197 protein-coding genes, 2 pseudogenes, 1 riboswitch and 1 other annotated feature (1 of these 201 cut by a window edge) are annotated in these 230,686 nt (G+C 53.2%); of the genes and pseudogenes, 79 read left to right on the forward strand and 120 right to left on the reverse strand.

Features of this window, described 5'->3' with window-relative positions:
* Positions 1 to 94 precede the first annotated feature (94 nt).
* Positions 95 to 661 (reverse strand): D-glycero-beta-D-manno-heptose 1,7-bisphosphate 7-phosphatase, encoded by a 567-nt coding sequence (gmhB, locus tag FDW98_RS05680; RefSeq protein WP_096758213.1) that lies wholly within the window; start codon positions 659 to 661, stop codon positions 95 to 97.
* Between the two features lie 189 nt (positions 662 to 850).
* Between gmhB and metN the strand changes: the two genes are divergently transcribed.
* From metN to proS, 6 genes are all read left to right on the forward strand, one after another.
* Positions 851 to 1,882 (forward strand): methionine ABC transporter ATP-binding protein MetN, encoded by a 1,032-nt coding sequence (gene metN, locus FDW98_RS05685; protein ID WP_096758214.1) that lies wholly within the window; start codon positions 851 to 853, stop codon positions 1,880 to 1,882.
* Positions 1,875 to 2,528, forward strand: a complete 654-nt coding sequence (locus tag FDW98_RS05690) for a methionine ABC transporter permease MetI (protein WP_003018471.1) — start codon at positions 1,875 to 1,877, stop codon at positions 2,526 to 2,528. The genes metN and FDW98_RS05690 overlap by 8 nt, the downstream gene beginning before the upstream one ends.
* Positions 2,529 to 2,571: 43 nt before the next feature.
* Complete coding sequence (gene metQ, locus FDW98_RS05695) at positions 2,572 to 3,387, forward strand: methionine ABC transporter substrate-binding lipoprotein MetQ (protein ID WP_096758215.1); 816 nt, start codon at positions 2,572 to 2,574, stop codon at positions 3,385 to 3,387.
* Positions 3,388 to 3,503: 116 nt separating this feature from the next.
* On the forward strand, positions 3,504 to 3,908 hold the full coding sequence (rcsF, locus tag FDW98_RS05700) for an Rcs stress response system protein RcsF (protein ID WP_096758216.1): 405 nt from the start codon (positions 3,504 to 3,506) through the stop codon (positions 3,906 to 3,908).
* Entirely contained in the window at positions 3,905 to 4,612 is a 708-nt protein-coding gene (gene tsaA, locus FDW98_RS05705) for a tRNA (N6-threonylcarbamoyladenosine(37)-N6)-methyltransferase TrmO (RefSeq protein ID WP_096758217.1), read from the forward strand. Before rcsF ends, tsaA begins: the two co-directional genes overlap by 4 nt.
* Before the next feature lie 110 nt (positions 4,613 to 4,722).
* On the forward strand, positions 4,723 to 6,441 hold the full coding sequence (proS, locus tag FDW98_RS05710) for a proline--tRNA ligase (protein WP_096758218.1): 1,719 nt from the start codon (positions 4,723 to 4,725) through the stop codon (positions 6,439 to 6,441).
* 42 nt (positions 6,442 to 6,483) lie between these two features.
* Here the strand turns inward: proS and nlpE are convergent, their stop codons facing one another.
* Genes nlpE through FDW98_RS05725 form a run of 3 tightly spaced genes read right to left on the reverse strand, consistent with a single transcriptional unit; the run spans position 6,484 to position 8,178 of the window.
* Positions 6,484 to 7,182 (reverse strand): envelope stress response activation lipoprotein NlpE, encoded by a 699-nt coding sequence (nlpE, locus tag FDW98_RS05715; protein ID WP_096758219.1) that lies wholly within the window; start codon positions 7,180 to 7,182, stop codon positions 6,484 to 6,486.
* Between the two features lie 31 nt (positions 7,183 to 7,213).
* The gene (arfB, locus tag FDW98_RS05720) at positions 7,214 to 7,636 is read right to left on the reverse strand and encodes an alternative ribosome rescue aminoacyl-tRNA hydrolase ArfB (RefSeq protein ID WP_096758220.1); all 423 of its coding nucleotides are present in this window, start codon (positions 7,634 to 7,636) and stop codon (positions 7,214 to 7,216) included.
* Positions 7,636 to 8,178, reverse strand: coding sequence for a YaeQ family protein (locus tag FDW98_RS05725; RefSeq protein ID WP_137398779.1), 543 nt, complete (start codon positions 8,176 to 8,178; stop codon positions 7,636 to 7,638). The genes arfB and FDW98_RS05725 overlap by 1 nt, the downstream gene beginning before the upstream one ends.
* A 188-nt stretch (positions 8,179 to 8,366) precedes the next feature.
* On the opposite strand from FDW98_RS05725, the gene FDW98_RS05730 reads away from it, so the two are divergent.
* Positions 8,367 to 8,567, forward strand: coding sequence for a YaeP family protein (locus FDW98_RS05730; protein WP_096758222.1), 201 nt, complete (start codon positions 8,367 to 8,369; stop codon positions 8,565 to 8,567).
* Positions 8,554 to 8,814, forward strand: coding sequence for a Rho-binding antiterminator (rof, locus tag FDW98_RS05735; protein WP_096758223.1), 261 nt, complete (start codon positions 8,554 to 8,556; stop codon positions 8,812 to 8,814). Before FDW98_RS05730 ends, rof begins: the two co-directional genes overlap by 14 nt.
* An 83-nt stretch (positions 8,815 to 8,897) precedes the next feature.
* On the opposite strand, the gene tilS is transcribed toward rof, so the two are convergent.
* The 20 genes from tilS to rpsB all read right to left on the reverse strand — a co-directional run bounded on the left by tilS (position 8,898) and on the right by rpsB (position 32,378).
* Positions 8,898 to 10,190, reverse strand: coding sequence for a tRNA lysidine(34) synthetase TilS (tilS, locus tag FDW98_RS05745; protein ID WP_096758224.1), 1,293 nt, complete (start codon positions 10,188 to 10,190; stop codon positions 8,898 to 8,900).
* Positions 10,191 to 10,251: 61 nt separating this feature from the next.
* Complete coding sequence (locus FDW98_RS05750; protein ID WP_096758225.1) at positions 10,252 to 10,641, reverse strand: VOC family protein; 390 nt, start codon at positions 10,639 to 10,641, stop codon at positions 10,252 to 10,254.
* 53 nt (positions 10,642 to 10,694) lie between these two features.
* Positions 10,695 to 12,845, reverse strand: a complete 2,151-nt coding sequence (ldcC, locus tag FDW98_RS05755; RefSeq protein ID WP_096758226.1) for a lysine decarboxylase LdcC — start codon at positions 12,843 to 12,845, stop codon at positions 10,695 to 10,697.
* Positions 12,846 to 12,944: 99 nt separating this feature from the next.
* Complete coding sequence (accA, locus tag FDW98_RS05760; RefSeq protein WP_096758227.1) at positions 12,945 to 13,904, reverse strand: acetyl-CoA carboxylase carboxyl transferase subunit alpha; 960 nt, start codon at positions 13,902 to 13,904, stop codon at positions 12,945 to 12,947.
* Positions 13,905 to 13,916: 12 nt separating this feature from the next.
* Entirely contained in the window at positions 13,917 to 17,399 is a 3,483-nt protein-coding gene (gene dnaE, locus FDW98_RS05765; protein WP_096758228.1) for a DNA polymerase III subunit alpha, read from the reverse strand.
* A 36-nt stretch (positions 17,400 to 17,435) separates the two neighbouring features.
* Positions 17,436 to 18,032 carry a ribonuclease HII gene (rnhB, locus tag FDW98_RS05770; protein WP_096758229.1) on the reverse strand — a complete coding sequence of 199 codons (597 nt, stop codon included), beginning with the start codon at positions 18,030 to 18,032 and terminating at the stop codon, positions 17,436 to 17,438.
* Entirely contained in the window at positions 18,029 to 19,177 is a 1,149-nt protein-coding gene (lpxB, locus tag FDW98_RS05775) for a lipid-A-disaccharide synthase (RefSeq protein WP_096758230.1), read from the reverse strand. Before lpxB ends, rnhB begins: the two co-directional genes overlap by 4 nt.
* Complete coding sequence (lpxA, locus tag FDW98_RS05780) at positions 19,177 to 19,965, reverse strand: acyl-ACP--UDP-N-acetylglucosamine O-acyltransferase (RefSeq protein ID WP_096758231.1); 789 nt, start codon at positions 19,963 to 19,965, stop codon at positions 19,177 to 19,179. Before lpxA ends, lpxB begins: the two co-directional genes overlap by 1 nt.
* Before the next feature lie 3 nt (positions 19,966 to 19,968).
* Complete coding sequence (fabZ, locus tag FDW98_RS05785; RefSeq protein WP_000210739.1) at positions 19,969 to 20,424, reverse strand: 3-hydroxyacyl-ACP dehydratase FabZ; 456 nt, start codon at positions 20,422 to 20,424, stop codon at positions 19,969 to 19,971.
* A 103-nt stretch (positions 20,425 to 20,527) separates the two neighbouring features.
* Positions 20,528 to 21,553 (reverse strand): UDP-3-O-(3-hydroxymyristoyl)glucosamine N-acyltransferase, encoded by a 1,026-nt coding sequence (lpxD, locus tag FDW98_RS05790; protein WP_096758232.1) that lies wholly within the window; start codon positions 21,551 to 21,553, stop codon positions 20,528 to 20,530.
* Positions 21,554 to 21,556: 3 nt separating this feature from the next.
* The gene (gene skp, locus FDW98_RS05795) at positions 21,557 to 22,042 is read right to left on the reverse strand and encodes a molecular chaperone Skp (protein ID WP_096758233.1); all 486 of its coding nucleotides are present in this window, start codon (positions 22,040 to 22,042) and stop codon (positions 21,557 to 21,559) included.
* Positions 22,043 to 22,164: 122 nt separating this feature from the next.
* On the reverse strand, positions 22,165 to 24,582 hold the full coding sequence (bamA, locus tag FDW98_RS05800; RefSeq protein ID WP_137398780.1) for an outer membrane protein assembly factor BamA: 2,418 nt from the start codon (positions 24,580 to 24,582) through the stop codon (positions 22,165 to 22,167).
* Positions 24,583 to 24,611: 29 nt separating this feature from the next.
* Complete coding sequence (rseP, locus tag FDW98_RS05805; protein WP_096758235.1) at positions 24,612 to 25,964, reverse strand: sigma E protease regulator RseP; 1,353 nt, start codon at positions 25,962 to 25,964, stop codon at positions 24,612 to 24,614.
* Between the two features lie 11 nt (positions 25,965 to 25,975).
* Positions 25,976 to 26,833 carry a phosphatidate cytidylyltransferase gene (gene cdsA / locus FDW98_RS05810; RefSeq protein WP_096758236.1) on the reverse strand — a complete coding sequence of 286 codons (858 nt, stop codon included), beginning with the start codon at positions 26,831 to 26,833 and terminating at the stop codon, positions 25,976 to 25,978.
* 12 nt (positions 26,834 to 26,845) lie between these two features.
* The gene (ispU, locus tag FDW98_RS05815; RefSeq protein WP_096758237.1) at positions 26,846 to 27,604 is read right to left on the reverse strand and encodes a (2E,6E)-farnesyl-diphosphate-specific ditrans,polycis-undecaprenyl-diphosphate synthase; all 759 of its coding nucleotides are present in this window, start codon (positions 27,602 to 27,604) and stop codon (positions 26,846 to 26,848) included.
* Positions 27,605 to 27,789: 185 nt separating this feature from the next.
* Positions 27,790 to 28,989 carry a 1-deoxy-D-xylulose-5-phosphate reductoisomerase gene (ispC, locus tag FDW98_RS05820; protein WP_096758238.1) on the reverse strand — a complete coding sequence of 400 codons (1,200 nt, stop codon included), beginning with the start codon at positions 28,987 to 28,989 and terminating at the stop codon, positions 27,790 to 27,792.
* Positions 28,990 to 29,097: 108 nt separating this feature from the next.
* Positions 29,098 to 29,655: a ribosome recycling factor gene (gene frr / locus FDW98_RS05825; protein ID WP_096758239.1), complete on the reverse strand. Its 558-nt coding sequence runs from the start codon at positions 29,653 to 29,655 to the stop codon at positions 29,098 to 29,100.
* A 139-nt stretch (positions 29,656 to 29,794) separates the two neighbouring features.
* Positions 29,795 to 30,520 carry a UMP kinase gene (pyrH, locus tag FDW98_RS05830; RefSeq protein ID WP_096758240.1) on the reverse strand — a complete coding sequence of 242 codons (726 nt, stop codon included), beginning with the start codon at positions 30,518 to 30,520 and terminating at the stop codon, positions 29,795 to 29,797.
* Positions 30,521 to 30,666: 146 nt separating this feature from the next.
* Positions 30,667 to 31,518 (reverse strand): translation elongation factor Ts, encoded by an 852-nt coding sequence (gene tsf, locus FDW98_RS05835; RefSeq protein ID WP_096758241.1) that lies wholly within the window; start codon positions 31,516 to 31,518, stop codon positions 30,667 to 30,669.
* A gap of 134 nt (positions 31,519 to 31,652) precedes the next feature.
* Positions 31,653 to 32,378, reverse strand: a complete 726-nt coding sequence (gene rpsB, locus FDW98_RS05840; RefSeq protein WP_016151758.1) for a 30S ribosomal protein S2 — start codon at positions 32,376 to 32,378, stop codon at positions 31,653 to 31,655.
* Between the two features lie 450 nt (positions 32,379 to 32,828).
* Between rpsB and map the strand changes: the two genes are divergently transcribed.
* From map to FDW98_RS05860, 4 genes are all read left to right on the forward strand, one after another.
* Complete coding sequence (gene map, locus FDW98_RS05845; RefSeq protein WP_096758242.1) at positions 32,829 to 33,623, forward strand: type I methionyl aminopeptidase; 795 nt, start codon at positions 32,829 to 32,831, stop codon at positions 33,621 to 33,623.
* A gap of 103 nt (positions 33,624 to 33,726) precedes the next feature.
* Positions 33,727 to 36,399: a bifunctional uridylyltransferase/uridylyl-removing protein GlnD gene (gene glnD, locus FDW98_RS05850; RefSeq protein WP_096758243.1), complete on the forward strand. Its 2,673-nt coding sequence runs from the start codon at positions 33,727 to 33,729 to the stop codon at positions 36,397 to 36,399.
* A 31-nt stretch (positions 36,400 to 36,430) separates the two neighbouring features.
* Positions 36,431 to 37,255, forward strand: coding sequence for a 2,3,4,5-tetrahydropyridine-2,6-dicarboxylate N-succinyltransferase (dapD, locus tag FDW98_RS05855; protein WP_096758244.1), 825 nt, complete (start codon positions 36,431 to 36,433; stop codon positions 37,253 to 37,255).
* A 109-nt stretch (positions 37,256 to 37,364) separates the two neighbouring features.
* The gene (locus tag FDW98_RS05860) at positions 37,365 to 37,751 is read left to right on the forward strand and encodes a DUF3461 family protein (protein ID WP_096758245.1); all 387 of its coding nucleotides are present in this window, start codon (positions 37,365 to 37,367) and stop codon (positions 37,749 to 37,751) included.
* 87 nt (positions 37,752 to 37,838) lie between these two features.
* Here the strand turns inward: FDW98_RS05860 and cdaR are convergent, their stop codons facing one another.
* The 3 genes from cdaR to dgt form a co-directional block, all read right to left on the reverse strand.
* Positions 37,839 to 38,996: a DNA-binding transcriptional regulator CdaR gene (gene cdaR / locus FDW98_RS05865; RefSeq protein ID WP_096758246.1), complete on the reverse strand. Its 1,158-nt coding sequence runs from the start codon at positions 38,994 to 38,996 to the stop codon at positions 37,839 to 37,841.
* A 150-nt stretch (positions 38,997 to 39,146) separates the two neighbouring features.
* On the reverse strand, positions 39,147 to 40,580 hold the full coding sequence (gene degP, locus FDW98_RS05870; protein ID WP_096758247.1) for a serine endoprotease DegP: 1,434 nt from the start codon (positions 40,578 to 40,580) through the stop codon (positions 39,147 to 39,149).
* 129 nt (positions 40,581 to 40,709) lie between these two features.
* The gene (gene dgt, locus FDW98_RS05875) at positions 40,710 to 42,227 is read right to left on the reverse strand and encodes a dGTPase (RefSeq protein WP_096758248.1); all 1,518 of its coding nucleotides are present in this window, start codon (positions 42,225 to 42,227) and stop codon (positions 40,710 to 40,712) included.
* 83 nt (positions 42,228 to 42,310) lie between these two features.
* Here dgt and mtnN point away from each other — a divergent pair, with 83 nt between their 5' ends.
* The 3 genes from mtnN to FDW98_RS05890 are packed head-to-tail and all read left to right on the forward strand — an operon-like array spanning position 42,311 to position 44,463.
* Positions 42,311 to 43,009 (forward strand): 5'-methylthioadenosine/S-adenosylhomocysteine nucleosidase, encoded by a 699-nt coding sequence (gene mtnN, locus FDW98_RS05880; protein WP_096758249.1) that lies wholly within the window; start codon positions 42,311 to 42,313, stop codon positions 43,007 to 43,009.
* Entirely contained in the window at positions 43,002 to 43,802 is an 801-nt protein-coding gene (btuF, locus tag FDW98_RS05885; RefSeq protein ID WP_096758250.1) for a vitamin B12 ABC transporter substrate-binding protein BtuF, read from the forward strand. Before mtnN ends, btuF begins: the two co-directional genes overlap by 8 nt.
* Positions 43,803 to 43,839: 37 nt before the next feature.
* The gene (locus tag FDW98_RS05890) at positions 43,840 to 44,463 is read left to right on the forward strand and encodes a TRIC cation channel family protein (protein WP_096758251.1); all 624 of its coding nucleotides are present in this window, start codon (positions 43,840 to 43,842) and stop codon (positions 44,461 to 44,463) included.
* 119 nt (positions 44,464 to 44,582) lie between these two features.
* Here FDW98_RS05890 and erpA read toward each other — a convergent pair whose 3' ends face one another.
* The 3 genes and pseudogenes from erpA to clcA all read right to left on the reverse strand — a co-directional run bounded on the left by erpA (position 44,583) and on the right by clcA (position 46,430).
* The gene (gene erpA / locus FDW98_RS05895; protein WP_003018581.1) at positions 44,583 to 44,927 is read right to left on the reverse strand and encodes an iron-sulfur cluster insertion protein ErpA; all 345 of its coding nucleotides are present in this window, start codon (positions 44,925 to 44,927) and stop codon (positions 44,583 to 44,585) included.
* Positions 44,920 to 44,985 (reverse strand): annotated as a pseudogene (yadW, locus tag FDW98_RS23495) (small protein YadW). Before yadW ends, erpA begins: the two are co-directional and overlap by 8 nt.
* 23 nt (positions 44,986 to 45,008) lie before the next feature.
* Positions 45,009 to 46,430: a H(+)/Cl(-) exchange transporter ClcA gene (gene clcA, locus FDW98_RS05900; protein WP_096758252.1), complete on the reverse strand. Its 1,422-nt coding sequence runs from the start codon at positions 46,428 to 46,430 to the stop codon at positions 45,009 to 45,011.
* 168 nt (positions 46,431 to 46,598) lie between these two features.
* Between clcA and hemL the strand changes: the two genes are divergently transcribed.
* Positions 46,599 to 47,879 (forward strand): glutamate-1-semialdehyde 2,1-aminomutase, encoded by a 1,281-nt coding sequence (hemL, locus tag FDW98_RS05905; protein WP_096758253.1) that lies wholly within the window; start codon positions 46,599 to 46,601, stop codon positions 47,877 to 47,879.
* Between the two features lie 136 nt (positions 47,880 to 48,015).
* Here hemL and fhuB read toward each other — a convergent pair whose 3' ends face one another.
* The 6 genes from fhuB to hrpB all read right to left on the reverse strand — a co-directional run bounded on the left by fhuB (position 48,016) and on the right by hrpB (position 59,343).
* The gene (gene fhuB, locus FDW98_RS05910; protein WP_096758254.1) at positions 48,016 to 50,055 is read right to left on the reverse strand and encodes a Fe(3+)-hydroxamate ABC transporter permease FhuB; all 2,040 of its coding nucleotides are present in this window, start codon (positions 50,053 to 50,055) and stop codon (positions 48,016 to 48,018) included.
* A 14-nt stretch (positions 50,056 to 50,069) separates the two neighbouring features.
* On the reverse strand, positions 50,070 to 50,960 hold the full coding sequence (gene fhuD / locus FDW98_RS05915) for a Fe(3+)-hydroxamate ABC transporter substrate-binding protein FhuD (RefSeq protein WP_096758255.1): 891 nt from the start codon (positions 50,958 to 50,960) through the stop codon (positions 50,070 to 50,072).
* A complete protein-coding gene (fhuC, locus tag FDW98_RS05920) occupies positions 50,960 to 51,757 on the reverse strand; it encodes a Fe3+-hydroxamate ABC transporter ATP-binding protein FhuC (RefSeq protein ID WP_096758256.1) in 798 nt (265 codons plus the stop codon). The genes fhuD and fhuC overlap by 1 nt, the downstream gene beginning before the upstream one ends.
* Positions 51,758 to 51,804: 47 nt before the next feature.
* Positions 51,805 to 54,018, reverse strand: coding sequence for a ferrichrome porin FhuA (gene fhuA, locus FDW98_RS05925; RefSeq protein ID WP_137398781.1), 2,214 nt, complete (start codon positions 54,016 to 54,018; stop codon positions 51,805 to 51,807).
* 232 nt (positions 54,019 to 54,250) lie between these two features.
* Positions 54,251 to 56,788 (reverse strand): bifunctional glycosyl transferase/transpeptidase, encoded by a 2,538-nt coding sequence (mrcB, locus tag FDW98_RS05930; protein WP_115259419.1) that lies wholly within the window; start codon positions 56,786 to 56,788, stop codon positions 54,251 to 54,253.
* Positions 56,789 to 56,913: 125 nt separating this feature from the next.
* Positions 56,914 to 59,343 carry an ATP-dependent helicase HrpB gene (gene hrpB, locus FDW98_RS05935; RefSeq protein ID WP_096758259.1) on the reverse strand — a complete coding sequence of 810 codons (2,430 nt, stop codon included), beginning with the start codon at positions 59,341 to 59,343 and terminating at the stop codon, positions 56,914 to 56,916.
* 73 nt (positions 59,344 to 59,416) lie between these two features.
* Here hrpB and thpR point away from each other — a divergent pair, with 73 nt between their 5' ends.
* From thpR to panD, 9 genes are all read left to right on the forward strand, one after another.
* Positions 59,417 to 59,950, forward strand: coding sequence for an RNA 2',3'-cyclic phosphodiesterase (gene thpR / locus FDW98_RS05940; RefSeq protein WP_096758260.1), 534 nt, complete (start codon positions 59,417 to 59,419; stop codon positions 59,948 to 59,950).
* Positions 59,951 to 59,962: 12 nt separating this feature from the next.
* Positions 59,963 to 60,667, forward strand: coding sequence for a DNA/RNA nuclease SfsA (sfsA, locus tag FDW98_RS05945; RefSeq protein ID WP_096758261.1), 705 nt, complete (start codon positions 59,963 to 59,965; stop codon positions 60,665 to 60,667).
* Between the two features lie 178 nt (positions 60,668 to 60,845).
* A complete protein-coding gene (gene dksA, locus FDW98_RS05950; RefSeq protein ID WP_003829221.1) occupies positions 60,846 to 61,301 on the forward strand; it encodes an RNA polymerase-binding protein DksA in 456 nt (151 codons plus the stop codon).
* A 72-nt stretch (positions 61,302 to 61,373) separates the two neighbouring features.
* Positions 61,374 to 62,270 (forward strand): tRNA glutamyl-Q(34) synthetase GluQRS, encoded by an 897-nt coding sequence (gene gluQRS, locus FDW98_RS05955; protein ID WP_096759469.1) that lies wholly within the window; start codon positions 61,374 to 61,376, stop codon positions 62,268 to 62,270.
* 71 nt (positions 62,271 to 62,341) lie between these two features.
* Positions 62,342 to 63,739, forward strand: a complete 1,398-nt coding sequence (gene pcnB / locus FDW98_RS05960; RefSeq protein WP_207105865.1) for a polynucleotide adenylyltransferase PcnB — start codon at positions 62,342 to 62,344, stop codon at positions 63,737 to 63,739.
* Positions 63,740 to 63,849: 110 nt separating this feature from the next.
* Entirely contained in the window at positions 63,850 to 64,341 is a 492-nt protein-coding gene (gene folK / locus FDW98_RS05965) for a 2-amino-4-hydroxy-6-hydroxymethyldihydropteridine diphosphokinase (protein WP_096758263.1), read from the forward strand.
* A 120-nt stretch (positions 64,342 to 64,461) separates the two neighbouring features.
* Positions 64,462 to 65,253, forward strand: coding sequence for a 3-methyl-2-oxobutanoate hydroxymethyltransferase (panB, locus tag FDW98_RS05970; RefSeq protein WP_096758264.1), 792 nt, complete (start codon positions 64,462 to 64,464; stop codon positions 65,251 to 65,253).
* Between the two features lie 11 nt (positions 65,254 to 65,264).
* Positions 65,265 to 66,119, forward strand: a complete 855-nt coding sequence (gene panC, locus FDW98_RS05975) for a pantoate--beta-alanine ligase (protein ID WP_096758265.1) — start codon at positions 65,265 to 65,267, stop codon at positions 66,117 to 66,119.
* Between the two features lie 95 nt (positions 66,120 to 66,214).
* Positions 66,215 to 66,595: an aspartate 1-decarboxylase gene (panD, locus tag FDW98_RS05980; RefSeq protein WP_023178331.1), complete on the forward strand. Its 381-nt coding sequence runs from the start codon at positions 66,215 to 66,217 to the stop codon at positions 66,593 to 66,595.
* A gap of 6 nt (positions 66,596 to 66,601) precedes the next feature.
* Here panD and FDW98_RS05985 read toward each other — a convergent pair whose 3' ends face one another.
* The 4 genes from FDW98_RS05985 to FDW98_RS06000 all read right to left on the reverse strand — a co-directional run bounded on the left by FDW98_RS05985 (position 66,602) and on the right by FDW98_RS06000 (position 70,130).
* Positions 66,602 to 67,831, reverse strand: coding sequence for a polysaccharide deacetylase family protein (locus tag FDW98_RS05985; protein WP_096758266.1), 1,230 nt, complete (start codon positions 67,829 to 67,831; stop codon positions 66,602 to 66,604).
* Between the two features lie 61 nt (positions 67,832 to 67,892).
* Positions 67,893 to 68,333, reverse strand: a complete 441-nt coding sequence (locus FDW98_RS05990; protein ID WP_096758267.1) for a PTS sugar transporter subunit IIA — start codon at positions 68,331 to 68,333, stop codon at positions 67,893 to 67,895.
* Positions 68,334 to 68,436: 103 nt separating this feature from the next.
* Positions 68,437 to 69,207, reverse strand: a complete 771-nt coding sequence (locus tag FDW98_RS05995; RefSeq protein WP_096758268.1) for an ABC transporter permease — start codon at positions 69,205 to 69,207, stop codon at positions 68,437 to 68,439.
* The gene (locus FDW98_RS06000; protein WP_096758269.1) at positions 69,204 to 70,130 is read right to left on the reverse strand and encodes an ABC transporter ATP-binding protein; all 927 of its coding nucleotides are present in this window, start codon (positions 70,128 to 70,130) and stop codon (positions 69,204 to 69,206) included. The genes FDW98_RS05995 and FDW98_RS06000 overlap by 4 nt, the downstream gene beginning before the upstream one ends.
* A 101-nt stretch (positions 70,131 to 70,231) precedes the next feature.
* Between FDW98_RS06000 and can the strand changes: the two genes are divergently transcribed.
* On the forward strand, positions 70,232 to 70,894 hold the full coding sequence (gene can / locus FDW98_RS06005; RefSeq protein ID WP_096758270.1) for a carbonate dehydratase: 663 nt from the start codon (positions 70,232 to 70,234) through the stop codon (positions 70,892 to 70,894).
* A 72-nt stretch (positions 70,895 to 70,966) separates the two neighbouring features.
* On the opposite strand, the gene hpt is transcribed toward can, so the two are convergent.
* The 3 genes from hpt to cueO form a co-directional block, all read right to left on the reverse strand.
* The gene (gene hpt, locus FDW98_RS06010) at positions 70,967 to 71,503 is read right to left on the reverse strand and encodes a hypoxanthine phosphoribosyltransferase (RefSeq protein WP_003018658.1); all 537 of its coding nucleotides are present in this window, start codon (positions 71,501 to 71,503) and stop codon (positions 70,967 to 70,969) included.
* Between the two features lie 247 nt (positions 71,504 to 71,750).
* A complete protein-coding gene (locus FDW98_RS06015; protein ID WP_096758271.1) occupies positions 71,751 to 72,275 on the reverse strand; it encodes a hypothetical protein in 525 nt (174 codons plus the stop codon).
* Positions 72,276 to 72,400: 125 nt separating this feature from the next.
* Positions 72,401 to 74,011: a multicopper oxidase CueO gene (gene cueO, locus FDW98_RS06020; protein ID WP_096758272.1), complete on the reverse strand. Its 1,611-nt coding sequence runs from the start codon at positions 74,009 to 74,011 to the stop codon at positions 72,401 to 72,403.
* 153 nt (positions 74,012 to 74,164) lie between these two features.
* On the opposite strand from cueO, the gene FDW98_RS06025 reads away from it, so the two are divergent.
* The gene (locus FDW98_RS06025) at positions 74,165 to 74,512 is read left to right on the forward strand and encodes a YacC family pilotin-like protein (RefSeq protein WP_096758273.1); all 348 of its coding nucleotides are present in this window, start codon (positions 74,165 to 74,167) and stop codon (positions 74,510 to 74,512) included.
* Here FDW98_RS06025 and FDW98_RS06030 read toward each other — a convergent pair.
* Positions 74,505 to 75,518 carry a LacI family DNA-binding transcriptional regulator gene (locus tag FDW98_RS06030; RefSeq protein ID WP_096758274.1) on the reverse strand — a complete coding sequence of 338 codons (1,014 nt, stop codon included), beginning with the start codon at positions 75,516 to 75,518 and terminating at the stop codon, positions 74,505 to 74,507. The two genes, FDW98_RS06025 and FDW98_RS06030, sit on opposite strands and share 8 nt — an antisense overlap.
* A 359-nt stretch (positions 75,519 to 75,877) precedes the next feature.
* Here FDW98_RS06030 and FDW98_RS06035 point away from each other — a divergent pair, with 359 nt between their 5' ends.
* Both FDW98_RS06035 and FDW98_RS06040 read left to right on the forward strand, forming a co-directional pair.
* Positions 75,878 to 77,281, forward strand: a complete 1,404-nt coding sequence (locus FDW98_RS06035) for a sugar porter family MFS transporter (protein ID WP_096758275.1) — start codon at positions 75,878 to 75,880, stop codon at positions 77,279 to 77,281.
* A gap of 18 nt (positions 77,282 to 77,299) precedes the next feature.
* Positions 77,300 to 79,351: a glycoside hydrolase family 36 protein gene (locus tag FDW98_RS06040; RefSeq protein WP_137398783.1), complete on the forward strand. Its 2,052-nt coding sequence runs from the start codon at positions 77,300 to 77,302 to the stop codon at positions 79,349 to 79,351.
* A gap of 32 nt (positions 79,352 to 79,383) precedes the next feature.
* On the opposite strand, the gene yacL is transcribed toward FDW98_RS06040, so the two are convergent.
* Both yacL and acnB read right to left on the reverse strand, forming a co-directional pair.
* Positions 79,384 to 79,746 carry a protein YacL gene (gene yacL / locus FDW98_RS06045; protein WP_096758276.1) on the reverse strand — a complete coding sequence of 121 codons (363 nt, stop codon included), beginning with the start codon at positions 79,744 to 79,746 and terminating at the stop codon, positions 79,384 to 79,386.
* A 174-nt stretch (positions 79,747 to 79,920) separates the two neighbouring features.
* On the reverse strand, positions 79,921 to 82,518 hold the full coding sequence (acnB, locus tag FDW98_RS06050) for a bifunctional aconitate hydratase 2/2-methylisocitrate dehydratase (protein WP_096758277.1): 2,598 nt from the start codon (positions 82,516 to 82,518) through the stop codon (positions 79,921 to 79,923).
* 433 nt (positions 82,519 to 82,951) lie between these two features.
* Here acnB and FDW98_RS06055 point away from each other — a divergent pair, with 433 nt between their 5' ends.
* Together FDW98_RS06055 and FDW98_RS06060 are read left to right on the forward strand one after the other, a co-directional pair.
* Positions 82,952 to 84,538: a DUF3300 domain-containing protein gene (locus FDW98_RS06055; RefSeq protein ID WP_096758278.1), complete on the forward strand. Its 1,587-nt coding sequence runs from the start codon at positions 82,952 to 82,954 to the stop codon at positions 84,536 to 84,538.
* A 10-nt stretch (positions 84,539 to 84,548) separates the two neighbouring features.
* The gene (locus FDW98_RS06060; RefSeq protein WP_096758279.1) at positions 84,549 to 85,343 is read left to right on the forward strand and encodes a DUF2950 family protein; all 795 of its coding nucleotides are present in this window, start codon (positions 84,549 to 84,551) and stop codon (positions 85,341 to 85,343) included.
* Positions 85,344 to 85,462: 119 nt separating this feature from the next.
* On the opposite strand, the gene lpdA is transcribed toward FDW98_RS06060, so the two are convergent.
* The 4 genes from lpdA to pdhR form a co-directional block, all read right to left on the reverse strand.
* Positions 85,463 to 86,887, reverse strand: a complete 1,425-nt coding sequence (gene lpdA, locus FDW98_RS06065; protein ID WP_096758280.1) for a dihydrolipoyl dehydrogenase — start codon at positions 86,885 to 86,887, stop codon at positions 85,463 to 85,465.
* Between the two features lie 175 nt (positions 86,888 to 87,062).
* Positions 87,063 to 88,952, reverse strand: coding sequence for a pyruvate dehydrogenase complex dihydrolipoyllysine-residue acetyltransferase (gene aceF, locus FDW98_RS06070; RefSeq protein WP_096758281.1), 1,890 nt, complete (start codon positions 88,950 to 88,952; stop codon positions 87,063 to 87,065).
* Positions 88,953 to 88,966: 14 nt separating this feature from the next.
* A complete protein-coding gene (gene aceE, locus FDW98_RS06075; protein WP_096758282.1) occupies positions 88,967 to 91,630 on the reverse strand; it encodes a pyruvate dehydrogenase (acetyl-transferring), homodimeric type in 2,664 nt (887 codons plus the stop codon).
* Between the two features lie 163 nt (positions 91,631 to 91,793).
* Complete coding sequence (pdhR, locus tag FDW98_RS06080) at positions 91,794 to 92,558, reverse strand: pyruvate dehydrogenase complex transcriptional repressor PdhR (RefSeq protein WP_096758283.1); 765 nt, start codon at positions 92,556 to 92,558, stop codon at positions 91,794 to 91,796.
* Between the two features lie 564 nt (positions 92,559 to 93,122).
* Here pdhR and aroP point away from each other — a divergent pair.
* The 3 genes from aroP to FDW98_RS06100 all read left to right on the forward strand — a co-directional run bounded on the left by aroP (position 93,123) and on the right by FDW98_RS06100 (position 97,008).
* Positions 93,123 to 94,496 carry an aromatic amino acid transporter AroP gene (gene aroP / locus FDW98_RS06090; RefSeq protein WP_096758284.1) on the forward strand — a complete coding sequence of 458 codons (1,374 nt, stop codon included), beginning with the start codon at positions 93,123 to 93,125 and terminating at the stop codon, positions 94,494 to 94,496.
* 155 nt (positions 94,497 to 94,651) lie between these two features.
* Complete coding sequence (locus FDW98_RS06095) at positions 94,652 to 96,058, forward strand: glycoside-pentoside-hexuronide (GPH):cation symporter (protein WP_096758285.1); 1,407 nt, start codon at positions 94,652 to 94,654, stop codon at positions 96,056 to 96,058.
* On the forward strand, positions 96,058 to 97,008 hold the full coding sequence (locus FDW98_RS06100; protein ID WP_096758286.1) for a family 43 glycosylhydrolase: 951 nt from the start codon (positions 96,058 to 96,060) through the stop codon (positions 97,006 to 97,008). The genes FDW98_RS06095 and FDW98_RS06100 overlap by 1 nt, the downstream gene beginning before the upstream one ends.
* Before the next feature lie 81 nt (positions 97,009 to 97,089).
* Here FDW98_RS06100 and ampE read toward each other — a convergent pair whose 3' ends face one another.
* Positions 97,090 to 97,944 (reverse strand): beta-lactamase regulator AmpE, encoded by an 855-nt coding sequence (gene ampE / locus FDW98_RS06105; protein WP_096758287.1) that lies wholly within the window; start codon positions 97,942 to 97,944, stop codon positions 97,090 to 97,092.
* A complete protein-coding gene (ampD, locus tag FDW98_RS06110; RefSeq protein ID WP_096758288.1) occupies positions 97,941 to 98,504 on the reverse strand; it encodes a 1,6-anhydro-N-acetylmuramyl-L-alanine amidase AmpD in 564 nt (187 codons plus the stop codon). The genes ampE and ampD overlap by 4 nt, the downstream gene beginning before the upstream one ends.
* Before the next feature lie 87 nt (positions 98,505 to 98,591).
* On the opposite strand from ampD, the gene nadC reads away from it, so the two are divergent.
* From nadC to hofC, 4 genes are all read left to right on the forward strand, one after another.
* On the forward strand, positions 98,592 to 99,485 hold the full coding sequence (gene nadC, locus FDW98_RS06115; protein ID WP_096759471.1) for a carboxylating nicotinate-nucleotide diphosphorylase: 894 nt from the start codon (positions 98,592 to 98,594) through the stop codon (positions 99,483 to 99,485).
* Positions 99,486 to 99,716: 231 nt separating this feature from the next.
* Complete coding sequence (gene ppdD, locus FDW98_RS06120; RefSeq protein WP_096758289.1) at positions 99,717 to 100,154, forward strand: prepilin peptidase-dependent pilin; 438 nt, start codon at positions 99,717 to 99,719, stop codon at positions 100,152 to 100,154.
* Positions 100,155 to 100,163: 9 nt separating this feature from the next.
* A complete protein-coding gene (gene gspE / locus FDW98_RS06125; RefSeq protein WP_096758290.1) occupies positions 100,164 to 101,549 on the forward strand; it encodes a type II secretion system protein GspE in 1,386 nt (461 codons plus the stop codon).
* Positions 101,539 to 102,741: a protein transport protein HofC gene (hofC, locus tag FDW98_RS06130; RefSeq protein ID WP_096758291.1), complete on the forward strand. Its 1,203-nt coding sequence runs from the start codon at positions 101,539 to 101,541 to the stop codon at positions 102,739 to 102,741. The genes gspE and hofC overlap by 11 nt, the downstream gene beginning before the upstream one ends.
* Positions 102,742 to 102,850: 109 nt before the next feature.
* Here hofC and FDW98_RS06135 read toward each other — a convergent pair whose 3' ends face one another.
* Positions 102,851 to 103,894, reverse strand: a complete 1,044-nt coding sequence (locus tag FDW98_RS06135) for a GMP reductase (RefSeq protein ID WP_096758292.1) — start codon at positions 103,892 to 103,894, stop codon at positions 102,851 to 102,853.
* A 225-nt stretch (positions 103,895 to 104,119) separates the two neighbouring features.
* Here FDW98_RS06135 and coaE point away from each other — a divergent pair, with 225 nt between their 5' ends.
* Genes coaE through yacG form a run of 3 tightly spaced genes read left to right on the forward strand, consistent with a single transcriptional unit; the run spans position 104,120 to position 105,687 of the window.
* Positions 104,120 to 104,740, forward strand: coding sequence for a dephospho-CoA kinase (gene coaE / locus FDW98_RS06140; RefSeq protein WP_096758293.1), 621 nt, complete (start codon positions 104,120 to 104,122; stop codon positions 104,738 to 104,740).
* A complete protein-coding gene (gene zapD, locus FDW98_RS06145) occupies positions 104,740 to 105,483 on the forward strand; it encodes a cell division protein ZapD (RefSeq protein ID WP_096758294.1) in 744 nt (247 codons plus the stop codon). The genes coaE and zapD overlap by 1 nt, the downstream gene beginning before the upstream one ends.
* Positions 105,484 to 105,492: 9 nt before the next feature.
* Positions 105,493 to 105,687 (forward strand): DNA gyrase inhibitor YacG, encoded by a 195-nt coding sequence (gene yacG, locus FDW98_RS06150; RefSeq protein WP_096758295.1) that lies wholly within the window; start codon positions 105,493 to 105,495, stop codon positions 105,685 to 105,687.
* Between the two features lie 101 nt (positions 105,688 to 105,788).
* Here the strand turns inward: yacG and mutT are convergent, their stop codons facing one another.
* From mutT to leuO, 23 genes are all read right to left on the reverse strand, one after another.
* On the reverse strand, positions 105,789 to 106,178 hold the full coding sequence (gene mutT, locus FDW98_RS06155) for an 8-oxo-dGTP diphosphatase MutT (RefSeq protein ID WP_096758296.1): 390 nt from the start codon (positions 106,176 to 106,178) through the stop codon (positions 105,789 to 105,791).
* A gap of 56 nt (positions 106,179 to 106,234) precedes the next feature.
* A complete protein-coding gene (secA, locus tag FDW98_RS06160; RefSeq protein WP_096758297.1) occupies positions 106,235 to 108,940 on the reverse strand; it encodes a preprotein translocase subunit SecA in 2,706 nt (901 codons plus the stop codon).
* A gap of 60 nt (positions 108,941 to 109,000) precedes the next feature.
* Positions 109,001 to 109,507, reverse strand: coding sequence for a secA translation cis-regulator SecM (gene secM, locus FDW98_RS06165; RefSeq protein ID WP_096758298.1), 507 nt, complete (start codon positions 109,505 to 109,507; stop codon positions 109,001 to 109,003).
* Between the two features lie 280 nt (positions 109,508 to 109,787).
* Positions 109,788 to 110,705, reverse strand: coding sequence for a UDP-3-O-acyl-N-acetylglucosamine deacetylase (lpxC, locus tag FDW98_RS06170; RefSeq protein WP_045439825.1), 918 nt, complete (start codon positions 110,703 to 110,705; stop codon positions 109,788 to 109,790).
* A gap of 100 nt (positions 110,706 to 110,805) precedes the next feature.
* On the reverse strand, positions 110,806 to 111,957 hold the full coding sequence (gene ftsZ / locus FDW98_RS06175) for a cell division protein FtsZ (protein WP_003018753.1): 1,152 nt from the start codon (positions 111,955 to 111,957) through the stop codon (positions 110,806 to 110,808).
* Between the two features lie 185 nt (positions 111,958 to 112,142).
* Positions 112,143 to 113,405, reverse strand: coding sequence for a cell division protein FtsA (gene ftsA / locus FDW98_RS06180; RefSeq protein ID WP_003018755.1), 1,263 nt, complete (start codon positions 113,403 to 113,405; stop codon positions 112,143 to 112,145).
* Positions 113,402 to 114,238: a cell division protein FtsQ gene (ftsQ, locus tag FDW98_RS06185; protein ID WP_096758299.1), complete on the reverse strand. Its 837-nt coding sequence runs from the start codon at positions 114,236 to 114,238 to the stop codon at positions 113,402 to 113,404. Before ftsQ ends, ftsA begins: the two co-directional genes overlap by 4 nt.
* A 1-nt stretch (position 114,239) precedes the next feature.
* Positions 114,240 to 115,160, reverse strand: a complete 921-nt coding sequence (locus FDW98_RS06190) for a D-alanine--D-alanine ligase (RefSeq protein WP_096758300.1) — start codon at positions 115,158 to 115,160, stop codon at positions 114,240 to 114,242.
* Entirely contained in the window at positions 115,153 to 116,628 is a 1,476-nt protein-coding gene (gene murC / locus FDW98_RS06195; RefSeq protein ID WP_096758301.1) for a UDP-N-acetylmuramate--L-alanine ligase, read from the reverse strand. Before murC ends, FDW98_RS06190 begins: the two co-directional genes overlap by 8 nt.
* 51 nt (positions 116,629 to 116,679) lie before the next feature.
* Positions 116,680 to 117,747, reverse strand: coding sequence for an undecaprenyldiphospho-muramoylpentapeptide beta-N-acetylglucosaminyltransferase (gene murG / locus FDW98_RS06200; RefSeq protein WP_096758302.1), 1,068 nt, complete (start codon positions 117,745 to 117,747; stop codon positions 116,680 to 116,682).
* On the reverse strand, positions 117,744 to 118,988 hold the full coding sequence (gene ftsW / locus FDW98_RS06205) for a cell division protein FtsW (RefSeq protein WP_096758303.1): 1,245 nt from the start codon (positions 118,986 to 118,988) through the stop codon (positions 117,744 to 117,746). Before ftsW ends, murG begins: the two co-directional genes overlap by 4 nt.
* The gene (gene murD, locus FDW98_RS06210; protein WP_096758304.1) at positions 118,988 to 120,304 is read right to left on the reverse strand and encodes a UDP-N-acetylmuramoyl-L-alanine--D-glutamate ligase; all 1,317 of its coding nucleotides are present in this window, start codon (positions 120,302 to 120,304) and stop codon (positions 118,988 to 118,990) included. The genes ftsW and murD overlap by 1 nt, the downstream gene beginning before the upstream one ends.
* A gap of 2 nt (positions 120,305 to 120,306) precedes the next feature.
* A complete protein-coding gene (gene mraY / locus FDW98_RS06215) occupies positions 120,307 to 121,389 on the reverse strand; it encodes a phospho-N-acetylmuramoyl-pentapeptide-transferase (RefSeq protein WP_096758305.1) in 1,083 nt (360 codons plus the stop codon).
* Positions 121,383 to 122,741, reverse strand: coding sequence for a UDP-N-acetylmuramoyl-tripeptide--D-alanyl-D-alanine ligase (gene murF / locus FDW98_RS06220; RefSeq protein WP_096758306.1), 1,359 nt, complete (start codon positions 122,739 to 122,741; stop codon positions 121,383 to 121,385). The genes mraY and murF overlap by 7 nt, the downstream gene beginning before the upstream one ends.
* Positions 122,738 to 124,225, reverse strand: a complete 1,488-nt coding sequence (gene murE / locus FDW98_RS06225; RefSeq protein WP_096758307.1) for a UDP-N-acetylmuramoyl-L-alanyl-D-glutamate--2,6-diaminopimelate ligase — start codon at positions 124,223 to 124,225, stop codon at positions 122,738 to 122,740. Before murE ends, murF begins: the two co-directional genes overlap by 4 nt.
* Positions 124,212 to 125,978, reverse strand: coding sequence for a peptidoglycan glycosyltransferase FtsI (gene ftsI / locus FDW98_RS06230; RefSeq protein ID WP_096758308.1), 1,767 nt, complete (start codon positions 125,976 to 125,978; stop codon positions 124,212 to 124,214). The genes murE and ftsI overlap by 14 nt, the downstream gene beginning before the upstream one ends.
* A 15-nt stretch (positions 125,979 to 125,993) precedes the next feature.
* Positions 125,994 to 126,359 carry a cell division protein FtsL gene (gene ftsL, locus FDW98_RS06235; protein WP_096758309.1) on the reverse strand — a complete coding sequence of 122 codons (366 nt, stop codon included), beginning with the start codon at positions 126,357 to 126,359 and terminating at the stop codon, positions 125,994 to 125,996.
* Positions 126,356 to 127,297 (reverse strand): 16S rRNA (cytosine(1402)-N(4))-methyltransferase RsmH, encoded by a 942-nt coding sequence (gene rsmH, locus FDW98_RS06240; RefSeq protein WP_096758310.1) that lies wholly within the window; start codon positions 127,295 to 127,297, stop codon positions 126,356 to 126,358. The genes ftsL and rsmH overlap by 4 nt, the downstream gene beginning before the upstream one ends.
* A 1-nt stretch (position 127,298) precedes the next feature.
* Positions 127,299 to 127,757 carry a division/cell wall cluster transcriptional repressor MraZ gene (mraZ, locus tag FDW98_RS06245; RefSeq protein ID WP_005124560.1) on the reverse strand — a complete coding sequence of 153 codons (459 nt, stop codon included), beginning with the start codon at positions 127,755 to 127,757 and terminating at the stop codon, positions 127,299 to 127,301.
* Positions 127,758 to 128,371: 614 nt separating this feature from the next.
* Complete coding sequence (gene cra / locus FDW98_RS06250; RefSeq protein ID WP_096758311.1) at positions 128,372 to 129,376, reverse strand: catabolite repressor/activator; 1,005 nt, start codon at positions 129,374 to 129,376, stop codon at positions 128,372 to 128,374.
* Positions 129,377 to 129,555: 179 nt separating this feature from the next.
* On the reverse strand, positions 129,556 to 130,047 hold the full coding sequence (ilvN, locus tag FDW98_RS06255) for an acetolactate synthase small subunit (RefSeq protein WP_096758312.1): 492 nt from the start codon (positions 130,045 to 130,047) through the stop codon (positions 129,556 to 129,558).
* A 2-nt stretch (positions 130,048 to 130,049) separates the two neighbouring features.
* Entirely contained in the window at positions 130,050 to 131,774 is a 1,725-nt protein-coding gene (ilvI, locus tag FDW98_RS06260) for an acetolactate synthase 3 large subunit (RefSeq protein WP_096758313.1), read from the reverse strand.
* 319 nt (positions 131,775 to 132,093) lie between these two features.
* Entirely contained in the window at positions 132,094 to 133,041 is a 948-nt protein-coding gene (leuO, locus tag FDW98_RS06265; protein ID WP_096758314.1) for a transcriptional regulator LeuO, read from the reverse strand.
* A 654-nt stretch (positions 133,042 to 133,695) separates the two neighbouring features.
* Between leuO and leuL the strand changes: the two genes are divergently transcribed.
* The 5 genes from leuL to leuD all read left to right on the forward strand — a co-directional run bounded on the left by leuL (position 133,696) and on the right by leuD (position 138,554).
* Complete coding sequence (leuL, locus tag FDW98_RS06270) at positions 133,696 to 133,776, forward strand: leu operon leader peptide (protein WP_115259466.1); 81 nt, start codon at positions 133,696 to 133,698, stop codon at positions 133,774 to 133,776.
* A gap of 96 nt (positions 133,777 to 133,872) precedes the next feature.
* On the forward strand, positions 133,873 to 135,444 hold the full coding sequence (gene leuA / locus FDW98_RS06275; protein ID WP_096758315.1) for a 2-isopropylmalate synthase: 1,572 nt from the start codon (positions 133,873 to 133,875) through the stop codon (positions 135,442 to 135,444).
* Positions 135,444 to 136,535: a 3-isopropylmalate dehydrogenase gene (gene leuB / locus FDW98_RS06280; protein ID WP_096758316.1), complete on the forward strand. Its 1,092-nt coding sequence runs from the start codon at positions 135,444 to 135,446 to the stop codon at positions 136,533 to 136,535. The genes leuA and leuB overlap by 1 nt, the downstream gene beginning before the upstream one ends.
* A gap of 2 nt (positions 136,536 to 136,537) precedes the next feature.
* The gene (leuC, locus tag FDW98_RS06285) at positions 136,538 to 137,938 is read left to right on the forward strand and encodes a 3-isopropylmalate dehydratase large subunit (RefSeq protein ID WP_137362013.1); all 1,401 of its coding nucleotides are present in this window, start codon (positions 136,538 to 136,540) and stop codon (positions 137,936 to 137,938) included.
* A 10-nt stretch (positions 137,939 to 137,948) separates the two neighbouring features.
* Positions 137,949 to 138,554, forward strand: a complete 606-nt coding sequence (leuD, locus tag FDW98_RS06290; protein WP_096758318.1) for a 3-isopropylmalate dehydratase small subunit — start codon at positions 137,949 to 137,951, stop codon at positions 138,552 to 138,554.
* A 107-nt stretch (positions 138,555 to 138,661) separates the two neighbouring features.
* On the opposite strand, the gene FDW98_RS06295 is transcribed toward leuD, so the two are convergent.
* Together FDW98_RS06295 and sgrT are read right to left on the reverse strand one after the other, a co-directional pair.
* Entirely contained in the window at positions 138,662 to 139,840 is a 1,179-nt protein-coding gene (locus FDW98_RS06295) for a sugar efflux transporter (RefSeq protein ID WP_096758319.1), read from the reverse strand.
* A 115-nt stretch (positions 139,841 to 139,955) separates the two neighbouring features.
* Complete coding sequence (gene sgrT, locus FDW98_RS06300) at positions 139,956 to 140,078, reverse strand: glucose uptake inhibitor SgrT (protein ID WP_096758320.1); 123 nt, start codon at positions 140,076 to 140,078, stop codon at positions 139,956 to 139,958.
* 99 nt (positions 140,079 to 140,177) lie between these two features.
* Here sgrT and sgrR point away from each other — a divergent pair, with 99 nt between their 5' ends.
* From sgrR to thiQ, 4 genes are all read left to right on the forward strand, one after another.
* Positions 140,178 to 141,833 (forward strand): HTH-type transcriptional regulator SgrR, encoded by a 1,656-nt coding sequence (gene sgrR / locus FDW98_RS06305; RefSeq protein WP_096758321.1) that lies wholly within the window; start codon positions 140,178 to 140,180, stop codon positions 141,831 to 141,833.
* 46 nt (positions 141,834 to 141,879) lie between these two features.
* Positions 141,880 to 142,057, forward strand: a riboswitch (TPP riboswitch).
* Between the two features lie 95 nt (positions 142,058 to 142,152).
* Complete coding sequence (gene thiB / locus FDW98_RS06310; protein WP_096758322.1) at positions 142,153 to 143,136, forward strand: thiamine ABC transporter substrate binding subunit; 984 nt, start codon at positions 142,153 to 142,155, stop codon at positions 143,134 to 143,136.
* A complete protein-coding gene (thiP, locus tag FDW98_RS06315; protein WP_096758323.1) occupies positions 143,112 to 144,722 on the forward strand; it encodes a thiamine/thiamine pyrophosphate ABC transporter permease ThiP in 1,611 nt (536 codons plus the stop codon). The genes thiB and thiP overlap by 25 nt, the downstream gene beginning before the upstream one ends.
* On the forward strand, positions 144,706 to 145,404 hold the full coding sequence (thiQ, locus tag FDW98_RS06320; RefSeq protein ID WP_096758324.1) for a thiamine ABC transporter ATP-binding protein ThiQ: 699 nt from the start codon (positions 144,706 to 144,708) through the stop codon (positions 145,402 to 145,404). The genes thiP and thiQ overlap by 17 nt, the downstream gene beginning before the upstream one ends.
* 59 nt (positions 145,405 to 145,463) lie before the next feature.
* Here the strand turns inward: thiQ and FDW98_RS06325 are convergent, their stop codons facing one another.
* Together FDW98_RS06325 and araC are read right to left on the reverse strand one after the other, a co-directional pair.
* Positions 145,464 to 146,231 (reverse strand): DedA family protein, encoded by a 768-nt coding sequence (locus FDW98_RS06325; RefSeq protein WP_096758325.1) that lies wholly within the window; start codon positions 146,229 to 146,231, stop codon positions 145,464 to 145,466.
* Positions 146,232 to 146,350: 119 nt separating this feature from the next.
* Entirely contained in the window at positions 146,351 to 147,196 is an 846-nt protein-coding gene (araC, locus tag FDW98_RS06330) for an arabinose operon transcriptional regulator AraC (RefSeq protein ID WP_096758326.1), read from the reverse strand.
* A gap of 339 nt (positions 147,197 to 147,535) precedes the next feature.
* Between araC and araB the strand changes: the two genes are divergently transcribed.
* From araB to araD, 3 genes are all read left to right on the forward strand, one after another.
* Entirely contained in the window at positions 147,536 to 149,245 is a 1,710-nt protein-coding gene (gene araB / locus FDW98_RS06335) for a ribulokinase (RefSeq protein WP_096758327.1), read from the forward strand.
* Between the two features lie 10 nt (positions 149,246 to 149,255).
* Entirely contained in the window at positions 149,256 to 150,758 is a 1,503-nt protein-coding gene (araA, locus tag FDW98_RS06340) for an L-arabinose isomerase (RefSeq protein ID WP_096758328.1), read from the forward strand.
* 96 nt (positions 150,759 to 150,854) lie between these two features.
* A complete protein-coding gene (gene araD, locus FDW98_RS06345; protein ID WP_096758329.1) occupies positions 150,855 to 151,550 on the forward strand; it encodes an L-ribulose-5-phosphate 4-epimerase in 696 nt (231 codons plus the stop codon).
* A gap of 44 nt (positions 151,551 to 151,594) precedes the next feature.
* Here the strand turns inward: araD and FDW98_RS06350 are convergent.
* Positions 151,595 to 151,981 (reverse strand): annotated as a pseudogene (locus FDW98_RS06350) (DUF4751 family protein).
* Positions 151,982 to 152,509: 528 nt separating this feature from the next.
* Between FDW98_RS06350 and polB the strand changes: the two are divergent.
* The 3 genes from polB (at position 152,510) to rluA (ending at position 158,614) form a co-directional block, all read left to right on the forward strand.
* Positions 152,510 to 154,861: a DNA polymerase II gene (gene polB / locus FDW98_RS06355; protein ID WP_096758330.1), complete on the forward strand. Its 2,352-nt coding sequence runs from the start codon at positions 152,510 to 152,512 to the stop codon at positions 154,859 to 154,861.
* A 175-nt stretch (positions 154,862 to 155,036) separates the two neighbouring features.
* Positions 155,037 to 157,943 carry an RNA polymerase-associated protein RapA gene (rapA, locus tag FDW98_RS06360; protein WP_096758331.1) on the forward strand — a complete coding sequence of 969 codons (2,907 nt, stop codon included), beginning with the start codon at positions 155,037 to 155,039 and terminating at the stop codon, positions 157,941 to 157,943.
* Positions 157,944 to 157,954: 11 nt separating this feature from the next.
* Positions 157,955 to 158,614, forward strand: a complete 660-nt coding sequence (gene rluA / locus FDW98_RS06365) for a bifunctional tRNA pseudouridine(32) synthase/23S rRNA pseudouridine(746) synthase RluA (RefSeq protein WP_096758332.1) — start codon at positions 157,955 to 157,957, stop codon at positions 158,612 to 158,614.
* A 104-nt stretch (positions 158,615 to 158,718) separates the two neighbouring features.
* On the opposite strand, the gene djlA is transcribed toward rluA, so the two are convergent.
* Complete coding sequence (gene djlA, locus FDW98_RS06370; protein WP_096758333.1) at positions 158,719 to 159,531, reverse strand: co-chaperone DjlA; 813 nt, start codon at positions 159,529 to 159,531, stop codon at positions 158,719 to 158,721.
* A gap of 255 nt (positions 159,532 to 159,786) precedes the next feature.
* Between djlA and lptD the strand changes: the two genes are divergently transcribed.
* From lptD to apaH, 6 genes are read left to right on the forward strand one after another with little or no spacing between them, the layout of a single operon-like run.
* Positions 159,787 to 162,153, forward strand: a complete 2,367-nt coding sequence (gene lptD / locus FDW98_RS06375) for an LPS assembly protein LptD (RefSeq protein WP_096758334.1) — start codon at positions 159,787 to 159,789, stop codon at positions 162,151 to 162,153.
* A 54-nt stretch (positions 162,154 to 162,207) separates the two neighbouring features.
* Positions 162,208 to 163,494, forward strand: coding sequence for a peptidylprolyl isomerase SurA (gene surA / locus FDW98_RS06380; protein ID WP_096758335.1), 1,287 nt, complete (start codon positions 162,208 to 162,210; stop codon positions 163,492 to 163,494).
* Positions 163,494 to 164,486: a 4-hydroxythreonine-4-phosphate dehydrogenase PdxA gene (gene pdxA, locus FDW98_RS06385; RefSeq protein ID WP_096758336.1), complete on the forward strand. Its 993-nt coding sequence runs from the start codon at positions 163,494 to 163,496 to the stop codon at positions 164,484 to 164,486. The genes surA and pdxA overlap by 1 nt, the downstream gene beginning before the upstream one ends.
* Complete coding sequence (gene rsmA, locus FDW98_RS06390; protein WP_096758337.1) at positions 164,479 to 165,300, forward strand: 16S rRNA (adenine(1518)-N(6)/adenine(1519)-N(6))-dimethyltransferase RsmA; 822 nt, start codon at positions 164,479 to 164,481, stop codon at positions 165,298 to 165,300. Before pdxA ends, rsmA begins: the two co-directional genes overlap by 8 nt.
* Before the next feature lie 2 nt (positions 165,301 to 165,302).
* Positions 165,303 to 165,680, forward strand: a complete 378-nt coding sequence (apaG, locus tag FDW98_RS06395; RefSeq protein ID WP_096758338.1) for a Co2+/Mg2+ efflux protein ApaG — start codon at positions 165,303 to 165,305, stop codon at positions 165,678 to 165,680.
* A 10-nt stretch (positions 165,681 to 165,690) separates the two neighbouring features.
* Positions 165,691 to 166,539 carry a bis(5'-nucleosyl)-tetraphosphatase (symmetrical) ApaH gene (gene apaH / locus FDW98_RS06400; protein WP_096758339.1) on the forward strand — a complete coding sequence of 283 codons (849 nt, stop codon included), beginning with the start codon at positions 165,691 to 165,693 and terminating at the stop codon, positions 166,537 to 166,539.
* A 96-nt stretch (positions 166,540 to 166,635) separates the two neighbouring features.
* Here the strand turns inward: apaH and folA are convergent, their stop codons facing one another.
* The 9 genes from folA to FDW98_RS06445 form a co-directional block, all read right to left on the reverse strand.
* On the reverse strand, positions 166,636 to 167,115 hold the full coding sequence (gene folA, locus FDW98_RS06405) for a type 3 dihydrofolate reductase (protein WP_096758340.1): 480 nt from the start codon (positions 167,113 to 167,115) through the stop codon (positions 166,636 to 166,638).
* Positions 167,116 to 167,313: 198 nt separating this feature from the next.
* Complete coding sequence (gene kefC / locus FDW98_RS06410; RefSeq protein ID WP_096758341.1) at positions 167,314 to 169,176, reverse strand: glutathione-regulated potassium-efflux system protein KefC; 1,863 nt, start codon at positions 169,174 to 169,176, stop codon at positions 167,314 to 167,316.
* Positions 169,169 to 169,699: a glutathione-regulated potassium-efflux system oxidoreductase KefF gene (gene kefF, locus FDW98_RS06415; protein WP_096758342.1), complete on the reverse strand. Its 531-nt coding sequence runs from the start codon at positions 169,697 to 169,699 to the stop codon at positions 169,169 to 169,171. The genes kefC and kefF overlap by 8 nt, the downstream gene beginning before the upstream one ends.
* Before the next feature lie 212 nt (positions 169,700 to 169,911).
* Positions 169,912 to 170,145: a YgdI/YgdR family lipoprotein gene (locus tag FDW98_RS06420; RefSeq protein WP_096758343.1), complete on the reverse strand. Its 234-nt coding sequence runs from the start codon at positions 170,143 to 170,145 to the stop codon at positions 169,912 to 169,914.
* Positions 170,146 to 170,235: 90 nt separating this feature from the next.
* On the reverse strand, positions 170,236 to 171,579 hold the full coding sequence (locus tag FDW98_RS06425) for an MFS transporter (RefSeq protein WP_096758344.1): 1,344 nt from the start codon (positions 171,577 to 171,579) through the stop codon (positions 170,236 to 170,238).
* Positions 171,580 to 171,687: 108 nt separating this feature from the next.
* On the reverse strand, positions 171,688 to 171,975 hold the full coding sequence (gene fixX / locus FDW98_RS06430; protein ID WP_096758345.1) for a ferredoxin-like protein FixX: 288 nt from the start codon (positions 171,973 to 171,975) through the stop codon (positions 171,688 to 171,690).
* The gene (locus tag FDW98_RS06435) at positions 171,972 to 173,258 is read right to left on the reverse strand and encodes an FAD-dependent oxidoreductase (protein ID WP_096758346.1); all 1,287 of its coding nucleotides are present in this window, start codon (positions 173,256 to 173,258) and stop codon (positions 171,972 to 171,974) included. The genes fixX and FDW98_RS06435 overlap by 4 nt, the downstream gene beginning before the upstream one ends.
* A 50-nt stretch (positions 173,259 to 173,308) precedes the next feature.
* Positions 173,309 to 174,250, reverse strand: coding sequence for an electron transfer flavoprotein subunit alpha/FixB family protein (locus tag FDW98_RS06440; RefSeq protein ID WP_096758347.1), 942 nt, complete (start codon positions 174,248 to 174,250; stop codon positions 173,309 to 173,311).
* Between the two features lie 15 nt (positions 174,251 to 174,265).
* On the reverse strand, positions 174,266 to 175,036 hold the full coding sequence (locus FDW98_RS06445; RefSeq protein ID WP_096758348.1) for an electron transfer flavoprotein FixA: 771 nt from the start codon (positions 175,034 to 175,036) through the stop codon (positions 174,266 to 174,268).
* Between the two features lie 481 nt (positions 175,037 to 175,517).
* Here FDW98_RS06445 and caiT point away from each other — a divergent pair, with 481 nt between their 5' ends.
* From caiT to caiE, 6 genes are all read left to right on the forward strand, one after another.
* Positions 175,518 to 177,035, forward strand: coding sequence for an L-carnitine/gamma-butyrobetaine antiporter (gene caiT, locus FDW98_RS06450; protein ID WP_096758349.1), 1,518 nt, complete (start codon positions 175,518 to 175,520; stop codon positions 177,033 to 177,035).
* Between the two features lie 33 nt (positions 177,036 to 177,068).
* The gene (gene caiA / locus FDW98_RS06455; protein WP_096758350.1) at positions 177,069 to 178,211 is read left to right on the forward strand and encodes a crotonobetainyl-CoA dehydrogenase; all 1,143 of its coding nucleotides are present in this window, start codon (positions 177,069 to 177,071) and stop codon (positions 178,209 to 178,211) included.
* A gap of 60 nt (positions 178,212 to 178,271) precedes the next feature.
* The gene (gene caiB, locus FDW98_RS06460) at positions 178,272 to 179,489 is read left to right on the forward strand and encodes an L-carnitine CoA-transferase (protein WP_096758351.1); all 1,218 of its coding nucleotides are present in this window, start codon (positions 178,272 to 178,274) and stop codon (positions 179,487 to 179,489) included.
* Positions 179,490 to 179,552: 63 nt separating this feature from the next.
* On the forward strand, positions 179,553 to 181,106 hold the full coding sequence (gene caiC, locus FDW98_RS06465; protein WP_096758352.1) for a crotonobetaine/carnitine-CoA ligase: 1,554 nt from the start codon (positions 179,553 to 179,555) through the stop codon (positions 181,104 to 181,106).
* A 53-nt stretch (positions 181,107 to 181,159) separates the two neighbouring features.
* Entirely contained in the window at positions 181,160 to 181,945 is a 786-nt protein-coding gene (caiD, locus tag FDW98_RS06470; RefSeq protein WP_096758353.1) for a crotonobetainyl-CoA hydratase, read from the forward strand.
* Positions 181,946 to 182,038: 93 nt separating this feature from the next.
* Positions 182,039 to 182,635, forward strand: a complete 597-nt coding sequence (caiE, locus tag FDW98_RS06475; protein WP_096758354.1) for a carnitine operon protein CaiE — start codon at positions 182,039 to 182,041, stop codon at positions 182,633 to 182,635.
* A gap of 76 nt (positions 182,636 to 182,711) precedes the next feature.
* Here caiE and caiF read toward each other — a convergent pair whose 3' ends face one another.
* The 5 genes from caiF to FDW98_RS06500 form a co-directional block, all read right to left on the reverse strand.
* On the reverse strand, positions 182,712 to 183,107 hold the full coding sequence (caiF, locus tag FDW98_RS06480) for a carnitine metabolism transcriptional regulator CaiF (RefSeq protein ID WP_096758355.1): 396 nt from the start codon (positions 183,105 to 183,107) through the stop codon (positions 182,712 to 182,714).
* 273 nt (positions 183,108 to 183,380) lie between these two features.
* Positions 183,381 to 186,605 carry a carbamoyl-phosphate synthase large subunit gene (gene carB / locus FDW98_RS06485; protein ID WP_096758356.1) on the reverse strand — a complete coding sequence of 1,075 codons (3,225 nt, stop codon included), beginning with the start codon at positions 186,603 to 186,605 and terminating at the stop codon, positions 183,381 to 183,383.
* An 18-nt stretch (positions 186,606 to 186,623) separates the two neighbouring features.
* Positions 186,624 to 187,772, reverse strand: a complete 1,149-nt coding sequence (gene carA / locus FDW98_RS06490) for a glutamine-hydrolyzing carbamoyl-phosphate synthase small subunit (RefSeq protein ID WP_096758357.1) — start codon at positions 187,770 to 187,772, stop codon at positions 186,624 to 186,626.
* Positions 187,773 to 188,227: 455 nt separating this feature from the next.
* On the reverse strand, positions 188,228 to 189,049 hold the full coding sequence (gene dapB, locus FDW98_RS06495) for a 4-hydroxy-tetrahydrodipicolinate reductase (protein ID WP_096758358.1): 822 nt from the start codon (positions 189,047 to 189,049) through the stop codon (positions 188,228 to 188,230).
* 269 nt (positions 189,050 to 189,318) lie between these two features.
* Positions 189,319 to 189,951: a hypothetical protein gene (locus FDW98_RS06500; RefSeq protein ID WP_096758359.1), complete on the reverse strand. Its 633-nt coding sequence runs from the start codon at positions 189,949 to 189,951 to the stop codon at positions 189,319 to 189,321.
* Positions 189,952 to 190,043: 92 nt separating this feature from the next.
* On the opposite strand from FDW98_RS06500, the gene FDW98_RS06505 reads away from it, so the two are divergent.
* Positions 190,044 to 190,952, forward strand: coding sequence for a LysR family transcriptional regulator (locus tag FDW98_RS06505; RefSeq protein ID WP_096758360.1), 909 nt, complete (start codon positions 190,044 to 190,046; stop codon positions 190,950 to 190,952).
* On the opposite strand, the gene rihC is transcribed toward FDW98_RS06505, so the two are convergent.
* The 7 genes from rihC to FDW98_RS23590 form a co-directional block, all read right to left on the reverse strand.
* Positions 190,953 to 191,867 (reverse strand): ribonucleoside hydrolase RihC, encoded by a 915-nt coding sequence (rihC, locus tag FDW98_RS06510; RefSeq protein ID WP_096759472.1) that lies wholly within the window; start codon positions 191,865 to 191,867, stop codon positions 190,953 to 190,955.
* 65 nt (positions 191,868 to 191,932) lie between these two features.
* Positions 191,933 to 192,883 carry a 4-hydroxy-3-methylbut-2-enyl diphosphate reductase gene (gene ispH / locus FDW98_RS06515; protein WP_096758361.1) on the reverse strand — a complete coding sequence of 317 codons (951 nt, stop codon included), beginning with the start codon at positions 192,881 to 192,883 and terminating at the stop codon, positions 191,933 to 191,935.
* 1 nt (position 192,884) lies between these two features.
* The gene (fkpB, locus tag FDW98_RS06520) at positions 192,885 to 193,334 is read right to left on the reverse strand and encodes an FKBP-type peptidyl-prolyl cis-trans isomerase (protein ID WP_096758362.1); all 450 of its coding nucleotides are present in this window, start codon (positions 193,332 to 193,334) and stop codon (positions 192,885 to 192,887) included.
* A 117-nt stretch (positions 193,335 to 193,451) separates the two neighbouring features.
* Positions 193,452 to 193,949, reverse strand: a complete 498-nt coding sequence (gene lspA / locus FDW98_RS06525; protein WP_096758363.1) for a signal peptidase II — start codon at positions 193,947 to 193,949, stop codon at positions 193,452 to 193,454.
* Positions 193,949 to 196,765, reverse strand: coding sequence for an isoleucine--tRNA ligase (gene ileS, locus FDW98_RS06530; RefSeq protein ID WP_096758364.1), 2,817 nt, complete (start codon positions 196,763 to 196,765; stop codon positions 193,949 to 193,951). Before ileS ends, lspA begins: the two co-directional genes overlap by 1 nt.
* A gap of 37 nt (positions 196,766 to 196,802) precedes the next feature.
* Positions 196,803 to 197,741, reverse strand: a complete 939-nt coding sequence (gene ribF / locus FDW98_RS06535; protein WP_096758365.1) for a bifunctional riboflavin kinase/FAD synthetase — start codon at positions 197,739 to 197,741, stop codon at positions 196,803 to 196,805.
* A gap of 7 nt (positions 197,742 to 197,748) precedes the next feature.
* Positions 197,749 to 197,964: a DUF2575 family protein gene (locus tag FDW98_RS23590; RefSeq protein WP_096758366.1), complete on the reverse strand. Its 216-nt coding sequence runs from the start codon at positions 197,962 to 197,964 to the stop codon at positions 197,749 to 197,751.
* A gap of 105 nt (positions 197,965 to 198,069) precedes the next feature.
* Here FDW98_RS23590 and rpsT point away from each other — a divergent pair, with 105 nt between their 5' ends.
* The 3 genes from rpsT (at position 198,070) to FDW98_RS06555 (ending at position 202,242) form a co-directional block, all read left to right on the forward strand.
* Complete coding sequence (gene rpsT / locus FDW98_RS06545; protein WP_003018940.1) at positions 198,070 to 198,333, forward strand: 30S ribosomal protein S20; 264 nt, start codon at positions 198,070 to 198,072, stop codon at positions 198,331 to 198,333.
* Between the two features lie 456 nt (positions 198,334 to 198,789).
* Positions 198,790 to 200,163: an MFS transporter gene (locus FDW98_RS06550; RefSeq protein WP_096758367.1), complete on the forward strand. Its 1,374-nt coding sequence runs from the start codon at positions 198,790 to 198,792 to the stop codon at positions 200,161 to 200,163.
* 39 nt (positions 200,164 to 200,202) lie between these two features.
* The gene (locus FDW98_RS06555) at positions 200,203 to 202,242 is read left to right on the forward strand and encodes a TIM-barrel domain-containing protein (RefSeq protein WP_137398784.1); all 2,040 of its coding nucleotides are present in this window, start codon (positions 200,203 to 200,205) and stop codon (positions 202,240 to 202,242) included.
* Between the two features lie 50 nt (positions 202,243 to 202,292).
* Here the strand turns inward: FDW98_RS06555 and nhaR are convergent, their stop codons facing one another.
* Together nhaR and nhaA are read right to left on the reverse strand one after the other, a co-directional pair.
* On the reverse strand, positions 202,293 to 203,192 hold the full coding sequence (gene nhaR / locus FDW98_RS06560; RefSeq protein ID WP_096758369.1) for a transcriptional activator NhaR: 900 nt from the start codon (positions 203,190 to 203,192) through the stop codon (positions 202,293 to 202,295).
* Between the two features lie 38 nt (positions 203,193 to 203,230).
* The gene (gene nhaA, locus FDW98_RS06565) at positions 203,231 to 204,397 is read right to left on the reverse strand and encodes a Na+/H+ antiporter NhaA (RefSeq protein WP_096758370.1); all 1,167 of its coding nucleotides are present in this window, start codon (positions 204,395 to 204,397) and stop codon (positions 203,231 to 203,233) included.
* 248 nt (positions 204,398 to 204,645) lie between these two features.
* On the opposite strand from nhaA, the gene FDW98_RS06570 reads away from it, so the two are divergent.
* Positions 204,646 to 207,951 carry an ATP-binding protein gene (locus FDW98_RS06570; RefSeq protein WP_096758371.1) on the forward strand — a complete coding sequence of 1,102 codons (3,306 nt, stop codon included), beginning with the start codon at positions 204,646 to 204,648 and terminating at the stop codon, positions 207,949 to 207,951.
* 90 nt (positions 207,952 to 208,041) lie between these two features.
* On the opposite strand, the gene dnaJ is transcribed toward FDW98_RS06570, so the two are convergent.
* A complete protein-coding gene (dnaJ, locus tag FDW98_RS06575; RefSeq protein WP_096758372.1) occupies positions 208,042 to 209,175 on the reverse strand; it encodes a molecular chaperone DnaJ in 1,134 nt (377 codons plus the stop codon).
* Between the two features lie 86 nt (positions 209,176 to 209,261).
* A complete protein-coding gene (gene dnaK, locus FDW98_RS06580; protein WP_096758373.1) occupies positions 209,262 to 211,178 on the reverse strand; it encodes a molecular chaperone DnaK in 1,917 nt (638 codons plus the stop codon).
* A 382-nt stretch (positions 211,179 to 211,560) separates the two neighbouring features.
* Here dnaK and FDW98_RS06585 point away from each other — a divergent pair, with 382 nt between their 5' ends.
* Positions 211,561 to 211,965: a DUF2541 family protein gene (locus tag FDW98_RS06585; RefSeq protein ID WP_096758374.1), complete on the forward strand. Its 405-nt coding sequence runs from the start codon at positions 211,561 to 211,563 to the stop codon at positions 211,963 to 211,965.
* 170 nt (positions 211,966 to 212,135) lie between these two features.
* The gene (gene satP, locus FDW98_RS06590; RefSeq protein WP_096758375.1) at positions 212,136 to 212,702 is read left to right on the forward strand and encodes an acetate uptake transporter; all 567 of its coding nucleotides are present in this window, start codon (positions 212,136 to 212,138) and stop codon (positions 212,700 to 212,702) included.
* A 35-nt stretch (positions 212,703 to 212,737) separates the two neighbouring features.
* Here satP and FDW98_RS06595 read toward each other — a convergent pair whose 3' ends face one another.
* From FDW98_RS06595 to tal, 3 genes are all read right to left on the reverse strand, one after another.
* Positions 212,738 to 214,045 carry an MFS transporter gene (locus tag FDW98_RS06595; protein ID WP_096758376.1) on the reverse strand — a complete coding sequence of 436 codons (1,308 nt, stop codon included), beginning with the start codon at positions 214,043 to 214,045 and terminating at the stop codon, positions 212,738 to 212,740.
* A 124-nt stretch (positions 214,046 to 214,169) separates the two neighbouring features.
* A complete protein-coding gene (gene mog / locus FDW98_RS06600) occupies positions 214,170 to 214,757 on the reverse strand; it encodes a molybdopterin adenylyltransferase (RefSeq protein ID WP_096758377.1) in 588 nt (195 codons plus the stop codon).
* A gap of 110 nt (positions 214,758 to 214,867) precedes the next feature.
* A complete protein-coding gene (gene tal / locus FDW98_RS06605) occupies positions 214,868 to 215,821 on the reverse strand; it encodes a transaldolase (RefSeq protein WP_096758378.1) in 954 nt (317 codons plus the stop codon).
* A 274-nt stretch (positions 215,822 to 216,095) separates the two neighbouring features.
* Here tal and FDW98_RS06610 point away from each other — a divergent pair, with 274 nt between their 5' ends.
* A complete protein-coding gene (locus FDW98_RS06610; RefSeq protein WP_096758379.1) occupies positions 216,096 to 217,526 on the forward strand; it encodes a sodium:alanine symporter family protein in 1,431 nt (476 codons plus the stop codon).
* A 77-nt stretch (positions 217,527 to 217,603) separates the two neighbouring features.
* Positions 217,604 to 218,377 carry a peroxide stress protein YaaA gene (gene yaaA / locus FDW98_RS06615; RefSeq protein ID WP_096758380.1) on the forward strand — a complete coding sequence of 258 codons (774 nt, stop codon included), beginning with the start codon at positions 217,604 to 217,606 and terminating at the stop codon, positions 218,375 to 218,377.
* A 102-nt stretch (positions 218,378 to 218,479) separates the two neighbouring features.
* On the opposite strand, the gene thrC is transcribed toward yaaA, so the two are convergent.
* From thrC to yjjY, 6 genes are all read right to left on the reverse strand, one after another.
* A complete protein-coding gene (thrC, locus tag FDW98_RS06620; RefSeq protein ID WP_096758381.1) occupies positions 218,480 to 219,766 on the reverse strand; it encodes a threonine synthase in 1,287 nt (428 codons plus the stop codon).
* Positions 219,767 to 220,699: a homoserine kinase gene (gene thrB, locus FDW98_RS06625; RefSeq protein ID WP_096758382.1), complete on the reverse strand. Its 933-nt coding sequence runs from the start codon at positions 220,697 to 220,699 to the stop codon at positions 219,767 to 219,769. It abuts the gene before it with no gap.
* Between the two features lies 1 nt (position 220,700).
* A complete protein-coding gene (gene thrA / locus FDW98_RS06630) occupies positions 220,701 to 223,163 on the reverse strand; it encodes a bifunctional aspartate kinase/homoserine dehydrogenase I (RefSeq protein ID WP_096758383.1) in 2,463 nt (820 codons plus the stop codon).
* Between the two features lie 23 nt (positions 223,164 to 223,186).
* Positions 223,187 to 223,313, reverse strand: a sequence feature (Thr leader region).
* The gene (thrL, locus tag FDW98_RS06635) at positions 223,243 to 223,308 is read right to left on the reverse strand and encodes a thr operon leader peptide (protein WP_096759473.1); all 66 of its coding nucleotides are present in this window, start codon (positions 223,306 to 223,308) and stop codon (positions 223,243 to 223,245) included. It overlaps the preceding feature by 66 nt.
* Before the next feature lie 206 nt (positions 223,314 to 223,519).
* Positions 223,520 to 224,206: a tRNA/rRNA methyltransferase gene (locus FDW98_RS06640; RefSeq protein WP_096758384.1), complete on the reverse strand. Its 687-nt coding sequence runs from the start codon at positions 224,204 to 224,206 to the stop codon at positions 223,520 to 223,522.
* 399 nt (positions 224,207 to 224,605) lie between these two features.
* Positions 224,606 to 224,746, reverse strand: a complete 141-nt coding sequence (gene yjjY / locus FDW98_RS06645) for a protein YjjY (RefSeq protein ID WP_001541509.1) — start codon at positions 224,744 to 224,746, stop codon at positions 224,606 to 224,608.
* 95 nt (positions 224,747 to 224,841) lie between these two features.
* Here yjjY and arcA point away from each other — a divergent pair, with 95 nt between their 5' ends.
* A complete protein-coding gene (gene arcA, locus FDW98_RS06650; RefSeq protein ID WP_001194359.1) occupies positions 224,842 to 225,558 on the forward strand; it encodes a two-component system response regulator ArcA in 717 nt (238 codons plus the stop codon).
* 60 nt (positions 225,559 to 225,618) lie between these two features.
* On the opposite strand, the gene creD is transcribed toward arcA, so the two are convergent.
* From creD to creA, 4 genes are read right to left on the reverse strand one after another with little or no spacing between them, the layout of a single operon-like run.
* Positions 225,619 to 226,965, reverse strand: coding sequence for a cell envelope integrity protein CreD (creD, locus tag FDW98_RS06655; RefSeq protein WP_096758385.1), 1,347 nt, complete (start codon positions 226,963 to 226,965; stop codon positions 225,619 to 225,621).
* A 57-nt stretch (positions 226,966 to 227,022) separates the two neighbouring features.
* Positions 227,023 to 228,447 (reverse strand): two-component system sensor histidine kinase CreC, encoded by a 1,425-nt coding sequence (gene creC / locus FDW98_RS06660; RefSeq protein WP_096758386.1) that lies wholly within the window; start codon positions 228,445 to 228,447, stop codon positions 227,023 to 227,025.
* Entirely contained in the window at positions 228,447 to 229,136 is a 690-nt protein-coding gene (gene creB, locus FDW98_RS06665; protein ID WP_096758387.1) for a two-component system response regulator CreB, read from the reverse strand. Before creB ends, creC begins: the two co-directional genes overlap by 1 nt.
* A 12-nt stretch (positions 229,137 to 229,148) precedes the next feature.
* Positions 229,149 to 229,622, reverse strand: a complete 474-nt coding sequence (gene creA, locus FDW98_RS06670) for a protein CreA (RefSeq protein ID WP_096758388.1) — start codon at positions 229,620 to 229,622, stop codon at positions 229,149 to 229,151.
* 211 nt (positions 229,623 to 229,833) lie between these two features.
* Here creA and robA point away from each other — a divergent pair, with 211 nt between their 5' ends.
* Positions 229,834 to 230,686, forward strand: the 5' portion of a protein-coding gene (robA, locus tag FDW98_RS06675; protein WP_096758389.1) for an MDR efflux pump AcrAB transcriptional activator RobA. Its footprint extends 17 nt past the window's final position; 853 of the gene's 870 nt are visible here — the first part of the coding sequence; the start codon lies at positions 229,834 to 229,836; its stop codon lies off the right edge, out of view.

The following is a 230,686-nucleotide window of genomic DNA, read 5'->3' on the forward strand; positions in this document are numbered from 1 at the left end:
CGTGTCGATGGAGGCGCATTATAGGGAGTCGACTCAGGAAGACAAGCGGAAAAATGCATTTTTGTTTCAACCGCTCACCTTTTATCCATAACGATTACTTTTGCTGCTTTTTTATCGCCAATGGCAGGTCAGCCAGGCTATTTATCACTAAATCAGCCGCATTTTCTGCTTCTGGCGTGACAGGCTTACCCGTGCGCACCAATACTTTGGTCCCAACGTTAGCTGCTGCTGCCGCCTGCATATCTTCTATTTTATCGCCCACCATATAGGAAGCCGCCATATCGATGTGCAGGAACTCTTGCGCAGAGAGAAGCATTCCTGGATGCGGTTTACGACAGTCGCAAACCTGGCGGTACTCTTCTACTGTTCCCTGCGGGTGGTGAGGACAATAGTAGATGCCATCCAGATCAACATCACGATCGGCCAGCGACCAGTCCATCCACTCCGTCAGCGTTTCGAACTGCGCTTCAGTAAATTTACCGCGGGCAATACCCGACTGGTTAGTCACGACGATAAGTGCATAGCCCATCTCTTTAAGTTCACGCATGGCATCAATAACGCCGTCGATGAACTCGAACTCGTCGATCTCATGTACGTAACCGTGGTCCACATTAATGGTGCCGTCACGGTCGAGAAAAATTGCAGGTACAGACTTTGCCACCTTTTATAGCTCCTGAATAAGGCATGTTGCTCTAGTATCGCATGTTTCGGCAGGCAAGAAAGTGCTCATCGTGCAAAGCCAGATTGATTTAGACGTCTGGATGCCTTAACATCCATCTTATTAACGACGTCGACCGTACCAGACAGACGAAAATGCCACGGCTAACTTAATTACGATAATAAATAATCCATGATTAAACTTTCGAATATCACCAAAGTGTTCCAGCAGGGGACGCGCACCATTCAGGCACTGAACAATGTCAGCCTGCATGTTCCTGCCGGACAGATTTATGGCGTTATTGGCGCCTCAGGTGCCGGTAAAAGTACGCTCATCCGCTGCGTTAACTTACTTGAACGCCCAACCGAGGGCAGTGTACAGGTCGGCGGTCAGGAGCTCACTACGCTTTCTGAATCCGAGCTGACCAAAGCTCGCCGTCAAATCGGCATGATTTTCCAGCACTTTAACCTGCTGTCTTCCCGCACGGTATTTGGTAACGTCGCGCTTCCACTGGAGCTGGACAACACCCCAAAAGAAGAGATCAAACGTCGCGTTACCGAGCTGCTGGATTTAGTGGGCCTTGGCGATAAGCACGACAGCTATGCCGCCAACCTTTCAGGCGGCCAGAAACAGCGTGTCGCCATTGCCCGTGCTCTGGCAAGCCAACCGAAGGTATTGCTGTGCGATGAGGCCACCAGCGCACTCGATCCGGCAACGACCCGTTCGATTCTGGAATTACTGAAAGACATTAACCGCCGTCTTGGGTTAACCATCCTGCTGATTACCCATGAGATGGACGTCGTAAAACGTATTTGTGACTGCGTGGCGGTTATCAGTAACGGTGAATTGATCGAGCAAGACACGGTGAGCGAAGTGTTTTCACATCCGAAAACGCCGCTGGCGCAGAAATTCATTCAATCCACGCTGCATCTGGATATTCCAGAAGATTATCAGGAACGTTTAAAAGCAGAACCAGAAGCCGATAGCGTCCCGATGCTGCGTATGGAGTTTACCGGCCACTCTGTCGATGCCCCACTGCTTTCCGAAATTGCTCGCCGCTTTAATGTGAACAACAACATTATCAGTGCGCAGATGGATTACGCCGGTGGCGTCAAGTTCGGCATCATGCTGACTGAAATGCACGGCGCACAAGAAGATACACAAGCGGCCATCAACTGGCTGCAGGAACACCATGTAAAAGTAGAGGTACTGGGTTATGTCTGAGCCAATGATGTGGCTGCTAGTTCGCGGCGTATGGGAAACGCTGGCAATGACCTTTGTGTCCGGTTTTTTTGGCTTTGTGATTGGCCTGCCCGTCGGCGTACTGCTGTACGTCACGCGTCCGGGGCAAATCATCGAGAACGCGAAGCTCTATCGTACGCTGTCAGCGCTGGTCAATATTTTCCGCTCCATCCCATTCATTATACTGCTGGTATGGATGATTCCATTTACCCGCATGATTGTCGGCACCTCGATCGGTTTACAGGCGGCTATCGTCCCGCTGACCGTGGGTGCCGCACCGTTTATTGCCCGAATGGTAGAAAACGCGCTGCTGGAAATCCCGACCGGGCTGATTGAAGCCTCAAGAGCGATGGGCGCTACGCCGTTACAGATCGTGCGTAAAGTGTTACTACCAGAAGCGTTGCCAGGCCTGGTGAATGCGGCAACGATCACGCTGATTACCCTGGTCGGTTACTCAGCAATGGGCGGGGCCGTCGGTGCGGGCGGTCTTGGGCAGATTGGCTATCAATACGGTTACATTGGATACAACGCTACCGTGATGAATACAGTACTGGTATTACTTGTCGTTCTGGTTTATTTAATTCAGTTATCCGGCGATCGCATCGTCCGGGCGGTCACGCACAAGTAACGTTACACAACACAGAAAAACTCATTAAGAAAAGGAAATAAGCATGGCGTTCAAATTCAAAACCTTTGCGGCAGTTGGAGCCCTGATCGGTTCTCTGGCACTTGTGGGTTGCGGTCAGGATGAAAAAGATCCAAACCACATCAAAGTGGGCGTTATTGTTGGCGCAGAGCAGCAGGTTGCCGAAGTCGCTCAGAAAGTGGCGAAAGAAAAATACGGTCTGGACGTTGAACTGGTCACGTTCAACGATTACGTCCTGCCTAACGAAGCGCTGAGCAAAGGCGATATCGATGCCAATGCCTTCCAGCACAAACCATACCTGGATCAGCAGATCAAAGATCGCGGTTACAAACTGGTTGCTGCAGGCAATACGTTCGTCTACCCCATTGCTGGCTATTCCAAAAAAATCAAATCACTGGATGAACTGCAGGACGGTTCTCAGGTAGCGATTCCAAACGACCCGACTAACCTCGGCCGTTCCCTGCTGCTGCTGCAGAAAGTGGGCCTGATCAAACTGAAAGACGGCGTTGGCCTGCTGCCAACCGCGCTGGATGTGGTTGAAAACCCGAAAAACCTGAAGCTGGTCGAGTTGGAAGCACCACAGCTGCCGCGTTCACTGGACGACGCACAGATCGCGCTGGCGGTTATCAATACCACCTACGCCAGCCAGATCGGCCTGACCCCGGCAAAAGACGGTATCTTTGTTGAAGATAAAGACTCCCCGTACGTAAACCTGATCGTAACTCGCGAAGACAATAAAGATGCTGAGAATGTGAAGAAATTCGTTGAGGCGTATCAGTCTGACGAAGTTTACGAAGCGGCAAACAAAGTCTTCAATGGCGGCGCTGTTAAGGGCTGGTAATTTTAGGCTGTTTCCAGAATCTGTAATATCATCAGGACGGGCGCTTGCCCGTCTTGTCATTTATGCAAGCACCTGATTCAATATCTGACGTTTAGATCATTCATTGAGGAAATATTATGCGTGCTTTACCGATCTGTTTAGTAGCACTCATGTTGAGCGGCTGTTCTATGTTAAGCAGATCCCCTGTTGAACCCGTTCAAAGCACTACGACCCCGCCGAAAGTGGAGCCAGAAAAACCAAAAGCACCGCGTGCCACACCGGTAAGAATTATCACCAACGCTGAAGATCTGGTCGGTAAACCATTCCGCGATCTGGGTGAAGTCAGCGGTGAATCCTGCCAGGCATCAAACCAGGATTCTCCTCCAAGCATTCCAACCGCACGCAAACGCATGCAGATTAATGCCTCTAAAATGAAAGCGAATGCGGTATTGCTGCACAGTTGCGAAGTGACCAGCGGAACACCGGGTTGCTATCGTCAGGCGGTTTGCATTGGTTCTGCACTGAATATTTCGACGAAATGAGCCACTTTCAGTTCGAGCAAATAGGCGTTATACGCTCTCCCTATAAAGAAAAATTCGCCGTTCCACGCCAGCCTGGTCTGGTGGAAAGTGCCAGCGGCGAACTGCATTTGCTCGCACCGTATAACCAGGCCGATGCCGTTCGCGGCCTGGAAGCGTTCAGCCATTTGTGGGTGATATTTGTTTTTCACCAGACAATGGAAGGTGGATGGCGGCCAACCGTGCGCCCTCCTCGACTTGGTGGCAACGCCAGAATGGGCGTCTTTGCCACACGTTCGACCTTTCGCCCTAACCCTGTCGGCATGTCGCTGGTCGAACTAAAAGGCATTGTCTGCCAGAAAGATAACGTTGTCCTACAACTGGGCAGTCTGGATCTGGTCGACGGAACGCCGGTGGTCGATATCAAGCCCTACCTGCCGTTTGCTGAAGCACTACCCGATGCCACCGCCAGCTATGCACAGCATGCGCCAGTCGCGGAAATGGCGGTCGGTTTTACCCCTGAGGTTGAGCAACAACTTCTGATGCTGGAAAAACGTTATCCGCTGCTAAAAACATTTATTGGTGAAGTGCTGGCACAGGACCCGCGTCCTGCGTATCGTAAGGGTGAAGAGACAGGCAAAACGTACGCCGTCTGGCTACACGATTTCAACGTGCGCTGGCGCGTGACGGCAGAGGGTTTCGAAGTCTTTGCGCTCGAACCCCGGTAATTTCGCGCCCTTCTCTTTTGACATCCCTTTCTCGCTGGTAAACTAAACCACTTTTTTTGTGTCAGGCTCGCGTTGAGCCTGTTCGATCGTTCAACTGGAACCGTAACAACATGCGTACTAGCCAATATCTGCTCTCCACTCTGAAGGAGACACCTGCCGACGCCGAGGTTATCAGCCACCAGCTGATGCTGCGCGCCGGGATGATTCGCAAGCTGGCCTCCGGGTTATACACCTGGCTGCCGACCGGCGTGCGCGTCCTGAAAAAAGTCGAAAACATCGTGCGTGAAGAGATGAACAACGCCGGTGCTATCGAGGTGTTAATGCCGGTAGTTCAGCCTTCTGAACTGTGGGAAGAGAGCGGCCGTTGGGAACAGTACGGCCCGGAACTGCTGCGTATTGCTGACCGCGGCGATCGTCCATTCGTACTCGGCCCAACGCATGAAGAAGTGATCACCGACCTGATCCGTAACGAGCTCAGCTCCTACAAACAGCTGCCGCTGAACTTCTACCAGATCCAGACTAAATTCCGTGACGAAGTGCGTCCGCGTTTCGGCGTCATGCGCTCCCGTGAATTCCTGATGAAAGATGCGTACTCTTTCCATACGACTCAGGAATCTTTGCAAGAAACCTACGACGCAATGTATGCCGCGTACAGCAAGATCTTCAGCCGTATGGGTCTGGATTTCCGTGCGGTACAGGCTGACACCGGTTCTATCGGCGGTAGCGCTTCTCACGAATTCCAGGTTCTGGCGCAGAGCGGCGAAGATGACGTGGTGTTCTCTGACAGCTCCGACTTTGCTGCCAACATCGAATTTGCAGAAGCCGTAGCGCCAAAAGAACCGCGCGGTGCCGCCACGCAGGAAATGACGCTGGTCGATACGCCAAACGCGAAAACCATCGCTGAGCTGGTTGAGCAGTTCAATCTACCGATCGAAAAAACCGTTAAAACGCTGCTGGTGAAAGCGGTCGAAGGCAGCAGCTACCCGCTGGTTGCGCTGCTGGTTCGTGGCGATCACGAACTGAACGAAATCAAAGCAGAAAAACTGCCGCAGGTTGCCAGCCCACTGACCTTCGCCACCGAAGAAGAAATTCGTGCCGTAGTCAAAGCAGGTCCTGGCTCGCTCGGTCCAGTGAACATGCCAATCCCGGTAGTTATCGATCGTACCGTTGCGGTCATGAGCGACTTCGCAGCAGGTGCTAACATCGACGGTAAACACTATTTCGGTATTAACTGGGATCGTGATGTCGCCACGCCAGAAGTGGCTGACATCCGTAACGTCGTTGCCGGCGACCCAAGCCCGGACGGCAAAGGCCAGCTTCTGATTAAACGCGGTATCGAAGTCGGTCACATCTTCCAGTTGGGTACCAAGTACTCTGAAGCAATGAAAGCTTCCGTTCAGGGCGAGGATGGTCGTAACCAGATTCTGACCATGGGCTGCTACGGTATCGGGGTGACTCGCGTTGTTGCTGCCGCTATTGAACAGAACTTTGACGATCGCGGCATTGTCTGGCCAGATGCTATCGCGCCGTTCCAGGTGGCGATTCTGCCGATGAACATGCACAAATCCTACCGCGTGCAGGAACTGGCTGAGAAGCTTTACGCTGAGCTGCGTGCGCAGGGTATCGAAGTGCTGATGGACGATCGTAAAGAGCGTCCAGGCGTGATGTTTGCCGATATGGAACTGATCGGTATTCCGCACACCATCGTGCTGGGCGACCGTAACCTCGATAACGATGATATCGAATACAAATACCGTCGTCACGGCGAGAAACAGCTGATTAAAACCGGCGACATCGTCGACTATCTGATTAAAGCCATTAAAGGCTAATACAGCAAAAGGCCCTGATCATCAGGGCCTTTTTTTCAGAGATTAATTACACCCTTTACCGGGTATAAACTTCGCGTCTTTATCCGCCATCAGCGTTTTCACCTTCTCGCCCGTATCCGGGTTCGCCTCCTGCGTGAAATGCCCTTCAAGGGTCAACAAGACCGATTGGCCAGTTTCCGTGCGAGCAGCTAAATAGCCGCGTTCAAGCTGGGCATTATTTGCTACCGGCATACGCTTGCCCGTCGCACAGTCGGTAAAGACAGCCGCATCCGCCATGTAGAAATACATCCCACGCATCGGCATTGGTGTGACGGGCAAACTGGCTGACACCGGCTCAAGGGTATAGTTGAACTGCGATTCGATCGAATTACCTTCACGATCGAGCATTTCCAGCGCCTCGCCTTTTGCCCGGTAGTAAGACTTCTCACCTTTGCTGTCGGTCAACACCAGCTTATCCGCCGTGCGTGCCCAGGTGCCATAGGAGGCAAAGGAAGACGGTTCATCCCGTACGCCCTGATACCGTTCGTTCATCACCCAGGTCCCGTCTTTTTCCAGGAACAGCGAGGTTTCAATCCCTTCGCAGTCGGCGCAGGGCAAGATGCCACGCCAACTTTGCTGCATCGGTTTTAATTCTGCCGCCCGCGTCGACTGCAATGCTTCGACGTCAGTACGATTATTACAGCCGATCAAGGAAAAGAGCGTGCAGACAGCGACCACTGACAATATTGCTGTTTTCACTATAAAATCCTTATGATTTTTTTATTCCTGTTCGTCAGTCCTGCGAACGACGAACTTTCCCGCGCAGCGCCTTCACGGTGGATTTTTGCGCCTTCGATGACAACCGGCGCTCTTTCGAGGCGCGCGTAGGACGCGTTGCCTGGCGGCTTTTTTGCACTGCGGTTAATTCTTTAATCAACGCCACCAGCCTGGCCAGAGCCGCTTCCCGGTTGAGTTCCTGACTGCGATATTCCTGCGCCTTAATGATGATGACGCCATCGGCAGTGATCAGATGATGACTGGCCGCCAGCAAGCGTTCCTTGTAATACTCTGGCAGGCCAGAGGCCCGAATGTCAAAGCGCAAATGGATGGCCGTCGAGGTCTTATTAACATGCTGCCCACCCGCACCCTGTGCCCGAATAGCCGTGATTTCCAGCTCATTATCAGGGATAGAGACGTTTCGGGAGAGAACGATCATCAACGCTGCTGCCACGCGGTCAGATGAATTTCCAGATTGTTCTGAGAGTCTGACAACCAGATGGCCCCATCCTGGATGGTCGCCTGCAGCGTCATAGTACGCCCGGCAAAGTCGCTCAGCTGCGCCAGTTGTTCGTCATCCAGATACCAGACAGTCAAATTTTTAAACTGTGCGCACTTGTTCTGGTTTTGCTGCCACCAGATTTGCGCCACCCGACTGTTATAGGTAAACAGGGCCACCTCCGCAGACTGGGTACAGGCTTTTTTAATACGACGCTCATCCGGCAGGCCAAGCTCAATCCATAAATCAATGCCCAGATGATCGTTACGCAGCCATGCTTCTGGCTCATCTTCTGCGCTCAAGCCCCGCGTAAACTGTAACCGCTCATTGGCATATTTAATCCATGCCAACAGGCGCAGCATCATGCGTTCCTGGGTTTCAGAAGGGTGACGCGCCAGCGTCAATGCCGCGTCAAGAAACTGGTTGCGGTCAAGATCCGCCACGTTGACAACGGCTTTATAAATTGTCGCTTTAAGCGCCATGAGAGAACTCCTTTCGAATCAGGCGCACATTGTAGCGAAAACTACGCCAAAAGGCTGCTAACAGCTCTTCTATCAAGGCGCTGATATTGCTTGAATGACTATGGTATAGTCACCTTGCTAAACAGAGTTTATCTTCGTAGGCTTAGACTTGCATCCACGGTTAAGTCAGAGTACTGACAGGAGGGCATGTGGAAAAATATTGTGAGTTAATACGCAAGCGGTACGCGGAAATCGCCAGCGGAGACTTAGGGTATGTCCCGGATGCGCTGGGTTGCGTATTGAAAGTGCTGAATGAAGTGGCGGAAGACAGCGCCCTTTCAGAGTCGGTCAGAGAAAAAGCGGCCTATGCTGCCGCGAACTTACTGGTGAGCGATTATGTCAATGAATGAAACGTATCAACCCATTAACTGTGATGATTACGACAATCTTGAGCTCGCCTGCCAGCACCATTTATTACTGACGCTGGCGCTGAAAGATGGCGAAGTGCTGCAGGCGAAAGCCAATGACCTGGTTTCACGCAAAAATGTGGAATATCTGGTTGCAGACGTCTCTGGAGAATCACGTGAGCTTCGTCTCGACAAGATTGCCAGCTTCAGCCACCCGGAAATCGGTACCGTGGTGGTTAGCGAATCCTGATTATTTTGTTGCCGGATGGCGGTGCAAGCACCTTATCCGGCCTACTTTCCAGGCGATACGTAGGCCTGATAAGCGCAGCGCCATCAGGCATGCCATACCAGATTCACGCCTTCTTCCCCTTCCGCCAGTCCTTCCCGCGTAACAAAGACACCGGCTGCCGCAATCAGCGTTTCGCCGTAAAACAGTAACGGCGTGGTATCGCGTCGCCAGGGCGGAATTCCCTGCTCCTGCCATATTTTTTTGAGCTTACGCCCACCGTTACGCCCGACAATGTGTAATAACCCGGGCGCTTTAAAGCGAATACTGACCGGTTCACCCACGTGCGGCATACGTAATTTTCCCGTTGGGAGTAACTGTACTTCTCCCAGCCCGGCAGGCAGCGTCAGCGGTGTTTGCCAGCATGACCACGGGATGACAGTTTCACTTTGCCCGGTAACGGATTTCACCCACCACAGCTGTGACTGATAGCGGCGAATTTCATATTCGCCTACGCACAAGCACGGCGCAGCATCTTCCCGCACCAGCACCACTTCCTGCCAGATTCGCGCCAGCGCATCCCGGGATGGCATCGGTGCATTCAGTCCTGCCAGCCAGCGACGAAGCAGCGCTGCACGTCGTACATCACTCATCGTCATTAATGGCTCAACTAAAAGGGTGTCCTGCTCGGTGACACACTCCGCTAAATCATTGGCAAGTAACTCATCCAACAAACGTTCCTGCTCGGCACACAGCACCGCACTGCGGGCCGCCGCTTCAGCAAAGTGCGGCCAGCGCTGTTGCAGTCGCGGGATTATACGTAGCCGCAGAAAATTGCGATCGTAGGCATCATCCTGATTACTTTCATCTTCAATCCAGCGTAGTCCATGCTCCAACGCCCAGCGTTCAAGCGCGTCACGCGTTTGCGCCAATAGCGGGCGAATAAGCTGGGTCCCAGCAAACGGTGAACTTTCCCCCATTGCAGAAAGCCCGGCCGGGCCGCTGCCGCGTTTGAGCGCCAGCAAAAAGGTTTCACACTGGTCATCAAGATGCTGGGCGGTCATCAGCACTTCACCCGGCAGCAGCGTCCGGGCAAAAGCCTGATAGCGCGCCCGCCGGGCCTGCGCCTCTATCCCCAGCCCGTCATCCTGAAGATGCACCCGTTCAACCACCAGCGGCACCTGCCATTGTGCACAAACCGATTCGCAGTGCGTCACCCATTCGTCTGCGTGCGGACTCAATCCATGGTGGATGTGGATAGCGCGTAGCACGACGTCGGGGTGTTGTTTTCGCCACAGCACCAGTTGGTGCAACAGCACGGTCGAGTCGAGGCCACCGCTAAAGGCCGCCAGGATATGGGGAGATGTCAGAAGTGAAGTGTTTAGTGTGAGTGTCGTCATGATGAGTACTTACCAGGGTATTGCCCGGCACGTTACCGGGCTACCGTTACAATGACAAGCCTTACTGCTCGTATAATTCAAGCGGTAATCCATCCGGATCGTTGAAAAAAGTAAAGCGTTTGCCGGTAAAGGGGTCGACACGTACTGCCTCACATTTCACATTATGATTTTCCAGATGGGCTATCGCCTTTTCCACATCATCCACGCTGAACGCCAGATGGCGTAACCCGCAGGCTTCCGGTCGGCTGGGACGGCAAGGTGGAAATGGAAAAGAAAAAAGCTCAATCACGTACTGCCCGTTCAGCGCCAGATCGCCTTTCCAGGAGTCGCGCTCTTCCCGGTAGACCTCGCTCATCAGCGTAAAGCCCAGCACGTCGCAGTAAAATGCCTTACTCACCGCGTAGTCCGTCGCAATAATGGCAATATGGTGAACCTGTTTTAATCCCAGCATAGCGTCTTAGCCTCTTTAGTTTTCTTTTCGCACGTTACTCGTCCGCGGCCGGTTCAGGCAAGCTGCGATGCCATTTTTAGGACTCTCACACGGTACACGCCGTCCTCACCCAGTTTAGCGCCATGAATATCCGTGTCGAATCCGGGATAATGATGGCCGACAGAACACAGCATCAACAGGAAATCGAGCACCGCCCGGCTGTCTTCGGTGATCATTTCCCCCGGCATCAGCAACGGTACGCCGGGAGGATAAGGCAGGATCATATTTGCAGAAATGCGCCCCACCAGTTGGTCAAGCGTCACCGTCTCCACCTCGCCTTTGATCTGCCGCTGCCAGGCCTGATGTGGCGTCATTTTCATTTCCGGTAGGGTGTCAAATGCCCGTAGCATTAGCCCGGAGAGATCGTGTTGGCGGATCAGATTGTGGATCCCCTGTGCCAGATCCTGAATACGCATATTGCGATAGAAATCCGGATCTTCAGCATACAAATCTGGCAGCATATTCTTCACACGCAAATTCAGATCGTACGAACGTTTGAACTCTGTCAGCCCGCGCAGCAACCCCATCGCCCGGGTTTTATCAATACCAATGCTGAACAAAAATAACAGATTATACGGACCCGTTTTCTCCACCACGACACCGCGTTCGTCGAGGAACTTCGCCACCAGCGCCGCCGGGATCCCTTCGTCACTCATGTTTCCCTGTTCATCCATCCCCGGTGTCAGAATAGTCACTTTCACCGGGTCGAGGAACATGTGGTCGGCGTCGGCATCGGTAAACCCATGCCAGTCTTCACCCGGCGCAACGGGCCAGCACTCCGCTTCATCCACCTTTTCCGGCTGCCAGATATCAAAGAACCAGCCGTCCGATTCTTCCCGCAGTCGCTGTACTTCTTTGCGAAAATGCAGCGCACGCTCAACGGAGCGATTGATTAAGCGCTTGCCTGAGTTGCCGCGCAGCATTGCCGCCGCCGTTTCTATTGACGCGACAATCGGGTAGCTCGGCGACGTCGAGGTATGCATCATAAAGGCTTCATTAAAGGTCTCTTCATCGTAGTCACCTTTAATGTGGATCAGAGAGGCCTGCGACAGCGCCGCCAGCATCTTGTGGGTCGACTGGGTTTCAAAGATAACCTTACCAGGTACTCGTTCGCCGCTCATGCCGCTTTTCCCCTGATAGATCGGGTGAAAATGAGTGTATGGCACCCAGGCCGAGTCAAAGTGAATAGACGGCACGTCCAACGTCTGTTTGATCCAGTTGGTGTTATACAGCAGACCGTCGTAGGTAGAGTTGGTGATCACCGCATGTACTGGCCACTGGGCCTGGGCGGTCCCTCCGACTTTGCGCTCAATACTCTCACGGGTAAATTCACGTTTAGGTATGCCGCCAAGAATACCCAGCGCATTACGCGTGGGCTTCAGCCAGATGGGTACCACGTCGCTCATCATCAGCAAATGCGCCAGTGATTTATGACAGTTACGATCGATCAGTAACGTACTTCCGGTCGGGGCTGCATACATACCGACAATTTTATTCGACGTCGAGGTGCCATTCGTCACCATATAGCTCTGCTCTGCCCCAAAGGTGCGGGCGATATATTCTTCGGCCTCCAGGTGCGGGCCAGTATGGTCCAGCAGCGACCCCAGTTCGGTCACGGAAATGGAGACGTCGGCCTTGAGCGTATTGCCGCCAAAAAAGTCATAGAACAGGCAGCCCACTGGACTCTTTTGGTATGCCGTCCCCGCCATGTGCCCCGGCGTACAGAAGGTATACTTCCCTTCTTTCACGTAGGTGAACAACGCCTTGGTAAACGGCGGAGTGATGTTATCGAGGTATTCATTGGTGTACTGGCGAATTCGGGTGGCAATATCGTCAGACTGGCCTAGAGCATACTCGAAAAACCACAGCGCCATGCGCAGGTCGTGTGCGCTGACATCCATCGTCGAATGGGTATTGATAAAGGCGTAAAGCGGCAGGTATTCGTTAAGCTGGTTGATATCGCTACACAGCTCCAGGCTGTACTCATCCCAGTCAAAAATGACGCCGCAAATTCGCGGGTTATGCTCAATAAATTTCAGCAGGTCGACGCTATTCTGCGGCCAGATAATCTGAAATCCCTGCTGCAGTAGTGCACGTTCAAGTTCCTTGATGGGCTCATCTTTATAAAAGACGCCATGCGGTCCCATGATGGCAATGATATTCATGCGTTCCTCCTGGAAAAACCTTAGTTAATCATAGCCTGGTCAAACCGCAGGTAAAAAAAAGGGCCACAGCGTTGTGGCCCTTTTCAGAATATATGCAGTTTACGCGTAACCGTAGCTCATCAGTCGCTGGTAACGGCGATTTTTCAGCTCTTCCGTACTTAACACATCGAGATCGGCCAGATCGGCCAGCAGCTGTGCTTTCAGCGACGCAGCCATGACTTCTGGATTACGATGCGCCCCGCCCAGCGGTTCCGGTACGATAGAATCGATCAGCTTCAGCTCTTTCAGACGCGGGGCAATAATGCCCATCGCTTCTGCCGCCAACGGCGCTTTGTCTGCGCTTTTCCACAGAATGGATGCACAGCCTTCCGGGGAGATAACAGAATAGGTGCTGTATTGCAGCATATTCACTTTATCGCCCACGCCGATCGCCAGCGCGCCACCGGAGCCACCTTCGCCGATAACGGTGCAGATAACCGGTACGCTCAGACGTGACATTTCACGCAGGTTACGCGCAATCGCTTCAGACTGACCGCGTTCTTCCGCGCCCACGCCCGGATAAGCCCCAGGGGTGTCAATGAAGGTAATGATCGGCATCTTGAAACGCTCGGCCATTTCCATCAGGCGCAGCGCTTTGCGATAGCCTTCCGGTGCTGGCATGCCGAAGTTACGACGAATTTTTTCTTTGGTCTCGCGGCCTTTCTGATGACCAATGATCATCACTGGACGACCATCAAGACGCGCGATGCCGCCGACGATAGCTTTATCATCCGCATAGGCACGATCGCCCGCCAGCTCATCAAATTCATCAAACGCCAGGCGGACGTAATCCAGGGTGTACGGACGCTGTGGATGGCGAGCCAGCTGGGCTACCTGCCATGCGCCAAGATCGGCAAAGATTTTGCGCGTCAGTTCTACGCTTTTTTCACGCAGGCGATGCACTTCTTCATCGATGTTAATATCCAGTTTCTCATCCTGACGGCTCACCGCAGTCAGAGAATCGATTTTTGCTTCCAGCTCTGCAATCGGCTGTTCAAAATCAAGGAAATTCAGACTCATAGTATTCCTGTATTAGTCAAACTCCAGTTCCACCTGCTCCGAACCAATAAGGCCACGGAGATCGTTCAGTAAACGATCGCTCGGAGAGACACGCCACGTTGCGCCAAAACGCAACCGCGCACGTGCATCCGCCCTCTGATAGTAGAGATGTACTGGAATTGTCCCCGAGCGGTGGGGTTCCAGAGACTGACGGAGTCGGTTTAAAAGCTGGTCATCAATTTGCCTGTCCGTCAGCGAGATAGCAAGCCCGCGAGCGTATTTTTCCCGGGCTTCGTCAATATCCATGACTTCACGGGCCATCATTTTAAGCCCACCGCTGAAGTCATCAAAGCTGACCTGTCCGCTGACGATAAGTATGCGGTCTTTTTCCAGCAAATGCTGGTATTTATCCAGGGCATCGGTAAATAACATCACTTCCAGACGCCCGGAACGGTCATCCAGCGTGCAGATGCCGATACGATTGCCGCGCTTGGTGACCATTACCCGCGCAGCAATGACGAGCCCCGCAGCCGTGGTAACTTTACCACGTTCTGTCGGATGCATGTCTTTCAGCCTGTGGCCTCCGACATAGCGCTCAATTTCTTTTAAATACTGGTTGATGGGGTGTCCCGTCAGGTAAAGCCCTAACGTTTCACGCTCACCATCTAATACCACCTGCTCCGGCCACGGCGTGCAGTTGGCATAGGATTGTTCAATTTGTTCCGGCTCTTCGGCCAGAACGCCAAACATATCGGCCTGACCGATGGCTTCGGCTTTTGCGTGCTGATCGGCGGCTTTAAGCGCGTCGTTCAGCGAATTCATCAGTGCGGCGCGATGCGGGCCAAGGCGGTCAAACGCCCCGGACATGATCAGTTTTTCCAGCACCCGGCGGTTTAGCTTTTTGATATCCGTACGGGCACAGAGATCGAACAGCTCGCGGAAATAGCCACCTTTGTTACGCGCTTCAATAATAGCTTCAATGGGACCTTCACCCACGCCTTTTATCGCGCCGATGCCATACACAATCTCGCCATCATCATTTACGTGGAAATGATACAGCCCGGAGTTGATATCCGGCGGCAGGATTTTCAGCCCCATACGCCAGCATTCATCCACCAGTCCGACCACTTTCTCAGTGTTATCCATATCGGCGGTCATTACCGCGGCCATAAACTCGGCGGGGTAATGCGTTTTCAACCATAGCGTCTGGTAAGACACCAGCGCATAGGCTGCGGAGTGCGATTTGTTAAACCCGTACCCGGCGAATTTCTCCACCAGGTCAAAGATTTTGATCGCCAGTTCACCGTCTACGCCGCGCTTTCTCGCCCCTTCTTCAAAGGTGCCGCGCTGCTTGGCCATTTCTTCCGGCTTTTTCTTACCCATCGCACGGCGCAGCATATCCGCGCCGCCAAGAGTATAACCAGACAGCTCCTGGGCAATCTGCATGACCTGTTCCTGATACAGGATAATGCCGTACGTCGGCTCCAGAACAGGTTTCAGGCACTCATGCTGCCATTGTACATCCGGGTAGGATATCTCTTCTCGCCCGTGCTTACGGTCGATAAAGTTATCTACCATTCCCGACTGCAGTGGGCCTGGGCGGAACAACGCCACCAGGGCTATCATATCTTCGAAGCAGTCAGGCTGCAGGCGTTTGATCAGATCCTTCATGCCGCGGGATTCAAGCTGGAAGACGGCGGTTGTCTCCGAGCGCTGCAGCATATCAAAACATTTTTTATCGTCGAGCGGGATGGCGGCGATATCAATCGGCTCCAGTCCCTGCTTGGCCCGACGCGGGTTGATCATTTTCAGCGCCCAGTCAATTATCGTCAGCGTACGCAGACCCAGGAAGTCAAACTTCACCAGCCCGGCGTATTCCACGTCGTTTTTATCAAACTGAGTGACAGGATGAAGACCTTCTTCATCACAATAGAGCGGAGCAAAGTCGGTAATTTTAGTGGGCGCAATAACCACGCCGCCCGCATGCTTACCGGCGTTACGCGTGACGCCTTCCAGCTTACGCGCCATGTCGATCAGCGCCCTGACCTCTTCGTCCGCTTCGTAGATTTCTGGCAGCTGCGGCTCTGCCTCAAAGGCTTTTGCCAGCGTCATCCCCGGATCGGGTGGCACCAGTTTAGAAATCCTGTCGACAAACCCGTACGGATGCCCCAGTACGCGGCCCACGTCGCGGATAACCGCTTTTGCTGCCATCGTACCGAAGGTAATAATCTGTGATACCGCGTCACGACCATACATTTCCGCCACATGTTCAATCACCTGGTCGCGTTTCTCCATACAGAAGTCAACGTCGAAGTCAGGCATCGAGACACGTTCCGGGTTAAGGAAACGTTCGAACAGCAGGTCAAATTCCAGCGGATCAAGATCGGTAATTTTTAGCGCATAGGCCACCAGCGAGCCGGCACCGGAACCACGGCCAGGTCCGACCGGCACGCCGTTGTCTTTCGACCACTGGATAAACTCCATGACGATCAGGAAGTAGCCCGGGAACCCCATCTGGTTGATAACCTGAAGTTCAATGTCCAGGCGTTCGTCGTAAGGTGGGCGCTTCTCTTTGCGTTCAGCTTCATCCGGGAACAAAAACGCCAGACGCTCTTCCAGACCTTCTTTCGATTTTTTAACCAGATAGTCTTCGGTGGTCATATCTCCGGTCGGGAACTGCGGCAGGAAGTATTCACCCAGACGCACCGTCACGTTACAGCGCTTGGCTATCTCGACGGTATTTTGCAGCGCTTCCGGAATGTCGGAAAACAGCTCGCACATCTCTTCTTCGCTGCGCATATACTGCTGCGGCGAATAGTTGCGCGGACGTTTCGGATCATCGAGTGTGAAACCATCATGGATCGCCACGCGGATCTCATGCGCGTCAAAATCTCCGGTTTCAAGGAAGCGAACATCGTTGGTCGCCACCACCGGCAGACCCCGCGTTTCGGCCAGCGCCACTGCGGCATGCAAATAATTCTCTTCGTCCTGCCTGCCGGTACGGATCAGTTCCAGAAAATAACAATCGGGGAAATGTTCTTCATAAAATGTGACGCACTCATCAACCAGCGCGCTGTTACCGCGTAGCAAGCTCCGTCCGACGTCGCCCATGCGACCACCGGAAAGTAAAATTAAGCCTTCTTTTAAATCAAGCAACCAGTCTCTGTCGATGACCGGTCCTTCGGATCCATAGCCACGTTGATAGGCTTTTGATATCAACAACGTCAGATTCTGATAGCCCGTATTATTGGCCGCCAGCACCGTTAGTTGCGTCAACTCGTCGCCAAACTGCTCGCTACGGACATGAAAATCAGCACCAACAATCGGTTTAATGCCCGCACCGTGACCCGCTCCGTAAAACTTCACCAGACCACACAGGTTGGTAAAATCGGTGATCGCCAGTGCAGGCATGCCCAACGCGGCCGCCTTTTTCACCAGCGGCCCCGTTTTTGCCAACCCATCAATCATGGAGTAGTCGCTGTGCACCCGCAGGTGGACGAAACGTGGTTCAGACATCTTCAGATTCCGGTTTACTTATTCTTGCCACAAGAATCAGGACGTGAGTCCCAGTGCGCGTTTAACAGGGCCAAAGCTGCGACGGTGGTGTTCTGTCGCGCCATGCTCTATAAGCGCCGCCAGATGAAAAGCAGTTGGGTAGCCTTTGTGCTGCGCAAAGCCGTACTGCGGGAAAACCGTATCCAGCGTCGCCATCTCCGCATCGCGGGTGACTTTCGCCAAAATAGACGCTGCGCTGATTTCCGCCACGCGACTGTCTCCTTTCACCACCGCCATCGACGGCATCGGCAATACCGGGCAACGATTACCGTCAATCAGCACGTATTCAGGTGTAATGTGCAAACCGGCCACCGCGCGCTGCATGGCCAGCATGGTGGCATGCAGAATATTCAGCTCGTCGATTTCATGCGTTTCCGCCCGTCCCAGGCTCCAGCTTAACGCTTTTTCTTTGATTTCATCGTAAAGCGCCAGACGACGCTTTTCAGAGAGTTTTTTGGAGTCGTTCAGACCGACTATCGGACGCGCTGGATCAAGAATAACAGCAGCTGTCACCACAGCCCCGACCAAAGGGCCTCGTCCTACTTCATCCACACCCGCCACTAAATGCGTATGTGGATAAACAAATTCAATCATTGTGCTAACTCCAGGACTGCATCCGCCGCCTGCTCATCGGCATTACAACGGATCTGCTGGTGCAGGTCGCGGAACGTATCGTGCATCGCATGGCTGGTTTTGCCATTCGCCAGCAACGGCTGCAGCGCTTTCGCCAACGCCTGCGGTTCGCATTCATCCTGCAACAGCTCTTTGACTAATTCTCTTCCCGCCAGCAGGTTCGGCAACGAAACATAATCGGTTTTCACCAGACGTTTCGCCAGCCAGAACGTGAAGGGTTTCATACGGTAGCCGACAACCATCGGGCACTTCGCCAACATACACTCCAGCGCTGCCGTGCCTGAAGCCAGCAGCGCTGCATCGCTGGCAACCATCGCTTCGCGTCCCATCCCATCAAGCAGATGTACGGAAAGTTCCGGTGCTACCTCAGCTTTAATGCGCTCAAACTGTTCTCGTCGTTTGGCATTCACCAGCGGCACGACCACTTCGAGATCGGGATACTGCTGGCGTAGCAACTGTGCTGTTTTCAGAAAATCAGCGCTAAGCATCTCCACTTCAGCGCCCCGGCTTCCTGGCAATAGTGCCAGGCAGTGCGCATCATGGGGAATACCCAGCACGTCGCGAGCCGCGTTTTTATCCGGATCCAACGGCATGGCGTCCGCCATGGTGTGGCCGATAAAGCGGCACGGGACATTAAATTTGTCATAAAACGCTTTTTCGAAAGGCAGAAAGGCCAGCACCATATTGGTGGATCTGCCTATTTTGAAAACACGTTTCTGTCGCCATGCCCATACGGAAGGGCTGACGTAATGAATGGTTTTAATGCCCTGTTTTTTCAAGTTCCCTTCAAGGGTAATATTAAAATCAGGTGCATCAATGCCAACGAAAACGTCCGGCTTGAGATCGGTAAAACGACGAGTCAGATCGGCGCGAATATGCAGTAAACGGCGCAGGCGTCCGAGCACTTCAACAATGCCCATCACCGCCAACTCTTCCATTTCGTACCAGGCTTCACAGCCTTCGGCCTGCATCAGCGGACCTGCCACGCCAACAAAACGGGCATTGGGTACACGCGCCTTGAGTGCGCGAATTAATCCTGCACCAAGAATATCGCCGGAGGTTTCTCCGGCGACGAGGGCAATCGTTAATGGACGCTGCTCAGTCATTAACGAATCAGGCCACGCGTTGAGCGTTCAAAGAAATCACTGAAAGCCTGAACATCCGGGTACTGCTTCGCCAGCTCGGCGATTTCCGGCTTCACTTCTTCCAGAGTTTTACCACTGCGATACAACGCTTTATAGGCGTTACGGATCGCGGTAATCGCTTCACGGGTGAACCCGCGACGCTTCAGACCTTCGATGTTGACGCCAAATGGCGTGGCATGATTACCTTGGGCGATAACGTACGGTGGAACGTCCTGAGCAACACCAGAACAACCACCAACCATCACATGTGCGCCGATGATGCAGAACTGATGCACTGCCGTCATCCCGCCGATGATAACGAAATCATCCAACGAAACGTGTCCGGCAAGCGTGGCGTTATTCGCCAGAATACAGCGATTACCAATCGTACAATCATGCGCAACGTGCGCGTTGATCATCAGTAAGTTATCGCTGCCCACCTTCGTCAACCCACCGCCTTGCACTGTGCCACGATGAATGGTGACGCTTTCGCGGATGCGGTTGCGATCGCCAATTTCCACGCGGGTCGGTTCACCAGCATACTTCAGATCCTGGTTTACTTCGCCGATGGAGGCAAACTGATAGATCTCGTTATCGCGACCAATTTTAGTATGGCCATTAACGACAACATGAGACTTCAGTACGGTACCCTCACCAATTTCAACGTGGGGTCCAACAATACAAAAAGGTCCAATGTGGGCATTGGCACCAATACTGGCGCCCTCTTCCACAATGGCGGTCGGGTGAATAAAGGCGGATTTATCAATCACGTATTAGGCCTCCCGGCTACGGGCACACATCATCGTTGCTTCGCACACAACTTTACCGTCAACCAGTGCAACCCCTTTAAAACGGGTCAGGCCACGGCGCGTTTTCTCGAAAGTGACTTCCATGATCATCTGATCGCCAGGTACGACAGGACGCTTGAAGCGTGCTTCATCGATACCAGCGAAATAATACAGCTCGCCTGGCTCCAGTTTTCCTACGCTTTTAAACGCCAGAATACCCGTTGCCTGGGCCATTGCTTCCAGAATCAGCACGCCAGGGAAAATCGGTTTACCCGGGAAGTGGCCCTGGAAGAAAGGCTCGTTAACGGATACATTTTTCACTGCGCGCAGAAAACGACCTTCTTCAAAATCCAGCACACGATCAACCAGCAAAAACGGAAAACGGTGCGGCAGAAGTTCTAAAATCTCTTCAATTTGCAGAGTATGAGTGTTAGTAGTCAAAATACTCTTCCTGTCAAAATATACTAAAAGGCAATAATAACACGGCCTGTCGCAATCGTATGAATGGGACAGGCCGAAAAGTCAGACGTGCAAAAAAGGTGCTTTAGTCTTGTTGATTAACCTTGCGCTCAATCGCTTTGAGGCGCTTGCTCATATCATCAATATTCATCACCAGTGCAGCTGTTTTACGCCATACCTTGTTGGGCTGTAGCGGAATGCCTGAGGAATAGACGCCTGGTTCGGTGATAGGACGCATCACCATACCCATACCAGTGACCGTGACTTTGTCGCATATTTCCATATGCCCATTGATCACACTGGCGCCGCCAATCATGCAGTAACGGCCAATCTTCAGGCTGCCCGCCATAATGACGCCACCGGCTACCGCCGTATTGTCGCCAATCACAACGTTATGCGCAATCTGGCACTGGTTATCAATGATAACACCATTGCCGATCACGGTATCGTCCAGAGCGCCACGATCGATGGTCGTGCAAGCGCCGATCTCGACACGGTCGCCAATAATTACGCGACCAAGCTGTGGGATCTTCACCCAATTACCACGATCGTTCGCATAGCCAAAGCCGTCTGATCCGACAACGGTGCTGGACTGGATCAGGCAATGTTTACCGATCTGGATATCGTGATAAATCGTCACATTCGCCCACAAGCGTGAACCTGCGCCGATTTTTGTGTTTTTTCCGACGAAACAGCCTGCGCCGATAACCACGTTATCGCCCAGTTCTACGCCAGACTCGATGACCGCATTTGCGCCAAGAGAGACATTGCTACCCAGCTTTGCCGTCGCATCAATCACTGCACTGGGTGCAATGTTCTGTGCCGGTTGAGGCGTGGTATCTAAAATTTGCGCCATTCGTGCATAGGTCAGGTAGGGGTTCTTCACTACCAGCGCAGCACTCTTAGCAAAAGGAAGATCGTCCTGCGTCATCACAACAGCAGAAGCCTGGCACAGGCTTAAATGCTCACGGTACTTAGGATTCACCATGAACGTAATATTGCCAGTTTGCGCAGATTGCATGGACGCTACGCCGGTGATGACGATATCGCCATCACCGTGTAATTCTGCATCCAACTGCTCTGCTAAATCAGCCAGTCGAATTGAAGGCATTACTTATTTAACCTGTTTCAGTACGTCAGCGGTGATGTCTTTAACATCGCTGCTGTTGTAAGCAACGGTGTTTGCGTCAACGACCAGATCGATGCTCTGGCTGCTAGCGACAGATTTCACGGCTGTCTGGATACGCGTAACCAGTTTGCCACGTTCTTCGTTGGAACGACGTGCACGATCCTGCTCAAAAGCTTGCGCTTTCTGAGAGAAAGTCTGGCGCTGAGCCATAACGTCTTTTTCCAGCTTAGTACGATCGCTACCTGCTTTCATGGATTGCAGACGCTGCATTTTAGATTGCAGATCGGATTCCATGCGCTGCAGTTCGCTGGCGCGGCCTTTGAACTCGTTTTCCAGCGTGCTGGATACACCAGTCTTCTGTGCAACCTGTTGGAACAGGCTACCCATATTGACGATTGCAATTTTGTCAGCAGCCTGTGCGGACGTTGCCATCGCTAAACCGAGACCTGCAGCTAATAACCACTTTTTCACAATAAACTCCTTACCATCCCATTTGCACCCGAAGGTACAGTTCTTTGCGTGGCCAGGCGACCCCATTCAGGATCGTCTAAAGTCATCGCTACACTACCACTACATTCCTTTGCGCAGAACAGTTACCAGGTTTTACCAATGTTAAACTGGAACTGCTCTGCTTTGTCTCCATCGTACTTTTTGAACGGCTGGGCGTAGGAGAAGACCAACGGCCCCAATGGGGACATCCATTGTAACGCGATACCCGCAGACATACGGATATTGCTCGGATCGCTGTAATCTGGCACACCGATAGCTCGGGTGTCGGCAGTATCCTGCCAGTTTGTATCCCAAACGGTACCCATATCCCAGAAGAAGGACGTACGGACCGAGTTGGCATACTTGTCGCTAATAAACGGCGTTGGGGTAATAAATTCCAGGCTGGCGACAGCCATGGCGTTACCACCGACTGCATCATCTGATTTACAGTCTTTACCGTCAGTGTTAGTACACTCTTCGTAGTCACCAGGATCTCCGGCGTAAGCCCCGGATTTATAGATCGCTTTCGGACCGATGGTATTCGACTGGAAACCACGCACGGTGCTCGAACCGCCTGCATAGAAGTTCTCGTAGAACGGCATCTCTTTACTGCCAATACCGTCTCCGTAACCCAACTTGGTACGACCCAGAACAACCCATTTATGGTCGTCATCGATCGGCACATAGGTCGCGGTATCCAACGTCGCTTTGTAGTATTCGTTATCCGAGCCAGGAATAGTAACCTTACCATTCAGGTTGACACGCGAGCCTTCGGTAGGGAAGTACCCACGGTCCAGCTTGTTGTACGTCCAACCATAGTTAAAGGTGAAATCATCAGCGGCAAAGCTGTTGGTATTACTTTCACCCATTGACTCAAGATAACGGTCCATCGCTACCTGCGGCTGCATGTTGGACAGTTTGTTATGTACATAACCTAAGCCCGCACGCAGCGTGTTGTATTCGTTGACCGGGAAACCTAACGTGACGTCTGTACCGTAACTTTTGTTGGTATAGTCAGACAGGTCTGCATCATCCGCTTCAAAGTCGTTATAGAAGACGCGGCCGCCAAGGCTCACACCATCCACGGTGAAGTACGGGTTGGTCACAGACAATTCAGTATAGGTCTGGTAATCGTTCTTGGTGCCGTTAATACCGACAGAATACCCGGTGCCTAACCAGTTATCCTGCTGAACGCCCGCCTGGAAGCTCACGCCGCTCTCGGTACCGTAACCGACGCCGAAGTTAAAGCTACCGGTGTTACGTTCTTTCACCTTGTAGACCACATCAACCTGATCAGGGCTGCCCGGAATACGCTGAGTATCTGTGTCGACGGTTTCGAAATAGCCCAGACGGTTCAGACGCTCTTTACCCTGATCGACCAGATCGCTACCCAGCCAGGCTCCTTCCATCTGGCGCATTTCACGACGCAGGACGGAGTCTTTAGAGGTATCGTTACCTTCAAAGCGGATCTTACGCACGTAGAAACGGTTACCCGCATCCACGTTTACACGCAATTTAACCGTCTTGTCAGCATCGTTGATTTCAGGCTGCGACTGTACGCGCGGGTAGGCATAACCATAGCGCCCCAGAAGCTTCTTGATATCATCTTCCATTTTGGTCACTTTGGTGCCGTTATAGAGTTCACCCGGTTCGATTTTCGTCAGGGTCTCAATTTCGGCAGAGTGTCCGGCCAGGTTACCACTCATCTGTACCCCAGAAAGCTTGTACTGCTCGCCTTCTGTGATGTTGACGGTGATATAGATACCTTTCTTATCCGGCGTCAGGCTGACCTGCGTAGAGTCGATATTGAAACGAGCATAGCCGCGATCCAGATAGTAACTACGCAGGGTTTCAAGGTCGCCCGCCAGTTTCTGTTTCTGGTATTTACGATCGCCCACCACGTTCCACCACGGCACTTCGTCGCGCAGTTGGAAGTGAGAGATCAACTCGTCGGTTGTAAAGGCATGGTTACCGACGATATTTATCTGTTGGATCTTCGCCGAGACACCTTCCTGGAACACCAGTTTGAGGTCAACGCGGTTACGCGGCAACGGCGTCACCACCGCTTTCACACTGGCGCTGTACTTACCGACGCTATAGTAGAAATCTTCCAGGCCTTTTTCGATATCGGCAATCGTGGTGCGATCGAGAGACTCGCCAACACGCACGCCAGACGCCTCGAGGTTTTGCTTCAGCATGTCATCTTTTACCGATTTGTTACCGGAGAAAGTGATGCTGGCAATTGTCGGACGTTCTTTTACCTGAACCAGAAGGGTATCACCATCGCGCAGGACGCGGACATCCTCAAAGTTACCGGTGGCAAACAGAGCACGAATGGTATTACTGATATCTTCATCATTAACCGTGTCGCCTGTGCGCACCGGCATACTGAGGAGAGCCGCACCAACGGCGACTCGCTGTAGGCCTTCGAAATGAATGTCCTTCACGACGAACCCTTCAGCACCGTATACGGTGGCGCTGCTAAACAGCAGCGACGCTATGAGCAACTTTTTCATCGCCATCGTTATTATGCGTTCTTCCTAACACTCTCTTACAACCGAGAGAAATCATTGAAAAGTGCAAGCCCCATTAACAACACTAGCAAAATCGAGCCAATGCGATAACTAAAGTCTTGAACCCGCTCGGATACCGGACCGCCCTTCAGCTTTTCAATCGCCAGGAACAGCAGATGCCCCCCGTCAAGAACGGGCAACGGAAACAGGTTAATTATCCCTAAGTTCACGCTGATAAGCGCAAGGAACATCAGGTAATAAATTCCCCCGAACTCCGCTGACATCCCAGCCCCCTGGGCGATAGAAATCGGCCCACTGAGGTTGTTCAGTTTCACATCACCGGTAATCAATTTTCCCAGCATACTGACCGTCAACTTCATCAACTGCCACGTTTTATCCGAGGCTTCGAGGATGGCGCCGAATGGTCCATACTGGCGTACAGTCTTATACTCATCAGGCAGAGGAATAATTTTAGGCACGACACCCGCAAATCCCTCTTCCTGACCGTTACCCGGTTTTGAGTCCGGAGTTAACGTCAAAGACAAGGAACTCCCCTGCCTTTCAATTTCTAGCGCTAACGGCTTATTCGGATTATCACGCACCAGCGTCACGAACGTCATCCATTGCGTGAGCGGCTGACCATTGACTTTAACGATCCTGTCGCCAGCTTGCAAACCCGCCTTACTTGCTGCGGAGTTAACCTGTACTTCTGACAGCACCGGTTCAATCTGCGGACCGCGTGGACGAATCCCTAAACTCGTAACGGGATCCTGTTTGTCTGGCTCAAATGCCCATTGGCGCAAATCCAGCGTTTTGTCCTGTCGCTGGTTGCTGCCAAACGGCGCCACGCTAAGAATGGTCTGCTCATCGCCAATTTTAGCGACCAGCTGCAGTCTCACGGTATCCCAATCAGGGGTTTCGATACCATCAACCGCTTTTAGTTCCGTACCTGGCTGAATTTGCGCCTGTGCGGCAATCGAGTTGGGTGTTATTTCACCCACAACCGGACGAACACCAGGGACGCCGATGATAAACACCAGCCAGTAAGCAAAAATAGCGAAAAGGAAGTTTGCAATCGGACCTGCGGCAATAATGGCCGCACGCTGCCCAACCGTTTTGTTGTTGAACGCGTGGTGGCGCAGTTCCGGCACCACCGGTTCTGCACGCTCATCCAGCATTTTGACGTAGCCGCCGAGAGGGATCAGGGCGATGACGTATTCGGTGCCCAATCTATCAGTGCGCCGCCACAGCGCCTTTCCAAAACCAATGGAAAAACGCTCAACGCGAACACCACAGCGCCGGGCAACCCAGAAATGACCAAATTCATGCACGGTGATAAGCACACCGAGTGCGACGATGAATGCAGCCAGATTCCAGAGAATACTCAGCATAAGACCATCCGTTAAAGCGTCCTGAAAACCAGTAACAGCAAGCAAGCAAAGACCGGTACCGCAGCCGTCAGACTATCAATACGATCCAAAATGCCGCCGTGCCCTGGAATTAAGTGACCACTGTCCTTAATACCTGCTTCACGCTTAAACATACTCTCAGTCAAGTCACCCAGCACCGAGGCCAGGACCGCAACAATAGAGCAAATGAGCAAGGTGACAGGCGCGACATCAAGATTCGCCCACATACCATAACCCCATGAGATCACGGCCGCAGTGGCGAGCCCGCCAATAAAACCTTGCCAGGTTTTACCCGGAGATACCTTCGGCGCCAGTTTATGTTTACCAAATAACTTGCCAAACATATACGCACCGGAATCCGCACCCCAGACGAGGATCATGACATACAGCAGCCATACTGCGCCACTATAATGATTCTCATCATAATGCCAGGCACGTAGTGCCAGCATTCCCCAAAAGAAAGGGACAATGGTTAAGATGCCGAAAATGATGCGTAATATCTTTGAATTACGCCATACAGTCGCCGAACCTGGGTAAAATAACACCAACAATAGTGCAACGCCCCACCAGCCCAACGACGCCCAAAGCGACACTTCGACCAGCGGCTGATGAATATTATGATGATATTCAGGCAGTAAAAACAGCATCAGTGCCAGCAAAAGCCCGCACAGAACCGCCAGCCAGACTCGCTGCGTGCGAGTGGTGAAACCGCTAAACTGTCCCCATTCCCACGCGGCTAACATACACACAACTAGCGTAACAATGGCGAACCCCACCGGCGGCAATAAAAACAGCGCCGCGATGACAACGGGTATTAAAACAAAAGCAGAAATCAGGCGATACTTCAGCAAAAGCGACCCCCATCAGGCTTTTTCATCACCGGGTTCGGTCCCGCCGAAACGGCGCTCTCGATTAGCAAAGGCATGCAGCGCACCTTCAAAGTCTTGTTCATCGAAATCAGGCCAGAGAACATCCGTAAAGTAAAGTTCAGCATAGGCAATTTGCCACAGCAAAAAATTACTGATGCGATGCTCTCCCCCAGTCCTTATCACTAAATCCACAGGAGCCAGCTCATGCATACAAACTTGCTGACCAAGCATTTCTTCGTCAATTTGCTCAGGGCGCAACAGACCGTCTTGCACCTGTTGCGCCAGTTGCCTGACTCCCTGGACAATGTCCCAGCGTCCGCCGTAATTCGCAGCAATATTCAGCGTTAACCCCGTATTCTGGGCGGTAAGCGCTTCCGACTTGCGGATCCGTTCTTGCAAACGTGAGTTAAATCGACTGATATCCCCGATAATACGCAGACGAACGTTATGGCGATGCAGGTTTTTCACTTCACTATCAAGCGCCCACACGAATAATTCCATTAACGCGCTCACTTCCTGCGCAGGTCGGTTCCAGTTCTCACTGCTAAAGGCATACAGCGTTAACGCATCAATACCGTTATTGGCAGCAAAAGAGACAGCCCGGCGGACGGATTTTGCTCCGGCCTTATGCCCAAAGGCACGAATCTTCCCTTGCTTTTTCGCCCAGCGGCCATTGCCATCCATAATAATGGCCACATGGCGACAGCCATGTGCTGGCAAATTTTCGCTTAATGGTTGAGTTGCAGACAACATAACGCGTTTTTAGTCCCTGAAAGGATTTAACGGTACTCAGGAATACTGAAGCCTCTACACAAAAAAGCCGTGTCAAACCACGGCTTACTCGATCGAAAAAATGCCAATACCTGCGATCGGGTGGCGCAGACTATATCACTGAAGCCCAACGCTAACAAATAGCACGATCCCCTGTAGAGGGATTATCATCGGCTTGAGAGTCGCATCACTTGTTTTCTGGCGACGTCCCGTGCAACAGCATCAACCCTCAACACGTCATCAACGTTCTGGGGTTCCTGCAAATCCATCTTATCCAGTACGGATAAATTGAGCTCGGCAATATCGGTAAATCGAATGTGTTGCGCCAGAAATGCGGCAACGGTAATTTCATTCGCAGCGTTCAGCGCGGTAGTCGCCGCTTGCCCTTGCTCAAACGCATCCATCGCCAGTTTCAGGCACGGATAGCGTTGGTAATCCGGTGCGGAAAACGTCAACGCACTCAGTTTGCAAAAGTCGACAGGTTTCACGCCAGATGTGACACGTTCCGGCCATGCCATGGTATGGGCAATAGGCGTGCGCATATCAGGCTCACCCAGCTGTGCCAGAACGCTACCATCCTGATAACGAACCATCGAATGAATCACCGACTGCGGATGAATCAGTACTTCCATCTGGCTTGCACTGGCATTGAACAACCAGCGCGCTTCAATGTATTCCAGACCTTTATTCATCATAGTGGCAGAATCGACGGAGATTTTTCGTCCCATCGACCAGTTCGGATGACGGCATGCTTGATCGGGGGTCATTGACACCAGATCGTGCAATGGCGTTTCACGGAAAGGGCCACCAGACCCGGTAAGCAGAATGGACATGACGCCATTTTGCTCAAGGTCAGCGTATCCCAGATTGTGCTGAATAGGTTGGGGTAAACTCTGAAAAATCGCGTTATGTTCGCTATCTACCGGCAAAAGCTGCGCTTTGTGGCGCTGCACATCATCCATAAACAAACGACCGCAGGTCACCAGCGACTCTTTATTCGCCAGTAAAATGCTTTTGCCTGCACGGATTGCTGAAAGCGTTGGCAGCAGCCCCGCCGCGCCGACAATCGCGGCCATCACCTGATCGACATCATCCAGCGCAGCCATCTCACAGGCCGCCTGTTGTCCGCTCATCACCTCGGTACGACTTCCCTGCTCCAGCAGAGCCGCTTTCACCTGCGCAGCGCTTGTTTCATCATCCATCACCGCATAGCGGGGAGAGAACTCAAGGCACTGCTCGACCATACGGGCAACATTTTTACCCGCGACCAGCGCAGTAACACGAAACGTTTCCGGGTTATGGCGTACGACATCCAGCGTACTGCAACCAATAGAGCCAGTTGAGCCGAGAATGGTTAATTGCTTCATCAGACATCCTGAAGAATTTTACCCTTTAGGGAATAGACAGAAAAAAGCAAAACGCCGCCATCCAGCCTTTGCAGACCTTCTGAGCGGCGTTTTAAGCGTACAGGCGAATCAGAACTGCATCAGTTCCGCTTCTTTCTCTGCCAGCGCCGCATCCACTTTCTTGATAGCAGCGTCAGTCAGTTTCTGCACGTCGTCCTGAGAACGGCGATCGTCATCTTCGCTGATCTCTTTATCTTTCAACAACGCTTTCACTTTGTCGTTAGCATCACGACGAACGTTACGCACGGCAACGCGCGCACCTTCTGCTTCACCTCGTACGATCTTGGTCAGATCCTTACGACGTTCTTCAGTCAGCGGCGGCAGCGGAACGCGGATGTCAGTACCCGCAGAACTTGGGTTCAGACCAAGGTCAGAAGCCATAATCGCTTTCTCAATGGCCGGGCCCATAGAACGGTCAAATACGTTGATTTTCAGAGTACGGGAATCTTCAACCGTTACGCTTGCCAGCTGACGCAGCGGAGTTGGCGTGCCGTAATATTCCACGATAATGCCATCCAGCAGGCTGGGAGAAGCACGACCCGTGCGAATTTTGCTGATTTGATTTTTGAATGCTTCGACGCATTTGTCCATGCGTATTTCAGCATCTTTTCTGATTTCGTTGATCACGTTACGAATCCTTGAAAGCTTGTTTCAGTCAGACCATATCCACCACGCAAGATGCGACAAGTATAGTCTTGATTAATTTTGAGGGACGTATCCCGCGACATTAAAGCAGAATATTACCTGCATTTAGCCGCAACGGGAATTATTCCGTGATTAACGTCCCTTCTTTTTCACCCATCACCACACGGCGCAGCGCACCCGGTTTGTTCATGTTGAAGACACGAATAGGCAATTTGTGGTCACGAGCCAGCGTGAACGCCGCCAGATCCATCACTTTCAGTTCTTTATCCAGAACTTCAGTATAGGTCAGCTGTTCGTACATGGTCGCGGTTGGATCTTGCGCCGGATCTGCGGTAAATACGCCGTCAACTTTGGTGGCTTTCAGCACGACATCAGCTTCAATTTCAATACCGCGCAGGCAGGCTGCAGAGTCTGTCGTGAAGAACGGGTTGCCGGTACCGGCCGCCAGGATAACAACACGGTTGTTGCGCAGCAGGCTGATAGCTTCCGCCCAGCTGTAGTTATCGCACACACCGTTCAAAGGAATTGCGGACATCAGGCGAGCGTTCACATAGGCGCGGTGAAGCGCATCGCGCATTGCCAGACCGTTCATTACGGTGGCCAACATGCCCATGTGGTCGCCCACAACGCGGTTCATTCCCGCTTTCGCCAGACCAGCACCACGGAACAGGTTACCGCCACCAATCACTACGCCAACCTGAATACCCAGCTCAACCAATTCTTTGATTTCCTGAGCCATACGGTCAAGTATGCTTGCATCAATACCGAAGCCTTCTGAACCTTGCAGCGCTTCGCCACTTAACTTAAGCAGAATACGTTTGTAGACGGGTTTTGCATTGGTAGCCATGTTTCTTTCCTGAGACTGTCAACGAATGAGATGAGTTAATACCAGCGACATTGTATGTCGCTTTTCAACGTAGCCACTATAGCGGTTCGCTGAATTTACAAGCCAGACACAAAAAGAAGCCGCCCTCAGGCGGCTCCTTTAAAAAATTAAGACTGCTTGGACATCGCAGCAACTTCTGCTGCAAAGTCAGTCTCAACTTTCTCGATGCCTTCACCCACTTCAAAGCGGATGAAGCCTGTTACGTCAGCATTATGCTCTTTCAGCAGCTGAGCAACAGATTTGCTCGGATCCATAACGAAAGGCTGACCCGTCAGAGAAACTTCGCCGGTGAATTTCTTCATGCGGCCTTCAACCATTTTCTCTGCGATTTCTTTCGGCTTACCAGACTGCATCGCGATATCCAGCTGAACCTGGTATTCTTTCTCTACCACTTCAGCAGATACGTCTTCTGGCTTAACGAATTCAGGCTTGCTTGCAGCAATGTGCATTGCCAGCTGTTTAACCAGCTCTTCGTCTGCGCCTTTAGCCGCAACCAGAACACCGATACGCGCACCGTGCTGGTATGAACCCAGTACGTCGCCTTCGATAGAAGCAACACGACGGATGTTGATGTTCTCACCGATTTTAGCAACCAGCGCAACACGTTCTTCTTCGAACTGTGCTTTCAGAACGTCAACGTCAGTGATTTTGCCCGCGATTGCAGCATCCAGAACTTTGTCTGCAAATGCCTGGAAACCACCATCTTTAGCAACGAAGTCAGTCTGGCAGTTAACTTCCAGAATGATGCCGTAGTTGCCGTCGATTTTGGTTTTGATCACGCCGTCAGCAGCAACGTTGCCTGCTTTTTTCGCCGCTTTGATCGCACCAGATTTACGCATGTTTTCGATTGCCAGCTCGATGTCGCCATTAGCTTCAGTCAGTGCTTTTTTGCAATCCATCATGCCTGCGCCGGTACGCTCACGCAGCTCTTTTACCAGGGATGCGGTAATTTCAGCCATTCTAAAATCCTCGGAAGATTTGATCTGCCCGGCGTCAAACCGCACAGATTTAAAAGTGAAAAAGGGGCCTAAAGGGCCCCTAACCAAACGTGATACAACCTGGTTTATAAGGGGGCTCTAACGAGCGTGCCTTATTATTCAGCTTCTACGAAGCTTTCTTCCGCCTGGGAAGCCAGATCCTGAGAACGGCCTTCACGAACGGTAGTAGCTACAGCGCCCAGGTACAGGGTCACAGCACGGATTGCGTCGTCGTTACCCGGGATAACGAAGTCAACACCGTCCGGATCAGAGTTGGTATCAACGATTGCAAATACCGGGATACCCAGGTTGTTTGCTTCTTTGATAGCAATGTGCTCGTGGTCAGCATCGATTACGAACAGAGCGTCCGGCAGACCGCCCATGTCTTTGATACCGCCCAGGCTGTTTTCCAGTTTCTCAAGCTCACGGGTGCGCATCAGCGCTTCTTTCTTGGTCAGCTTTTCGAAAGTACCGTCCTGAGACTGAGTTTCCAGATCTTTCAGACGTTTGATGGACTGACGAACGGTTTTCCAGTTAGTCAGCATGCCGCCCAACCAGCGATGGTTCACGAAGAACTGGTCGCAGTTGTTAGCAGCTTCTTTCACCGCTTCGCTTGCAGCGCGTTTAGTACCAACGAAAAGGATTTTACCTTTACGAGCAGAGATCTTGTTCAGTTCAGCCAGAGCTTCGTTGAACATCGGTACAGTTTTCTCAAGGTTGATGATGTGAACTTTGTTACGCGCACCGAAGATGAAAGGCTTCATTTTCGGGTTCCAGTAACGGGTCTGGTGACCGAAGTGAACACCAGCCTTGAGCATGTCGCGCATGGAAACAGTTGCCATGATTAAAACCTCTATATATAAAAGTTGGGGTTAAGCCTCCACGCATCCCATATTACCGACCCCAAAGGGCACCCCGGAATATGTGTCGATACGTGTGTGTTGTTACACAAAGTGAGATTTGTCGCTCCCGTCCATCGTGTGTAGTCTTCGAATGGATCGGAAGTCCGGCGCGCTTTATACCACAAATACGCCATAGACACCAATAATAGTTGGCGTTCTGTGCTGCATTGAACGATGAATTTCGTGTTACAGGCAGGCGGCAAATTTTTGAATCCCCAGGAGCTTACGGCCAGTAATTGACTGGGGTGAAAAAATTTAGCCAACGCACCTGTGGCACGAAAGGCGAAGTTCAGAATGATTCTCAATTTGGCAGGGTACACCCCTGACTGATACCATTGGCAGCACTTACACAATTATTGTCGAAATCATCGACACTGATGGACAGAATTTATGGCTATCTCAATCAAGACCCCTGAAGAAATCGAAAAAATGCGCGTCGCTGGTCGTCTGGCCGCCGAAGTGCTGGAAATGATCGAACCGTTTATCAAACCGGGCGTCAGCACCGGCGAATTGGATCGTATCTGCAATGACTACATCGTGAACGAGCAGCAGGCGATCTCCGCGTGCCTGGGTTATCACGGTTATCCGAAATCCGTCTGCATCTCCATCAATGAAGTGGTATGCCACGGGATCCCGGACGACGCCAAGCACCTGAAAGACGGCGATATCGTCAATATCGACGTTACCGTGATTAAAGACGAGTTCCACGGTGACACCTCCAAAATGTTTATCGTCGGCAAGCCGACGATTCTGGGCGAGCGTCTGTGCCGCGTCACACAGGAAAGCCTGTATCTGGCGCTGCGGATGATAAAACCGGGTATTCGTCTGCGCACGCTGGGCGCAGCCATTCAGAAATACGCGGAAGGCGAAGGCTTCTCTGTGGTACGCGAATACTGCGGCCACGGCATCGGTCGCGGCTTCCATGAAGAACCTCAGGTTCTGCATTACGATGCAGACGATGGCGGCGTAGTGCTGCAACCGGGCATGACCTTCACCGTTGAACCGATGCTCAACGCCGGTGATTATCGTATCCGCACCATGAAAGACGGCTGGACGGTAAAAACCAAAGACCGTAGCTTGTCTGCACAGTACGAGCATACTATTGTGGTGACGGAAAACGGTTGTGAAATTCTGACGTTACGCAAGGATGACACTATCCCGGCGGTCATCACACACGGCGAATAATGTTTTGCCTGATGGCGCTGTCGCTTATCAGGCCTACAAATAGCACTCTCCCGTAGGCCGGATAAGCGTAAGCGTCATCCGGCTTTTTTATGGGTGGCGCACAATGAATACTCTTCCTGAACAACACGCAAATACTGCCCTCCCCACCCTGCCGGGCCAACCGCAAAACCCGGGAACCTGGCCTCAGCACGATCTCAACTGTAGCGGCATTAAAACGCATATCGATTCATTTCAGAACTGGTTAGGTGAAGCCTTTGACAGTGGTATTTCCGCAGAGCAGTTGATCGAAGCGCGCACCGAGTTTATTGACCAACTGCTGCAACGCCTGTGGATTGAAGCCGGTTTCGGTCAAATTGCCGATCTGGCGCTGGTCGCCGTCGGCGGCTATGGGCGTGGCGAACTGCACCCGCTTTCCGATATCGACCTGCTGATCCTGAGTCGTAAAAAACTGCCTGATGCGCAGGCCGAGAAGGTCGGCGAACTGCTAACGCTGTTGTGGGATGTGAGACTGGAGGTGGGGCACAGCGTGCGTACGCTGGAAGAGTGTCTGCTGGAAGGCCTGTCCGATTTAACCGTCGCCACTAACCTGATTGAAACACGCCTGCTGATTGGCGACGTGGCGCTGTTTCTTGAGCTACAAAAACATATTTTTAGCGAAGGCTTCTGGCCCTCCGATAAATTTTACGCCGCCAAAGTGGAAGAGCAGAACCTGCGCCACCAGCGCTATCACGGCACCAGCTACAATCTGGAACCGGATATCAAAAGCAGCCCCGGCGGCCTGCGCGATATCCACACCCTCCAGTGGGTCGCCCGCCGCCACTTTGGCGCCACGTCGCTGGATGAGATGGTTGGATTCGGCTTCTTGACGCTGGCGGAACGTGCAGAACTGAATGAGTGTCTGCACATCCTCTGGCGCATTCGCTTCGCACTGCATCTGGAAGTCACGCGTTACGATAACCGTCTACTGTTTGACCGTCAGCTTAGCGTCGCGCAACGGCTACACTACGGCGGTGAAGGCAACGAGCCTATCGAACGGATGATGAAAGACTATTTTCGCGTCACGCGCAGGGTCAGTGAGCTGAACCACATGCTGCTACAGCTGTTTGATGAGGCCATCCTCGCTCTATCCGCAGATGAAAAGCCGCGCCCGATCGATGACGACTTTCAGCTACGCGGCACGTTGATTGATTTGCGTAACGACGATCTGTTTATCCGCGAACCGGAAGCCATTCTGCGGATGTTTTACACCATGGTGCGCAATAGCGCGATCACCGGGATTTACTCCACTACGCTGCGCCATTTGCGCCATGCCCGCCGCCATCTGACACAACCGCTGTGCTACATCCCGGAAGCGCGTTCGCTGTTTCTCAGCATGTTACGCCATCCGGGGGCGGTGAGCCGTGGCCTGCTGCCGATGCATCGTCACAGTGTGCTGTGGGCCTATATGCCGCAGTGGTCGCACATTGTCGGCCAAATGCAGTTTGACCTGTTTCATGCCTATACGGTGGATGAACACACGATTCGCGTGATGCTAAAGCTGGAAAGCTTTGCCAAAGAAGAGACCCGTCAGCGTCACCCGCTGTGTGTCGATCTCTGGCCGCGTCTGCGTCAGCCGGAGCTGATTCTGATTGCCGCGCTGTTCCACGATATCGCCAAAGGTCGCGGCGGCGACCACTCGATTCTCGGTGCTCAGGATGTCCTCAAGTTTGCCGAACTGCACGGGCTGAATTCCCGCGAAACACAGCTGGTCGCCTGGCTGGTCCGCCAGCATCTGCTGATGTCGGTTACCGCCCAGCGCCGCGATATTCAGGACCCCGAAGTCATCAAGCAGTTCGCCGAAGAAGTGCAAACGGAACACCGCCTGCGCTTCCTGGTATGCCTGACGGTGGCGGACATTTGCGCCACCAACGAAACGCTGTGGAACAGCTGGAAACAAAGCCTGTTGCGCGAGCTGTACTTCGCTACCGAAAAACAGCTACGTCGCGGCATGCAAAACACACCGGATATGCGCGAACGCGTGCGTCATCACCAGCTGCAGGCGCTGGCGCTGCTGCGCATGGACAACATTGATGAAGAAGCGCTGCACCATATCTGGTCGCGCTGTCGCGCCAACTATTTCGTGCGCCACAGCCCAAATCAGCTAGCCTGGCATGCTCGCCACCTACTGCAGCACGACATGAGCAAGCCGCTGATCTTACTCAGCCCACAGGCCACGCGCGGCGGAACGGAGATTTTCATCTGGAGTCCGGACCGTCCCTATCTGTTTGCCGCGGTTTGCGCCGAACTGGATCGGCGAAACCTTAGCGTCCACGATGCGCAAATTTTCACCACTCGCGATAACATGGCGATGGATACATTTATCGTGCTGGAGCCGGACGGCAGTCCGCTGTCGTCAGACCGCCACGACGCCATCCGTTCAGGGCTGGAGCAGGCGATCACCCAACGCAGTTGGCAGCCACCACAACCGCGCCGCCAACCAGCAAAACTACGTCACTTTACCGTCGAGACCGAGGTGACTTTTCTACCGACCCATACCGACCGAAAATCATTCCTCGAGCTTATCGCGCTCGACCAGCCCGGCCTGCTGGCGCGGGTCGGACAGATTTTTGCCGATCTGGGAATTTCGCTGCATGGCGCCCGAATTACAACCATTGGCGAGCGAGTAGAAGATTTATTCATAATCGCAACGGCCGACCGGCGTGCCCTTAATAATGCGCTGCAGCAGGAAGTACATCAACGGTTGACAGAGGCCCTCAATCCAAACGATAAAGGGTGATGTGTTTATTTATTATGGAAAGAGTTTAACAATGCAGCAGTTACAGAACGTTATTGAGTTCGCTTTCGAGCGCCGCGCCGAAATTACTCCGGCAAATGTAGATACCGTAACCCGTGAAGCGGTAAATCAGGTTATTTCTCTGCTGGATTCCGGTGCGCTGCGTGTTGCAGAAAAGATTGAGGGTCAGTGGGTCACACATCAGTGGCTGAAGAAAGCGGTACTGCTCTCTTTTCGTATTAACGACAACCAGGTTATCGATGGCGCAGAAAGCCGCTATTTCGATAAAGTCCCGATGAAATTCGCCAACTACGACGAAGCGCGCTTCCAGAAAGAAGGCTTCCGCGTAGTTCCCCCTGCTGCCGTGCGCCAGGGTGCCTATATCGCACGTAACACCGTCCTGATGCCGTCTTACGTCAACATCGGTGCTTACGTTGATGAAGGCTCCATGGTGGATACCTGGGCAACCGTCGGCTCATGTGCGCAAATCGGTAAAAACGTTCACCTGTCCGGTGGCGTTGGTATCGGTGGCGTGCTGGAACCGTTACAGGCGAACCCAACCATCATCGAAGACAACTGCTTCATTGGCGCGCGTTCTGAAGTGGTAGAAGGCGTGATCGTCGAAGAAGGCTCCGTTATCTCCATGGGCGTATACCTGGGCCAGAGCACCAAAATCTACGACCGCGAAACCGGCGAAGTTTTCTATGGCCGCGTTCCGGCGGGTTCGGTTGTGGTATCGGGAAATCTGCCGTCGAAAGACGGTAAGTACAGCCTGTACTGCGCGGTAATCGTCAAGAAAGTCGACGCCAAAACGCGTGGCAAAGTCGGAATTAACGAGCTGTTGCGTACCATCGACTAACGGCAATTTGAAAAAGCGGGCTTAGCCCGCTTTTTTTACATCTGCGAGTGGCATAAACAAGGCTTTTCGTTAATTATTCAATGGTTATAGTGAGCTTAAGGGTACCGCTATGTATGACAATCTGAAAAGTCTGGGCATTACCAATCCTGAAGAGATCGATCGTTACAGCCTGCGGCAAGAAGCCAACAACGATATCCTGAAAATCTATTTCCAGAAGGATAAAGGCGAGTTTTTTGCCAAGAGCGTTAAGTTTAAGTATCCCCGTCAGCGTAAAACCGTGGTTGCCGATGGCATAGGTCAGGGTTACAAAGAGGTGCAGGAGATCAGCCCGAACCTGCGCTATGTGATTGATGAACTGGATCAGATCTGCCAGCGCGATCGCAGTGAAGTCGATCTCAAACGCAAGATCCTCGATGACTTACGACATCTGGAAAGCGTCGTCACCAACAAGATCAGCGAAATTGAATCCGATCTGGAAAAACTGACGCGTAAATAACCGTGGGTGGATGTATTCGTAGGCCGGGTAAGGCGAAACCGCCACCCGGCATTTTGCCTGATAAGCGTAGCGCCATCAGGCAATCAATCAATGCTGTTCATCCAGCTGTAACGCCACATACAGCAATAACCTGTCGTCGAAATTTCCCAAATCCAACCCGGTAAGCTCAGAGATACGATTCAGACGATATTCCAGCGTATTGCGGTGGATAAACAACGCTTTTGACGTCGCCAGCGGCTGCACGTTATGGCGAAACCATGCCGCTAACGTCCGACGCAGTAACCCATTATTATCCATTGCTTTTAGCCGTACCAGCGGACGCGCCAGCTCGTTGGCCTGCCAGCCGCCGCGCAGGCTGTCCAGTAACACCGGCAGCATCAAATCCTGATAGAAATAGCTGCGGCTTTCCGGCATACGCTGCTTACCGACCATCATCGTCGTCCGCGCCGTGCGGTAAGAACGAGCAATGCTGCCTGGTCCAGTAAAGAAGTTACCCAGCGACACGCGAAAACGCAGCTGTCCGTTCTCTTTCATGCGAGCGATAAGCTGCTCTACGCGCTTGCGGTGATCTTCCGCATCCCAACGGCCAAACTGATTAAGAGCGGGTTTCAGCACCACCATCTCGGTCAGTGACACAATCGCAATCAGGTTGTTACGCTCTGGCGTGGTCAATGCATTCTGTAGCTGCTGCAGTTCTGCCATCGCGCTGTCAACGCCCAGTTGGCCGCTATCGACTTCCAGCACCGCTACCACGCGCGGCTGGTTCAAATCAATGCCTAAACGCTGTGCCCATTCCATCAGCGCGGGCGTATTTTCCTCCGCCTGAATCAGGTTCATGACCAGCTCTTCACGCAGACGGCTGTCCTGCGCCAGCAGGTGCATCAGACGCGACTGCTCCAGCATCATTTCGGCGGTCATACACACCAGCTCGCCGTATTTGCGCAGATGCTCCGGCTCGCCGGTTAAGCCAATGACGCCAACAATTTCACCTTCGAGTCGTAGCGGCAGGTTTATCCCCTGTCGTACGCCATGCAAATGCTTCGCGACCGCATCGTCAATGTCTACCACCCGGCCCTGTGAAAGCACCAGCAGTGCACCTTCGTGCAATTCACCAATACGCTCGCGATCGCCGCTACCAATGATCCGCCCACGGGCATCCATTACGTTGATATTGGTATCGATGATGCGCATCGTGCGCGCCACAATATCCTGCGCCATTTTGGTATCAAGATGCCAGCCAGCCATAAACCCCTCCTGTGAGCAATGCTCAGCATAAGGAAGATAATAATCGGCGGCATTGTGCAGATGCACAAACTGAAGGAGAGAAGTATGGAGTTGTGGGAGGGTTCACAAAAAGAAACCCCTCCCCGCTGCCGGGAAGGGGTTTAGAGAGGCTTACTGCATCAACAGATAGATGGAGCTGTCACCACGCTGAATATTCAGCGCCAGAACAGCCGGTTTGCTGTCGAGGATTTTGCGCAGTTCGGCAATGTTTTTCACCGGCTGCTGGTTAGCTCCGATAATCACATCCCCTTTCTTCAGGCCAATCATCGCTGCCGGCGTTTTTGGTTTTACATCGCTGACCACGACACCTTTGTCCTGGCCTTTGTTGCTCATATCCGCCCCTTCAATACCTTTGAAGATGGAGCTGGAATCAACCTGAGTCTGGCTGCTCTGCTGCAGTTCCAGATTCACCGTCACAGGTTTACCGTCACGCAGCAGACCAAGGCTGATTTTGCTGCCTACCGGCATCGTACCCACCTGCGCACGCAGCGCGGCGAAGCTGCTGATCGGCTTACCGTTCAGCGAGGTAATCACGTCACCCGCTTTAATCCCGGCTTTCGATGCGGAAGAGTTCGGCATCACCTGGCTAACGAATGCCCCACGCTGGGCATCCACTTTCATTGCTTTCGCCAGCTCAGAGCTCAGCTCAGTGCCCATAATACCCAACTCACCGCGTTTCACCTGACCGAACTCCACCATCTGAGAGGTCAGGTTTTTCACCATGTTGCTTGGGATAGCAAAACCGATACCGATATTGCCACCGTCCGGCGCGAGGATCGCGGTGTTAATACCGATCAGCTCACCGTTCAGGTTGACCAGTGCGCCACCGGAGTTACCACGGTTGATCGCCGCATCGGTCTGGATAAAGTTTTCATAGTTTTCTGCGTTCAGGCCGCTACGACCCAGTGCAGAAACAATACCGGAGGTCACCGTTTCACCGAGTCCAAACGGGTTACCAATCGCCACGGTATAATCACCCACACGCAGCGCATCGGAGTCTGCCAACTTGATTGCAGTCAGGTTCTTCGGATCCTGAATCTGAATCAGCGCAATGTCAGAACGCGGGTCTTTGCCGACCATCTTCGCGTCAAATTTACGTCCGTCGCTCAGTTGGACTTTAATCACTGTGGCGTTATCCACCACGTGGTTGTTAGTCACAACATAACCTTTTGCAGCATCGATAATCACGCCGGAACCCAGCGCCATAAATTTCTGCTGCTGACCGCCGCCATTACCCGCGCCCGGTGCGCCTTCCTGACAGAATGGGGAACTCTGGAACGGAGAACCGTCCTGGCAGAACGGGGAGTTATCCCCAAAGAACTGCTGGAAATTACGCGGCATACGCGGCGTATTCACCGTCGTGCTCCCCTCGACATTAATACTCACCACCGATGGCATCACTTTTTCGAGCATCGGGGCCAGACTTGGCATCTGTTGAGCCGTGGTTGCTGAAGACGCAGTCTCAGCCGCCGTTGCAGACAGAGGGGACAACGCCAAACCTAAACTCAGAGCCAGTGCACTCATTGCTAATGTGGTTTTTTTCATGTGTTTCATTCTCGATTAACTGATAACGCAAAATTGCTGTATACGTCAGAGTCGTTTTATCGCGCTAAGTTCCGGAATAAACTTTAAGGAAAAAGTAAAATTTTATTGTCCGTCTTTACAAATGGATGTTTATTGTTCTACCGCCATCAACCGTCGATATTCATCCCAGGCATACAAATCGGTCATCCCACTGATATAATCCTGGATCAGGCGGCAGCGATAATAATATTCCAGTACCGGGTACTCGGCAGACGTCGGAGATATTTTACTGACCACTTCGACATAAGCAAGTCGATGGCGCGTAGAGAGCTTTTGAAATAATCGTGACTCAATGGGGAACTGTTTTAATCTTTCGTTTTGAACAAGTGTAGAAAAATCGGCAAGCGCCATCTTTAATAACGGCTGATAGATCTCCAGCAGGCCACTGATCACCCGATAGCCCTGTAATTCTAGTTGCTCGACATCAGGATGGCTAAATACATGTTTCATCGCCACATTTTTATAGACTCCCAGCAATTGGCTGAAGCTGCTGGCGTCTTCTAACAGGGCGTGATTAAAGCTACCCTCAAAAATCTGCGGCAAATTATCAATAAAACGCTGCGCGGCGTAGGGCACCAGTTTATTTAGCGTGTTGACCCGCAAATACATAAAGAACTGATCTTCTGTACTACGACTTAATGTATTTGAGCGCGATTTCTCCCACGCGTTCTCCACGACCTGACTAAACAGGGAACCTTTTTCATGTTGTCCCCAGGCCTCATACAGATGATGATACAGTTGCTCGACGCTGAAGATTCTTTTCTCCACGGCATCTTCAAGATCGGCCACGCAATAAGAGATGTCGTCAGCGGCCTCCATAATCCAGGTTAATGGAAAACGACTGTAAGGTGCTAATGATAACTCTTTACGTAACCGCTCAATATACGGTTCCTCGGAAAGGTAATAGCCCGGTTTCTTCATTAAATAGTTATGCGTTGCTGGCGTCTCTCCACGCCACCACGCCGGACGAGTATATTTTAAAATACCGCCGACCTGCGCCCACGTCAGATTCATTCGCATCAAAGTGTGCACAAGACGAATACCCTGCGCATTTCCTTCAAAATGGCACAGATCCTGACGCACCTTGCGGCGAATGTCATTGAGCGACTCTTCACCTTCACGCAAACGTAGCGCCGCGATCAGGCAGCGATCGTCGCTGAGAGGCTGGCTTTCCGCATCGGCGGGGAAAAGGCGCTGGCGAAACCAGTCGTTAATTGCCGCTTCACCAAAGTGACCAAACGGTGGATTGCCGATGTCATGCATCAGGCAGGACATTTCGACCACGCTTTCAAAAGGACCGGTTAATTCATCCAGGCCGTACTCCTCTAACAGTTTTAGCTCTTTCAGTCGGCTGAGGATCTCTTTGGCGATGTAGCGCCCAACCTGCTGAACTTCCATCGAGTGCGTCAGACGCGTCCGCACTGCGGCGTTGCGCTCCAGCGGAAAGACCTGGGTTTTTTGCTGCAGCCGGCGGATAGCCGGAGAATTGATAATACGTCCACGATCGCTTTCGAAAATTCGCAGGATCTCATGCTCAGATTTTGCGCCCTGCGGCGAACGGTAACGACGATGCCAGTTTATTTTTTTTCGAAAATCGATCTGTGCCATGTCCTCTCCCGCCTGAGAAATGCGCTACCCCTTAAGCGCATGATAGACTATGCCCTCAAATCTGGCTTATCGCGAGTAAATCTATGAAAATCGGCATCATTGGTGCAATGGAAGAAGAAGTTACGCTGCTGCGTGACAAAATCGAAAACCGTCAGACTATCACCCTTGGCGGTTGTGAAATTTACACCGGCCAACTGAACGGGACTGAGGTTGCGCTACTGAAATCGGGCATCGGTAAAGTGGCTGCGGCACTGGGCGCCACGCTGCTGCTGGAACGCTGCAAACCGGATGCCATCATTAATACGGGTTCTGCGGGCGGCCTGGCTTCTACGCTGAAAGTCGGCGATATCGTGGTCTCTGACGAAGCGCGTTATCACGACGCCGACGTTACCGCATTTGGCTATGAATTCGGTCAGTTACCGGGCTGCCCGGCAGGTTTTAAAGCCGACCCTGCGCTTATCTCCGCGGCGGAATCCTGCATTGCAGAACTGAACCTTAACGCCGTTCGTGGTCTTATCGTTAGCGGCGACGCCTTCATTAACGGCTCTGTTGGCCTGGCAAAAATTCAGCATAACTTCCCGCAGGCGATTGCCGTAGAAATGGAAGCCACCGCGATTGCACATGTTTGCCATAACTTTAACGTTCCGTTCGTGGTGGTTCGTGCCATCTCCGACGTTGCCGATCAGCAGTCCCACCTGAGCTTTGACGAATTCCTGGTGGTTGCCGCGAAGCAGTCAAGCCTGATGGTCGAAGCGCTGGTACAGAAACTGGCGCATGGCTAAATTCATCTCCAGGGCGCTGGTCGCCCTGTTTTTTACGCTTCCGGCGTGGCTTTATGCCGCTCCGCGTGTGGTTTCCCTCTCCCCTGCTAACACCGAACTTGCCTTTGCCGCCGGCATTACGCCCGTTGGCGTCAGCAGCTACTCAAATTATCCGCCCGAGGCCGAAAATATTGAAGAGGTCTCCACCTGGCAAGGCATGAATCTGGAACGCATCGTGGCGCTCAAACCGGATCTGGTCATCGCCTGGCGCGGAGGCAATGCCGAGCGGCAGGTGAATCAGCTAACCGCATTGGGGATTAAGGTTATCTGGGTGGATGCCGTCACCATCGAGCAGGTTGCCGATGCACTGCGCCAGTTGGCACCGTGGAGCCCCAAGCCTGAGCAAGCAAAACAGGCCGCGCAAACATTGCTTGATGAGTATGCTTTACTAAAATCTCAGTATGCCAATAAACCAAAAAAACGGGTGTTTCTCCAGTTTGGTGCAAATCCTCTGTTTACCAGTGGAAAAGGCTCCCTTCAACACCAGGTTCTTGAGGTATGCGGGGGAGAAAACATCTTTGCTGGCAGCCGGGTTCCCTGGCCACAGGTCAGCCGTGAACAAGTACTGGCAAGAGCCCCCCAGGCAATCGTCGCCACCGGTGGTTCGGGCGAAAATCTTAAAATTGAGCAATACTGGGGAGAACAGTTAAAAATCCCGGTTATTATCCTTAATAGTGACTGGTTTGAACGCGCGAGCCCGCGTATTATCCTCGCCGCAAAACAACTCTGTAATGCGCTTTCACAGATAAATTAGCGTCGGCCCCCACCAGGTGTGTTGTGAGGATTTAAGCATGCTCGTCTATTGGCTGGATATTGTCGGTACTGCGGTATTTGCTATCTCTGGCGTATTACTGGCCGGGAAATTACGTATGGATCCGTTCGGCGTTCTGGTCCTCGGAGTGGTTACCGCAGTCGGCGGCGGCACGATCCGCGATATGGCCCTGGATCATGGGCCGGTATTCTGGGTCAAAGATCCTACCGATCTGGTGGTTGCCATGATCACCAGCATGCTGACGATCGTATTGATACGTCAGCCCAGACGTTTGCCTAAATGGATCCTTCCGGTGCTGGACGCCGTGGGTCTGGCGGTGTTCGTCGGCATTGGCGTCAATAAGGCGTTTCTCGCCGGAACCGGTCCGCTAGTGGCGATTTGTATGGGGGTCATTACCGGCGTCGGCGGTGGGATCATACGCGACGTGTTGGCCCGTGAAGTGCCGATGATACTACGTACAGAAATCTACGCCACGGCCTGCATTATCGGCGGCATTGTTCACGCAACCGCGTTTTATACTTTCGCAATACCGCTGGAAAACGCCAGTATGATGGGGATGGTTGTCACGCTGGTTATTCGACTGGCCGCTATTCGCTGGCACTTAAAGCTACCGACATTTGCGCTGGATGATAACGGACGTTGATGTAACGATGCAGAACATGTAGGCCGGATAAGGCGTTTACGCCGCCATCCGGCACATTGCCCGGTGGCGCTACGCTTACCGGGCCTACACCATCAGACCATCGGTATTGCAGACAGCAATCAGATGCTGAAAGAAGAACCACACCCGCAGGTGCTTTTGGCGTTAGGGTTAGTCACCACGAAGCGGGAACCTTCCAGACCTTCGGTATAGTCAACCGCGCCGCCCACCAGATACTGCAGGCTCATCGGGTCAACCACCAGGCCAACGCCCTGTTTCTCAATAGTCATATCGCCATCATTCACCTGATCATCAAAGGTGAAACCATACTGGAAACCGCTGCAACCACCGCCGGTGATATATACGCGCAATTTCAGATTCGGGTTATCTTCGTCAGCGATCAGGCTTTTTACTTTATTGGCTGCTGCTTCAGTAAATTGCAGTGGCAGCGCTACATCATCACTCATATTTTGCTCCAAACGACATTGGCAATTGGGCAAATTATAACCCAATAGTTAAGGCCATTATCTAATACCCTGGTATTTCGTTCAAGTATTCTCGCCAGCGGCTGTACTCTGGCTTTTCGCCGCCTGCTCCGCTTCCTGTTTTGCAAGCGTACGGGCAAGGATAGTCGAGTATAGCGGCTTTCCGCCCATAAATTGGGCTAATAGTGTTGCGCCAAGACAGGTAATAATCATTGGCAAAATGAGCTGATAGTTATCGGTCATCTCCAGCACCAGCACGATGCCGGTGAGTGGCGCACGTACCGACGCCGCCAACAATGCCCCCATTCCAGCAATGGCAAACGTCCCGGCCTCCAGATGATAGTGCGGAAATGAGGCCGCGGCCGCCATGCCGAACGCGGTACCGAGCAGTGTCCCCAGCGCCAGCATCGGGGCGAAAATCCCGCCCGGCGCACCGGATGAGAAGCACAGCAGCGTGGTGATAACCCGGGCAATAAAAATAAACAGCAGGATACCGACGCTGAAATTGCCCGCGGCGGCGATAGGGATCAGGTTGAACCCACCGCCTGCGGCTTCCGGTTTAATTAAGCCCAGGATCCCACACAGGCCGCCAATCGCCCCGCCCATCAGCACCCATTTTTTAATGTCACCACCGTGAAACCGCTGAAACATATCCTGAGTGCGTAACACCAGGGTATTGAACAACGGTCCGACACAGCCAAAAATAATCCCAAGGATCAGATACAGCCACAGGGTATTCACCGGCGCATTGGAGAGCTTCCCAACTTCGATAATCGGGGCCTCGCCGTTGAAAATACGAAACACAATGCTCGACATGATTACACCGGTAAACACGGCTTTGATCGACACAAGGTTATAGCGAAACTGCGGACGCATCTCTTCCAGAATGAACAGGATGCCGGCCAGCGGCGCATTAAACGCCGCCGAAAGACCGGCAGCCGCACCGGTTGCCAGCAGGGTATGCCGCGCTTCAGCGCTGCGCATACGAAAGACATCCAGCACCATGCGCCCAATGTTACCGCCAATTTGCACCGTCGGCCCTTCACGACCGAGCACCATACCGGCCCCCAACGTCCCCATGCCGCCGATAAATTTTACCGGCAATACGCGCCACCAGCGCACCGGGCGCAGTTCCTCCAGTGCGCCTTCAATTTCAGGGATCCCCGAACCACCGGCCTCGGGTGCAAACTTACGCACCAGAAAATAGCCCACCATGGCCAGCAGCGCCGAGAGAATAAAGGCCAGCGGCCATACCAGAATGGCATGATCGGCAACTTGTACCAGTGCGCCAATGCGCAGGTTCTGTACCCAGGTGACAGATTTCTCAAACGCCACGCCCACCAGCCCGGTCACGGTGCCAACCACCGCCGCCATAAAGAGGATCGCCAGCGGCGTCTTGTCCCGATCAAGGAGTCGACGGATCTGATCCCTGCGCCGTAACCGCACAATTTGCTGTGCTTCAAAAGAGGGAGAGTCTGTTTTCATCAGATGATCATTAATTGGTAATACAAATACGGAGTCGGCATTCTACTCGCTCATTTTGTGAAAATCCCCTGCAAATCGTATTGTTTCCAATGCACAAAACTTTCATAACCTTCACTGAATAACTAGAATAGCCCGCATTCACTTTTTCTACGAACCAGGACCCCATCCATGAGTAAGTCTGAGAACCTCTACAGCGCAGCACGCGAACTGATCCCCGGCGGCGTTAACTCCCCTGTTCGCGCCTTTACCGGCGTGGGTGGTACTCCGCTGTTTATCGAAAAAGCAGACGGCGCGTATCTGTATGACGTCGATGGTAAAGCCTACATCGATTACGTCGGATCCTGGGGCCCGATGGTGCTGGGTCATAACCACCCGGCGATCCGCAATGCAGTGATCGAAGCCGCCGAGCGCGGTCTGAGCTTTGGTGCACCGACCGAGATGGAAGTCAAAATGGCGGCGCTGGTTACCGAGCTTGTGCCCACCATGGACATGGTGCGTATGGTCAACTCCGGAACCGAAGCGACGATGAGCGCCATCCGTCTGGCGCGTGGCTTCACCGGGCGCGATAAAATCATCAAGTTTGAAGGCTGCTATCACGGTCATGCCGACTGCCTGCTGGTAAAAGCAGGTTCCGGTGCGCTGACGCTGGGCCAGCCGAACTCACCGGGCGTTCCGGCAGATTTTGCCAAGCACACCCTGACCTGTACCTATAACGATCTCTCCTCGGTGCGGGCGGCATTCGAGCAGTATCCGCAGGACATTGCCTGCATCATCGTCGAGCCGGTCGCGGGCAACATGAACTGCATCCCGCCGCTGCCGGAATTCCTGCCTGGCCTGCGCGCACTGTGCGACGAGTTCGGTGCGCTGTTTATCATCGACGAAGTGATGACCGGTTTCCGCGTCGCACTGGCTGGCGCGCAGGATTACTACGGCGTAGTGCCGGACCTGACCTGTCTGGGCAAAATCATCGGTGGTGGCATGCCTGTTGGTGCATTCGGCGGGCGTCGTGACGTGATGGACGCACTGGCACCTACCGGCCCGGTTTATCAGGCGGGAACGCTGTCCGGTAACCCGATAGCCATGGCAGCAGGATTCGCCTGCCTGAACGAAGTTGCTCAGCCGGGAATTCATGAGACCTTAGATGACCTCACCACGCGTCTGGCAGAAGGTCTGCTGGAAGCCGCTCAGGAAGCCAATATTCCGCTGGTGGTGAACCATGTGGGCGGGATGTTCGGGATTTTCTTCACCGATGCCGAAACCGTGACCTGCTATCAGGACGTGATGGCATGTGACGTTGAGCGCTTCAAGCGCTTCTTCCACATGATGCTGGATGAAGGTGTTTATCTGGCGCCTTCCGCGTTTGAAGCGGGCTTTATGTCCGTGGCGCACAGCATGGAAGATATCAATAACACAGTCGACGCCGCGCGCCGGGTGTTTGCGAAGCTGTAAAAGAGAACGTCCAGAAACAACGTAGGCCGGGTAAGGCGAAGCCGCCACCCGGCTTTTTTATTGCCGGATGGCGACGCAAAGCGTCTTATCCGGCCTACATGAAAGGGGTCCGTCCATAGGCCGCCATCCGGCAAACTCAGCGACTCTGCTTTCTCAACAAATAGATAAAATACGGCGCACCAATAAACGTCGACAGTAATCCCGCCGGGATCTGATACGGAAACAGCACCATTCGCCCGCACCAGTCGGCAAACACCAGCAACACGCCTCCCGCCAGCGCCGAGATGACCATATGCGGCATCGTGCGCCGGAAACCTAACATCCGCGCAATATGCGGCGCCATAAGCCCAACAAAGCTCAGCGGCCCGATGGTCATGGTGGCTGTCGCCGTCAGGCCCGCAGCCAACATCAGTAACGCCACGCGCGACGGCGTCAATGCGATACCCACCGCCCGAGCCGTCTCACCGCCCAGCGGTAAAATCGTTAACCAGCGACGGCACAGCGGCGTAACCGCCAGCAGAATCACCATCACGATCCCGGTCCGTAGCACCTGTTCGTCAGTGGCGTTGTAGGTCGAGCCGGAGATCCAGGTCAGCACGCTTGCCATACGCGGATCGCCGCTGGCCTGCAACATCATCAGCAGCATCGTAAACGCGGTGCTGAGCGCCATCCCCGCCAGCAGCATGCGTTGCGGCGAGAAGCCGCCGCGCCCGGCGGCAATCATAATAATCAGCAGCGTTATCGCCGCCCCGAGACTTCCGGCGGGCAGCAGCCAGCCAAACGCATCACCCGGTACGAGGAACAGCATCAACACCACGCCAAACGCGGCACCGGAGCTAATCCCAAGGACTTCCGGACTGGCCATCGGGTTACCGGTCAGGCGCTGAATAATACAGCCCGCTACCGCCAGCATCACCCCTGCAATCATCGCCGCCAGAATACGCGGCCAGCGCCAGGGCATCAGTTCATCCAGCATTGCGCCGCTGGCCCAGGTCCAACCGTGGGCATCACGACCAAACGAGAGCGCCACGACGGCAGTCAGTAGCAATATCGCCCCACCCGCCAGCGCGAACATCAGCACGTTCTGACGTTCTGCTGCCACGTGGTTATTGGCATTCATATCCGGCGCACTCATGCTGCGCAGGCGCGGCAGCAGCCACAGCAGCAGCGGCGCACCAATCAACGCGGTCACCGAGCCGGTGGAGACTTCCATCGACACGCGGGTCAACCACAGAATAATTTGATCAGAAAGCCAGAGGATCAGGGCCCCAATCAGCGGGGCCAACATCAGGCGCGCCAGCAAACGCCGTGCGCCGAGCATTTTCGCCAGCAGCGGGGCAAACAGGCCGATAAAGCCGATAATCCCCACCGCGTTAACCAGCAAGGCACTGAGCACAATCGCCAGCGTTAACGCCGCCAAACGCGCCAGCGACAGCGCCAGCCCGAGATTACGTGCTACCCCGTCATCCAGCCCCATCAACGTCATTGGACGCAGTAACAGCAGGGTCAGCATCACGCCACCCAGCAGCTGTGGCCACAGACGCTGCACGCCATTCCAGTCGCTTTGGGTGAGCGTCCCGCTGCTCCACATAAACATGCTTTGCAGCTGATCGTGGTGGAAGAGGACCATCAGCTGGTTAATCGCACCGCAGTACAGGCTGACCACCAGACCAGCGAGGATCAGCGTCACAGGTGACAAACGCTTGCCCCAGGCAACGCCAAACACCAGCGCCCCGACGATACACGCCCCGGCCAGCGCTGCGAATTGCGTGGTCAACACGCCGGGAATGGCCCACAGCGTGGTGACCGTAATGCCCAGCTGCGCACCGGTTGCCACACCCAGCGTGGTCGGCTCCGCCAGCGGGTTACGTAACACCTGCTGAAACAGCACGCCAACCAGGCCCAATCCGGCACCGACCAGTAATGCAATCGCCAGTCGTGGCAGCAGGCTGTAATGGAAAACCATCTGTTCGATGGCACCGATATTCGGTGACCAGATAGCCTGCTGCCACTGGTCACGCGGCAGGGCAATGGAGAAGTTAATCCAGGTCAGCCAGATCGCAACAATAAACAGCGCCACCAGCAGCAACGCCGGATGGCGGCTTCGTCTTATCCAGCCAACAACGTGCCCGAACCGTAGGCCGGATAAGGCGCTTTTAGCATCGCCGTCCGGCATTTCAAGTTTCCTGCTCACGCTTTGCCTCCCAGCGCAGTGTCCAGAATGCGGGCAAAATGCATCGCCGACAGCGTGGCGCCATAAAACCAGACCGCGGGTACCCGCTGAAAGCGACCGGCGCGAACAAACGGCATCGCCTGCCACAGCGGCGTGGACATCAGCGCGTCCATTTCTTTATCGTTACCATGATCGAAGCACAGCACATCAACATCTTTATACGCGGCAAGCCGGTCAATCCCCACGGCAGTGCTGCCCCAGAAGTTGGTTTCTCCCTGCCAGGCGTTAGGGATCCCGTATTCGTCCAGCACGTCCTGGAACAAACTGTTCGGGCCAAATACCAGCATATGCCGCGAATCAAGCAGGGATGTCAGGAGCACGGGACGCGCGCCGCGGTGAATAAAGCGCGGTTTCAGGCTGGCAATCACGGTATCGTATTGCGCCAGATGACGTTCAGCAGCCTTTTGCAGATTCAGCAGTTGCGCCATCTCCTGCAACGACTGGCGAGCGACCGCCAGCGGTTTTTTGCCGTCGCTGAAGCTAAATCCGCGACCCGGCGCAATGCGCGCCAGTTTTTCTGGCGCGGGGCCATAGCCTGCCGACCAGACCATAAACGAGGGTTTCATTTCGGTCAGCAGTTCGAGATTGGGTTCTGTGCGTAACCCGACGTCAATCACCGAGTCCGGCAACGGGGGTTGATTGACCCACAGCCTGTAGTTAGGAACATCGGCTACGCCATAGGGAGTGATTCCCAGCGCCAGCAACAGTTCTACCGGCAACCATTCCAGTGCCACAATACGTTTTGGATCAACCGCCGCCGCCTGCGCCGAATTCATCTGCCAGAGCAGCGGTGACAGCGCCATCGCCGTTAATAAACGTCGACGGGTGATATGATGTAATCCGACCATTAATAGACAAAACTCACGGGTGCGGCACCGCCCGGATGCGGCAAAATGCCCATCGGGATGCCATAAATCAGTTCCAGGGTTTCACTGCGCATCAGTTCCGCGGGCGTTCCCTGAGCAATCATTTCGCCACCGCGTAGCGCCACCAGATAATCGCAGTAACGGGCCGCCATGTTGATATCATGCAGTACGGCAATCACCGTCAGTCCGCGCTGCTGGCTTAAGCGGTGCACCAGCGCCAGTACATCAACCTGATGCGCGATATCCAGCGCCGAAGTCGGTTCGTCAAGCAGCAGGCAGCGACTGTCCTGCGCCACCAGCATGGCGATCCACGCGCGCTGACGCTCGCCGCCGGACAGGCTATCAACCAGTCGATGCGCCAGCGGCTTTAGCCCCACAAGCGTGATCGCCTCTTCCACTTTTTCTCTGTCAGCCACGCCAAAGCGTCCCAACGCGCCGTGCCACGGATAGCGACCAATCGCCACCAGTTCACGCACCGTCATCCCTTCCGCCTGCGGCAACTGTTGCGGTAAATAGGCGACCTTACGGGCAAATGCTTTACTGTTCCAGCTCTCCAGCGGCTGCTCGTCGAGCAGGATTTCGCCGTCTGACGGCGGCTGATGACGTCCGAGCATTTTCAATAAGGTTGATTTACCGGAGCCGTTATGACCGATAAGACCGGTCACTTTTCCCACGGGAAACGTTAACGAGAGGGGATGTAAAAGCGTGCGGCCAGGCACACGAAAGGAGACGTTACTCAACGCAAAAGTGGTGTCGGGATGGGATCTGTTTTCCTGCATAGCGGCCAACTTGTAAAACGGGCACGCAAAGCGTGCCCAAAGAGAAATTAGAAACGGAAGGTTGCAGTTGCAACGACCTGACGTTCCGCGCCCCAGTAGCACGCGTATTCGCTATAGCAACTGGAAACGTATTCACGATTAAACAGGTTATTGACGTTAACCGCAACGCTGGACCCCGCCATGCCGAAACGGGCCAGATCGTATTTGACCATGGCATCAGCAACGGTATAGCCACCGACGTTAAACGCGTCATTTTTCTTCGCTGCGTCGTTTTTATAGTAGCTCACCGTTGAACCGGTGTAACGCACACCTGCGCCAACGGTCAGACCGCTCAGGGCAGTGTCATAGAACGTGTAGTCGGTCCACAACGATGCCTGATTACGCGGAACTTCTGCCGGGCGCTTACCTTTGAAGATAGTGTCCTCAGTATATTCCGCATCCGTGTAGCTATATGCCGCCGTGACGTTGATATTGGCATTGACTGCTGCTTTGGCTTCCAGCTCAATACCGCGTGAGCGAATTTCACCACTCTGAACGCTATACAACCCGGTTGGATCGTTCGGGTCTGATGTCAGGTTTTTATTTTTCGTCAGTTGATACACCGCTGCCGTCAGCACGACCGGCATATCCTTCGGTACATACTTCACACCGGCTTCGTACTGCTTACCGCGTGAAGGATCGAACGGTTTCCCTTCTTTCGTTGCACCGGAGGTCGGCTCGAAAGATTCGCTGTAACTGAAATACGGTGAAATACCGTTGTCAAACAGGTAGTTAATGCCACCACGCCAAGTAAACTGCTGATCGTTCACTTCTGCCAGAGAATTGCTGGAGCGGGTCAACGTAGAGGTTTTCGCAAAATCGTAGCGACCACCGAGCGTCAGCACCCACTTATCCCATTCCATCTGATCCTGGGCATAAAGTCCGGTCTGCTCCATGCGGTTGAGCACAGCGTATTTCGCATACGGCCCACTCACATCGATATTCGGATTGCCATACTGTGGATCCTGCATATCCAGCGGATCGGCAGAACCATACAGAGCATTCACATCGTTACGCATACGTGAGTAATCAACGCCTGTCAGCAGGGTATGATCAACATCACCGGTCGCAAAAGCAGACTGCAATTGGGTATCAACGGTGAACGCGTTGAGATCTTCGTCAGAACGCACGTATTGGCGGTTAATCTTGCCCGGTGCACTGTAACCGTAGCCATAAACAGAACGATAAAGCGTTTTCACCTGGTCATAACGCAGATTCTGGCGCACGGTGAAGGTATCGTTGAACGCATGCGAGAAGTTATAGCCCACCATCTGCTGGCGGCGCGCCATCTTGTTATCTTCTTCACCTTCGTTGAAATCGGTCGGCAGTTTGTGCGGATTGCCATTCGCGTCGTAATACGGAACGAGTGTACCTTCACGCGGCAGCCAGCCATAGTATCCTGCGTACGGATCGTTCTGGAAGTTGCTCAGGAAAGTGAAATCGGTTTTGTCATCAGGACGCCAGCTAAACGCAGGTGCAATCGCGTAACGCGTTGATTTTGACATCTCTTGCTGAGAGTCCTGACTATTCCCTAAACCCGTCAGGCGGTATGACCACACGCCGTCATCATCGATAGCATCGCTAAAGTCGAACCCGGTTTGCCAGAAGTTGTTAGTCCCCATCTTAAACTGAACTTCTTTCAGTGGCTCTGTGGTCGGACGCTTGCTCACCATGCTGACAATACCGCCAGGGTTGCTATTGCCGTACAGCACTGATGTTGGCCCGCGCATCACTTCTACGCGTTCCAGGAAATACGGGTCCATCGACACTTCAGAATAGTTATTGCCCTGAAGTTTCATACCATCCAGATATTGGTTGGTATTGACGGTGGTAGGCGCGGTGAAACCACGAATCGTCACCACATCATAGGTGGTGGAACTACCACGCGTAGCAAAAACGCCGGGGGTGTAAGCAATCGCTTGTTTCACGGAAGCCGGCTGCTTGGTATCCATCTCTTCACGCGTCACGACCGAAACAGACTGTGGGGTCTTTTCGATAGGCGTATCAGTCTTGGTTGCCGTGGCGGAACGCTTGGCAGCGATGGTCGGAGCAGGTCCCCATGCGCTTTCTTGTGCGGCTGGTGCTGCGGTGACAGTGATGGTTTCTTCTTTTGGTTCAACCGCCGCCTGTGCATAGACAGACATGCCGCTAACCGCTGTGGCTACCAGCACTGCCATTTTACGCAGCGAGGAATTTGGCTGAGCAGTTTTATAACGCGCCATTGGTATATCTCTGATGAAAGTGAATGATAACGTAAACGAGAATTATTATTATAACGGCAGCATAATATTCGAAACGCTGGCGAGATAGCAAGCGATACACATCCCTACTAAAACTGAGGGGTCAAGAAATAACCAGATGAAAAGAAAGGGTTAATGAATTACGCTGAAATGTTGTTTGGTCGGGGACTGGGATGAGAAAAGAAAAACCCGCCGAAGCGGGTTTTGGGAGAGATTAGTTACTGCCGAACATATCTTTGATCCAGCCTGCGACACCGTCGCCATCTTTCTTCTCTTGCTGCGGCGGTTGTTGCTGTTGTTGCTGTTGAGGCTGCTGCGGCGGCGTTGACTGATCAAACGGATTGCCAGACTGTTGCAGCATCTCACCTTGCTGACACAGCGAATCCGGATCGCTGGTCCACACCGGGAGGGTACGCATCCCGCCGCTGCACACGAAGTTGCCGTCGTAATCCACGCCCATGTCGACAATATCTTCCGGCGGCGTCAGCGTTAACGGCGTTGGCGTCTGGTTTGCCAGATAGCGCTGGTAAATCGACATCGCCCCGCTCGCACCGTACAACTTGGTAGGCTGGTTGTTATCGCGACCCACCCAGGTAATGGTCACCTGACTGCCGTCAATACCAGCGAACCAGGTATCAACGTTGTTGTTGGTGGTCCCGGTTTTCCCCGCCAGATGCAGCCCCGGATACTTCGCGCCAAGCTGACGGCCGGTACCGCGTTGCACCACCTGCTGCATGGTCCACAGCGTCATGTATGCCGCCTGTGCTGGCACAGCGCGTTCGGCCTGCGGGAAGCTTTGATACAACACCGTACCGTCTTCGGCAATTACCGAGCGCAACGCTGATAACGGCGCGCGGTTACCGCCGCTGGCGATGGTCTGGAACGCCTGCGCCACTTCGATTGGCGTCAGGTTCAATGCCCCCAGCAGCATAGCTGGCACCGGGTGCAGCTGATCTTTCGGCGCGCCCAGTTTTTCCCAGGTCTCGGTGACGGCTGGCAGCCCCAACGCCATGCCCAGATTGACCGTCGGCACGTTCATGGAACGGGTTAACGCATCCACCAGCATCACTTTACCGCTTTCGCTGTAGCGACGGTCATCGTTCTGCGGGGACCACACCTGCCCATTTGGCTGACGCAGCGCAATCGGCGCATCGGCAATCCAGGTATTGAGGCGGTACAGCTTCGGCTGGCTCAGGGCGGTCAGATAGGTCGCGGGCTTCGCCAGAGAACCAATTGAACGACGCGCCTGCATAGCACGGTTGTAGCCTGCGAACTGCGGCTCCGACCCACCGACCATGGCGCGAACCTCACCACTAAAGCGGTCCACTACCACAATCGCCGTTTCCAGATCGCTCAGCTTACGCTGTTTCTTCAGCACCGGAATGCCTTCCACCGCCGCTTTTTCTGCGGCGTCCTGCGCCACGGAATCAAAGGTGGTGAAAATCTTCACGCCGGAAAGATCTTTAACTTTGTCGCCCAGCTTCGCCTGTAGCTCCTGACGCACCATCTGCATAAACGCGGGCTGTGGAGAGATCACCCCACCGCGCGGCTGCACGCCTAGCGGACGCGCGCTCAGCATTTCATACAGTTCCTGGTCGATAATCTGCTGCTGTTGCAGAAGACGCAGCACCAGGTTACGTCGCTCCAGCGCCAGTTTCGGGTTACGCCACGGGTTGTAGATTGACGCCCCTTTCACCATCCCCACCAACAGCGCCTGCTGATCGAGGCTCAACTCTTCAACCGGACGGCCAAAGTAATACAGGCTCGCCAGCGGGAAGCCGCGGATCTCGTTGTCGCCGCTCTGGCCGAGATAGACTTCGTTCATGTACAGCTCAAGGATCCTGTCCTTGCTGTAACGGGCATCCATCAACACGGCCATGTACGCTTCGTTGGCTTTACGCCAGTAAGAACGTTCGCTGGAGAGGAACAGGTTTTTCACCAGCTGCTGGGTCAGCGTACTAGCGCCCTGCACCGTACGACCTGCCGTCAGGTTCGCCAGCACCGCACGACCAATGGAATACAGGCTGATGCCGTCATGCTCGTAGAAATGACGATCTTCGGTTGCCAGCAGCGTGTCCACCAGCAGATCCGGGAAACCGCTACGCGCCACGAACAGACGCTGCTCGCCATTTGCCGAAGAGAGCATGGTGATCAGGCGTGGATCGAGACGGAAGAAACCGAACTGGCGGTTGTTATCCAGATTCTCGATGGTGTCCAGATGATCGCCGTCAAAGGTCAGACGCGCACGCACCTGCCCTTCTTTACTGTCCGGGAAGTCAAACGGACGACGGATCATCTCAATGCTGTTCGCCTGCACGGTAAACTCACCGGGCCGCGTCATCTTCGAGACCTGACGATACTGCGTAGCCTCCAGCAGCTTCACCATCTCTTTTTTGCCGATGGGCATTTCTGGCTCGAGGTTAACCATCCGGCCATACACGGCCGCAGGCAGCTGCCAGACTTTGCCATCAATACGGCTACGGATTTTTTGATCCAGATAGACGCCGTAAATGGCAATCAGCACCAAAAAGACAATCGACAGTTTTACCAGCAGCCAGAACCAGCCGCGTTTACCACGAGGCTTACGCCCTTTGCCTTTACCTTTACGCGGCATCGGTTCTTCATCCTCATAGTCATCATCATAATCGTCGTCATACTCATCATCTCTGAGCTGACGACGGCTCACCTTTTGTTTCGCCGGACGCGTCGGTTTCCCTTTACGTCCAATTGGCTCGCGGTCATTCCCCGCCATGCTTTTTCTCCGCAACATTCAGGCGCAAAGACCTGATTCTCTGTTCTTCCGTCAAGCGACAGAAGAAGAAATCTCTCAATTTTTTTGCCTGATGGCGCTTCGCTTATCAGGCCTACCACTACAACTCATGAATACTTTTTGGTACGCCGCGTCGGCGCGGTATTCGCCGGGTCGTCCGGCCAGACATGTTTGGGATAACGCCCTTTCATCTCTTTTTGCACCTCACGGTACGCCCCCTGCCAGAACGCGCTCAAATCACGGGTGATTTGCAGCGGTCGCTGCGCCGGGGAGAGCAGTTCCAGCACCAGCGGGACGCGCCCCTGTGCGAGGGTCGGCGTATTGGCCTCGCCAAACATTTCCTGCATCCTGACCGCCAGCGCCGGTGGGTTATCCTCGTGATAGCGAATGGCTATCCGGCTTCCCGTCGGCACAGTGTAATGTGTGGGCAATTCACTATCCAGACGTTGCAGCATTGACCAGTCCAGTAATCCGCGCAATGCCTGGCCCACATTGACTGCTTTAAGCGCGCGTAAAGCGTGCACACCGCTCATATGCGGCAGCAGCCAACTCTCCAGCGTCGCCAGCAACGACGCGTCGTCCATGGCAGGCCAGTCGTATTCCGGTAGCCATTTTGCCGCGCATTGCAGACGCAGTCGGAACTGCGCTGCTTCCGGCGTCCAGTTGAGCACACTTAGCCCTTTATCGCGAATACCATTCAGCATCGCCTGATGCAGTTCCTCTTCCGAGGGTTTGGCCAGCGGCTGCACTTTTAGCGTCAACTGACCTACCTGCGTGCGGCGCAATGCCTTTAGCGTCCCCTGATGTTCATCCCATTCGATAGTGTCGGACTGCTGCAGCAACTCAGGAGATGATTGTATCAGCGCATCGATATCCAGCGGCAGGGCCAGCAAAATACGCGCATCCGGCGAGGCGCTGCCTTGCAGCAATAAAGGCGCAATAATCCATTCATGACGCCCTGATGCGTCGTCGGCATCCAGCATCGCCCCCATCCCGTTAGCCAGCTGATACCGCCCCTCCTGACCACGACGTCGGGCAATGCGATCGGCGAAAGCCGAAGCCAGTAACGGGGCGATCAGCGCGCTATCAGGCTGCCCACCTCGAATGTTCAGGCGCTTCAGCAATTGTTGGCTACGCTGCTGCCAGTTCGGCTGATTGCGTGAAAACGCCACCGTTAGATCGGTACTGCCACCGCGCGGGGGCTCTTCGAGAATCGCCGCCAGTTTTGCTGCCGTTGCCGCTTCGTTGTCATCTGTGGCACGGACCAGCATCGCCGCCAGACGCGGATCGTTGCCGAGCGCCGCCATTTTCTGCCCCGCCGCACTGAGCCTGTCGCCCTCAAGTGCGCCCAGCATGTGCAGCAGCCGTTTTGCCGCCTGCAAATTGACCGTCGGCGGCCTATCCAGCCAGCTTAACTGCGCTGGGTCAGTGCATCCCCATTGCAGCAATTCCATTAGCAAGCCGGACAGGTCGCTTTGCAGCATCTCCGGCTCACCCTGCGCCGCCGCTCTTTCGGCCTGCTCTTTCGCCAGCAGATGCAGGCAAATACCGGGTTCCAGACGGCCTGCTCGCCCGGCTCGCTGGGTCATCGACGCCTGGCTAATACGCTGGGTAATCAGGCGCGTCAAACCGGTGCGCGGGTCGTAACGCGCCACGCGCTCCTGCGCACAGTCCACCACCAGCCGGATACCTTCGATAGTTAAACTGGTCTCGGCAATATTGGTGGCCAGCACCACTTTGCGCGAGCCTGGCGGCGCGGGCAAAATCGCCTGGCGCTGTTCGGTAAGCGATAACGCACCGTATAGCGGGCAAAGCAGAACATCATTGCCCACGCGCGAGGTCAGCTGTTCCTGCACTCGCTGAATCTCCCCCACGCCCGGTAAAAAAAGCAGCAACGAGCCGCTTTCCTGGCGCAATAGCTCCACCGTTGCCACCGCCACGGCTTCATCAAAGCGCTGATGCGCCGCCAGCGGCTGATAGCGTCGTTCTACGGGAAAGGCGCGGCCTTCAGAGACAATCGTCGGCGCATCGGGCAACAGCTGCTGCAGACGCCCGTTATCCAGCGTTGCCGACATGATCAGCAGTTTTAAATCATCCCGTAGCCCTTGCTGTACATCCAGCAATAGCGCCAGCGCCAGGTCAGCCTGCAAGCTGCGCTCATGAAATTCGTCGAGGATCACAAGGCTAACGCCGTTTAGCTCGGGATCGCGTTGGATCATGCGCGTGAGCACACCTTCTGTTACCACTTCGAGCCGGGTATGCGGTCCAACGCAGTGTTGAGCACGCATGCGGTAGCCCACGGTCTCACCGGGCTTTTCGTTCAGCAACTCGGCCAGACGCTGCGCCACGTTGCGGGCCGCCAGACGACGCGGCTCCAGCAGAATAATCCGCCCCTGAATGCCATTGTGCGCAAGAAGCTGCAACGGCAGCCAGGTCGATTTCCCGGCGCCGGTCGGTGCGGTCAGCAGAACCTGCGGTGAGGTATCAAGGGCGGTAAGCAGTTCAGGCACTACGGCGGCAACGGGCAACGTCGTCACAAATGGCTCCAGAGGGTTAACATTCTTCGCGCTGCATTGTAGCATCGCGTTAATTCATAACCGAGTATCCATCATGTCTGAGCCAAAAAGGCTGTTCTTTGCCATTGAATTGCCAGCCGAGGTTCGGGAGCAGCTTATCCACTGGCGAGCCGCACAGTTCCCGCCTGAAGCGGGTCGCCCCGTCGCGGCTGACAATCTGCACCTGACACTGGCCTTTTTAGGCGAGGTCAGCGCTGAGAAGCAGCAGGCACTGTCACAACTGGCCGGGCGTATTCGCCAGCCGGGTTTTACGCTAACACTGGATGACGCCGGACAATGGCTGCGCTCACGCGTGGTCTGGCTAGGAATGCGCCAGCCACCACGCGGGCTGTTGCAATTGGCGAGTATGCTGCGGGCGCAGGCCGCGCGCAGCGGGTGTTACCAAAGCCCACAGCCGTTTCATCCGCATATCACACTGTTGCGCGATGCCGGCCATGCGGTCACGATCCCGCCGCCGGGTTTTTGCTGGTCATTTCCGGTCACCGAGTTTGCGCTTTACGCCTCTTCATTTGCACGCGGTCGCACACGCTACACGCCACTACAGCGCTGGACGCTTGGCGAAAAATAAAAGGACATCTCCATGGAATTTTCTCCGCCACTTCAACGCGCGACTTTAATTCAGCGCTACAAGCGTTTTTTAGCGGATGTGATCACACCCGACGGTACAACCTTAACGCTACACTGCCCGAATACCGGCGCGATGACCGGATGCGCTACACCGGGTGACACCGTCTGGTATTCAACATCAGAAAATACGAAACGGAAATACCCGCATACCTGGGAATTAACGCAAACCCAATCCGGTGCGTTTATTTGTGTTAACACCCTGTGGGCTAACAGATTAACGAAAGAAGCTATTCAGAATGCGTTAATTTCAGAACTTTCGAACTACAGCATATTGAAAAGTGAAGTAAAATACGGCGCCGAAGGCAGCCGCATTGATTTTTTGTTACAGGCGGATTCCCGCCCTGACTGCTATATTGAAGTGAAATCAGTCACGTTGGCGGAAAAAAATCAGGGTTATTTTCCCGATGCCATCACTGAACGAGGTCAGAAACATCTTCGGGAATTGATGAGCGTAGCGGCCGAAGGCAAGCGAGCGGTGATATTTTTCGCAGTGCTGCATTCAGCCATTACACATTTTTCACCCGCGCGCCATATCGATGCAAAATATGCGCAATTATTAGTCGATGCACGGCTTAAGGGGGTAGAAATTCTGGTATATAAAGCGGAACTTTCTGCCCACGGAATGACTCTTAAAGAGCCATTAGCCATTACGTTGTAATAGCATATACAAACGGGTTAATTAGTATTCTGGCCGCGTGCGCAAATACGCTTTTCCTCACAGGGTTGTCAAGTGTAACGTTTAGATAATTGCTATCCGGAAAAGCATCTGCTATTTATAGCGACCTGATTTTTCCCCCGAACATGGGGATCGATAGTGCGTGTTAAGGAGAAGCAACATGCAAGAAGGGCAAAACCGTAAAACATCGTCCCTGAGTATTCTCGCCATCGCTGGGGTGGAGCCGTACCAGGAGAAACCGGGCGAAGAGTATATGAACGAAGCCCAGCTGTCGCACTTCAGGCGTATTCTTGAAGCATGGCGTAATCAACTCAGGGATGAAGTCGATCGCACTGTGACTCATATGCAGGATGAAGCAGCTAACTTCCCCGATCCGGTTGACCGTGCCGCACAGGAAGAAGAGTTCAGCCTTGAGCTGCGTAACCGTGACCGTGAGCGCAAACTGATCAAAAAGATCGAGAAGACGCTGAAGAAAGTAGAAGACGAAGATTTCGGCTACTGCGAATCATGCGGCGTAGAAATTGGTATTCGCCGTCTGGAAGCGCGTCCGACAGCCGATCTGTGCATCGACTGCAAAACGCTGGCTGAGATTCGCGAAAAACAGATGGCAGGTTAATCCCGTCATTTGTACCACGTTGACTACAGGCGGGAGTTTCTCCCGCCTTCTTCTTTTATGCTATCCACCGACATGACTGACAAACGCTATATTGGCCGTTTCGCCCCATCCCCTTCCGGCGAACTGCATTTTGGTTCATTGATTGCCGCTCTCGGCAGCTACCTACAGGCTCGCGCACAGCACGGGAACTGGTGGGTGCGCATTGAAGATATCGATCCCCCTCGTGAAGTTCCCGGTGCTGCAGATACGATTCTGCGTCAGCTGGAACATTACGGACTGCACTGGGATGGCGAAGTACTGTGGCAATCTCAGCGCCATGACGCGTACCGTGAAGCGCTGGCCTGGTTACAAGAGCAGGATCTGAGCTATTACTGCACCTGCACCCGTGCCCGCATTCAGAGTATTGGCGGCATTTACGACGGTCACTGTCGCACATTACGCCACGGACCGGACCACGCGGCGGTGCGTATCAAGCAACACCACCCGGTCATGCAGTTTAACGACCGACTGCGCGGCGAGATTCAGGCCAACCTTCAGCTTGCTCGGGAAGATTTTGTCATCCACCGACGCGATGGGCTGTTTGCCTATAACCTGGCGGTGGTGGTTGATGACCATTTTCAGGGCGTGACGGAAATCGTGCGTGGCGCGGATCTTATCGAGCCCACAGTGCGCCAAATTTCGCTGTATCAGCAGTTTGGCTGGCCGGTACCGGACTATATTCATCTCCCGCTGGCGCTCAATGAACACGGGGCTAAACTTTCTAAGCAGAATCATGCGCCTGCCCTGCCGCAAGGCGATCCGCGCCCTGTTCTCATCGACGCGTTGCGCTTCCTCGGACAAGACATAGCAATACCGTGGCAAGCGCTAAGCGTGGAAGAATTACTGCAAACTGCGGTGCAAAATTGGGTGCTTACGACGGTGCCGGGTTCAGTGAATGTAAATCCGGCATTCTCAAATGCCTCTTGCTGAGCTATGATTAGCCGCTATTTTTACACAGCAACACTTGTTCTGACTGAAGTTTGACACTACCGAGGTGTACTATTTTTACCCGAGTCGCTAATTTTTGCCGCAAGGTGCTAAGCCGCGAGGAGCGCGAGGCCGAGCTTGCCGTCGCCCGTCCACATATGACGGTAATCCCGCGTGAGCAGCACTCTATCTCCCGCAAAGATATCAGTGAAAATGCCCTGAAGGTAATGTACAGGCTTAATAAGGCTGGATACGAGGCATGGCTGGTCGGCGGGGGCGTACGCGATCTTTTGCTGGGCAAAAAGCCGAAAGACTTTGATGTCACGACCAACGCGACCCCCGATCAGGTTCGGAAACTGTTCCGTAACTGCCGTCTGGTAGGACGTCGTTTCCGTCTGGCCCATGTGATGTTTGGCCCGGAAATTATCGAAGTGGCAACCTTTCGCGGACACCATGAAGGCAGCGAAGCCGACCGTGCAACCTCACAGCGCGGTCAAAATGGTATGCTGCTGCGTGACAACATCTTCGGTTCCATCGAAGAAGATGCGCAACGCCGCGATTTCACCATTAACAGCCTTTACTATAGCGTAGCGGATTTTACCGTTCGCGATTACGTCGGCGGGATGCAGGATCTGGAAGACGGCGTCATTCGCCTGATCGGTAATCCTGAAACTCGCTATCGTGAAGATCCCGTGCGTATGCTACGCGCCGTCCGCTTTGCTGCAAAACTCGACATGCGCATCAGCCCGGAAACCGCCGAGCCGATCCCGCGTCTGGCAACCTTGCTGAACGATATTCCGCCCGCACGCCTGTTTGAAGAAGCGCTCAAACTGTTACAGGCGGGCTACGGCTACGAAACTTATAAGAAACTGCGTGAGTACAGCCTGTTCCAGCCGCTGTTCCCGACCATTACCCGCTATTTCACCGAAGAAGGTGACAGCGCAATGGAACGCATTATTGCCCAGGTACTGAAGAACACCGATACCCGTATCCACAACGATATGCGTGTCAATCCGGCGTTCCTGTTTGCCGCCATGTTCTGGTACCCGCTGCTGGAAGCCGCGCAGAAAATTGCTCAGGAAAGCGGTCTGGCCTACTACGACGCTTTCGCGCTGGCGATGAACGACGTGCTGGACGAAGCGTGCCGCTCGCTGGCGATTCCTAAACGCCTGACATCGCTCACCCGCGATATCTGGCAGCTTCAGTTACGCATGTCCCGTCGTCAGGGAAAACGTGCCTGGAAGCTGATGGAGCATCCGAAATTCCGCGCAGCCTACGATTTACTGGCGCTGCGTGCCGAAGTGGAAAACAACGCCGAACTGCAGCGTCTGGCGCAGTGGTGGGGCGAATTCCAGGTTTCCGCGCCACCAGAGCAAAAAGGCATGCTGAACGAGCTGGATGAAGAGCCAGACGCACGCCGTCGCCATCGTCGTCCGCGTAAACGTGCGCCGCGCCGCGAGGGAAGTACGTGACCCATCGCGTATACCCAACGGATTTTGGGTTGCATCAAGACGGCGACACAGCGAACTCCCGGGAGCGTACATCAGTACGTGATTGGGATGAGCGAGGAAAGCCAACACAGATGCAGCCAGAAAGACGACGGGTATATATCGCACTCGGCAGCAATTTAGCCTCTCCGCTGGAACAGGTTAATGCTGCCGTACAGGCGCTGGGAGAAATCCCGGACAGCCGGATCGTCGCCGTATCCTCCTTCTACCGCACGCCACCATTGGGTCCTCAGGATCAACCTGATTACCTGAACGCTGCCGTTGCGCTGGAAACCACGCTCGCGCCTGAAGAGCTGCTCAACCACACGCAGCGTATCGAGTTGCAGCAAGGGCGAGTACGGAAAGCCGAACGCTGGGGTCCGCGCACGTTGGATCTCGACATCATGTTGTTTGGCAACGACGTGATTAATACCGACCGCCTGACCGTTCCGCATTACGATATGAAAAACCGGGGCTTTATGCTGTGGCCGCTGTTTGAAATCGCGCCGGAACTGACTTTCCCGGACGGTACCTGCCTGCATCAGCACCTCACCCTCCTTGGCGCAGAAAAACCTGCCCACTGGTAAATTTTCCCCTCCCCTTTAGCGTTTACTGCTTTCGCGCCAAACGGTTGCTTAAAACCATTGCCCCCCTGAATATGACTGCTAGAATGCCGGTAAATATGACTTTCACACTCAGGAAATGTTATGAAACCGACGACCATTTCCTTGCTGCAAAAATGCAAGCAAGAGAAAAAGCGCTTCGCGACGATTACGGCCTACGACTACAGCTTCGCTAAACTCTTTGCCGACGAAGGTATCAATGTGATGCTGGTCGGCGACTCACTGGGAATGACAATACAAGGGCATGAATCCACACTACCGGTGAGCGTTGCCGATATCGCTTACCACACCGCTGCTGTTCGTCGCGGTGCACCAAACTGTCTCTTGTTGGCTGACCTGCCATTTATGGCCTATGCCACGCCAGAGCAAGCATTCGAAAACTCAGCGATCGTTATGCGTGCTGGCGCCAATATGGTCAAAATCGAAGGCGGCGCGTGGCTGATTGATACGGTAAAAATGCTGACCGAACGTGCGGTTCCGGTTTGTGGTCATCTGGGCCTAACACCCCAGTCGGTGAATATCTTTGGCGGTTATAAAGTGCAGGGCCGTGGCGATGCGGGCCAAACGCTGCTCGACGATGCGCTGGCGTTAGAAGCCGCAGGTGCGCAACTGCTGGTGCTGGAGTGCGTTCCGGTTGAGTTGGCAAAACGCGTGACCGACGCGTTGTCCATCCCGGTAATAGGTATTGGCGCGGGTAATGTGACCGATGGTCAGATCCTGGTGATGCACGATGCGTTTGGCATTACCGGCGGCCATATCCCTAAATTTGCCAAAAATTTCCTCAATGAAGCAGGCGACATGCGCGCCGCGGTGCGGCAGTATATTGCCGAGGTTGAATCCGGCGTTTACCCGGGTGAAGAACACAGTTTCCATTAAGGAGTCAAGGTGTGCTAATTATTGAAACCCTACCGCTGCTGCGTCAGCATATCCGTCGTCTGCGTCAGGAAGGTAAGCGCGTCGCGTTAGTTCCCACCATGGGTAACCTGCACGATGGTCATATGAAGCTGGTCGATGAAGCCCGGGCTCGAGCGGATGTAGTGATCGCCAGCATTTTCGTTAACCCGATGCAGTTTGACCGCCCGGACGATCTGGTGCGCTACCCGCGTACGCTGCAAGAAGATTGCGAAAAGCTGAACAAACGTAAAGTCGATTACGTCTTTGCTCCAGCCGTAGAAGAAATCTACCCTCAGGGTCTGGAAGGCCACACTTTCGTTGATGTTCCCGGCCTCTCCACCATGCTGGAAGGTGCAAGTCGTCCAGGTCACTTCCGCGGTGTTGCCACCATCGTTAGCAAGCTGTTCAACCTGATCCAGCCTGATATCGCCTGCTTTGGCGAGAAAGACTTTCAGCAGCTGGCGCTAATTCGCAAAATGGTGGCCGATCTGGGTTACGACATTGAGATCGTCGGTGTGCCGATTATTCGCGCCAAAGACGGTTTGGCCCTGAGCTCACGCAACGGCTACCTGACGGCTGAGCAGCGTAAAATCGCCCCAGGCTTGTACAAAGTGATGAGCCGCATTGGGGAAAAATTACAGGCCGGTGAGCGCGATCAGGAAGAGATCATTGCCATTGCAGAGCAGGAGCTGAACGAAAAAGGCTTCCGTGCCGATGACATTCAGATTCGCGATGCCGATACTTTGCTGGCGCTAAGCGAAACCAGTCAACGTGCAGTAATTCTGGTCGCTGCATGGCTGGGCCAGGCGCGTCTCATCGACAATCAAAGCGTTACATTAGCCCAGTAGACAGGGGCTAAAAATCGGGCAATACTGCCTGAAAATTTCTCAAAGCAGGTCGTTTGCGCCTGCTTTGCCAAGGTAAACGACAGGGTATAGACGTTATGATTCGCACCATGCTGCAAGGCAAGCTTCACCGCGTGAAGGTCACGCAGGCGGACCTGCATTACGAAGGCTCCTGCGCTATTGACCAGGACTTCCTCGATGCTTCCGGTATTCTGGAAAACGAAGCGATTGATATCTGGAACGTGACCAACGGTAAACGTTTCTCTACGTATGCCATTGCGGCTGAACGCGGCTCGAAGATCATCTCCGTGAACGGTGCAGCGGCACATTGCGCTGAAGTTGGCGACATCGTGATTATCGCCAGCTTCGTGACGATGTCTGATGAAGAAGCGCGAACCTGGCGCCCGAAAGTTGCCTACTTCGAAGGCGATAACGAAATGAAACGTACTGCGAAAGCGATTCCAGTACAGGTTGCCTGAAACGTGTTACCCCTGCGGCTGGTTGCTGACCAGCCGCGACATGGTCTCCAGCGAATCCGTTCTTAAAATATAAAGCCTTTTCAATAAGAACGGATTATCCCCCGGTTTCACCTTCCCTTTCACCGTCGTCACCGCTAAGTGAAACCCCGCCTCTCCTGCCGCTGTCACCGCCGTAGCGTTATAACTGCCAAAGGGGTATGAGAGGTACAGCACATGCGGATTAAACTGCGCCAGCGCGCGCCGCGAACGGGCAAAATCAAACAGGATATTATGGTGGCTACGACTCAGCAGGATCGGCCGACGGTAACCATCTACCCGATGTAAAAAATGGGTATGTGACTGAAAGTCAAACACATCCCTGATGCCATTCAATTCAGAGACGCTCATAAACTGCAGCGATTTTGGATCCCACTTTTGCGGATGCCGCTTAATACGCGATGAGATAATAAACGCCGTTGCTTTCATCCCATACTGCTTCAGCACCGGATACGCATAGCGGCTGACCGACTTCAGCCCATCGTCAAAGGTTACCACCACCGCGCGCGCGGGCAGATTAGCGCGGTTACGCACGTAGTCTTCTAACTGGTACATCGTCAGCGTGGTGTAGCCCATATCACGCAGCCAGGTCATCTGGTTGCTGAAAGCACGTACGGAAGTGGTCGTCGAGGTATGGCGAAAACGGGTGTTCTCTTCATCACGCAGAATGTGATGGTAAGTCAGCACCGGGATCCCATTATCGGTCTGAGCATCTAAGGCGCTGATATAAGCCAGCCGGTCGCCAATACGGATTTGAAACCACGTCTGGTTCAGCCTGTCTTTCAGCTTGTTTATTATGGGATAGCGCAGATTGTCCGCCAGCACGCCAAACGGCGCACTCCCGGCGTCGGGGGCGTTATAAACCGGTGTATCTTTCCAGGTGATCAGGTTCTGATTACTCAGGGGCTTATTGAGATCGCCCAATCCATCTTCAACCTTCTGCCGCCCCTGCACGCGCTCCAGATGGCCTTTATCGATAAATCCCTTACCGAAGCCAAAGGTAAACGCGTAATAGTCTTCGCCACCGGGAATGACCGAAAGGATCTGGCCCGCACGAATATTCCCTACCGTCACCATTTTATTGCCAACCTGTGCCCAGACAGCAGCATCTTCAGTGGTTTGCATATAGCGCGCAGGCAACGCCGCAACCGCAAAACCAGAAAACAGGAACATAAGAATAAGCAGAGCACGCATAACCATATGGGATAACCGAGGCGAAAAACCTCGGCTATTGTAGCAAAAGCATCATCAATACCAATGCTTAATACTCATACAAATCATGCTTCAACACAAAGGGGGGATTTTTCTGTTGCTGATGCCACAGGCTGGTGACATCAGGACCGCCGAGGGAAACAATTTGATTGCGAAACGCCGCGCTGCTCATCGATTCTCGCGACAAAAGCATTCGCTCAAGCAATGGATACGTCACGCCTGAGATCACTTCACACTGGGAATGTTTATGGCTCATCAGCGCCGCGACGCGATAGGGTGCAGAACCCGAAATATCGCTCAGGAATATCACGCCTTCGCCAGAGTCGGTGTTGTGAAGCGCATCACACATCATCCGGCTTAACATATTTGCGCTGAGCCCGCGCCAAAAACTCACCGCCCGGCATTGCGCCTGCGGGCCGAACTTTTTTTCCAGACGATGCAGCATATCCTGTGCCGTATCGTCATGACAGGTAATCACCCAACCTAACATTGCCTACCTCCTTAGCAGACAAGTAGTTTATCAGGGTGATAAATACATAACGGTGATAAACATCAAAAGTCTTCCTCTCCCGGTCCGGGAGAGGAAGAAAGAATCAGCTGCGTAACCCACGTCCGCGTTGAATCAGATACCAGCAGAGTAAATAAAAGGCGGCAATAAACACCACCAGCACGCCAAAGGTCGTGACCAGCGGTACATCATGAATGCCGAGGAAACCGTAGCGGAAACCACTGATCATGTAGACAATCGGGTTCAGGTGCGACAGTCCCTGCCAGAACGGCGGCAGCAGCGTTAGCGAGTAGAACACGCCGCCCAGATAGGTCAGCGGTGTCAGCACAAAGGTCGGGATCAGGCTGATATCGTCAAAGGTTTTGGCAAAAACCGCATTCAGCAATCCGGCCAGCGAGAACAGGACCGCCGTCAGCACCAGCGTAAGCGCCACAAAGACCCACGAATGTACCTGAAACGGCACAAAAAACAGGGAGATAGCGGTCACCAGAATACCTACGCACAGCCCGCGCGCCACGCCACCACCGACAAAACCGGTAATAATGACGTGCGTCGGTACCGGCGCGACCAGCAGTTCTTCAATGTTGCGTTGAAACTTGGCGCTGAAAAATGACGACGCGACGTTGGCGTACGAATTGGTAATGACCGCCATCATAATCAGCCCCGGTACGATGAACTGCATGTAGCTAAAGCCGTGCATTTCGCCGATACGTGAGCCAATCAAATTACCGAAGATAATAAAATACAGCGTCATGGTAATGACCGGTGGGACCAGCGTCTGGATCCAGATCCGCATAAAACGGTGGATCTCTTTCGCCCAGATGCTTTTCAGTGCGACCCAGTAAAGCTGCATCATGTGCGATCTCCTTGTTTGTCATGCACCAGAGAAACAAACAGCTCCTCCAGTCGGTTCGCCTTGTTACGCATACTCAATACCTGAACGCCCTGGGCGCTCAGTTGGGAAAACACGCTGTTTACCCCCTGCTCTCTCAGCACTTCGACTTCCAGCGTGGAAGTATCAACCAGACGGTATTGATAGCCTTCCAGTTTGGGCAACGGGCTTTTCGCTGCTAAATCGAGAATAAAGGTCTCGGATTTCAGTTTGGAGAGCAGATTTTTCATCGACGTATTCTCCACCAGCTCACCATGCTGAATAATACCGATATTACGGCACAGCATTTCCGCCTCTTCGAGGTAGTGGGTGGTCAGAATAATCGTCGTGCCTTTGTCGTTTAAATCTTTTAAAAATCCCCACATTGAACGACGCAGTTCGATATCAACGCCCGCCGTCGGTTCATCGAGGATCAGTAGCTTCGGCTCATGCATCAAGGCACGGGCGATCATCAAACGTCGCTTCATACCGCCGGACAGCATACGCGCCCGTTCGTTACGCTTTTCCCACAGATCGAGCTGTTTTAGATAAATTTCGCTGCGTTTTACCGCCTCTTTATACTCAACGCCGTAATAGCCCGCCTGGTTCACCACGATCTGCTGCACGGTTTCAAACGGGTTAAAGTTAAACTCCTGCGGCACGAGCCCAAGCTGGCGTTTAGCGTTAACCGTATCTTTTTCAAGATCGTAGCCAAAGACGCTCACCCGCCCTGAGGATTTGTTCACCAGCGAGCTGATAATCCCAATGGTGGTGGACTTTCCTGCGCCGTTAGGACCTAAAAGCGCATAAAAATCACCCGCTTCGACTTGCAAATCTATGCCGCGTAGCGCCTGAACGCCACCGGGATAAGTCTTTTTAAGTTGTTGAAGTTCCAGAGCAATGGTCATGGTTTTTTACTTACCTTACATTCTAATACTTGATATTTGGTTTTAATAAATCAGGAGTTACCCTATATTAGCGCAACGCAATTTACTGGGTTACAGCCTCCATGAAAGACATAGATACACTTATCAGCAACAATGCACTATGGTCAAAGATGCTGATAGAAGAGGACCCCGGATTTTTTGAAACGCTGACGCATGCGCAGAATCCGCGCTTTCTATGGATTGGATGCTCCGATAGCCGCGTTCCCGCGGAACGTTTAACCGGTCTTGAACCGGGCGAATTATTTGTTCACCGTAATGTCGCCAATCTGGTAATTCATACCGATCTGAACTGTCTCTCAGTGGTTCAGTATGCGGTTGATGTGCTGGAAGTGGAACACATTATTATTTGTGGGCACTACGGTTGCGGTGGCGTACAGGCCGCCATTGAAAATACAGAATTGGGACTGATTGATAACTGGTTGCTGCATATCCGCGATATCTGGTTTAAACACAGCTCACTGCTCGGGGAAATGCCACCGGAGCGTCGTATTGATACACTGTGCGAGCTGAATGTCATGGAGCAGGTCTACAACCTGGGCCACTCCACCATCATGCGTTCAGCCTGGAAGCGTGGTCAGAAGGTCACTATTCACGGATGGGCTTACGGTATTCATGATGGCCTACTTCGCGATCTGGACGTGACCGCCACCAGCCGTGAATCCCTGGAACAGCGCTACCGACAGGGGCTGTCGAACCTCAGCCAAAAGCACAGTAACCATAAGTAACGCAACATTGCCGGGGGGCGGCTACGCCTTACCCGGCCTACAAAACGCTCACCATCAGGCACGTTCGCAGATTTACTCGTCCAGCAGTACCACTTTGCCAACATACGGCAGATGGCGATAACGCTGGGCGTAGTCAATGCCATAACCGACAACAAACTCATCCGGAATGGAAAAGCCGATAAATTCGACTGGAACATTCACTTCACGACGGGAGGGTTTGTCCAGCAGCGTACAAATAGCCAGAGATTTCGGCTCGCGCAGGCTGAGGATTTCACGCACTTTTGACAGCGTGTTACCGGAGTCGATGATATCTTCGACAATCAGTACATCTTTACCACGAATGTCTTCATCCAGGTCTTTGAGGATTTTAACATCACGGGTAGTCGACATGCCGCTGCCGTAGCTTGAGGCAGTCATGAAGTCGACTTCGTGGGAGACATGCACTTCACGGCACAGATCTGCCATAAACATAAATGAGCCGCGTAACAGACCAACCAGCACCATGTCACTGCCGCTGTCCTTGTAACGTTCGTTAATCTGACGCCCGAGTTCAGCAATGCGCGCTTTGATCTCCGCTTCCGGGATCATGACTTCTACAGTATGTTTCATATCTCTAACCATATGATTTAAAAACAAATCACTCAATGCTCACTCTTAATAAGACAGCATCTAAGCGCAAGGTACGAAGTATACCAGTAAAAGCCTTTATTCGCGGCATCTGTTGTCCTATGACGGTATCTTTACCCCACACCAGAACAGAGAACATGGGTCTTCCCTGGCCGCCCTGGGCAAGACTCAATAAAAATACCCGCTATTTACTGCGGGTATTTTATTGCTCTCAGATTTTTGACAACAATCACTTATCAAATTTAAGCGACATTAACGATGCTTTCGCCACATCCTGATATTGTTCAACCAAATCTTTGGTCATATTAAAAGCGACCTGCACGGCTTTATCTTTTTCCGACGTTACCAGCATCATATTTAGGATTTCGGTATCCGGCGCCTGGGAGCGGAAGGTAATCAGCCAGGCTTTATGCCCATCCACGGTCACGGCTTCCGCCTGCGGTTTGAAGTTAGTCAGCATTTTTAGCATCGCATCTTTCGCTTGATCCAACTGTGATGCGGGCAACGCGCTGCGCCCGGCGGTCATCCCTAAAGAGGCCTTGCCACGTTCGTCGCCATAAATAACCTGCGGACGATTTTCCGAAGGGTATTTAATTTTCGCCATTTCGTCGGACATTGGCGTCAGCGTTTGCGGAATTTCGATACTCAAATTGAGCTGCGGGATATTCTGGCGTTGCATTTTCATTTCGGCATGCGCTGAAATCGCCACCATCATGACAAAAGATGCGGTGAGTACCTTGCGGAAAAGATCCATTCTAACCTCATGATTTATTATTAATCATATCAGTATATCCGCCGCGCTAATGAATGAAACGGTAAATGCCCATTTTAAGAACATCCTGTTTTACCGGATGGCAAAAATGCCATCCGGTCATTTTGTTACACGGTAAAGCCGAGCATCATGCCGGTGTCTTCATGTTCTAACAGATGGCAGTGCGCCATATAGGCATGCTCTTTCGGTGCGTCGTGATCAAACTTCACTAACACTTCGCTGACGCCGCCTTCAACACGAACAGTATCCTTCCAGCCCGCACGGTGCGCGGCCGGTGCTTTACCGTTCTCAGACAGTATGCGGAATTGGGTGCCGTGAATATGGAACGGATGCAGCATCATGTCGCCCTGCCCGGAAATCACCCAGCGTTCGTGCTGACCTTTCGTCGCGGCAAACATCGGTTTATTCATATCAAATGCCTGGCCATTAATGCGGTTGGCATTATGGAAATCGAACGTCCCGCCGTGGTCCATGCTGCCCATATTGCCGTGATTCATATTACCGTGATTCATGTTGCCATGATTCATTTTACCGTGGCCCATCTCGCCATTATTCATATGCCCCATCATCTGCCCATGCCCCATGCCGGCCATGGCCTGGTCGCCATATTTCTGCATCAGCATTTGCATGCCCATCATGTCGAGCATCGGGTCCATAGACAGCTGCAGCCTGCGCACCGTCAGTCCTTCCAGTGAAGGCAAGGCTGGCAGGGTGGTCAACGTGTCTGGCAACGTACCGGAAGCGGTGATACGCAATGGCTGGATGCGCATCACCGGATGCGGCTTATCAAAGGGCGCAATCGCCATCCCCATCTGGCTCACCGGCAGCGTGACCAGATCAAAAGCTTTGCCATCACTGATATCCACCAGCACTTCAAACCGTTCGCCCATCAGCATGGGCAGCTCGGAGACTTTCACTGGCTCTGCCAACAGCCCACCGTCGCTGGCAATGACGTACAGCGGACGGTTGTCGCTGGCCGCCACGTTAAGTGAACGGGCATTACAGCCATTCAGCAAACGCAGACGCAGCCAACCGCGCGGCGCGGCATGCTGCGGATACATCGCCCCGTTAGTCAGCAGCGTATCGCCAAACCACCCGACGGCGGCGGTCATCATATCCAGCTGATAGTTAATTTGTCCGTCTGCGGAGAACTGTTTGTCCTGAATAATCACCGGAACATCATCAATGCCCCACTGTTTCGGCAACAGCAGTTTGTGGATGTCCTCATCTTCAATCAGCACCAGTCCGGCCAGCCCCATCGCCACCTGACGACCGGTTTTGCCGTGCTGATGTGGGTGGAACCAGCAGGTCGCTGCCCGTTGTTCGGGCGTGAAGGTCACAGAACGTTTCCCGCCCGCCTGAATAACCCCTTGCGGTCCGCCATCGACGTCACCGGGAATTTCCAGGCCGTGCCAGTGCAGCGTCGTCTCTTCGGCCAGCTGATTATGGATATCAACGGTGACCGCTTTACCTTTCTGCAGTTTCAGCGCCGGTCCCAGTAAATTACCGTTATATCCCCAGGTGGTCACGGTTTTACCGGCAAAGGTCGACTGCCCGGCTTGAACGATCAACTGTATACGATCGGCAGCATCTGTCGTTAACAGGTCAGGGATAGGTAACGCAGGACGCTCAGCAGCGAAAACCGAACGGCTCCAGAGAGGTAACGCTGACGCGACGCCCAGCGCCACGGAGTACTTTAAAAAGTCACGACGTTGCATAATCACTTCCTTATATTCAGCAGCTTAAGCAGGCTATCTTTTAAGCATAAGCCTTCCCCTTACGGGAAGGTCAAGTGAACCGCTGATAATAAAGGTCGTCGCTTCGCTCGCAGTGTGCTAACGTTTAAATTCCGTGATGCAGTGGTAGAAGCAATGAAGACGTTTTTCAGAACAATTTTGTTCGGCAGCCTGATGGCCGTATGCGCAAACAGCTACGCGCTCAGCGAGTCCGAAGCCGAAGATATGGCCGATTTAACGGCAGTGTTTGTCTTTCTGAAAAATGACTGTGGATACCAGAATTTGCCCAATGGGCAGATCCGTCGCGCACTGGTCTTTTTTGCCCAGCAGAACCAGTGGGACCTCAGTAATTACGACACCTTCGACATGAAATCACTCGGTGAAGACAGCTACCGCGATTTAAGCGGTATCGGGATCCCGGTTGCCAAAAAGTGCAAAGCGCTGGCGCGTGACTCCCTGAGCCTGTTGGCCTACGTTAAATAATGTGATGCCGGATGGCGTTGACCGGCAGCGTCAGCAAAACCGACTTCACCGCCTCATCCCCCTGTGTCACCCGAAGTACCGCGTCACCTAACTGTCGCCCGACTTCTTCGTGATCGACGGTAAACAGGCAAGCGGACGACATCACCCGTGATGAAAAGTCGCTGCTCGCCGTGGCGCACAGCATCGCCTTTTCATCCAGCCCGCAATCAGGCAATGCAGCCAGATAATGGCTGGCGCCCATCAGCAGAAAATCGTTAATAAAAATGATAAAATCAGGCCTTGCATTGTGCTGCATAAACTTGCGCATGGCCTCCTCACCTGACGACTCTGCAACGGTACCAAAGAAAATCAGTCCATCGTTCGGCGTTTGTCCACTTTCACGCATTTCCTCCAGACAGCCGTCAAGAAACTGCAGCCCATGCATGCTGTCAGCGCCTAGCGTCGCAACAGCAATACGCTTTGCCCCCTGACGCAGCGCAAAACGTACGCACTGCCGTCCCATCTCTTCATGATGGAAATCAACCCAGTTAAAATGTCCCTTCAGCGCCCGACTTTGTCCCATCGTGACGAAAGGAAACCGCCGATCGTTCAGCAATAAAATACGCTCATCATCAATACGCGTATCCGTCAGGATGATCGCATCCGCACGGTTTTGCTCAATGATTTTTTGCAACAGTTGCTGCTCTCCCTGCCGGTCTGTAGTGATGTGGATAACAGGATCGATACCGCTGGTTTTCAAGCTGGACTGTAGCCCTCTGGCAATGCGCATAAAGAATGACGCGGTGTGAACGTTGCCGCCGTCTGCGGCGGGCAGCAACAGCGCCACGGCACCTACTTTGCCGCTGCGCAGATGCCGGGCGGAAGCATTCGGCCGATAGCCCAGCCTTTCCGCCGCCTCCAGCACTTTTTTCCGCGTATGGCTACTGATATCGCTTTTGTTATTCAACGCCTTCGAGACCGTAGCCGTAGAAAGATTCAGAAACTCAGCCAATTCTTTAATATTCATTTTTCTGTATGGACTAAATTGCTTCAGACAAGGATATTTCTGTCAATCTAAACCATTAATTTTCCGGTGACAATAAAAAAGCATTTTAACACAACATGATTATGTTGAAGAGATCACATTTACGTAGAAAAAGCCATTGCTATCGTTATTTTTCAGATCTAGCATAAATAATACGAAATCGATTAAGTATTTTTATAAAATACCTATATAGCCTAAATAATTCGAGTTGCATCACGGCTGCAACTAAGCGCATTACGGGGAACGTACAAATAGTACGTGACCAGGGTAAGCGCAGGCAGCCAACAAAGATGCGGCTTGAAGTATGACGGGTATAAACAAAACTAACAAAGGTAATCCCTATGCAATTAGATAGTCCGCTTCCTGTTGCAGCATCCGTCAATAAAACACGGCCACAGGTGATCTGGATTTGTCTGTTAGCGGCTCTCGCCGGTTTGTTATTCGGCCTGGATATTGGCGTCATCTCCGGCGCGCTCCCGCTTATCGCCAAAGAATATCATCTACTTGATAACCAACAAGAATGGATCGTCAGCTCAATGATGGTCGGTGCCGCAGCAGCGACTCTGTGTAGCGGCTTTCTGGCATATCGATTAGGCCGTAAATATGCTCTACTCATTGCCGCAGGCTCATTCTGTATCGGTGCCATTGTCTGTACCTGTGCCATCAGTGCGGATATGTTGATCGCCGGGCGCTTGATTCTCGGTGTTGGCCTCGGTGTCGCCTCTTACGCAACGCCGCTTTATCTTTCTGAAATCACGCCAAAAAATATCCGCGGTGCGATGATTTCCGCTTATCAGTTAATGATTGCTCTCGGAATTTTAATCGTCTTTCTGACCAATACCGCCTTTAGCTACAGCGGCAACTGGCGTGGAATGCTGCTGGTTGTCGCTATCCCTTCGCTAATTTTCCTGTTTGGCGCGTTGTTCCTGCCTCGTAGCCCACGCTGGCTGATGATGCATGACAGGGAAGATGATGCCAGAGCCGTATTGCTGCGCCTGCGCAACAGTCGAGAAGAGGTAGAAAATGAGCTACAGGAAATTAAAGAACAGCTTAATGTTAAACAACATGGCTGGCATTTATTTAAAGAAAATAAACACTTTCGTCGTAGCGTCGGATTGGGGATCGTCCTGCAAATCATGCAACAGTTCTCCGGCGTCAATGTGATGATGTACTACGCACCACGCATCTTCCACGAAATTGGCTTTAACTCCACGGCAGACCAAATGTGGGGGACGGTAATTGTTGGACTGGTGATGACTGTGGCGACCTTTATCGCCGTCGGCTTTGTCGATCGCTGGGGACGTAAACCAATGCTGTATATTGGTTTTATCACCATGGGCATTGCGATGAGCGTGGTGGGATCGCTGCTGGGTGGTGATGCGTTATCGGTGATGGAGAAAGGCGTCACCGTGGCGATGCTACTGCTGTTTATCGTTGGTTTTTCTATGTCAGCAGGTCCACTAATCTGGCTGTTATGCTCCGAAATTCAGCCATTAAAAGGGCGTGAATTTGGCATTACCTGCTCCACATTTACCTGCCATATCGCCGGGATGATTGTCAGTGCAACCTTCCTGTCGCTACTCAATACATTAGGTAGCGCCCACACGTTCTATCTATATGCCTTATTAAACCTCACTGCCATTATCATTATTTATTTCTTTGTTCCTGAAACAAAAAACATTTCACTAGAAAAAATTGAACAGAATCTAATGGCAGGAAAAAAATTACGCAACATTGGCCGATGATAAAATGGAGTATCGGACATGAGTTTTATAGAATTTACTGAAGATAATTTGTATATTTCTTTTTCGCTTAATGAAAAACAGCAAATTTATATAAATCGATTTTCAACAACCAGAGATTGCACGACGCACGGTGAGTTTCCGCTGGTACAGGTACATGCCAGCGGCTACAACCAAAACGATCACCATGCCCGCAAACATACCGGCAGCGAACCGGGCTCATCGTTACGCTACCAGTCCCATCGTTTTAGCGAAAATGAGCGGGGAAAGAAGCTTGAAATCAGCCTCAGCGATGAAACGATCGGCGTATGCTGGCATCTTCAGCATTTTCGCGACACGCGCGCAGTGCGAGTCTGGTGCGAGGTACGCAATGATTCTCAGGAACACATCGGTCTGGAATATGTCAGCTCCTTAACGTTGTTTGCCATCGACAGCCAAACGTGGGAAAAAACCACGCTTCTGCACTTGCCGCACAATAACTGGTACGGCGAAGCACAGTGGAAGAGCCACTCACTGCCGGACCTCGGGCTGGATAAAGTGAACCATTTTTCACTCGATCGTCTCTCGGTTGAGAGTACCGGAACCTGGTCCAGCATTGGCTATTTGCCCTGCGCCGCTTTTGAGGATACCGCCGCAGGCACCACGCTACTATGGCAGATAGAACACTGTGGCTCATGGCAGTGGGAAATCGGCGATTTCCGCGACCATCTCTATTTGCAAGTCAGCGGACCCACCGAGAATGAAAGCCACTGGTGGAAAAATCTCGCACCGGGGGAAACCTTTACTTCCGTGCCGGTCGCCGTTGCGCTGGTCCAGGGAGGGTTACAAGACGCGCTACAGGAAATCACCCGTTTTCGGCGAAAAATACTGCGCCCGTCGGCGGATAACCAACAGCTCCCGGTGATATTCAATGATTATATGAACTGTCTTTCCGGCGATCCAACCACCGCGAAGCTGCTGCCACTCATTGACGCCGCCGCAGAAGCGGGATGTGAATACTTTTGTATCGACTGCGGCTGGTACTCTGATAGTGAATGGTGGGATGGGGTCGGCGAATGGCTTCCCGCGCCAACGCGCTTCCCCGGCGGGATCCGTGAACCGCTCGATTATATTACCGCTAAAGGCATGAAATCAGGGTTGTGGCTGGAACTGGAAGTCATGGGGATTGCCTGTCCGCTGGCACAGACTTTACCCGACGAGTGTTTTTTCCTGCGCCACGGTAGACGGGTTATTGACCATCAACGCTATCAGCTGGATTTTCGCCATCCTTTGGTGCTGGAGCATGCCGATCGTGTTATTTCCCGGCTGGTCGAGGAGTATGGCATCAGCTATATCAAAATGGATTACAACATTAATGCGGGCAGCGGGACGGAGTACGCCGCCGATAGCCCCGGCGACGGCCTGCTACAGCATAATCGAGCCTACCTTCTCTGGCTGAAAAACACTATGGACCGCTACCCACATCTGGTGATTGAAAACTGCGGCAGTGGCGGCTTGCGCATGGACTATGCGCTTTTGCAACAGCACAGCATCCAATCCGTTACCGATCAGACCGACTATCGCTTAATGGCACCTATCGCCGCCGCTGCGGCCTCGGCGGTAACGCCTGAGCAGGCCGCCATTTGGTCTTATCCCTTACGGGAAGGCGACCGTGAAGAAGTGGTGATGAACATGGTCAATAGCCTGCTGCTGCGGGTTCATCAAAGCGGGCACCTGGCAGAACTGAGTGAAGAGCGTTTCGAACTGGTTCAGGAAGGGATCGCACTGTATAAATCGTTTCGCCAGCAGATCCCTCATCTCGAGCCGTTCTGGCCGCTAGGCATGCCCTCTTTCACGTCACCGTGGCTGGCATTTGGCCTGCGCAACGACAATGAAGCATGGCTGGCGGTCTGGCGTATGGAAAGTGAGCAGGGTTCAATCACGCTGCCGCTCGGTGGCGTCACGCAGGCCGGTTGCGTTTACCCACATTTCGCCAAAGCGCCCTGTCAGCCTGCGATCAACAAACATGAATTAATGATTTCACTCCCGGAGAAACTGACCGCCAGGTTGTTTCATCTCACCTTTGACCACTAATTGAAAACCGCCTCCCGATAGGGAGGCGGCCATTATTTCTGCTGAACAAATTCGCGGTATGCCGCCACCACCTGAAGGAAATCTTCGACGCCGCACAGAGACAAACTCTCTTCGTCGTAGTAGTTCATCCCTTCTTCCATTTCGTCGCCCGTAAACTCCAGTTGATTGGCACGCACCATCACTTCTTCGCCATCCAGCCAGAGCGTGTACTCATGCCCTGCCCGCTGCCAGGAACGCTCACTGCCTTTTACCGCACGCGCTGCCTGTTCCACTTCATCCAGTAAGGCCAGGTTCTCTTTCACTTCTTCATTAAACCAGTGCCCTACCACTTCGTGGCCCATGGACATTCGCACTTTTACCACTCCGGTAATATCGCGCAGAAATTCGTAATCCATAATGTGTTCCTCTGCTCCCGGCAGTGCGCCAATACCGCACTGCACCTTGCTGTAATTATCGCAGCAGCGCGGCAGAAAAAAAGCGTAACGGGTATAAGGAATAGAAATAAAAATGCCCGAAGAAGCTGACCTCTCCGGGCATTGATGCGTTTTTGTGCAAAATCCGCTAGCGAATTATACCGCCGTCTGGAAAATCACGCTGTCCGCTTTCTCGGTGTACTGAGAGAGCTGGTCAAAGTTCAGATAACGGTAGGTATCCACGGCGGTTTTATCCACCTGGGCAACATAGGTCTGATACTCTTCCGCCGTTGGCAGCTTGCCAATCAGCGCCGCCACGGCCGCCAGTTCCGCAGACGCCAGATAGACGTTCGCGCCGGTACCTAAACGGTTCGGGAAGTTACGCGTTGACGTTGACACCACGGTCGCACCGTCGGCCACACGCGCCTGGTTACCCATACACAGTGAACAGCCCGGGATCTCAATACGCGCCCCGCTCTTACCAAAGACGCTGTAATAGCCCTCTTCGGTCAGCTGTGCGGCATCCATACGGGTTGGCGGTGCCACCCACAGACGAGTCGGCAGCTGGCCTTTATGCGCATCCAGCAGCTTACCTGCGGCACGGAAGTGACCAATGTTGGTCATGCAGGAACCGATGAACACTTCGTCGATCTTCTCACCCTGCACGTCAGACAGCAGACGCGCGTCGTCAGGATCGTTCGGCGCACACAGGATTGGCTCTTTGATATCCGCCAGATCGATGTCGATCACTGCCGCATAGTCTGCGTCAGCGTCGGCTTCCAGCAGCTGTGGATCCGCCAGCCATTTTTCCATGCCCTGGATACGACGTTCCAGCGTACGACGGTCACCGTAACCTTCTGCGATCATCCACTTCAGCAAGACGATGTTAGATGTCAGGTACTCAACGATCGGCTCTTTGTTCAGCTTAATGGTACAGCCAGCAGCAGAACGCTCAGCGGACGCATCGGTCAGTTCAAATGCCTGCTCGACTTTCAGATCCGGCAGGCCTTCGATTTCCAGGATGCGGCCGGAGAAGATGTTTTTCTTACCTTTCTTCTCAACGGTCAGCAGGCCCTGCTTGATCGCGTACAGCGGGATCGCATGGACCAGATCGCGCAGGGTGATACCCGGCTGCATTTTGCCTTTGAAGCGCACCAGCACTGACTCCGGCATATCCAGTGGCATCACGCCGGTTGCAGCGGCAAACGCTACCAGACCAGAACCCGCCGGGAAGGAAATACCGATCGGGAAACGGGTATGCGAGTCACCACCGGTACCGACGGTATCCGGCAGCAGCATGCGGTTCAGCCACGAGTGAATAACACCATCGCCCGGACGCAGCGAGACGCCGCCACGGTTCATGATGAAGTCAGGCAGCGTGTGGTGCGTGGTCACGTCAACCGGCTTCGGATAGGCGGCGGTATGACAGAACGACTGCATCACCAGGTCTGCGGAGAAGCCCAGGCACGCCAGGTCTTTCAGTTCATCACGGGTCATTGGACCGGTGGTGTCCTGAGAACCTACAGAGGTCATTTTCGGTTCGCAGTAAGCCCCCGGACGAATACCGGTAACACCGCAGGCACGCCCGACCATTTTCTGTGCCAGCGAGTAGCCGCGGTTGCTTTCCGCCACGTCTTTCGCCTGACGGAATACGTCACTGTGCGGCAGACCCAGCGCTTCACGCGCTTTGGTGGTCAGGCCACGACCGATGATCAGCGGAATACGGCCACCGGCGCGTACTTCGTCAATCAGCACATCGGTTTTCAGCTCAAAGGTCGCCAGCAGTTCATTGGTTTCATGGTTACGCACTTCACCTTTGAGTGGGTAAACGTCAATCACGTCGCCCATGTTCAGGTTGTTTACGTCCACTTCAATCGGCAGCGCGCCTGCATCTTCCATGGTGTTGAAGAAGATTGGCGCAATTTTACCACCGAGGCACAGACCACCGCCGCGCTTGTTCGGCACGTTCGGGATGTCATCGCCCATGAACCACAGTACGGAGTTGGTCGCAGATTTACGTGAAGAACCGGTGCCGACAACGTCGCCAACGTAGGCCAGTGGGTAGCCTTTCTTCTGCAGTTCTTCAATCTGTTTGATCGGACCAACGGCACCCGGTTGATCCGGCTCAATGCCTTCGCGGGCGTTTTTCAACATCGCCAGCGCGTGCAGCGGGATATCCGGACGCGACCATGCATCCGGAGCCGGAGACAGGTCGTCGGTATTGGTTTCGCCGGTCACTTTGAACACGGTAACGGTCATTTTCTCAGCGAGTGCTGGACGGTTCAGGAACCATTCGGCATCGGCCCAGGACTGCATTACCTGCTTCGCGTAGGCGTTGCCCGCTTTGGCTTTTTCTTCTACATCATAGAAGTTATCAAACATCAACAGCGTATGGGACAGTGCTTTAGCGGCAATCGGCGCCAGTTTCGCATCGTCCAGCGCGTCAATCAGCGGATGAATGTTGTATCCGCCTTGCATGGTGCCCAGCAGTTCAATGGCTTTCTCTGGTGTCACCAGCGGGGACATAGTGTCGCCTTTCGCGACGGCAGCAAGAAAACCCGCTTTAACATAAGCGGCTTCATCTACGCCAGGAGGAACGCGGTTGATCAACAGGTCTAACAGGAATTCTTCTTCGCCCACAGGCGGGGTCTTCAGCAGCTCGACAAGTGCGGCCATTTGGGTTGCGTCTAACGGTTTTGGCACAATCCCTAAGGCGGCACGCTCAGCTACGTGCTTACGGTATTCTTCTAGCACGACGGTATCTCCTCGCTCTCATTGTCATATGCGGTAGGCGATTCTCTTCACGCTCCTGTGAGACAGCAGTTTGTAGGGTAAATGCCCGGTACCGCATAAGGCACAATAACAGGATTTTCACTAAGTGTTAATCCGTTTACAAAAAAGCAACATAAAAAATTGGCTGAATCGTTAAGAATGGTATAGCAAGGAGGCGAGTCAAATTTGTGTCTCCTCCCACTCTCTTAAAGCGATTGATTTAAAACGGTGGCATCAGAATATTTCAACGCGTTTTCAGGCAGCAGATATAATTGTGTAATAAATGTTCACACTCTTTTTCCGGACATACCGGGCGGTTACCCAATAAAAGTCAAAACTGTAAAACACGGGTGAATAATACTCGCGGCAACAGAAACGCCTTACGGCACAGCGCTTGTCTCGTTGGAGTCATTTTATGAAGTTGCCCCTTAAGCCACATCTGCTCGTCCTTCTGTGCAGTGCCGGGCTGTTTGCCGCCTCTGGCGTGATGTTCGTCAAAAGCCGCACAACGGAACCCGTTGCACCGGCCCCTGTCGCACAACAACCTTCAGCACCTGCTCCAGCACCCGTAGCCGCGCCTGCTGTCGCACCAACATACACTGCCGCACAAATCGATCAGTGGGTTGCGCCAGTCGCGCTGTACCCGGATGCATTGCTGTCGCAAATATTGATGGCGGCGACCTATCCGGCCAACGTCATCCAGGCCGCGCAGTGGTCAAAAGACAATCCTAAAATGCAGGGTGACGCCGCTATTCAGGCTGTTGCCGGGCAACCCTGGGACCCCAGCGTAAAATCGCTGGTCGCGTTTCCTCAGTTGATGTCGCTGATGGGTGAAAATCCGCCGTGGGTACAAAGCCTGGGTGATGCTTTCCTCGCGCAGCCACAGGACGTGATGGACTCCGTTCAACGCCTTCGCGCACTGGCGCAGCAAACCGGGGCATTACAATCCACGCCGCAGCAGACGGTCACCACCGTCACAAAACCTGCCCCAACGAAAACCGCCACCAGCGAGTCAACAAGCAATTCCATAACTACCACCACGACAAGCCCCACGGTTATCAAAATTGAATCTGCCGATCCGCAGGTGGTTTACGTTCCGACCTATAACCCGAATACGGTGTACGGCACCTGGCCAAATACCGCCTATCCCCCCACCTATCTGCCGCCCTCGCCCGGTGAGCAATTTGGCAGCAGCTTCGTTAACGGTTTAGGCTTCAGTCTGGGGGTAGCGACAACCTATGCCATCTTCAGCAACATCGACTGGGATGATGACGACGACTGGGACCACCACCATAATAATGATGACTGGGATAATCATGGCGGTTATAACCGCAACGGCGATAACAACATCAATATCAACGTTGATAACTTCAATAAAATCAGTGGTCAGCGGCTGACTGACGCCAACCGTACCTGGCAGCATAACCCGGCCTATCGTGAGGGTGTGCCCTATGCGAATAACCAGCTCAATAACCGCTTCCACGCCACAAACACGGCAACCGGGCTCAGTGCGACCCAGCAAAACCCGCAAAGAGCGGTCAACCGCGATAGCCAGCGTCAGGCAGCCATGAGTCAGATGGAGAAATCGACGGGTAAAACGCTTTCTCAGACCGCGCGTCCGGGAACGAAAGATGCTCAGCGCCAGGCATCAAATCAACAGTTGAAGCAGATTTCTCAGCGCAACAACTACCGTGGCTACGACACCAAACCACAAACCGCGAAGCGGACAAGCACGCCACAACGAGAGACTCGCCAGACGACCGCGCAGAGACAGGAGAAACGGGTTTCGCAACCTGCACAGCAACGCAACGTGCAACAGCGGAATACTCAACAGCGCACCAGTCAGCCACGCGCCAATGCGCTGAGCGGTAACGATAGTCGCTCAGGCAGCTGGCAAGCACAGCAGCAGCGAGGCGCTCAGAGCAGGGAAATATCCCGCAACCAACCATCGCGCCAGGCATCCGGCGGGCGCGCTGAACACCGTGAACTCCGTCATCGTTAAGGGAACCGACATGAAAATGAAATTACTCAGTGGAATGGTGTTGTTCATGGTTTCGGCCACCGCGATGGCACAGCAATCTTTCAGTACACCAGACCAGGCAACCGACGCACTGGCAAGCGCGATCGGTGAACAAAATGAAAGTGCGATGAACAACCTGCTTGGAGAAGACTGGCGCGATTTTCTGCCGCCAGAAGGTGTCGATCCTGATGCCGTTGATCGCTTCCTGCGTGACTGGAAGGTCCATCATAATACCGTCGTCGAGGGCAATACCGCGCACCTTGTTGTCGGGGACAGCGGCTGGCAGTTGCCAATCCCGGTGATCAAAACCACATCCGGCTGGCAATTTGATATGCAGCAAGCCGCCGAAGAGATCCAGACTCGCGAAATTGGCCGCAACGAACTCGCCGCCATCGAGGCATTACACGCCTATGTGGATGCTCAGCAGAGCTATTTTGCGATGAACCAGAAGTATGCGCAGAAGGTTGTCAGCACGGAAGGGAAAAAGGATGGCCTGTACTGGCCCGTTGCGCCAGGCGAAGCGCCAAGCCCTCTGGGACCGGCCTTCAGCCCGCAAGAGCCTGGCACGGGTTATCACGGTTATCGTTTCCGCATCCTTCCCGACAAAACCAGCGGCTTTGCGATGGTGGCCTGGCCCGTCAGCTACGGTCATACGGGCGTGATGAGCTTTATGATTAACGGCGATGACACCGTCTACCAGGCAGATCTTGGTGAAGCATCACAAGAAAAAGCGCAGGCGTTGACCACCTACGCCCCGGATAAAAGCTGGCACCCCGTCGCGCAGTAAAACGGGGAAAACCGAAGGCCGGGTCAGCGCGAGTGCTACCCGGCAGGTTATCTGAGATTACAGGTCGTTACAGGCAAAAAAAACGCCTCCGAAGAGGCGTTTCTTACAAAGTCAGAAGATTACTTCTTCTTCGCTTTCGGGTTCGGCAGGTCGGTAATGCTACCTTCAAAGATTTCTGCCGCCAGGCCCACGGACTCGTGCAGAGTCGGGTGTGCGTGAATGGTCAGCGCGATGTCTTCCGCATCACAACCCATTTCGATCGCCAGACCGATTTCGCCCAGCAGCTCGCCGCCGTTGGTACCGACAATCGCACCACCGATAACACGGTGAGATTCTTTGTCGAAAATCAGTTTAGTCATACCGTCTGCGCAGTCAGAAGCGATAGCACGGCCAGAAGCAGCCCACGGGAAGGTGGCAGTTTCGTAGCTGATGCCTTTTTCTTTCGCTTCTTTCTCGGTCAGACCGACCCAGGCAACTTCTGGTTCAGTGTAGGCAATGGACGGAATCACTTTCGGATCGAAGTAGTGTTTCTTACCAGCGATAACTTCAGCGGCAACGTGGCCTTCATGAACACCTTTGTGCGCCAGCATCGGCTGACCGACGATATCGCCGATAGCAAAGATGTGCGGTACGTTGGTACGCAGCTGTTTATCCACGCGGATAAAGCCACGGTCATCAACTTCAACGCCCGCTTTGCCTGCATCGAGGTTTTTACCGTTCGGTACACGACCAATAGCCACCAGTACGGCGTCGTAACGCTGTGCTTCAGCAGGTGCTTTTTTGCCTTCCATGGAAACGTAAATACCGTCTTCTTTCGCTTCAACGGCAGTCACTTTGGTTTCCAGCATCAGGTTGAATTTCTTGCTGATACGTTTGGTGAAGACTTTTACCACGTCTTTATCGGCAGCAGGGATAACCTGGTCGAACATTTCAACCACGTCAATCTCTGAACCCAGCGCATGGTAAACGGTCCCCATTTCCAGACCGATGATACCGCCACCCATAACCAGCAGGCGTTTTGGTACGGTTTTCAGTTCCAGTGCGTCGGTGGAATCCCACACACGCGGGTCTTCGTGCGGAATAAATGGCAGTTCAATCGGACGGGAACCCGCCGCGATGATAGCGTTGTCGAAGTTGATCACGGTTTTACCGTTTTCGCCTTCAACTTCCAGGGTGTTAGCCCCGGTAAATTTACCCAGACCGTTTACCACTTTCACTTTACGGCCTTTAGCCATACCAGCCAGACCGCCGGTCAGTTGAGTGATAACTTTTTCTTTCCAGGTACGAATCTTGTCGATATCGGTTTTCGGCTCACCGAAGACGATACCGTGATCGGCCAGTGCTTTCGCTTCTTCGATAACTTTAGCTACGTGCAACAGCGCTTTAGAAGGGATACAGCCGACGTTCAGACAAACACCACCAAGGGTGCTGTAACGTTCTACGATGACGGTCTCCAGACCTAAATCTGCGCAACGGAAGGCAGCAGAGTAACCTGCCGGGCCTGCCCCAAGTACCACGACTTGAGTTTTGATTTCAGTGCTCATCATGACCTCTTAATTTATACCCGTCGTCCACCGGGTCGTTCTATCCGCCGGTATTTTACAAAATTGTTAACAATTTTGAAACAACAAACGGCAACCGATTTGTCTTTCGCACAATAACCTCACTGACTTCATGAGATTACCAGAAAAAAGCCGGCCGTCGGGCCGGCTTTTTCGCTTACATCACCAGACGGCGAATGTCAGACAGCGTGTTGTTGATGATGGTAATGAAACGAGCACCATCAGCACCGTCAATCACGCGGTGGTCAAAGGAGAGAGAAATCGGCATCATCAGACGCGGAGTAAACTCTTTACCATTCCACACCGGTTCAATAGCCGACTTGGACACGCCAAGGATAGCCACTTCAGGCGCGTTCACAATCGGTGCGAAGTGGGTAGTCCCCAGGCCGCCGATGCTGGAGATAGTGAAGCAACCGCCCTGCATTTCGCCAGCCGTCAGCTTACCATCACGCGCTTTCTTAGAGATCACCGTCAGTTCACGAGACAGCTCGGTAATGCTCTTCTTGTTCACATCTTTAAAGACCGGAACAACCAGACCATTTGGCGTATCGACCGCAACACCGATGTTGATGTATTTCTTCAGCGTCAGCTTCTGACCATCTTCGGACAGGGAGCTGTTGAAGCGTGGCATCTGCTCAAGAGCCGCTGCGACCGCTTTCATGATGAAGACTACTGGGGTGAATTTCACATCCAGTTTACGCTTCTCAGCTTCGGCGTTCTGCTGTTTACGGAACGCTTCCAGATCGGTGATATCGGTTTTATCGAAGTGGGTAACGTGCGGGATCATCACCCAGTTACGGCTCAGGTTAGCGCCCGAGATTTTCTGGATACGGCCCAGTTCCACTTCTTCGATTTCACCAAACTTGCTGAAGTCCACTTTCGGCCAAGGCAGCATGCCCGGGATGCCGCCGCCAGCCGCAGCTGCCGGTGCAGATTCAGCGCGTTTAACCGCGTCTTTCACGTAAGCCTGAACGTCTTCGCGCAGGATACGACCTTTACGGCCAGACCCTTTCACTTTCGCCAGGTTCACACCGAATTCGCGCGCAAGGCGACGAATCAGCGGCGTTGCATGGACGTAAGCGTCGTTTTCTGCGAAGTCAGATTTGCCTTCAGCTTTTGCTGCCGGAGCCGGAGCTGCGGCAGGGGCAGGTGCTGCGGCCTGAGCCGGAGCAGCCGCTTGGGCAGGGGCAGCAGCCGGTGCCGCGCCTTCAACTTCGAAGACCATAATCAGAGAACCGGTTTTCACTTTATCGCCGGTGCTGATTTTGATTTCTTTCACGGTACCCGCGAACGGTGCCGGCACTTCCATCGACGCTTTGTCACCTTCAACGGTGATCAGTGACTGCTCAGCGGCAATTTTATCGCCCACTTTGACCATCACTTCAGTGACTTCAACTTCGTCACCACCGATGTCCGGTACGTTAACTTCTTTAGAGCCAGACGCTGCCGGAGCCGCTGCGGCTGCCGGTGCAGCAGCCTGAGCTGGTGCCGCGGCTGGCGCGCTACCAGCGACTTCGAAGACCATAATCAGGGAGCCAGTAGACACTTTGTCGCCGGTGTTGATTTTGATCTCTTTCACGGTACCCGCGAAAGGTGCCGGGACTTCCATAGAGGCTTTGTCGCCTTCTACGGTGATCAGAGACTGCTCAGCCGCAACGGTGTCGCCGACTTTGACCATAATCTCGGTGACTTCAACTTCGTCGCCGCCGATGTCCGGTACGTGTACGTCTTTCGCTGCTGCCGCAGCAGGTGCAGCTGCCGGAGCGGCTGCTTGCTTCTCTTCTGCCGGAGCAGGTGCAGCAGCTGCTGTACCGTCGGCGGAATCGAAAATCATGATCAGTTTGCCGGTCTCAGTTTTGTCGCCAACAGAGACTTTGATCTCTTTAACGATACCCGCCTGAGGGGACGGAACTTCCATAGAGGCTTTGTCGCCTTCTACGGTGATCAGCGACTGTTCAGCTTCAACTTTGTCGCCTACTTTGACCAGGATCTCGGTGATTTCAACTTCATCAGCCCCGATGTCCGGTACATTGATTTCGATAGCCATGTTTCTTTTACCTCTTACGCCAGACGCGGGTTAACTTTATCTGCATCGATATTGAATTTGGTGATAGCGTCAGCAACCACTTTCTTATCGATTTCGCCACGTTTAGCCAGTTCGCCCAGTGCCGCTACAACCACATAGGAAGCATCAACTTCGAAGTGGTGACGCAGGTTTTCACGGCTGTCAGAGCGACCGAAGCCGTCAGTACCCAGTACGCGATAATCATCAGCCGGTACATAAGTACGAACCTGTTCGGCAAACAGTTTCATATAGTCAGTAGATGCTACAGCCGGTGCGTCGTTCATCACCTGAGCGATGTACGGAACGCGCGGAGTTTCCAGCGGATGCAGCATGTTCCAGCGCTCACAATCCTGGCCATCACGCGCCAGTTCAGTGAAGGACGTGACGCTATACACGTCAGAACCTACGCCGTAGTCGTTCGCCAGGATCTGCGCTGCTTCACGGACGTGACGCAGGATAGAACCAGAGCCCAACAGCTGAACTTTACCTTTCTTACCTTCGAGGGTTTCGAGTTTGTAGATACCTTTACGGATACCTTCCTCAGCACCTTCCGGCATTGCCGGCATGTGGTAGTTTTCGTTCAGCGTGGTGATGTAGTAGTAAACGTTCTCTTGTTTCTCACCGTACATACGCTCCAGACCATCGTGCATGATGACCGCAACTTCGTACGCGTAAGACGGATCGTAAGAGATACAGTTCGGAATAGTCAGAGACTGAATATGGCTGTGACCATCTTCGTGCTGCAGACCTTCACCGTTCAGCGTCGTACGACCAGAAGTCCCGCCGATCAGGAAGCCGCGCGCCTGCTGGTCACCCGCCTGCCAGCACAGGTCACCGATACGCTGGAACCCGAACATGGAGTAGTAGATGTAGAACGGGATCATCGGCAGATCGTTGGTGCTGTAAGAGGTCGCAGCCGCCAGCCAGGATGCACCAGCACCCAGTTCGTTGATACCTTCCTGCAGGATCTGACCTTTTTCGTCTTCTTTGTAGTAAGCAACCTGCTCACGGTCCTGCGGGGTGTACTGCTGTCCGTTCGGGCTGTAGATACCAATCTGACGGAACAGACCTTCCATACCGAAAGTACGTGCTTCATCGGCGATGATCGGCACCAGACGATCTTTAATCGACTTGTTCTTCAGCATCACGTTCAGGGCACGAACGAAAGCGATAGTGGTGGAGATTTCTTTGTTCTGCTCTTCCAGCAGCGCACCGAAGTCTTCCAGCGCCGGCAGCTCCAGCTTCTCAGTGAAGTTAGGCTGACGAGCCGGCAGGTAGCCGTGCAGTTTCTGACGCTGAGCGTGCAGATAGGTATGCTCTTCAGAACCTTCCGGGAAGGTAATGTAAGACAGGTTTTCAACCTGCTCATCGGTAACTGGAACGTTGAAACGGTCGCGGATGTAACGCACGCCGTCCATGTTCATTTTCTTAACCTGGTGAGCGATGTTTTTACCTTCGGCGGTGTCACCCATGCCGTAACCTTTGATGGTATGGGCGAGGATTACAGTTGCTTTGCCTTTGGTTTCCTGCGCTTTTTTCAGTGCAGCGTAAACTTTCTTCGGATCGTGACCGCCACGGTTCAGCGCCCAAATCTGCTCGTCAGTCCAGTCAGCAACCAGTGCTGCGGTTTCCGGGTATTTACCGAAGAAGTGCTCACGAACATACGCGCCGTCTTTGGATTTGAAGGTCTGGTAGTCGCCGTCAACGGTTTCGTTCATCAGCTGGATCAGTTTACCGCTGGTGTCTTTACGCAGCAGCTCATCCCAACGACCGCCCCACATGACTTTGATCACGTTCCAGCCAGCACCTGCGAAGATGCCTTCCAGTTCGTTAACAATCTTGCCGTTACCGGTGACCGGGCCGTCAAGACGCTGCAGGTTACAGTTGATAACAAAGACCAGGTTGTCCAGTTTTTCACGGGTCGCGATGGTGATAGCGCCTTTAGATTCTGGCTCATCCATCTCGCCGTCGCCCAGGAAGGCATAAACGGTCTGCTTAGAGGTATCTTTCAGGCCACGGTGTTCCAGATACTTCAGGAATTTAGCCTGGTAGATAGCACCGATTGGACCCAGACCCATGGATACGGTCGGGAACTGCCAGAATTCAGGCATCAGTTTCGGGTGCGGATAGGAAGACAGGCCTTTGCCATGAACTTCCTGACGGAAGTTGTTCATCTGCTCTTCAGTCAGACGACCTTCCAGGAATGCACGTGCATAGATGCCTGGAGAGATGTGGCCCTGGAAGTAAATCAGGTCGCCGCCATCCTGCTCGTTGCGTGCACGGAAGAAATGGTTGAAGCACACATCATATACCGTTGCGGAGGACTGGAAGGATGCCATGTGGCCACCCAGCTCGAGGTCCTTTTTAGACGCACGCAGTACGGTCATGATGGCGTTCCAGCGGATAGCAGAACGAATACGACGTTCCAGCTCCAGATTGCCCGGGTATTCCGGCTCATCTTCAACGGCAATAGTGTTTACATAATTGCTGGCCCCTGTACCTGCCGCTACTTTCACGCCGCCTTTGCGGGCTTCTGAAAGCAGTTGGTCGATCAGATACTGAGCACGCTCAACACCTTCTTCACGGATGACCGATTCGATCGCCTGTAGCCAGTCGCGAGTTTCGATCGGATCCACGTCATTTGGGAAACGTTCTGACATGGGGGTATTCCTTATCTATCTAATACGTTGAGTTATCTGGAACCTGTCCCATTACGTTCTCGCCAGAGAGCGTAATAAGACAGGTTCTGCGTTTAGTTGCCGCGCACTTTAAATGGCGCTTGATTTACAACATCTTCTGGTTAACTAGCTGCCAGAAAAATCACTAATTCTTTCGTTGCTCCAGGCGGCGTAAGGCGCGTTCACGACGGCTTTCCTCACGGCTTCTGTCCAGGAGAATTTCTTCGATAAACGCCAGGTGGCGGTGGGACGCTTCACGCGCCTCTTCCGGCTTCCCGGCGATAATCGCTTCAAAAATACGCGTACGGTGACTGCTTACCAGCGGCAACATATCCCGACGCGAATACAGCAATTCAAAGTTTTGACGAACGTTCTGGGCCAGCATCGGCTCCATACAACGGAGCAAATGGAGCAGTACCACATTGTGCGCCGCTTCGGTGACAGCAATTTGATACTGGAGAACGGCATCAGATTCGCCGTCAAGATCGCCGGACTGTTGAGCAAGCTCGATCGCATGGTGGAGTTCACGGATACGCGTTTTATCTTCATCTGTGCTGCGTAGTGCGGCGTAATAAGCAGCAATACCTTCCAGCGCATGGCGCGTCTCAAGCAGGTCAAACTGGGATTCAGGATGGTCGGAGAGCAACTCTACCAGTGGGTCGCTAAAGCTCTGCCACAGGCTGCTCTGAACAAAAGTGCCACCGCCCTGACGACGAAGCAGCAAACCCTTCGCTTCGAGACGTTGGATCGCCTCGCGCAAGGAGGGACGGGAGACGTCGAACTGTTTTGCCAGTTCACGTTCCGGTGGGAGTTTTTCTCCGGGGCGAAGTGTCCCCTCAAGAATTAAAAACTCCAGCTGCTGCTCAATCACATCGGAGAGTTTTGGTTGGCGGATTTTGCTGTAGGCCATGATTTCCTGTCTTAAGCCATTTGCCCGGAGTCAATTGGTCTTACCAATTTCATGTTCTTGACGCTAAAGTAACAAAGTATTCACCTTCTGTCCATACAGGTTTTGATTGAAATCAGTAAAGGAGGCATATTTTAACAACATTACAGAAATAACGTTTCAAACATGTAACTATGCACAAATGTTAAATTTACCCACCACGAGGTAGTTTTAACGTAATTGAAACGAAAAATTATCTCATCTGAACCGATTCACCTGCTTAAATATCGATTTAAAAAGCAAAATTAACGAATAAAAATTCAAAATGGAAATTTTGTGGTAGATAAACTCGCGCTTACAAATGGTTTCTTTTTATTCAACTCGTCATCCTCCCTTCATAAAGCAGGTGCATTCGCGCTCGCATAACATTATTCTGATTAAGACAAAAGTATTTAGGCAACATTTTACTAAGCATCACCGTAAACAAATTAATACAACAAACGGAATTGCAAACTTACACACGCGTCACTGCGTGGTTCAAAATATAAGTACTCAAAAGATGAAGAGTAAAACCACACACGAGGTTTCATGATGGAAAGTCAACAGCATGGCGATCAGCTAAAGCGCGGTCTTAAAAACCGCCATATACAGCTTATCGCGCTGGGTGGCGCGATAGGCACCGGGTTATTCCTCGGTAGCGCGTCCGTTATCCAGTCTGCAGGGCCAGGGATTATCCTGGGTTACGCTATCGCCGGTTTTATCGCCTTTTTAATTATGCGCCAGCTAGGTGAAATGGTGGTTGAAGAGCCGGTAGCCGGTTCCTTCAGCCACTTTGCCTATAAGTACTGGGGCGGTTTCGCTGGATTCTCCTCCGGCTGGAACTACTGGGTGCTGTACGTTCTGGTTGCCATGGCTGAGCTGACTGCCGTCGGAAAATACATCCAGTTCTGGTACCCGGAGATCCCTACCTGGGCCTCTGCCGCCGTCTTTTTCGTGGTAATCAACGCTATCAACCTGACCAACGTAAAAGTATTCGGTGAGATGGAGTTCTGGTTTGCCATTATTAAGGTTATTGCGGTCGTGGCGATGATCCTGTTCGGTGGCTGGCTGCTATTTAGCGGCAACGGTGGCCCGCAGGCCAGCGTCAGCAACCTGTGGGATCAAGGTGGCTTCCTGCCACATGGCTTCACCGGTCTGGTGATGATGATGGCCATTATCATGTTCTCCTTTGGCGGGCTGGAGCTGGTCGGAATCACTGCGGCAGAAGCGGATAACCCGGAGCAAAGCATTCCGAAAGCGACCAACCAGGTTATTTACCGTATCCTGATTTTCTATGTAGGTTCACTGGCCGTCCTGCTCTCCCTGATGCCGTGGACGCGCGTAACGGCAGATACCAGCCCATTTGTCCTTATCTTCCACGAACTCGGCGACACGTTTGTTGCTAACGCACTGAACGTTGTAGTGCTGACCGCCGCCCTGTCTGTCTATAACAGTTGTGTGTATTGCAACAGTCGTATGCTGTTCGGTCTGGCTCAACAGGGCAACGCGCCAAAAGCGCTGATGAACGTGGATAAACGTGGCGTTCCGGTGAATACCATCCTCGTCTCCGCGCTGGTCACCGCCCTGTGCGTCCTGATCAACTACCTGGCGCCGGAATCTGCCTTTGGCTTACTGATGGCACTGGTGGTCTCTGCGCTGGTGATCAACTGGGCGATGATCAGCCTTGCACACATCAAGTTCCGCAAAGCGAAACAACAGCAGGGCGTCGCCAGTCGCTTTCCGGCGCTGTTCTATCCGCTGGGTAACTGGGTTTGCCTGATTTTCATGGCGGCAGTGCTGGTAATTATGCTGATGACGCCGGGCATGGCAATCTCCGTTTACCTGATCCCAGTGTGGATTGCTATTCTTGGCGTCGGTTATCTGTGTAAGCAGAAAACAGCCAGAGCGGTTAAAGCACATTAATTTTCACCCCCTGCCTGCAAAGGCAGGGGGTGTTACCTGCCTCACACTTTCCCACAGACGACTATTTCATCCATATCAGCGGCGCTATCCTGCAACGCAAAAACACGTTCACCAGACAATAATTCTCTCCATATCTTATTTATGGAGCGCAGTTGATGGAAACCAGTAAACTGTCGGTGAAAGAAAAAATCGGCTATGGTATGGGCGATGCCGGATGCAACATCATATTTGGCGCTATCATGCTGTTTGTTAACTATTTTTATACTGACATATTTGGCCTCGCCCCTGCATTGGTCGGCGTTTTATTACTCTCAGTTCGCGTTATTGATGCCGTAACTGACCCGATAATGGGCGCAATGGCCGATCGCACACGCAGTAAATATGGCCGGTTTCGTCCATGGCTTTTATGGATGGCTTTCCCCTACGCATTATTCAGCGTACTGATGTTTACCACCCCAGAGTGGACGTACAACAGCAAAGTTATCTATGCGTTTGTCACTTACTTCCTGCTGTCTATCACCTACACGGCGATCAATATTCCCTACTGCTCACTCGGCAGCGTCATCACCAACGACCCGAAAGAGCGTGTCGCCTGTCAATCCTACCGCTTTGTGCTGGTGGGCATTGCTACCCTGCTACTTTCTCTCACTTTGCTGCCGATGGCTGACTGGTTCGGTGGAGAAGACAAAGCGAAGGGCTATCAGATGGCGATGGCTGTACTGGCCTTTATTGGCATGTGCATGTTCCTGTTTTGCTTTGCGACAGTACGCGAGCGCGTGCGTCCTGCCGTCCAGACCAACGACGATTTAAAAGCCGATCTGAAAGATGTCTGGAAGAACGATCAGTGGGTAAAAATCCTGTTGTTAACCCTGTGCAACGTCTGCCCGGGCTTTATTCGCATGGCTGCCACCATGTACTACGTCACCTGGGTTATGCAACAAAGCACACACTTTGCCACCTTGTTTATTAGCCTCGGCGTTGTCGGCATGATGATCGGCAGTATCCTGGCGAAGGTGTTAACCGACCGCTGGTGCAAACTGAAAGTGTTCTTCTGGACCAATATCGTACTGGCGATTTTCTCTGGCGCGTTTTACTTCTTCGATCCAAAAGCTACCGTGATGATTATGGTGCTCTACTTCCTGCTCAACATCCTGCATCAGATCCCTTCTCCGCTGCACTGGTCGTTGATGGCCGATGTCGATGACTACGGCGAGTGGAAGACCGGAAAACGCATCACCGGTATCAGCTTCTCCGGCAACCTGTTCTTCCTGAAACTGGGTCTGGCGATTGCCGGGGCGATGGTCGGATTCCTGCTCTCCTGGTACGGTTACGACGCAGGTGCTAAAGCACAAAGCGAGTCCGCCATTAACGGTATCATGCTGCTGTTCACCCTTATTCCGGGCGTGGGCTATCTGATTACTGCTGGCGTAGTTCGTCTGCTGAAAGTTGACCGCGAGTTTATGCAGCAAATCCAGTCAGACCTGGAAAAGCGTCGCGCCAACTACCGTGAATTGAATGAGTATCACGACGTTAAATCTCCTGAAAATGCAAGGAAAGCCTGATGAATCAGTGGCCTAACCCTTTTATCGAACAGCGTGCCGATCCGTTTATTCTCCGTGACGGCAGCCACTATTATTTCATTGCTTCGGTACCGGAATACGATCGTCTGGAGATCCGGCGGGCTGACTCCCTGGAAGGTCTACGCACCGCCGCTGCGGTGGTTATCTGGCGCAAACCAGACAGCGGCCCGATGAGCGAACTGATCTGGGCACCGGAGATCCATCATATTGCTGGCAAGTGGTACATCTATTTTGCCGCTACGCACACTCAGGCACTCGACAAGCAGGGAATGTTCCAGCATCGCATGTTCGCCCTCGAGTGTGCAGATGCCGACCCGCTAACCGGCACCTGGACCGAGAAAGGCCAGATTAAAACGCAGTTTGATACCTTCGCCCTGGATGCCACCACTTTTAACCACCAGGGAAAGCAGTGGTATCTGTGGGCGCAAAAATCCCCCGATATTGCCGGGAATTCCAATATTTATCTCGCGGAGCTGGAAAATCCGTGGACGATTAAAGGCGAGCCGGTAATGCTCAGTCATCCAGAGTACGACTGGGAGTGCCGTGGCTTTTGGGTCAACGAAGGCCCTGCCGTGATGGTGCACGGCGACAAACTGTTCATCAGCTATTCCGCCAGCGCCACCGACGAAAACTACTGCATGGGGTTACTGTGGATTGATCTCAGTGCCGATCCACTGAACCCGGATAACTGGCACAAATCTCCGCGTCCTGTCTTTACCACCAGCTACGAAAATCGTCAGTTCGGACCGGGACATAATAGCTTTACGCAAACGCCGGAAGGGGAAGATGTGCTGGTGTACCATGCGAGGAACTACACCGAGATTGAGGGCGACCCGCTATACGATCCCAACCGCCATACACGTTTGAAACTCGTACGCTGGGACGAAAACGGCATGCCGGATTTTGGCATCCCACCTGCTGATACATTCTAAAACCATTGCCCGGTGGCGCTGCGCTTACCGGGCCTACATATGGTGTAGGCCGGATAAGCGTTAGCGCCATCCGGCATAACGCTATACTAATGTCCCATAAATGGTCAGTAACGCAATAATCACTACCACCACAAACGATGTTTTTTTCGCCAGCGCCACGGCGGCTTTTGGCGTTTCGACTTTATCGGTGTGCGGTTCGCGCGCCAGCGAGAACTGCGCCAGGCGTGTTAACACCTGATACTGCGAAGTATGCAAATCCGCCAGAGAAGCAAACCACGCAGGCAGCGCCTTCTCACCATGCCCCAACAGCGCATAAACCACACCCGCCAACCGCACGGGGATCCAGTCCAGCACATGCAGGATCGCATCAATTCCCGACTGCAAACGCTGATGCGGGGTCTGATAGCGTGCCAGCCAGGACTGCCACGCACGTAAAAAGGCATAACCGACCAGCGTCACCGGTCCCCACGCGCCGCCGACAATCAGCCAGAATAGCGGTGCCAGATAAAAGCGAAAGTTATTCCACAACAGCGCATTTTGCAGCTCGCGTAAATACTCACGCTCATTGCATTCCGGCGGGACGCCATGGATAAGCGTTAACTCACTGGCCATCGCCTCACGGGCATGGGCATCATTGCGCAACGCCGCATTCAGGTACGCATGATAATGCAGACGCACCTTACCCGCGCCGATGCACAGCACGCCAATTAAGATCCACACCACCAGCAACGGAACGTTAAACAGCAGTCCGTACAGCGCACGCAGCAGCAGGAATGTCACCCCCATCGCTATCATTGTCATGCCAAGGGTTCGGGCCATAGAAAAATGCTTAATCCGGCGAAAAAAAGCTTCCGTTCGGTGATCGAGCTGCCAGTGTTCACCCAGCTTAAACAAGCGCTCAACGATCAGCACCAGTAATGTTGTAAACAGCGTCATGTCATCTCCTTGTGTGACGAGGGGGTGACCAGAGCGCGAAACCTTTCCCAGTCAAAAGACGCGCCAGGATCGGTCTTACGCTCGGGCGCAATATTGCAATGCCCGGTTATGTTATTGGCAATCGCCGGATAACGCTGAATCAGGACATGCGTTACAGCCGCCAACTGCTGGTACTGCGCATCGGTATAGGCCAGCGTATCCGTCCCTTCCAGCTCAATACCGATCGAAAAATCATTACAACGCTCACGTCCCTGATAGTTCGACACGCCAGCATGCCAGGCACGTTTATCAAAAGGGACATACTGGACGATTTCACCATCGCGGCGAATCAGACAATGGGCCGAAACGCGCAAATGGGCGATTTCAGCAAAAAAAGGATGGGCGTTAGGATCAATTGTTCCCGTGAATAACGCGTCGATCCACGGACCACCAAATTCACCCGGCGGCAGGCTGATATTATGTACCACCAGCAAAGAAGGGTTTTCGTCATCCGGGCGGCAATCATAATGAGGAGAAGGAACGCGTCGCGCCTCCGCCAGCCAACCCTTATCTAACAACATGCAGAATCTCCTTATTGGTGGTGCTCATATCGGGTTCAGGGTAGCATGTTTCTCTCTTATGATTCGTTAGCTATTTGGAGTTTTATCATGCCGCCTCGCCGCTATAACCCTGACTCCCGACGTGACGCGCTGTTGGAACGTATCAACCTGGATATCCCTGCCGCTGTCGCTCAGGCGCTGCGTGAAGATTTAGGCGGCGACGTTGATGCCAGGAACGATATCACCGCACAACTTTTGCCAGAGGATATGCGCTCCCACGCCACCGTGATTACCCGCGAAGAGGGCGTTTTTTGTGGAAAACGTTGGGTGGAAGAGGTCTTTATTCAACTTGCTGGCGATGATGTAAAAATCAGCTGGCACGTTGAAGATGGCGACAGCATTAAAGCGAATCAGCCATTGTTTGAACTGGACGGCCCCTCCCGCGTATTGCTGACCGGCGAACGCACCGCCCTTAACTTTGTGCAGACGTTGTCCGGCGTCGCCAGTGAAGTACGGCGCTACGTCGACCTGCTGACAGGGACAAAGACGCAGCTACTGGATACGCGTAAAACCCTGCCAGGGCTACGTACCGCGCTAAAATATGCCGTGCTGTGCGGCGGTGGCGCGAATCACCGTCTGGGACTTTCTGACGCTTTCCTGATTAAAGAAAATCACATTATTGCCTCTGGCTCGGTGCGTCAGGCCGTAGAGAAAGCCTTCTGGCTGCACCCGGACGTTCCTGTTGAAGTGGAAGTGGAAAGTCTGGATGAACTGGACGACGCGCTGAAAGCCGGGGCGGACATCATCATGCTCGACAATTTCAAGACCGACCAAATGCGCGAAGCGGTAAAACGGACCAACGGCCAGGCGCGTCTGGAGGTTTCAGGAAACGTCACCTATGAAACGCTGCGTGAGTTTGCCGAAACCGGCGTGGATTTCATCTCCGTCGGTGCTCTGACCAAGCATGTGCGCGCGCTCGATCTCTCCATGCGTTTTCGTTAATTGCTCATGGTAATGCCCGATGGCACTTCGCTTATCGGGCCTACAACCCCAGCCGGATAAAGCATTTACGCTGCCATCCGGCAGTTTCTTCGCATTCCCTCGCAAATACGTTGTCTGCTTGTGTAATTTCGTAAAAACCCTCTGAACCTGCCTTCCCGTTCTATTTTTTGCCCCTCGCCTAAGCACCTTCCGGTTTGCCACAGTAGCGTCAGCTAACTCAAGGAGCGAACTATGGACAAGCAACGAGGCTTCACGCTTATCGAACTGATGGTGGTCATTGGCATCATTGCCATTCTCAGCGCCATCGGTATTCCGGCTTATCAGAACTATCTACGTAAGGCAGCACTGACCGACATGCTGCAAACCTTTGTCCCCTACCGCACGGCTGTCGAACTCTGCGCGCTGGAGCATGGTGGTACGGATACCTGTGATGCCGGGGCCAATGGTATTCCCTCTCCTGCCACCACGCGCTATGTCTCCGGCATGAGCGTCGAAAAAGGCGTCGTCAGCCTCACCGGGCAGGAAAGCCTCAACGGCCTGAGCGTGACCCTGACGCCCAACTGGGACAATGCCAACGGTATTACCGGCTGGAGCCGGAGCTGCAATATCCAAAATGACGGTGCTTTACAGCAGGCCTGTGAAGACGTTTTCCGCTTTGATGCCAACTAAGGAACAGAGATGAATACCACGCAACTGACGGCACTGTGCCAACGCTATCAAGGAATATTACTGGATGCAGACAATGACGTGGTTCACATCGCCGTCGTGGATGCGCCTTCTCACGAACTGCTGGATGCCCTGCATTTTGCCACCACCAGACGCATCGACATCGTGTGCTGGACGCGACAGCAAATGGAAGGACATGCGCACAAACCGCGGCAAATGCTGCCAGCGGTCATCCCTGAAAGCAGCGCGACGGCAGCAGAATTACTCACACAGACGCTACAATCCGCGCTGGCAAAACGGGCATCTGATATTCACATTGAGCCCGCACAACATCGCTATCGGATACGGCTACGTGTAGACGGCGTACTGCACACGTTACCTGAGGTGCTAACGGAGATGGGTATCGCGCTCACCGCAAGGTTAAAAGTGCTGGCCAGTCTGGACATTGCCGAGCACCGACTACCGCAGGATGGGCAATTTACCGTTGAGATTTCAGGTGCCCCCATCTCATTTCGCATTGCGACACTCCCCTGTCGCTACGGAGAAAAAGTGGTGTTACGCCTGCTGCATCAGGTTGAGCAGGCGTTGGAAATTAACGCGCTGGGTATGCAGGACGCGCAGCTGGCCGCCTTTGCGCAAGCCTTACAGCAGCCCCAAGGGTTGATTCTGGTCACCGGTCCTACCGGGAGCGGCAAAACGGTCACGCTTTACAGCGCGCTACAAACCCGAAATACCCCGGAGGTGAATCTGTGCAGTGTAGAAGATCCAGTAGAGATCCCGATTGACGGGGTAAACCAGACGCAAATTCACCCGCGCGCAGGCCTGACGTTTCAGGGGGTATTACGTGCGCTGTTGCGCCAGGATCCCGACATTATTATGGTGGGTGAAATCCGCGACGGTGAAACAGCAGAGATCGCCCTTAAAGCCGCGCAAACCGGCCATCTGGTTCTTTCAACGCTGCATACCAACTCCACCAGTGAAACACTGGTACGCCTGCAGCAAATGGGCGTCGCCCGTTGGATGATCGCCTCCGCGCTGACGCTGGTTATTGCCCAGCGATTAGTCAGAAAGCTTTGCCCCCATTGTCGGCGACGTCTTGATGTCCCGGTCACGCTGCCAACATCGCTCTGGCCCACGCCGCTTCCGCGTTGGCAGGCTCCAGGCTGCGAACACTGCTATCGGGGATTTTATGGCCGCACGGCGCTGTTTGAAGTGCTGCCTGTCACGCCCACAGTACGCCAGCTCATCGCTAACGGTACCACTGCTGACGGGGTGGAATCCGATGCCCGGCAGGCGGGAATGAATTCGCTTTTTGAGAACGGATGTCAGGCGGTTGAACAAGGGTTAACGACGTTTGAAGAGCTCATTCGCGTACTGGGCATGCCCCATGCCCATTAAGCAACTTTGGCGATGGCAGGGCATAAATGCTCAGGGTCAGCCAGCGGAAGGTGCGCTATGGTCGGACGACCGCCCCTCGCTGGTCTTTGCCCTGCAACAACTGCACATTACGCCAATTCGTATTACGAGCATGCGAGTTAAAACTTCGCACTGGCGTCGAGAACGAAGCACGGAAGTCATACACCAGCTGGCTACATTACTGAAAGCAGGGTTGACGCTGTCTGACGGATTAACCCTGCTTGCCGAACAGCATCCCAGCAGCCAGTGGCAGGCGCTGCTGCGCTCGCTGGCTTACGACATGGAACAAGGTATTTCACTGTCCGCCTCGCTATCGCGTTGGCAACACGTTTTTCCGCCACTTTACCAGGCAATGATCCGCACCGGAGAGCTTACCGGCAAACTGGACGTCTGCTGTTTTGAACTGGCCCGCCAGCAGAAACAACAGCAGCAACTGACCGATAAAGTTAAAAAAGCACTGCGTTACCCGGTCATCATTCTCACCATGGCAGTAATAGTCGTCATCGCGATGCTGCACTTTGTACTACCTGAATTTGCCGCCATCTATCGTACGTTCAACACCCCGCTACCGGCGTTAACGCAGGGGATTATGACCCTTGCCCATTACAGCAGTCGATGGGGATGGATGATCGGATTACTCGGCCTGGTGCTGGGGGTGACATATAGCCTGATACAGCAAAAACCATCCTGGCTTATTCTGCGTCAGCGTTTTTTGCTGCGCTGTCCGGTTATGGGACCGCTGGTCAGGGGCCAAAAACTCACGCAGATCTTCACCGTTCTGGCGTTGACGCAAAATGCGGGAATTCCCTTTCTACAAGGTCTGGAGAGCGTAGCGGAAACCCTCGACTGCCCTTTCTGGTCACAACGATTAGCGCAGGTACACCGAGACATCAGTGCCGGAAAACCGGTCTGGCAAGGGCTGAAAAATGCTGGAGAATTTAGTCCACTGTGTTTACAGCTGGTGAGAACCGGTGAAGCTTCCGGCTCGCTGGATGCGATGCTGCATAATTTGGCCCGGCATCATAGCGAAAACACAATGTCTCAGGCCGAGAATCTGGCTGCGCTGCTTGAGCCTGCATTGCTTGTGATTACGGGATTAATTATCGGCACGCTGGTGGTGGCGATGTATTTACCGATTTTTCATCTGGGAGATGCGATGAGCGGAATGGGGTAAATTCAGATGCCGGATGGCGGCGTAAACGCCGTATCCGGCCTACGAAAATCATGAACGTAGGCCGGATAAGCTGAGTGCCATCAGGCATTTTACAGCGTGCTATTTGTTCTTACAGGCTATTGAAAATACGGTTTTCTTGTTCCTGCACACGAATAAAGGTTGTACGTTTGGTCAACTCTTTCAGACGAGACGCGCCGACGTAAGTGCAGGCAGAACGCAGACCGCCGAGGATATCACGGGCGGTATTCTCAACCGGACCGCGCAGTGGCAGCTTAACGGTTTTACCTTCTGCTGCACGGTACTGGGCAACACCACCCACGTGACGCGTCATGGCGGACTCAGAGCTCATACCGTAGAACAGCATAAATTTCTCACCGTTCTCTTCCACCACTTTACCGCCGCTTTCTTCGTGACCGGCCAGCATACCGCCCAACATGACGAAGTCTGCACCGCCGCCAAACGCTTTTGCCACGTCACCCGGCATCGTGCAACCGCCATCGCTGACAATCATACCGCCCAGACCGTGTGCAGCATCCGCACATTCGATAACCGCTGACAGCTGCGGATAGCCCACGCCGGTTTTTACTCGTGTGGTACAAACAGAACCTGGACCAATGCCGACTTTGACGATATCCGCGCCAGAAAGCACCAGCTCTTCACACATTTCACCGGTCACCACATTACCGGCACAGATTGTTTTCGTCGGCCATGCTTCGCGTGCTTTCGACACAAACTGAACGAAATGCTCTGAGTAGCCATTTGCCACATCAATGCAAATGAAGTTCAGCGCAGGATTCAGCGCCAGAATTTGTTTGGTTTTTTCGAAATCGGTGTCAGATGTCCCGGTCGAAACCATCACGTGTTTGATGACATCAGCAGATGCTTTCGCCACGAAAGCAGACCAGTCTTCTACGGAATAGTGTTTATGTACAGCAGTCAGAATGTCGAAAGAGGCAAGCGCGGTTGCCATGGCAAACGTTCCGACAGTGTCCATATTTGCGGCGATGATTGGCACGCCGGACCATGCCTGACCTGAATGTTTAAAGGTAAATTGACGTTCCAGCTCAACATCGGAACGGCTTTTGAGAGTAGAACGCTTAGGGCGGATAAGAACGTCTTTGAAACCTAACTTCAGATCTTCTTCGATACGCATGTGCGGATTCCTGGGGTTAATGGCGAAAAATCGAAACTCACAACTCCAGTGACGCTATCATACGCACTAATCAATACCGCGCAAGACTGCGAAATTCTCTTTTTTTACGCTACAATCCCATAAATTTACCTGGCGCAGAGTAGGTCAATCCTGCAGCAGCCTCGCCTTCGCATGCTTAACTTTTAACTGTTTGATAATCAAACTTAAACTCCAGGATCCGGATCTATGAGGTATACGGTAGCCTTAACTGGCGGTATTGGCAGTGGTAAAAGTACCGTTGCCAATGCGTTCGCTGACCTCGGAATAAACGTGATTGACGCCGATATTATTGCGCGTCAAGTTGTTGAGCCTGGTATGCCTGCCCTTAACGCGATTGCTGAACATTTTGGCAGTGAACTCATCGCCGCAGATGGCACGTTGCAACGGCGAATTTTACGCGAACGTATTTTTTCCGATCCTGATGAAAAATCCTGGCTGAACGCCTTGCTCCATCCACTGATTCAACAGGAAACTCAGCGCCAGTTTCAGCAAGCGACATCACCTTATCTGTTATGGGTTGTCCCCCTGCTGGTTGAAAACTCATTGTACAAAAAAGCCAATCGCGTACTCGTGGTGGATGTTACTCCCGAGACCCAGCTCAGACGAACCATGCAGCGTGATGATGTGACACGCGAACATGTTGAACAAATTTTGGCAGCCCAGGCAACACGTGAAGCTCGTCTTGCCGTGGCTGACGATGTTATTGATAATAATGGCGCACCGGATGCCATCACCTCGGATGTCGCCCGCCTGCACGCGCGCTATTTGCACTGCGCGTCGCAGTTTGTCTCACAGGAAAAACCGTAATGCACACCCAGGTCCTTTTTGAACACCCTCTCAATGAGAAGATGCGTACATGGCTGCGCATTGAGTTTCTGACCCAGCAACTCTCCGTTAACTTACCCATTGCCGATTATGCAGGCGCACTGCATTTTTTTAGAAATATTGGGGATTTACTGGATGTATTTGAACGCGGCGAAGTCCGCACCGAACTCCTCAAGGAACTGGAACGACAACAGCGTAAACTTCAGGCCTGGGTTGAAGTTCCCGGCGTCGATCAAAGCAGAATAGATGCCCTGCGCCAGCAGTTAAAAAGCGCAGGCAGCGTTTTAATTTCAGCACCGCGTATTGGACAAACGCTACGTGAAGATCGCCTGATTGGTCTTGTACGCCAGCGTTTAAGTATTCCTGGTGGATGCTGCAGTTTTGATTTGCCAACTCTGCATATCTGGCTGCATCTGCCTCAGTCGCAGCGAGATGCGCAGGTTGAAAACTGGCTTGCCAGCCTGAATCCACTGACTCAGGCGCTGACGCTGGTTCTGGATTTAATCCGTAATTCGGCACCGTTCCGTAAGCAAACTAGCCTGAACGGTTTTTACCAGGATAACGGTGACGATGCGGATTTGCTACGTTTGCATCTGCCGCTTGATTCACAGCTCTACCCGCAGATATCCGGTCATAAGAGCCGTTTTGCCATTCGTTTTATGCCGCTGGATAGCGAAAATGGCCAGGTACCAGAACGCCTCGATTTTGACCTGGCGTGCTGTTAAGGAGTAAACATGTCTGAACAAACCATCGTCAACTGCCCAACCTGTGGTAAACCCGTCGTCTGGGGAGACGCGAGTCCGTTTCGCCCATTTTGCTGTAAACGCTGTCAGTTAATCGATTTGGGCGAATGGGCCGCAGAAGAGAAGCGTATTCCCAGCTCCGGCGACTTATCAGAAAGCGATGACTGGAGCGAAGAACAGCAGTAATTCTGCTAAAGCGTAGGCCGGATAAGGCAACGCCGCATCCGGCATTTTTATGCCATTCTGCCGGATGACGCTGCGCTTATCAGGCCTACGAACACCGTTCACTATCCCGCAATCAGCTTGTTAATCACCGGTTCATTGGCCGGCGGAAAATCCTCTGCATCCAGTGCAGACTGCGCAATCCACTGCGCCGGTTGCCCCTCTTTACCCCATGGCTCACCTTCCCAGCTGTCGACCAGCCAGAACCACAGCGTGATGTGTCGGTCCGGGAACGCGTACTCCAGCTTTTCGAACAGCGTACTATGAACGGGTGTAATTCCGACTTCTTCCTGTAGCTCTCTAATCAGCGCCTGCTCAGGGGTTTCGCCGGCTTCAATTTTGCCACCGGGGAATTCCAGCTTATTCGCCATGTGGGCATCCGCAGCCCGCTGAGTAATAAAAATCTCATTCTGCTGATTACGAATAATCCCAACGGCAATTTGCAGTATTTTCATTTTGTTTATCCATAAAAAAGGCGCAGAATTCTGCGCCTTTTCAGTGAGTTATTTGCTTAGCTCAATCGACCATGGCACTGCTTGAATTTTTTACCGGAACCGCAAGGGCACGGATCGTTACGACCGACTTTACGATTGCCGGTCTGCGCAGCAAGTTCTTCTGCTACAGCAGATTCATCATCTTTGTGGCTCAGTTGCTGCATCTGCGCTAAACGCTCAGCATCTTCGCGACGCTGCTGCTCCATTGCTTCGACTTCTTCAGGCATACGTACCTGAACTTTGCTCAGAGTACTGATCACTTCATATTTCAGCGACTCCAGCATCGATGCAAACATAGAGAAGGATTCACGCTTGTATTCCTGCTTCGGATCTTTCTGCGCATAACCACGCAGGTGAATACCCTGACGCAGGTAGTCCATTGCCGCCAGGTGCTCTTTCCACAGGGAATCGAGGGTTTGCAGCATCACGCCTTTTTCGAAGTGGCGCATCATTTCTGCGCCTACAACCTCTTCTTTACGCTGATACACTTCAATGGCGTTAGCCAGAATACGTTCACGCAGCGTCTCTTCATGCAGCTCAGGTTCTTTATCCAGCCACTCTGAAATCGGCATCTCGAGGTCGAAATCGTTTTTCAAACGTTCCTGCAGGCCCGGAATATCCCACATTTCTTCCAGCGACTGAGGCGGAATATAGGCATCAATAGTGACTTTGAAGACGTCTTCACGAATGCTGTTAATCGTTTCGCTAACGTCAGTCACATCCAGCAGTTCGTTACGCTGGGTGTAGATGGCGCGACGCTGATCGTTGGCAACGTCATCGTATTCCAGCAGCTGTTTACGAATATCGAAGTTGCGGCTTTCTACTTTACGCTGCGCGTTGGCGATGGCTTTAGTTACCCACGGGTGCTCGATCGCTTCGCCCGGCTTCATACCCAGTTTACGCATCATTCCTGACACACGGTCAGAGGCAAAAATACGCATCAACGCATCTTCCATCGACAGGTAGAACCGAGAAGAACCCGCATCCCCCTGACGGCCAGAACGACCACGCAGCTGGTTATCGATACGACGAGATTCGTGACGTTCGGTACCTATGATGTGTAAACCACCGGAGGCTAATACCGCGTCGTGACGCACCTGCCAGTCGGCTTTAATCTGCGCGATTTGCTCTTCGGTCGGGTTCTCCAGCTCGGCAACTTCTGCCTGCCAGCTCCCGCCCAGCACGATATCCGTACCACGACCCGCCATGTTGGTGGCGATGGTCACGGCTGACGGATAACCCGCCTGTGCAACGATCGCCGCTTCGTTGGCGTGGAACTTGGCATTCAGCACGTTGTGCTTAATACCGGCTTTGGTTAGCTCGTTAGAAACCACTTCAGATTTTTCGATGGAGATAGTCCCCACCAGCACCGGCTGACCGTTAGCGGTACGCTCTTTAATATCTTCAATAATAGCCTGAATTTTTTCCGCTTCAGTCATGTACACCAGATCCGGTAAATCCTTACGGATCATCGGACGGTTGGTCGGCACGACAACGGTATCCAGTTTGTAGATAGAGCTGAACTCAAACGCTTCGGTATCCGCTGTACCGGTCATACCGGCCAGTTTTTCGTACAAACGGAAGTAGTTCTGGAAGGTGATGGATGCCAGCGTCTGGTTTTCATTCTGGATATCCACGCCTTCTTTCGCTTCAACGGCCTGGTGCAGACCATCGGACCAGCGACGGCCCTGCATGGTACGTCCGGTGTGTTCGTCGACAATGATAACTTCGCCGTCTTTCACAATGTAATCAACATCGCGAGTAAACAGGACGTGCGCGCGCAGCGCGGCGGTTACGTGATGCATCAGCATAATGTTGCCCGGAGAGTACAGTGACTCGCCTTCATCCATGATGCCTTCATTCACCAGCAGTTCTTCGATCAGTACCAGACCTCGTTCGGTCAGGTTCACCTGACGCGCCTTCTCATCGACAGAGAAGTGGCCTTCGCCCTGGAAGGAGTCAGAATCGTCTTTCTCCTGACGCACCAGATGCGGGATGATTTTGTTCACTTTTTTATACATTTCCGAGCTATCTTCAGCCGGGCCGGAAATGATCAGCGGCGTACGCGCTTCATCGATCAGGATGGAGTCAACTTCATCCACCAGCGCATAGTGCAGTTTACGCTGAACACGCTCTTCCGGGCTAAACGCCATGTTGTCGCGCAGGTAGTCAAAGCCGTATTCGTTGTTGGTACCGTAGGTGATATCGGCGGCATAGGCTTCACGCTTAGCAGGCGCGGGCAGGCCAGACATGTTGATCCCTACGGTCATACCGAGGAATTCGAACAGTGGGCGGTTATTCTCGGCATCACGCTGTGCCAGATAGTCGTTGACGGTCACCACGTGTACGCCTTTACCGCTTAACGCGTTCAGGTATGCCGGCAGCGTCGCGGTCAGCGTTTTACCTTCACCGGTACGCATCTCAGCGATGCAGCGCTCGTTGAGTACCATGCCGCCCAGCAGCTGCACGTCGAAGTGGCGCATACCAAATACGCGTTTACTCGCTTCACGTACCACCGCGAATGCTTCAGGGATCAGGCTCTCAACGGTCGCGCCTTTTTCCAGACGCGCGCGGAACTCAGCGGTCTTCGCTTTCAGTTCATCATCGGAGAGTTTTTCCATCTCCGGTTCTATGGCATTGATGACGTTGACCACTTTGCGCATACGACGCAGTGTACGTTCGTTACGACTACCGAATACTTTCGTTAATAATTTGATTAGCATAATAAAATCTCAAACGCCCCGCAGCGCGGAGTCAAAAATTATAGTTGGAAGGTTCTTTTTTTAGCTGAGGCGTTGAGGACCGGCGCGGATCCCCTGCAGCTGGCTTATCCAGACAGGAACGCTAAACGCGGCTTGAGAAGAAAAATGGGCATACGTCACGCGACTTACGGTCGCCGGCGGATTGCCTTCCTGCGTCAGCATCGCGCTGAGCGTATTCAGTAAAGCAAGACGATGCGCCTGATTCGGCAATGGATCTTCGGCAACGGGTAACGCCTGAGGAGCCATGGCAAAAGAAAGGTGGCGGATAACCGTACGAATAGCATGCTGATGCCAGTAATCGACGGTAAAATTCGGGCGACGATTGCTCGCCTCCAGCAACGCCAATTGGCTAAAGTTGACCTTAGCTGATTGATCGTGATTACGGGTGGTCGCCTTGGCGGGGGTATTCGGTTCAGCGGCATTACCGATCGCGGGCAGGCCAAAACTCGCCGCGACCATCCCCAATAAGAGATGCGGCCAGAAGTACCGTCTGCCTAACTGTCGCCAGCGCGTCAGTATTCCACTCACGTTTTTGCCACCTGATATACCCTGCATTTGGGGTTATAAATTCAAAACGATTTTTGCGCACGGATCTTATCATTAAAGCGACCGCTCCACAGCAGTAATGACAACCCGCTATGGGAAAATATGCTCAACAAAGCAGCGATCGCACACTATTTTAACGTTACGGCAGGGAAAGTTTGCGTTGAGAAAGGCTGCGTTAGTGAGTATATAAAAAAAACGACTGGCTTACCTGGCCGGAGAGAGTACCAGATTTACCAGTCGAATTTTGCGACAACGGGTGTCGTTACGCCAGTACGGTCGAAGGTGCTTTGAACGCCAGCGGCAGTTCTGCATCGTCCTGGAAGGTCACAAATTCCCAAGCTTCCTGTTTTGCCAGGACAGCCTGCAACAATTTATTATTTAATGCATGACCGGATTTATACGCGGTGAATGCACCAATAATGTTGTGACCACACATGAACAAGTCACCAATCGCGTCGAGCATTTTGTGACGAACGAATTCATCTTCAAAACGCAGGCCGTCTTCGTTCAATACGCGATAATCGTCAACAACGATGGCACAATCGAAGCTACCGCCCAGGCACAGGCCACGGGACTGCAGATATTCGATATCACGCATGAAGCCGAAAGTACGCGCACGGCTAATCTGGCGCATAAACGCATCCGCAGAGAAGTTCATCGCATAGCGCTGGGTGCTGGAATCAATCGCCGGATGGTTAAAGTCGATGGTAAAGTCCAACGAGAAACCATTGTACGGTTTGAATTCAGCCCACTTGTCGCCATCTTCGACACGAACGGTCTCTTTGATGCGTACAAATTTTTTGGCGCAGTTCAGTTCTTCAATACCTGCGTCAAGCAGCAGGTAAACGAACGGAGCAGCACTGCCATCCATGATCGGGATTTCCGGGGCATTAACCTCAATAACGATGTTATCGATGCCTAAGCCCGCCAGAGCAGCGTTGAGGTGCTCAACGGTTGAAATCCGTACATCATGCTCATTGACCAGACACGTACAGAGCATGGTATCACGCACAGATTTGGCATCGGCCGGGAAATCTACCGGAGGATTCAAGTCGGTGCGACGATAGATGACCCCGGTGTTGGCCGGCGCAGGGCGTAATGTCAGGGTGACTTTTTTGCCGGTATGCAAACCGACGCCAGTCGCCTGAACGATACGTTTAAGAGTCCTTTGTTTGATCATCGTATAATCTCGCCAAATTACCTATCCAACCGAAGTGTACTATACATTCGGTGGGCCAGTTTAGCACAAAGAGGCACAATTCCCAAATTCCAGCTAATTCTTAATCAGCTTGCTTACGCAGGAATGCGGGGATATCCAGATAATCCGGCTCTTTGGTGGTCTGCGGCGTATTGTCGTTGACCACTTTTGCTACCGGTTTCTGCTCTTGCGTCAACGGCGCCATACCGTGCTGCTGGTAACGATCCATTACCGGCTGCTGTACCTGCTTGTTGGTCACCAGGGTGATTTCCGGACGCTTGTCCATACCAATTCCAGTGGCCACCACGGTGACGCGCAGTTCGTCGTTCATATCCGGGTCCAGAGAGGTACCGATAACCACGGTCGCGTTATCCGAAGCAAATGCACGGATGGTGTTGCCCACGGTTTCGAACTCATCCAGACGCAGGTCGAAGCCCGCAGTGATGTTGACCAGCACGCCGCGTGCGCCAGACAGATCGATGTCTTCCAGCAGCGGAGAAGAGATCGCCATTTCAGCAGCTTCTTCTGCACGGTCTTCACCGCTCGCCACGCCAGATCCCATCATCGCGTAGCCCATTTCGGACATCACGGTGCGTACGTCTGCAAAGTCAACGTTCATCAGACCCGGACGGGTGATCAGCTCAGCGATACCCTGAACCGCGCCTTTCAGCACGTCGTTCGCTGCGCCAAACGCGTCCAGCAGTGAAATACCGCGACCCAATACTTTCAGCAGTTTGTCGTTCGGGATAGTGATCAGAGAGTCCACATGTTTGGACAGCTCGGTGATACCCTGCTCCGCGAATGCCATACGCTTCTTGCCTTCAAAGTTGAAAGGCTTAGTCACGACAGCAACGGTCAGAATACCTAAATCTTTTGCTACTTCAGCAACCACTGGCGCTGCACCGGTACCAGTACCGCCGCCCATGCCTGCTGCGATGAACACCATGTCTGCGCCGTCAAGCGCTGCACGCAGAGCTTCACGATCTTCATCAGCCGCATTGCGACCGACTTCCGGGTTTGCACCCGCGCCCAGACCTTTGGTAATACCGCTACCAATCTGAATGGTCTGTCCAACCGCAGTCTTACGCAACGCCTGAGCGTCGGTATTCACCGCGAAGAATTCAACACCTTCGATGCGCTCGCGCACCATGTGTTCAACGGCATTACCGCCGCCGCCACCGACGCCGATGACTTTAATCACCGCGTCGTTGGTTAGTTCCATAGGTTCAAACATAGTTTCTCTCTCCGTTTTACACTTCATCCTTCAAGCCGCCTCTTTGTTGGCTGCCTTCACTCACTCCCGTCACATAGTAAACTATGCTCCAGAAGATTCGCTCAGTTGCCGCCGCGATGCAACTTGAATGATGTTGTGTATGTGCCTGTCGCCTGAGACCGTAATTGTTGCCGGTCTCATAAAAATTAAAACTCTTTTCGCAGCCAACTGTTGAGTCGTTTGATCCACGATCCAACCGATGCTGTTACACGTTTTTCAACTTCAGCCTCACCACTCAAATGGGATTCTTTCCCGTAGTGAAGCAACCCCACTGCCGTTGAATAATACGGCTCTTGGGCATAATCTGTCAGACCGGTAATGTTCAGCGGTGCACCAATTCGCACCTGCGTGTGGAACACGCGTTGAGCGCAGGCCGCAAGGCCTTCAATTTGTGCCGCACCACCGGTTAATACAATCCCCGCCGCCAGATGATGTTTCACACCCTGCTGGCGAAGCTGTTCCTGTAATTGCAAAATCTCTTCGTTGACCAGGTTGAGCAGCTCGGTATAACGCGGCTCAATCACCTCTGCCAGGGTCTGACGCTGCAGACTGCGCGGCGGACGACCGCCCACGCTTGGCACCTCAACGCTTTCATCTTTACCGACGATAGATCCCAGCGCGCAGCCATGGCGCACTTTGATGGCTTCGGCATCGCTCGGCGGCGTACCAAAGGCATACGCGATATCGCTGGTTACCACATTCCCTGCGTAAGGGATCACTTTGGTGTGGCGCAACGCGCCGCCAGTATAAACGGCGATATCCATTGTACCACCACCAATATCGACTACGCAGACACCCAGCTCACGTTCGTCTTCCGTCAAGACAGAATAACTGGCTGCCAACCCGGCAAATATGAGTTGATCAACTTTCAGGCCACAACGTTCAACAGCTTTAACAATATTCTTCGCCATGTCGTTGTGGCAGGTAATCAGATGCACTTTAGCCTGCATGCGTACGCCGGAAAGCCCGACCGGATTTTTAATGCCTTCCTGGTAGTCAATGGCGTATTCCTGTGGAATGACATGCAGAACACGATGCTCATCGCGTACGCGGACGGATTTCGCCGTATGCACCACGTTCTCTACGTCTTCCTGTGTCACTTCCTCTTCGGAAATGGGCACCATACCAATTTCATTCTGACAGCTAATATGTTTACCAGAAAGCGCCAGATACACCGAGGAAATCTGGCAATCCGCCATCAGTTCAGCCTGATCAATGGCGCGCTGTACGCATTTCACCACTGACTCAAGGTCATTCACCCCGCCTTTATCCATACCTCGCGATGGGCAACTGCCCACGCCAATGATATTGACCATACCGTCGGGCAGAACTTCCCCTACTAAAGCGGCTACCTTCGCGGTGCCTATCTCCAGTCCAACTACCAGTTTTCTGTCCGTCGCCTTGATCATTGTTGTTCTGCCTGTGCCTGATTCTGTTGCTGATTAGATTCCTCAGGAGGCAAGGGAACCCAGCCTACTGCCGCTCCTGAGTCATAACGCAAATCAACGTAGCTAATCCTTTTGCCATCGGTTTGCGCCTGCTGCTGTAAAACCGGGTAGAGTTCCACAAAGCGAGCCAAACGTTTTATCGTGTCGCCCCTGCCCAGATTCAGCTTAATATCGTTATTCAGCGTCAACTGCCAGGAACGACGCGCGGTCATTGCCGCTTCCTTCAGGGTGAATCTGTCCTTAGCCAGCACCTGCCCCATATCGCGGAACCCTTGCAGCACTTCACTTGCGCTACCTTCCGGGCCATACAACATCGGTAATACCTGCTTGTTGGAGCGACCCGTCGGTATGCTAAACGTATTTCCGTCTGCATCGACCATATGCTGATCATTCCAACGCGCTATTGGCACATATTCAACCAGATGAATCTTCAATTCATCAGGCCATTGCTTCCTGACGCTCGCCTGTTTAATCCATGGCAGGCGTTCAATCTGGCTCTGGATGATGTTGACATCCTGAGTCATAAAGGTTCCTGGTGCGCCCAGCGCCAGGATGGACTGACGAATATCATCATTGCGCGTGTAGTGACGCTCGCCGGTCAAAACCAGTTTTGACAACGGCAAACGCTGCGCATCTTCCATCCATCCCAACACTACCCAGCCGCTGACAAACACGGTGCACAGCACTGTCAGCAGGAAAATAATTCCTGCAAGACGCGTTCCATTGTTGCGGCGTGAGGAGAGAGCTTCTTCTTCATCATCACCGTTTCGCGTGTTCAGCGCAGCCTGCGACATATCAGTCCGCCAACTCCAAAATTCGTACCACCAACTGCGAGAAGCTCAGGCCCGCCTGACGTGCCGCCATCGGTACCAGGCTGTGGCTGGTCATACCCGGAGAGGTATTCGCTTCCAGCAGATAAAACTGGTCATCACTGTCCAGCATGACGTCAATGCGACCCCACCCCTTACAGCCCAGCGCGGTCCATGCTTTCAGGACTAACGCCTGTAAAGCAGCCTCTTGTTCAACTTCCAGACCAGCAGGGCAGAAATATTGTGTCTCATCAGACAGATACTTCGCCTCATAATCATAGAAGGTTCCGGCCGGTTGGATACGTATTGACGGTAAAATTTCTTCACCAAGTATTGCAACGGTAAATTCCGGGCCACTCAGCCATTTTTCAATCAGTACTTCTTCATCATGCTGAAAAGCCAATGCTAATGCAGCCTGCAAAGCATTTTCTTCTTCAACTTTTGACATCCCAACGCTGGAGCCTTCGCGGCTTGGCTTCACAATCAGCGGCAAGCCTAACGCAGAAATCTGCGTAACCACTTCATCGCTAAGCCCTTTTTCAAACTCAGCGCGGGTCAACGCCACCCATGGTGCAACGGGTAACCCTGCCCCCTGCCACAGCAGCTTGCTGCGCAGTTTATCCATTGAGATAGCGGAAGCCATCACTCCACTACCGGTATAGGGCAAGCCTATCAACTCCAGCATGCCCTGCAAGGTACCATCTTCCCCACCACGGCCGTGCAGCGCAATAAACACCTTCTGAAAACCCATTGATTTCAGAAACGTGACATCGACCTCTTTCGGGTCAACCGGGTGCGCATCCACGCCGCCTTCGCGTAAACCGGCCAGCACCGCTGCGCCTGAATTCAACGACACTTCTCGTTCTGCGGAGGTTCCGCCCAACAGGACCGCGATTTTATCAGCCATGTTGCTCTTCCTCCGGGTTTTGCGGCTTCAGTTTGATTTCAGCTAAGGAACGCGCGATTTTGCCGATATTTCCAGCGCCCTGCACCAAAATCAGATCGTTACCCGTTAACACCGATGCCAGCATTTCAGCCACCTGGGCCGGATCGGACACCAGGATCGGGTCAACCTTGCCGCGGCCACGAATAGTACGGCACAGCGAACGGCTGTCAGCCCCCGGGATCGGCGTTTCACCTGCGGCATACACGTCCAGCATCAGCAGCGCGTCAACCTGTGTCAGGACGTTAGCAAAGTCATCGTACAGATCGCGGGTACGCGTATAGCGGTGCGGCTGGAACAGCATCACCAGATTTTTGTCCGGCCAGCCCGCACGTGCGGCTTTGATCGTAGCATCCACCTCCGTCGGGTGATGCCCGTAGTCATCCACCAACATTGCGCTACCGGCTTTACCGTTGACGGGCTCCAGCGGGAATTCACCAAGGAAGTCAAAACGACGCCCAGTACCCTGGAAACTTTCCAGCGCGCGCAGAATAGCGTCGTCTTCAATACCCTCTTCGGTCGCTACCGCAACCGCGGCTGCCGCGTTCAGCGCATTGTGACGGCCTGGCGCATTTAACGTAACGCGCAGATCGGCCATCCCCTGACGCAGCAGCGTAAAGTGACCCTGCGGGCCACTCTGCTGGTAATCTTCTATGCGTACGTCAGCATCATCGCTGAAACCATAGGTTGTGGTCTGACGGCCGACGCGCGGTAGCAATTCACGGATCACCGGATCGTCAACGCACATCACTGCACGACCATAAAACGGCAGGTTATGCAGGAAATTAATAAACGTCTGCTTTAAATTTTCGAAGTCGCCCTGGTAGGTATCCATGTGGTCAGCTTCGATATTGGTGACAATCGCCACCATCGGCTGCAAATGCAGGAACGACGCATCGCTCTCATCCGCTTCCGCAATTAAATAACGGCTATGGCCTAAGCGCGCATGTACGCCCGCCGCCTTCACCAGCCCACCGTTGACAAACGTCGGATCCAGCCCTGCTTCTGCGTAAATGCTGGAGACCATCGCGGTGGTCGTGGTTTTACCGTGCGTCCCGGCAATGGCGATACCATGACGAAAACGCATTAACTCAGCCAGCATCTCTGCGCGACGAATCACCGGAATACGCGCTTCATGCGCCGCCACAATTTCCGGGTTATCCGCAGAAATGGCGCTGGACACCACCACCACGCTCGCATCACGCACGTTTTCCGGGCGATGGTTGAAGAAAATCGTCGCGCCCAGATTGCTCAGCTGTTGCGTGACCGGATTCGGCGCTAAGTCAGAACCGCTGATCTGATACCCTTCATTGGCCAAAACTTCGGCAATACCACCCATACCAGCACCACCGATGCCGACAAAGTGAATGTGCCGAACGCGACGCATTTCGGGCACGATGGAACGCAGTTTTGCCAATTGTTGTGTATTCATTCTTTAGCCATTAACTTCTCAGTTCATGCGATGCAAAAGGCATCGCCACAATTACGCCCGGGCAGCCCGGCTCACTGCATTTGCAACCCATTCGGTGGAATTCGGTATGGATGCATTACGAGCACGTTCTGCCATGGTTAATAAGGTTTCTCGCGACCACCCATCAAGGGTGCTGGCGACGGCATCCACAGTAAACTGCGGCTGCTCTAAAATTTTGGCGGCGCCCGCTTTTTCCAGCGGCAACGCATTCCAGTACTGCTGTCGGTCTTTATGCTGGAACGGCACAAAAATCGCTGGCAGGCCCGCTGCTGCGATCTCGCTCACCGTTAGCGCGCCGGAGCGACAAACCACCACATCTGCCCACGCATAGGCGGCGGCCATATCATCAATAAATTCGGTGACCTTATGCTGCGGCTGTCCGGCATCAACATAGGCCTGTTCCACGGTCTGCTGTGCGCCTTTACCGCTCTGATGCCAGATAGTCACCGCGTCGCCAAGCTTTGCAGCAACCTGCGGCAGCGTTTGGTTCAGCACGCGCGCGCCCTGAGACCCCCCGACCACCAGCACGCGAACCGGACCTTCACGTCCAGCCAGGCGTTCTTCAGGTAATGGCAGCGCCAGCACATCGGTACGTACCGGGTTGCCCACCACTTCCGCATCCGGGAAGGCGCCGGGAAACGCCTGCATCACCGTCGTGGCAATCTTTGACAGCCATTTATTGGTTAAGCCTGCGATGCCGTTCTGCTCGTGCAGCACGACCGGAATGCCTAACGACCAGGCCGCCAGACCACCGGGGCCCGAGACATAACCGCCCATCCCCAGCACCACGTCAGGTTTAAACTGCTTCATGATGGCGCGAGCCTGGCGCCAGGCGTTAAAAATACGCACGGGTGCGGCCAGCAGTGCGTTGAGGCCCTTGCCACGCAAACCGGAGATACGAATAAAATCAATGTCAATGCCATGCTTCGGCACTAAGTCCGCTTCCATACGATCGGCGGTGCCCAGCCAACGAACCTGCCAGCCCTGGGCCATTAAATGGTGCGCAACCGCCAGCCCCGGGAACACATGCCCACCGGTACCGCCTGCCATCACCATTAACCGCTTCGGTTGACCACTCATCGTGCACCTCGTGTAAACGCCTGTGCTTTTTCCAGACGCGTTTCATAATCAATACGTAACAAAAACATGATGGCCGTCGACATGATCAACAGACTTGAACCACCATAACTAATCAGCGGCAGCGTCAGACCTTTCGTGGGCAGCATACCTGCCGCAGCCCCAACGTTAACCAGTGCCTGAAAACTAAACCAAACCCCAATCGAGCAGGCTAAAAAGCCTGAAAAACGGTGGTCAATTTCCAGCGCTTTACGGCCAATCGACATCGCGCGAAAAGCGACGAAGAATACCATTAAAAGTGCCAGTACCACACCGATATAACCCAGTTCTTCCCCAATAATGGCGAAGATAAAGTCAGTGTGCGCTTCCGGCAAATACTCCAGTTTTTGTACCGAATTCCCCAGCCCCTGTCCCCAAATCTCACCACGACCAAAGGCCATCAGGGATTGCGTCAGCTGGTAGCCGCTACCAAACGGATCCTCCCAGGGGTTCCAGAAAGAGGTTACGCGACGGATACGATACGGTTCGGCGAGGATCAGCAGCACCACCGCCGAGATCCCCATGCCGATGATGGCGATGAACTGCCACAATTTTGCACCAGCCAGAAACAACATCGCCAGCGTGGTAACAAACAGCACCACCACCGTCCCCAAGTCAGGCTGCGCCAGCAGTAGCACCGCCAGCACCAGGATTACGCCCATCGGTTTTAAGAAGCCGCGCAGGTTGTTACGCACCTCATCCACCTTACGTACCAGGTAGTTGGCGAGATAACAGAACAGCGACAGCTTGGTAAATTCCGCCGGCTGAATACGCAGCGGGCCCAGTGCAATCCAACGCGATGCCCCGTTAACCGAGCTGCCTACCACCAGTACGATCAGCAACATGATGATCGAGGCGATCAACATGGTGGTGCTGTACTTTTGCCAGAATTCCATCGGCAGACGCAGCGTGACCATCGCCAGACAGAACGCCAGGAAGATATACAGCGCATCACGTTTGGCGAACAGGAAAGGATCGCCCGCCAGACGTTGCCCAACGGGCATTGACGCCGATGTCACCATCACAAAACCAATCGCTGCCAGACCAAACGTCAGCCACAGCAACATGCGGTCATACATGATCAGGCTGTCCGCATCTTTATCACGCGACGCCATCACCCAGCCTTTAAGCGCCGCGAAGATCCACGCCAGGACACCCAATCCCGGTATGCGCGGCATTCTCAGACGAGGGAGAGATAAACGCATCAACCCAACTCCTTCGCCAGGCGGGTAAAGACATCGCCACGCTGCTCAAAGTTTTTAAACTGGTCGAGGCTGGCGCAGGCCGGCGACAGCAACACCATATCGCCCGGTTTAACGCGCGGCGCGAGCAGACGCATCGCCTGCTCCATGGTTTCAGTTTGCTCGGCAACGTCTGGTCGCAGAGCGGCAAGCTGCGCCCCATCGCGACCAAAACAGTACAGACGAATACGATCGCCAACCAGATAACGACTGAGCGGAGAAAAATCAGCGGATTTCCCGTCCCCGCCCAGCAGCAGATGCAGCGTGCCGTCAACGTGCAGGCCATTCAGCGCCGCTTCAGTACTGCCGACGTTGGTGGCTTTAGAATCGTTAATCCAGCGTACGCCGTTATGTTCCAGCACAACCTGAAAACGATGCGCCAGTCCGGTAAAGGTGGTTAGCGCTTTAAGGCTGGATGCCCGCGGCAGGCCCGCAGCATCCGCCAGCGCCAGCGCTGCCAGAGCGTTGGTATAGTTATGCTGGCCGGAAAGCGTCATCTCTTTCACGTTCAGCACTTTTTCGCCCTTCACGCGCAGCCAGGTTTCGCCCTGCTGACGATTCAGGTGATAGTCACCCATATTGATGCCAAAGCTCACGCAGCGTTCATCAGCCCCGCGAACCGGCATCGTCAGCGCATCATCGGCGTTAACCACGCACACTTTCGCGTTCTCATAGACGCGCAGTTTCGCTGCACGGTACTGCTGCAACCCAAACGGGTAGCGATCCATATGATCTTCAGTCACGTTCAGAATAGTGGCCGCCACAGCCTGCAGGCTGGAGGTGGTTTCCAGCTGGAAGCTGGAGAGCTCCAGAACGTACAGCTCGCGTTCAGCATCCAGCAGCATCAACGCAGGCAAACCAATATTACCGCCGACGCCGACATTCACCCCGGCCGCTTTCGCCATTTCACCGACCAGCGTGGTGACGGTGCTTTTACCGTTAGAACCGGTAATCGCCACGATCGGCGCCTGCGCTTCGCGACAGAACAGCTCAATGTCACCCACAATTTCAATACCAGCATCAGCGGCCGCACTCAGCGCTGGATGCGCCAGGGCAATACCAGGGCTGGCAACGATCAGATCGGCGGCCAGCAGCCAGTCATCATTCAGGCTGCCAACATGGCGCTCAACCGCTTCCGGTAATTTATCCAGCCCCGGTGGCGTCGTGCGGGTATCCATCACCCGCGGCGTAACGCCACGCGCGAGGAAAAAATCCACACAGGACAGCCCAGTCAGCCCCAGACCGATAATGACGATTTTTTTACCCTGGTAATCAACCATGATTAACGTACCTTCAGCGTTGCCAGGCCAATCAGCACCAGCATCAGCGAAATAATCCAGAAGCGCACGATCACGCGCGGCTCCGGCCAGCCTTTCAATTCATAGTGGTGGTGGATCGGCGCCATACGGAAGATGCGCTGTCCGCGCAGCTTGAAGGAGCCAACCTGCAGAATCACCGACAGGGTTTCCACCACAAACACACCGCCCATAATCACCAGCAGGAATTCCTGGCGCAACAGCACGGCAATAATGCCCAGTGCGCCACCCAGTGCCAGCGAACCGACGTCGCCCATAAAGACCTGCGCCGGATAAGTGTTAAACCACAGAAAGCCTAATCCTGCCCCGACAATCGCCGTGCAGACGATCACCAACTCCCCCGCATGGCGTAAATACGGAATATGCAGATAGTTGGCAAAGTTCATGTTCCCGGTCGCCCACGCCACCAGCGCAAAGCCAGCAGCAACAAACACGGTCGGCATAATAGCCAGGCCATCAAGGCCGTCGGTCAGGTTGACCGCATTGCCGGTACCGACAATCACGAAGTAGGCCAGCAGAACGTAGAACAGGCCCAACTGCGGCATGACGTCTTTAAAGAACGGCACGACCAGCTGCGTGGCGGGCGTATCTTTGCCCACCAGATACAGCGCGAAGGCCACGCCTAATGCAATCACCGACATCCAGAAGTACTTCCAGCGGGCGATCAGGCCTTTGGTGTCTTTACGCACCACTTTGCGGTAATCATCGACAAAACCGATAATGCCGTAACCCACCAGCACCACCAGCACGCACCAGACGTACGGGTTAGATGGGTAGGCCCACAGCAGAACGGAGATAACAATCGCGGTGAGGATCATAATGCCGCCCATGGTCGGCGTACCGCGCTTGCTGAAATGCGATTCTGGGCCGTCGTTACGCACGACCTGACCAAAAGACATTTTTTGCAGGCGGGCGATCATGCGCGGGCCCATCCACAACGAGATGAACAGCGCGGTCAGCAGGCTGACGATGGCGCGAAACGTCAGATAAGAGAAGACGTTAAAGCCGGAATAATATTTGACCAAATGTTCGGCCAGCCAAACTAACATGTTGCATTCTCCTGTAATGCGCGTACTACCTCTTCCATAGCGGCACTACGTGAACCTTTTACTAAAATCGTCATCACCTGATGCTCGGCAATCAATGTCTTAAGATGCGCGGCCAGCGCGGGTTTATCCGCAAAATGTTCGCCAACACCGCTGGCATCGCTGATTGCCTGACTCAGTTTCCCTGTACTCAATACGCGGTCGATACCCGCCGCCTTCGCAGCCTCTCCTACCTGTATGTGACAGGCTTCGCTTTCCGCGCCAAGTTCTGCCATATCGCCCACCACCAGCACGCGATAGCCCGGCATTTCAGACAACACCTGTACCGCGGCGGTCATCGAACCGACGTTGGCGTTATAGGAGTCATCCAGCAGCAGCTGATTTTCGGCGAGCGGGATAGGGAACAGGCGTCCCGGCACTGCGTGTAAATCTTTCAGGCCAGTTTTAACCGCCTCATGCGTCGCGCCAACTGCCATGGAGAGCGCGGTGGCAGCCAGGGCATTGGCAATGTTGTGACGTCCCGGTAACGGCAGCAAAACATCAATGCTGCCCGTCGGCGTGTGCAGCGTAAACTCGGTGCCGTGTGACGTAACATGAATGTTGGTAGCAGAAAAGTCGCTGGTGGCCGCATTCGGCGAGAAGCGCCAGACGGTGCGATCGCCAATAATGCTCTGCCAGTTCAGCCAGTCGTTGTTATCGGCATTCATAATGGCGATACCGTTTTCCGCCAGGCCGGTAAAGATTTCACCTTTTGCTTTGGCGACACCTGCCAGAGAACCAAACCCTTCCAGGTGAGCCGCCGCCAGGTTATTCACCAGCGCCGCTTCCGGTCGAGTTAATCCGACGGTCCAGGCAATCTCGCCCTGGTGGTTGGCACCAAGCTCAATCACCGCATAGTCATAATCGTTGTTCAGTCGCAGCAGCGTCATTGGTACGCCGATGTCGTTGTTCAGATTGCCCGCAGTGTATAACGTGTTCCCACACTGGCTGAGAATCGCGGCTGTCATCTCTTTGACAGAGGTTTTACCGGATGAACCGGTCAGTGCCACCACGCGGGCCGGAACCTGAGCGCGCACCCACGCCGCCAGCTCGCCAAACGCCAGGCGTGTGTCCTTGACAATCACCTGCGGCAGAGAAACATCCAGCGGACGACTGACCAGCAGCGCTCCCGCCCCGTTCTCCTTCGCCGTTTCGGCAAAATCATGGGCATCGAAGCGTTCGCCTTTCAGCGCCACAAACAGGCAACCCGGCGTGACTTTACGCGTATCGGTGGTCACCGCATCAAGGGTCAGATCGCCCCCTTTCAGTTCGCCACCGAGGATCGCCGCCAACTGGCTGAGCGTTACGCTAATCATGCGATCACCCCCAGCAAACGAGCGGCCGTTACGCGGTCAGAATAGTCGAGGCGATGCGCGCCGACGATCTGGTAATCTTCGTGGCCTTTACCGGCCACCAGCACAACGTCGTTTTCTTTCGCCTGCATAATGGCGTTGGTGACCGCTTCAGCACGACCTTCCATCACCTTCGCGTGCCCGGCATCCAGCATACCTGCCAGAATGTCGTTAATGATGGCGCGCGGCTCTTCAGTGCGCGGGTTGTCATCAGTGACCACCACAATATCCGCGAACTCTTCCGCGATGGCGCCCATCAGCGGACGCTTGCCTTTGTCACGATCGCCGCCGCAGCCAAAGACGCACCACAGCTTACCGGTGCAGTGCAGACGTGCCGCCTGCAGCGCTTTTTCCAGCGCATCCGGCGTGTGGGCATAATCCACCACCACCGTTGTTTTGCCCGGCGCACTGAACACTTCCATACGCCCGCAAACTGGCTGCAGACGTGCCGCCGTTTTCAGTAAATCCGCCAACGGATACCCTAATGCCAGCAGCGTTGCCAGAGCCAGCAGCAGATTGCTGACGTTGAAGGCGCCCATCAGGCGGCTTTCAATTTCACCGTCGCCCCAGGATGAGATAAAGCGGATCGTCGCGCCGCTGTCGTGATAATTCACCTCAACCGCTTTCAGCCAACGACCGTGGCAGTTCGGGTTAATATGGTCTTCCATCGAAACGGCGACCGCATCCGGCAATTTTGCCAGCCAGCGACGGCCGACTTCATCATCTGCATTGACGATGGCCTGACCGCAATGGTGCGTGGAGTACAGCAGCCACTTCGCGGCTTCGTAATGTTCCATATCGCCGTGATAGTCGAGATGGTCACGGCTTAAGTTGGTAAATACTGACGCGGCAAACTTCAACGCTGCCACGCGATGCTGAACCAGACCGTGGGATGACACTTCCATCGCGCCTAACGTGGCGCCCTGCTCAACCAGCCCCGCCAGCACATGCTGGACGTCAACGGCTGAACCGGTGGTATTTTCGGTCGGGATCACTTTGCCCAGCAGGCCATTGCCCACCGTCCCCATTACGGCGCTGGTTTCGCCCAACAGCTGGCTCCACTGCGCCAGCAGTTGGGTGGTCGTGGTTTTCCCGTTGGTGCCGGTGACCCCCACCAGACGCATAGTGTCAGAAGGCTCGTGGTAAAAACGGCCCGCCAGTGCGGATAAACGTTCGTTAAGCTGGCTCAGATAGATAACCGGTACGCCGTGCATTTCACGGATTTCACCGTCGGTTGCCTCATCTTTTGCCTCTGCAATAATGGCAGCCACACCTTGCGCTATCGCCTGCGGGATATATCGACGCCCGTCCGCCTGATGACCTACCACTGCCACAAAGAGATCGCCCGATGCAGCCACACGGCTGTCGAGCGTCATCTCCCGCAGTGCTCGCTCCGGTGCACCCGGCACCCATGGAGCAAGAAGGTCGCGCAAATTACGATCTGCCACCTGTCGCCTCGCCTTGATTATTCACAAAATCACTTTTATCGCTCGTTGTCAGCGCATCCGGCTCGATGTTCATGGTGCGCAGTACACCGCCCATGATGGCACCGAAAACCGGCGCGGAAACGGCGCCACCGTAGTATTTACCCGCCTGCGGATCGTTGATAACAACCACCAGCGCGAAGCGCGGCTGACTCGCAGGCGCAACGCCTGCGGTATAAGCAATGTATTTGTTGATGTAGCGACCATCCGGCCCTACTTTTTTCGCCGTACCGGTTTTAATGGCGATGCGATAGCCTTTAATCGCCGCCTTCACGCCGCCGCCGCCGGGCAGCGCCACGCTTTCCATCATATGAACGACGGTACGTACGGTAGATTCCGGGAAGATACGCTCGCCCGGAACAGGAGGATCAACTTTGGTAATCGACAACGGGCGATAAACGCCATAGCTGCCGATCGTTGCGTAGACTCGCGCTAACTGTAACGGGGTTACCATTAGCCCATAGCCGAAAGAGAAGGTGGCCCTCTCTATGTCAGACCACCGTTGTTTTTGAGGATATAAGCCACTGCGTTCTCCGACCAACCCCAAATTGGTCGCTTTTCCCAGCCCAAAACGTGAGTAAGTATCTACTAACGCTGAGGACGGCATCGCTAACGCCAGCTTGGAAACACCGACGTTACTCGACTTCTGTAGTACCCCGGTCAGGGTCAATTCGCTATAACGCGCCACGTCTTTGATTTCGTGGCCATTAATTCGATAGGGAATGGTGTTCAGCACGGTGTTTTCACGCACCACGCCGCGCTGCAGTGCCGTCATCACCACCATCGGTTTAACCGTTGACCCCGGTTCAAACACGTCGGTGATGGTACGGTTACGCATGACATCTTTTTGCGTACCGGAGAGATTGTTTGGGTTGTAGGACGGGCTATTCGCCATCGCCAGCACTTCGCCGGTGTTGACGTCTACCAGCACGGCGCTACCTGATTCCGCTTTGTTAAACGCGACGGCGTTGTTCAGTTCGCGATAGACCAGTGCCTGCAAGCGCTCATCAATACTCAGCGCCAGGTTATGTGCCGCCTGACTGTCTGTTGAAGAAATATCTTCAATCACGCGGCCATAGCGGTCTTTACGCACCACGCGCTCGCCCGGCTGACCGGTGAGCCATTTATCAAAACTCTTCTCAACGCCTTCAATGCCCTGGCTGTCGACGTTGGTAAAACCGATGAGGTGAGCAGTCACTTCCCCGGAAGGATAGTAACGGCGGGATTCTTCGCGCAGATGAATCCCCGGCAGCTTGAGTTTTTTGATGTAGTCGGCCATGTCAGGGTTGACCTGGCGTGCGAGGTAGATAAAACGCCCTTTCGGGTTGGCATTGATGCGAGAAGCCAGTTGGTCGAGCGGGATGTTCAGCGCAGTCGACAGCGCTCGCCAGCGTTCGCCAACGCTTACGCCACCCGCATCATGCACTTCTTTCGGATCGGCCCAGATGGCCTTCACCGGCACGCTCACCGCCAGCGGACGGCCGGAACGGTCGGTAATCATGCCACGTGACGTGGAGACTTCCTGGACGCGCAAGGAGCGCATGTCGCCCTGACGCACCAGCATGTCAGGCGCAATAATTTGCAGCCACGCAACGCGTCCCAGCAGGAAGCACAGCGCCAGCAAAATACAACCGCACAGTAACGCAAAACGCCAACTGATAAAGTTGGCTTGTTCTTCCTGGCGTTTTGGTTTGAGCGTCTTTGCCGCTGCTTTCATGCGTCGCGTTTATCCTTATTTTTGTACAACGATATTTTCTTGTGAGGGATCGACATGCTGCAACTGCAGCTTTTCCGTTGCGATCCGTTCAACACGGCTATGGTCACCGAGAGCGTTCTCTTCGAGGATCAGGTTACGCCATTCGATATCCAGTGCATCGCGTTCCAGAACTAACTGTTCACGCTGTGCAGTCAGTAACCGCGTATGGTGCGCGGTCGTCACGACGGTGATCGCCGTCAAAATAATGCAAATGAACAGGCAGAGTGGCAGCTTCCCGAACCGCAAAAGATCGTCACCGATCACGCCAGGCAAAGCATGGCGCTCGTTACTTCCTATCGATCCTTTAACTTTGCTGAGGGCTTCTGTCACTCTGCTGATCATGCGTTCGTCCTCTCTGCAATGCGCAGAACTGAACTACGGGCACGAGGATTTTCTGCGACCTCTTCTTCACCCGGCATCAACTTGCCTAATGCTCTCAACTCACGGCCGCCCAGCTTTTGGATCTGCGCTTCGGTCATCGGGATCCCCGCCGGAACCTGAGGACCGCGACTTTGTTCGCGCATAAAGCGCTTCACAATACGGTCTTCAAGCGAGTGGAAACTGATGACAGAAAGGCGACCACCTGGAGCCAGCACGCTGAGCGAGCTTTTTAGCGCCTGCTCTATCTCCTCCAGTTCACTGTTCACCCAAATGCGCACCGCCTGGAAGGTACGGGTCGCGGGATGTTTGAATTTGTCTTTTACCGGCATGGCCGCCGCAATGACTTCCGCCAGTTGTTTGGTGCGGGTCATCGGTTCAACGCGGTTACGCTCGACAATGGCGCGAGCAATGCGTTTGCCAAAGCGTTCTTCGCCAAAGGTTTTAATCACCCAGGCAATATCCGCTTCATCTGCCGTTTGCAGCCACTCGGCGGCTGACTGGCCGCGCGTTGGGTCCATACGCATGTCCAACGGACCGTCACGCATAAACGAAAAGCCGCGCTCCGCATCGTCTAATTGCGGAGAAGAGACGCCAAGATCGAGAAGGATGCCATCGATCTTACCGGTTAGCCCGCGCTCACTCACGTACTCAGCCAGCGCGGAGAAAGGTCCATGAATGATGGAGAAGCGGGGATCGTTAATGGTCTGAGCCACCGCAATGGCCTGCGGATCGCGATCGATAGCCAGCAAACGCCCCTCTTCGCCAAGCTGCGAGAGGATCAGTCGTGAGTGACCGCCGCGACCAAATGTCCCGTCAATGTAGATGCCGTCCGGACGAATATTCAGACCGTTTACGGCCTCATCCAGCAACACCGTTGTATGTTTAAAATTTTCCATCATCTTATAGAGACAAATCCTGCAATCGTTCCGACAGCGCGCCGGTAACAGATTGCTCAGCGTCGATATCTTCCTTGACCTGTTGATACCAGGTCGTTTCATCCCACAGCTCAAATTTGTTGAACTGCCCAACCAGCATCACTTCTTTTGTTAACCCTGCATGTTGCCGCAAAATGGGTGCTATCAGTAATCGACCGGCGCTATCCATCTGACATTCACTGGCATGCCCCAACAGCAGGCGCTGTACGCGGCGCTCGACCGGATTCATGCTGGACAGACGAGATAGCTTCTGCTCGATAATTTCCCATTCAGGCAGGGGGTAAAGCAGCAGGCACGGGTGATGGATGTCAATGGTGCAAACCATTTGACCGGTAGCACTCTCGAGCAGTTGATCCCGATACCGGGTAGGCACTGATAAGCGCCCTTTACTGTCGAGATTAACTAACGTCGCTCCCCGGAACATGCCAGTCTCACCCCCGATTACCACTTTGTCCCACAAAATCCCACTTATAAGGAGTTTACGGAGCGGAGGAAAACCTTGTCAAGCAAGTCACGGCGCTTAGCGGAGCAAAAAACCCAATGTTTACGGCCAATATCAGCGTTGAACAAATTCCGTACAGCGAACGAAGCAAATTAACGTCATGAATATTTGTAAGAAAAAAATCCAACAACTCATCATTGTTTAAAACAACTCAATATCATCTCGAGAAAATATAAAGTGTCAGTTTGCGACGCGAGCGGCATTTTAGGACAATATGCAGCGAGATAACAGTACCAGTTAATCGGTCTGTACGCCTTGTACGACCAAGGCAGGTGAGAAAAATCTGCAATACAGAAGCAAAGTGTTTGTTAATTCGGCAATTCCCTACAACCATGTAACAAAATAATACAATCGTAACGCGTCGTTACGTATCAATAACGTAAAAATGGTGGGTTGCGTTTTTAATCACGATATATAGAAATTGAATTTCAGACAATTCTAAAGAATATTCTTAAATATAATGAGGTTATTTCTGATATTTGAATAAATGACCGCGCCAGAAGGTTATCGCCTTCCAGCGCGTCCAGCAGAACACCTTAACTCCGACTGAGAATACCGCGGCGATACAGGTTACGCTTGATGCGCGTTAAGCCTGGTTTTGGCTTACGCGGCTCATCCAGACTGGCCAACACGATTTCCAGTACGCGCTCTGCAACGTCGCGATGACGTTGCGCCACCGCCAGTACCGGGCACTGTAGGAAGTCGAGCAATTCATGATCGCCAAAGGTAGCAATCGCTAAATCAGACGGTAGCTGCCCGTCACGACGTAATGTCACATCCATCACGCCCTGTAAAAGCGCAAAGGAAGTGGTAAACAACGCCTGTGGCATCGGGTGCGTTTCCAGCCATTTATCAAACAGCTGCGCGGCGGCTTCCCGCTCATAACTGTTGGCATACAGGAAATTCACTTCACGCGGATCGTCCTTCCACGCGGTACGAAAACCCTGCTCACGCAGGAAACTCACAGATAATTCCGGCAGCGCACCGAGATAAAGGACGGTATCAGCCGGGAACTTACGCAATTCTTCCGCCAGCATTTCTGCATCGTCCTGATCGGCCCCGACAACGCTGGTGAAATGTTCACGATCCAGCGCGCGGTCTAATGCCACAATCGGGAATGCGCTGTTAGCCCAGCGCTGGTAAAACGGATGCTCTGGCGGCAAAGAGGTCGACACAATAATGGCATCAACCTGGCGTTGTAATAGATGTTCAATACAACGCATTTCGTTATCTGGCTGATCTTCAGAGCAGGCAATCAGCAGCTGATAGCCACGCTGACGAGCCTGGCGCTCCAGGTAGTTGGCTATCCGGGTATAACTTGTATTCTCCAGATCCGGGATCACCAGCCCGATAGAACGTGTGCGTCCAGCACGTAGCCCGGCTGCCACAGCATTTGGGTGGTAATTATGCTCGCGCACCACCGCCATGACTTTTTCAACCGTTTTGTCGCTTACGCGATATTGCTTTGCTTTGCCATTAATAACGTAGCTTGCAGTCGTTCGCGAAACGCCGGCCAGCCGAGCGATTTCATCCAGTTTCACAATTGCCCCTTGCGTAAAATGTACCAACCATAACCTTTGAGATGGCATGGGTTAAATTCTTAACATCTAAGCGCAGAATAATGACCGCGGCAACCGCTTTTGTCTCTGGTTACCGCTGATTTCGCAAAAAAAAGCCCAACCGGTAGCATTGGGCTCGCGAATTAATAACTGGGCCATGATTAGCGCATGATTTTATCACCGCGAGAAAGCCCCACCACGCCGGAGCGCGCAACCTCGACGATTTTCGCCACTTCACGCAATGTAGCCAGGAAAGCATCGAGCTTATCGCTGGTACCTGCCAGTTGTACGGTGTAGATGGACGGCGTGACGTCAATGATTTGCCCGCGGAATATTTCCGTATTGCGCACCACTTCTTCACGACCGTAACCGCTGGCCTGAATTTTCACCAGCATGATCTCTCGTTCAACATGAGCCCCCTGTCCCAACTCGCTTACGCGCAGGACATCCACCAGTTTGTGCAGCTGCTTTTCGATCTGCTCAAGGACCTTTTCATCACCCACTGTCTGGATCGTCATTCGCGATAACGTCGGATCGTCCGTCGGTGCGACGGTCAGGCTTTCAATGTTGTAACCGCGCTGAGCGAAGAGACCAATCACTCGTGACAATGCACCCGACTCGTTTTCCAGTAATACTGATAATATCCGGCGCATAATCAGGTCCTCTCCGTTTTGCTTAACCACATTTCATCCATACCGCCTCCACGAATCTGCATCGGGTAGACATGTTCACTGCCATCAACGGTGACATCGACAAACACCAGACGATGGTTACGCACGTGCTCCAGCGCCTCACCCAATTTGCTCTCGAGTTCATCCGGATGGTTTATCTGGATACCAATATGACCATATGCCTCGGCAAGACGTACAAAGTCGGGCAGCGACTGCATGTAAGACTGCGAGTGACGCCCGGAGTAAATCATGTCCTGCCACTGTTTAACCATGCCGAGGTAACGGTTGTTAAGATTGAGTACCAGCACCGGCAGCTCATATTGCAACGCCGTCGACAGCTCCTGGATATTCATCTGAATACTGCCATCGCCGGTGACGCACACCACCGTTTCATTCGGTAGCGCCATCTTTACGCCTAACGCTGCAGGTAAACCGAATCCCATGGTGCCGAGGCCACCAGAGTTAATCCAACGACGCGGCTTATCAAACGGGTAGTACAGCGCGGCAAACATCTGGTGCTGACCAACGTCCGAGGTTACATACGCATCCCCTTTCGTCAGACGCCAGAGGGTTTCAATGACAGCCTGCGGCTTAATGCTCTCACTTTGCGTGTCATATTTCAGACATTGGCGCGCACGCCACTGTTCTATCTGCTGCCACCAGTCGCGGTTATCATCAAGCGGTTGCTGCGATTTCTCCTGCGGTAACAGTTCCAGCATCTGATCCAGCACCAGTCGGGCGTCGCCGACAATCGGAATATCCGCAGTGACGGTTTTCGAAATAGAGGTCGGATCGATGTCGATATGCAGTACGGTCGCATTTGGACAATATTTTGCCAGGTTATTGGTTGTGCGATCGTCAAAGCGAACACCAACGGCAAAGATCACGTCGGAATGATGCATGGTCATATTGGCTTCGTAGGTGCCATGCATCCCCAGCATGCCCAGCGCCTGACGATGCGTGGCCGGAAACGCGCCCAATCCCATCAACGAAGAAACAACCGGCAGGTTAAGCGCTTGTGCAATCTGGCCAAGTTGTTCATGACAGGCCGCATTGACCGCACCGCCGCCAACATATACCACCGGTTTTTTAGCCGCGACCAGCGTTTGTAGCGCGCGCTTTATTTGCCCCTTATGTCCGGTCGTTGTCGGATTATACGAGCGCATACTGACCGACTCCGGCCAGCTATACGGCAGTTTCTTTGCCGGATTCAGAATATCCTTTGGCAAATCCACGACCACAGGGCCTGGGCGACCGCTTGCCGCCAGCCAGAAGGCCTTTTTCAGGACCTGAGGAATATCTTCCGTTTGCTTAACGAGGAAGCTGTGCTTCACCACCGGACGAGAGATACCGACCATGTCGCACTCCTGAAAGGCATCGTAGCCAATCAGCGACGTCGCCACCTGCCCGGAGAGGATCACCAGCGGAATGGAATCCATATACGCCGTGGCGATCCCGGTTATCGCATTGGTTGCGCCCGGCCCGGAGGTCACCAGGACTACGCCGACGTCACCCGTGGCACGCGCCAGGCCATCGGCCATATGTACGGCGGCTTGTTCATGACGGACCAACACATGATCGATTCCCCCGACCGTATGCAGCGCATCATAAATATCGAGGACCGCGCCCCCAGGATAACCAAATACCTGCTTCACACCCTGATCGATGAGCGATCGCACGACCATCTCGGCTCCAGACAACATCTCCATGGCTTGCCTCCACTCTTATAATGAATAACGGTTTAACAACACATTAACCGCTGAGGATGACGCATGGCAATTGACACCTAAGAGGGGGAATTCGCATGAATAAGAATAAAAAGGAGGTAAGCGCAGAATAAATAGAGATTTAAACCAGCATCCGCTAATGAAATGAGAAATAATCGCTTAAAAATGGAGACTTACAGCGATTAGTCTATTTTTTTACACTTTTGGACAGATGCAGAAAGACAAGTTCAGCACAAAATCTTAGATAAAAAGCCAAAAGCAGAATAAACCAGACGTCCTGCCCGATTTATTCTGCCGAATACTACTGCTTACAGACGGAGACTAACAATTCTTCCATCCATTGGTGGCCTTTATCCCTGCCCGCAGCTTCATGCCAGGAAAGATAGCATGTGCGGCTATTCAATTTTAACGGTAAAGGCAATATCTGCAGATCTAACTGCTCAGAGAATTCTTCCGCTAACCAACGTGGTGCAATAGACACCAGATGCGTTTGCGAAACAATATTCAACACGCTGATTAACGCCATACCTTGATAAGCGACACAAGATTGTTTATCCGCAGTGTCATACCAGGGTTGGCTAAATGATGCAAAGCGATCGAGAGATACCGCCGCATGCTGTTCATTATAAACATCGTTTTCCAATAATGGACCACTAATACGTGGGTGTTTTCTGCTCGCGACTAACACCATCTCGTCATTGAACAAGGGAATACTGGTGAATTCAGGGCGACGGAACTCTTCATAACTAATAACGAACTCCGTTTCCTGATAGCGTAATTGATGTTCGGTATTTTGATTGAGTGAAGATTTAAATGCGACATGAATGTTTGGCGCAACTTGCTCAACCCGATTATAAATCAAGGAGGTCAGAATATTATCCAATGGGCTGCATACGCAGAGGTTGAATACGCGCTCGCTGCTGGCAGGCTCAAACCCCGAACCCGGCAGTTCATTCTGTACCAGTTGCAATGCCTGACGGACGGAGCCAAAGAGTTGGAAGGCCCGCGCTGTCGGCTGGATCCCACGGCCATAACGAACAAAAAGTTCATCATTGAACATAATTTTCAAACGCGCCACAGCATTACTGACCGCAGGTTGCGACATCCCCAGAGTATGCGCAGCGCGGGTAATATTTTGCTCCTGCATTACCGCGTCAAAGACGGTTAATAAATTAAGATCAACCATGCGAAGCTGCGGCTTTCCCATTGTTATAGGATTTGGTTTATCTATTATTTTCACTTCTGGCATATTTAACTCCACTGTCACTCTAAACTCCCTTTTCCCAGACGGAGTGAAGAAATAACCTCCGTTAATATGATTTACCATACATATAAAATAAGAAAAAGGAAAAACATTAAAATTAGGAAAACATAAAGGCACGAACCTAAATGAACAGAAACCCAATGCGAGCGCAGTGTGGCGGATGTCACTGCACGATGATTCATATGTTTAAATTTCACGAACAATATAACCATAAGCACGACGAATACACAATCATACGTGCGGTGAATATATATTTAAGATTTGATTAAATGTTTATATTATTAATACATTAAAAGTTAACATTAATTTATCAATCATTGATAAGCTTGCCCCCTGTACTCATTCATGGTCACTATAAAAACTGATAAATCATAAAGATAAAAAGTGTATCTGCACCTCATCTCATCAGCATGCTGTCACAATAGTTGCAAACAAATATGCTCAAACATGTCAAAGCATGAAAAGTATGTACGAAGGCACACTAATTTATTTTATGCTTCTCTAAAAATTCAGCACAATTCGCTTAGATTGCAGAGGTGTTTTTCTTCTGAATACGGACGCTTACGGGGAGCGGGGTTGACATCAGCTTTCATATCCAGTACCACTAAAAGCATATCGCATTCGCCTGGAGCCTGATTGATGACTTACATTGTTCGTTTTAACGGTCTACTACTACTAAACGCATCTTCGTTGCGCGGTAGACTGGTGAACGACATTTAGCATTACGTCAGCTCCAGTTAAGACAAAAACCCGCGCCGCTGCGCGGGTTTTTTTATGCTCGAAGCAAGGCGCCAAAAAAGACAAAGGACCTAAACCATGAGCCAGCAAGTCATTATTTTCGATACCACCTTACGCGATGGTGAACAGGCGTTACAGGCAAGCCTGAGTGTGAAAGAAAAACTGCAGATTGCTCTGGCTCTCGAGCGTATGGGCGTTGACGTGATGGAAGTCGGTTTCCCTGTGTCTTCGCCAGGTGATTTTGAGTCGGTACAGACCATTGCCCGACAGGTTAAAAACAGCCGCGTCTGCGCCTTAGCCCGCTGTGTGGAAAAAGATATCGATGTGGCCGCTGAATCTCTGAAGGTGGCTGAGGCTTTCCGCATACATACGTTTATCGCCACCTCGCCGATGCATATCGCCACCAAATTACGTAGTACGCTGGATGAGGTTATCGAGCGGGCTGTCTATATGGTTAAGCGTGCGCGTAATTACACGGATGACGTGGAATTCTCATGCGAAGACGCCGGCCGTACCCCTATTGCCGATCTGGCTCGCGTGGTAGAAGCGGCGATTAATGCCGGTGCCAAAACCATTAATATCCCCGATACCGTCGGGTACACCATGCCCTTCGAATTTGGCGCAATCATTTCCGGCCTGTATGAACGCGTGCCGAATATCGACAAAGCGATCATTTCCGTGCACACCCACGACGATTTAGGTCTGGGCGTCGGTAACGCGCTGGCCGCTGTTCATGCCGGTGCGCGTCAGGTCGAAGGGGCGATGAACGGGATCGGTGAACGCGCCGGTAACTGCTCGCTGGAAGAAGTGATCATGGCGATCAAAGTCCGCAAAGATATTCTGAACGTACAGACCCGCATTAATCATCAGGAAATCTGGCGTACCAGCCAGTTAGTCAGCCAAATCTGCAATATGCCGATTCCGGCCAACAAAGCGATTGTCGGTAGCGGCGCCTTTGCCCACTCCTCCGGTATTCATCAGGACGGCGTACTGAAAAACCGTGAAAACTACGAAATCATGACCCCGGAGTCCATCGGTCTGAACCAGGTGCAACTGAACCTGACGTCCCGTTCCGGACGTGCTGCGGTCAAACACCGTATGGATGAGATGGGCTATACAGAGAGTGAATACAGTCTGGACAACCTGTACGACGCCTTCCTGAAGCTGGCGGATAAAAAAGGTCAGGTGTTTGATTACGACCTGGAAGCGCTGGCCTTTATTAACAAACAGCAAGAAGAACCCGAACATTTCCGCCTGGATTACTTCAGCGTGCAGTCTGGCTCCAATGATATTGCCACCGCCTCCGTCAAGCTGGCCTGTGGCGAGAATGTGAAAGCCGAAGCCGCCAACGGTAACGGCCCGGTCGATGCTATTTATCAGGCCATCAACCGTATTACCGACTACGACATCGAACTGGTGAAATACAGCCTGACCGCAAAAGGCCACGGTAAAGATGCTCTGGGTCAGGTGGATATCGTCGCCAACTTTAACGGCCGTCGCTTCCACGGCGTAGGCCTGGCAACGGATATTGTCGAGTCCTCCGCGAAAGCCATGGTGCATGTACTGAATAACATCTGGCGCGCCGAAGAAGTCGAAAAAGAATTGCAACGCAAAGCTCAAAACAACGAGAACAACAAGGAAACCGTGTGATGTCGAAGAATTATCATATTGCTGTTTTGCCGGGTGACGGTATTGGCCCGGAAGTGATGGCGCAAGCTCTGAAAGTACTGGACGCGATTCGCACCCGTTTCGCTATGCGCATTACCACCAGCCACTATGACGTGGGCGGCGTTGCCATCGACAACCACGGTCAGCCGCTGCCACCCGCAACAGTTGACGGCTGTGAGCAGGCCGATGCCATTCTGTTTGGCTCCGTGGGCGGCCCGAAATGGGAAAACCTGCCGCCAAACCAGCAGCCGGAGCGTGGTGCCCTGTTGCCGTTGCGTAAACACTTCAAATTATTCAGCAACCTGCGCCCGGCTAAGCTGTACCAGGGGCTGGAAGATTTTTGCCCGCTGCGCGCCGATATTGCCGCCAACGGTTTCGACATCCTGTGCGTACGCGAACTGACGGGCGGGATCTACTTCGGTCAGCCAAAAGGCCGTGAAGGTAGCGGTCAACATGAAAAAGCCTTTGATACCGAGGTCTATCACCGTTTCGAGATCGAACGTATTGCGCGCATTGCATTTGAATCTGCCCGCAAGCGTCGCTGTAAAGTGACGTCGATTGATAAAGCCAACGTGCTGCAAACCTCGATTCTGTGGCGTGAAGTGGTCAATGAAATAGCCAATGAATACCCGGACGTTGTCCTGACGCATATGTATATCGACAACGCCACCATGCAGTTGATTAAAGATCCGTCTCAGTTTGACGTGCTGCTGTGCTCCAACCTGTTTGGTGACATCCTGTCCGATGAATGCGCGATGATCACCGGCTCCATGGGCATGCTGCCGTCTGCCAGCCTGAATGAGCAGGACTTTGGCCTGTACGAGCCCGCCGGCGGCTCAGCACCGGATATCGCCGGTAAAAACATTGCCAACCCGATTGCCCAGATTTTGTCACTGGCGCTGTTGCTGCGCTACAGTCTGGACGCCAATGATGCAGCAGCAGCCATTGAACGCGCTGTTAACCGCGCATTAGCAGAAGGTATTCGCACCGGTGATTTAGCCCGTGGCACAGCCGCAGTCAGTACCGATGAGATGGGCGATATCATTGCTCGCTACGTCGCAGAAGGGGTGTAATCATGGCTAAAACGTTGTATGAAAAGTTGTTCGATGCGCACGTCGTGTATGAAGCGCAGGACGAAACGCCGCTGCTGTATATCGACCGCCATCTGGTGCACGAAGTGACCTCACCGCAGGCATTCGACGGCCTGCGGGCGCATAACCGTCCGGTTCGCCAGCCGGGTAAAACCTTCGCCACTATGGATCATAACGTCTCGACGCAAACCAAAGACATTAACGCCTCCGGTGAAATGGCGCGCATCCAGATGCAGGAGCTGATCAAAAACTGCAATGAGTTCGGCGTCGAACTGTACGATCTGAACCACCCTTTTCAGGGCATCGTCCACGTGATGGGACCCGAGCAAGGTGTGACCTTACCGGGTATGACCATCGTCTGCGGTGACTCCCACACTGCCACACACGGTGCGTTCGGCGCGCTGGCGTTTGGTATCGGGACCTCCGAAGTCGAACACGTGCTGGCCACGCAAACCCTGAAGCAAGGGCGCGCCAAAACCATGAAGATCGAAGTCAATGGCACGGCAGCACCAGGAATTACTGCCAAAGATATCGTGCTGGCGATTATCGGTAAAACCGGTAGCGCAGGCGGTACCGGGCACGTGGTTGAGTTTTGCGGCGATGCCATCCGCGCCCTGAGCATGGAAGGTCGTATGACCCTGTGTAACATGGCAATCGAAATGGGGGCCAAAGCGGGTCTGGTCGCACCGGATGAAACCACCTTCAACTATGTACAGGGACGTTTGCATGCCCCTAAAGGTCAGGATTTTGCCGATGCCGTCGCCTGGTGGAAAACGCTGAAAACCGACGACGGAGCGACGTTTGATACCACCGTCACCCTGCAGGCAGAAGAGATTGCTCCGCAGGTCACCTGGGGCACTAACCCAGGCCAGGTAATCTCCGTAAACGATAACATTCCCGACCCCGCGTCGTTTAGCGATCCGGTTGAACGCGCATCAGCGGAAAAAGCGCTGGCCTATATGGGGCTGAAGCCGGGCATTCCGTTGACGGAAGTGGCTATTGATAAAGTGTTTATCGGCTCCTGCACCAACTCGCGTATTGAAGATTTACGTGCCGCAGCTGAAATCGCCAAAGGCCGCAAGGTCGCGCCGGGCGTGCAGGCACTGGTGGTACCGGGTTCAGGTCCGGTTAAAGCCCAGGCTGAAGCAGAAGGTCTGGATAAGATTTTCATTGAAGCCGGTTTTGAATGGCGCTTACCGGGTTGCTCAATGTGCCTGGCGATGAACAACGATCGTCTGAATCCGGGCGAACGCTGTGCTTCCACCAGCAACCGTAACTTTGAAGGTCGTCAGGGCCGCGGAGGGCGTACGCACTTAGTCAGCCCGGCCATGGCCGCCGCGGCCGCCGTTACCGGTCATTTTGCCGACATTCGCCGCATCAAATAAGGAAACTACCATGGCAGAGAAATTTACCCAGCATACCGGCCTGGTTGTCCCCCTGGATGCCGCCAACGTCGATACGGATGCAATCATTCCCAAACAGTTTTTGCAGAAGGTGACGCGTACCGGTTTTGGCGCGCACCTGTTTAACGACTGGCGCTTTCTCGATGAGAATGGTCAGCAGCCTAATCCGGAATTCGTACTGAACTTCCCGGAATATCAAGGCGCATCGATTCTGCTCGCGCGAGAAAACTTTGGCTGCGGATCCTCGCGCGAACATGCGCCGTGGGCGCTGACCGATTACGGTTTCAAAGTGGTGATCGCCCCAAGCTTCGCCGACATTTTCTACGGCAACAGCTTTAATAACCAACTGCTGCCGGTGAAATTAAGCGACGACGAAGTGGATGAACTGTTCACGTTGGTACAGGCCAATCCGGGGATTCGTTTTGAGGTGGATCTGCAGGCACAGGTGGTGAAGGCTGGCGATAAAGCGTATCCGTTTGAAATCGACACCTTCCGCCGCCACTGCATGCTGAACGGTCTCGACAGTATTGGGCTGACGTTGCAGCACGAAGACGCGATCTCGACTTACGAGAACAAACAGCCGGCGTTTATGCGCTAGTGCTTGTTGTTGCCGGATAAGCATGCCGGATGACGACGCAAAAGCGTCTTATCCGGCCTACGGAAAGATTTGTAGGCCGGATAAGCGCAGCGTATCCGGCACACCCACTACACATCCTTCACTCGTCCGGTCATCACCAGCGTAACCACCGAAATTCCCGCAATCACCCAGTAGACGGCATAATGCCCATAACTTTGCGCCACCGCCCCCTGAATTACCCCCGCCAGAATCACCCCCGTGGAGATACTGTTGGTAAATAAGGTGGTAGCTGAACCCGCCCTGCCCGGCATCAGATCCTGAAACCACAGCATGCCTATTCCGGCAACAATCCCGATGAATACCGCATTAAACAGCTGCAGGACCAGTAGCGCCGTATGGCTATGGAAGAAGATAAGCCCAAGGTAAAACAGCACGCCTGCCGCCACGGCGGTTATCATCATCCGCCGCTTACCAAAACGCTTCACGTAGTAACCCGCCAGAATCATTGCCGGAATTTCCAACCCGGCGGCGGTGCCCATCAGGATCCCGGCCAGTTTGTCCGGTAGTCCCAGTTCAAGGCTAATCCACAGCGGCATATCGATAATGTACATGGTGTTGCAGGTCCACATCAGCGTGGAGGCAATAAACAACATGCGCACATTTTTGTCCTGCCAGCCGCCGGTCTGCTCAAGCGGGACATCGACAGGCTGCTCGACCCGCGCCACCGACGGCAGTATCAGCGCGATCAGCACCAGGCTAATAGCAAATATCCCGGCAGCAATCGAAAACATCATCGTGAAGCCGTAATTTAACGCCAGCATAAACGCCAGCGGCGGCCCAATCACCCACGCCAGCGAAAGCTGCGCACGCATCACCGAGCTGAACATCACCACTTCTCGCGCCGAGTTATCGGCATACTCCCGCGCCAGCGCAAACAGCTGCGGCATGGCGGTATTTGCCAGCGAAGCCAGCAGCACCCCGCAGGTGATCAGCGTTAAATAGTGGCGGTTAAAGGCAAACAGCAACGCGTTGCCAATCGCCATCAGACAGCAGAACATGATCAGCTTACGCCGATCGCCCCGACTGTCGGATCGTTTCGCCAGACCAAGGCTGACCGCGATCCCGGCGATCGCATTGACGGTGTAAAACAGCCCAACCCAAAATGGCTGTGCCCCCACCTCGCGACTCAGAAACAGGCTCAGCGTGGGTGCCTGTAACGCGCCCGCTACGCCCATCATAAAGGCAACCAGCATAAACGCCGCATACACGCCGTTGAGGCGCCGTCCCATGGTCATAATCCAGAGCATATCTTTCCTTTTAAGCGCAGCGGAAACGAAAAAAGCCAGCAGATAATACCTGCTGGCGCGGCGATTAACACCAATACTCAGTCACACATGATGTCTGCAATTCCCAATTCAGAGGTCAGTCTTGCAACTCCCACTGCATCAGTTCATCGAGCATCTTTAAGCGCTGCGGCGCACTCAGGCAAGCCAACCAGGACAAACGCGCTGTCGAGGTAAAGTACTTTAAATAGAACTGACGCATAGATGACCCCTTCGTTGTCTCATCGCTTCATCGGAATTCATTATTGGCTTAATATGGGGATAATAAAATTGCTGAGTTTTCCGTGGGAGTTCCCCTTTTATGTCTTCTGGTCGTTTGCAACAACAGTTTATCCGCCTGTGGCAATGCTGCGACGGCAAAACGCAAGACACCACGTTGAACGAGTTGGCAGAGTTACTCAGTTGCTCGCGCCGCCATATGCGCACCCTGCTCAACACCATGCAGGAACGCGGCTGGCTAACGTGGGAAGCCGAGGTCGGTCGCGGCAAACGTTCACGCCTGAGCTTTCTCTACACCGGGCTGGCGCTCCAGCAGCAGCGGGCGGAAGACCTGCTGGAACAGGATCGCATTGATCAACTGGTGCAACTGGTCGGCGATAAAACAGCCGTGCGACAAATGCTGGTTTCCCATCTGGGCCGCAGCTTTCGCCAGGGGCGGCACATCATGCGCGTCCTTTACTATCGCCCGATGCGCAATCTGCTCCCCGGTACGGCGCTACGCCGTTCCGAAACCCATATCGCCAGGCAAATCTTCAGCGCCTTAACCCGCGTAAATGAGGAAAATGGGGAACTGGAAGCCGACATTGCCCACCACTGGCAACAAATTTCGCCGCTGCACTGGCGGTTCTTCCTGCGTCCTGGGATCCATTTTCATCATGGTCGCGAGCTGGAAATGGAGGATGTGATCGCTTCACTGAGGCGGATCAACAGCCTGCCGCTGTACTCGCACATTACGCAAATTGCCTCCCCCACGGCCTGGACGCTGGATATCCATCTGGCGCAACCTGATCGCTGGCTGCCGTGGCTACTGGGACAGGTCCCCGCCATGATCCTGCCGCGCGAATGGGAAACGCTGAATAACTTTTCCAGCCACCCGATTGGCACCGGTCCCTATGCGGTCGTCCGCAATACGAGTAACCAGCTAAAAATTCACGCTTTTGATGATTACTTTGGTTACCGGGCGTTGATTGACGAAGTGAACGTGTGGGTGTTACCGGACATCGCCGAAGAGCCTGGCGGCGGGCTCACGCTCAAAGGCCCGACGGAAGATGAAAAGGCCATCGAAAGCCGGCTGGAGGAAGGGTGTTATTACATGCTGTTTGATTCCCGCGCCCATCGCGGAGCCAATCAGGAGGTGCGCGAATGGGTAAGCCGCATACTCTCGCCGACGAATTTAATTTTTCAGGCTGACGAGCAGTATCAACGGCACTGGTTTCCCGCGTACGGATTACTGCCTCGCTGGCATCACGCCAGGCCAGGACTCGGTGAAAAACCGGCGGGACTGGAAACACTGACGCTCACCTACTATCGCGATCATATCGAGCATCGGGTGATTGCGCAGATCATGAAAACATTGCTGGCGGAGCATCAGGTACAGCTGAATATTCAGGAGATCGACTACGATCAATGGCACGCAGGCGAGACCGTCAGCGATATCTGGCTCAACAGCGCCAACTTTACCTTACCGCTGGACTTCTCGCTGTTCGCCCATTTGTGCGACGTCCCGCTGCTGCAAAATTGTCTTTCTCTGGACTGGGAAAGCGACGCCGCCCGCTGGCGCACCGGCGAGATGAGCCTCGCAGCATGGTGTCAGCAACTGCTTGCCAGTAAAGCCATTGTACCGCTGATCCATCACTGGCTGATCATTCAGGGGCAGCGCAGTATGCGCGGATTACGCATGAATACGCTTGGCTGGTTTGATTTTAAATCAGCATGGTTTGCACCGCCGGACCCGTAGATCCGGCTCTTGATTGCCGCATAGCAACAAAATCATTACACTAACGCCGTTCTCAACGGGGTGCCAATAAAAAACATACACAAAATCATTCATGATGCTTCAAGGCGGCAAGCAAACGCAGCCAACGCAGAGGCAGCGTGAAGGATGAAGTGTATGAGGCTGAGAGATACCCGTCGAACCTGATCCGGATAATGCCGGCGAAGGGATTTGAGGCTGTAGCTCAAGTCCTTTGCCACCTAACTCGTCATACTTCAAGCTGCAGATGCGTTGGCTTTCCTGCAACTCGAATTATTTAGAGTTTTACTTTATGAGGTGCAAAGTGTTTAAAAAATGTCTTCCGCTTTTACTGCTGTGCGCAGTGCCTGCCTTCGCCAAACCCGTTCTGACCGTCTATACCTACGACTCGTTCGCCGCCGACTGGGGCCCCGGTCCAACCATCAAAAAAGCCTTTGAAGCCGACTGCAACTGCGAACTAAAGCTGGTGGCGCTGGAAGATGGCGTCTCGCTGCTTAACCGCCTGCGTATGGAAGGAAAAAACAGTAAAGCCGACGTCGTGCTCGGACTGGATAACAACCTTCTCGACGCGGCAATGCAGACCAAACTGTTTGCCAAAAGCGGCGTGGCGAGCGATGCCATCAACGTCCCTGGCGGCTGGAAAAACGACACCTTTGTACCATTTGATTACGGTTATTTCGCCTTTGTGTATGACAAAAACAAGCTGAAAAAACCACCGAAGAGCCTGAAAGAACTGGTCGAAAGCGAGCAGAAATGGCGCGTAATTTATCAGGACCCACGCACCAGCACGCCGGGTCTGGGACTGCTGCTGTGGATGCAGAAAGTGTACGGTGATAAAGCGCCGGAAGCCTGGCAGAAACTGGCGGCTAAAACCGTCACCGTCACCAAGGGCTGGAGTGAAGCCTACGGTCTGTTCCTGAAAGGTGAAAGCGATCTGGTGCTGAGCTATACCACCTCTCCGGCGTATCACATCATCGAAGAGAAGAAAGATAACTACGCCGCCGCCAATTTTAGCGAGGGACACTATTTGCAGGTGGAGGTCGCCGCACGTACCGCCGCCAGCAAACAACCCGAACTGGCGGAAAAATTCCTGACATTTATGGTTTCTCCGGCGTTCCAGAACGCAATCCCCACCGGCAACTGGATGTATCCGGTAACCCAGGTCACGCTTCCTCCGGGCATTGCACAACTGGAAAAACCGTCCACCGCGCTGGAATTCACCCCACAACAGGTAGCAACTCAACGTCAGACATGGATTAACGCATGGCAACGCGCCGTCAGCCGTTAATTCCAGGCTGGCTGATCCCAGGGCTTTCGGCCGCTACGCTGATAGTGGCCGTCGCCCTGGCGGCATTTCTGGCGCTGTGGCTGAACGCCCCTCAGGGAGACTGGCTCACGCTGTGGCAGGACAGCTACCTGTGGCACGTGGTGCGTTTTTCCTTCTGGCAGGCATTTTTATCCGCTGCGCTGTCGGTGATCCCGGCAATCTTCCTCGCCCGGGCGCTTTATCGTCGCCGTTTCCCTGGGCGTATAGCGCTGCTGCGCCTGTGCGCAATGACGCTGATCCTGCCGGTGCTGGTCGCCGTCTTTGGCATCCTTAGCGTCTACGGTCGCCAGGGCTGGCTGGCCTCACTTTGGCAGGCTCTCGGCCTGGAGTGGACGTTTTCACCGTACGGTCTGCAGGGCATTCTGCTGGCACACGTCTTTTTCAACCTGCCGATGGCCAGCCGTTTACTGCTGCAGTCGCTGGAGAATATTCCCGGCGAACAGCGGCAGCTCGCCGCGCAGCTAGGTATGCGCGGCTGGCATTTCTTCCGCTTCGTTGAATGGCCGTGGCTGCGCCGTCAGATCCCTCCGGTAGCGGCGCTCATCTTTATGCTGTGCTTCGCCAGTTTTGCTACCGTGCTGTCGCTCGGCGGCGGGCCGCAGGCGACCACCATCGAGCTGGCTATCTATCAGGCGCTGAGCTTCGACTACGATCCCGCCCGCGCCGCCATGCTGGCACTGATCCAGATGATTTGCTGCTTAGGACTGGTGCTGCTCAGCCAGCGCATGAGTCGAGCGATAGCCCCCGGCACCACGCTGGTACAAGGCTGGCGCGATCCCGACGACCACCTTCACAGCCGAGTGACCGACACCCTACTGATTATTCTGGCGCTGCTGGTGTTACTCCCGCCGCTGCTGGCGGTGATTGTCGATGGTGTTAACCGTCATATTCTGGACGTTCTCGCGCAGCCTGTATTGTGGCAAGCCTTGTGGACTTCGCTGCGTATTGCGCTGGCGGCAGGCCTGCTGTGCGTCATTCTCACCATGATGCTGTTGTGGAGCAGCCGGGAACTACGGGTACGGCAGCAGATACTGGCAGGTCAGGCGCTGGAACTGAGCGGCATGCTGATCCTCGCAATGCCGGGCATCGTGCTGGCAACCGGGTTCTTCCTGCTGCTCAATAACAGTATTGGCCTGCCTGACTCTGCCGACGGCATTGTGATTTTCACCAATGCGCTAATGGCTATCCCTTATGCGCTGAAAGTGCTGGAAAACCCGATGCGTGACGTGACGGCGCGCTACAGCATGTTGTGCCAGTCTTTAGGCATTGAAGGATGGTCGCGGTTGAAAGTGGTTGAGCTGCGTGCGTTGAAACGCCCGCTGGCGCAAGCCATGGCCTTCGCCTGCGTCCTGTCGATTGGCGATTTTGGCGTGGTAGCCCTGTTTGGCAACGAGGACTTCCGCACTTTACCGTTTTACCTCTATCAGCAGATTGGCTCCTATCGCAGTCAGGATGGTGCAGTCACCGCATTATTGCTGCTGATCCTGTGCTTTACGCTGTTTACTGTTATTGAGAAATTACCGGGTCGACATGTTAAAACTGATTGATATCACATGGCTGTATCACCATTTACCGATGCGCTTTACGCTGTCGGTCGCGCGCGGTGAACAGATTGCCGTGCTGGGACCCAGCGGCGCCGGGAAAAGTACGCTATTAAACCTGATTGCCGGTTTTCTGGCACCAGCCAGCGGCACAATGATGATTGGTGGTGAGGATCATACCCGCACGCCGCCTTCTCGCCGCCCTGTCTCCATGCTGTTTCAGGAAAACAATCTGTTCAGCCACCTGAGTGTGCGGCAGAATATCGCCCTCGGCCTTAACCCTGGGTTGAAACTCAACGCGCAGCAGCAGGAGAAAATGCGCCACATTGCTCAACAAATGGGACTCGACATGTTGCTGGAAAGGCTACCCGGCGAGCTTTCCGGCGGGCAACGCCAGCGTGTAGCCCTGGCGCGCTGCCTGGTGCGGGAACAGCCCGTGTTGCTGCTTGATGAACCGTTCTCCGCACTCGACCCCGCCCTGCGTCAGGAAATGCTCACACTGGTGGCCGGCGTGTGTCGTGAAAAGCAGCTGACGATGCTGATGGTATCCCACAGCGTAGAAGACGCCGCGCGCATTGCGCCACGTTCAATCGTGGTCGCCGACGGGCGCATTGCGTGGCAAGGTAAAACGGAGGCGTTGTTGAGCGGTCACGCCAGCGCCTCGGCGCTGTTGGGTATTAAAGCATAGTGGCGCAATTTGCGGCCCGTAGGCCGGATTAGCGCCAGCGCCATCCGGCAAAATAAGCCCTAATAGCCCACCACTTTGCGCAGGATATCGATATACACCGGCATCAGCGGATGGCGGATCAGTGCGACTAGCGCCACCACGCCGATCCCGAGAACAAGCGGCGCCAGATACAGCAGTCGACCTCGCGGCAAATAAACGGTTAAACGATCAACAGCCGCTTTGCCGCTACGCCATAGCCGCCAGCACAGCCATCCCCCGACCCACAGCAATAGCGCGGTCGCCAGCAAAAGCCATTTGAAATCGCCGCTCTGTACATCTGAGGGAATATCAATTGCCGCGCCCGCCAGGATACCCGGCAGAAAATAAAACGGCGGCCACAGTACGCAGCCAATGATATTAGGCACTATAAATTTGGCGACAGGCAGATCAAGCATCCCCGCCACCATTGGCACCAGCGGGCGCGTCGGACCAACAAAACGACCTACCAGAATAGTAAACATGCTGTGCTGATGAAGCGCATGTTCAGTTTTATCCAGTAACGCCTTGTTCTTTTTCATAAAAGACCAGCGATGCAGCGGCTTTTTAAAACGCCAGCCCAGCCAGAAGGAGATCCAGTCGCCCATCAGGCAACCGACAATGCCCGCAAGCCAGGCATGCCAGAAGTTCAGTTCACCGCTACCAATCAGCGCACCCAGTCCGGCCATCAGCACGGTACCGGGTAAAATTAAGCCCACCAGCGCCAGCGACTCCAGAAAAGCCACCAGCAGTACGGCTATCAAAGAGTATACGGCGGACTGGAGAATAAAATGTTCCAGCAATGCTTGCATAATGTGTCCGTCAGATTTACGAAGCAAGGATTCTGATAACCCTTCTCAACTTCGTCAAGTCATCATTCGTATGAATAGTTTGCGAGATATGACAACTTTTCGGACACATCATTCACTTTTTATTCACAGCCAGCGCGAAACTCGCTCGGGCTGGCGCCGGTACATTTTTTGAAAACGCGGGAGAAATAGAGCTGATCGTCAAACCCGACGTTGCGCCCGACGGTGGCGATCGGCATGCGCGTGGTGCTCAACAGGAGCTTCGCCTGGCTGATTCGCTGATCCTCACGCCAGCTGAGTACGCTGATGCCGAGCTGCTGGCGGAACAGGTGCGACAAACGAGACGGCGACAGGCAGACATGCTGCGCGACGCTGGCAATATCAAAATTGCTGTCCGCCAGGTGATCGCTGATGTACTGACAGGCATCACGCACGCGGTTATCCATGGGGGGATGCAGTGATTCGTTAATCGCTTCCATACGTCTGAGCAGCAGTTGCTCAAGCAAGTTGATCGCCAGCAGTTCAGAGTAACGTCCCTCCCGTTGCCCGGCGCTGATTATCTGACCAAACAGGTCGTTGAAGTGTGGCTGATGTGCTTCATCCGGGCGAAAAAAACCGGTCTGCGCAAAAATCGCCGGCCAGGTAAGCCACTCCTGCCAGTAGGCGCGAGGCCGAAAGTAGACCCACTGGTGGTACCATTCACTGGCATCGGGATGGCGGCCGTAATGGTGAACTTCACCCGGCGGAAACAGCAAAATATCACCCGGTCGGCAAACAAACTGCTTGCCCTGATTGTTGATGACGCCTTCCCCGCGAATGGTCAGGTTCAGAATATAGCCCTTCATTCCCAGCGGTCTGTCGATGAAAAAATCCAGGTACCCGTTCGCCTCAATAGGGGTTAATCCCGCCACTAAATGCGCGTTAAACGAGTAGCCTGGCAACAGGGGATCGTTTTGCGGTTCAGCCATAATTTCAATACTCCCGGTGTTCTGATAAGAAACAAATCGTCCATATTACGTAAGATATCGTCACCGTCGCCCCCGTAGACCGCTATGGTTTCAGTGATGGACCATCAACCCCGCATGTGAAAAGCATTTTGTAAAAAACATGTCCTGCGCCAACGATAAAAACGGCTAACAAAAGTGTCTATAACTACGGCAGAAATGTCCACATTGAATATTTGCACGGCGTCACACTTTGCGATGCCACAGCATTTTAGTCCATAAGATTAGCGGATCCTGCCTGACGGTTTTTACCCCCATTATCTACTGTTTATCCATACCCGTATTTTTGGATGGAGTAAGACGATGGCGATTGCAATTGGCCTCGATTTTGGAAGTGATTCAGTACGCGCTTTGGCGGTGGAATGTGCCACCGGCGAGGAGATTGCCACCAGCGTAGAGTGGTACCCACGTTGGCAGGAAGGGCAATATTGCGATGGCCCAAACAACCAGTTTCGCCATCACCCGCGTGACTACATTGAATCCATGGAAGCCGCACTGAAAACGGTCCTCGGCGAACTGAGCGCGCAACAGCGTGCGGCAGTGGTCGGGATTGGCGTTGACAGCACCGGTTCAACCCCTGCGCCTGTTGATGCTAACGGCAACGTCCTCGCACTCAGAGAAGAGTTCGCCGAGAACCCGAACGCGATGTTCGTCCTGTGGAAAGATCACACGTCAGTCGAAGAAGCCGAAGAAATCACCCGCCTGTGCCATACGCCTGGCAAGGTCGATTATTCCCGCTATATCGGCGGCATTTATTCCAGTGAATGGTTTTGGGCGAAAATCCTGCACGTTACCCGCCAGGACAACGCAGTCGCGCAGGCTGCCGTATCCTGGATTGAGCTGTGCGACTGGATCCCCGCCCTGCTCTCTGACACCACGCGCCCACAGGATATTCGTCGCGGACGCTGCAGCGCCGGACACAAATCCCTGTGGCATGAAAGCTGGGGTGGCCTGCCGCCAGCCAGTTTCTTTGATGAACTCGACCCGCTCCTCAACCAACATCTGCAATACCCGATGTTTACCGATACTTTCACCGCAGACCTGCCAGTGGGCACGCTCTGTGCGGAATGGGCACAGCGCCTGGGTCTGCCGGAAAGCGTGGTCATTTCCGGCGGTGCATTCGACTGCCATATGGGCGCAGTCGGCGCGGGCGCACAGCCAAACACGTTGGTGAAAGTCATTGGCACCTCGACCTGTGACATTCTGATTGCCGACAAAGCCAGCGTCGGCGAGCGCGCAGTGAAAGGCATATGCGGCCAGGTTGATGGCAGCGTGGTACCGCACTTTATTGGCCTGGAAGCCGGTCAATCCGCCTTCGGCGATATCTATGCCTGGTTTAGCCGCGTGCTGAGCTGGCCGCTGGAGCAGCTTGCTGCGCAGCACCCGGAACTCAAAACGCAGATTAAAGCCAGCCAAAAACAGCTGCTGCCTGCGCTAACCGAAGCATGGGCAAAAAATCCGTCGCTGGACCATCTGCCGGTAGTACTCGACTGGTTCAACGGGCGTCGTACACCCAATGCCAACCAACGTCTGAAAGGGGTCATTACCGACCTTAACCTCGCGACCGACGCACCAGCGCTGTTTGGTGGATTGATTGCCGCAACGGCGTTTGGCGCACGCGCCATTATGGAATGCTTTACCGAACAAGGCATCGCAGTGAATAACGTGATGGCGCTCGGCGGCATCGCACGTAAAAACCCGGTCATCATGCAGGCCTGTTGTGACGTCCTTAATCGTCCGCTGCAGATTGTCGCCTCAGACCAGTGCTGCGCGCTTGGTGCGGCAATTTTTGCCGCCGTTGCCGCAAACGTGCATGCCGATATCCCCGCCGCCCAGCAAAAAATGGCGAGTGCCGTGGAAAACACACTGCACCCTCGTCCTGAGCAGGCTCAACGTTTTGAACAACTGTATCGCCGCTACCAGCAGTGGGCGGTAAGCGCCGAACAACAATATCTTCCGACTGCCGCACCGGCGCACAAAGCCCCGGTAGATCTGGCAACCCTGACACATTAAGGACACGACAATGACGATTTTTGATAACTATGAAGTGTGGTTTGTGATTGGTAGCCAGCACCTGTATGGCCCAGAAACCCTGCGTCAGGTAACCCAGCACGCCGAGCACGTTGTTAACGCACTGAATACTGAAGCTAAACTGCCCTGCAAACTGGTGTTAAAACCGCTGGGAACATCGCCTGACGAAATCACGTCTATTTGCCGCGATGCCAACTATGACGATCGTTGTGCGGGCCTGGTGGTCTGGCTGCATACCTTCTCTCCGGCCAAAATGTGGATCAACGGCCTGACCATTCTCAACAAACCGCTGATGCAGTTCCATACCCAGTTCAACGCCGCCCTGCCGTGGGACAGCATTGATATGGACTTTATGAACCTGAACCAAACTGCACACGGCGGCCGTGAGTTTGGCTTCATCGGCGCGCGTATGCGCCAGCAGCATGCCGTGGTCACCGGTCACTGGCAGGATAAGCAAGCGCACGAGCGTATCGGTTCCTGGATGCGCCAGGCCGTGTCCAAACAGGATACCCGCCATCTGAAAGTATGCCGTTTTGGCGACAACATGCGTGAAGTTGCAGTCACTGACGGCGATAAAGTGGCTGCACAGATCAAATTTGGTTTCTCGGTGAACACCTGGGCCGTGGGCGATCTGGTACAGGTAGTGAACGCGATTAGCGATGGTGAGATCAACGCGCTGATCGACGAATATGAAAGCACCTACACCATGACGGCAGCAACGCAAATCCACGGTGACAAGCGTCAGAACGTGCTGGAAGCCGCCCGTATTGAACTGGGCATGAAGCGTTTCCTCGAACAGGGTGGATTCAATGCCTTTACCACCACGTTTGAAGATTTGCACGGCCTGAAACAACTTCCGGGTCTGGCCGTACAGCGTCTGATGCAGCAGGGCTACGGCTTTGCAGGCGAAGGTGACTGGAAAACTGCCGCGCTGCTTCGCATCATGAAGGTAATGTCGACTGGCTTGCAGGGTGGCACTTCATTTATGGAGGATTACACCTACCACTTCGAGAAGGGCAACGATCTGGTGCTCGGCTCGCACATGCTGGAAGTGTGCCCGTCGATTGCCGTAGAAGAAAAACCGATCCTCGACGTGCAGCACCTGGGCATTGGCGGTAAAGACGACCCTGCTCGTCTGATCTTCAACACCAAAACCGGCCCGGCCGTGGTTGCCAGCCTGATCGATCTCGGCGATCGCTATCGTCTGCTGGTCAACTGCATTGATACAGTACAAACCCCGCACAACCTGCCGAAACTGCCGGTGGCGAACGCGCTGTGGAAAGCCCAGCCGGATCTGCCTACCGCGTCTGAAGCCTGGATCCTGGCCGGTGGCGCGCACCACACCGTCTTCAGCCATGCGCTGGATCTGAATGACATGCGTCAGTTCGCTGAAATGCACGATATCGAGATCGCGGTGATCGACAACGATACCCGCCTGCCGGCCTTTAAGGACGCGCTGCGCTGGAACGAAGTGTACTACGGGTTCAAACGTTAATTATCGAAACGGATTGCCCGGTGGCATTTCATTTACCGGCCTACAAATCACCGTAGGCCGGATAAGCGTAACGCCATCCGGCATTCAGGAGTTAACATGCTAGAAGATCTTAAACGTCAGGTCCTGGAAGCGAATCTGGCGCTGCCAAAGCACAACCTGGTGACCCTCACCTGGGGGAATGTCAGCGCCGTCGACCGTGAACATGGCGTATTCGTGATCAAACCTTCCGGTGTTGATTACAGCATAATGACCGCGGACGATATGGTAGTGGTCAGTATTGCCACCGGTGAAGTGGTGGAAGGGCAGAAAAAACCGTCTTCCGATACGCCCACTCACCGTCTGCTGTATCAGGCTTTCCCGAGCATTGGCGGTATTGTCCACACCCATTCACGTCACGCGACGATCTGGGCACAGGCGGGTCAGTCGATTCCAGCCACAGGAACGACCCACGCAGACTATTTCTACGGCGCTATTCCCTGCACGCGAAAAATGACCGATGCAGAAATTAACGGTGAATACGAGTGGGAAACCGGGAATGTGATCGTTGAAACCTTTGAAAAGCAAGGTATTGATGCGGCACAAATGCCAGGCGTACTGGTACATTCCCACGGCCCGTTTGCATGGGGTAAAAACGCCGAAGATGCCGTTCATAACGCGATTGTGCTGGAAGAGGTCGCCTATATGGGGATCTTCTGCCGCCAGCTCGCACCGCAGCTACCGGATATGCAGCAAACGCTGCTGGACAAGCATTATCTGCGTAAGCACGGTGCTAAAGCCTACTACGGACAATAATCTTCTTTTATAAGCGCGTAGATAAACTACGCGCTCTAGTATCATTATTCGCTGAAGTATTCAGCAAAGGAAGCTTGATATACGCAATCATTTGAGCAGAGATAGTCAATTACAGTATCACAATGCCCATTATCTTGTTCGCCCTCCACACAATGGAAAAAGACATAATCTGAAATTGTAGTCTGCTACTTCTGACCATTCACCACGTAATTAATAACCGTATCACGATGACCGTTACTTTTATCACTACCCTGCCAATGGAAAAAAGCATTGCCATCATCAATAACTTCAGCATTCCAAAGTTGACCGTTCCATGTTTTATATAAAATAAATTTACTCACGGTCTTTACAGCAGGGTTAGCCAGCAATGTATTAACAAACATATAGTTACTGTACTTGGCGCTAATTTGCTGTTTAGAGAAGATATTCATAAAGACTCCATTCTCATATTAATTACATGAAATATAATAAACATTTGAAGTATCTCAGTTAGCGCTAGAAATAAAACTATATTAAAATAAAAATCAAATAACACAGAGAGATAACCCGACGAAATCGAACTGAAATCCGTTTTTATTCAACAATAGAATCTCGGGTTAAATATATTATATTTAACCCACTAGCCCGAACACTTCGAATAAAACTCTTACACCAACCTGTAATAAACACAAATAGAAAAAACATAATTTTCCAATTCCGAGAAATTAGTTGCATAGTTAAATAAGCATAATTCCTAAAAAACGACAAAAATCCGGAAATGGACTTGAATTCAACTCGCAATATATAAATCAGATAAGTAATAAAAAATTAAAAAAGTAAGCCTACGAATAAAATAATTCATCCACCCAAATCTTCATCCTCGTATTCATGAATCAAATTCGTCATAAGCTGTATAAAAAAACAGTACAACCAGATAAACCAGGCTATAATCATGCCGGGTTTTTTGATGGGTACGTAGCGTGGCGCAGGCAGGTTTTATTTTAACCCGGCACTGGCGGGATACCCCACAGGGGACAGAGGTTTCATTCTGGCTGGCAACGGACGACGGGCCATTGCTGGTCACGCTTGCGCCGCAGGAGTCAGTTGCCTTTATCCCAGCCAGCCAGGTTTCCCGCGTTACTTCACTATTACGCGCAGAAAACGGTTTTCGGCTGGCTCCGCTTAACCTGCAGGATTTTCATCGCCAGCCCGTTTCGGGGCTGTACTGCCGATCCCATCGCCAGTTGATGCGTCTTGAGAAGCTGCTACGCGAAAATAGCGTCACGGTCTATGAGGCCGACGTGCGTCCGCCGGAACGTTATCTGATGGAGCGCTTTATCACCTCCCCCGTTTGGGTGGATGGCGATCGGTATAACGACACGCTGATCAACGCGCGGCTGAAGCCAAACCCGGACTATCGCCCACCCTTAAAATGGCTATCGCTGGATATCGAAACCACGCGGCACGGTGAGCTTTACTGCATTGGTCTCGAAGGCTGCGGACAGCGTATTGTCTATATGCTCGGCCCGGCCAACGGTGATGCCTCACAGCTTGATTTTGAACTTGAATATGTGGCGAGCCGTCCGCAGTTGCTGGAAAAGCTCAACGCGTGGATAGCCCACCACGATCCTGATGTCATCATCGGCTGGAACGTAGTGCAGTTCGATTTACGTGTCCTGCAAAATCATGCCGAGCGTTACCGAATTCCCCTGCGTTTTGGCCGTGACAACAGCGAACTGGAATGGCGCGAGCACGGTTTCAAAAACGGCGTTTTTTTCGCCCAGGCCAAAGGCCGCCTGATCATTGACGGCATTGAGGCCCTCAAATCCGCGTTCTGGAACTTTTCCTCGTTTTCGCTGGAAACGGTGTCGCAGGAGCTACTGGGTGAAGGGAAATCAATTGATAATCCCTGGGACCGCATGGACGAAATTGACCGCCGATTCGCTCAGGATAAGCCCGCGCTTGCCACTTATAATCTCAAAGACTGTGAACTGGTCACGCGCATCTTTCATAAAACCGAGATCATGCCGTTTCTGCTGGAGCGCTCGACTGTCAACGGTCTGCCGGTCGACAGGCACGGTGGCTCGGTTGCGGCATTTGGTCATCTCTATCTTCCGCGCATGCACCGTGCCGGTTACGTTGCGCCAAATCTCGGGGAAGTCCCCCCCCATGCCAGCCCCGGCGGCTATGTGATGGACTCGCGTCCTGGTTTGTACGACTCGGTGCTGGTTCTGGATTACAAAAGCCTGTACCCGTCGATCATCCGCACCTTTCTGATCGATCCGGTGGGACTTATCGAAGGTATGGCGCAGCCGGATCCTGAACACAGCACTGAAGGATTCCTTGGTGCCTGGTTTTCGCGCGAAAAACACTGCCTACCGGAAATAGTGACCCAGATCTGGCACGGGCGTGACGAAGCAAAACGCCAGGGAAATAAGCCGCTCTCGCAGGCGCTCAAAATCATTATGAACGCCTTTTACGGCGTGCTAGGCACCACGGCATGTCGATTTTTCGATCCCAGACTGGCCTCGTCGATCACCATGCGCGGGCATGCGATCATGCGCCAGACCAAAGCGCTGATTGAAGCGCAGGGTTATGACGTTATCTATGGCGATACCGACTCAACGTTTGTCTGGCTCAAAGGCGCACACGCGGAAGAGGATGCGGCAAGGATTGGTCGGGAGTTGGTCCATCATGTCAACACCTGGTGGGCGCAGTCGCTGCAACAACAAAACCTGACCAGCGCGCTCGAACTGGAGTTTGAAACCCATTTTCGCCGCTTTTTGATGCCGACCATTCGCGGCGCGGATACGGGCAGTAAGAAGCGCTACGCCGGACTCATTCAGGACGGGGACCAGCAGCGCATGGTCTTCAAAGGACTGGAAACCGTACGCACTGACTGGACACCGCTGGCACAACGGTTCCAGCAGGAACTCTATTTGCGGGTCTTTCGCCAGGAGCCGTATCAGGATTTTGTCAGGGAAACCATCGACCGCCTGATGGCCGGTGAACTGGACGATCAGCTGGTTTACCGTAAGCGCCTGCGCCGCCCGTTAAGCGAATATCAGCGTAATGTCCCACCCCACGTTCGCGCCGCGCGGCTTGCCGATGAACAGAACATCAAGCGAGGCCGTCCTCCGCAGTATCAAAACCGTGGCACCATAAAATATGTCTGGACGATAAACGGCCCGGAACCTGTGGATTATCAGCTTTCTGCGCTGGATTATGAGCATTATCTTACGCGCCAGATACAGCCGGTTGCCGAGGGAATTCTTCCCTTTGTTGATGATAACTTTGCTACACTACTCACAGGGCAACTGGGGTTATTTTGACGCGTGACGAAACCGTCGCCATCCAGTACCATAGCGCCCTTTCCATTCCTGGACCCATTTTACACCACTACCACTGATTCATTAGCCTGGTAGCGGGGTCGTATGCTCTGAAAACTCGGGATACCCGATACATGACGAGTATTACCTGCAATTAAAGATATAGAGCCGAACACATATGCCTTTTACACTTGGTCAACGCTGGATCAGCGATACAGAAAGCGAATTGGGACTTGGTACCGTTGTCGCCATGGATGCGCGAACCGTCACCTTACTTTTCTCATCGACGGGTGAAAACCGTCTGTATGCGCGCAGTGACTGCCCTGTGACCCGCGTGATGTTCAATCCTGGTGATACGATCACCAGCCATGAAGGCTGGCAATTGCATGTCGATGAAGTAAAAGAAGAAAACGGACTGCTTGCCTATATCGGAACCCGCCTTGATACCGAAGAAACCGGCGTCGTGCTGCGCGAAGTCCTGCTCGACAGCAAGCTGGTGTTCAGCAAACCTCAGGATCGTCTGTTTGCTGGCCAAATCGACCGTATGGACCGCTTTGCGCTGCGCTATCGTGCGCGTAAATTTCAGAGCGAACAGTATCGTATGCCGTGGAGTGGTCTGCGCGGTCAACGTACCAGCCTGATCCCCCACCAGCTTAATATTGCCCATGATGTCGGTCGTCGCCATGCCCCTCGTGTTTTGCTGGCAGATGAAGTGGGCCTGGGAAAAACCATTGAAGCCGGGATGATCCTGCATCAGCAACTGCTGTCCGGCGCCGCCGAACGCGTGCTGATCATCGTCCCTGAGACGTTACAGCATCAATGGCTGGTCGAAATGCTGCGCCGTTTCAACCTGCGCTTTGCGCTGTTTGATGATGAGCGCTATGCCGAAGCGCAGCACGATGCCTACAACCCGTTTGAAACCGAGCAGCTTGTCATCTGCTCTCTGGATTTTGCGCGTCGTAGCAAGCAGCGTCTGGAGCATTTGTGTGAAGCAGAATGGGATCTGTTGGTGGTCGATGAAGCTCATCACCTGGTGTGGAGCGAAGATGCGCCAAGCCGCGAGTATATGGCGATTGAACAACTGGCCGAGCGCGTACCGGGCATCTTGCTGCTGACCGCAACGCCGGAACAGCTGGGTATGGAAAGTCACTTTGCGCGATTACGCCTGCTGGACCCAAGCCGTTTCCACGATTTCGAGCAGTTTGTTGAAGAGCAAAAAAATTACCGTCCGGTGGCCGATGCCGTCGCCATGCTGCTGGCAGGCAACAAACTGAGCAACAATGAGCTGAACATGCTCGGCGATCTGATTGGCGAGCAGGATATCGAGCCGCTGCTGCAGGCCGCTAACAGCGATCGAGAAGATGCCCAGAGCGCACGCCAGGAGCTGGTTTCCATGCTAATGGACCGCCATGGCACCAGCCGCGTACTGTTCCGTAACACCCGTAATGGGGTGAAAGGTTTCCCGAAACGCGAACTGCATACTATTAAGCTGCCGCTGCCGACCCAATACCAGACAGCAATCAAAGTCTCCGGCATTATGGGCGCACGTAAAAGCGCAGAAGAGCGCGCCCGCGACATGCTCTATCCGGAGCAGATTTATCAGGAGTTCGAAGGCGATACCGGCACCTGGTGGAACTTCGACCCACGCGTTGAATGGTTGATGGGCTACCTGACCAGCCATCGTTCGCAGAAAGTACTGGTTATCTGTGCGAAAGCGACCACCGCGTTGCAGCTGGAGCAGGTGCTGCGCGAGCGTGAAGGCATTCGCGCTGCCGTATTCCATGAGGGTATGTCGATCATCGAACGTGACCGTGCTGCCGCCTGGTTTAGCGAAGAGGACAGCGGTGCGCAGGTGATGCTGTGCTCGGAGATCGGTTCTGAAGGCCGTAACTTCCAGTTCGCCAGCAACCTGGTGATGTTTGACCTGCCGTTTAACCCGGATCTGCTGGAACAACGTATTGGACGTCTGGACCGTATTGGTCAGGCGCACGATATTCAGATCCACGTCCCGTACCTGGAAAAAACCGCCCAGTCCGTGCTGGTGCGCTGGTACCACGAAGGTCTGGATGCGTTTGAGCATACCTGTCCGACCGGGCGTACGATTTATGATACGGTCTATAACAACCTGATTGGTTATCTGGCGGAGCCGGAAAACAACGAAGGATTTGATGATCTGATCAAAGCCTGCCGTGAACAGCATGACGCACTGAAAGCGCAGCTGGAACAAGGGCGCGACCGTCTACTCGAGATTCACTCCAACGGCGGCGAAAAAGCTCAGCGGCTTACCGAGAGCATTGAGGAGCAGGATGACGACACCAGCCTGATCGCCTTCGCCATGAACCTGTTTGATATCGTCGGTATTAACCAGGACGATCGCGGGGACAACTTAATTGTGCTGACGCCGTCCGATCATATGTTGGTCCCGGATTTTCCGGGGTTGCCTGAAGACGGCTGCACCATTACCTTTGAGCGAGATATTGCGCTGTCGCGTGAAGACGCCCAGTTTATCACCTGGGAGCATCCGCTGATCCGTAACGGTCTGGATCTGATCCTGTCTGGTGATACCGGCAGCAGCACCATATCTCTGTTGAAAAACAAAGCATTGCCGGTTGGTACCCTGCTGGTTGAACTGGTGTACGTGGTCGAAGCGCAGGCACCGAAGCAACTGCAGCTCAACCGCTTCCTGCCACCGACGCCGGTGCGCATGTTGCTGGATAAAAACGGTAACAACCTCGCCGCTCAGGTGGAGTTTGAAACCTTTAACCGCCAGCTCAGCGCCGTTAATCGCCATACCGGTAGCAAGCTGGTCAACGCCGTGCAGCAAGATGTCCATGCGATTCTGCAGTTGGGGGAAGCGCAGGTTGAGCAATCTGCCCGCGCGCTGATCGACGCCGCGCGTAAGGAAGCGGATGAGAAACTGTCTGCAGAACTGTCGCGTCTGGAAGCGCTACGCGCCGTTAACCCAAACATCCGTGATGACGAACTTGCCGCGATTGAAAGCAACCGTCAACAGGTGATGGAAAGCCTGGATCAGGCCGGCTGGCGTCTGGATGCCTTACGCCTGATCGTCGTGACGCATCAGTAACGGAGCCATACATGGGGATGGAAAACTACAATCCGCCGCAGGAACCCTGGCTGGTTATCCTGTATCAGGATGAACACATTATGGTGGTCAACAAGCCGAGCGGCTTGTTGTCCGTGCCGGGTCGCCTTGAAGAGCACAAAGACAGCGTGATGACGCGTATTCAACGCGACTATCCACTGGCAGAATCAGTGCATCGCCTGGACATGGCCACCAGCGGCGTGATTGTAGTGGCGCTGACCAAAGCGGCAGAGCGCGAGCTAAAGCGTCAATTTCGCGAGCGCGAACCGAAGAAGCAGTATGTCGCACGCGTGTGGGGGCATCCCTCACCCGCCGAGGGACTGGTGGATTTACCGCTGATTTGCGACTGGCCGAACCGACCAAAACAGAAAGTCTGTTATGAGACGGGCAAAGCCGCGCAAACTGAGTATGAAGTAGTGGAATTCGCGGCGGATAATACCGCGCGGGTGGTGCTGAAACCCATTACCGGGCGTTCTCATCAGCTACGCGTGCATATGCTGGCGTTAGGGCATCCGATTCTGGGTGACCGCTTCTATGCCACGCCACAGGCCCTGGCGTTAGCGCCACGCCTGCTGCTGCATGCCGAGATGCTCACCATTACTCATCCCGAGTATGGCAATAGTATGACCTTTAAAGTCCCGGCAGATTTTTAAATTTTGTGCTGATCTGTGCCGGGGGCGCTACGCTTGCCCGGCCTACATTCTTCAACGTAGGCCGGATAAGGCGCTAGCCGCCATCCGGCAACTTATTCTGCCGCTTACTTGAAGCCTTTCTGTTCTTTAATTAACTCATAGGCCTTTTGAATTTCCTGCGCTTTTTGCTTGGCCATTTCCATCATCTCCGGCGGCAGTCCTTTCGCGACCAGCTTGTCGGGATGGTGCTCGCTCATCAGTTTACGATAAGCGCGCTTAATAGTAGTGGCATCATCGGTCGCTTTAACACCCAGCACATTACACGCATCTTCCAGCGTCGGGCCACGCTGTGCCTGCTGCCAGCCACCGCCAGACTGTTGCTGATATCCACCACCAAACTGCGCACCACCCTGCATCATGCGCAGATACTGATCAAATTGCGCGCGCGAGATCCCCAGCTCTTCAGCAATCACATACAGCACTTCACGTTCGTTAGGATGCAACGACCCGTCCGCAAACGCCGCCTGGATCTGGATCTCCAGAAACATACGGATCAGGTCGAAGCGGCCAAAACAGACGCTGCGGAACTGGCGCATTTTTTCACGTAATGGGTAATTGTCTGATTTTCCCACCCGAAAGGCATGTTGCGCAGCGGTACGTGAGTCACCGTGTAAATTCATCCGGTCCATCAGCTGGCTGGCGATATGAATATCGGCTTCCGTGACGCGCCCTTTTGATTTGGTCAGGTGTCCCATCACCTCAAAGGTGGTGGCAAAAAACAGCGCCTGACGTTCACGTTGATTGGCAAACCACGCCATTTTGCGCATGCGGGCTTTGTCGAACATATGACCCACAAGCAGGCCTAAAACCACGCCCCAGAAGCCGCCGCCCATCATTAAGGCCACGGCGACACCAATAATCTTTCCCCAATACTGCATAGACTCCCCAAATCTTTACGCTGCCGGCCGGGCTATGTACCACAATATAAGGTGCTTTTACCGTTTTACGGCAGCGGTCAATTGTGGGACATCGCCTATAATTTGCATTATCATACCTGTCATTCAATGCCGTGCCTAACACCACGGATGCCTAAATGGGCAGGATTAACACTAGCGCAGTGAAGATGAGATAAGTTAGGCTGTGACCGTTTGTCACGCGCGACGCTACTGATGATGGAACAATAAATACAACGTATGAAAAAACGTATTCCCACTCTTCTGGCCACCATGATTGCCAGCGCCCTTTATAGTCAACAGGGTCTGGCAGCCGATCTCGCCTCACAGTGCATGTTGGGCGTGCCGAGCTATAACCGTCCTCTGGTGCAGGGCGAAACCAATGAATTACCTGTTACCATCACTGCCGATCACGCGAAAGGGAATTACCCGGATGACGCCGTGTTTACTGGCAACGTGGATATCGCACAGGGTAATAGCCGCCTGCAGGCTGACGAAGTGCAGCTGCACCAGAAGCAGGCCGAGGGTCTGCCGGAACCGGTCCGTACCGTCGATGCGCTGGGTAACGTCCACTATGATGACAATCAGGTCATTCTGAAGGGGCCGAAGGGTTGGTCGAATCTGAATACCAAAGATACCAACATCTGGGAAGGCGACTATCAGATGGTCGGTCGTCAGGGACGCGGGAAAGCCGACCTGATGAAACAGCGGGGTGAAAACCGCTACACCATTCTGGAAAACGGGAGCTTCACTTCCTGTCTACCGGGTTCCAATACCTGGAGCGTTGTCGGTAGCGAAGTGATCCACGACCGTGAAGAACAGGTCGCGGAAATCTGGAACGCCCGCTTTAAGCTAGGGCCGGTTCCGGTCTTTTACAGCCCGTATTTGCAGCTGCCCGTCGGCGACAAACGCCGCTCCGGTTTCCTGATCCCGAACGCAAAATACTCCACCAAAAACTATTTTGAGTTCTACCTGCCGTATTACTGGAACATCGCGCCCAATATGGACGCCACCCTCACGCCACATTATTTGCACCGTCGTGGCGGCGTGATGTGGGAGAACGAATTCCGCTATCTCAGCCAGGCTGGCACCGGCTTGATGGAGTTCGACTATCTGAACTCCGATAAAGTCTACGACGATGAACATCCTAATGATGATAACTCACGCCGCTGGCTGTTCTACTGGCAACACGCTGGCGTGATGGATCAGGTGTGGCGCTTCAACGTCGACTACACCAAGGTCAGTGACTCCAGCTACTTTAATGATTTCGATAACAAGTACGGTTCCAGTACCGACGGCTACGCCACGCAGAAATTCAGCGTCGGCTACGCGGTGCAGAACTTTGACGCGACGGTATCTACCAAACAGTTCCAGGTCTTTGACGATCAGAACGACAGTAGCTATTCCGCCGAACCTCAGTTAGACGTCAACTTCTATCAAAACGATGTTGGTCCGTTTGATACCCGCGTTTATGCGCAGGCGGTACATTTCGTTAACACCACCGACAACATGCCGGAAGCGACGCGTTTACACCTTGAACCAACCATCAATCTGCCGTTGTCCAACCAATGGGGAAGTATCAATACCGAAGCGAAGCTGCTGGCGACGCACTACCAGCAGACCAATCTGGATTGGTATAATGCTAATAACACCACCCAGTTGGATGAATCAGCCAACCGCGTCATGCCGCAGTTTAAAGTCGACGGTAAGATGGTCTTTGAACGCGATATGGCAATGCTGGCACCAGGCTATACCCAGACGCTGGAGCCGCGTGCACAGTATTTGTACGTGCCATACCGTGATCAAAGCCACATTAATAACTACGACTCTTCCCTGCTGCAAGCTGACTACAGCGGCCTGTTCCGTGACCGCACCTACGGCGGTCTGGACCGCATTGCTTCTGCCAACCAGGTAACGACCGGGGTCACATCTCGCGTATATGATGACGCCGCCGTTGAACGTTTTAACATTTCTGTGGGTCAAATCTACTATTTCACCGAGTCTCGCACCGGCGATGACCACATAAAATGGGAGAATGATGACAAAACGGGTTCACTGGTGTGGGCAGGCGATACCTACTGGCGTATCTCCGAACGCTGGGGTTTACGCAGCGGGATCCAGTACGATACCCGTCTGGACAGCATCGCGACCAGCAACAGCAGCATCGAATACCGTCGTGACGAAAATAGTTTGCTGCAGTTGAACTACCGTTACGCCAGCCCGGAATACATCCAGGCCACACTGCCGAATGACAGTAATGATAAAAAATGGAATCAGGCGCAGTATGAAAACGGGATTTCTCAAGTGGGCGCCGTGGCCAGCGTGCCGATTGCTGACCGCTGGTCGATTGTAGGGGCTTATTACTTCGATACGAACGTCAATAAACCTGCTGACCAGATGCTGGGCGTGCAGTACAACTCCTGCTGTTATGCCATTCGCTTTGGCTACGAGCGTAAGCTGAACGGTTGGGATGATACGCAAAAACACGCGATTTATGACAACACGATCGGCTTTAACATCGAACTGCGTGGTCTGAGCTCTAACTATGGTCTCGGCACCAATCAAATGTTGCGTTCGAACATTTTGCCGTATCAAAGCGCTTTATGATCTGATTGATTTAAAACGTAATCCGCCTTGCGGTTAATTAATAATGGAAAAAGTATGAAGAACTGGAAAACGCTGCTTCTCGGTATCGCCATGGTCGCGAATACCAGTTTCGCTGCCCCACAGGTAGTCGATAAAGTCGCAGCCGTCGTCAATAACGGCGTCGTTCTGGAAAGCGACGTTGATGGCTTAATGCAGTCAGTAAAACTTAATGCGGGTCAGGCGGGTCAGCAATTACCCGACGACGCTACGCTGCGCCATCAGATCCTCGAACGTTTGATCATGGATCAAATCGTTCTGCAGATGGGTCAGAAGATGGGGGTGAAAATCACTGATGAGCAGTTGGATCAGGCCATCGCCAACATCGCTAAGCAGAACAATATGACGCTGGACCAGATGCGCAGTCGTCTGGCCCACGATGGTCTGAGCTATTCGACCTATCGTAACCAGATCCGTAAAGAGATGACCATCTCTGAAGTGCGTAACAATGAAGTTCGCCGTCGCGTCACCATTCTGCCGCAGGAAGTGGATGCGCTGGCTCAGCAAGTTGGCAACCAAAATGATGCCAGCACTGAGCTGAACCTGAGCCACATTCTGATTCCGTTACCGGAAAACCCATCCTCCGACCAGGTTAATGAAGCAGAAAGCCAGGCGCGTGCTGTCGTCGAAGAAGCGCGTAACGGTAGCGATTTCGGTAAACTGGCGATCACCTATTCCGCAGACCAGCAGGCGCTGAAAGGCGGCCAGATGGGATGGGGACGTATTCAGGAACTGCCGGGCATCTTTGCGCAGGCACTAAGCACTGCGAAAAAAGGCGATATCATCGGCCCGATTCGTTCAGGTGTCGGCTTCCACATTCTGAAAGTCAACGATATGCGTGGCCAAAGCCAGAGCATCTCCGTAACGGAAGTTCATGCCCGCCATATCCTGCTGAAACCGTCTCCGATCATGACCGATCAGCAGGCGCGTCTGAAACTGGAGCAAATCGCGGCTGATATTAAGAGCGGTAAAACGACCTTTGCCGCCGCGGCTAAAGAGTTCTCTCAGGATCCGGGCTCTGCAAACCAGGGCGGCGATCTGGGTTGGGCGGCAGCGGATATTTTCGATCCAGCCTTCCGCGATGCGCTGACCCGACTGAACAAAGGTCAGATGAGCGCTCCGGTGCACTCCTCTTTTGGCTGGCACCTGATCGAACTGCTGGACACGCGTAACGTTGATAAAACTGACGCCGCGCAGAAAGACAGAGCCTACCGCATGCTGATGAACCGTAAGTTCTCTGAAGAAGCGGCGACTTGGATGCAAGAACAGCGTGCCAGCGCGTACGTTAAAATTCTGAGCAACTAATGGTCCGTACTCGACGCGTTGTCATCACTCCCGGCGAACCCGCCGGGATTGGTCCGGACCTGGTGGTCCAGCTTGCGCAGCGTGAGTGGCCGGTTGAACTCGTCGTCTGCGCCGATGCCGCGTTACTTTCGAACCGAGCAGCTATGCTCGGTTTACCGCTTTCGCTCCTCCCCTACTCTCCTGATATCCCAGCCAAACCACAAGCAGCGGGCACATTGACGCTGTTACCGATTGCGCTGCGGGCCCCTGTCATTGCGGGGCAACTGGCGGTAGAGAATGGACCGTATGTGGTTGATACACTGGCTCGCGCATGCGACGGTTGCTTACACGGTGAATTCGCCGCGCTGATTACTGGCCCGGTTCACAAGGGCGTGATCAACGATGCCGGCGTGCCGTTTACCGGACACACTGAGTACTTTGAAGAACGCTCGCAGGCGAAAAAAGTCGTGATGATGCTGGCGACCGAGGAGCTGCGCGTTGCCCTGGCAACCACGCACCTGCCGCTCAGAGACGTTGCCGATGCCATTACGCCCACACTACTGCGGGAAGTGATCGGCATTCTGCACCATGATTTACGCACCAAGTTTGGCCTGAACGATCCGCAGATTCTGGTCTGCGGCCTGAACCCACATGCGGGGGAAGGCGGTCATATGGGGACGGAAGAGATCGATACGCTCATTCCAGTACTGGATGAAATGCGTGCTCAGGGAATGAAATTACGCGGTCCACTGCCCGCAGATACCCTGTTTCAACCTAAATATCTCGATAGCGCGGATGCCGTGCTGGCAATGTACCACGATCAGGGTCTCCCCGTGCTAAAATACCAGGGATTTGGTCGCGGTGTGAATATCACACTGGGCCTGCCCTTTATTCGCACATCCGTTGATCACGGCACCGCACTCGAACTTGCGGGTCGTGGGCAAGCAGATGTCGGCAGTTTTATTACGGCGCTTAACCTCGCCATCAAAATGATTGTTAATACTAATGAATAATCGAGTCCATCAGGGCCATTTAGCCCGTAAACGTTTCGGGCAAAACTTCCTCAACGATCAGTTTGTGATCGAAAGTATTGTCTCTGCTATCAACCCGCAAAAGGGTCAGGCCATGGTCGAAATCGGCCCGGGCCTTGCGGCATTAACCGAGCCGGTAGGTGAACGTCTGGACAAGCTCACGGTCATTGAACTGGACCGCGATCTGGCCGCACGCCTGCAAACACACCCGTTTTTAGGGCCGAAGCTGACTATCTATCAGCAAGATGCTATGACCATGGACTTTGGCGAGTTGTCGCAAACCCTGGGTCAGCCGCTGCGCGTATTTGGTAACCTGCCATACAACATCTCCACGCCGCTGATGTTCCATCTTTTTACCTATACTGATGCCATTGCCGACATGCATTTCATGTTGCAAAAAGAAGTGGTCAACCGTCTGGTTGCAGGGCCAAACAGTAAAGCGTATGGTCGACTAACCGTTATGGCACAATATTACTGCCAGGTGATCCCGGTACTTGAAGTACCACCATCCGCGTTCACGCCTGCGCCTAAAGTTGATTCCGCCGTTGTACGCCTGGTCCCTCACGCGACGATGCCGTACCCGGTCAAAGACGTTCGCGTCCTGAGCCGCATTACGACCGAAGCGTTTAACCAGCGCCGTAAAACGGTACGTAACAGCCTCGGTAATCTGTTCAGCGTTGAAGTGCTGACGGAACTGGGTGTTGATCCGGCGCTGCGAGCAGAAAATATCTCTGTCGCCCAATACTGCCGGATGGCTAACTATCTGTCAGAAAAAGCGTCATCGAAGGAGAGTTAAGCATGATCAATTCGCCCCGAGTGTGTATTCAGGTACAAAGCGTCTATATTGAGGCGCAATCCTCACCTGATGATGAACGTTACGTTTTTGCCTATACCGTAACCATCCGCAATTTGGGGCGAGCGCCGGTGCAACTGTTGGGACGTTACTGGTTGATTACCAATGGTCATGGCCGTGAAACCGAAGTTCAGGGTGAAGGTGTGGTTGGCGTTCAGCCCCACATTGATCCCGGTGAAGAGTACCAATATACCAGCGGCGCGGTGATTGAAACCCCGCTGGGCACCATGCAGGGTCATTACGAAATGATCGATGAGAAAGGCGTTGCCTTTACCATCGATATTCCCGTATTCAGGCTCGCCGTTCCAACGCTCATCCACTAAAACAATAGCTATGGCAACATACCTCATTGGCGACGTTCACGGTTGTTACGACGAACTGATCGCATTGCTGCATCAAGTCAATTTTGCCCCTGGGAAAGATACCTTATGGCTCACAGGCGACCTGGTCGCGCGTGGCCCCGGCTCGCTTGACGTACTGCGTTATGTCAAATCGCTCGGCGACAGCGTAAGGTTAGTCTTAGGTAATCACGATTTGCACCTGCTGGCCGTATTTGCAGGCATCAGCCGGAATAAGCCCAAAGACAGGCTGGCGTCGCTGCTCGAAGCTCCGGATGCTGATTCGCTGCTGAACTGGCTACGTCGCCAACCTCTGTTGCAGGTAGACGAAGAGAAGAAGCTGGTGATGGCGCATGCCGGGATTACGCCACAATGGGATCTACAAACCGCGAAAGACTGCGCCCGGGATGTCGAAGCGGTACTGTCGAGCGACTCGTATCCGTTCTTCCTCGATGCCATGTATGGCGACATGCCAAATAACTGGACGCCAGAACTGACGGGACTTGCCCGCCTACGTTTTATTACAAACGCCTTTACCCGTATGCGCTATTGCTTCCCCAACGGCCAGCTGGATATGTACAGCAAAGAGTCGCCGGAAGACGCGCCTGCGCCGCTGAAACCGTGGTTTGCCATCCCTGGACCGGTAAGTGACGCCTATAGTATTGCCTTTGGGCACTGGGCATCGCTGGAAGGTAAAGGGACGCCGGAAGGGATTTACGCGTTGGATACGGGCTGCTGCTGGGGCGGGGATCTCACCTGTCTACGTTGGGAAGACAAGCAGTACTTTACTCAGCCGTCAAATCGCCATCAGAGTCTGGATCCCGGCGAGGCGGTAAACGCCTGAAATGTTTATGCCTGATGGCGCTACGCTTATCAGGCCTACTCCAGTGCCGGATGTAGGCCTGATAAGGCGTTTCGCCGCCATCCGGCAATGACATGATTAACGACGTTCCAGAACTTCGAAGCAATAGCTGTGTGAGTTTTGCGCGTCGGCATCGTGGAATTCGCTAAAAACGGATTCCCAGTCATCCGGCTCGTAGTCCGGAAAATGCGTATCCCCTTCGACTTCTGCATCGATATGCGTCAGATACAGCTTCTGTGCTTTAGGCAGGAACTGCTCATACACGCGCCCACCGCCAATCACCATAATCTCGGGTTCATCGCCACAGGCAGCAATCGCCTCATCAATAGACTTCACCCACTGCACGCGATCGTCGGTGCCCGGCTTGCTGCTGATGACGATATTTTTACGCCCTGGCAACGGTCGGCCGATGGATTCCCAGGTATGGCGCCCCATAATAACCGGCTTATTTAAGGTGTTACGTTTAAACCAGGCGAGATCGGCAGGGAGGTTCCACGGCATGGCGTTTTCCATACCGATGACGCGATCTACCGCTAACGCCGCAATCAGACTGATCATTGAATAATTCCCGGATACAAAAAAATTGTCGCCACTATACGGAAAGCGCATTCTTTCGTCGACTAGCCAAAGGAAGATGTGCAGGAAAATTTTCTGTTCTGCTGGCGAGTCCGTAACTTCTTAGTGGGCTGCCAGCATTACAGTAGTTCAAAAACAGTCAATTAGCAGTAAAGTTTGCAGAACATCACATTTTTTACCCTATGTTGACGGTTTCACTTCCGGCTCATCTGCGACGTCTCCCGTATGTTTACCTTCATCCGTGCCTTGCCAGCCATGGCGTTGAATCAGAGACAAATGCTGACGATCCTCGGTAATAATTTCACTCAACATGGCGCTGGTGCGCTTATATACCGCCGCGCGTGAAATCGCGTCGTTTTCACCTTTCACCATTTCCTCAACCATCAGCGTATTGAAACGACGGAATAAATCGGCCCGCTCACGTGCTTCATAGCGCCCAAGCCCCAGACCCTCCAGCGCCAGGCGCCCGGTTTTCAACGCGCCTTCAAAGGTTTCACGCTCAGGCATCTCAACCCCCGCCTGACGCAAGCGAATGTAATGATCAACATCGCGCGCCCGGGCAATAATTTGCAAGTGCGGGAAATGTGCTTTCACCATTTCGGTCAGTTGCAGACTGGTTTGCGGATCGTCAATGGCATTAATGATCACCTCTGCTTTCGCGGCCCCCGCAGACTCCAGCAGATCCATCCGCGTTGCATCGCCATAAAAAACCTTCATCCCAAATTTGCGCAGCGTTTCGATATGGTCCGGGTCATGATCAAGTACCACCATCTTCACCCCGCTCGACAGCAGCAAGCGACCGGTTATCTGGCCGAATCGACCAAACCCGGCGATAATCACCCGGGGTTGCTCCTCATCGATTTCATCCACCTCACGCGCTTCACCGGTGGACGATTTTTCCAGCCGCGTCAGGACAACCAGCAAAATGGGCGTGGCCGCCATCGACAGTGCCACCGCCAGCGTCAGCGCTTTTGCCCATTCAGGATCAAGCACATTGGCCATTTGCGCCGCACCAAACACCACGAAGGCAAACTCACTCCCTTGTCCTAATAATACGGCAAACCAGCGACGTTGCTTGTTCGGCACCTGCAACGGCTTAGCAATCACCCACAGCATGATGGTTTTGATAGCCAGGAAACCCGCCAGCAGAATAATAATACGTAGCGGATTATCAATTAGCGTGCCGAAGTCGATAGACATCCCGACGCCGATGAAAAACAGCCCCAGCAACAACCCTTTAAACGGTTCGATATCACTTTCCAGCGCATGACGATACTCCGAGCTTGCCAGCAAAACGCCCGCCAGGAATGCGCCCATCGCCATCGACAGGCCCACTTCTTCCAGCAATAAACCGAATCCAAAAACCAGGAACAGGGCGACGGCGCTGAACACCTCCCGCAGTCCGGAACGCGCGACAAAACGCAGGGCCGGTCGTGTGACATAACGACCCAGAACCACCACCAACGCCAGTGCACCGGCCACTTTCAGCGCCGACAGCGCAAACGCTCCGAGCGTGGTTGACGCCCCGCTCGCCGCCAGCAGCGGGATCATGGCAACCAGCGGAATGGCGGCAATATCCTGGAACAACAGTACGGCAAACGCACTGCGGCCCATTTGCGACACCATCAGGTTGCGTTCATTCATCGCCTGCATGGCGATAGCCGTCGAGGAGAGTGCCAGCGTCATGCCAATCAGTACAGCCACCTGCCAGCGCAGGCCGAGGAACATACAGAACAAACCAATTAATCCGCCGCAGACCACCATTTGCAGCGCGCCACCACCAAACACCGATGTCCGCAGCTTCCACAAACGCTGTGGATCGAGTTCCAGACCGATGACAAACAGCATCAGCACCACGCCGATTTCCGCAAAATGCAGGATTGATTCGGCATCCGTCACCAGCCTTAAGCCCCACGGGCCAATAATGCACCCTGCAATGAGATACCCCAGTACCGACCCTAACCCCAGTCGTACCGCAATCGGCACAATCAACGCCGCTGAACCAAGATATATCAGCGCCTGTATCAGCGTGTGGCTATCCATGATGTGCCTCCTGCCACTCCATTAAGCGCTGCTTGTAATGCCGCGCCTGCGCCTGCAGCGTTTCGTCATCACAGATGAACGTACAGTGCATCGCAAACGGCGGTAACCACTTCAGGCCGCAATATAACGCCGTGGCCTGCAACGGTTGAGAAAGCACGTCAAAACCTGGGTGTGAGCCGATATCAAAATGATTTTCACCGCCGCCGGTGGTGACCGCCCACATCAAATGTTTACCGCGCAGCGCAGTGCCACCATGACCATACGCCCAGCCGTGGGCGAGGACTTTGTCCATCCACAGTTTGAGGAGAGGCGGTGTGCTGTACCACTGCATGGGATGCTGCCAGACAATGAGGCTCGCGCGTGAAAGCGCGTCCTGCTCCGCGGCGATGTCGATATTGAAGTCGGGATAAAGCTGGTAGAGCGAACGAACCTCTACGCCCTCCAGCGTCCTTGCCTGCTCAAGCATCCGCTTATTCGCATGCGAGTGCTGCGGATAGGGATGTGCACAAATGATGAGAATCATGATTAGCCTGCTATCACTGCATTATTGTAATACCAGTGAGTTTAGTCAGTTAATCAGCAGGCTAAAAGTCAATATTATTGAGGCCTATACACAAAATCATTCATGTTGCATCAAGGCGGCAAGGGAATGAATCCCCAAGAGCTTACTAAAGTAAGTGACTGGGGTGAATGAGCGCAGCCAACACTGAGGCAACTTGAAGGATGAAGTGTATATTAGTTATCCAACTCACTCATATCCTTTACCTGATCGCGGTTAATTTGTTCCGTTTTACCGGTTTCCGCATTTTCATACGACACCAGGCCTGTATCATCATCCACCTGCGGCTTGCCGTTGGTGACAATGGTTTTACCGTCGGTTGTTTTAACCGCCTGGTTGGAGGAACAACCGACGACGGTGAACAGCGCTGCTGCGGTAAAAATGGAGGTGATCAGAATATGTTTTTGCATGGTGTTCTCCCTGCTTTTCAGTCATTTTCAGTGATATACCGTTTAAGTTTAGGCTAACTGACTGAGTAACAGGGAAAATACAGAACACTCCTAATGGCTGGCTCTCGACGCTGGCTTACTGCGGATCGTCATTTGGCTGGTCTGAGCCAACGTCAGCCCCCGCGTTTCTGGCGCAAAGGCAATGGAAACCAGCAGGCCAATCAGCGAAATCCCGGCCCCCATCAGCATCACATGGCTGATCCCGTATTTGGTGATAAATACTGGCAGCGCCCAGGTAGACACAATAGTTCCTACCCGGCTTAGCGACATGATCACCCCGACGGCGGACGCGCGAATATCGGTGGGGAACAGCTCGTTTGGGTATAACCACTGAAGGTTCCCCGGTCCTCCCGAGAAAAACGCATATACGGCAAACGCCAGCACCACCAGCCAGACACCCATATCAGGAATCAGCCCTAACACAGCCAGCGCCAGCGTCATCATAATAAAGCTGCCGATTAACAGCGGCCTACGACCAGCACTGTTGAGCCAGAACATCGGCGGAATACAGCCCAGCATAAAGCACAGGCTAATCACCACATTGCCCAGTGCGGCGCTTTTCCCAACGCCGAGGCCGAGCAATCCGACAATCTGTGGACCAAAGGTATAAATAGCGAACATCGGGATCACCTGGCAGGTCCAGATGGCGGCGACAAATAAGACAAACGGGAAATGGCGGCGATTAAACAACTGAAGAAAGCGTGTTTCCTGCGGTGCTTCTTCGTCGAACACCACCGGCTCGCCGAACAGCTTGATCATCATCGCGTCACACTCTTTTACCCGCCCTTTACGCAGTAGCCATCGCGGTGACTCGGGAAGATCGAAACGGCCAATGAGGATCAAAATACAGGGGATCACCGCACTCCCCAGCATCCAGCGCCATCCGCCCTCGACATCATACAGCCAGTAGCCGACCAGATCGGCGCTGGTCGCACCGACATACCACATGGCAGCGATAAAACCGATGGAAAAGGCGCGCTGTCGGGTATTGGAGAACTCGGTGATCATGGAAGTGGCTATCGGATAATCTGCGCCGATGACCACCCCGATCAACACCCGCATCACCAGCAGCTCTACGGGAGAAGAAACAAACATCGTCGCCACCGATATCACGCCAATGGCGATGATATCGATGATGAACATTTTGCGCCGCCCGACTTTATCGGAGATGTAGCCAAACAGCGACGTGCCGACAAACAACCCGGCCAGCGTCCCGGCACCTAACAGACCAATCCACTCCGCATCCAGCTTCAATGCCGGTGTGAGCTGCTCCAGTGCAACGCCAATCATCACCAGCACATAGCCATCCAGAAACGGTCCACCGCTTCCCCACAGCATTATTCGCCGGTGAATGGAGGTGAATTTGATGTCATCAAAGTTCCTGGGCTGCTGCATGGTGATGTCCTGTTTTATTTAACTTAATGCCTGATGGCGCTGCGCTTATCAGGCCTACGTACTGTGCCTGTAGGCCGGATAAGGCGAAGCCGCCATCCGGCACCAGGTTTAGCCGTAGCGGAACTCCACACCAAAGGTGCCGCGTGGGTATTCCCATTTCTCCAGCGCCGTATCGAGTCCGAGAATTCGACAAGTGCCGCATTCCAGGCAACCGGCGTAATCAAAGCGCACGCTGCCGTCATCCTGCTTTTTGTACAAGCCGGCCGGGCAGGCTTTGATCAGCACCTCCAGCACCTGTTTATCGGGCTGAGTTTTCAGAATGATGTGCGGGCTTTCTTCATCGACATTGAATTTATTGACGCCCAGTTTGACATCTACATTGACGGGAGAAGTCATAATACGGTCACTCCTTTAAGGCCATCCTTCATCAGGTTGATGAAGCCCACTTTCTTCGCATGACGCAGCAATGTTTTACGCATCGGGACCGGCGCTGAACCATCCACGGTAAACAGGTCGCGGGCGATATTCACTACCATTTCTGGATAGGCGGTAAACATGCGGGGATTATCGAGGAACGCGGGCAGCTTCTGATACATGCGCATATCGCGCATCGGGCCGTCGTCCAAATGCTGGTGATATTCGGCAAGCGCTTGCTTGCTAAAGTCGTCACGCTTCATGGCTGAAAGTACCGTTTTAGCAGCCGCTTCGCCTGCCGAGATAGCCAAATCCATACCGCGAATGGTGAAGCCAAGGTTCATACACATTCCGGCAGCATCACCAGCAATCAGTACACCGTCGCCCACCAGTTCCGGCTGCATATTCATCCCGGCTTCCGGCACTACGTGGGCGGCATATTCCACCAGCTTGCCACCAGCAATCAGTGGGGCAACGGCCGGGTGCTGTTTGAAATCTTCCAGCATTTGCGGGACCGATTTTTTCGCATCCTTCAGGTGATGAAGGCCGCATACCAGCCCTAAAGAAACAGTGGTTTCATTAGTATAGAGGAAGCCACCGCCCATCAGGCCGTCGGTTGGCGACCCAGCAAACAGACAGGCTGCGCCTTCGTTACCCTGCAGTTGAAAGCGGTCTTCAATCACCGATTTCGGCAATTCAATAAGCTCCTTCACACCAACGGCCACATGTGCCGCGTCAACGCGCCTGGCCATACCCAACTTTTCTGCCAGAAGAGAATTCACGCCGTCAGAGAGGATCACCACTTTTGCTTCAAGAATATCGCCATCGGCCTCCACACCCACGACCTTGCCATCACGCTGGACGACATTATCCACGCGGATACCGGTAATCAGCTGGGCGCCCGCCTCTTCAGCCTGCTCCATCAGCCAGGCGTCAAATTTACTGCGCAATACGGAATAAGAAACCTGCGACGCCGCCGCCTCTTCTCCGTTGCAATAATCCATCGTCATCGCCCCTTTTTCAGTCATAAAGGCGAGTTTTTCGTGGGTGATCATGCGTTCAATGGGAGCATGCTTAGCAAAGCCAGGGATGATACGCTCCAGGCTGTGCGCATACATGCGCCCACCGGTGACATTCTTCGCGCCAGCAGAATTGCCGCGCTCGATAACCAGCACCTGTGCACCTTCACGAGCGAGCACCAGCGCCGCAACCGAGCCGGCCAGCCCTGCACCCACGATGATGGCATCAAAGATATCTTCGGACATATACAACTCCTCTCAGCGGCAGAGTACTTTCGTACTCTGCCCGGAATGGTTTAGCGCGCTAATGCGGCTGTCAGCGCAGGCAGGATCTTCAGCGCATCGCCAACGATGCCAAAATCGGCGTACTGGAAAATCGGGGCATTCTTATCTTTGTTGATGGCAAAAATCGTCTGTGCGCCGTTCGCGCCAACCATGTGCTGGATCTGCCCGGAGATCCCCACCGCCAGATACAGGTCCGGCTTGAGCATCAAGTTGGAGATCCCAACGTAGCGTTCGTGCTCCATCCACTTCTCGTTTTCAGCCACCGGACGGGAGCAAGCCAGCTCAGCGCCCATGGCCTGGCACAGCGCTTCCGCCAGCGAGATATTCTCTTTGCTGCCAATACCGCGTCCCACGCTGACCACCAGTCGCGCTTTGTCGAGATCGACGCTGTTGCTCTTGCGCGCCTGCGTGGCGGTACGGGTGACCGCGACGGCCGGAGCCTGCCACTGCACCTCATGCTTCTCACCGATGCGGGATGCCTCTGGCTGCATCGCGTCAAACGTTCCGCTGCTGAGCGTGATCACCGCAAATGGCGAGGCGATGGTTTCCGACCCCATTGCCAGACCGCCATACACCATATGTTTGACTGCCACATTGCCGTCCTGCAACGTCACCGAGCTGGCATCGTTAGATACCGCAGCCGACAAACGAAAGCCTAGCTTTGCTGCCAGCAGTTTGCCGCGACGAGTATTCGGCAGCAGTACCGCGCCACCTTCACTGTGCTGACGAATGGTCTGGGCCATCACGCCCGCATAATCTTCAATCATCCGGTCATCGGGTTTACCGCTGAGCAGCCAGACATGGTTGGCGCCCAGCTGGATTGCTGCCGCACTGTCAGCCTCGCTCTGTACGAACGTGTTGATTGACTCACCTAAAGCCTGCGCACCCTTCATCAGCTCCGGCAGATGAGAAGGGGTATCGCTGAATACCCAGACACTGGAAAACTTGTTCATAACATCCCCTGATAATTAAATGATTTTGCGCAGGTTCTCGACAAACGCGGCAATCTGTTCTTCACCGTCACCTTCAATCACAACGCGCTGACGCTCGCGTTGCTTCGGTGCAGCAACCTGTTGGGCGGAATACACATCCACGCTATTTAGCGCAATATCCGCTGGCGACCAGACCTGAACCGGTTTTTTCGCCGCGCCAAGAATGGCTTTCATGGAAGGGATTTGTGGGGTGTTGATGTCGGTAGAGACCGCAATCACCGCTGGCAGCGGGATGCTCAGAGTTTCAATTTCATCTTCCAGCTCGCGTTCTACCGCGAGGGTGTTATCCGCCAGTGAGAGGATCTTGCTCACACCGTTAATCGCCGGGATATTCAATGCTTCGCCCACCAGCAGACCGACCTGCTGGGCATAAAGATCGGAAGATCCATCACCGCAGATAATCAGATCAAAACCGGATTTTTGTGCCGCGGCAGCCAGTGCTGTCGCCGTCTGCTGAGGCAGCGCCTGTTCGAATTGATCGTCAATCACCACGATCAGCTCATCCGGACCGCGAGAAAGCACATCTTTGCGCCCTTTAGCATTGGTCAACGCTTTGCCACCCACGCTCAGTGCAACAACCTGAACCTCTCCCAGCTGCTGTTTTAACTGGCAAGCAGCCTCAATCGCATTCAGGTCGTACTGACTGATTTTGGCATCAGCCTTGCTGAGATCCAGCGAACCATCAGCATTATTAATCGCAATATCCTGTTCGTCAGGCACGCATTTGTAGCAAGTAATTATCTTCATTGCATCTCCAGAAATCATGAAGGAAACGTTATTCATATCGGCTGTGTTAAATACAGATATCACGCTCTTTAATTCGGAAATAAAACATTAATCACCAATATTGAAAATGTCACACATTCATATTTGTAACTTTCAATAGTGTTATGCATCTCAACAATATTGAAAATCACCTGTCAAACATGAAAGTTTTCAATATTGTTTACTGGTTCAACAATATTGAAAGACAACGACTTATAAAACTTAAAAAACCAACATCAACATACTGATTTAAAACAACAAATAACAAAAAATCCAACAAAATAGCCAGCATAAAAAAGTGTGACGCACATAACAGAACCACCGCTAACGAATACCCATTATGAGTTACTCACAGAGGCGCCCCAGAGGTTAAACAGTTATCAACAAATTATTAATAATAAATATACAAAACAGCACAACCGGGAACGCTAAATAAATTTCGTTTTCACACTGGAATTCACTTATGAAAAATGAAAAGAAGAAATCGGGAATAGAACCAAAGGTTTTTTTCCCACCATTAATAATTGTCGGAATACTTTGTTGGCTAACAGTTCGAGATCTTGATGCCGCGAATGTGGTTATTAATGCGGTATTCAGTTATGTCACCAATGTCTGGGGCTGGGCATTTGAATGGTACATGGTGATCATGCTGTTCGGCTGGTTCTGGTTGGTCTTTGGCCCGTATGCCAAAAAGAAATTAGGTGATGAAAAACCGGAGTTTAGCACCACCAGCTGGATATTTATGATGTTCGCTTCCTGTACATCGGCTGCCGTGCTGTTCTGGGGTTCAATAGAGATTTACTACTATATCTCCACCCCGCCCTTTGCTCTCGCGCCTAACTCCACCGGCGCGAAAGAACTCGGTCTGGCGTACAGCCTGTTCCACTGGGGGCCGCTGCCGTGGGCAACCTATAGCTTCCTTTCTGTGGCCTTCGCCTACTTCTTCTTTGTGCGCAAAATGGACGTCATCCGTCCCAGCTCCACACTGGTACCGTTAGTTGGCGAGAAACACGCCAAAGGGTTATTCGGCACCATCGTCGATAACTTCTATCTGGTCGCGCTGATCTTCGCGATGGGGACCAGCCTCGGTCTGGCTACACCGCTGGTGACCGAGTGTATCCAGTATCTGTTCGGCATTCCGCATACCCTGCAATTAGACGCCATCATCATTACCTGCTGGATCATTCTGAACGCCATTTGCGTGGCCTGTGGTCTGCAAAAAGGGGTGAAGATCGCCAGCGACATTCGTAGCTACCTGAGTTTCCTGATGCTGGGCTGGGTGTTTATCGTCAGCGGCGCCAGCTTCATCATGAACTACTTCACCGACTCCGTCGGCATGCTGATGATGTATTTGCCGCGCATGCTGTTCTATACCGATGCTATCGGTAAAGGCGGCTTCCCACAGGGCTGGACCGTCTTCTACTGGGCATGGTGGGTGATTTACGCCATCCAGATGAGCATCTTCCTCGCCCGTATTTCTCGCGGCCGTACCGTACGTGAACTGTGCTTCGGCATGGTACTGGGTCTGACTGCTTCCACCTGGATCCTGTGGACGGTCCTTGGCAGCAACACGCTGCTGTTGATGGATAAAAATATTGTCAACATCCCACAACTGATTGAGCAACACGGCGTGGCGCGCGCCATCATCGAAACCTGGGCCGCATTGCCGTTCAGCACCGCCACCATGTGGGGATTCTTTATCCTCTGCTTTATTGCCACCGTCACGCTGATTAACGCCTGCTCTTACACCCTGGCGATGTCCACCTGCCGCGAAGTTCGCGACGGTGAAGAACCGCCGCTGTTAATCCGTATCGGCTGGTCGGTACTGGTCGGCGTCATCGGTATTGTTCTGCTGGCGCTGGGCGGACTGAAGCCCATCCAGACGGCGATTATTGCCGGAGGATGCCCGCTGTTCTTCGTCAACATTATGGTCACGCTGTCCTTTATTAAAGACGCCAAAGTGCACTGGAAAGACAAGTAAGTTTAATTAACCCATTACTGAAGAGGCTTGAAGATGGATTTCAATTTGAATGACGAGCAGGAACTGTTTGTCGCAGGTATTCGTGAACTGATGGCCAGTGAGAACTGGGAAGCTTACTTTGCCGAGTGCGATCGTGACAGCGTCTACCCGGAACGTTTTGTAAAAGCGCTGGCGGATATGGGCATCGACAGCCTGCTGATCCCGGAAGAACACGGCGGCCTGGAAGCCGGTTTCGTCACCGTTGCCGCGGTGTGGATGGAATTAGGTCGCCTTGGCGCACCGACTTACGTGCTGTATCAATTGCCGGGAGGTTTTAACACTTTCCTGCGTGAAGGCACCCAGGAACAAATTGATAAAATCATGGCGTTCCAGGGCACCGGTAAGCAGATGTGGAACTCCGCTATCACAGAACCGGGAGCTGGATCGGATGTTGGCAGTCTGAAAACCACTTATACACGCAAAGATGGTAAGGTTTATCTTAATGGCAGTAAGTGCTTTATCACCAGTAGCGCCTATACCCCGTATATCGTGGTGATGGCTCGTGATGGTGCATCGCCGGATAAACCGATTTACACCGAGTGGTTTGTTGACATGACGAAAGCCGGTATCAAAGTCAATAAGCTGGAGAAACTCGGCCTGCGCATGGACAGTTGCTGTGAAATTACCTTTGATGACGTCGAACTGGATGAAAAAGACATGTTCGGTCGGGAAGGTAATGGCTTTAACCGCGTGAAAGAAGAGTTTGACCACGAACGTTTCCTCGTCGCCCTGACCAACTACGGTACAGCAATGTGCGCCTTTGAAGATGCGGCGCGCTACGCCAATCAACGCGTCCAGTTTGGCGAAGCAATTGGTCGTTTCCAGCTCATTCAGGAGAAGTTTGCGCATATGGCGATCAAACTAAACTCCATGAAAAACATGCTGCTGGAAGCCGCGTGGAAAGCAGATAACGGCACCATTACCTCGGGTGATGCAGCAATGTGCAAATACTTCTGCGCTAACGCCGCGTTTGAGGTCGTGGACACCTCCATGCAGGTACTCGGCGGTGTGGGTATTGCGGGCAATCATCGCATCACGCGCTTCTGGCGTGACCTGCGTGTTGACCGTGTTTCCGGTGGCTCTGATGAAATGCAGATCCTGACGTTGGGTCGTGCGGTACTCAAGCAATACCGCTAAGTGGGATGCCGGATGGCGCTTCGCCTACCCGGCCTACAACTAACTGCCAGGAGCTAAATTATGAATCATTTACCAATGCCTGCATTTGGGCCGCTTGCCGGCGTACGCGTTGTCTTTTCAGGAATCGAAATCGCCGGACCGTTCGCCGGACAGATGTTTGCCGAATGGGGCGCTGAGGTTATCTGGATTGAAAACGTCGCCTGGGCCGATACCATCCGCGTGCAACCCAACTACCCGCAGCTGTCACGCCGCAACCTGCACGCCCTGTCACTCAATATTTTCAAAGATGAAGGCCGGGAAGCGTTTCTGAAGCTCATGGAAACCACCGACATTTTCATTGAAGCCAGTAAAGGTCCGGCCTTTGCCCGCCGCGGTATTACCGATGAGGTTTTATGGGAGCATAACCCGAAGCTGGTTATCGCTCACCTCTCCGGCTTCGGCCAGTATGGCACCGATGTGTACACCAACCTCCCGGCGTACAATACCATCGCCCAGGCGTTCAGCGGTTATCTGATTCAAAACGGCGACGTTGACCAGCCGATGCCAGCCTTCCCGTACACCGCCGATTACTTCTCCGGCATGACAGCCACCACGGCAGCCCTGGCTGCTCTGTATAAAGTGCGCGAAACGGGTAAAGGCGAAAGTATCGATATTGCCATGTACGAAGTCATGCTGCGTATGGGCCAGTACTTCATGATGGATTACTTCAACGGCGGTGAAGTTTGCCCGCGCATGACCAAAGGTAAAGACCCCTACTACGCCGGTTGCGGCCTGTATAAATGCGCCGACGGCTACATCGTGATGGAGCTGGTTGGCATTACGCAAATCAACGAATGCTTTAAGGATATTGGTCTGGCGCACATTCTCGGAACGCCAGAAGTTCCGGAAGGCACGCAGCTCATCCATCGTGTTGAGTGCCCGTACGGCCCGTTAGTCGAAGAGAAACTGGATGCCTGGCTGGCAGAACACACTATTGCAGACGTTCAGGCGCGCTTTGCCGAACTGAATATCGCCTGCGCGAAAGTACTGACGATCCCGGAACTGGAAGACAACCCGCAGTACGTAGCCCGTGAATCTATTACCCAGTGGCAAACGATGGATGGTCGCACCTGTAAAGGACCCAACATCATGCCGAAATTCAAAAATAACCCAGGGAAAATCTGGCGTGGCATGCCGTCACACGGCATGGATACCGCCGCCATTCTGAAAAATATCGGTTACAGCGAAGCAGACATTAATGAGCTGGTCGGCAAAGGCCTGGCCAGGGTTGAGGATTAAACGCAATGCGCTGACCGGCTTTGCGGGTTAGCGCTCACGCCTGATTTCAGTGGATAAGGTAAAATGGATATCGTTGGCAGACAAAACTTACGTCAGATGTGGGACGACCTGGCCGGGGTGTACGGAGATAAAGCAGCACTTATTTTCGAATCCTGCGAAGGAAACGTTCGGCAGTTTAGCTATGCCTCACTTAATGAAGAGATTAACCGTACGGCGAACCTTTTTCATTCATTGGGCATACGCAAAGGCGATAAGGTCGCATTACATCTGGATAACTGCCCGGAGTTCATTTTTTGCTGGTTTGGGCTGGCAAAAATTGGCGCCGTGATGGTACCGATTAACGCCCGCTTGCTGGGGGAAGAAAGCGCCTGGATCCTGCAAAACAGCCAGGTCAGCCTGCTGGTCACCAGCGCTCAGTTTTATCCAATGTACCGCCAGATAAAACGGGAAAATACCACCCCGCTGAATCACATTTGTCTTATCAGCGAGCAGGTTCCGGCTGACGATAGCGTGAGCCATTTTTCTCAGCTCAAGGACCAGCAGCCGACAACGCTGTGCTATACACCACCGTTATCCACTGATGACACGGCAGAAATTCTGTTTACCTCAGGCACCACCTCACGTCCCAAAGGGGTGGTGATTACCCACTATAACCTGCGTTTTGCCGGTTACTACTCCGCCTGGCAGTGCGCCCTGCGCGATGACGACGTCTACCTGACGGTCATGCCCGCTTTCCATATTGACTGCCAGTGTACGGCAGCCATGGCGGCTTTTTCCGCAGGCAGTACCTTTGTGCTGATAGAGAAATACAGCGCCCGGGCCTTCTGGGACCAGGTACGCAAATATCAGGCGACGGTGACGGAATGCATTCCGATGATGATCCGCACCCTGATGGTACAGCCCGCAAGCCCGACTGACAGGCTGCACAAGCTGCGCGAAGTGATGTTCTACCTCAATTTGTCGGTGCAGGAAAAAGATGATTTTATCGCGCGCTTTGGCGTCAGGCTGCTGACCTCCTACGGCATGACGGAAACCATCGTCGGTATTATTGGTGACCGCCCCGGTGACCAACGGCGCTGGCCTTCCATTGGCCGCGTGGGCTTTAGCTATGAAGCCGAAATCCGCGACGATCATAATCAGCCGTTACCTGCCGGAGAGATTGGCGAAATCTGCATTAAAGGCGTGCCGGGTAAAACGATATTTAAAGAGTACTACGCACAGCCACAGGCCACGGCCAACGCGCTGGAGCCGGACGGCTGGTTGCATACCGGTGATTCCGGCTACCGGGATGAAGACGGCTTTTTCTATTTCGTTGACCGGCGCTGCAACATGATTAAACGCGGTGGGGAAAATGTTTCCTGCGTCGAGCTGGAAAATATAATCGCTGCTCACCCTAAAATTCAGGACATTGTCATTGTCGGTATTAAAGACGCTATCCGCGATGAGGCGATTAAAGCCTTTATCGTATTGAATGAGGGGGAAACATTAAGCGAAGCGGAATTTTTCAGTTTCTGCGAAGGCAATATGGCGAAGTTTAAGGTTCCCTCGTTTTTGGAGATAAGAACCGACCTGCCGCGTAATTGTTCCGGAAAAATAATCAAAAAAAATCTGAAATAAATCCTCCGGCAGGAATGCCTCCTGTCGGCAAATCTATTTTTTGGAGATGAGCTATGAGTGAATCATTACATCTGACCCGTAACGGCCCGATTCTGGAAATTACATTAGACAGGCCCAAAGCGAATGCCATTGACGCCAAAACCAGTTTTGCCATGGGTGAGGCTTTTCTTCATTTCCGCGATGACCCGGAATTGCGCGTGGCGATTATCACCGGCGGCGGCGAGAAATTCTTTTCTGCGGGCTGGGACCTAAAAGCGGCAGCAGAAGGTGAAGCGCCGGATGCCGATTTTGGTCCCGGCGGTTTTGCCGGTTTAACGGAAATATTTGATCTCGACAAGCCGGTCATCGCCGCAGTAAACGGCTATGCCTTCGGCGGCGGATTCGAACTGGCGCTGGCGGCAGACTTTATCGTCTGTGCGGAAAACGCCAGCTTTGCGCTACCGGAAGCCAAGCTTGGTATCGTGCCAGACAGCGGCGGCGTGCTGCGTCTGCCGAAGCTGCTGCCGCCTGCTATCGTCAACGAAATGGTGATGACCGGCAGACGAATGAGCGCCGAAGAAGCACTGCGCTGGGGGATTGTGAACCGCGTCGTCAGCCAGGTTGAACTGATGGACAGCGCCCGCGAACTGGCGCAGCAGCTGGTGAATAGCGCCCCGTTGGCCATCGCCGCGTTGAAAGAGATTTACCGCGCAACCAGCGAAATGCCGGTAGAAGAAGGCTACCGCTACATCCGCAGCGGCGTGCTGAAGCATTACCCATCCGTGCTGCACTCTGAGGATGCGCTCGAAGGGCCGCAGGCGTTTGCCGAAAAACGCGATCCGGTGTGGAAAGGTCGTTAATGTGCTGATGCCGGATGGCGCTTTGCTTATCCGGCCTACAAAAAATGCACACTCGTAGGCCGCGTTATCCGGCAAAAACAACTGAGGAATATCGTGAGTTACTATGCGTTTGAAGGCCTGATCCCGGTGGTACACCCACAGGCGTATGTCCATCCTAGCGCAGTGCTGATTGGCGATGTGATCGTCGGTGCTGGCGTGTATATCGGCCCTCTTGCCTCGCTGCGCGGTGATTATGGCCGTCTGATCCTTGAAGCAGGCTCGAATCTTCAGGATGGTTGCATCATGCACGGCTACTGTGACACCGACACCATCGTGCATGAGAATGGACACATCGGACATGGTGCAATCCTGCACGGCTGCGTCATTGGCCGGGACGCGCTGGTTGGCATGAACAGCGTCATAATGGACGGCGCAACAATTGGCGAAGAGAGCATTGTCGCCGCCATGAGCTTTGTTAAAGCCGGATTTACCGGCGAGGCAAGGCAAATGCTGGTCGGTTCACCTGCCCGCGTGCTGCGAGAGGTGACAGACCAGGAGCTGCACTGGAAGCGGCTGAACACCAAAGAGTATCAGGATCTCGCGGTTCGCTGTCGGGCAGGGTTACGCGAAACACAGCCGTTAACGCAGATTGATAAAAACCGCCCGCGTCTGAAAGGCACAACGGATGTGAAGCCCAAATCAGCACAGTAATTGATGCCGGATGCGCTCACGCTTATCCGGCCTACGAGTCAATCACCGTTTATGCCGCCATCAGGCAAACTTACAATTAGCGACGCATACTTTTTGACAGCATCATCTGCCATTTCTGCTCTCGATTAAGCTCTGTTGGCGGTACAGCCGACATACGCGGCATTTTCCCTACGCTCACTTTTTTATCCTGCAAATTGTGATTCAATCTGCTGTAGAGATGAGAATCAATACTCACGACTTTCACCAGACGCTGGCACTGACAGCCCCGGCCTGCAATCTGGTTAGGGATCATCTTAACTTCACAAACAATTTCTCCCACTTCAGACAGAATATAGGAGAGCGTATTAATTGCTTTGCAGTGTTCAATATTAAAATGGAGGGAGATTTCTTTTGCCGTGACCCAACGATCTTCAGCCCTGATCCAATCGGCAATTAACAAATAAAGCGGTCTTTCAACATATTCTTCACACATAAGCACACCATTTCACAAATTAAAAATCTGGCTACGGCCTGTCTGGATAAATAAAAACAAAGCCCTATTAAAATTGTGTATATGAGAGATAGTATGCGACTTGAATGTTGATTAGTGTGAGCAACATCTTGCTTATTACATTGAAAATGTGGTTATCACAGCGCTATTTTCCCGTAATGACCTTAATAGATAAAAAAAACGGTTTCTTTACAGAAACCGTTTCTTATTAAATTGCAGACCCGACCCGCTCAGAAGCGGGTGGGTCATTGTCGATTACTTCGCGATCTGTGCGTGCATTTCCTGAACGGAGGTCACCTTCTCGGTAGCATCCGCATTCAGCGCCATCGCCGTGGCGAAACCACCGTTCAGCGTGGTGTCATAATGCACTTTGTACTGCAGCGCGCTGCGGCGAATCAGCTTGGAGTCTTCAATCGCCTGACGACCTTCAGTGGTGTTGATGATATAGGTATATTCGCCATTCTTGATACGGTCCTGAATATGCGGACGACCTTCATGCACCTTGTTTACCAGACGCGGGTTGATACCGGCTTCCCCCAGTACAATTGCCGTACCGTGGGTGGCGTCCAGCTCGAAACCAAACTTCAGCAGCTTCGCCGCCAGGTCAACGACGCGCTCTTTATCGCCTTCACGCACGGAGAGCAGTGCGCGGCCCTGTTTCTTCATGGTGGAGCTGCTGCCCAACTGCGCCTTGGCGAATGCTTCCGCAAAGGTGCGGCCTACGCCCATCACTTCGCCGGTAGAGCGCATTTCTGGCCCTAACAGGGGGTCAACGCCCGGGAACTTGTTAAACGGCAGCACCACTTCCTTCACCGAGTAGTACGGCGGGATAATTTCTTTGGTGACGCCCTGCTGTGCCAGCGTTTGACCGACCATCACGCGCGCCGCCACTTTTGCAAGGGGTACGCCAGTGGCTTTGGAGACAAACGGTACGGTACGCGCCGCACGCGGGTTGACTTCAATCAGGTAAACTTCGTTGTTCTTCACCGCAAACTGGACGTTCATCAGACCACGAACCTGCAGTTCGAAGGCCAGTTTCTGCACCTGCTGGCGCATTACGTCCTGAATTTCCTGGCTCAGCGTGTAGGCTGGCAGGGAGCACGCGGAGTCACCGGAGTGAACGCCCGCCTGCTCAATGTGCTCCATGATGCCGCCAATCAGCACCCTTTCGCCGTCGCAGATAGCGTCCACGTCCACTTCTACTGCGTCATCCAGGAAGCGGTCCAGCAGCACCGGCGCGTCGTTGGAGACGCTGACCGCTGTCTGGAAGTAGCGACGCAGGTCGGCTTCGTCGTACACAATTTCCATTGCCCGACCGCCAAGCACGTAGGACGGGCGCACCACCAGCGGGTAGCCAATCTCTTTTGCCTTCTCGACCGCCATTTCAATGGCGGTAACGGTGGCGTTGGCCGGTTGTTTTAGCTTCAGACGGTCAACCGCCTGCTGGAAACGCTCACGGTCTTCAGCACGGTCAATCGCGTCCGGGCTGGTGCCGATAACCGGCACGCCTGCGGCTTCCAGCGCACGCGCCAGCTTCAGCGGAGTCTGCCCGCCGTACTGCACGATAACGCCTTTCGGCTTCTCGATACGCACGATTTCCAGCACGTCTTCGAACGTTACCGGTTCAAAGTACAGACGGTCGGAGGTGTCGTAGTCGGTAGAAACCGTTTCCGGGTTACAGTTGACCATAATGGTCTCGTAACCGTCTTCGCGCAGCGCCAGCGACGCATGTACGCAGCAGTAATCGAATTCGATACCCTGGCCGATACGGTTCGGACCACCGCCCAGCACCATAATTTTGTCGCGATCCTGAGTCGGGTTCGCTTCGCACTCTTCTTCATAGGTGGAGTACATGTAGGCAGTGTCGGTGGAGAATTCTGCGGCGCAGGTATCCACACGCTTATAAACCGGGTGCAGCTTATACTGTTCGCGCAGTTTGCGGATTTCCGCTTCGCGCACGCCAGCCAGTTTTGCCAGACGCGCATCGGCAAAGCCTTTACGCTTGAGCTGGCGCAGGAAATCAGCGTCGAGGCCGTTAATCCCCAGCTCTGCAACTTTTTCTTCCAGACGCACCAGTTCTTCAATCTGTACCAGGAACCAGCGGTCAATGTTGGTCAGGTTGAAGACGCCATCAACGGACAGACCAGCACGGAACGCATCGGCGATGTACCAGATACGCTCAGCGCCTGCATCTTTCAGCTCGCGACGAATTTTGGTCAACGCTTCCGGGTCATCCAGGCTCACTTTCGGGTCGAAACCGGTGGCGCCCACTTCCAGACCGCGCAGCGCTTTTTGCAGCGATTCCTGCTGTGTGCGGCCAATCGCCATCACTTCGCCGACGGACTTCATCTGCGTCGTCAGACGGTCGTTAGCACCGGCAAACTTCTCGAAGTTAAAGCGCGGGATCTTAGTCACAACGTAGTCGATAGACGGTTCGAACGACGCCGGGGTGCGACCACCGGTGATGTCGTTCATCAGCTCATCGAGGGTATAACCGACCGCCAGTTTCGCCGCCACTTTGGCAATCGGGAAACCGGTCGCTTTCGAGGCCAGCGCCGAGGAGCGGGAAACGCGTGGGTTCATTTCAATGACAATCAGGCGGCCGTTTTTCGGGTTCACCGCAAACTGCACGTTAGACCCGCCGGTTTCTACGCCGATTTCACGCAGTACCGCCATCGAGGCGTTACGCATGATTTGATATTCTTTGTCGGTCAGCGTCTGGGCAGGCGCTACGGTGATGGAGTCACCGGTATGAATGCCCATGGCGTCGAAGTTTTCGATGGAGCAGACAATAATGCAGTTATCATTTTTGTCACGTACCACTTCCATCTCGTACTCTTTCCAGCCAATCAGCGATTCATCAATCAGCAGCTCTTTCGTTGGGGAAAGATCCAGACCGCGTTCGCAAATCTCTTCAAACTCTTCGCGGTTATAGGCAATACCGCCGCCGGTACCACCCATGGTGAAGGACGGGCGGATGATGCACGGGAAGCCGACGTCAGCGGCAACCGCCAGCGCTTCTTCCATGGTGTGGGCGATACCAGAACGCGCGGTGTCGAGACCGATTTTCTTCATTGCGATGTCGAAGCGACGGCGATCTTCTGCTTTATCAATCGCATCGGCGGTGGCACCAATCATGGTCACACCGAACTCTTCAAGTACGCCCTGACGCTCCAGCTCCAGCGCGCAGTTCAGCGCCGTCTGGCCGCCCATGGTAGGCAGTACCGCATCCGGGCGCTCTTTTTCGATAATTTTGCGTACCACCTCCCAGTGAATTGGCTCGATGTAAGTGGCATCGGCCATTTCCGGGTCGGTCATGATGGTCGCCGGGTTGGAGTTGACCAGAATAACGCGGTAACCCTCTTCACGCAGGGCTTTACACGCCTGCGCGCCGGAATAGTCAAACTCACACGCCTGGCCGATAACAATCGGACCCGCGCCCAGAATCAGGATACTTTTTATGTCTGTACGTTTTGGCATGGCTCTTTTAACTCCTGATTATTTCGCGGACTGACGGTATTGCTCAATTAACTCGATAAAGTGGTCGAACAGCGGCGCAGCATCGTGCGGCCCCGGGCTCGCTTCAGGGTGGCCCTGGAAGCTAAACGCCGGCTTGTCGGTGCGATGGATACCCTGTAGGGTGCCATCGAACAGTGATTTGTGCGTAACCCGCAAGGTAGCAGGCATTGAGGCTTCATCCACCGCAAAACCGTGGTTCTGCGCGGTAATCATCACGGTGTTGTTATCGATATCTTTCACCGGATGGTTGCCGCCGTGGTGGCCAAACTTCATCTTGATGGTCTTCGCACCGCTCGCCAGCGCCAGCAGCTGATGGCCGAGACAGATGCCAAACACCGGAATATCGGTTTCGAGGAATTTCTGAATCGCGGCAATCGCGTAGTCACACGGTGCCGGGTCGCCAGGACCGTTGGACAGGAAGATACCGTCCGGATTCATCTTTAATACGTCTTCTGCGGAGGTCTGCGCAGGCACAACCGTCAGGCGGCAGCCGCGGTCCACCAGCATACGCAGAATGTTGCGTTTCGCACCGAAATCGTAGGCAACCACGTGGAACGGGAGTTCTTCAGCGGATTTTGCTTCCGGCAGGTCGCCTTCCAGCGTCCAGCTTCCCTGGGTCCAGCCATACGGTTCTGCCGTAGTGACTTCTTTCGCCAGATCCATGCCGTTCAGGCCCGGGAAGGCTTTCGCTTTTTCCAGCGCCAGCTGTGCATCCAGGTTATCCCCTGCGATGATGCAGCCGTTCTGAGCGCCTTTCTCGCGCAGCAGACGGGTCAGCTTACGGGTATCAATATCGGCAATCGCCACGATGTTATGGCGCTTCAGGTAAGAAGAGAGGTCTTCGGTATTGCGGTAATTGCTGGCAATCAGCGGCAGGTCGCGGATGACCAGACCTTGCGCATGTACCTGAGAAGATTCTGCATCGGCTTCATTGGTGCCGACATTGCCGATATGAGGATAAGTAAGGGTGACGATTTGGCGGGAATAGGAAGGATCAGTGAGGATTTCTTGATAACCGGTCATTGAAGTATTGAAAACGACTTCCCCAACCGCCGAACCTGTTGCCCCTATGGCCCGACCGTGAAACTGGGTTCCGTCTTCCAGAACCAATAGCGCTGACTTAATCAAAACACCCTCCAGAGAATATTCACTCACTTTATTTGCATATTAATTCATTAACACAGTATGAATCAATGCAAATTTGCTTACCTATGGATTTCTGGCAAACGGCGGCATTCTAGAGACAGCCCGGGGAAAAGTCTACCCAAAAGGGGATTTTTTATTATTATTTTACGCCACTGGGATAAATCATGTGATTTAACAGGCAAAAAGATCAGCTAAGTAACGGTAGAAAACGCTTGCGGGAGGTCAAGAATGTAAAAATGAATCATGGCAGACAAAAAAGTGGACCATTTGGTCAAAATTTACATTTAGGCAACAAAAATACATCACAAAACATCTTAAAATAAGCGTTTTAATTGAAAATTGTAAAAACAATGGAAAAATAAAAGGGCAATAAAATATTGCCCTATGTAATCAATAAATTATGATTACCATAACCACATCACGAAGGGTAATAAACCTTATAAACTGCCTAAATCAAGCACATCTTTCATATCAAAAAGACCGTTTGATTTACCTTTCAACCACATCGCCGATCTTACCGCACCGTTGGCAAACGTCATACGACTGGACGCTTTGTGCGTAATCTCGATACGTTCGCCAATATCGGCGAACATCGCCGTATGTTCCCCGACGATGTCACCAGCACGCACCGTGGCAAAACCGATAGTGCCAGGCACACGTTCACCGGTGTAACCTTCACGCGAGTAGACGGCACAGTCCTTTAAATCTTTGTCCAGCGCCCCGGCAATCGCCTCCCCCATCGCCAGCGCCGTCCCTGACGGTGCGTCGACTTTATGACGGTGGTGCGCTTCAATAATTTCGATGTCGGTGTAGTCCCCCATCACCTTCGCCGCTTTCTCCAGCAGTTTAAGCATCACGTTCACGCCAACGCTAAAGTTGGCGGCAAACACAATGCCAATATCCTGCGATGCATCGCGAATGGCCTGCTTACCGGCATCATCAAACCCGGTCGTGCCAATCACCATGCCTTTTGCATGCTGCCGACAAAATGCCAGATGCGTCAGCGTGCCTTCCGGGCGGGTAAAATCGATAAAGACATCGAAATCGTCTTTTACCGCTTCGAGGCTGCTCTGAACGGTTACGCCAGATTTTCCAACGCCCGCCAGTTCACCGGCATCGCTGCCCAGTAAAGAGGAGCCGTCACGCTCGAGTGCCGCCCCCAGTTGTACTCCCTCCATCGCCATCGTGGCCTGAATTAACTGCCGTCCCATGCGGCCACCGGCGCCTGCAATGGCGACGCGGATTTGTGCATCATGCATAGCTATTCTCTTTTGTTAAAATTGCGTAAATCGTTTTCAGAGTAACCAGCCCGCGACAGGGTCGCCAGCCGAAAACGTCCATAATTAGAAATTAATGATAAACAGAGAGGAATATCAGTAAAAGACATGATTCACTCCACAGGATGAATCATTGCCGCAGTCGGGGAAAGAAGTCAAACTCGCTCAGAATGGCGACAGACGATAAGAAAAGCACTTTAAAACCCAACGGTAGGTAGCCAATTCGCGTGACCGTTTCTTCCAGCCCATTTTCAGGCCGCTAGAGTATAGCTCACCACCATCTGCCCTTTTTTCAGCTTAACCTGTGTAATGATCACCTCACCCAACTCGGATAAACGGGCCACGTGCGTACCGCCACAAGGATATCCCGGTAGGTCACCAAAACCGACCTGGCGTAAGCCGCCGTCAAAGGTCATTCGGCGCGCAAGATTGTCGGTCTGCCATTGGCCAATTTTCGCCATCAGTTGTGCCGCTTCCGGCAAAGTGCTGCCCTCACCTATCGCAAAAGTAATGCGCCCTTCATTCGGCCAATGGTGGGCTTTAACCGGTCGCCAACCAAATATTTCACCGGCCTGACCAATCATGTGCCCGGCTGAGTGCAGACGGGCGTGAAGATGGCGGACAGCAGCATCAATATGCAGCGTCGTTTCGCCAGGCGGCAGCGGTTGCGCCACAATATGCACCACCTCTTCACCGCGCGTCATCACGCATTCAACCGGGACGCCACCGATCGCGCCACTGTCCGAGGGTTGTCCGCCGCCCTGTGGATGAAACAGCGTGCTATCGAGCGTAATCGCATAGCGTCCATCGGGTTCTGCCGTGCAGCGTGCGATCGTCGCATGGCCTCGGGTGTCATCGCTGGTGTAATAAAGACGTTCAGTCATGGTTGTTCTCCTCTTGATGAGCAGAGTATATTCACTTTATCAGCACCGATAATCCCATCCACATTCAATGCATCTTTGCCTGGTACGCACAAATGAATCCCAACCTGCTTCCTGACCTTGCCACCTTTGTGTTGATTGTCGACCAGGGGAGTTTCTCTGCCGCAGCCAAAATATCCGGCGCAACGCCTTCCGCTATCAGCCGCAGCGTCTCGCGGCTTGAGCTGGCATTAGGCAGCAAACTGCTGCACCGCACCACCCGTAAGCTGGCGCTAAGCGAGACCGGGAAGATGGTTTATGAACACGCGCAAGAGATGCTAAACGCTGCGCAAATGGCGGTAGATTCCGGCAGCAGTCGCCAGACCATCGCCCAGGGGAAGCTGACGGTCAGCGTGCCAAAGGCGGTCGGGCGTTTTGTTATTCACCCTTTAATGGCGGAGTTTTTCACCCGCTTCCCGGGCGTGGATGTCTGTCTGAGGCTGGAAGACCGCTATATGGACTTAATTGATGATGGCGTGGATCTGGCACTGCGCATCAGTCAGTCGCCGTCGCCGGGTTTGTACGGCAAGCCGCTGATGCCGGTCAGTCACGTTATCTGCGCCACGCCGGAATATTTGCGCCAGCACGGTACGCCCGATACCCCACAGGCCCTGCGCGATCATAGCTGTATTAGCCTTGGCGAAACGCCCGCTGATTCGCGCTGGAAGTTTCGCCGTGGGGATAAAATTGAAACTCTGCAAACTCATGGGCGTTATGCTGCCAACCATACCGGCGTGCGGCTGGACGCGGTAAAACATCATCTGGGGATAGGCAGCCTGCCGCTGTTTACCGCCCGTGAAACGCTTGCCAGCGGCGAGATTGTCCAGGTATTACCAGAGTGGGAGTTTATCAGCGATTACAGCGGCGACCTGTGGCTCTTATGGACACGCAACCAACATATGCCCGCCAGAATGCGGGCCATGATTGATTACCTTAGCGAGAAATTGCCTCAGTCTGGCCGTTGATTATGGCGCGCGTGACAGCACCTCAGCGACCCACTGGCGGAAGCCGTCAACATCCAGCGCCAGCGCGACCTGCGCGTTGGCGGGCTGCCCAAGGCGACCCTCGATATCCACTACCGTCGTTCCCGAGGTGTATTCCCCCTGGGTTTCCACCGCCACAAAGCAGGGCTGGAGCGTGAACAGATCCGGGCGGACCAGCCAGGCAATGGCGCAGAGATCGTGCATACGCAGACCGGTATTCATGCTGCCGCTACGATAATGACTGAACAGCGCGTGCAGCATTTTCCCCGTCTGATTAAGTGCGGGTAATGTTGCCAGGTACTCTGGTGCCAGCATGGCCTGGTTGGTGACATCCAGCCCGCACATGACTATCTCCAACCCACTGCGAAAGACCTTCGCCGCCGCTTCGGGATCGACAGCAATATTAAACTCCGCATTGGGCGTAAAGTTACCGCGCCCGGCTGAACCGCCCATCATCACCAGGCGGCGAATATTGAATACGCATTCAGGATAGTGGGTAAGCAACAGAGCAATATTGGTCAACGGGCCAATTGCCACCAGCGTAACGGGCTGCGGGGCATGCATCAGCGCATCTCGAATTGCCTGGAAGGCGGGTTTCGCCAGCGGCTGCCGATTGTGTTCGACAAAATCATACCCTGCCATACCGGACTCACCGTGCACTGAAGCCGCATCACGCAGCGGCCGCACCAGCGGCATAGCTGCCCCCTGCGCCAACGGAATATCCGCATTCCAAAAGTGCAGCAACTGCAACGCATTACGGGTCGTTTTTTCCACCGACACGTTGCCTGCCACCGTCGTCATCAGTTGCAGATCCAGCTCGGGGGAAAACAGTGCAGCGGCAATCGCCGCCGCATCATCAATGCCGGGATCGGTATCAAGAATGATCGGTAAGCGCATGGTTTCTCCAAAAAAAATGCCAGACGTTAAGTCTGGCATCTTCTCATAATCATGACGCGAAAGAGTTACTCTACTTCACGAACATCCACACGCAGCTCTTTCGGCACTTCGAAAACGATGTTCTCTTCACGGCCTTCCAGTGGGATAGCATCCCCACCGCCGAGCTCCTGCAGACGGACAATCACGTTCTGTACCAGAATATCCGGCGCAGAAGCACCGGCCGTCACGCCGACGCTCGCCGCATCTTTCACCCAGGCTTCCTGGATATCGGTCGCATCGTCAATCAGATACGCGGCCTTGCCCATACGCTGGGCCAGTTCTGCCAGGCGGTTGGAGTTCGACGAGTTTTTCGAGCCGACAACCAGTACCACATCCGCTTGCTCCGCCAACGCACGAACCGCTTCCTGACGGTTGGTGGTGGCATAGCAGATATCGTCTTTACGCGGCCCAACAATTTTCGGGAAGCGTTGACGCAGGGCATCAATCACATCAGAGGTGTCATCAACCGAGAGCGTAGTCTGGGTCATGAAGGAGAGCTTACCTTCATTTTTGACATTCAACGTCAGAACGTCTTCCGGCGATTCCACCAGGTACATCCCCCCCTGCGGGTTGCTGTACTGGCCCATCGTACCCTCAACCTCCGGGTGTCCGGCGTGACCAATCAGAATCGACTCTTCGCCACGGCGGCTGGCGCGCGCGACTTCCATATGCACTTTGGTCACCAGCGGGCAGGTGGCATCAAAGACCGTCAGATCGCGGCCTTTGGCTTCGTTACGCACAGCCTGAGACACACCGTGGGCGGAGAAAATCAGGATCGCGCCATCCGGCACTTCACTGATTTGCTCAATAAAAATAGCGCCGCGCTCGCGCAGGCTATCCACCACATAGCGGTTATGCACCACTTCATGACGGACATAAATCGGCGCGCCGTAAATAGCCAGCGCGTTTTCCACAATGCTGATAGCGCGGTCTACGCCAGCGCAAAATCCGCGCGGGTTAGCCAACAGGATCTGCATTTTACGCCTCCAGTGCCGGTTCGACTTCCAGCACTTCAATATCAAAATGAACGGTATGCCCGGCCAGCGGATGGTTGAAGTCAACCGTGATGGAATCACCGTTGATTTCGCGGACAACGCCTGGCATCTCACTGCCGTCCATTGCGGTAAAGAGCATGATAGCGCCAATTTCTGGCTCACCCGCGTCCATAAACTCCCGACGCGAGAAATACTGAATGAGGTCCGGGCTTGATACGCCAAAAGCGGCGTCCGGCTCCAGGGCAAAAGTGGTTTTATCGCCCTCTTTTAACCCCAGCAGGTGTTGTTCCAGTCCTTCAGACAGAGAACCGTCGCCCAGGCGAAACAGCGCAGGCTTGCCGTTACTGCGGGTTGACTCTGCGGTGGAGCCATCGTCGAGCTTTAAGGTGAAGTGCACCAGCACCGCACTGTTACTCTGTACTGATTTAGACATGCAGGTTGCTCTTTAAAAGTGCTGCCGCCTGTTTGCCCGGTGGCGCTACGCTTACCGGGCCTACAAGATTCGCAGTAGAGTGTAGGCCGGATAAGCATAGCGCCATCCGGCATATTTTTATGCGGCTTTTTTCTCTTTCGCCGGTAAGAAGCCTTCCAGCACAATCAACGCCGCACCGATACAAATCGCCGTATCGGCAAGGTTGAAGGTGGCGAAATGCCAGTCACCGACGTAAAAGTCAATCATATCCACGACGAAGCCGTGCCACAGGCGGTCAAACAAGTTGCCCAGTGCACCGCCAATGATTAACGCATACGCGATGTTATTCAGCTTCTGCGTCGCCTTCGAGCGATACATCATCACCATTAGAATGACGCAAATACCGATCGCGATACCGGCAAAGAACCACCGCTGCCAGCCACCGCTGTCAGCCAGGAAGCTAAACGCCGCGCCGTAGTTACGCGCATAGTGCAGATTCAGTGACGGGAACAGCGACACCGTATCCCCCAGAGCAAAATTCTGGAGGATCAGGTACTTGCTGCCCAAATCAATAATCAGCACGACTACCACCAGCCACAGCCAGCGGAGTCCTGTTGAACAAAGAGGCTGACTCATCAGGCAAACTTACGTTGTTCGCCATCACCGGCGATGTTGCTGACACAGCGTCCGCAGATTTCTGCGTGTTCCGCCACCTGACCCACGTCGGTCGTGTAATGCCAGCAACGCGGGCATTTCTCGCCTTCGGCTTTGCTCAGAGCAATTTTCAAGCCCTTGAGCAGTTCGCTCTGCTGAGCATCGGTCGGTGCTGCAGCATAGTCCGCAACAGTCGCACCCGAGGTCAACAGAACAAAGCGTAACTCTTCGCCCAGCGCTGTCAGCTTGGCAGCCAGTTCAGGTTCAGCGTACAGGGTCACTGCCGCTTCCAGAGAACCGCCCACTTTCTTGTCTGCACGTGCCTGCTCGATGACCTTGTTCACTTCGCCACGCACTTTCAGCAGCTCGTCCCAGAACGTATCGTTCATCGCTTCGGTATCGGCCAGGCCAAACAGCCCCTGATACCACTCACCGGTGAAGACGTATTTTTCACGATCGCCCGGCAGGTAGCCCCAGATTTCATCTGCGGTGAAGGACATGATCGGCGCCATCCAGCGCACCAGCGCTTCAGCAATATGGAACAGCGCGGTCTGGCAGCTGCGACGCGCCACGCTGTCCGCTTTCGCGGTGTACTGACGGTCTTTGATGATATCGAGGTAGAACGAACCCATTTCGACGGAGCAGAAACGCATCAGGCGCTGTACCACTTCGTGGAAGTCATAGGCTTCGTAGGCTTTGAGGATCTCGTCCTGCGCCGCTTGCGCACAGCCCACAGCCCAACGGTCCAGAACAACCATCTCTTCCGGTTTCACCATGTCTTTCACCGGATCAAACCCGTTCAGGTTTGCCAGCAGGAAGCGCGCGGTGTTACGGATACGGCGATAGCTGTCGGCAGCACGTTTCAGGATTTCGTCAGAAACGGCCATTTCACCGGTATAGTCGGTAGACGCCACCCACAGGCGCAGAATATCCGCACCCAGCTTGTTCATCACGTCCTGCGGAGAAACGGTGTTACCGATGGACTTGGACATCTTGCGGCCCTGACCATCAACGGTGAAACCGTGGGTCAGTACCTGACGGTACGGCGCTTTGCCCTTCATTGCAGTGGAGATCATCAGCGAAGACATGAACCAGCCACGATGCTGGTCAGAGCCTTCCAGATACATATCTGCCGCATGCCCCGAAAACTCAGGACGCACGTCGACGACGGATGAGTGGGTAGAACCGGAGTCGAACCATACGTCCAGGGTATCCGGTACTTTGACGTACTGATCGGCTTCATCACCGAGGATATCTTTGGGATCGAGATCCCACCACGCCTGGATGCCGTCAACTTCAACACGTTTAGCCACTTCTTCCATCAGTTCGATGGCGCGCGGATGCAGCTCTTCAGTGTCTTTGTGGACAAACAGAGACATCGGCACACCCCACGTACGCTGACGGGAGATACACCAGTCAGGACGGTTGGCAACCATCGATTCAATACGCGCCTGGCCCCAATCGGGGATCCACTGCACACCTTTGATCTCTTTCAGCGACTGCGCACGCAGGCCTTTCTGATCCATGCTGACAAACCACTGTGGGGTGGCACGGAAGATGATCGGTGACTTGTGACGCCAGCAGCACGGATAGCTGTGCTGCATCTTCTCAACGTGCAGCAGTGCCCCTTTTTCAGTCAACAGCGCCACGACAACATCGTTCGCCTTGAAGACGTTAACCCCATCCAGAGTCGGGTACGTGCCCGGCAGATAGGTACCATCTGGCCCTACCGGGTTTGCGACTTCCAGGCCGTATTTCTGACCAATCACGTAGTCATCCGGACCGTGGCCTGGCGCGGTGTGTACCGCACCGGTACCGGCATCCAGCGTCACGTGATCGCCCAAGATCGCCGGAACATCAAAGCCCATGAACGGATGGGTAAAGCGCAGCAGTTCCAGCTCAGCGCCTTTAACTGTGCCCAGAATGGTGTAATCAGCCGCGCCGAGACGCTGCATCACACTTTCGACCAGGTCTTTTGCCAGAATCACGGCCTGACCGTCAATCTGCACCAGTGCATAGTCGAAATCAGGGGCCAGAGAAATCGCACGGTTAGCCGGCAGGGTCCACGGGGTGGTGGTCCAGATAACCAGAGAGATCGGGCCATTCACGTCAGAAACGCCAAATTTCGCTTTCACCGCATCCTGATCGGCGGCGTGGAACGCAACGTCGATAGACGGGGAGGTTTTGTCGTAATACTCAACTTCCGCTTCCGCCAGCGCGGAACGGCAGTCTACACACCAGTGCACCGGCTTCGCGCCTTTATGCAGATGGCCGTTACCGATGATTTTGCCCAGCGCGCGAATGATGTTGGCTTCGGTTTTGAAGTCCATCGTCAGGTACGGCTTCTGCCAGTCCCCCAGCACGCCCAGACGGATAAAGTCTTTACGCTGACCGTCAACCTGCGTTGCGGCGTATTCACGGCACTTGGCGCGGAACTCTGCGGCAGTGAACTTTTCACCCGGCTTGCCGAACTCCTGCTCTACTTTCAGTTCGATAGGCAGGCCGTGGCAGTCCCAGCCAGGGATATAAGGGGAGTCGTAACCGGAAAGCCCTTTGGACTTCACGATAATGTCTTTCAGAATCTTGTTAACGGAGTGACCAATATGAATGCTGCCATTCGCATAAGGAGGGCCATCATGCAGAATAAAGGTTTTTTTGCCTTTTTTAGCCGCACGAATGATGCCGTACAGGTCATCATCGGTCCAACGCGCCAGCATTCCCGGTTCACGCTTGGCGAGATCGCCGCGCATCGGGAACCCTGTTTCCGGCAAATTCAGGGTTGATTTAAAGTCACTCATCAGATTCTCGGTTCCGTATTTAAAACTCGTATAGGCGTTAAGCCGGTTTTGATAGCCCAAAAAATTCGCGGGCAGTTAACTCATCACGCGCAATCTGCGCTTTTAGTTCATCCAGCGAGGCAAATCGCTGCTCGTTGCGTATTTTTTTACGCAGCACGACATCTATATGGCGACCGTAGAGGTCCATTACAACGTCCAGTAGATGCACTTCTAACTGCTGGCGTACACCGGCCACCGTTGGACGGGTTCCGATATTCGCGACACCGGGTAAAGGCGTTTCGCCCAAGCCCATCACCTCAACCGCGTACACCCCTTTAACTGGAGAAACCTGGCGACGAAGCGGTAAATTCGCCGTGGGGAACCCGATGGTCCGCCCTAACTCGTCGCCGTGTACCACCCGTCCTGATATGGTAAACGGATGGCCCAGTAAGCTTTCGGCTAACAGCAGATTATCTTCTGCTAGCGCCTGGCGCACAGCAGTGCTGCTGATTCGCACCCCGCCCTCACAGAAGGTCTGGGTGCTGGTGATATCAAAGCCATACTCCGCGCCCGCTTCCTGTAATAACAAGAAATCGCCCGCGCGGCTAGCGCCAAAGCGGAAATCATCACCTACGGCAAGAAATTGTACGCCAAGGCGCTTCACCAACAGGTCGCTGATAAAGTTCTGCGCCGTTAATGCGGCAAAACGCCGGTCAAAACGCACGCACAGCACGTAATCAACGCCACATTCCGCCAGATAACGCAGCTTTTCCCGCAGGCGGGTCAGTCGCGCAGGTGACTTTTCAGTCACAAACAGCTCCAGCGGCTGCGGCTCGAAAATCATCACCATGACCGGTAAATTTCGTTTGCGCCCTTCTTCCTGTAAGCCCTGCAACAACGCGCGATGACCACGGTGCACGCCGTCGAAATTACCAATAGTCAGCACACACCCATGCGGGGCCTGACTGAGATTATGTATGCCTCGTATCAGCTTCATGTCTGGCTCAAAACAGTGAAAATCGTGAAAGTATACCCTGTACCGCGGTCAAGGTTAACCGGCGATTGGTTCTGCGAAACAGAAAGAAGATTGTTTTCATTGTTATGAAGCAAAATGCGGTCCTCCGCTGACCAATCAATTCAACTTTTCTCGTGGAAAAGCTGTATTCGCAACACGCAAGCTGGTAGAATCCTGCGCCATCACTACGCAACGAGTGCTGCAATTTTAACGGCGCTTATTTGCACAAATCCATTGACAAAAGAAGGCTAAAAGGGCATATTCCTCGGCCTTTGAATTGTCCATATAGAACACATTTGGGAGTTGGACCTTGGCTAATATCAAATCAGCTAAGAAGCGCGCCGTTCAGTCTGAAAAGGCCCGCAAGCACAACGCTAGCCGTCGCTCTATGATGCGTACTTTCATCAAGAAAGTATACGCAGCTATTGAAGCTGGCGACAAAGCTACTGCACTGAAAGCATTTAACGAAATGCAACCAATCGTGGATCGTCAGGCTGCTAAAGGTCTGATCCACAAAAACAAAGCTGCACGTCATAAAGCAAATCTGACTGCACAGATCAACAAACTGGCTTAATCGCCTGCTTGCTGTCGCTTTGTGAAAAAACCCGCGTAAGCGGGTTTTTTTATGCCTATCGCCTGGTGATTTTTTAGCTGCTGCTGTTTTCGTTCGTTCCCATCCACGCGCTTTCCTACCCGCCAGTTTTTACAACAACGCGCCCATCACCGATACGAGTACAAACCTGAAAGTTATTTCCTTTCACTGTTTTCCTTTTTTCATTTCATTGTTAAAGAAATTGTGACCACCTTAGCAAATAGCAACATCACTCCTTCAAAAACGAATAAACGCAATCCCGATGTAAGATTTGATAATTGATCGCCACGATGGGGTTAACTATTTTTCATCTACACCGTAATCACATATTTTAAACTGAGGCTAAATTCCATCACGCCATAAAATAATCATTAAAAATTGCTTAGAAAGTAGAAGCTGTTTTTCTAGGCGTATCGTTCCAATACAGGAGTTATCATCATGAGTTCTGTTATTGAGGATACCCAATCTTCCGGGTCAGCATCATTGCCTTTACTACAGCGTATCAGTTACGGTTCTTTAGACGTAGCTGGCAATCTGCTGTACTGCTTCGGTTCAACCTACATATTATATTTCTACACGGATGTTGCAGGGATCAGCCTCGCCGTCGCCGGGATCATCCTGCTGCTAGCACGCATTGTCGACGGGATCGATGCGCCCATCTGGGGGATCATCATCGATAAAACGCGTTCTCGTTACGGGAAATGCCGTCCCTGGTTCTTATGGCTACCGCTGCCCTTTGGCGTATTCAGTGCGCTGTCGTTCTGGTCCCCTGATATCAGTATGACGGGAAAAGCCATATATGCAGCACTATCCTACATGATTGCCAGCATTTTATTTACCGGGCTGAATACTCCGCTTAGCGCAATATTACCCTTGATGACGCTATCGCCAAAGGAGCGACTGGTACTTAACTCCTGGAGAATGACCGGCGGACAAATCGGCGTCTTATTAATGAATGCAACCGCGCTACCGTTAGTGGCTTTTTTAGGTAACGGTGATGATCATGTCGGATTTATTTACACGGCAGTTCTGTTCGCCGTTATATCCTGTTCGCTGACTCTTTTTGCATTTAAAAATATTCGTGAAATGGATGCGGATAAAATACAGCAAGAACCCAAATTGCCGATGAAAAAGAGCTTCGCGGCAATGAAAGGTAACTGGCCGTGGATCCTGATGGTGCTGGCCAACCTGATTTTCTGGATAGCTCTGCAGCAGCGCTCAACAACTATTGTTTACTATCTGACCTATAACCTTGACCGCAAAGATCTGGTCCCGCTGATCAACAGCCTCGCCACCATTCAGATCCTGTTCATCATCGCCATTCCCTTCTTTAGCAAATACCTCTCGAAAACCTGGATTTGGATTAGCGGTCTGCTGGTCGCCACCCTGGGCGGTGTGCTGATGTGGCTGGCTGCCGATAACATTCCGTTGCTGATCGCCGCCTGGGTTCTCGGCAATATCGGCAGCGGTATCGCCTGTTCAATGCCCTTTGCCATGCTGGGCTTTGCGGTCGACTTTGGCGCCTGGAAGACGGGTATCAAAGCAACCGGCATTCTTATCGCCTTCGGCAGCACGTTCTGTATCAAGATGGGCAGCGGCCTCGGCACCGCCTTCGCCGCCTGGATCATGAACAGCTTTGGCTACGCTCCCAACCATGCCCAGAGTATCGCCGGGCTGGAGGGGATAACCTGGGCCTTTATCTGGGCGCCCGCCCTGCTCTTCGCACTCGCGGCGATCCCGCTGCTTTTCTTCCGTAAGTACGAAGCCATGGAAGACCAGGTCCGCAGCGATCTGGAAACCGCTCACCGCTAACGTTCTTAACCGTCACCACCTGAATACGGGAGTACCATTATGCCATTTTTACAACAAGACCCGCGCCGCCTGGTCTGGCAGCAAAACGATCGCTATCTGTGGATTGAACCCTGGGGCGCGAACAGCCTGCGTGTGCGCAGCGGTCGTCATCTGCCGGTGATAAGAAATGAGGACTGGGCGCTGGCGGAACCGGTCGCGGAAAGCGTCTGCCACATCGACTATGATCACAGGCAGGCAACGCTAACCAACGGAAAAATCACCGCTATCGTCAACCAGAAGGGGCAAATCGCGTTTTATCGCCATCCGCATAAGTGCCTGCTGCAGGAGTTCTGGCGGCAGCGTGGAGAAATTGGCGAAGATGAATCGTCCCACGGTCAGTATGTCAGCGCCCTTAACCTGGAAGGGCGAGAGTTTCGCCCGATTCCAGGGGGGAAATACGCGGTCAAAGCCCGTTTCGAAGCCGCCGAGGGGGAAAAAATTTTCGGCATGGGCCAATACCAGCAGGCCAATTTAGATCTTAAAGGGTGCGTGCTCGAACTGGCCCAACGCAACTCTCAGGCCTCGGTGCCGTTTATGCTCTCCAGTCTCGGCTACGGATTTTTATGGAACAACCCGGCAGTTGGCCGCGTGACGTTCGCCCACAATGTGACCGAGTGGGAAGCCCACGTCAGCGAGCAACTGGACTACTGGATCACCGCTGGCGATACCCCGGCTGAAATCAGCCAGGCCTATGCGCTCGCCACCGGCACCCCACCGATGATGCCGGATTACGCCATGGGCTTCTGGCAGTGCAAATTACGCTATCGCACGCAGGAGGAACTACTCGCTGTCGCCCGCGAGTATAAACAGCGTAATTTACCCATCTCGGTGATCGTTATCGATTTCTTCCACTGGCCGAATCAGGGCGACTGGACGTTCGACCCACGCGACTGGCCTGACCCTGACGCAATGATCGCCGAGCTGAAGTCGCTGGGTATCGAGCTGATGGTGTCCGTCTGGCCAACGGTCGATAGCCGCACCGAAAGCTATCGGGAGATGCGCGAAAATGGCTGGCTGGTACAAACAGAACGTGGATTACCGATTAATATGGATTTCCTCGGCAATACCACCTTCTTTGATGCCACCCATCCAGGCGCCCGCGACTACATCTGGGGCAAAGCAAAACGCAACTATTACGATAAAGGCGTGAAGCTCTTCTGGTTAGATGAAGCCGAGCCGGAATTCGGCGTCTACGACTACGATAACTATCGCTACCACGCCGGACCGGTGCTGGAAGTGGGTAATATCTATCCGCGCATGTTCGCCAAAACCTTCTTTGACGGTATGAAAGCGGAGGGTGAAGAGCAGGTAATCAACCTGCTGCGCTGCGCGTGGGCAGGCAGCCAACGCTACGGCGCGCTGGTGTGGTCCGGCGATATCCACTCATCGTTTCGTTCTCTGCGCAATCAGTTTGCCGCCGGCCTGAATATGGGGATTGCGGGCATTCCGTGGTGGACGACGGATATTGGCGGTTTTCATGGCGGTAATATTCACGACCCACACTTTCATGAGCTACTCATTCGCTGGTTCCAGTGGGGAGTCTTTAGCCCGGTGATGCGCCTGCACGGCAATCGCGATCCGCAGATTTTACCTGAGCAGCCGTATCGGGACGGGATTGCCCAGTGTCCAACCGGCGCGCCAAACGAAGTCTGGAGCTATGGCGAAGAGGTGTGCGACGTGCTAACGGGTTGCCTGAGGCTGCGCGAAAAACTTAAGCCTTACATTAAAGCGCTAATGGCGGAAACGCATAAGCACAATACGCCGGTGATGCGTACTCTGTTTTTTGAATTTCCTGAGCAGGCAAAAAGCTGGGAAATCACCGACCAGTACTGCTTCGGTCCCGACCTGCTGATTGCCCCGATCATGCATGAAGGCATGCGCGAGCGCGACATCTGGCTACCGGGTGGCGAAAAATGGACGGATCTTACAACCGGCGAGTGCTATCAGGGTGGGCAGACGCTGCACTATGCCGCGCCGTTGAACAGAATCCCGGTATTTATCCGTGAAGGCGGGCAGTACCGTAGCATGTTAACCCTGTAGTCATAACCCGGCTGCGGTTAGTTCAACGCAGCCGGAAACATGACCTGATTTTATGCCTGTGGCAGCTTAAACAATGCCGAGTAGTTAGCATTGCAAATACGCTGCACCGCCGGATGCTGGATCATCCTCTCCGCAAAAATGGCATGATACTCCTCCATCACATTCTCCACGCGTCCAATCTCAATGATGGAATCATCAGCGTAGAAATTGTTCGAATAGAGCGTAGGGGCGACGAAAATAGCATTGTGCGTAGCGCCAAAGGCTTTCATCAAGGCGGCATCGTCAAACTCCCCGAGGATCTCAACGTTCAGTCCCTGCGAGTGAATCCAGTTCAGCAGCTTGCGCCCGAGCATTGAGCGACGTCCTGGTATCAGCAGGCGACGCTCCTCAAGGCAGGCAGGAAACGGCTTCTCCGGCAGCGGATTGGTGCACCAGAAACTCACGCAACACTCGCCGATTTTTACCGAGAACAGCCCTTCCTGCTGCGTTGAGTCGATTGGGCAGTCGGAGATAATCATATCCAGCTTGTGCTGGCTGAGCTGTTCCAGCAGCATCTCATGCGTGGATTCAAAGCAGCGTAGATGGATTTGTTCATCGTCAACGACGGCAGCGTCGAGCACGCTACTGACCAGCTGTTTAGATAACGCATCCGCCACGCCCACATCGAACAGCAAGTTAGACTCTTTGCGGTAGTTCACGATATCCAGCATCTCCTGGCTTAAAGTGAACATTTTGTCTGCATAACGAAAAACTAATTCGCCTAGCTCACTAGGCTCCAGCCCTCGCCCCTTACGCTTAAACAACTTCCCCTGTAAGCGCTCCTCCAGCGCTTTGATCTGCCCGGTAATGGTTTGCGGTGTCAGATAAAGCGCTTCTGCGGCCCCCACCACCGAACCTTCTTTATACACATGCCAGAAGTAATACAGGTGGTTGTAATTTATATGAGACATACTCTCTCCCTGAAAATTGTCACCAAAGGGTTATCGGCTCAGGCTGACGCGTTTAACCGGGTACGCAGCCAGCTATAACCGATCACCGCCGATAGCAGAGAACCAATCAGGATCCCCAGTTTCGCCCAGTTAATCAGCTCCGGATCAACGTTACCAAACGCCAGGCTGGCGATGAAAATAGACATCGTAAAGCCAATCCCGCACAGAATACCCACCGCCATGATTTGCTGGAAGTTCGTGCCTTCAGGCAGCTGCGCCACCTTGAGGCGTAACGCCAGCCAGCAGAACAGGCTAATCCCCAGCGGTTTACCGATAAGCAGGCCGGCGATAATCCCCAGCGGCAGGATGGAGGTCAATCCGTCCATCGTCACACCCTGCAGTGGAACCCCCGCATTGGCGAAGGCAAACAACGGCAGAATCAAATAGGCTACCCACGGATGCAGCACATGCTCCAGACGTTTCGCCGGAGAACGGCCATGCTTTTCCTTCAACGGGATGAAGAAACCGACAATCACACCCGCCAGCGTCGCATGCACGCCTGACTTCAGCACTGCGGTCCACAGCACGACGCCCACCAGGATATAAATACCGGTACGTCTGACACCACACAGGTTCAACGCCGCCAGAATAAGAATCGCTAATGCGGCAACCCCCAACGACAGCAGAGAAAGATCGCTGGTATAGAACAGTGCGATGATCACAATCGCGCCAAGATCGTCAATAATCGCCAACGCCATCAGAAAGATTTTCAGCGCCAGCGGAACACGGCTGCCCAGCAGCGCCAGTACGCCTAGCGCAAAAGCGATATCCGTTGCCGCCGGGATCGCCCATCCTTCACGTGTGATGGGGTCGGCATAGTTGAATGCCAGATACAACAGCGCCGGGACAATCATCCCGCCAATCGCGGCAATCACCGGAAACGCCGCCTGGCGCAAACTGGCCAGCGATCCCTGCATCAGCTCACGCTTAACTTCCAGACCAATCAGCAGGAAAAACACCGCCATTAAGGCGTCGTTGATCCACAGCAGCATATTTTTATTGATCTCAAGCGCGCCGACCCGCAGTTGAACCGGGGTCTCCAGAAAGTCGTGGTACCATCCACTGGTTACGCCGCTATTGGCCATCAACATTGCTACTACCGCAGCGATGATCAAAATAATGCCTCCCGAGGCATCGCTACTAAAAAAACGATGTAGATGTTTCACTTTTATTCTCTCTATTGGGTGAATACTTCGTAATTACTATCTTACTCCGCATAACTCATCGTTAATATTAGATTATTCATGATAAATAGATCGGTTTTTACGATGCATTTCTTAACCTGTAATCAAGACGGCCTACTGAGACCAGTACGACAGAGAGAAAGATATCCTCCGTCAAGATCTACAAAAATTTCGAGATCAGAGTATTCTCGTATTCATTGATATATTGGGATAATAATCAAAGAGCTAAAATGGACTTAACACCTCGCCCACAAGAAATACTGAGATCCTGGCAACGAACTGAGTTTTTCCAGCCTTATACGCTTGAAAGAAAAGATGAAAGTGTGCTAATCCCACTAAAAAATCTCATTAAATTTGGTGATAATTTACTTCCGTGGCATTCAGAAAAATTACGTCAGCAATATGATTTATCGCCTAAAACATCATTTATTGTCCACTTGGGATTATTCGAGAAAAGCATCGTCAGTCGCATTAGCCTGGACGTGATTGGGCCAAGTGAAGAGAATGGCGAAGAATGTGAACAACGCCTGAATCAGGAAGGAACAACCTGTTTTGCCAAGATACAGTTGAATGGAGAAGGTGTACCCGCAAGTGACAAACTGTCGGTCAGCTCGTTACCTTGGGCACTAGGTCACCTAAAAAAGCGCCAACTCCACAAGCTTGACTCATCTGAATTCGCGGCCGATTGTATGTATCTTGCTGATACTTTCAGTAATTTCTGCAACATGTTAAAACCGATTAGAGAAGAAGGCCCTGGAGTATTGTGTGCAAACGATATTCTCATGCTGCTTAACACACATTTAGCTACATGGGCGGACTTTACACCCGAATGGCAATACGCCGTACAAATTGACTGGTTTACTGGCAACGGCGATAGCCAGGACACACCTCAGAAAGATGAAATCGAAACGGAAGAGATCCTAAGTGACAATGAAAATGCGTTCGCACTTCCTATCTTGAACAGCTTCTTTGTTGAGGATCTTGAAGATGCAATAACATCATTGGCAGACACTCAATGTCGTACTCTCAATACTTACCTCACTCACAGGGTTGACAGACACCCAGATTTATATACTCAGCAGGGGCTTACATCTATTATTAATCAGTTGCACCCAGCCAAAATGCCTCTGGGTCGCTGGCCTTCAGAACCAGGGCATGCAATGTCATTAATGCAACAGTTCGCGATTAATACAGCAGTAGAAGAACTTGCTGAAGGAGGATTGTTGTCTGTCAACGGACCTCCAGGTACTGGTAAAACAACTCTGTTGCGTGATCTGGTCGCGTACAATATCGTTGAACGAGCCCGAGTGCTTGCAGATTTCAGCAAAGTAGAAGATACACTCTCTCATGAAGGCTTTATCGTACCGGAACTGACCGGTTTCGAAATGATTGTGGCCTCATCCAATAATGCAGCTGTAGAAAATATATCTAACGAATTACCGCAAAAGAAATCGCTAGCTAAAGAATTTCGTTCTCTTGACTATTTGTCGCCAACAGCAAACCAAGTGGCAGCGGAGTCCCTACCCAAATCCGTGCATAAAAAAGCTAAAGATGGAAAAGGAAACGAGCGTAGTTACCCTAGCTTTCGGCCTCTTAAAACAGAAAAACAGTGTTGGGGATTAATTTCAGCAGCACTTGGAAGAAAAGAAAACCGGGCTAAATTTGCCCAGCGGCTACTGTTTGATGAGCATTTTTTACGTAACACTCCAGCCGAAATGTCCAGGCCAGACAGTGAAAATTTTCTCAGCATTTGGCGCTGGAAGTCTTGTCACAATAAACTCTCATTCACCACTGCGAAGCAGCATTTCATTGATTGCTTAAAAGCGACGCAGGAACCGCAAAAACAGTTAGAAGAATTTGCCGAATTATTGGCGATAAAACCTGATGGTTCATCTGATGTACTATCTTCTGACCTGGTAAAAACAACAGTGCGATGTGAAGAGCAACTTAGCGCACTGAAGGCATTTGAAGATGAGCGGGACGTAATTGAAAAACAGGCTCAACATGCCAGGCAGCAGCAAAAAATAAAAGAAGATGATGCTCCAGGCTTGCTGACTCGTTTGCTAAATCGTAAAAAAGTTCATGCTCATCAGCAGTCATTACGTCATGTACAACAACATCTTTTAACCCTCGATATGGTGTTAGCGCAAAAAAGACAACACATTACCGAGCAACGTAAACAACTGAATGAAGCAAAAACCAAACAACGTCTCTTACAGGAAGAAATAGAACGGATTACCCTGCGGAGAGAGAAAATAGAACAAAAATTGCGGAGCCTGACAAATCAGTTTTCAGGCATATCAATACCTGATAGCCATAAGTCCATTGATAATGCCGACTTACAGCGCACCGCATTTTGGCAAAACGAGCAAGTTAACCGCCAACGCTCTCTGCTATTTATGGCTGCAATGGATCTTCACCAAGCCTGGCTTTATGAGGCAATGGGAATTAAACGTTTCAGAGAAATGTTCCTGCGCCGCTTAGGGGGCTTTTTAAAAGCCCCTCATCTTGAGCCCACGCCATTACCTTGGTGGCAAACTCTAAGCATGTTTACTCCCGTACTCTCCACAACCTTTGCCTCGGTAGGCAGAATGTTTCATGGGGTGAAAGGTGGCGAGCTCGGCTGGGTAATGATCGATGAAGCAGGCCAGTCATCACCTCAGCAGGCTGTCGGAGCTATCTGGCGCGCCAGGCGCGTGCTCATTGTAGGCGATCCATTACAGATTGAGCCTGTATTCACCACCTCACCGGCACTGGCTCTACACCTTTCTCAGGACCTTTTACACGAGCATGCTGAAAAGTGGAATCCAGAAAAACTCTCTGTCCAACAGGTTGCCGATCGCGTCAATCATTGGGGCTGTAAATTGGAGACGATGAATAATAGCATCTGGATTGGGATCCCTTTGTGGGTGCATCGACGTTGTATTGAACCGATGTTCAGTATTGCTAATAAGCTGGCATACAATGGTCGAATGATTCACGGACTTAATACTGAAAAAATCTGCAGCCGTCTCGTGAATGACGAACTTGAAAACCACTGGCTGATTTCAAGAGGTGGTCAGGGTGACAAACAGTATCGTGATAGCCACGGTCAAAGCCTAATTATTCTGCTGGACCGCCTACTCGTGGAAAATATAGAACTAAGTTCTATTTACGTGATTACCCCATTCAAGGCTGTTAAGTACGCGTTATTGGAATTGATTGAACAAAGAGAGCTACCAAGCTGGCAAAAATACTCACCGCAACTAACACGTAAAGAAATCAAGGAGTGGAAAAAAAACTGTATTGGCACAGTCCATACATTTCAGGGGAAAGAAAACGACATTGTTATTTTTGTTCTCGGATGCGATGAACATAATCGCGGCGGTGCAGAATGGGCTTCGAGCAAACCTAATCTTCTGAACGTCGCCCTTACCCGGGCAAAAAAACATATTTTTGTTATCGGCGATCCCTTGGTATGGCAGACATTACCTGGATTTAAAAGTGTAGCGCATGTATTACCAGAGAAAGTAGAAGCAAGTATTATTGTTAAATAGATAAACCTGAAGTGGCAGTGAAAGCTATACCAAAAATTAAAGCCTGAGACTCTTTAGTCCCAGGCTTTTTATCAAATTTATGGCGGTAAATTAGCGCGTCAGGTCGTCAAAGAATTTCTTCACGCCGTCGAAGAAGCTTTTAGAACGCGGGCTGTTTTGTTCCCCCGTCGGGCCACCAAAACTGTCCTGCAGATCTTTCAGCAACTGTTTCTGCTTGTCGTTCAAACCAACCGGGGTTTCAACCACCACGCGACACAGCAGATCGCCCTGAGCACCACCGCGTACCGACTTAACGCCTTTACCACGCATACGGAAAAGTTTACCGGTTTGCGTTTCGCCAGGCACTTTTAACTTCACGCGGCCATCCAGCGTCGGGACTTCAATCTCGCCGCCCAGCGCAGCCATCGCAAAGTTGATCGGCACTTCACAGTACAGGTTATTTCCTTCACGTTCGAAAATCGGGTGCTGTTTCACCTGCACCTGAACGTACAAATCGCCTGACGGTGCGCCATGCTCACCCGCTTCGCCTTCACCAGATAAACGAATACGGTCACCGGTATCAACCCCTGCCGGGATTTTAACGGACAGTGTTTTGCTCTTCTCTACGCGGCCATGCCCGTGACATTTGTTGCACGGATCTTTAATTAGCGTACCGCGGCCCTGACAGTGTGGACAGGTCTGCTGTACGGCAAAGAAACCCTGACGCATCTGCACCTGACCGGAACCGTGACAGGTCGGACAGGTCTGCGGCTGAGTCCCGGATTTCGCGCCGCTGCCGTGGCAAACGTCACACTCTTCCAGCGTAGGAATACGGATCTCTTTGGTGACGCCACGCACGGCTTCTTCCAGAGTGAGATCCATGTTGTAACGTAAATCCGCACCACGTGAGGCGCGCTGACGGCCACGACCACCGCCAAAGATATCGCCAAACACGTCACCAAAGATATCGCCGAAGTCAGCACCGCCGCCGAAACCGCCACCGCCGCCCATACCGCCTTGCTCAAACGCAGCATGACCGTACTGATCGTAAGCCGCGCGTTTTTGCGCGTCGGTCAGGATCTCGTAGGCTTCTTTGATCTCTTTGAATTTGGCTTCGGCCTCTTTATCACCCTGGTTACGGTCCGGGTGAAATTTCATGGCCAGGCGCTTATAGGCCTTTTTGATTTCACGCTCTTCCGCTGTTTTGGAAACGCCCAAAATCTCGTAATAGTCTTGCTTAGCCATCTCTTTTTATCTGCCCCTAACATGCGTGCACGGGCGGAGAGGAAACCTCTTCGCCCGTGCCAGTGTTTTACCCGTTCAAAGGGCGATTATTTTTTGTCTTTCACTTCTTCAAACTCAGCGTCGACAACATCGTCATCTTTCGCGTTGTTCGCGGAAGCATCAGCTGAACCCGCCTGCTGCTGTGCATGCTGCTGCTGAGCGATTTCCATCAGTTTCTGGGAAACCTGTGCCAGCGCCTGCATTTTCGCTTCGATATCTGCTTTGTCTTCGCCTTTCAAAGACGTTTCCAGCGCAGTCAGAGCGGACTCGATAGCAGTTTTGTCGTCAGCCGGCAGTTTATCGCCTGCTTCTTCAACCTGCTTGCGAGTGCTGTGCAGCAGATGATCACCCTGGTTACGGGTCTGGACCAGCTCTTCAAACTTACGGTCAGATTCTGCGTTCGCTTCTGCTTCGCGAACCATTTTCTGAATTTCTTCTTCGTTCAGACCAGAAGACGCCTTGATGGTGATCTTCTGCTCTTTACCGCTGTTTTTATCTTTCGCAGAAACGTGCAGGATACCGTCAGCATCGATATCGAAGGTCACTTCGATCTGCGGCATACCGCGCGGTGCCGGGCTGATACCATCCAGGTTAAACTGACCCAGATCTTTGTTATCAGCAGCACGTTTACGTTCACCCTGCAGCACATGGATGGTTACCGCAGACTGGTTGTCTTCAGCGGTAGAGAACACCTGGCTGTGCTTGGTCGGGATAGTGGTGTTTTTCGCGATCAGCGGAGTCATCACGCCGCCCATGGTTTCGATACCCAGAGACAGCGGGGTAACATCCAGCAGCAGTACGTCTTTAACATCACCGGTCAATACACCACCCTGAACAGCAGCACCGATTGCTACAGCTTCGTCCGGGTTAACGTCTTTACGCGGTTCTTTACCGAAGAACTCAGCAACTTTCTTCTGTACCATCGGCATACGAGTCTGACCACCGACCAGGATAACGTCCTGAACGTCAGAAACAGACAGACCAGCATCCTGCAGAGCAACTTTCAGCGGCTCGATAGAACGGTTAACCAGGTCTTCTACCAGGCTTTCCAGTTTCGCACGAGTCACTTTGATGTTCATGTGTTTCGGACCAGACGCATCTGCAGTGATGTACGGCAGGTTAACGTCGGTCTGCTGCGCAGAAGACAGCTCAATTTTCGCTTTCTCTGCGGCTTCTTTCAGGCGCTGCATTGCCAGCGGGTCGTTACGCAGGTCAATGCCCTGATCTTTCTTAAATTCATCAACGAGATAGTTGATCATGCGGCTATCGAAGTCTTCACCACCGAGGTGGGTATCACCGTTGGTTGCCAGAACTTCGAAGGTTTTTTCACCGTCAACTTCGTCGATTTCGATAATAGAGATATCGAAGGTACCACCACCGAGGTCGTAGACCGCGATAGTACGGTTGCCGACTTCTTTGTCCAGACCGTAAGCCAGTGCAGCAGCGGTCGGTTCGTTGATGATACGTTTGACTTCCAGACCTGCGATACGGCCGGCGTCTTTCGTTGCCTGACGCTGAGCATCGTTGAAGTATGCAGGTACGGTGATAACCGCTTCAGTTACCGGTTCGCCCAGGTAATCTTCAGCCGTTTTCTTCATTTTTTTCAGCACTTCAGCAGAGATCTGCGGCGGTGCCAGTTTCTGACCTTTTACGTCAATCCATGCATCACCGTTGTCAGCACCGATGATTTTGTACGGCATGATGGCTTCATCACGCTGTACTTCTTCGTCCTGGAAGCGGCGGCCAATCAGGCGTTTAATCGCAAACAGGGTGTTTTGCGGGTTTGTCACTGCCTGACGTTTAGCCGGCTGACCAACCAGAGTTTCACCATCCTGGGTATAAGCAATGATAGAAGGCGTGGTGCGATCGCCCTCGGCGTTCTCCAGCACACGTGCAGTAGTGCCATCCATAATCGCTACACAAGAGTTGGTAGTACCCAGGTCGATACCAATAATTTTACCCATCTAAACGTCTCCACTAAAAATTCTGTCATCAGGTGGTTGTGAATCTGTAATAAGGGCGAAACGTGCGGTTTCAACTACCCTGAATCGTTTTTTTTCAGACTCACCACTGCGGTTGTCTACAAGATGGGGTCGTAACCCACTTCATCAAGGGGGGAATGAAAATTTTTTTTAGCCTTGTGGCAATAAAATCACAGAAAAAAGGCTAAAAGATAAAAAATGAATAGTTGCCAACCAGAATTAATTCGCGCAATCAATTTAATAAGTAAAGTTATTCACATAAAAATTGTAATAAAAAGAAAAGATTACGAGCATGAATCGTTTTTCCGACGGCGGTAAGATGGTCTGAAGTCACACACTTTTGCAGCCGTCAAAGAGAAATCCCATGAAATCCACGTTAACCCTTTCCGCCAGCCTGTTTATGGGCCTGCTGCTGAGCAGCGCCGCGCACGCTAACGATCATAAAGTTCTGGGTATGATTGCCATGCCCAGAAATGCAACCAACGATCTCACGCTAAGAATCCCTGTTTGTCGTGTCGTGAAGCGTATTCAGTTGGAGGCAGACCGTGGCGATATCACGCTAAATGGCGCTTCCGTTTATTTTAAAGCTGCCCGCATGTCCAGCCAAAGTCTGAATGTGCCTTCCTCCATCAAAGAAGGGCAAACGACCAACTGGATCAACATTAATAGTGACAACGACAATAAGCGCTGCGTCAAAAAAATCACCTTCTCTGGCCAGTCAGTCAATTCCTCCGATATGGCGACCTTAAAAGTCATTGGTGATGACTAACCCCTGACTTCTCGGCCATGATATTCAGTACTGGGGAAAAAAATTCATTTTCCCCTCATCAGATCATAGACAGCCCCCTCTCCCCTGATTATCATGCCGCGCCCCGAAGTCCATGATCGTTTTTCGGGGAAATTATTTCACCATTCAATCAATGATGATTTTGAGGAATTATGGGCAACACTAAGTTGGCTAATCCGGCACCGCTGGGTCTGATGGGCTTCGGCATGACCACCATTTTGCTTAACCTGCATAATGCGGGTTTCTTCGCCCTTGACGGTATTATCCTGGCGATGGGACTGTTCTACGGCGGTATCGCGCAAATTTTTGCCGGTCTGCTGGAGTACAAAAAAGGCAATACCTTCGGCTTAACCGCCTTCACCTCTTACGGCTCGTTCTGGCTGACGCTGGTCGCGATCCTGTTAATGCCGAAAATGGGCCTGACAGAAGCACCGAACGTGCAGTTCCTCGGCGTGTATTTGGGTCTGTGGGGCGTGTTCACCCTGTTCATGTTCTTCGGCACACTGAAAGCAAACCGCGCGCTGCAGTTTGTCTTCCTCAGCCTGACCGTGCTGTTCGCCCTGCTGGCTGTGGGCAATATTGCGGGTAACGAAGCGATTATTCATGTTGCTGGCTGGATTGGCTTAGTGTGTGGCGCAAGCGCCATTTACCTGGCGATGGGTGAAGTGCTGAACGAACAGTTTGGCCGCACCATCCTGCCAATTGGTGAAATGCACTAATTCTGTCTGTATCCCCCCGCAAGGGGGGATAATCCTTACAGACGCTGTAATTCTCCCTCAGCATCCGTATCACGATGATAAATATCCTGTCGTAGCCAAATCCCCAGTCCTAAACCCACCAGCGAAAGCGCCAGCACATACCAGGCCGGAGCCATCGGCGACACACTCATCAACATCGTGACCGCGATTGGCGTCAAACCACCGAAAATGGCATACGAGACGTTATAGGAAAAAGAGATACCGGTAAAACGGACTTCCGCCGGGAACGCCCGTACCATCACGTAAGGCACCGCGCCAACCACGCCAACGCACAGCCCAACCAGACCGTACAACAGGAACAGATGCTCAGGATGACTGCCGGTCAGGTGATAGAAAAACCAGCTGGAACAGGCCAGCAGCAGGCTACCGACAATAAAGGTTTTGCTGGCACCCGCTCTGTCGACCACGAATCCCGCCAGCAAGCACCCGATGCACAGCATAATGGTGGCCACGCTGTTGGCCTGTAACGTCAGCGCAGGTGCAAAACCATACTGTTTTTGCAGCCAGACGGGCGACATCAGGATCACCACCACAATCCCAGCCGAGAGCAGCCAGGTCAGTAGCATTGACACCGCCACCGCTTTTTTATGCTTGCTGACGACCGACTTCACCGGCAGTTCCTGCGCCAACGCTTTGCGCTGCTGCATCTCGAGAAAGATCGGCGTCTCCTGCAACCAGCGGCGCAGATACATTGCCACCAGCCCAAACGCACCTCCCAGCAAGAAAGGTATACGCCAGCCGTACTCATGTAGCGCCTGCTGCGTCAGGCTGGTATTCACCAACGTGGCCACCACCGAGCCCAGAAGGATCCCCACCGTTAACCCGGCTGTCAGCGTTCCACAGGCAATGCCGATACGGCGCTCCGGCACGTGTTCGGCAACAAACACCCACGCCCCCGGCACTTCTCCTCCAATGGCGGCACCTTGCAGAATACGCATCAGCAACAGCAACAGCGGGGCCAGGATCCCCATCGAGGAATACGTCGGCAGCAGGCCTATCGCCAGCGTCGGTATCGCCATCAGTAAAATGCTCAGAGTGAACATTTTTTTGCGCCCGACCAGATCGCCAAAATGCGCCATGATGATGCCGCCTAACGGGCGCGCCAGATAGCCCGCAGCAAAAATACCGAAGGTTTGCACCTGACGTAGCCATTCGGGAATGTCCGCGGGGAAGAACAGCTCACCCACAACGGCGGCAAAGAAGACAAAGATAATAAAATCATAAAACTCGAGCGCCCCACCGAGAGCAGCGAGCGAAAGGGTTTTATAATCCTGGCGATTCAGCGGTCGAGAATGTTGTGACATAGCAAACCATGCGTCAGTGGAGTGATTGAAGGTGCTTAGCGATATGTGTAAATCAAAAATTACTATACCGTAAACAATTCAATACTCCACTGGCATTGCGCTTTATGTCACGAAAAGGCTACTTTCAGGCGTTTATATCGCGTATCGCGCTTTTAGGCCGAAAAGATGCTACCACTTCCGGGGCGGTTTCCACATACGGCCCATCCAGCAGCTGTATACAATATGGTACACTTGCAAAAATACCCGCCACAATAACGTTACCGTCGGCGTCTTTCACCCCTTCCAGCGTTTCTTTGATCGATTTCGGCTGGCCAGGCAGGTTGAGGATCAGTGCCTGCTTGCGAATAACCCCAACCTGACGGGAGAGGATCGCCGTCGGCACAAAGTGCAGGCTAATCTGGCGCATTTGTTCACCAAAGCCGGGCATCTGCCTGTCGGCTACCGCCATCGTAGCATCTGGGGTTACATCACGACGCGCCGGGCCGGTGCCGCCGGTGGTCAGCACCAGGTGACAGCCCATTTCATCAACCAGTTCACACAATGTTTGTTCGATGATCGCCTGCTCATCCGGGATCAACCGGGTTTGCAATTCAAAAGGCGTTGTCAGGGCGGACGCTAGCCACTCTTCAAGTGCGGGAATACCCTTATCCTGATAAACACCGCTGGAGGCACGGTCAGAAATAGAAACTAAGCCAATGCGTAAAGTATTCATGATTATTCCGTTTAAACAGTCTCGTTAAACAGAATGATACACTGCGAAGGGAAGGACAGACAGATTTCAGAAGAGGTAGCGTGACCCCCGTCAGGGCCACGCGCAAATGATTACAGCAGATCGCCGATCATTTTTTCCAGTTTGCCCTGGTCTACAGCAAACTTACGGATACCGTCCGCCAGTTTGTCTACAGCCATCGGATCCTGGTTGTGTTGCCACAGGAACTCAGCTTCAGTGATACGTGCAGGACGCGCTTTCACTTCGCCAGAGAAGGACAGTTTACGTTCGAGCGCGCCTTCGCTCTCAGCCAGCTCTTTCAGCAGTGCCGGGGCAATAGTCAGACGATCGCAGCCCGCCAGCTCAATGATTTCGCCAATGTTACGGAAGCTCGCGCCCATCACCACGGTTTCGTAACCGTGCTGTTTGTAGTACTCATAGATTTCCGTGACGGAAACCACACCCGGATCTTCTGCCGGTGCGTACTCTTTCTTATCGGTGTTGGCTTTGTACCAGTCCAGAATACGGCCAACGAACGGAGAAATCAGGTACACGCCTGCTTCTGCACATGCACGCGCCTGCGCGAAGGAGAACAGCAGAGTCAGGTTACAGTTGATGCCTTCTTTTTCCAGCTGCTCCGCGGCACGGATACCCTGCCAGGTAGAAGCCAGTTTGATCAGAATGCGATCGTTGCTGATGCCAGCATCGTTGTACATTTTGATCAGACGTTTCGCTTTCGCGATAGACGCTTCGGTGTCGTAGGACAGGCGCGCGTCAACTTCAGTAGAGATACGACCCGGGACCAGTTTCAGGATCTCCAGGCCGATGTTTACCGCCAGTTTGTCCGTCGCGTCGACGACCTGCTGCGCGCGGTCGTTGCTCTGCTGCTTAGCCCAGGCCACAGCGTCATCAATCAGCTTGCGGTATTCCGGGATCTGCGCTGCGTTAAGAATGAGAGAAGGGTTAGTTGTGGCATCCTGAGGCTGATACAGCTTCATTGCCGCGATGTCTCCGGTGTCGGCCACTACAGTGGTGAACTGACGAAGGGAGGTCAATTTGTCCGTCATGATAGCGTTTCTCTTTAAACAGCGTGTTAGGGGGATGTAACCGATCTTTCCTGATGATAGCACGACGCACTCTCAGCGCAACCGCCGGGAGTGCCTCACCTGCCGTTCAGCCCTGATTACGCATCTCAGAGCCTATAGTGCGCAATTAAAGAGTCGACCTGATGTTATGGTAAACTCCCGCTATCAATCTCATTACAAGGTTTATACTGTTCGATAATTGGTAGCGCTTACATCAGGATATTAGCGCGTGCCGGCATCAACAAGAGGGATGTTAATGCCTGATTTTTTCGCATTTATTAATGAAATACTGTGGGGCTCGGTGATGATCTATCTCCTGCTGGGCGCAGGATTTTGGTTCACTTACCGTACCGGTTTCGTCCAGTTCCGCTACGTTCGCCAGTTTGGCAAAAGTCTTAAAAATAGCATCAATCCGCAACCTGGGGGTTTAACCTCATTTCAGGCTCTGTGTACCAGCCTCGCCGCCCGTATCGGCAGCGGGAACCTGGCAGGCGTTGCCCTGGCTATCGCGGCTGGGGGGGCGGGTGCCGTCTTCTGGATGTGGGTCTCGGCGGTGATCGGCATGGCAACCTCATTTGCCGAATGCTCACTCGCCCAACTGTATAAAGAACGCGACAGTAAAGGCCAGTTTCGCGGCGGACCCGCGTGGTATATGGCGCGCGGGCTGGGCATGCGCTGGATGGGCGTTCTGTTCGCCATCTTTTTACTCATTGCCTATGGCTTAGTTTTTAACAGCGTCCAGGCGAACTCGGTCTCGCGTGCACTGGAGTTTGCTTTTGACATCCCGCCCCTCGTATCCGGGATCTCGCTGGCAGTGCTGTCTTTGCTCGTCATCGTCGGCGGTATTAAAGGCGTTGCCCGCCTGATGCAATGGATCGTGCCCTCAATGGCCCTGCTGTGGGTCGGCTGCAGCATCGTCATCTGCCTGTGGCATATCGGACAGATCCCTGAGGTCATCGTCACCATTGTGAAAAGCGCGTTTGGCTGGCAGGAAGCCGCCGCCGGCGCCGCCGGGTATACGCTAAGCCAGGCCATTGCCAGCGGCTTTCAACGCGGTATGTTTTCTAATGAAGCGGGCCTGGGTTCAACGCCTAACGCCGCGGCCGCAGCCGCGTCATGGCCTCCGCATCCCGCCGCACAAGGCATTGTGCAGATGATTGGCGTGCTGGGCGATACGTTGGTTATCTGTACGGCCAGCGCAATGATTATTCTACTGGCAGGCCATGGCACCACGTACGTTCCAATGGAAGGTATTCAACTGGTCCAGAAGGCCATGGTAACGCTCACGGGGGAATGGGGTGCCGGGTTCGTTGCGCTGATTGTGGTTCTGTTCGCCTTCAGCTCTATTGTCGCTAACTACATTTATGCAGAAAATAATCTGATCTTTCTGAAACTGGACACCATGCGCATCATCTGGATTTTGCGTATTACCACCGTCTGCACCGTGATCGGCGGAACACTACTCCACTTTCCGCTGGTGTGGCAGCTCGCCGACATTATTATGGCCTGCATGGCCATCACGAATCTGACGGCGATTTTGCTGCTTTCCCCGGTTGTTCATACTCTTGCCAGCGACTACCTGCGCCAGCGAAAACTCGGCGTGCGACCGGAATTTGATCCGCAGCGTTATCCTGATATCAGACAACAGCTTGCACCTGATACCTGGGATGAGCCGCCGCGCAGCTAGCGCGGCAATCGCAACCATCGATCAATTCTGTCGTTTTTTTTGCTACAGTCGCAGTAAATCTCCCGCAAGGACTGGATATGCTGATTCTGATTTCACCTGCAAAAACGCTCGACTACCAAAGTCCACTGGCCACCACGCGCCATACGCTGCCCGAGCTGCTGGACCATTCCCAGCAGCTTATCCACGAAGCGCGTCAGCTGTCTGCACCGCAAATAGGTAAGCTGATGGGGATAAGCGACAAGCTGGCGGACCTGAACGCCACCCGTTTCCACGACTGGCAGCCTGACTTCACGCCCGATAATGCGCGTCAGGCCATCCTGGCGTTTAAAGGCGACGTCTACACTGGGCTGCAGGCAGACACCTTCAGCGAGGCCGATTTTGATTTCGCCCAACGGCATTTACGCATGTTGTCCGGGTTGTACGGCGTGCTGCGCCCGCTGGATCTGATGCAGCCTTACCGCCTCGAGATGGGCATTCGCCTTGCCAACACCAAAGGCAAAGATCTCTACCAGTTCTGGGGGGACATCATCACTGACAAGCTGAACGAAGCGCTGGAAGCACAAGGCGACAACGTGGTGATTAACCTCGCCTCGGATGAGTATTTTAAGTCCGTGAAACCGAAAAAACTGAACGCGGAGCTGATCAAACCGGTCTTCCTCGACGAGAAAAATGGCAAATTCAAAGTGATCAGTTTCTATGCTAAAAAAGCGCGCGGTCTGATGAGCCGCTATATCATTGAAAACCGCTTAACCCAGCCAGAACAGCTGACCGCCTTTAACAGCGAGGGCTATTTCTTTGATGAAGAAGCTTCCGATAAAGGCGAGTTGGTGTTTAAACGTCACGAGCACTAGTGTACATGCCGGATGGCGGCTAACGCCTTATCCGGCCTACGACACAAAACAAATGCCCGTAGGCCGGATAAGACGCGCTAGCGTCACCATCCGGCACAACAATTACCCGCGGGTCATCATCAGTTGACGCAGCGCGGCAAAATCAGCCGGTAGATGATGCGACAGCAGCGGCAAGTCCGCACGCTCCGCCAGCTCTTTTGGTAGATCCAGCGTCACATCAAGGATCTGTTCAACGCTTTCTTTAAACTTCGCCGGGTGTGCGGTCCCAAGGAACAGGCCATATTCGCCTGGGTTCAGTTGATCACGCAGCGCGCGGTACGCCACCGCCGCGTGCGGCTCTGAGGTGTAGCCAATCGCCTGCAGCTCACGCATCGTTTCCTCAGTGGTCGCATCGTCAACGGCCGCATAGCCCAGTTCGTTCAGACGCCAGATTTTACGACGGAACAGTTCTTCCACGCGCGGCCAGTTGTTCGGCTGGCTGACATCCATGGCATTCGATAAGGTCGCCTGGGTGGCTTTTGGCGCCCACTCGCCTTCTTCAAGGAAACGCGGAACCGTATCGTTGACGTTGGTTGCCGCGATAAAACGCTTCACCGGCAGACCGAGCGATTTTGCCAGCAGTCCAGCGGTCAGATCGCCAAAGTTGCCGCTCGGTACAGAAACCACCAGCTGATTGCGCGCCTCCTGCGGCAGTTGTGCCACGGCCTCAAAGTAGTAACAGATTTGCGCCAGCAACCGGCTGATGTTGATCGAGTTAGCCGAATTTAATCCCAGCGCCACCTTCAGTTCTTCGTCGTCAAACGCCTGTTTCACCAGCGCCTGGCAGGCATCAAAATCTCCGTCAATGGCGACAGTTTCAATGTTTCCACCCAGCGTACAGAACAGTTTTTCCTGTAACGGGCTGATCTTACCGTTAGGATAGAGGATCACCACGCGCACATTTTTCAGGCCATAAAAGGCATGCGCGACCGCCGCCCCGGTATCGCCGGACGTGGCCGTCAGGATGGTTACCGGCTTATCGCCGCTGATGTGCGTCAGCATCTGCGCCATAAAGCGCCCACCAAAGTCTTTAAAGGCCAGAGTCGGACCGTGGAACAGCTCCAGACAACCGACATCCCCCGTCACCTGAGCAACCGGCGCAGGGAATGCAAACGCCGCGCGCACGCGATCTGCGAGGACGTCATTTGCGATTTCATCACCAATAAAGGCGGACAGGATCTTTGCGCTACGGCTGACAAAATCCAGCTTCAGCATTTCATCGATTTCGGTCAGGCTAAATTCCGGCAGATCGTGCGGAAAAAATAACCCCTGTTTTCTACCCAACCCTTGGGTGACGGCCTGCGCGAAACTGACCTGCTCGTTATGATCTTTTAGATTGTAGAGTTTCATTTATTTTCCCAGTACCCGTGCGCCTGCCGTGTCCAGCCGGCAAATATGAACAAAGCCTTCCTGATTTTGCAGGTAATTTTTACCCAGCCAGTCTGCAACCCGCTGCGCCGTCTCCGGTTTATCGCACAAGGCAAACAGCGTCGGTCCAGAACCGGAAATACCACTGGCCACCGCGCCGATTTCCGCCACCGCCTGACGCGCCTGGCTGAAGCCGGGCAGCAAGCGGGTGCGATATGGCTCGGCAATCACATCTTTCATCAGCTTTGCCGCTAACCCTGGCTGACGGGAATAGCAGGCATGAATGAAGCCCGCCAGATGTCGCCCGTGGGCGATGCAATCCTGGCGACGGTATTGCGCCGGTAAAATCGCCCGCGCTTCAGCCGTTGAAACCTTAATTCCCGGATAGGCCAGCACCCACAACCACTCATCAAAGCCTGGCACCTGTTGGCTGATAATGCCGTTTTCCTCAATCATCAACTGCATACCGCCCAAAAAGCACGGTGCCACATTATCGTAGTGAACACTGCCGGAGATACGCCCTTCCAGCTCACCCATGATCGCCAGCAGGCGGGTGTCGTTGAGCGGTTTACCGCAGTGCTCATTCATTGCCACCAGCGCGGCCACAACAGAACAGGCGCTGGAGCCTAAGCCGGAGCCAATCGGCATATTTTTTTCCAGCGTCATCGTCACCGGAACGGCTTTCCCCAGCTCCTGACAAAATCGCTCCCAGCACTGGTAGACGATATTTTCCCGCGGCTCTGACGGCAGTTTGCTCGCAAAGCGCCCCAGATTGTTGAGGCTAAAGCTGTCAGCAGCTTCCACAGAGACAACATCACCTAACAAAGAACCATCAACAGGCGTAACCGCCGCCCCGAGCACATCAAACCCGACGCTCATATTGGCACTGGAAGCCGGGGCATAAACTCTCACCATGTTAAACTCCTAACTTCCATGAAAGGGTGCGAAGCAGATCGGCAAAGACGCCCGCCGCCGTGACATCATTACCTGCACCGTAACCACGCAGTACCAGCGGTAATGGCTGGTAGTAGTGACTGTAGAACGCCAGCGCGTTTTCGCCATTTTTCACTTTATACAACGGATCGTTGCCATCCACTTCGGCGATTTTCACCCGACACACACCGTCTTCTTCGATATTGCCAACATAGCGCATGACTTTCCCCTCATCACGGGCTTTCGCCACGCGCGCGGCAAACGCATCATCGAGCTGCGACAGCTTAGCCATAAACGCAGAGACAACGCCAGAATCATCAAAATCTTGCGGTAACACCGGCTCAATAACGATATCGCTAAGCTCCAGCTCGCGACCGGTTTCGCGGGCGAGGATCAGCAGTTTGCGCGCCACATCCGTCCCGGAAAGGTCATCGCGTGGATCGGGCTCGGTATAGCCCATTTCGCGTGCCAGCGTGGTGGCTTGCGAGAAGCTCATGCCTTCATCCAGTTTGCCAAAAATAAACGACAGCGAACCGGACAGAATCCCCGAGAAGCGTTGCAGTTCATCACCTGCACTGAGCAAGTTTTGCAGGTTTTCGATAACCGGTAAGCCTGCGCCAACGTTGGTGTCATAGAGGAATTTACGTCGGGACTTCGCGGCGGCAAAACGTAGCTGATGGTAGTAATCCATCGACGAGGTATTCGCCTTTTTATTCGGCGTCACGACGTGGAAGCCTTCGCGTAGGAAGTCCGCATACTGATCTGCCACGGCCTGACTTGACGTACAGTCCACAATCACCGGGTTAAGCAGATGGTATTCTTTCACCAGGCGAATTAAGCGACCGAGGTTGAAAGGTTCCTTGGCTTCCGCCAGCTCCGCCTGCCAGTTTTCCAGATTCAGACCGTGAACATGGGTCAGCAGGGCCTTCGAGTTCGCCACCCCGCAAACACGTAAATCAATATGCTTGCTCTTCAGCCAGGTTTGTTGCCGCTTAAGCTGTTCAAGCAGCGCAGACCCGACGCCACCGACGCCTATGACAAAGACTTCGATCACCTGATCGGTATTGAACAGCATCTGATGCGTCACGCGCACGCCGGTGGTGGCATCATCATTGTTCACCACCACCGAAATAGAGCGCTCAGACGAGCCCTGGGCGATAGCCACGATATTGATGTTGGCACGCGCCAGCGCGGCAAAGAATTTCGCGGAGATACCGCGCAGCGTACGCATACCGTCGCCAACTACTGAGATGATCGCCAGGCGCTCAGTGACCGCCAGCGGCTCCAGCAGCCCTTCTTTCAACTCGAGGTAGAATTCATCCTGCATCGCACGCTGTGCACGCGCACAGTCGCCCTGCGGAACGCAGAAGCTGATGCTGTATTCAGAAGACGACTGGGTGATCAGTACCACCGAAATCCCTGCGCGAGACATCGCGGCAAACACGCGGGCCGCCATGCCGACCATCCCTTTCATTCCAGGGCCCGACACGCTAAACATCGCCATATTGTTGAGATTCGAAATGCCTTTTACCGGCAGATCATCTTCATCGCGGCTGGCACCAATCAGCGTACCCGGCGCTTGCGGGTTACCGGTATTTTTAATCAGGCAAGGGATCTGGAACTGGGCAATCGGGGTAATGGTGCGCGGGTGAAGCACTTTGGCGCCGAAATAAGACAGCTCCATCGCTTCCTGATAAGACATTGACTTCAGCAGTCTGGCATCGGGGACCTGACGCGGGTCGCAGGTATACACGCCGTCAACGTCCGTCCAGATCTCACAGCAGTCTGCACGCAAACAGGCGGCCAGCACGGCGGCGGAGTAATCAGAGCCGTTACGTCCCAGCACCACCAGCTCACCTTTTTCATTCCCGGCGGTAAAGCCTGCCATCAACACCATATGGTCTGCCGGAATACGGCTGGCGGCAATTCGACGCGTAGACTCGGTAATATCAACGGTCGATTCGAGGTAATGACCCACCGCTAACAGTTTCTCAACCGGATCAATAACCGTCACTTTGTGGCCACGTGCTTCCAGCAGCCCGGCCATAATTGCGATCGACATTTTTTCACCACGGCAGATAAGCGCGGCGTTGATGCTGTCCGGGCACTGTCCCAGCAGGCTGATGCCGTGCAGGACATGCTTAATTTGGGCAAATTCTTGTTCAACAAAGGCTTTGAGTTGCGCCAGCGGGAAACCGGGCTGAACCGCGGCAAGACCGACCAAAAGCTCAGAGAAAATACGTTCGGCGTCGCTGATATTGGCTAAAGCATCCTGGCCACCGATGGTCTTCTCAATCATCGCCACCAGATGGTTAGTGATTTTTGCCGGGGCAGAGAGGACGGTCGCAACCTGCCCCTGCCTGGCATTGCTTTCCAGAATATCGGCAACCCGCAGAAAGCGCTCTGCATTTGCCACTGATGTACCGCCAAACTTCAACACTCGCATGGTTTACCTCGTTGCCTCTGGTCGAAAAAAAAGCCCGCACTGTTTAGGTGCGGGCTTTTTTCTGTGTTTCCTGTACGCGTCAGCCCGCACCGTTACCTGTGGTAATGGTGATGGTTGTAGTAATGGTGGTGCCGATGCGTTTCATGATGTTGTGTGCTCTGTAATTATTATCTGTCTGTGCTCTATTCTTTTAGGGTTAAAGTATCTCGTGACCTAAGTCAATAAATTTCTAAATTGATCACGTTACGAAACTTGTTCACGAGTCACTGCTTACCGTTTTACTTTCAACCAATACGGCGCGTCAGACACGCTTGAAGTCAGAATAAAAAACTCACAAAGAATAGATTGGCAATGTTTTATTTTGTGATATTTTTTTCAATATCATGTAAAAAACGGTGCAACATTGCCGTGTCTCGCTGCCCTAACAGGCCCATTCGTTGTTGCAACCAGTCCGTGAGTTTGATGTCATCGGCAACATCCAGCGTGGTCAATAAACGTAAAACACGCGTCCGTAATGCCTGGAGCTGAAGATCATCCGTTACCTCAGCGGTTTTAGCGGGCTGTTGTATTAAACCGGCTAATTGATAGCAATACACCATCACCGCCTGCCCCAAATTCAGTGAAGGATAGTCAGCCACCATCGGTACGCCGGTCAACACGTCCGCCAGCGCCAGTTCTTCATTCGTCAGGCCAGAATCCTCACGGCCAAAAACCAGCGCAGCGTGATCCATCCACGCCGATTTTTCCTCCAGCAACGGAACCAATTCGACCGGAGTAGCGTAATAATGAAACTTTGCGCGACTGCGCGCCGTGGTAGCAACGGTAAAATCCACGTCGTGCAGCGCCTCGGCTAACGTTGTAAAAACGTTAATATTATCAATAATGTCACCCGAACCGTGGGCCACCCAGCGCGTGGCCGGTTCCAGGTGTGCCTGACTGTCAACGATCCGCAACTCGGTGAATCCCATGGTTTTCATCGCACGGGCTGCCGCACCAATATTTTCCGCTCTGGCAGGGGCCACCAGAATAATTGTTAAACGCATTTTGCTACTCTTTTTGGTCAGTTTGCCGATAATAATGTGATGCACATCAACATATTACGCAGCGCGAATTTACATATTTTTAACAGAGATCACTGAAAAAGCATTTTACATTAAGTAAAAAATGCTAAACTGTTTCGTACCTGTACTATTGCTTTTTATGTTAACAGAAGTTGCATATCCTTCTGTTTATTCATGATAATTTAATTTAAAATGGATCTCATTCGTTGGATTCATTACATTTATTAGTTAGCGCGTGCAACTAGTTGTATTATTGCAATTTTGTGATGAACGCTAACATTTGGATACGATGATTTCATCAAACTGTTAACGTGCTACAATTGAACTTGATATATGTCAACGAAGCGTAGTTTTATTGGGTGTCCGGTACGTCTTAGCCTGTTATGTTGCTGTTAAAATGGTTAGGATGACAGCCGTTTTTGACACTGTCGGGTCCAGAGGGAAAGTGCCCACGACCAAGCTAATGATGTTGTTGACGTTGATGGAAAGTGCATCAAGAACGCAATTACGTACTTTAGTCATGTTACGCCGATCATGTTAATTTACGACATGCATCAGGCAGGTCAGGGACTTTTGTACTTCCTGTTTCGATTTAGTTGGCAATTTAGGTAGCAAACATGCAGACCCCGCACATTCTTATCGTTGAAGACGAGTTAGTAACACGTAACACGTTGAAAAGCATTTTCGAAGCGGAAGGCTATGATGTATTCGAGGCGACAGATGGCGCGGAAATGCATCAGATCCTCTCTGAATATGACATCAACCTTGTGATTATGGATATCAATCTGCCAGGTAAAAACGGTCTTCTGTTAGCGCGCGAACTCCGCGAACAAGCTAACGTTGCGCTGATGTTCCTGACGGGCCGCGATAACGAAGTCGATAAAATTCTCGGCCTCGAAATCGGCGCGGATGATTACATCACCAAGCCGTTTAACCCGCGTGAACTGACTATCCGTGCTCGTAACTTGCTGTCCCGTACCATGAACCTGGGCACGGTCAGCGAAGAACGTCGTAGCGTCGAAAGCTACAAGTTCAATGGTTGGGAACTGGACATCAACAGCCGTTCTCTGATCGGTCCTGACGGCGAGCAGTATAAACTGCCACGCAGCGAATTCCGTGCCATGCTTCACTTCTGTGAGAATCCGGGCAAGATCCAGTCTCGCGCAGAACTGCTGAAAAAAATGACCGGTCGCGAACTGAAGCCGCATGACCGTACCGTTGACGTGACTATCCGTCGTATTCGTAAGCATTTCGAATCTACGCCGGATACGCCAGAAATCATCGCCACCATTCACGGTGAAGGCTATCGTTTCTGCGGCGACCTGCAGGATTAATCTCATCCTTGCGGGAACAAAAACGGCGCGTAAAGCGCCGTTTTTCATTTTATCTCCACCCTACTTCCACAAACGAAATTCATCGTTTTCCACGGGTTGCGTCTCTTTTACTTTGGGCCGAGCCAGTGCGTGCCAGTCAAGATGACGCGTCAGGAACATAATCCCGCACAGTGCCAATAACAGCACGCCGGTTCCCAGTAGCAAAGAACTGTCCTGCGAACGCAGTAACACCCACATCACCCCATCCAGTGCCAACAGCGCCAGGGTGAACAAAATACTGTTACGCCACCCTTGTAATACCGCCTGTAAATACACGCCGTTCATCAGGGCACCAATCAGGCTGGCAATAATCCACGCCGCGGTAAAACCAATATGTTCTGACAGTGCCAGCAACAGCAGATAAAACATCACCAGCGATAACCCTACCAACAGATACTGCATGGGGTGCAGGCGCAGACTGGTCATACTCTCCAGCACAAAGAAAGACATAAAAGTCAGTACGATCAGTAAGATGGCATACTTCGTCGCTCTGTCGGTCAGTTGATACTGATCGGCCGGTGTAGCTACCGCCACGCTAAACGCTGGCATTCCCTGCCAGCCAATTTTTTCCCCATCAAAACGATCACCGAGGTTATTGGCAAACCAGCTGCTTTGCCATTGGGCCGTAAACCCTGATGCACTAACTTCACGCTTCGTGGGCAAAAAATCCCCCAGAAAATTGGGATGCGGCCAGTTACTGGTTAGGGTCATTTCGCTGTTACGTCCAATGGGGACAACGGAAAAATCCCCGGTACCGTTCAGATTAAGCGACAGCGCCAGACTAAGGTTTTGCTTCGTCCATTCCGCATCCGGCAGCGGAATGTGGATCCCCTGCGCACGCCCATCAAGCCCCGTTCCCGGCTCAACGGCCAGCGACGTCCCGTTAATCTGCGGCACTTTCACCACGCCAATCCCGCGTGCGTCGCCGACGCCAACCACAATAAACGGTTTCCCTAACGTTATATTAGGGTGATGCAATTCACTCAGCCGTTCCGCATTGAACTCCGCGTTCAACGACACATCGTTGTGCCAGACCTGGCCCTCATAAATGCCGACTTTACGTCCTTCAACATTTTGATTTCCCTCAACCATCAACGACTCCGGCAGCCAGAAATGGATATAGCTGCGCTTTTGCGAGACCTCTTTGCCGTCTTCCAGCGAGGTATAAAGTTCGGTCACGGGGATAGCAATTAGCGGCCCAACTAACTTCTGCGGCCCACTGGTACTCTGCCGGATAGCATCTTCGACCTCATTACGGTAATCCGATCGCTCAACGATTATCTGCCTGACCATCGTCAGCGGAATTAACAGCAACAGCATGGCACCACCTAAGGTGACGATTTTCCAGAACAGGGGGGATTTCAACATAGCGTTCTCCTTTGCAATGACGACAAGGTAGAACGGCTATGTGCGCAGAATTTGAAGTTATGTGAAGTGACGGTGAAGTGTGAACGACGCCTGTACCCCGCCTTCGGGGCGATTACTCAGTGTCACATCGCCGTCAAACAGACGGGCGACTTCGCTGACAAACGCCAGCCCCAGACCGCTGCTCTTGTGACCATTCTCGCGGGGCAGTGAATAAAATCGTTCAAAAATGCGCGGTAACGCAAAATCAGGGATCCCGCTGCCGCTGTCCGTCACCTGCAACGAGACCTTTTCTCCTTGCTGCTGCGCACTCAGGACAATGGTCCCCTGTTCAGGGGTAAAGTCGATGGCGTTATCCAGCAGATTGCCCATGGCCTGCTCCAGCAGCGCAGGTTCAGCCGCAACCACCCATGATGAGGGCACAATGTTGAGCGTGATATGTTTAGCAGACAACTGGACGCTACGCGACTCGCGCAACTGAGCAAACAGTACATCAACCGCAACGGGCGTAAACGCAACATCCTGCCGGTTTTCCAGTCTGGCCTGGCGCAACAGGGTTTCGACCAGTGCCTGCATACGCGCATTTTGCGTCAGAATATTTTCGGTAAAACGCGCCACCACGTCAGGTGGCGGCCCTTCACGTAAAATCTCCGCCGCGCCACGAATAGCCGCCAGCGGGCTTTTCAGTTCATGGGTTAAGGCATACACATACTGCTCAATGTAATTCTTACCCTCCAGCTTCAGACGCATACTTTCCAGCGCCTGCGCCAGTTTTCGCAATTCACTGCTGCCTAAATCCGGTAACGCGACGGGCCGATTCTCCGTCACCGAGTCAGCATAGCGCGCCAGCCGGGCAATAGAGCGGTTGATCCACCATACCATTCCCACGCCAATCACTAATGCGATCCCCAGCAACACCGCGCTCGCCCACAGCATCCGCCGCTCGCTGCGTTTAATTACCGGTGCCATTGCCGCATTAGGCTTCCCGACGCTAAGCACGCCAATAATGCGCTCACCGTCGATAATCGGTGCCGCAACGTACATCACCGAGCTTTCCGGGTCAGTCGGATTTTGCAGCGTACTGCGCGCGCCATATTGCCCGCGCAGCGTTAACCACACGTCGTTCCAGCGGGAATAATCTTCCCCTACTGCTTTATTGGCGGAATCAAACAACACCTTGCCCTGAGCATCTGTCATGTAGACGTGATACTCATTGCGCACTTTGTTAATGCCGCTGATGTTGGCACGAAAAGGGCGGTTATGCAGTTGCGAGAAGGCCTGCGCCAACTTGCCATTGGCAGCAGAGCCAGAGAGTACGTCGTCGCGTGCCAGCGCCGCTAACAGCGTGGCGGTGTCAATCAGCGTGCCTTCGGTGGCCCGGCGTACGCCAGGCTTAATCTCCTGCACAAAAATAGACAGAACAAACCAGGCGGCAACAGCGACAATCAAAAAGTAGCCCAGCAGCAGTCGCATGCCAATGCGCATCAGGCGTTCCTCAGGCTGTATCCCATCCCGCGATGCGTGTTAATCGGCGAGAGATCCGGATTAATAGCCCGCAGTTTGGCGCGCAGTGTTTTGATGTGCGTGTCCACCGTTCTGTCGTAGGTATCCTGCGCATCGGCCCAAACTAAATCCATTAGTTGCTGGCGCGAGTAGATACGCCCCGGCGACATCAGCAAGGTTTTCAGCAACAGGAACTCATAGCGCGTCAGGTTTAACGGACAGCCAAACCACGCAATCTGCGCGGCGGGTTCATTGAGTTCAAAATTGCCAAAACGCGCTGCCGATGGCGGTGCTGCAAATTTCCTCACCCGCCGCAGCAGCGTGCGCACTCGGGCGCACACCTCGCGCGGCGAGAAGGGTTTGGCGACGTAATCATCCGCGCCAATCTCCAGACCTAACAGGCGGTCCACTTCATCGCTGCGGGCGGTCAGAAAAAGAACCGGCAGCGCCGGGTGGCGCTCCAGCAGACGTCGGCACAGTTCAAAACCGCTGATATCAGGCAGTCCGACGTCGAGGATTATCGCATCCGGGCATCGCTGACGCGCGCTTTCCAGCACCGGCAGTCCACGCTCAAACGCTTCCACGCTAAAACCTTCCTGTTGCAGCATGTAGATAAGCGTATCCGCGATACCCTGCTCATCCTCAACCAACCAGATCAACGCCTGTTGCATTTTGCTTCCTTGTTACTGCCGCCACGGCATGATGGGCACCGCGCTGATGGCATTTTTCGGCGAACCGTCGACAACCTTGTCGGAATAGGCCAGATACGCCAGCGTGTTGCGTTTTTCATCATAAAAACGCACCACCTGTAATGATTTAAACACCAGCGACGTCCGTTTCTTAAAGACGACTTCGCCCTGCGCTTTACCGTTCTTGATTCTGTCGCTCAGCTCAACCGGCCCCACTTGCTGGCAGGAAATGGCGGCATCGGAGGTATCTTCAGCCAGCCCTAACCCGCCCTTAATGCCGCCGGTTTTTGCACGGCTAACATAGCAGGTCACGTTGGTTACATCGGGATCGTCAAACGCTTCGACGACGATTTTATGATCCGGTCCAAACATTTTAAATACCGTATCGACAGAACCAATCTGCTCCGCATGGGCCACCTGCGCCAACAACAGCAAAATTGAGGAAATGACTAAGCTCTTATATTTCATATTGTTACCATTTTTAAAAGTTGCCCTGAGCAATTATTCAACATTCTAAAATAAAATGTATACAGATCACAGGATTACAATAATCACGCTTTCGTATGTCCGAAAACAGCATTTATGAGCAAAAAAAACACTGAATGCTAAAACAGCAAAAAATGCTATTATCCTCTTACCTGACGTCAGGTACTCGCTGTTGAAAGGATGAGGATATTTTATGGATCAGGCTGGCATTATTCGCGACCTATTAATCTGGCTGGAAGGTCATCTGGATCAGCCTCTGTCGCTTGACAATGTGGCGGCAAAAGCAGGCTATTCCAAGTGGCATCTGCAGAGAATGTTTAAGGACGTGACGGGCCACGCTATTGGTGCCTACATCCGCGCCCGTCGTTTATCGAAGTCCGCTGTGGCGCTACGCCTGACTGCGCGTCCGATTCTGGATATTGCCCTGCAATACCGTTTTGACTCTCAACAGACGTTTACCCGTGCGTTCAAAAAACAATTCGCTCAGACGCCTGCACTGTACCGCCGCTCGCCGGAATGGAGCGCTTTTGGTATTCGCCCACCGATGCGACTCGGGGAATTTGCGATGCCGGCACATCAGTTCGTGACGCTGGAAGACACGCAGTTGCTCGGCACCACGCAAAGCTACTCTTGCTCGCTGGAACAGATTTCCGACTTCCGTCATGAAATGCGTATTCAGTTCTGGCGCGACTTCCTGAGCCAGGCTCCTGCCATTCCGCCGGTGCTGTACGGACTCAACGAAACGCGTCCGAGTTTTGAAAAAGATGACGAGCAGGAAGTCTTCTATACCACCGCACTCACGCCGGAACAGGCCAGCGGCTATGTACCGTCCGCGCAGCCAATCCTGTTGCAGGGCGGCGAATATGTCATGTTTACCTATGAAGGCCTGGGAACGGGCGTGCAGGAATTTATTCTGACAGTGTATGGCACCTGTATGCCAATGCTGAACCTGACCCGTCGTAAAGGTCAGGATATAGAGCGATACTACCCGGCAGAAGATGCCAAAGCAGGCGATCGCCCTATTAACCTACGCTGCGAATTCCTGA

Source organism: Citrobacter sp. wls711 (genome assembly GCF_005281055.1).
Lineage (GTDB): Bacteria > Pseudomonadota > Gammaproteobacteria > Enterobacterales > Enterobacteriaceae > Citrobacter > Citrobacter gillenii.

What these genes read in the sequence shown, in the direction of transcription:
- metN (WP_096758214.1), top strand. Translation starts at nt 851, where the DNA reads ATGATTAAACTTTCGAATATCACCAAAGTGTTCCAGCAGGGGACGCGC.
- FDW98_RS05690 (WP_003018471.1), top strand. Translation starts at nt 1,875, where the DNA reads ATGTCTGAGCCAATGATGTGGCTGCTAGTTCGCGGCGTATGGGAAACG.
- metQ (WP_096758215.1), top strand. Translation starts at nt 2,572, where the DNA reads ATGGCGTTCAAATTCAAAACCTTTGCGGCAGTTGGAGCCCTGATCGGT.
- rcsF (WP_096758216.1), top strand. Translation starts at nt 3,504, where the DNA reads ATGCGTGCTTTACCGATCTGTTTAGTAGCACTCATGTTGAGCGGCTGT.
- tsaA (WP_096758217.1), top strand. Translation starts at nt 3,905, where the DNA reads ATGAGCCACTTTCAGTTCGAGCAAATAGGCGTTATACGCTCTCCCTAT.
- proS (WP_096758218.1), top strand. Translation starts at nt 4,723, where the DNA reads ATGCGTACTAGCCAATATCTGCTCTCCACTCTGAAGGAGACACCTGCC.
- arfB (WP_096758220.1), bottom strand. Translation starts at nt 7,636, where the DNA reads ATGATCGTTCTCTCCCGAAACGTCTCTATCCCTGATAATGAGCTGGAA.
- FDW98_RS05725 (WP_137398779.1), bottom strand. Translation starts at nt 8,178, where the DNA reads ATGGCGCTTAAAGCGACAATTTATAAAGCCGTTGTCAACGTGGCGGAT.
- rof (WP_096758223.1), top strand. Translation starts at nt 8,554, where the DNA reads ATGTCAATGAATGAAACGTATCAACCCATTAACTGTGATGATTACGAC.
- tilS (WP_096758224.1), bottom strand. Translation starts at nt 10,190, where the DNA reads ATGACGACACTCACACTAAACACTTCACTTCTGACATCTCCCCATATC.
- FDW98_RS05750 (WP_096758225.1), bottom strand. Translation starts at nt 10,641, where the DNA reads ATGCTGGGATTAAAACAGGTTCACCATATTGCCATTATTGCGACGGAC.
- ldcC (WP_096758226.1), bottom strand. Translation starts at nt 12,845, where the DNA reads ATGAATATCATTGCCATCATGGGACCGCATGGCGTCTTTTATAAAGAT.
- accA (WP_096758227.1), bottom strand. Translation starts at nt 13,904, where the DNA reads ATGAGTCTGAATTTCCTTGATTTTGAACAGCCGATTGCAGAGCTGGAA.
- dnaE (WP_096758228.1), bottom strand. Translation starts at nt 17,399, where the DNA reads ATGTCTGAACCACGTTTCGTCCACCTGCGGGTGCACAGCGACTACTCC.
- rnhB (WP_096758229.1), bottom strand. Translation starts at nt 18,032, where the DNA reads ATGATTGAATTTGTTTATCCACATACGCATTTAGTGGCGGGTGTGGAT.
- lpxB (WP_096758230.1), bottom strand. Translation starts at nt 19,177, where the DNA reads ATGACTGAGCAGCGTCCATTAACGATTGCCCTCGTCGCCGGAGAAACC.
- lpxD (WP_096758232.1), bottom strand. Translation starts at nt 21,553, where the DNA reads ATGCCTTCAATTCGACTGGCTGATTTAGCAGAGCAGTTGGATGCAGAA.
- bamA (WP_137398780.1), bottom strand. Translation starts at nt 24,582, where the DNA reads ATGGCGATGAAAAAGTTGCTCATAGCGTCGCTGCTGTTTAGCAGCGCC.
- rseP (WP_096758235.1), bottom strand. Translation starts at nt 25,964, where the DNA reads ATGCTGAGTATTCTCTGGAATCTGGCTGCATTCATCGTCGCACTCGGT.
- ispU (WP_096758237.1), bottom strand. Translation starts at nt 27,604, where the DNA reads ATGTTGTCTGCAACTCAACCATTAAGCGAAAATTTGCCAGCACATGGC.
- ispC (WP_096758238.1), bottom strand. Translation starts at nt 28,989, where the DNA reads ATGAAGCAATTAACCATTCTCGGCTCAACTGGCTCTATTGGTTGCAGT.
- pyrH (WP_096758240.1), bottom strand. Translation starts at nt 30,520, where the DNA reads ATGGCTACCAATGCAAAACCCGTCTACAAACGTATTCTGCTTAAGTTA.
- tsf (WP_096758241.1), bottom strand. Translation starts at nt 31,518, where the DNA reads ATGGCTGAAATTACCGCATCCCTGGTAAAAGAGCTGCGTGAGCGTACC.
- rpsB (WP_016151758.1), bottom strand. Translation starts at nt 32,378, where the DNA reads ATGGCAACTGTTTCCATGCGCGACATGCTCAAGGCTGGTGTTCACTTC.
- map (WP_096758242.1), top strand. Translation starts at nt 32,829, where the DNA reads ATGGCTATCTCAATCAAGACCCCTGAAGAAATCGAAAAAATGCGCGTC.
- glnD (WP_096758243.1), top strand. Translation starts at nt 33,727, where the DNA reads ATGAATACTCTTCCTGAACAACACGCAAATACTGCCCTCCCCACCCTG.
- dapD (WP_096758244.1), top strand. Translation starts at nt 36,431, where the DNA reads ATGCAGCAGTTACAGAACGTTATTGAGTTCGCTTTCGAGCGCCGCGCC.
- FDW98_RS05860 (WP_096758245.1), top strand. Translation starts at nt 37,365, where the DNA reads ATGTATGACAATCTGAAAAGTCTGGGCATTACCAATCCTGAAGAGATC.
- cdaR (WP_096758246.1), bottom strand. Translation starts at nt 38,996, where the DNA reads ATGGCTGGCTGGCATCTTGATACCAAAATGGCGCAGGATATTGTGGCG.
- degP (WP_096758247.1), bottom strand. Translation starts at nt 40,580, where the DNA reads ATGAAAAAAACCACATTAGCAATGAGTGCACTGGCTCTGAGTTTAGGT.
- dgt (WP_096758248.1), bottom strand. Translation starts at nt 42,227, where the DNA reads ATGGCACAGATCGATTTTCGAAAAAAAATAAACTGGCATCGTCGTTAC.
- mtnN (WP_096758249.1), top strand. Translation starts at nt 42,311, where the DNA reads ATGAAAATCGGCATCATTGGTGCAATGGAAGAAGAAGTTACGCTGCTG.
- btuF (WP_096758250.1), top strand. Translation starts at nt 43,002, where the DNA reads ATGGCTAAATTCATCTCCAGGGCGCTGGTCGCCCTGTTTTTTACGCTT.
- FDW98_RS05890 (WP_096758251.1), top strand. Translation starts at nt 43,840, where the DNA reads ATGCTCGTCTATTGGCTGGATATTGTCGGTACTGCGGTATTTGCTATC.
- erpA (WP_003018581.1), bottom strand. Translation starts at nt 44,927, where the DNA reads ATGAGTGATGATGTAGCGCTGCCACTGCAATTTACTGAAGCAGCAGCC.
- clcA (WP_096758252.1), bottom strand. Translation starts at nt 46,430, where the DNA reads ATGAAAACAGACTCTCCCTCTTTTGAAGCACAGCAAATTGTGCGGTTA.
- hemL (WP_096758253.1), top strand. Translation starts at nt 46,599, where the DNA reads ATGAGTAAGTCTGAGAACCTCTACAGCGCAGCACGCGAACTGATCCCC.
- fhuB (WP_096758254.1), bottom strand. Translation starts at nt 50,055, where the DNA reads ATGCCGGACGGCGATGCTAAAAGCGCCTTATCCGGCCTACGGTTCGGG.
- fhuD (WP_096758255.1), bottom strand. Translation starts at nt 50,960, where the DNA reads ATGGTCGGATTACATCATATCACCCGTCGACGTTTATTAACGGCGATG.
- fhuC (WP_096758256.1), bottom strand. Translation starts at nt 51,757, where the DNA reads ATGCAGGAAAACAGATCCCATCCCGACACCACTTTTGCGTTGAGTAAC.
- fhuA (WP_137398781.1), bottom strand. Translation starts at nt 54,018, where the DNA reads ATGGCGCGTTATAAAACTGCTCAGCCAAATTCCTCGCTGCGTAAAATG.
- mrcB (WP_115259419.1), bottom strand. Translation starts at nt 56,788, where the DNA reads ATGGCGGGGAATGACCGCGAGCCAATTGGACGTAAAGGGAAACCGACG.
- thpR (WP_096758260.1), top strand. Translation starts at nt 59,417, where the DNA reads ATGTCTGAGCCAAAAAGGCTGTTCTTTGCCATTGAATTGCCAGCCGAG.
- sfsA (WP_096758261.1), top strand. Translation starts at nt 59,963, where the DNA reads ATGGAATTTTCTCCGCCACTTCAACGCGCGACTTTAATTCAGCGCTAC.
- dksA (WP_003829221.1), top strand. Translation starts at nt 60,846, where the DNA reads ATGCAAGAAGGGCAAAACCGTAAAACATCGTCCCTGAGTATTCTCGCC.
- gluQRS (WP_096759469.1), top strand. Translation starts at nt 61,374, where the DNA reads ATGACTGACAAACGCTATATTGGCCGTTTCGCCCCATCCCCTTCCGGC.
- folK (WP_096758263.1), top strand. Translation starts at nt 63,850, where the DNA reads ATGCAGCCAGAAAGACGACGGGTATATATCGCACTCGGCAGCAATTTA.
- panB (WP_096758264.1), top strand. Translation starts at nt 64,462, where the DNA reads ATGAAACCGACGACCATTTCCTTGCTGCAAAAATGCAAGCAAGAGAAA.
- panD (WP_023178331.1), top strand. Translation starts at nt 66,215, where the DNA reads ATGATTCGCACCATGCTGCAAGGCAAGCTTCACCGCGTGAAGGTCACG.
- FDW98_RS05985 (WP_096758266.1), bottom strand. Translation starts at nt 67,831, where the DNA reads ATGGTTATGCGTGCTCTGCTTATTCTTATGTTCCTGTTTTCTGGTTTT.
- FDW98_RS05990 (WP_096758267.1), bottom strand. Translation starts at nt 68,333, where the DNA reads ATGTTAGGTTGGGTGATTACCTGTCATGACGATACGGCACAGGATATG.
- FDW98_RS05995 (WP_096758268.1), bottom strand. Translation starts at nt 69,207, where the DNA reads ATGATGCAGCTTTACTGGGTCGCACTGAAAAGCATCTGGGCGAAAGAG.
- FDW98_RS06000 (WP_096758269.1), bottom strand. Translation starts at nt 70,130, where the DNA reads ATGACCATTGCTCTGGAACTTCAACAACTTAAAAAGACTTATCCCGGT.
- can (WP_096758270.1), top strand. Translation starts at nt 70,232, where the DNA reads ATGAAAGACATAGATACACTTATCAGCAACAATGCACTATGGTCAAAG.
- hpt (WP_003018658.1), bottom strand. Translation starts at nt 71,503, where the DNA reads ATGAAACATACTGTAGAAGTCATGATCCCGGAAGCGGAGATCAAAGCG.
- FDW98_RS06015 (WP_096758271.1), bottom strand. Translation starts at nt 72,275, where the DNA reads ATGGATCTTTTCCGCAAGGTACTCACCGCATCTTTTGTCATGATGGTG.
- cueO (WP_096758272.1), bottom strand. Translation starts at nt 74,011, where the DNA reads ATGCAACGTCGTGACTTTTTAAAGTACTCCGTGGCGCTGGGCGTCGCG.
- FDW98_RS06025 (WP_096758273.1), top strand. Translation starts at nt 74,165, where the DNA reads ATGAAGACGTTTTTCAGAACAATTTTGTTCGGCAGCCTGATGGCCGTA.
- FDW98_RS06030 (WP_096758274.1), bottom strand. Translation starts at nt 75,518, where the DNA reads ATGAATATTAAAGAATTGGCTGAGTTTCTGAATCTTTCTACGGCTACG.
- FDW98_RS06035 (WP_096758275.1), top strand. Translation starts at nt 75,878, where the DNA reads ATGCAATTAGATAGTCCGCTTCCTGTTGCAGCATCCGTCAATAAAACA.
- FDW98_RS06040 (WP_137398783.1), top strand. Translation starts at nt 77,300, where the DNA reads ATGAGTTTTATAGAATTTACTGAAGATAATTTGTATATTTCTTTTTCG.
- yacL (WP_096758276.1), bottom strand. Translation starts at nt 79,746, where the DNA reads ATGGATTACGAATTTCTGCGCGATATTACCGGAGTGGTAAAAGTGCGA.
- FDW98_RS06055 (WP_096758278.1), top strand. Translation starts at nt 82,952, where the DNA reads ATGAAGTTGCCCCTTAAGCCACATCTGCTCGTCCTTCTGTGCAGTGCC.
- FDW98_RS06060 (WP_096758279.1), top strand. Translation starts at nt 84,549, where the DNA reads ATGAAAATGAAATTACTCAGTGGAATGGTGTTGTTCATGGTTTCGGCC.
- lpdA (WP_096758280.1), bottom strand. Translation starts at nt 86,887, where the DNA reads ATGAGCACTGAAATCAAAACTCAAGTCGTGGTACTTGGGGCAGGCCCG.
- aceF (WP_096758281.1), bottom strand. Translation starts at nt 88,952, where the DNA reads ATGGCTATCGAAATCAATGTACCGGACATCGGGGCTGATGAAGTTGAA.
- aceE (WP_096758282.1), bottom strand. Translation starts at nt 91,630, where the DNA reads ATGTCAGAACGTTTCCCAAATGACGTGGATCCGATCGAAACTCGCGAC.
- pdhR (WP_096758283.1), bottom strand. Translation starts at nt 92,558, where the DNA reads ATGGCCTACAGCAAAATCCGCCAACCAAAACTCTCCGATGTGATTGAG.
- aroP (WP_096758284.1), top strand. Translation starts at nt 93,123, where the DNA reads ATGATGGAAAGTCAACAGCATGGCGATCAGCTAAAGCGCGGTCTTAAA.
- FDW98_RS06095 (WP_096758285.1), top strand. Translation starts at nt 94,652, where the DNA reads ATGGAAACCAGTAAACTGTCGGTGAAAGAAAAAATCGGCTATGGTATG.
- FDW98_RS06100 (WP_096758286.1), top strand. Translation starts at nt 96,058, where the DNA reads ATGAATCAGTGGCCTAACCCTTTTATCGAACAGCGTGCCGATCCGTTT.
- ampE (WP_096758287.1), bottom strand. Translation starts at nt 97,944, where the DNA reads ATGACGCTGTTTACAACATTACTGGTGCTGATCGTTGAGCGCTTGTTT.
- ampD (WP_096758288.1), bottom strand. Translation starts at nt 98,504, where the DNA reads ATGTTGTTAGATAAGGGTTGGCTGGCGGAGGCGCGACGCGTTCCTTCT.
- nadC (WP_096759471.1), top strand. Translation starts at nt 98,592, where the DNA reads ATGCCGCCTCGCCGCTATAACCCTGACTCCCGACGTGACGCGCTGTTG.
- ppdD (WP_096758289.1), top strand. Translation starts at nt 99,717, where the DNA reads ATGGACAAGCAACGAGGCTTCACGCTTATCGAACTGATGGTGGTCATT.
- gspE (WP_096758290.1), top strand. Translation starts at nt 100,164, where the DNA reads ATGAATACCACGCAACTGACGGCACTGTGCCAACGCTATCAAGGAATA.
- hofC (WP_096758291.1), top strand. Translation starts at nt 101,539, where the DNA reads ATGCCCATTAAGCAACTTTGGCGATGGCAGGGCATAAATGCTCAGGGT.
- FDW98_RS06135 (WP_096758292.1), bottom strand. Translation starts at nt 103,894, where the DNA reads ATGCGTATCGAAGAAGATCTGAAGTTAGGTTTCAAAGACGTTCTTATC.
- coaE (WP_096758293.1), top strand. Translation starts at nt 104,120, where the DNA reads ATGAGGTATACGGTAGCCTTAACTGGCGGTATTGGCAGTGGTAAAAGT.
- zapD (WP_096758294.1), top strand. Translation starts at nt 104,740, where the DNA reads ATGCACACCCAGGTCCTTTTTGAACACCCTCTCAATGAGAAGATGCGT.
- yacG (WP_096758295.1), top strand. Translation starts at nt 105,493, where the DNA reads ATGTCTGAACAAACCATCGTCAACTGCCCAACCTGTGGTAAACCCGTC.
- mutT (WP_096758296.1), bottom strand. Translation starts at nt 106,178, where the DNA reads ATGAAAATACTGCAAATTGCCGTTGGGATTATTCGTAATCAGCAGAAT.
- secA (WP_096758297.1), bottom strand. Translation starts at nt 108,940, where the DNA reads ATGCTAATCAAATTATTAACGAAAGTATTCGGTAGTCGTAACGAACGT.
- lpxC (WP_045439825.1), bottom strand. Translation starts at nt 110,705, where the DNA reads ATGATCAAACAAAGGACTCTTAAACGTATCGTTCAGGCGACTGGCGTC.
- ftsZ (WP_003018753.1), bottom strand. Translation starts at nt 111,957, where the DNA reads ATGTTTGAACCTATGGAACTAACCAACGACGCGGTGATTAAAGTCATC.
- ftsA (WP_003018755.1), bottom strand. Translation starts at nt 113,405, where the DNA reads ATGATCAAGGCGACGGACAGAAAACTGGTAGTTGGACTGGAGATAGGC.
- ftsQ (WP_096758299.1), bottom strand. Translation starts at nt 114,238, where the DNA reads ATGTCGCAGGCTGCGCTGAACACGCGAAACGGTGATGATGAAGAAGAA.
- FDW98_RS06190 (WP_096758300.1), bottom strand. Translation starts at nt 115,160, where the DNA reads ATGGCTGATAAAATCGCGGTCCTGTTGGGCGGAACCTCCGCAGAACGA.
- murC (WP_096758301.1), bottom strand. Translation starts at nt 116,628, where the DNA reads ATGAATACACAACAATTGGCAAAACTGCGTTCCATCGTGCCCGAAATG.
- murG (WP_096758302.1), bottom strand. Translation starts at nt 117,747, where the DNA reads ATGAGTGGTCAACCGAAGCGGTTAATGGTGATGGCAGGCGGTACCGGT.
- ftsW (WP_096758303.1), bottom strand. Translation starts at nt 118,988, where the DNA reads ATGCGTTTATCTCTCCCTCGTCTGAGAATGCCGCGCATACCGGGATTG.
- murD (WP_096758304.1), bottom strand. Translation starts at nt 120,304, where the DNA reads ATGGTTGATTACCAGGGTAAAAAAATCGTCATTATCGGTCTGGGGCTG.
- mraY (WP_096758305.1), bottom strand. Translation starts at nt 121,389, where the DNA reads ATGTTAGTTTGGCTGGCCGAACATTTGGTCAAATATTATTCCGGCTTT.
- murF (WP_096758306.1), bottom strand. Translation starts at nt 122,741, where the DNA reads ATGATTAGCGTAACGCTCAGCCAGTTGGCGGCGATCCTCGGTGGCGAA.
- ftsI (WP_096758308.1), bottom strand. Translation starts at nt 125,978, where the DNA reads ATGAAAGCAGCGGCAAAGACGCTCAAACCAAAACGCCAGGAAGAACAA.
- ftsL (WP_096758309.1), bottom strand. Translation starts at nt 126,359, where the DNA reads ATGATCAGCAGAGTGACAGAAGCCCTCAGCAAAGTTAAAGGATCGATA.
- rsmH (WP_096758310.1), bottom strand. Translation starts at nt 127,297, where the DNA reads ATGATGGAAAATTTTAAACATACAACGGTGTTGCTGGATGAGGCCGTA.
- mraZ (WP_005124560.1), bottom strand. Translation starts at nt 127,757, where the DNA reads ATGTTCCGGGGAGCGACGTTAGTTAATCTCGACAGTAAAGGGCGCTTA.
- ilvN (WP_096758312.1), bottom strand. Translation starts at nt 130,047, where the DNA reads ATGCGCCGGATATTATCAGTATTACTGGAAAACGAGTCGGGTGCATTG.
- ilvI (WP_096758313.1), bottom strand. Translation starts at nt 131,774, where the DNA reads ATGGAGATGTTGTCTGGAGCCGAGATGGTCGTGCGATCGCTCATCGAT.
- leuO (WP_096758314.1), bottom strand. Translation starts at nt 133,041, where the DNA reads ATGCCAGAAGTGAAAATAATAGATAAACCAAATCCTATAACAATGGGA.
- leuL (WP_115259466.1), top strand. Translation starts at nt 133,696, where the DNA reads ATGACTTACATTGTTCGTTTTAACGGTCTACTACTACTAAACGCATCT.
- leuA (WP_096758315.1), top strand. Translation starts at nt 133,873, where the DNA reads ATGAGCCAGCAAGTCATTATTTTCGATACCACCTTACGCGATGGTGAA.
- leuB (WP_096758316.1), top strand. Translation starts at nt 135,444, where the DNA reads ATGTCGAAGAATTATCATATTGCTGTTTTGCCGGGTGACGGTATTGGC.
- leuC (WP_137362013.1), top strand. Translation starts at nt 136,538, where the DNA reads ATGGCTAAAACGTTGTATGAAAAGTTGTTCGATGCGCACGTCGTGTAT.
- leuD (WP_096758318.1), top strand. Translation starts at nt 137,949, where the DNA reads ATGGCAGAGAAATTTACCCAGCATACCGGCCTGGTTGTCCCCCTGGAT.
- FDW98_RS06295 (WP_096758319.1), bottom strand. Translation starts at nt 139,840, where the DNA reads ATGCTCTGGATTATGACCATGGGACGGCGCCTCAACGGCGTGTATGCG.
- sgrT (WP_096758320.1), bottom strand. Translation starts at nt 140,078, where the DNA reads ATGCGTCAGTTCTATTTAAAGTACTTTACCTCGACAGCGCGTTTGTCC.
- sgrR (WP_096758321.1), top strand. Translation starts at nt 140,178, where the DNA reads ATGTCTTCTGGTCGTTTGCAACAACAGTTTATCCGCCTGTGGCAATGC.
- thiP (WP_096758323.1), top strand. Translation starts at nt 143,112, where the DNA reads ATGGCAACGCGCCGTCAGCCGTTAATTCCAGGCTGGCTGATCCCAGGG.
- thiQ (WP_096758324.1), top strand. Translation starts at nt 144,706, where the DNA reads ATGTTAAAACTGATTGATATCACATGGCTGTATCACCATTTACCGATG.
- FDW98_RS06325 (WP_096758325.1), bottom strand. Translation starts at nt 146,231, where the DNA reads ATGCAAGCATTGCTGGAACATTTTATTCTCCAGTCCGCCGTATACTCT.
- araC (WP_096758326.1), bottom strand. Translation starts at nt 147,196, where the DNA reads ATGGCTGAACCGCAAAACGATCCCCTGTTGCCAGGCTACTCGTTTAAC.
- araB (WP_096758327.1), top strand. Translation starts at nt 147,536, where the DNA reads ATGGCGATTGCAATTGGCCTCGATTTTGGAAGTGATTCAGTACGCGCT.
- araA (WP_096758328.1), top strand. Translation starts at nt 149,256, where the DNA reads ATGACGATTTTTGATAACTATGAAGTGTGGTTTGTGATTGGTAGCCAG.
- araD (WP_096758329.1), top strand. Translation starts at nt 150,855, where the DNA reads ATGCTAGAAGATCTTAAACGTCAGGTCCTGGAAGCGAATCTGGCGCTG.
- rapA (WP_096758331.1), top strand. Translation starts at nt 155,037, where the DNA reads ATGCCTTTTACACTTGGTCAACGCTGGATCAGCGATACAGAAAGCGAA.
- rluA (WP_096758332.1), top strand. Translation starts at nt 157,955, where the DNA reads ATGGGGATGGAAAACTACAATCCGCCGCAGGAACCCTGGCTGGTTATC.
- djlA (WP_096758333.1), bottom strand. Translation starts at nt 159,531, where the DNA reads ATGCAGTATTGGGGAAAGATTATTGGTGTCGCCGTGGCCTTAATGATG.
- lptD (WP_096758334.1), top strand. Translation starts at nt 159,787, where the DNA reads ATGAAAAAACGTATTCCCACTCTTCTGGCCACCATGATTGCCAGCGCC.
- surA (WP_096758335.1), top strand. Translation starts at nt 162,208, where the DNA reads ATGAAGAACTGGAAAACGCTGCTTCTCGGTATCGCCATGGTCGCGAAT.
- pdxA (WP_096758336.1), top strand. Translation starts at nt 163,494, where the DNA reads ATGGTCCGTACTCGACGCGTTGTCATCACTCCCGGCGAACCCGCCGGG.
- rsmA (WP_096758337.1), top strand. Translation starts at nt 164,479, where the DNA reads ATGAATAATCGAGTCCATCAGGGCCATTTAGCCCGTAAACGTTTCGGG.
- apaG (WP_096758338.1), top strand. Translation starts at nt 165,303, where the DNA reads ATGATCAATTCGCCCCGAGTGTGTATTCAGGTACAAAGCGTCTATATT.
- apaH (WP_096758339.1), top strand. Translation starts at nt 165,691, where the DNA reads ATGGCAACATACCTCATTGGCGACGTTCACGGTTGTTACGACGAACTG.
- folA (WP_096758340.1), bottom strand. Translation starts at nt 167,115, where the DNA reads ATGATCAGTCTGATTGCGGCGTTAGCGGTAGATCGCGTCATCGGTATG.
- kefC (WP_096758341.1), bottom strand. Translation starts at nt 169,176, where the DNA reads ATGGATAGCCACACGCTGATACAGGCGCTGATATATCTTGGTTCAGCG.
- kefF (WP_096758342.1), bottom strand. Translation starts at nt 169,699, where the DNA reads ATGATTCTCATCATTTGTGCACATCCCTATCCGCAGCACTCGCATGCG.
- FDW98_RS06420 (WP_096758343.1), bottom strand. Translation starts at nt 170,145, where the DNA reads ATGCAAAAACATATTCTGATCACCTCCATTTTTACCGCAGCAGCGCTG.
- FDW98_RS06425 (WP_096758344.1), bottom strand. Translation starts at nt 171,579, where the DNA reads ATGCAGCAGCCCAGGAACTTTGATGACATCAAATTCACCTCCATTCAC.
- fixX (WP_096758345.1), bottom strand. Translation starts at nt 171,975, where the DNA reads ATGACTTCTCCCGTCAATGTAGATGTCAAACTGGGCGTCAATAAATTC.
- FDW98_RS06435 (WP_096758346.1), bottom strand. Translation starts at nt 173,258, where the DNA reads ATGTCCGAAGATATCTTTGATGCCATCATCGTGGGTGCAGGGCTGGCC.
- FDW98_RS06440 (WP_096758347.1), bottom strand. Translation starts at nt 174,250, where the DNA reads ATGAACAAGTTTTCCAGTGTCTGGGTATTCAGCGATACCCCTTCTCAT.
- FDW98_RS06445 (WP_096758348.1), bottom strand. Translation starts at nt 175,036, where the DNA reads ATGAAGATAATTACTTGCTACAAATGCGTGCCTGACGAACAGGATATT.
- caiT (WP_096758349.1), top strand. Translation starts at nt 175,518, where the DNA reads ATGAAAAATGAAAAGAAGAAATCGGGAATAGAACCAAAGGTTTTTTTC.
- caiA (WP_096758350.1), top strand. Translation starts at nt 177,069, where the DNA reads ATGGATTTCAATTTGAATGACGAGCAGGAACTGTTTGTCGCAGGTATT.
- caiB (WP_096758351.1), top strand. Translation starts at nt 178,272, where the DNA reads ATGAATCATTTACCAATGCCTGCATTTGGGCCGCTTGCCGGCGTACGC.
- caiC (WP_096758352.1), top strand. Translation starts at nt 179,553, where the DNA reads ATGGATATCGTTGGCAGACAAAACTTACGTCAGATGTGGGACGACCTG.
- caiD (WP_096758353.1), top strand. Translation starts at nt 181,160, where the DNA reads ATGAGTGAATCATTACATCTGACCCGTAACGGCCCGATTCTGGAAATT.
- caiF (WP_096758355.1), bottom strand. Translation starts at nt 183,107, where the DNA reads ATGTGTGAAGAATATGTTGAAAGACCGCTTTATTTGTTAATTGCCGAT.
- carB (WP_096758356.1), bottom strand. Translation starts at nt 186,605, where the DNA reads ATGCCAAAACGTACAGACATAAAAAGTATCCTGATTCTGGGCGCGGGT.
- dapB (WP_096758358.1), bottom strand. Translation starts at nt 189,049, where the DNA reads ATGCATGATGCACAAATCCGCGTCGCCATTGCAGGCGCCGGTGGCCGC.
- FDW98_RS06500 (WP_096758359.1), bottom strand. Translation starts at nt 189,951, where the DNA reads ATGACTGAACGTCTTTATTACACCAGCGATGACACCCGAGGCCATGCG.
- FDW98_RS06505 (WP_096758360.1), top strand. Translation starts at nt 190,044, where the DNA reads ATGAATCCCAACCTGCTTCCTGACCTTGCCACCTTTGTGTTGATTGTC.
- rihC (WP_096759472.1), bottom strand. Translation starts at nt 191,867, where the DNA reads ATGCGCTTACCGATCATTCTTGATACCGATCCCGGCATTGATGATGCG.
- ispH (WP_096758361.1), bottom strand. Translation starts at nt 192,883, where the DNA reads ATGCAGATCCTGTTGGCTAACCCGCGCGGATTTTGCGCTGGCGTAGAC.
- fkpB (WP_096758362.1), bottom strand. Translation starts at nt 193,334, where the DNA reads ATGTCTAAATCAGTACAGAGTAACAGTGCGGTGCTGGTGCACTTCACC.
- lspA (WP_096758363.1), bottom strand. Translation starts at nt 193,949, where the DNA reads ATGAGTCAGCCTCTTTGTTCAACAGGACTCCGCTGGCTGTGGCTGGTG.
- ileS (WP_096758364.1), bottom strand. Translation starts at nt 196,765, where the DNA reads ATGAGTGACTTTAAATCAACCCTGAATTTGCCGGAAACAGGGTTCCCG.
- ribF (WP_096758365.1), bottom strand. Translation starts at nt 197,741, where the DNA reads ATGAAGCTGATACGAGGCATACATAATCTCAGTCAGGCCCCGCATGGG.
- FDW98_RS06550 (WP_096758367.1), top strand. Translation starts at nt 198,790, where the DNA reads ATGAGTTCTGTTATTGAGGATACCCAATCTTCCGGGTCAGCATCATTG.
- FDW98_RS06555 (WP_137398784.1), top strand. Translation starts at nt 200,203, where the DNA reads ATGCCATTTTTACAACAAGACCCGCGCCGCCTGGTCTGGCAGCAAAAC.
- nhaR (WP_096758369.1), bottom strand. Translation starts at nt 203,192, where the DNA reads ATGTCTCATATAAATTACAACCACCTGTATTACTTCTGGCATGTGTAT.
- FDW98_RS06570 (WP_096758371.1), top strand. Translation starts at nt 204,646, where the DNA reads ATGGACTTAACACCTCGCCCACAAGAAATACTGAGATCCTGGCAACGA.
- dnaJ (WP_096758372.1), bottom strand. Translation starts at nt 209,175, where the DNA reads ATGGCTAAGCAAGACTATTACGAGATTTTGGGCGTTTCCAAAACAGCG.
- dnaK (WP_096758373.1), bottom strand. Translation starts at nt 211,178, where the DNA reads ATGGGTAAAATTATTGGTATCGACCTGGGTACTACCAACTCTTGTGTA.
- FDW98_RS06585 (WP_096758374.1), top strand. Translation starts at nt 211,561, where the DNA reads ATGAAATCCACGTTAACCCTTTCCGCCAGCCTGTTTATGGGCCTGCTG.
- satP (WP_096758375.1), top strand. Translation starts at nt 212,136, where the DNA reads ATGGGCAACACTAAGTTGGCTAATCCGGCACCGCTGGGTCTGATGGGC.
- FDW98_RS06595 (WP_096758376.1), bottom strand. Translation starts at nt 214,045, where the DNA reads ATGTCACAACATTCTCGACCGCTGAATCGCCAGGATTATAAAACCCTT.
- mog (WP_096758377.1), bottom strand. Translation starts at nt 214,757, where the DNA reads ATGAATACTTTACGCATTGGCTTAGTTTCTATTTCTGACCGTGCCTCC.
- tal (WP_096758378.1), bottom strand. Translation starts at nt 215,821, where the DNA reads ATGACGGACAAATTGACCTCCCTTCGTCAGTTCACCACTGTAGTGGCC.
- FDW98_RS06610 (WP_096758379.1), top strand. Translation starts at nt 216,096, where the DNA reads ATGCCTGATTTTTTCGCATTTATTAATGAAATACTGTGGGGCTCGGTG.
- yaaA (WP_096758380.1), top strand. Translation starts at nt 217,604, where the DNA reads ATGCTGATTCTGATTTCACCTGCAAAAACGCTCGACTACCAAAGTCCA.
- thrC (WP_096758381.1), bottom strand. Translation starts at nt 219,766, where the DNA reads ATGAAACTCTACAATCTAAAAGATCATAACGAGCAGGTCAGTTTCGCG.
- thrB (WP_096758382.1), bottom strand. Translation starts at nt 220,699, where the DNA reads ATGGTGAGAGTTTATGCCCCGGCTTCCAGTGCCAATATGAGCGTCGGG.
- thrA (WP_096758383.1), bottom strand. Translation starts at nt 223,163, where the DNA reads ATGCGAGTGTTGAAGTTTGGCGGTACATCAGTGGCAAATGCAGAGCGC.
- FDW98_RS06640 (WP_096758384.1), bottom strand. Translation starts at nt 224,206, where the DNA reads ATGCGTTTAACAATTATTCTGGTGGCCCCTGCCAGAGCGGAAAATATT.
- yjjY (WP_001541509.1), bottom strand. Translation starts at nt 224,746, where the DNA reads ATGACTAAAGTACGTAATTGCGTTCTTGATGCACTTTCCATCAACGTC.
- arcA (WP_001194359.1), top strand. Translation starts at nt 224,842, where the DNA reads ATGCAGACCCCGCACATTCTTATCGTTGAAGACGAGTTAGTAACACGT.
- creD (WP_096758385.1), bottom strand. Translation starts at nt 226,965, where the DNA reads ATGTTGAAATCCCCCCTGTTCTGGAAAATCGTCACCTTAGGTGGTGCC.
- creC (WP_096758386.1), bottom strand. Translation starts at nt 228,447, where the DNA reads ATGCGCATTGGCATGCGACTGCTGCTGGGCTACTTTTTGATTGTCGCT.
- creB (WP_096758387.1), bottom strand. Translation starts at nt 229,136, where the DNA reads ATGCAACAGGCGTTGATCTGGTTGGTTGAGGATGAGCAGGGTATCGCG.
- creA (WP_096758388.1), bottom strand. Translation starts at nt 229,622, where the DNA reads ATGAAATATAAGAGCTTAGTCATTTCCTCAATTTTGCTGTTGTTGGCG.